Raw genomic sequence first — 230,686 nt, 5'->3', positions numbered from 1 at the left:
CGAGCTGGAAGTTCCGGCCCCGCAGGACCCGCAACGTTTCCAGGTCTGGCTGCAGACCGCCGACGAAACCCTGGATTATCGTGCCACCCAGCAGTATTACCGGGCTTGTGCCTTGCGTATCCAGGCCGGCGGCGATCATAGTTTCCAGGGCTTTGCCCAACAATTGCCGGCCTTGCTCAGCTTTGCCGGCATCGGTGCCGATACATACCAGGCGATCGACTTCTCGCTGCTCTGATGCCTTGAAGCGCGGAGCCTTGAGAATGACCCCTATTCATAGACGACTGACGACGAGACCCCATGGCCACTCCCAGCGCTAGCTCTTATAACGCAGACGCCATCGAAGTCCTCTCGGGCCTCGACCCGGTGCGCAAACGCCCGGGCATGTACACCGACACCAGTCGGCCGAACCACCTTGCCCAGGAAGTCATCGACAACAGTGTCGACGAAGCCTTGGCCGGGCATGCGAAATCGGTGCAGGTCATCCTGCACGCCGACCATTCCCTGGAAGTGTCCGACGACGGGCGCGGCATGCCGGTGGACATCCATCCAGAAGAGGGTGTGTCGGGCGTTGAACTGATCCTCACCAAGCTGCACGCCGGCGGCAAGTTCTCCAACAAGAACTACCAGTTCTCCGGTGGCCTGCACGGCGTGGGGATTTCCGTGGTCAACGCCTTGTCGAACCAGGTGCGGGTCAGGGTCAAGCGCGACGGCAACGAATACCAGATGACCTTCGCCGATGGCTACAAGGCCACCGAGTTGGAAATCATCGGCACCGTTGGCAAGCGCAACACCGGCACCAGCGTGTACTTTGCGCCGGACCCCAAGTATTTCGATTCGCCGAAGTTCTCCGTCAGCCGTCTCAAGCATGTGCTCAAGGCCAAGGCGGTATTGTGCCCGGGGCTGCTGGTCAGTTTCGAGGACAAGGCCAGCGGGGAGAAGGTCGAGTGGCATTATGAAGACGGCCTGCGTTCCTATCTGGTGGATGCGGTCAGCGAATTCGAGCGGCTGCCGGACGAGCCGTTCTGCGGCAGCCTCTCCGGTAACAAGGAGGCGGTGGACTGGGCCCTGCTGTGGTTGCCCGAAGGCGGCGACAGCGTCCAGGAAAGCTATGTCAACCTGATCCCCACGGCCCAGGGCGGGACCCATGTCAATGGCTTGCGCCAGGGCCTGCTCGATGCCATGCGCGAGTTCTGTGAATTCCGCAGCCTGCTGCCGCGTGGCGTGAAGCTGGCGCCGGAAGACGTCTGGGAGCGGATTGCCTTTGTCCTGTCGATGAAGATGCAGGAGCCGCAGTTCTCCGGCCAGACCAAGGAGCGCCTGTCCTCCCGTGAGGCGGCCGCGTTCGTCTCCGGAGTGGTCAAGGACGCCTTCAGTCTGTGGCTCAACGCCAACCCCGAGCTGGGCATGCAACTGGCGGAGCTGGCGATCAACAACGCCGGTCGGCGCCTGAAAGCCAGCAAGAAGGTCGAACGCAAGCGCATCACCCAGGGGCCGGCGCTGCCGGGCAAGCTGGCTGATTGCGCCGGGCAGGACCCGATGCGTTCCGAGTTGTTCCTGGTGGAGGGTGATTCCGCCGGCGGTTCGGCCAAGCAGGCGCGGGACAAGGAGTTCCAGGCGATCCTGCCATTGCGCGGGAAGATCCTCAACACCTGGGAAGTCGACGGCAGCGAAGTGCTCGCCAGCCAGGAAGTGCACAACATTGCCGTGGCCATCGGCGTCGATCCGGGCGCGGCGGACATGAGCCAGCTGCGCTATGGCAAGATCTGCATCCTCGCCGACGCCGACTCCGACGGCCTGCACATCGCGACCCTGCTCTGTGCCCTGTTCGTCCAGCATTTCCGTCCGCTGGTGGATGCCGGTCATGTCTACGTGGCGATGCCGCCGCTGTATCGCATCGACCTGGGCAAGGAGATCTTCTATGCCCTCGACGAAGCCGAGCGTGACGGTATTCTCGACCGCCTGGTGGCCGAGAAGAAGCGCGGCAAGCCACAGGTCACCCGCTTCAAGGGCCTGGGTGAGATGAACCCGCCACAACTGCGGGAAACCACCATGGATCCGAACACCCGGCGCCTGGTGCAGTTGACCCTGGACGATTTCGAAGCCACCTCGGAAATGATGGACATGCTGCTGGCGAAGAAGCGTGCGGGCGATCGCAAGACCTGGCTGGAATCCAAGGGCGACCTGGCCGAGGTCCTGGCCTGATGCGCAGCGGCCCCGGCGGCGAACGACCGCTGCCAGGCCCGCGCCTGTTGAACACCACCGAATTCACCTGCGCGGCGCTACAGCCGCCGCGCCAGACTACGAACTGATGAGGCCCGCATGAGCGACTCCCTTGATCTCAGCCTGGATGGCGTAGAACGCCGGTCATTGGCTGACTTCACCGAACAGGCCTACCTCAACTACTCCATGTACGTGATCATGGACCGTGCGCTGCCGCATATCGGCGACGGCCTGAAGCCGGTACAGCGGCGTATCATCTACGCCATGAGTGAGCTGGGGCTGGATGCCGATGCCAAGCACAAGAAGTCGGCGCGTACCGTCGGCGACGTGCTCGGCAAGTTCCACCCCCACGGCGACTCCGCCTGCTATGAAGCCATGGTGCTGATGGCCCAGCCGTTCAGCTACCGCTACACGCTGGTGGACGGCCAGGGTAACTGGGGCGCGCCGGATGATCCCAAGTCCTTCGCCGCCATGCGTTACACCGAATCGCGGTTATCGCGCTATTCCGAAGTACTGCTCAGCGAACTGGGCCAGGGCACGGCGGACTGGGTACCGAACTTCGACGGCACTCTCGACGAGCCTGCCGTGTTGCCGGCGCGCTTGCCGAACATCCTGCTCAACGGCACCACCGGTATCGCCGTGGGCATGGCCACCGACGTGCCGCCGCACAACCTGCGGGAAGTTGCCGGCGCCTGTGTGCATCTGCTGGATGATCCCAACGCCAGCGTCGAGGAACTGTGCAAGTTCATCCCGGGTCCGGATTATCCGACCGAAGCGGAAATCATCACGCCGCAAGCCGACCTGCTGAAAATCTACGAAACCGGGCGCGGCTCGGTGCGCATGCGCGCGGTCTATCGCATCGAAGATGGCGATATCGTCGTGCATGCCCTGCCGCATCAGGTCTCCGGGGCCAAGGTGCTGGAGCAGATCGCCGCGCAGATGCAGGCCAAGAAGCTGCCGATGGTCGCCGACCTGCGCGATGAGTCCGACCACGAGCACCCGTGCCGTATCGTGATCATCCCGCGCTCCAACCGGATCGACCTCGACGAGCTGATGCAGCACCTGTTCGCCACCACTGACCTGGAGTCCAGCTACCGGGTCAACATCAACATCATCGGTCTGGACGGCAAGCCGCAGTTGAAGAACCTGCGCACCTTGCTGGTGGAGTGGTTGTCGTTCCGCGTCAACACCGTGCGCCGGCGCCTGAAGTTCCGCCTGGACAAGGTCGAGAAACGCCTGCACCTGTTGGATGGCTTGCTGATCGCCTACCTCAACCTGGATGAAGTGATCCACATCATCCGCACCGCGGAGCACCCACGGGCCGAGTTGATCGCGCGTTTCGACCTCAGCGAGATCCAGGCCGACTACATCCTCGACACCCGCCTGCGCCAGTTGGCGCGCCTGGAAGAGATGAAGTTGCGCGCCGAGCAGGATGAACTGCTCAAGGAGCAGGCCAAGCTGCAGGCGCTGCTGGCCAGCGAAGCCAAGCTGAAGAAGTTGGTGCGTACCGAACTGTTGGCCGATGCGCAGACCTACGGCGACGATCGTCGCTCGCCGATTGTCGCGCGTAGCGAAGCCAAGGCCCTGTCGGAAAACGAATTGATGCCGACCGAGCCGGTCACGGTCGTTCTGTCGGAAAAAGGTTGGGTTCGCTGCGCAAAAGGCCATGATATTGATGCCACGGGCCTGTCCTACAAGGCCGGTGACGGTTTCAAGACCTCGGCCGCGGGGCGCTCCAATCAGTTCGCGGTGTTTATTGATTCCACCGGGCGCAGCTACTCGGTGGCGGCGCATACCTTGCCTTCGGCCCGTGGCCAGGGCGAGCCGTTGACCGGCCGCCTGACGCCGCCGCCGGGGGCCAGCTTCGAATGCGTGCTGTTGCCTGAAGACGATGCCTTGTATGTCATCGCTTCCGACGCCGGGTATGGGTTCGTGGTCAAGGGTGAAGACCTGCAGGCCAAGAACAAGGCGGGTAAGACCCTGTTGAGTCTGCCCAACGGCTCCAGGGTGATGCCGCTCAAATCGGTGGCCGACCGCGAGCAGAACTGGTTGGCGGCGGTGACCACCGAAGGTCGGCTGCTGATTTTCAAGGTCAGCGATCTGCCGCAACTGGGCAAAGGCAAGGGTAACAAAATCATCGGCATTCCCGGTGAGCGGGTGGCCAGCCGTGAGGAGTATGTCACCGACCTGGCGGTGATCCCGGACGGCGCGACCCTGGTCTTGCAAGCGGGCAAGCGCACCTTGTCGCTCAAGGCCGACGACCTGGAGCACTACAAGGGCGAGCGTGGGCGGCGCGGCAACAAACTACCGCGCGGCTTCCAGCGGGTTGACGCCTTGTTGGTAGAAGGTCTCAGTTAAAGCGGTTTGAAGCGTTCGTTCAGCGTATTAGCAGGAAGATCGCTACGGCAGCACTGGAGTCAGGGCGCATATTCACGGATGATATGCGCCTCTTGCGGCACCCGCGTGGCGGCGTGCCCAAACGAATTTTTGGATCAGACTGTGGCAGGGCCTTATGGCGGCCACCTGGATGGGATGATGACTGTTCTGCGCCTTCCTTTTATTGTGTTGTTGACCGGCCTGCTCGGCTTGGCCGGCTGCAGCGTGCACCAGCCGGTTTCCCTGTATCAGTTGGACAGCGGCACACCGGGTCAGCCTCAACAAAGCACGGGGATGTCGGTGGTACTCGGGCCGATTTCCCTGGCCGATTACCTGCAACGCGAAACCCTGCTGCAGCGCCAGCCAGACGGCAGCCTGACCGCAGCTACCGACGGTCGCTGGGCTGGCAGCCTGTCGTCTGACATCAATCAGTTGCTGGTGCGCCAGTTGGCCTGGCGGCTGGACAGCCAGCGCGTGGTCCTGGCGCCGGCGATAGCCGGGAGCACGCCGGATGTGCAGGTGCTGTTGTCGATTACCCGACTGGACTCCGGTGCCCAGCAACCGGCTATCCTCGATGCGCAGTGGCGTTTGCTCGACCGTCGTGGGCAGGTACGGGATAACCGCATCGTGCATCTGGAGCAGCAGCACACCGGCACATCGGCGGCGCAGGTCCAGGCCCAGGGGGAGCTGTTGCAGCGCTTGGCAGAGCAACTGAGCGTGGCGCTCAAACCACTGGCCAATCAACCGCCAGTGGTTGAAAACCGCAAGGTGACGGCCCCGGCTTCGGTCAAGCAGGCTGATCCCGGGAAGCCGAAAATCCCGATGGCTTCGCCGATTCGTACCGATATGGAAGTGTTTCGCTTCTGAGGTCCGTGCCCAGTCAGCAAAAAGCCCGCATCGAATGCGGGCTTTTTGCTGGGCGTGAGAGAAGTTATACGCCATCCCAAGCTCAGCTGATCTTGTGGGAGCGGTGCTTGCCCGCGAAGCTTTTAGCGACCTCGAGGCCCCTTTCGCGGCGGTGCGGCGATCGCTCCCACAGGGGCGATCGTCACTCGCTCAGGCGGCCGTTATCAGCCCTTGGCCCGGGTCTCGTGCATCCGTGCCAACTGGCGCTCCAGCATCGACGGATACGGCTCCATCAGACGCTCCACGCAGCAAGCACCCTCGGGACTGGCAATCGGACGAATACGCGCGCGCTGGCGAATCAGTGTGTCGTCACTGATTCGCCGTTCCACCAGCAACAGGTTGCGACTGTGCTGCGACAGCGCCAGGGCGTCCTGGGCGGTCTCCGTCAGCAGCAGGTCGATCTGGCTCAGACCGAACAACTCGTCACCCAAGGTCAAACCAAGCTGCAGTTGCAGGGTGATGCCGCTGTCGGCCACTTCGATCTGCAACTGGTGGCCCAGCGCCCGAAGCAGCTCGCCACAGCAGATGGCGTTGGTCAGATAGTCGTCGCCGCTGTTTTCGGTGTGGAAGAGCATCAGGGTGCTGCCATCGTTCAGGGTGTGCAGTTCACTCTCATACAGGGAGGCGGCCTGGTCCAGGCAGTCGCGGTAACGGTCCAGCAATTCCGTCAGGCGCGCGCGTGGCAGGCGCCGTAACTGGTCCTGGGCGCCCAACTGCACCGCCAGCACCGCGCTGTGCTGTGGCTGGCTCGGCGCTATCGGCTGCGGCCTCACTGCCGCGCTCGCGGTGCGCGGGCTTTCACGCAGGTCGGCGAACGGATCTTCATCGTCCAGTTCATCTTCTTCGCTGCTGACGATATGCCGGGGGGCCGGCTTGGGCGCCGGGGCCGCCGCCGTCTCGTCGAAACTCGGATCGCGCAGGTTGCGGACCTCGAAGGCCGGCTCGGCGTGCTCTTGCTCGGCGTAATCGTGTTCGTCGTAGTCGATTTCCGGCTCGGGCTCGGGTTCCGGCTTGACCGGGGCGAAGCGCGAATGCAGCTGGCGCGCCAGATCGCCGATTTCATCCTGGCGCTGGGTTGCCGGGGTATGTTCGTCCATGTCCCGCAGCCAGACCCGCAATTGCAGCAGTGGCGTGGAGATATGCCGGCCCAGGCGCAGGCTCAGGGCCAGGGCCAACGCCAGCAGGATCGCGCTGAGGATGCCCATGCTTTGCAGGCTGATGGTCATCGGTTGCTGGAATTGCGCCATGTCCAGGCTGATACGCAGGTGCCCGGCGGTCACGTCCTGGAAGGTGATCTTGGTCTGGTACAGGCCTTCGGCTTCGCCCAGCAAGCCGTTTTTCGGACGCTGGCCGGCTTCGGCGAGGATGCGGTTGTCTACGCTGTAGATCGCCGCATGGGCCACCAGCGGGTTCTTCGTCAGGTTGTTCAGCAGCACGTTGAGGCTGAGGATGTCGTTGGACACCAGCAGTTCCGTGGCGGAGGTGGCTGTCTGGGTGGTCAGGCTCTGGCCGAGGGCGTCGGCCTGCTGGTGCATGGCTTCCTTGAATTGCAATCCCATCACGCAGGCGTAGATCACCAGCGCCAGCGCGACGAGAATCACGTTGTGGCTGGCAATGCGCAAGGCAAGCGGTACACGGCGGTGACGCAAGGCCCGGAAGATCAGCAGGAAGAAGTTATCGGTTTTGACTGGCGTGGGCCGGTTCACTGAGCGCGGCTCTTTTATCCGTGAAGTTGACGCGCAGTATAACGAGAGGCCCTAGACCGGCAAAGCGCTGGCTGTGCCCGATGGTCAGTGAAAGTGGGTAGAATGCGTTTTTTTTAACGAGCGGGGGTGCGCTTTGCGCGAAATCGTCCTGATCAGCGTCACCGGGGAGGACCGTCCGGGTCTGACCGCGGCCATTACCAGCGTGCTGGCACAAGCGGCTGTGAACATTCTCGATATCCGCCAGGCGGTTATTCACGGCAGTCTGGCGTTCGGCATCCTGGTCGAGTTTCCGGACGCCGAGCAGTCCTCGGCGTCGCTCAAGGACATCGAGGCCAGCACCCCGGGGCGCGAACAGCAGGTGCGTTTCACCCCTGTTTCGGAAGCCGAGCACCGGGACTGGATGGCGAGCACCACGCAGAAGCGTCATGTCGTGACCCTGATGAGTCGCCAGGTGACCGCCGAGCAGTTGCAGCGGGTAACCGCGATCAGCGCACGGCACGGCCTGGAGGTCGAGCGGATCGACCGTCTGTCGGCGCACACGGCGCCGGATGCGCCGTCTGGTACTGGCAAGAGCTGTTTCGAGCTGTCGCTGCACGGCGACTTGAACGATCCGCAGGCCCTGCGCCGCGAATTCCTCGATGCGGCCCAGGAGCTGAACGCCGACATTGCCCTTCAGGAGGACTCGCTGTTCCGTCGCCACCGACGCCTGGCGGTGTTCGACATGGACTCGACCCTGATCGAGGCCGAAGTGATCGATGAACTGGCCAAGGCTGCCGGCGTGGGCGATCTGGTTTCGGCCATCACCGAGCGGGCCATGGCCGGCGAGCTGGATTTTCGTGCCAGCTTCAAGGAGCGCCTGGCGCTGCTCAGGGGGCTGGACGTGAGCGTACTGGATGCCATCGGTGCCTCGCTACGCCTGACCGAAGGCGCCGAAGTGCTGTTCGCCGAGTTGAAACGCCTGGGCTACAAGACCGCGATCCTGTCGGGCGGCTTCACCTATTTCGCCAAGCAATTGCAGGCGAGGCTGGGCATCGACTACGTCTTCGCCAACGAACTGGAAGTGGTGGACGGCAAATGCACGGGCGTGGCCGTCGAGCCGATTGTCGATGCCCAGCGCAAGGCCGAGCTGTTGCGTGAGCTGGCGGCGAAGGAAGGCCTGAGCCTCGAGCAGACCATCGCGGTCGGCGACGGCGCCAATGACCTGCCGATGCTGGCGATTGCCGGTTTGGGCGTGGCGTTCCGTGCCAAGCCGTTGGTCAGGCACTCGGCCAAACAGGCTATTTCGACCCTGGGGCTGGATGGGGTGCTGTATCTGCTGGGTGTCCGGGATCAAGACGGGCAGCGCTGAACTTCGCTGTCTATCAGATCACATCGCTAGCAAGCGGGTTTCTAGAGGACTTTCCACAGCGAGCCGAAATCATCCTCGGCCGCACCCGGACCGACGACGCTCGGGTCGGTCTTGGGTGCCGCCGGCTGTTCGAACAAACGGTATTCGAACTGATTGAAGCTGCCGGTGCTGGCCAGGCGTTTGCTCAGCCCGGCACGGCGCTCTTCACCGTTGCTGTTGATGATCACCTTGTGCCCCTCCTGGAACGGCAGGCGTGGCGCCAGCAGCGTGGCGGGTACGCCGATGGCGCTGATCTCCGGCAGCAGCAGTGCCCGCAGGTACTGGCTGTTGCCTTCGCTACCGCGCACCAGTTGCAGTCCGCAAGGCTGGGCATGCGGGGCTACCAGTTCGATACCCATCTGCGTGCCGCCGCTGCGCACCTGGCGTATCCAGCGCACCACGGCCACGCTCCAACCCTGGCTTGAGGCATCCTGGACTCCGACCATTTCGCCGGCCTGCAATTGAGCGGGCACCTCCTTGGGCCAGGCCAGGCAGTAGCCGCCGGGGCTGTGATTGATGATCTGCAGGTCATGGGTCGGGAAGTCTTCGGCACTATTGAAGGCTGCCTGGCTGCTGTCGGCGTCACTGCTTTGGTACTGGATTTCTTCGTAGGGCAGCAGCGTGTCGGCGCTGCCGGCGCGCTGGGCGTCGAAGGCGTGGCTCCAGGCATCTTTTTCGGCGCTGTTGGCCAACTGCACCGCGAATTGCGCGGCCTTGCTGGCCGCGGGGATCTTGAGGATATCGCTGAAGGAGCGCTGACCGCCGAGGTAGAAGTGCAGCGCGCTCATGCCGATACACAAGGTCAAGGTGCCCTGTCCCGGTGTGCGCTGGAAGGTGCGTTCGGCGGCTTCGCCCCAGGCGCCGCTCAGGTGCTGCAGTACGTCAAGGCTCAGACCGTTGGGTACCGGCAACTGCGAGTGTCCGCGCAGGTCGGCGGGCAGCTCGAGGTATTCCTTGATGGCCTCGACCAGGGGCAGGGTGTTGATCCCGATCAGGCTCGGCAATTGCTCGGCGGCGAACAGGGAGGTATAGCGTGGCGGGGCATCGCTACCGGGAGCAACGGCGAACAGGCTGCTAGCCTGCTCGGCACCTTGCAGTTTGACCCGCGTACTCCAGGGTTCGAGGACCTCGGCCAGCCGGGCAATGTTGTTCTGCCGCATCTGGTTGCAGCGCGCACAACCCAGCAGCAGGGCGACAATGTAGGTTTGTTCGACGCTCAGTGGTAGCGCCTGGCTGGTCTGTTCGTCGAACACCGGGTTGTGGTGTACCTGATGGGCCAGGGCCAATTGATAGAGCTGGTGTATCTCGAACCAGAGGCTTTCCGGTACTGGGCAATAGAGTTGGCTGGCGCGCACCAGGGGGCCGTTGAGGCAGTGCAGGGCCCGTTGTATGGCGGTGGTCAGCAGGCTGGCGCGGTCCTTGCCGGCGCGGGAAGCCACGCGCATGGCGATCTGTTTGTAACCAATGGCCAGGTGGTTCTGCAGGGCCTGGCAGAGGTTGGCGACTTTTCTCGGGCGTTCGTCGAGGACGATGGATTGGTTGAGAAAGTGCCGCTCCAGGTGCTTGCAGACGTAGTACACCTCGGGGCGCAGCAGTTCCAGCAATTGCAGACGGTTTTCGCTGGGGGTCAGTAACAGATTGAGTTCGCTCAGGCCCTGATAGAGCAGGCGAGCGGTTTCCCCGAGGTTGGCTTTCGGCAGACCGGCGATCCAGCGCTTGAGGTCGCGTGGTGTCGCATCGCAGAAAGACAGGCTCAACTGCGTGGGCGTTGGTGCGCGCAACAACAGATGGGGACTCGGATTACTCATGTAACGGACCAGCTCCGATGGCGAAACAACCTGGACGATCGACAAGCCAGGATGCCAAAAAACGATGGCAAAACAATGCCATGACTCTAGCAGGGTTACGGGGGGCTGCAGCCTTGCCGGTCGATCCCGGTTGCAACCCGTTGCCCGGGCCCTTGTTCATCGGGCTCGCGAACCATCCACGAGCCTGAAAAGCCAGCTGCGTATCAGGCCTGGATGGGAGCGCCGAGGCCTTGGCCCATGCGCACCGGCGAGCCCGCGACAAGCCCTTCCATCCATTGTACCTGTTGTGGACCGAACAGCACGATGGCGGTGGAGCCCAGTTTGAAGCGCCCCAGTTCGGCGCCTTTTTCCAGATGGATGGGCTGGCGGGCGGCTTCGTCGTAACGCACGGTTTTCAGCTCGCGCTTGGGCGGAGTGACCAGTCCGGCCCAGACGGTTTCGATCGAGGCCACGATCATCGCGCCGACCAGGACCACGGCCATCGGCCCGCGCTCGGTATCGAACAGGCAGACGACCCGCTCGTTACGGGCGAACAGCTCCGGCACGTTTTCAGCGGTGGTCTGGTTGACCGAGAAAATACGTCCCGGCACATAGACCATTTCCCGTAGGGTACCGGCCAGGGGCATGTGCACCCGGTGGTAGTCCTTGGGTGACAGGTAGATGGTCGCGAAGTCGCCGCCCATGAATGGCGCGGCCGTGGTCGCGTCGCCCCCCAGCAGCTCCAGCACACTGAAGCTGTGGCCCTTGGCCTGGAATACCCGACCGTGTTCGATCGGACCGAGCTGGCTGACCGCGCCGTCCGCCGGGCTGAGAATCGCCCCCGGGGTTTCATCCAATGGACGGGCACCTTCTTTCAGGGCGCGGGTGAAGAAGGCATTGAAGTGCTCGTAGGCGCTCAGGTCCTCGACCAGCGCCTGGGACATGTCCACCTCATAGCGCTTGGCGAACCAGGCGGTAAAGGCGTTCTTGAACCAGCGCACGCGGCATTCGGCGATGCAGCCGGCCAGGCGCGACAGCAGGTGATGGGGCAGCAGGTACTGGCTGAGGATGAACAAACGCTTTTTCATCAAGGATCCTTGGAAATCTCAAATCTCTACGGGGGTGTCGGGGTGATTGCCCCATTCGCCCCAGGAGCCGGCATAACCTTTGACGCGCGGATAACCGAGTGCCTTGGCGACCAGATAGGTAAAGCCAGAACGATGGTGGGTCTGGCAATGGGTGATCACTTCCTTGTCCGGGGTGATACCCAGCTTGGCGAGGATCTGCGGCATGTCGCGGCGGATGCGCAACTGGCGTTCCGGGTCCATGCCGGCGGTCCATTCGAAGTTCACCGCGCCGGGAATGTGCCCGCCCTTGGCGGCCAGGACTTTTTCACCGCTGTACTCCAGTGGGCCGCGGGCGTCCCAGATGGCCAGGTCGGCGGCGCCGAGACGGCTTTGCAGGTAGGCGCGGGTCGCGGTGGGCTCGTCGTGCAGGGTCAGGGCCACCGGGCCGCCGACGGCTGCGGGGGTATCGATGGTGACCGGCAAGCCTTCGCCCAGCCAGGCGTGCAGGCCGCCATCCAGGTAGTGGTAGCGGCTATGGCCGATGACGTCGAGCAACCAGATGAAGCGTCCAGCCCAGCCGCCACCTTCATCGTCGTAGACCACGTAGACCGCGTTCGGGTTGTGCCCCAGTTCGCCGAACAGCGCTTCGAGCAGTTCCTTCGCTGGCATCAGGCCAGGTGCGGGCGGCAGACCCAGTTGGGTACGCTTGGGATCGACGAAGCGCGCGCCGGGAATATGTCCCGTGGCGTAGCGGGCGCTGCTGGTCAAATCCACCAGGATCAGTTCGGGTGTGTCGAGGCGGGGCAGCAGGTCGCCGGGCTCGATCACCAGCGGCAAGCCAGAGAAGTCAGGCATATGAGGTCTCCAGGGCGCAAAAAAAGGGATTGTAACGCAGCATCAGGCGCCGCGGTGGGTAAAGGCGTGCAGCGCCTTCTCGATGCACTGTGCGGTTTTGCCGAAGGCCTGCACGGTCATTTCCGAGAAGGGGCCGCCGCCCTGGTCGGCGAGCACCAGCATGGCCACCCGGCCATTGCTGCTCAGGGAGCGTAGCAACAAGTGCTCGCCAGGGAACTGCGCCCGCAGGTTAGCGGGCAACAGGGCCGAGAACTGGGCGTTGTTGGCCGGGGTCAGGCGAATCTGCGCCGGTTTGCTGAGCAACCGGCGCAAAACCGGACTCGGGCTGATCTGCAACACCAGGTTGGCCGACTCTTTCGCCAGTCCGGCAATCTGGTGTACCCGCAGGGTGCTTTGGGTCCGGTCGGCCATCAGGATCATGACCCGGCGCAATCCACAGGTGGTCAGGGCGTCGCAGGCGACGCCGGTCAGGTGCATCGCGTTGGTGAACCGGCTGGGCTCGGCCAGCAGTTCGGCGCAGTGTTTACGCCAGATTGCCAGGGCTTCGGGTGAAGGATCCGTCGCCGGTAGCAGGCCGCTGTGCACGCGCCGCATCCTGCCGCGCCAGATCAGTGCTTCGGCCGGGTGCCAGAGGTCCGGCATGCTGTGCTGATTGGCGCTTTGCGCCGCCTGCTGATGCAGTTGCTGCTGCAATTCGTCCATTGGCAGTTGCAGGTACAGGCTGGTCAGGTATTGCCAGCGCAGATGATGTGGGCTGTCCCAGGCCTGTTGCGCCGAGAGGGCCAGGCCGTTGGCCAGCAATACCGTATTGGCGGGTTGGTTCAGCCAGCGGCGTAGTGCCGGATCGGCGTCGAGTCGCTGCTGCTGTCGCAGAGGATGTTCGTTGTCACGAGCGATGTGTAGCACCCTGGCCAGCATGTGCAATTCGGTTTTCAGCAGGTGATAACCCTGGGTGACCCAGTTCGGCAGGCGCCAGATGTCGGCCATCGCCTGGCACAGGTCGAGCAGGCGAACGCCGAACAGCTCCTGCTCGACGGCAGGTGCCGACTCGTTTTTGTGAATCACCCGCAGCTCCCAGTCTTCGAGCAGGTTCGGGTGAGTCAGGGCCAGTGGCCAGAGGGGGGAGAGAAACAACAGGCTGCCCCAATGGATGTCCTGCCAGAGGCGTGCCAGGCGGGCGGCGAACAGACCATTGGCCTGCTGACTGGCATGCTGGCTGATCAACTGGAGCTGGCGCAAGGCCACTGGAATTTCTTCCGGTGCCCGGGCCGGCAGGCGCGCCAGCAGTTCCTCGGTGCGTTTCAAGCCCAGGCGATTGAGCGCGACCTCAAGGTTCTCGGCCGGTTCGGTCATGCTGCCATGGGTGTGCTGGTTGGCTTCGCAGATCACGCTCAACGCCAGCGCCGGGCTGTCCTGCATGAGCTCGGCGATATCGCGCAATGAGCTACGACTGTCGCGGATGGCGCGGCAGACACGGTCGTGACTGTCCCGGGGGACGGGCAAACGCACGGCTTGCAGTAGCTTGATCCAGCCCGGCAGCGTGTTGGGTCTTTGCGTGGAGACAGTCGTTTCGTTAGCCATATTCGGGCGCGATCATCATCACTGTTAACAGGCCCGTAATGGGCTGGGCAGGCGTTGCGCAATCGGCCGCATGAGGTGGCGCATGGCCGGTTTTCTGGCTTTTCGCCTGAACTGGCTATAGTCTGGCGCAGTTTTGCCGATAAGTAGAAGAAGAGATTTATTAACTTCCGAATATGACCTTGAACCCGACTCAGTAAGTGCTCTCTACCTATGGCTAAAATTCTCGGCATCATTGTCGTATTCGCGAGCGTGCTCGGCGGGTACGTGCTTTCCCATGGCAAGATCGCCGCCCTGATCCAGCCCTTCGAGGTGATGATCATCGCCGGTGCGGCGTTCGGTGCGTTCCTGCAGGCCAACCCGGGCTACATGACCATGCATGTGGTCAAGAAGTCCCTGGGAATGTTCGGTTCGCGCTTTACCCACACCTTTTACCTCGAGGTGTTGGGGCTGATCTACGAGATCCTCAACAAAAGCCGCCGCGAAGGCATGATGGCGATCGAAGGCGATATCGAAGATGCCGCCGCGAGCCCGATCTTCGCCAAATACCCGGCCGTGCTCAAGGACGAGCGCATGACCGCCTACATCTGTGATTACTTGCGGATCATGTCCTCCGGCAACATGGCTCCCCATGAGCTGGAAGGGTTGTTCGATATGGAACTGTTCAGCCTGAAGGAAGAGCTGGAGCACCCCTCCCATGCGGTGACAGGCGTCGCCGACGCCATGCCCGGCTTCGGTATCGTCGCGGCGGTATTGGGGATCGTGGTGACCATGGCCTCGCTGGGCGAGGGCGACCAGAAGTCCATCGGCTTGCACGTGGGTGCGGCGCTGGTGGGGACCTTCTTCGGTATTCTCGCGGCCTATGGCTTCTTCGGTCCGCTGGCGACCGCGTTGTCCCACGATGCCAAGGAAGAGCTGAACATCTACGAAGCGATCAAGGCTTCCCTGGTGGCTTCGGCTTCCGGCATGCCGCCTTCGCTGGCGGTGGAGTTCGGGCGCAAGGTCCTGTATCCGAAGCACCGTCCCAGCTTCGCCGAGCTGGAACAAGCGGTTCGCGGTCGCTGAGTCATGGAAAACAATCAGCCGATCATTATCAAGCGCGTCAAGCGCTTTGCTGCCGGGCATCACGGTGGCGCCTGGAAAATTGCCTTCGCCGACTTTGCAACGGCAATGATGGCGTTCTTCCTGGTGCTGTGGCTGCTGTCCACCGCGACCCCGGAACAGAAGATCGCCATCGCCGGTTACTTCAAAGACCCGATCGGCTTCTCCGAGAGCGGTACGCCCTACATCATCGACCTGGGCGGTTCGCCGGTGCTGGCACCGGACAAGACCCTCAATCCGGAAGTCAAATCCCAGCCGCAACCGGACAAGGTCACGGTCGACACCGATCAGGTCGAGAACATGGCCGAGCAGGTGGAGAAAGAGCGCCTGGAATTGTTGCTGCAAGAGTTGCAGAAAAAGGTCGACCAGAGTCCGGAACTGCAGAAATTCAAGGACCAGATCCAGTTCGAGATCACCCCGGACGGTTTGCGTATCCAGATCATGGACGCGGAAAACCGGCCGATGTTCGACTCTGGCAGTGCGCGGCTGAAGCCTTACTTCGAAGACATCCTGCTGGCCATGGCTGACACCATCAAGGCGGTGCCGAACAAGATCAGCATCAGCGGCCACACCGATGCCACGCCGTACTCCGGCACCGGTGGTTTCGGTAACTGGGAGTTGTCGGCCAACCGCGCCAACGCGGCTCGGCGCGCCCTGGTGGCCGGCAGTTATCCGGACACGCAAGTGGCGCGGGTGGTGGGTTACGCCTCGTCCTCGCTGTTCGACAAGGCCAATCCACTCAATCCGGTCAACCGCCGTATCGATATCGTGGTGCTGACCAAGAAGGCGCAGAAGGCCATCGAAGGCGAGCAGGGCGCGGATGACGCCAAGCCGGCGCCGACCCCGGGGCAAGGTGCTCCGGGCGAGGTCCCGACGGATCCGAATGCGTTGCCGGCCGACAAGCAGCCGCTGCCGGCCCATGAGGTGCGGCAACGCTTGAACATCTTCGAGGACGGGGTGTTGAAGATGGATGAGCCGGGCAAGCCCAAGACGGGCTCGTAGGAGCGAGCTTGCTCGCGATGGTAGTCCTGGCGCCGCGGGGCGTCAGGTAGCCGACGTCAGCGTTGGCGTCCATCGCGAGCCATCGAGCGTCGACCGGCTGCTTGTGCAGTTAGCCTCAGCCCAGCCTCAATAGCTGTCTTGCGGCAGGCTGGCGATAATCGAGCGATAGCTGTTCATCCGCTGCTGCTGCACACGTCCGTCTTCCAGGGCCTTGAGCAGGGCGCAGCCGGGTTCGCGATCATGCTTGCAGTCGCGGAAGCGACAGGTGCCGATCAGGTCGTTGAACTCGATAAAGCCCGCTTCGACATCGGCGCGACTCACATGGCCAAGGCCGAATTCGCGAATCCCCGGCGAGTCGATCAGTTCGCCGCCGCCGGGGAAGTGGAACAGCCGCGCGGTGGTGGTGGTGTGGGTACCCTGGCCGGACAGTTCCGAGAGCGGGCCAACGCGGGTGTCCACCTCGGGCAGCAGGCTGTTGACCAGCGAGGATTTGCCGACCCCGGACTGGCCGACGAACACGCTGATGTGTCCATCCAGTTGTCGCTGCAACTGTTCCATGCCATCGCCCTGATGGGCCGACACTTCCAGCAGCGGATAGCCCAACTGCCGGTAGACCGCCAGCAACGCATTCAGGGCTGGGGCATTGTGCTCGTCGATCAGGTCGAATTTGTTCAGCAGCAACAACGGCCGGATACCGGCGTGTTCGGCGGCAACCAGATAGCGGTCGATCAGGTTGGCATGGGGTTCTGGCAGTGGCGCGAAGACAATCACGATCATGTCGACGTTGGCGGCCACCGGCTTGAGCTGGCCGCGGCTATCCGGGCGCTTCAGTTCGGTGCTGCGCGGCAGTTGCGCGACGATCACGCCGATACCCTGGTTGCCGGCACGCCAGACTACCTGGTCGCCGGTCACCAGCGCCGGCAGATTGGCTCGCAGGTGACAGCGGAACACCTGGCCCTTGAGCTCACCCTCCAGCGCCTCGACTTCGACCTGCACGCCGAAGTGCGCGATCACCAGGCCCGTCTGTTCGGCTCCCAGGTCGCCGCCTTCCAGCGCTTCCACGGCCTGGGACTCGCGTTTGGCGGCGCGCGCGGCGCGTTCGCCCTGGATTTTTTCGATGCGCCAGTTCTGGCGGCGGTTGAGCTGGCGTTTGGCCATGGGTGTTCCGTGTCGTTGAATCGGCGGGGAGGGTCAAGCGGTCGCGAGTTTAGCACGCCCGGCAGGCGTGGCCTGCGCTAAACTGTCCGGCTATGCCGAGGAGCCAACCCATGCAAAACCCACAGAACCTGATCTGGATCGACCTGGAGATGACCGGCCTGAACCCGGACACCGACGTCATTATCGAAATGGCGACTATCGTCACCGACAGCAACCTCAACACCCTGGCTGAGGGACCGGTGATCGCGATCCATCACAGCGATGCGATTCTCGCCGGCATGGACGAGTGGAACACCCGCCAGCATGGCGGTTCGGGGCTGACCCAGCGCGTGCGCGAGAGCCGTATCGACATGGCCGAAGCCGAGGCCCGGACCATCGCCTTCCTGGAACCGTGGGTGCCCAAGGGCAAGTCGCCGATCTGCGGCAACAGCATCTGCCAGGACCGGCGTTTTCTCGCGCGCCACATGAAGGCACTGGAAAGCTATTTCCACTACCGCAACCTGGATGTATCGACCTTGAAAGAGTTGGCGGCACGCTGGGCCCCGGAAGTGCGTGACAGCTTCCAGAAGGGCAGCACGCACCTGGCGCTGGACGATATTCGCGAGTCGATTGCCGAGTTGCAGCACTACCGCAAGCACTTCATCAAGTTCTGATCGCTTGGCCGGTCTTATTGTGTGTGGGAGCGGAGCTTGCCCGCGAAGCCTTGTAGCGGTTTCACTGGCCCCTTCGCGGGCAAGCTCCGCTCCCACAATGATAGGCGTCGGGCTTGACTGGCGGACATTGGAACTTGCTCGCGCTCTTTTGGGGCACGGTTCAAGTCAGTAGACTACGGGCCCTCTCCTGCCCGGATCGCCATCATGTTGCTGATGCTCTACCTCGTCGCCATTACCGCTGAAGCCATGACCGGTGCCCTGTCGGCCGGACGGCGCGGCATGGACTGGTTCGGCGTGGTGCTGATTGCCTGCGTCACCGCCCTCGGCGGCGGTTCGGTGCGTGACGTGTTGCTGGGGCATTACCCACTGACCTGGGTCAAGCACCCGGAATACCTGGTATTGACCTCGAGCGCCGCGTTGGTGACGGTGTTCATTGCGCCATTGATGCGCCATTTACGCTCATTTTTCCTGGTGCTCGATGCCCTGGGCCTGGTGGCCTTTACCCTGATCGGTTGCATGACTGCCCTGGAAATGGGCCAGGGCATGATGGTGGCCTCGGTCAGTGGGGTGATCACCGGGGTGTTTGGTGGAGTGTTGCGAGATATCTTCTGCAACGATATTCCATTGGTCTTCCGTCGCGAACTCTATGCCAGCGTCTCCTTCGCAGCGGCCTGGTGCTTTCTCGGTTGCACGTACTGGCAGTTGCCCCACGAGCAGGCCATATTGATTACGCTGTTCGGCGGCTTTCTGCTGCGCCTGTTGGCGATTCGCTTTCACTGGGAAATGCCGAAGTTCGTTTATAATGACGAAGCCTGAAGGGTGTATATATTTATTGTTTTGAATCTTATTGTTGATTTGTGTCGGCGCGATCTGATCGATAAATTCCGTTATTATTTTGAAAGGGACTGCGCGTAGCCTTGTGACTCATAAGTAGTAATAAGGATGTTACGATGTCTGAGTCACCCTTCTCTAACGGCGTTCCCGTGTGCGCCATGCTGCCTGGCGGGTTGCGCCTATGAATCAATTACTGTTTGATTCTGCCGCTAACCAATATGACGTCCTGGGCGATACGTTAAGTAAGGACAGTCTGGCCTGCTTGAGTGAGCTTCGGCGCACCTTGAAGAAGTATGATATTTCTCTTTCGGGGCTTTACCTGGTCGATAAGGAAATTCGTGCTGAGCAGGCCGGCAAGACTTATCTCCTGGGTCATATTTATACCCAGGGGACTGCTGGGGCGCGGATTATTTACCCCTGTTTTCGAGATGAGTTCGTTTTTGATTTTGTACAGGATATTCGCTGTTTTTCTCTGTGGCAGATGATCGATGAAGGATTAAAAGCGTCTTATCCGACACTCAAAGCGAACTTGATGGCCGCGGCGGGCAATGATGAGCATCGGATCAACTTTGCGCTGACCCAGGAGTTTTCCCGCATGGTCAGCCTGGGAGGAAAAAATTTCAGGGAGAGCAAACAAGAGCTGGATTTTCTGAAGGGGCTGCTCGCTCTTTATCAGGTAGGCCTGGCCCAGGCCAGGATGCGAATGTTCCACGGGGTGACCCTGGAAAATCCGCTGTTGTCTGGCACCAGGCGTCGCCGCCAGCGTGCTGTCGAGCGGCCTTTGAATCTGTTGGTGGGAGATGATGTTGCCGATATCAAACTTTATCGGGTGATTGCTGCGCAAAGTGCCGCCTCTCGGCCAAACATACAATTGCTTTCCGAGTACTACCTGCGTTGGAAAGGGCGTGTCCATAGTCGCCAGGATTTCTATAACTTCTTATCGGCGATCAACCTCGGGTCAATGCCGCCCGATCTTTTTAGCGGGCTCCACCAGTTGAATGCCTTGAGAGGGCGTAGCTTGGCACAAAACCTTCGATCGCTACCCGCCGAAGGGTCCACGGAGTGGAGTGGGTTGCTTCTGAGTATCCACGGGGAATTTACGCTTGTTCGGCAGCGGGTGCTGAACGGGATACTCCGGCCCGGCGGTCGTCATTATCTGGCGTTGGGCGCGGATTATACGATTAACAACAAGGAGCTGATGATAAGTTACGGCGCCCTGGCCGTGCAGGGCATCACCTTTGATGGCGTTATCAATATTGTCGGGCATGGTATCGATATAGAAGGGAATGCTCTGGCACACGCCGAAAAAGTAGCGGATTGGCTATACAGTAATGTGCTCGGTACCTACGCTGTCGCAGGCTTCAAAAACCTAAAGGTCGTCAACTTTCAGGCTTGTCATATTTCCCAGGTTCTGGCCACTCATATTACCGTGCTTTTTTTAAAGAAGGCCTTGCCACATTTTGAGCGGAATAAAATCCCCAATGTGCTTATTGTCTGTAGCCCCAGGGCGTCTCTTGTACTAACCGCGGATCTACCACTCGGCCGCTTGTGGAGCGCCTGGCAAGAACACTATCTTGTTTTTCCCGGCATTGTTCTCAAGGCTTTCAGGCATCTCATCGATACTTATCCGACTATTCGATTGGCTCTGGCCGAACATTTTGAATGGTCCGGCCAACTTCCCGATTTGAACAATCTATCCTTTGTCGACTATTTGAGGCGTACCCATGTTTTAGAGGTGCGGCGGGTTTCCGCGAGCGATAGAGATGTTTCCCATGTAGAAGAAGCGACGCTGGATTTTATCCAGGAGCCTGCGCGAGCAGCGGTCAATACCCGCAGACGGGCGTTCAATGAATGCGCACGAATCATCAATGAGAAATTCCCCGGGATGGTCGGAGAGATCCGCTCCCTGGTTGCGATTGCCTCTATCGCCGATACCTCGGTGCGGACGTCACAGTTATTACCTGTCGGCGAGGCCGAAACTGCCAGGAAGGTGTTGGATTTTTTGGTGAGTTTGAAAACCGCCACCGAACGGCGGGATTTTGTTGGCGGTTATAATACTTACACCCGGGCGAAAATAAAATTCCTGATCGATCCTTATGACCCGGTCGGACCTGCCAAGATAAGGCATATCACCGATATCGTCTTCAGGCTCTGTGGTCATCCCGTACCCGCCAGCGAATACAACTATCAGCTCGCCTATACAAAAATGTTCTTGCTCGATAAGCAGGACTATTGGCAGATGACCGGTATCAATATCGATACTGCCGCCCGTGAGTTTTTCAAGAATATTCCCTATGTCGAGTTCACCCCGGATATCTTCCGTTTCTTTCAAGTGGCCACCCCCCAATCGAGTACGATAGTGGTGGACGTTTCCCTGCGACAGAGCCTCTTGGGCAGTGAGCAGATCGGGGTCTCGACGAGAGAGTTGAGAACCTTGCTCGAAGGCGCTGAGCAAGCAAAGATTCTCTCCGCCATGGATCAGCTGGAAAACAACCTGAAAAAAAGAAAGGTGCTGCTCAAGGACTCGCTGTCGCTGAAACATCTGCAAGAGACTGAGGAAAGTCTCGGCCGGGCCAAAAGCAGTATCCAGAAGAAGAAACTGTCTCCCGCTGTCCTGAAAACCACCGCGCGTATCGCCGTCGGTTCCAGTCGACTGCTCGGGGCTTTTGGCGTCTTTGCGGACTTTCGAACCCAACCGTTCCAGCTGGATTTTTCTTCTGTCAAATCCGCGCTCTTCACCACCAGCGATTCACTGGCGGTGGTCAAGGGGATCTTTGATTTCACCAGCGATATCGGACCGGTGCTGGCCTTGCGCCTGGCCTCCAGTGCTTCCCGAGCCCTCTGGCGGCCCAGGCTGGACCAACTGTTCTTCAAGATGAACAAGGTGCTGCTGCCCCTGGATGTACTGTTCACCGCCGTCAGTCTCTATCGTAACGTCGAAGGTGCCCAGTTGGCGAAGACCGCCGAGGAACAGGCGCTCTATATCACCATGACGGTGATTGACGCGGCGTCCTTTGGGGTGAGCCTGGCCGGTTTCATCCTGATGGGGGTGCCTGGGGTGGGGATTGTGCTGGTGCTGGTGGGGGTGGCTCTGGCCATCGTGAATATCATTTTGAATTCGATCGTGAGCCTCTCACAACTGGAGAACTACCGCTGGGATGAGAAGGTCGCCCTGTTCTTCAGCAATATGTTCGGCTCTTCAGCGCTACCGGGAGTTTTGACCCAGCAGCAGATGCGCCAGGCGGCGGATCAACTGTTTGACGGCAATCGTGACCACACCAAGGGAGCCCTCACTACCGGCTTGCATGAGGATGGTATCGATCTCTTTCTAACGCCGATGATCAACGATGCGGACGATCGTGATCAGACCAATCCGTTCAAGGATATCGGTACGGTCAGCCAGGGTTCCAGCTTTCGCCAGGAGCCCAGGGGTTACACATTGTCGCCTTTGGGGCTTGGTCCGGATGACTTGAAATCCTGGTCGGATGCCAAGCACAAGGATAAAGCCGAGCAGGTTTACAAGGGCTGGTACCTTCGTCGTCGGGAGACCCGCCGGGGGCAAGAGCGCAAGCTTATGGTTACGATGCCCTCCACGCCGAACCGTCGGCGGGAAGTGCTCGACTTCGGTCCGATCCCGACCATTCTTCTTTTCGGTGCCACGCCCCATCTGCTCCTGGAGGTCAATCCCTTCGGGTGGGCGGCGGGGGAGTCCCCGCAAGAGCAAGCCCGCAACCAATACCAGGTCAAACTGCACTCCGAAATTCGCTATACCTTGCAGTTCAGTAAGAGCGTGATGGCGTCAAAGAACCTGGACTCCAATTTTGGCGGCCGGACAGCGTTGATTGTCCCCGAGGGCGAATTCCAGACGCTGCCGCAAGTGAGCCTGGATCTGTCCGGCCAAGGCGATGCTCGCGAGACGATTGCGCTGCTGGACTTGTCTCGCTCTTCTTTGGAGGTCGTCAAGTTCAAAGGCAAGAGCAGCTTCAGGCTCGACCTGGTGAGCGCCGGGAGTCAGCAGGCTTGTGCGCTGGAACAGGTGGTTCGAAGCGTTCAATTACCTGCCCATATCGAGTTCAAAAGTGGAGAGACGCACCCGGTGATGGCCGTGGTGGGGGACGGTTCGCGAATTACCCTGAGAAACTCGAGTGGACGATCCCTGCTGCTATTGAGGCGGGAGGTCAGTCGGTGCGAGATCAATCTGCATGCGTCGGTGAGCGGCTTCGCGGTTTCCGTTTAAGTGTGAATCTGGCGTCGGGCATGGTTAAAACACTTTAAGGGAATATAAGTGATGAGTGACAGGAAAGTAGTGAAAATTACCGGCCATGGTGTGGCGGTGGATTCCAGGTTGGGTAGGATCGAACTGATGATCACGGATACTTCACTCCGCTATCATGACATCAGCACCCGGCTGGATCCCCGGGTAACCCCGGTGAGCAAGCAGTCTTTTAAAGTGGAGGATCGTGATCGATCGAAACTGCAGGTGTCCTTGGAAGGTAACTTTTTTGTAAGCGAAACCAAGCGCGCGGGGTTGGCGTTAAGAAAGAATATCGAAAAAGATCTGAAAATCATTCTACACAATCAAACGATCACCTTGAATCCCGAACTTTATTATGGCCATCGCTTATACAATGTCCTGGAAATGGATTTGCCTGAGCTATTACTTCCAGGAAGTCCTGAAGCGGTTTTCCTCGGCAGCGCTTCCAGTCGATCTTATGACGCAACAGAACTGGTTTTTAATGAAAAAAGGGTGGCGGACCTTGATAAACACCTTCGTGATGGCGTGGTTCATTATGAAATCAAGGTCACTCGCTACGACGGGCAGTCCACGCTGCCGAACAGTGGGTCGCTAAGCTTTGAAGATATAAAAAAGAGAAAATCAAGAAATTTTGTTCTTCTGTCGGGTGTGCCAACGTCAGCCTTCAATTTGAGTTCCCTTCAGTTCTCCTATCGGGTCACGACACGTGGCGGCAATCAAATAGACGCTTTCGAAGATGAAAAAAAAGACTTTTTGCAGGTAAAGGTAAAATCTTCCGGTCATCAGTTAATCGACCTGAAAGCCGTCAATAAAGCCCATCGCCTTGATTCGTTGTATCTGAAATATTTGCTGGATGGCAAGGACCTGTTCAAATATCTGGATATTGCCTTTCCTCAGTTCAGGGTTTTTTATGATCCGCTGGGTGAGGTGACTTACAACGGCGTTCATCGTCTTGAGCTTTCGAGCACGGTTAGAAAAAAGGAGCATGAGCTTCTACTCGATATGACCGCGCTGGCCTCGATCGTTTACCTTGATAAAAAATCTTTCCTGCGGGTGAAGGGCTTGGCGTATCTGCAGGCGGAGCCATCGGCAGGGGTTGTCAATTTTTCTTATGAAGTGTTCGACGAGAACTCGCAACGGTTGCACGAAGAAAAATATATCGGTCGTTGCCATTTTAGAAAAGTTGGCAAGGATGTCGCCTCGGCACAATTATTCAATCTGCAGGCGCAAGGCGAAGCCTACTTTTTCGAGCTGGATATTAAAGACCCATTAGAAGAAAGCGATTCAACCTCCTATTATCGAATCGATCTATCTTCTGCCTTTTCCGAGGTGATCGGCAATCAGTCATTTTTTTTCGGGATTGACTTTTATTACAATCAGAAATTGACCTTTTCTGACATTGTGAAAGAGCTGGATCTGCCTTACGAGGGGTTGGACATCACTCCCGCGATTTCGGCGTCGAAGCTGGAGGGGTTTCTTGAGGACCATGTATTGGCCTATACGTCGATTCCGTTCTCCTTTGAGCGCATGGCGCAAGATGTTTTTATTGAGGATGGTTTCCCCGAAGCGTTGGAGCCCTACATCTCCATTCATGGTTATTCCAATGCCGGAAGAAAAATATTCAGCACGCAGTGGTCCGATAAGCCTCGGATGGAAGCCAAGGAGGCTTGGTGGCGAGGCGTCGATATACTGGTGCTTTGTATCTGGATGAACAAGGATGTTCTTTCGGCAAAACCTTCGCCTTATTCAAGGCGGGCGGAAAGAGAGTTTGAAGGTGGGGAGTTTGATTCGCCCTATTATCTGGCAATCACCGGAAAGCTCAATCCTTATGCCTATATCCCTTGTTTGAAAGGTAACCATGATTATGAGTTGGATCCGCTGTTCTCTAATACGCTGTATGTGGGGCAGGGACGAAGTAAAGTCCAAGGCCGCGGCTCAGCCAATACTCTTTATCTGATGTGGGATTCACATACTACGTTTGATTTTGCTGCCGAAGAGGATTTTCAGAGAGGGCTGGCGCCATCACGCCTGAAGTTGATGGGCGTCGAGTTGCAGAATATTAGCATCCAGGTCCCTGGAGTAGAGCATGAGCTATGGGGAAGCATTATTTTACAGTGGGCACTCTTGCTCGACCCTAAACAAGAGCTGGCGACGACTCAGGATTCCGCCGTCATCGCATTGTTGCAAGACAGCCATGCGGCGCTCAAGGAAGGCTCGCTGACGCTGGTCAATTTTTTGAAGGAGCCGATCAGTGAGTTTTTGGAGTTTGAGATAAAAGGTCGCCTTTATACATTGGAGGTGTCAGCGAATGACGGAAAAATCTACTGGCGGCGCCAAGTTGATTTAAGTCGTGAGCCGCTGGGAGCGAAAACCGTCCTGCGCCAATGGCCTGGCAAGACGGAATATGTTTTGCGAAACACCATTCTGGGCGAAGCCAATATACCCATTTATCCCAGTGATGATGGCCAGGATATTCTGGTCGCCCGTGGAGAGGTGGCTTACCTTCATGGCGGTAAGAATGAAACCCAGTTGGTCGGTCATTTGCCAGAGAATTTTTTCTATCTCAATCAGGGTGGCAGCGACAATGTTATTGCCAATGGGTACAGAAACAGCATTGAGATTTCCAGTGCGTTGGGCGGAACCAAAGTGCTTTTTCTGTCGACCAAAAAGGACGCGATCAATTTTATTTCAGCGCCTACTGTCAGCTTTAGAAGCGCCCAGATAAAAGATGACGATGTGTTCTTTTTCCTGGAAACAGAAGCGCACCTGCTGACGATTTGCCTAAAGTCGATTGTGGCATGGGATAAGGCCAGGCAAAGCCGGGTCAGTCTGGCGCTGGAGGAGGGAACCTTCAACGCCGATCAGTTAATTGAGGCGTTAAAATTTTCTGAGCGGGTTCGTCGAGAAGAAACTTATCAATTTCAAGCGGTTTTTGCCGAACCAGCCCTTCAGCAAGGGTTTGTTCAGTTGGCTGATCGCGTCGCCCAGAGGCAGTCTTCAAAGGATTATCTGAAAGACCAGATTCGGCACTACGACGTGGTTGAAAAGGAATAAAGGAGCGACGGTGATGTCTGCGCAAATCGAGCTATTAGAGATGAATGAAGATCGCTATAAGGTGGAAAGTCCTGTTTATGGAGAAAAGGACTACGCTTTCACCTTTGCATTCACAGGGATCAATGCGGTGTGGCAGAAGCATGACGTCGACTCCGCCAGTCTGGTTGCTAAGCCGAACATCTGGATGGGAGAGAGAACAGACGATCATTATATCGCCGAGCAACGGCAAGGCGCTGCCGATAAGCGAGTGTTTTCTTATCGAGAGGGCAGAAGTTTTACCCTGGTCTGTCTGAATGATCAGCTGTATCTCATGCTCAGAACCTGGGAGGAGGATAAAAACGGCAAGGTTGCAGCGGCGAGCCGACATGCTAAAAGTGCTGTGAAGGTAGCGACACGCACGGTGTCGGGCAAGGCCGAGCCACTGATCTTTTCTCACGAGGATCCTTGTGTCATTAAGCTGGAAACAAAAGATGGCAGCTCGGTGGTCAAGGTGTGGAATACCACAAAAAGCGGGGAAGCGCCTTTTCTCCTGGCGGACTTCGGCGAGGACTTCAAGGATTTTTTCTCTGGTTTTAGCGAGTTCCAATTCAATACGATTCCGTTGGCGATCAAGAATGGCCAGCACTCCTTGCGGTTGGAGAGGGTGGCGGCCTGGGTCGGCAACCCTCGACCCGAAGGCGAGAAAAATTTCAGGGATTATCTGAGCGAAAAAAAGCACGCGCTGAAGTGTTTTGGATACCGGCAATTACCGCTGGAGCAATTGTCAGCTTATTACCCATTGCAAAGGAATCGCTGGAGCACACGGGGGCCGTGTACTTTTGATTTTTTGGAAAATACCCGTTTTGAAATGGATGTCGCTCGTGGGCTCTGCTTTGACGCTTTTAAAAATAAGTGCTCTATTGTTTTACGCCCCTCGGAAACCCAAGGTGCCTCCGGTAGCGCTCTATTGAGTGTTTCCTTGAGCGAAGCGCGTTTGTCTAGAATTACCACTGTGGCGGCGCAAATTGGCGAGTGGAGTAAGTCGACAGCTGATTTTTCGAAGCGTAGACATTGGCTGAGCTTCAAGTCGATTTTAGAGGATATAGAGGCTTTCGATCCGGCTGAGCCTTTTGTCCTGTCCCCTCACTATAAAGATGGAACCATTGCCGCGGTTATCAGCAGCGGCAAGCTGACGACCAGGCTTCCCCAGTTCATGAAGTTGTTGGGGGCGACAAAATTTTCAGCCGAGCATCAAATGAAGGAAACGCTAAGCTATCTTCAGGCAAAGTTGAATGAAGAAAAAAACAAACTATACAACCGCCGAGAAAAAATCGGTGCGCTGACTGTCAAGACCTCCGAGCCCGAGAAAACCAGGGCGTTCAATATTCAGCTACTCAGGCGAATGAGCGTTGATTCAAACACCAGCGAGTTGAGTTATGAGGAAAAAATTGTTTTTAACGACAATCAGGGCAATGACCGTGGGCTGATAGATTTAAACGGTTTCCCCTGTTTCCTGCTGCTGTCGTTGAGTGATGATCGGAAAGCGCTAAGTTTGTTTGCTGCGCGCCCGGATAGGGCTTTTCCCACAACGTTGACCCCTGCGTTGACGTATGAAATTTCCCATGAGTCAGATCATTCGACGCCGCAGAAAAATCAAACGATCACGGAAGTTGTTTTAGAACTCGGCTTGGGAGTTGAAACCCTTGACGGTCCGCTGACGATCTCGATCAAGGACTTGAGCCTTTGGCGCACAGCGTTGTGGCAGCGTGAGGGGGTGTTGACGGCGGGTAATGAGGCAGACTCACATTATAATGTGAAGACATTGGCCCATCTGAGTTTTTCCGGTTCGCTCAATCGACTGATAGAACAATATGAAAAATCCTCAGCGTTTTAGGTAGGCGCATGCTGTGCTGGTCAACTCATTCCGGACACCTCGATTGGATGTTCGACGCACCCTGGCTGGGCCGCGCGGCCGGCATGTTGGCGCAGCGCCCACTGCACATGTTCCTGAACCAGTTCCGACGGGTAGTCCCGGCGACTGTTGAGGGCCTCAAGTACTGGGATCGTCGAAGGTGCGTTGCCCAGCCCGACAGCCAGATTGCGTAGCCAACGTTCATAACCCGCCCGGCGCAGCGGCGAGCCCTCGGTGTTTTTAAGAAAGGTCTCTTCGTCCCACAGGAACAGTTCGGCCAGCGCGGCATTGTCCAGGTTGTGCCGGGGCGTGAAGTCGCCTTCGCCGGACGGGCTGGCGAAGCGGTTCCAGGGACAGACGATCTGGCAATCGTCACAGCCGAACACCCGGTTGCCGATCAGTGGACGCAGATCTTCCGGAATTGCGCTTTTCAACTCGATGGTCAGGTACGAAATGCAACGTCGCGCGTCCAGCACATAAGGCCCGACGAAGGCCGCCGTCGGGCAGATGTCCATGCACGCCGTGCAGCGCCCGCAATGCTCCGTGGCGTGAGGGGCATCCACCGGCAGTGGCAGATCGACGAACAGCTCGCCGAGAAAGAAGTAGCTGCCGGCCTTGCGATTGAGTACCAGGGTGTTTTTGCCGATCCAGCCGATCCCGGCGTGTTCGGCGATGGCCTTTTCCAGGACCGGGGCGCTGTCGACGAAGGCGCGATAGCCGAAGGGCCCGATGACCTGCTGGATACGCTCGGCGAGCTGTTGCAGGCGTTTGCGGATCAGCTTGTGATAATCACGGCCCAGAGCGTAGCGCGAGACATAGGCCTTGTCCGGCTGGGCCAGGCGTTGGGCCATCTGCGTGTCGCCCGGCAGGTAGTCCATGCGCAACGACACTACCCGCAATGTACCGGGCACCAGCTCATCGGGGTGCGAGCGTTTGCTGCCGTGGGCGCCCATGTAGTCCATGTCGCCGTGATAGCCGGCGTCCAGCCAGCGTTGCAGGTGCTGCTCGTGCTCGCCCAGCTCCAGGCCCGCGATGCCGACTTGCTGAAAGCCCAGTTCACGGCCCCATTCCTTGATGGACTGGGCAAGGGCGGGAAGGTCGACGTTATTTACAGGCATGAGACAGGAGAAACCTAGGCTTTGATGCGTATAATTCTGCCAGACATCAGAGCTCGACGACGCATGCCGCAGACCAAACCGCCTTTTTCCGATATTCAGTCATTGACCCTCGCTACGCTGCCGAGCCTTCCCGCACGACAACTGGACGCCCACAAGGGGCAGTTCGGGCATGTGCTGCTGATCGGCGGTGACCGGGGGGTTGGCGGCGCCATCCTGCTCAGTGCCCAGATGACCTTGCGCGGCGGGGCCGGGCTGGTGTCCCTGGCGACGCGTCCAGAACACGTGGCCGCGGCCCTGGCCCGGCTGCCGGAGGTCATGACGCTGGGTATCGAGTCGGCCAATCAGTTGATGACGCTGCTGGCACAGGCCAGCGTGCTGGTGGTCGGTCCCGGGCTTGGCCGGTCTGCCTGGAGCCGTAGCCTGTTGTCGCTGGCGGCCAATGCCGGCTTGCCGCAGGTCTGGGATGCCGACGCCTTGAACCTGCTGGCCGCTGGCCACTTCGCCCTGCCGATGGGGAGTGTGATTACCCCGCACCCCGGAGAGGCGGCGCGCTTGCTGGGGATTTCCACGGCGGATGTGCAGGCCGATCGTCCCGCCGCCGCTCGCCGGCTCGCCCAGCAATACCAGGCAGTCTGCGTGCTCAAGGGCGCGGGCAGTCTGATTGCCGCGCCGGACGGACGTGTGTCGATCTGCGAGCGCGGCCATCCGGCCATGGCCACGGCGGGTCTCGGCGATGTCCTCTCCGGTTTGCTTGGCGCCCTGCGAGCCCAGGGCCTGCCGGTGTATGAAGCCGCTTGCCTGGCGGTATGGCTGCACGCCAGCGCCGGCGAGCAGTTGGGGATAATCGGCCGTGGGTTGGCGGCCAGCGACCTGATTCCGGTCGTTCGACAGTTGCTGGAGGAGCAATCACCGTGTCTGAACTAACCCTTCAACTGCCCGATGAAGAGGCCATGGTCGCGTTCGGTCGAAAAATCGCCGAGGTGACTGGCGGCATCGGCGTGATTTTTCTCGAGGGTGATCTTGGCGCCGGCAAGACCACCTTGTCCCGGGGCATCATTCGTGGTCTTGGACATGTTGGCGCGGTGAAAAGCCCGACGTTTACGCTGGTTGAACCCTACGAAATCGGCGATATCCGCGCCTTCCATTTCGATCTGTATCGTCTGGTCGACCCGGAAGAGTTGGAATACATGGGCATTCGCGACTATTTCGACGGTGCGGCCCTGTGCCTGGTGGAGTGGCCCCGGCGTGGCGAGGGCTTTTTGCCAAAGCCCGACCTGACCATTACCATTAGCCCGCATAATGGCGGTCGTTCGTTGTATCTGTTGTCCCAGGGCGCGCGTGGCGACTCCTGGTGTGCCGATCTGGCATTGGAAATCAAATAAATGATGGGGTTTGGTATGCGCCTTCGCGCGTTGGTTGCTGTCGTGGGATTGTTGCTGGCGGCACTGGCCGTTGACGCCTTGGCGGCGACACAGGTCAAGAGTGTTCGCCTGTGGCGGGCCCCGGACAACACGCGACTGGTGTTCGACCTGTCCGGCCCGGTGCAGCACAGCGTATTCACCCTGACCTCGCCGGATCGACTGGTGATCGATATCAACGGTGCGACCCTGGGCGGAGCGCTGAACGTGCCGACCGCCAATACCCCGATCACCAGCGTGCGTGCCGCGCAGCGCACGCCGACCGACTTGCGGGTGGTGGTCGACCTGAAAAAGGCGGTCACCCCGAAAAGCTTCGTCCTGGCGCCGAACGCGCAGTATGGCAATCGCCTGGTGGTCGACCTGTTCGACAATCCCGCCGATGCCGCGCCGCCGCCAGCGCCGACGCCCGCCGTATCCACCGTGCCGGCGGTGCCGGTAACGCCGACCGAGCCGGCGATCAAGCTGCCGCCGGCCCCGGCGGGCAAGCGTGACATCATTGTGGTGATCGATGCCGGCCACGGAGGCGAAGACCCGGGGGCCTCCGGGTCCCGTGGCCAGCACGAGAAGGACGTGGTGCTGGCCATCGCCCGTGAGTTGCAGCGCCAGGTCAGCGGCCAGAAAGGCTATCGCGCCGAGCTGACCCGTACCGGCGACTACTTTATCCCTCTGCGCGGTCGCACCGAGATCGCCCGCAAGAAAGGCGCCGACCTGTTCGTCTCGATTCACGCTGACGCCGCGCCTTCCGCCGCGGCTTTCGGGGCCTCGGTGTTCGCCCTGTCCGATCGCGGCGCTACCTCCGAGACCGCCCGCTGGCTGGCGGACAGTGAAAACCGCTCCGACCTGATCGGCGGTGCCGGCAACGTCAGTCTCGACGACAAGGACAAGATGCTCGCCGGTGTCTTGCTCGACCTGTCCATGACCGCCTCGCTGACCTCCAGCCTCAACGTCGGGCAGAAGGTCCTGAGCAATATCGGTCGGGTCACGCCGCTGCACAAGCAGCGGGTGGAACAGGCCGGGTTCATGGTCCTGAAATCGCCGGATATTCCGTCAATCCTGGTCGAGACCGGTTTTATCTCCAACTCCAATGAAGCGTCCAAGCTGGCCTCCGCGAATCACCAGCAGGCCCTGGCGCGCTCCATCAGCGCCGGTATCCGCCAGTTCTTCCAGCAGAACCCGCCGCCGGGCACCTATGTCGCCTGGCTGCGGGACTCCGGCAAGATCGCCGAGGGCCCGCGTGACCATCGTGTGGCGCCGGGCGAGACCCTGGCCATGCTCGCCGTGCGCTACCAGGTCTCGGCGGCGACCTTGCGTAGCGTCAATCATCTGAGCAGCGACGAACTGAAGGTCGGGCAGACCCTGACCATTCCCGGCACTGAACTGGCGGCCAAACAATGAGCGAAGCCCTGAACAGCAGCGCTCGGATCGAACTGCTCAGCCCACGCCTGGCGAACCAGATTGCCGCCGGTGAAGTGGTCGAGCGTCCGGCCTCGGTGATCAAGGAACTGCTGGAAAACAGCCTGGACTCCGGCGCCAGGCGTATCGATGTGGATGTCGAGCAGGCCGGGGTGAAACTGTTGCGGGTGCGCGACGATGGCAGTGGCATCTCCGCCGATGACCTGCCGTTGGCGCTGGCCCGTCACGCCACCAGCAAGATTCGCGACCTGGAAGACCTGGAGCGGGTAATGAGCCTGGGCTTTCGCGGTGAAGCCCTGGCCTCCATCAGTTCCGTCGCCCGGCTGACCCTGACCTCTCGTACCCGCGATGCCGACCAGGCCTGGCAGGTGGAAACCGAAGGCCGCGACATGGATGCCCGGGTGCAGCCCGCGGCCCATCCGGTGGGCACCTCGGTGGAAGTACGCGACCTGTTTTTCAATACCCCGGCGCGGCGCAAGTTCCTCAAGGCCGAGAAGACCGAATTCGATCACCTGCAGGAAGTGATCAAGCGCCTGGCCCTGGCGCGTTTCGATGTGGCCTTTCATCTGCGCCATAACGGCAAGAGCATTCTCAGCCTGCACGAGGCCCATGACGATGCGGCCCGTGCCCGGCGGGTGGCGGCGGTGTGCGGTGCGGGTTTCCTCGAACAGGCGCTGCCCATCGAAGTGGAACGCAACGGCCTGCACCTGTGGGGCTGGGTTGGCCTGCCGACCTTCTCCCGCAGCCAGGCGGACTTGCAGTATTTCTATGTGAACGGCCGCGCGGTGCGCGACAAGCTGGTGGCCCATGCGGTGCGCCAGGCCTATCGCGACGTGCTGTTCAACGGCCGGCACCCGACCTTCGTGCTGTTTTTCGAGGTCGATCCGGCGGTGGTCGACGTCAACGTGCACCCGACCAAGCACGAGGTGCGTTTCCGTGACGGGCGCATGGTCCACGACTTCCTCTATGGCACCCTGCACCGCGCCTTGGGCGACGTGCGCCCGGAAGATCAGCTGGCCGCGCCCGCTGCCGTGGCCGGTATGGTCCGGCCGACGGGGATCGAGGCCGGCGAGTTCGGTCCCCAGGGCGAGATGCGCCTGGCGGCCAATCTGCTGGAGCAGCCCCAGGCGCAGCCTTCGTCGCTGAGCGCTGGTTCGGGGGCGGGCGCCGGTTATCAGTATCAATACCGTCCGCAAGCCACCCCGATGCCGCCTGCCGCCGAGGCCCAGGGGGTCTATCGCGAGTTTTTCGCGCCGTTGCCTGACGCGCCGGCGTCGCCGACCCTGCCCGACGGCCAGGGTGATGTGCCACCGCTGGGTTATGCGCTGGCGCAGCTCAAGGGCATCTATATCCTCAGCGAAAACGCCCAGGGTCTGGTGTTGGTGGATATGCACGCGGCCCATGAGCGGATCATGTACGAGCGGCTGAAGGTCGCCATGGCCAGCGAAGGCCTGAGCGGCCAGCCCTTGCTGGTGCCTGAATCCCTGGCGGTCAGCCAGCGCGAAGCCGATTGCGCCGAAGAGCATGTGGCTTGGTTCCAGCGCCTGGGCTTCGAATTGCAGCGCCTGGGCCCGGAAACCCTGGCGATCCGGCAGATTCCGGCCCTGCTCAAGCAGGCCGAGGCCAATCGGCTGGTCCAGGATGTACTGGCGGACCTGATGGAATATGGCACCAGCGACCGGATCCAGGCGCACCTGAACGAGTTGCTCGGGACCATGGCCTGCCACGGCGCGATTCGCGCCAATCGACGCTTGGCCCTGGCGGAAATGAACGGTTTGCTGCGGGATATGGAAAACACCGAACGTAGCGGCCAGTGCAACCATGGTCGGCCCACCTGGACCCAGCTCGGGCTGGACGATCTGGACAAACTGTTCTTGCGCGGTCGCTGATGACGGGGGCCAAGACATTACCGCCGGCCATCTTCCTGATGGGCCCCACGGCGGCGGGCAAGACCGACCTGGCCATCGAGTTGACCAAGGTGCTGCCGTGCGAGCTGATCAGTGTCGACTCGGCCCTGGTTTACCGGGATATGGACATTGGCACGGCCAAGCCCTCGAAAGCGCTGCTGGCGGAGTTTCCGCACCGTTTGATCGATATTCTCGATCCGGCGCAGAGTTATTCGGCCGCCGAGTTCCGCCGCGATGCCCTGGCGGCGATGGCCGAGATCACCGCGCGCGGCAAGATTCCGCTGCTGGTGGGCGGTACCATGCTTTATTACAAGGCATTGCTGGACGGTCTGGCGGACATGCCGGCGGCCGATCCGCGGATCCGTGCCGAAATCGAAGAGCAGGCGGCGCGTCTTGGCTGGCAGGCCCTGCACGACCAACTCGCGGTCATCGACCCGGAATCGGCGGCGCGAATCCACCCCAATGACCCCCAGCGCCTGAGTCGGGCACTGGAGGTCTATCGGGTCAGTGGATCGAGCATGACTGCCCACCGCCAGCGACAATCTGCGCAAAGTACTGACGCAGCCGCTTCGGGACGGCCGCAATTACCCTATACTGTTGCTAATCTGGCCATTGCTCCGGCGAATCGCCAGGTGCTGCACGACCGAATTGCACAAAGATTCACCCAAATGCTGGAACAGGGGTTCGTAGACGAGGTCGTAGCTCTGCGTAGGAGAAGTGACCTGCATGTCGGGTTGCCGTCTATACGTGCTGTAGGCTACAGGCAAGTCTGGGAGTACCTGGAGGGCAAGCTGACGTCAGCCGAAATGCGCGAGCGCGGCATCATCGCCACGCGCCAATTGGCGAAGCGCCAGTTCACCTGGTTGCGCAGCTGGACGGATCTGCACTGGCTTGACAGTCTGGATTGCGACAATCTGCCACGCGCCTTGAAATACCTTGGGACGATCTCCATATTGGGCTGAGTCCTTGCAATTGCCGTCTATCCTTGGGGGAAAGGCGGTACAAGCCATCCATTTACCCATTTTTTATTATTGATCCTTAAAGGAGTGCGGCACATGTCAAAAGGGCATTCGCTACAAGACCCTTACTTGAATACCTTGCGTAAAGAGAAGGTTGGGGTTTCCATCTATCTGGTCAACGGGATCAAACTGCAGGGCACGATCGAATCCTTCGATCAGTTCGTGATCCTGCTGAAGAACACCGTCAGCCAGATGGTCTACAAGCACGCCATCTCGACAGTGGTGCCGGTTCGTCCAATTCGTCTGCCTAGCGCAACCGAAACCGAACAGGCCGACGCTGAGCCAGGTAACGCCTGATAGGAGTCTCCTTTGTTCTTTGAGCGCCACGGTGGTGGTGAGCGGACTATTCTCGTTCACTTGGAAGGTCAGGACCCTGAGGCGCGCGAAGATCCGCAGGAGTTTCAGGAGTTGGCAGTATCGGCAGGCGCCGAGACCGTCGCGTTCTTCAACGTGCCGCGTCATCGGCCAACCGCCAAGTATCTGATTGGCACTGGCAAGGTCGAGGAGCTTCGCGACCTGGTCAAGGCCGAACAGGTCGATATCGTGATTTTCAATCACATCCTCACGCCCAGCCAGGAACGTAACCTCGAACGTGTCTTCGAGTGTCGCGTGCTGGATCGCACGGGCCTGATTCTCGATATTTTCGCCCAGCGCGCCCGCACCCATGAAGGCAAGCTCCAGGTCGAACTGGCCCAGCTTGAACACATGAGTACGCGCTTGGTCCGCGGCTGGACTCACCTTGAGCGGCAAAAAGGCGGTATCGGCCTGCGCGGCCCGGGGGAAACCCAGCTGGAAACCGACCGGCGCCTGTTGCGGGTACGCCTGCGGCAGATCAAGGGCCGCTTGGAGAAGGTCCGTAGCCAGCGCGAGCAGTCGCGGCGCGGGCGCAAGCGCGCGGATATCCCGACGGTGTCGCTGGTGGGCTACACCAACGCCGGCAAGTCGACGCTGTTCAATGCGCTCACCGAGTCCGACGTCTATGCGGCGGACCAGTTGTTCGCCACCCTCGACCCGACCCTGCGCCGTCTTGAACTCGACGATCTCGGGCCGATCGTGCTGGCCGATACCGTAGGCTTCATCCGGCATCTGCCGCACAAGCTGGTCGAGGCTTTCCGGGCTACCCTCGAAGAGTCGAGCAACTCCGACCTGCTGTTGCATGTGATCGATGCCGCGGAGCCGGACCGGATGCTGCAGATCGAGCAGGTCATGGTGGTGCTCGGCGAGATCGGGGCCCAGGACTTGCCGATCCTGGAGGTCTATAACAAACTCGATTTGCTCGAGGGTGTCGAGCCGCAGATCCAGCGCGATGAAGATGGCAGGCCGCAGCGGGTCTGGCTCAGCGCTCGGGACGGGGTGGGCCTGGAGTTGCTCGGGCAGGCGATTGCCGAGTTGCTGGGCAACGATTTGTTCGTCGGCACCTTGCGCTTGCCGCAGCGTTTTGCTCGACTGCGTGCACAGTTCTTCGAGTTGGGGGCGGTGCAGAAGGAAGAACACGACGACGAAGGCATCTGTTTGCTGTCCGTTCGTTTGCCCAGGGCCGAGCTCAATCGAGTGGTCACGCGCGAAGGGATGAAGCCGCCTGAATTCATCGAACAACACACTTTGCAATAAAAGCCTGGGAAAGCGGTTGTGCCGCGTTGACAGGCATTCTGTAGCATTGGTCGGCGCGCCGCGGGCGCGTCTTTGCTTTATCAGATGGAGAGCGCTATGGCTTGGAATGAGCCGGGTGGCAACTCGAACAATCAGGATCCTTGGGGTGGCAAGCGCCGTAACAACGGCGACCGCAAGGGGCCGCCGGATCTCGACGAAGCCTTCCGCAAGCTGCAGGAGAGCCTGAACGGGTTGTTCGGTGGCGGTAAGAAACGCGGTGACGAGGGTGGTTCGGGCGGTGGCAAGGGCGGCGGTTTCGGTCTGCTCGGCATTGGCCTCGTCGTGCTCGCAGCCATATGGCTGTACAGCGCGGTCTACGTCGTCGATGAGCAGGAGCAGGCCGTGGTGCTGCGCTTCGGCAAGTACTACGAAACCGTCGGGCCGGGCCTGAACATCTATTTCCCGCCGATCGACAAGAAGTTCATGGAGAACGTCACGCGTGAGCGGGCGTACACCAAGCAGGGCCAGATGCTGACCGAAGACGAGAACATCGTCGAAGTGCCGCTGACCGTGCAGTACAAGATCAGCAACCTGCAGGACTTCGTGCTGAATGTCGACCAGCCGGAAATCAGTCTGCAACAGGCCACTGACAGTGCCCTGCGCCACGTGGTGGGTTCCACCGCGATGGACCAGGTGCTGACCGAAGGGCGCGTGCAGATGGCCGGCGAGATCAAGGAGCGCCTGCAACGGTTCCTCGACACTTATCGCACCGGTATCACCGTGACCCAGGTGAACATCCAGAGCGCCGCCGCGCCGCGTGAAGTCCAGGAAGCCTTTGACGACGTGATCCGTGCCCGCGAAGACGAGCAGCGTTCGCGCAACCAGGCCGAAGGCTATGCCAACGGCGTGGTGCCTGAAGCCCGTGGCCAGGCCCAGCGTATCCTCGAGGACGCCAACGGCTATCGCGACGAAGTGGTTTCCCGCGCCAAGGGTGAGGCGGACCGCTTCACCAAGCTGGTGGCCGAGTATCGCAAGGCTCCGGAAGTCACCCGTGAGCGTCTGTACCTGGACACGATGCAGGAAGTCTTCAGCAACACCAGCAAGGTCCTCGTGACCGGCAACAAGAATGGCCAGAGCAACCTGCTTTACCTGCCGTTGGACAAGATGATCCAGGGCGGTTCGGGTGGCGGTTCGCCGACCAAGGGCGTGGGGCCGATGGCCAGTGGCAACACTGATGTCACGCCGCACATCACCGAGCCGCAACCCACACGCACCCGGGAGAGCCGCTGATGAGTAATAAATCACTGATCGCCCTGATCCTCGGGGTCGTCGTGGCGGTGGCTGCCTGGAACTGCTTCTACATTGTGTTGCAGACCGAGCGGGCCGTCCTGCTGCAATTCGGTCGTGTGGTCCAGGCTGACGTCCAGCCCGGCCTGCATGTGAAGCTGCCCTACGTCAACCAGGTGCGCAAGTTCGACGCCCGCCTGATGACCCTGGATGCCCCGACACAGCGTTTCCTGACCCTGGAAAAGAAAGCGGTGATGGTCGATGCCTACGCCAAGTGGCGGGTCAAGGACGCCGAGCGTTTCTATACCGCGACTTCCGGCCTCAAGCAGATCGCCGACGAGCGCCTGTCCCGGCGTCTGGAGGCGGGCCTGCGTGACCAGTTCGGCAAGCGTACCCTGCACGAAGTGGTGTCCGGTGAGCGTGATGCGTTGATGGCTGACATTACCGGCTCGCTGAACGCGATGGCTGACAAGGAGTTGGGTATCGAGGTGGTCGATGTCCGGGTCAAGGCCATCGACCTGCCGAAGGAAGTCAACCGCAGCGTCTTCGAGCGCATGAGCACCGAGCGTGAGCGCGAGGCTCGTGAGCACCGCGCCAAGGGTAATGAGCTGGCCGAAGGCATTCGTGCCGACGCCGATCGCCAGCGCCGGGTGTTGTTGGCCGAAGCCTATCGCCAGTCGGAAGAAGCTCGCGGTGACGGTGATGCCCAGGCTGCCGCGATCTACTCCAAGGCTTACGGCCAGGACCAGGAGTTTTACGCGTTCTACCGTAGCCTGCGCGCCTACCGTGAAAGCTTTGCGGACAAGAGCGACGTGCTGGTGCTGGACCCGAGCAGCGACTTCTTCCGTTACCTGGAAAAAGCCAAGCCCTGATCCAAGACGCATCGTGCCCCCCTCCGCTCGGCAGCTAAAACGCCGGGCGGGGTGATCCTTTCGGAAAACGGGTGTATGATGCGGCAGCCGGGAAATTCCCGGCTTTTTTGCGTCTGCATGCTTGATTAACAGAAGCAGGTTGGCAGGCAGCGGGTTGATCGACCCGACAGGTTTTTCGAGGAAAGTGGTAGACGAAGCCGGTTTCAGGCTGTTCGTCGCGTCGTTCTTGCGCGCGCGTTAACCATTTTCTGCTTCACTCAAGGCTCGCCTGTGGGCTTGCCGCCCGGATCATAGGGGAAAGGCGTAATGGCAACGGTAGATCGCTGGCTCCTGCCAGATGGTATCGAAGAAGTACTGCCGCCTGAAGCGGCGCGCATCGAAGTGGCGCGGCGCCAGGTGTTGGATCTGTTCCAGAGCTGGGGCTATGAGTTCGTTGTCACCCCGCATATCGAGTATCTGGAGTCCTTGTTGACCGGTGCCGGCCAGGACCTGGACCTGCGTACCTTCAAGGTGATCGACCCGCAGTCGGGCCGGCAGATGGGCTTCCGCGCCGATATCACGCCGCAGGTGGCGCGTATCGACGCCCACACCCTGCGTCGCGAAGGCCCCAGCCGCCTGTGCTACGCCGGTAGCGTGCTGCATGCGCAGCCGCGGGCCTTGTCGTCCTCGCGCAGTCCGATCCAGCTGGGCGCCGAGTTGTATGGCGATGCCAGTCCGAGCAGCGACGTCGAGGTCATCAGCCTGATGTTGGCGATGCTGCAATTGGCCGATGTGCCGGATGTGCACATGGACCTCGGCCACGTCGGCATCTACCGTGGCCTGGCCCGCGCCGCCGGCTTGTCCGGTGAAGTGGAGCAACAATTGTTCGATGCCCTGCAACGCAAGGCGATCGATGAAGTTATCCAGCTGACCGAAGGTTTGCCGGCCGATCTGGCCGCCATGCTGCGGGCGCTGGTGGACCTGTGTGGCGGTCGCGAAGTGCTGGCGGCGGCGCGTGTGTGCCTGGCCGGCGCGCCGGCTCCGGTCACGGCGGCGCTGGATGACTTGCTGGCGATTGCCGAGCGTCTGGCCGTGCGTTTCCCGCAATTGCCGCTGTATTTCGACCTGGGCGAGCTGCGCGGTTACCACTACCACACCGGTGTGGTGTTCGCGGTATTCGTACCGGGGGTCGGCCAGGCTATCGCCCAGGGCGGCCGTTACGACGACATCGGCGCGGACTTCGGGCGCGCGCGTCCGGCCACCGGCTTTTCCACCGATTTGAAAACCCTGGTGACCCTGGGGCGTGCCGAGGTCGAGCTACCGTCCGGCGGTATCTGGATGCCTGACAGTACGGATGCTGCACTCTGGCAGCTGGTTTGCCAGTTGCGCGGCGAAGGTCGGCGTGTGGTCCAGGCCTTGCCCGGACAACCATTGGCCGCCGCCCGCGAAGCGGACTGCGACCGGCAATTGATTCAGCAGAACGGGCTTTGGCAAGTATTGCCGCTGGCTTCTTGAGTTTTCCCGCCGGCGGCTGCCGGCACCAAGTTTGCGCGAATGAGGACAAGTGTTATGGGTAAGAATGTCGTAGTCCTGGGCACCCAGTGGGGTGATGAGGGCAAAGGCAAGATCGTTGATCTGCTGACCGAACATGCAGCCGCCGTGGTGCGCTATCAAGGTGGCCACAATGCTGGCCACACTCTGGTGATCGACGGTGAGAAAACCGTCCTGCACCTGATCCCGTCGGGCGTCTTGCGCGAAGGCGTGCAGTGCCTGATCGGCAATGGCGTGGTGGTTGCCCCGGACGCCCTGCTGCGGGAAATCATCAAGCTGGAAGAGAAAGGCGTGCCGGTGCGTGAGCGCCTGCGTATCAGCCCGTCCTGCCCGCTGATCCTGTCCTATCACGTGGCCCTGGACCAGGCGCGCGAGAAAGCCCGTGGCGAGCTGAAGATCGGTACCACCGGTCGTGGCATTGGCCCGGCGTACGAAGACAAGGTCGCGCGTCGCGGCCTGCGGATTGGTGACCTGTTCCACCGCGAGCGTTTTGCCGCGAAACTGGGCGAGTTGCTCGACTACCACAACTTTGTGCTGGTCAATTACTACAAAGAGCCGGCCATCGACTTCCAGAAGACTCTCGATGAGTGCATGGAGTATGCCGAGCTGCTCAAGCCGATGATGCTCGATGTCACCGCCGAACTGCACGAACTGCGTCGCGCCGGCAAGGACATCATGTTCGAAGGCGCCCAGGGTTCGCTGCTGGACATCGACCACGGCACCTACCCATACGTCACCAGCTCCAACACCACGGCTGGCGGTATTGCCACCGGTTCGGGTTTCGGTCCGATGTACCTGGATTACATCCTGGGTATCACCAAGGCCTACACCACCCGCGTGGGTTCGGGGCCGTTCCCGACCGAGCTGTTCGATGATGTCGGTGCCTTCCTGGCCAAGCGTGGTCACGAATTCGGCGCCACCACTGGCCGCGCCCGTCGTTGCGGCTGGTTCGATGCCGTGATCCTGCGTCGCGCCATCGACGTCAACAGCATCTCGGGTCTGTGCCTGACCAAGCTGGACGTGCTCGACGGTCTTGAAGTCATCAATATCTGTGTAGGCTACAAGAACGAAAACGGTGCAGTCATCGACGCGCCAACCGACGCCGACAGCTACATCGGCCTGGAGCCGGTGTACGAGCAGATGCCGGGCTGGGCCGAGTCGACCCTGGGTGCCAAGACCCTGGAAGAGCTGCCAGCGGCGGCGCGAGCTTACATCAAGCGCATCGAAGAGTTGGTCGGCGCGCCGATCGACATTATCTCGACAGGTCCGGATCGCAACGAAACCATCGTTCTGCGTCACCCGTTCGCCTGATAAGCCGTTGATGTAGATCACAAAGGGCCCCGTTTGGGGCCCTTTGTCGTTTCTGCCTGTTGTTCGGCACGGGCCTTGCTGGGATTATCCTCAAAAAAGGGTGCTATCAAATTAATGGCGCCAAAGTCGAGGAATCTCCAGTGTCGGCCGTTCTCTCACTGTTACAAAGCCGTCTATTGCGGCCTGTGTTCGTTACCCTGGGTATCGCCCTTTTGGTGCAGGTGCTGGTGGCGGTTGCGCTGACCCGAAGCACGGTGACTGCGCTGGAGGCCGACCTGGGCTCTCGTCTGGGTATCGACAGCCAGAAGCTGTCCGGGGAATTGGAGCAGGCGGGCAAGGAGGTGACGTCGAGTCTCGACAGCCTTTCCGTCAGTACGCGCCAGCGCCTGACCAGTGGCTTATCCTCGCGACTGAAGGATGAGCAGGCCCAGTTGCGTGCTGCGTTGGAGAAGGATCTGCGGGATTCGGCCAACGATATGGCGCAGTTGCTCGCCTCCGTAGCCCCTCGGGCCATGTGGGATAACGACGTACCGACCCTCTCCGAATTCGCCCGCCGTGCCCAGCGCAATCCGAACGTACTGTTCGTGGTCTATGACGATGCGACCGGCGAACACCTGACCCGCTACCTGAACCGGGAAAACCCGATCAACCAGGCCCTGTTGGCAAAGGGCGAGGGCGAGCGGGCGTTGGACAAGGTGCTCAGCGCGGCGAAGAGCGATCCTTCGGTCTACTACCTCGAAGCGTCGATCAGCCCCAATGGCGTGGAGATCGGCAAGGTCCGCATGGGGGTTTCCACGGCGTCGGTCGAGACCGATCTGAAAGCCCTGGACCAGCGCTTCACGGCCTTGATCGGCAGTAGCGACAAGTTGGTGGCCGACAGCCTGCAGGGGGCGGCGGCGGACAGTTCCAAGGCGATGCAGGCCCGTCTGCAATCGGCCCAGGCCACCGCGTCGCAAATGCAGGCCAACACCACCGCAACCGTGCAGGACGCGGCGCAGACCTTGCGCTGGCGGATCGGCCTGGGCCTGGCCCTGGTCGGTCTTGGCGTGCTGCTGTTGCTGGCGGTCGTGCTGGGGCGGCGAGTGGTCAACAAACTGCATCTGCTGATTGCGGCCCTCAATGATCTGGCGGCTGGCGACGGAGACCTGACCAAGCGGGTCCAGCTCAACAGCAATGATGAGATCGGCGACATGGCCTCGGCGGTGAACCGCTTTGTCGACAAGCTGCAGCCTATCGTGCGCGAAGCCGGCGATGTGGCTCAGCGGACCGGCGTGGAAATCGGTAAGATGACCTTGCGCAATGCCGGTGCCGATGCCGCCGCCGAATTGCAGCGTGACGAAGTGGCGCAGAGCTTGCGCGAGCTGTCGAAGATGGCCGATGACGCGCAGACCGAAAGCCATGCGATGCAGGCTGCGCTGAAGCAGGTGGTGGATATTCGCCAGGCGACGGATGAAAACACCCGGACTTCGGCCCAGGTCGGTAACCTGATCGAGGCTTTGGCCGGGCAGGTGGATACCGGTGCCAAGGTGATCGAGCGGTTGGCGCAGCAAAGTGAGCAGATTGAAGTGGTGCTGACGGTGATTCACGGGATTGCCGAGCAGACCAACCTGTTGGCCCTGAACGCGGCCATCGAGGCGGCGCGGGCGGGAGAAACCGGTCGTGGGTTTGCCGTGGTGGCGGACGAGGTGCGGGCGCTGGCGAGCAAGACGCAAAGCTCCACTGGCGATATCCAGGCGCATATCGGTGCCTTGCAGCAGGGCGCGCGGGAAGCCGTGGCGGCCATTGGGCAGGCGGGACGTCAGGCCAGCGAGGGGTTGGCGGTGCTGCGCAGTAGCGTCAAGCTGCAGCAGAGTGTGCAGTCTTCGGTGGAGCAGGTGCATGCGGCGATTGGCCTGGCGACCCAGGCGGCGGCCCACCAGGCCGAGGGCGCGCATGCGGTGCGTGGGCGGGTCGAGGTGATCCATGCCCAGGCCGAGCGTGCGGCCCAGGCGGTGGTGGAGACCACGGCTAGCGGCAAGGTGCTGGACAGTCTGGCGGGGCAGCTCAAGGCAAGCCTGGGGCAGTTCCGCGCCTGACCAGGGTGTCAGTGCGGGCCTCTTCGCGGCGGTGCGGCGATCCGACAAGCTCCGCTCCCACAGTGTCCGTGCCCGACCACAGATTGGTGGAGCGACACAAATCCTGTGGGGCGGAGCTTGCCCGCGAAGACTCAAGGTCGACAAAGTACGGACCTGCGGCTGAGCGGCTGCCTGTGGCGAGCGGGCTTGCCCGCGCTCGACTGCGAAGCCGTCGTAAAACCTGCATCCCGGTTCTGTCATAGAAAACGCGATTGCAGGTTTTTTTTGGGGGGGGGCTTCGCACCCCCGCGCGGACAGGCCCGCTCACCACATGGGTGTGGTGTGTTCAGGAGAAGTAGTGAGGGCAGAAACGCAAAAAACCGCTTTCGCGGGTTTTTGTGAGATTTCAGAGTGTTACTCTGAAACTTGAATTGGTGCCCAGAAGAAGACTCGAACTTCCACGACCTTGCGGTCACCAGCACCTGAAGCTGGCGTGTCTACCAATTTCACCATCTGGGCAGCATCAGCAGCGTTGCACGCCGTTGATGGAGCGCACTATACGGAGCGCCTTTTGATCTGTAAACCCCTGTTTTTGCTTTTAATTAAATCTCGGACGGAAGATTGCGCCGCTGTAGGCTCGTGCCTCGCCCTGTAGGAGCAGGGCTTGTCGGGACGCCGCACCGCCGCGCCCCTACAGAGTTGCGGTATTTTCAGGTTGTGAGGCCCGGAAACGCAAAAACCCGCTTTCGCGGGTTTTTGTGAGATTTCAGAGTGTTACTCTGAAACTTGAATTGGTGCCCAGAAGAAGACTCGAACTTCCACGACCTTGCGGTCACCAGCACCTGAAGCTGGCGTGTCTACCAATTTCACCATCTGGGCAGTATCGTCAACGTCTCCGTCGTCGATGGCGCGCACTATACGGAGGCGCGTTTTAGCTGTAAACCCCTGTCATGAAAAAAACCAAAAAAAACGCTTCAATGTTGTTCATTCGGCATTTTTCATGCGGACAAACGGGTTTTAAGGTGGCCCGTGCGCCTGAAATTTCCCGTTTCAATACACGTATGCCAAACTAACCCGCATATAGACAAGGTGAAATTTATCTAATGGCCGATTGGCAGTCCCTCGATCCCGAGGCCGCTCGTGAAGCGGAAAAATACGAAAACCCCATTCCTAGCCGCGAGCTTATCCTGGCGCACCTGTCCGAGCGTGGATCGCCGGCCAGTCGCGAGGAGCTGGTGGATGAGTTCGGTCTGACCACTGAGGATCAGATCGAGGCTCTGCGCCGCCGGCTTCGTGCCATGGAGCGCGATGCGCAACTGATTTACACCCGCCGTGGTACCTACGCGCCGGTGGACAAGCTCGACTTGATCCTCGGTCGCATTGCCGGTCACCGCGATGGCTTCGGCTTCCTGATCCCGGACGATGGCAGCGACGACCTGTTCATGAGCCCGGCGCAAATGCGCCTGGTGTTCGATGGCGACCGCGCCCTGGCGCGGGTCTCCGGCCTGGATCGACGTGGCCGCCGTGAAGGCGTGATCGTCGAAGTGGTGTCCCGTGCTCACGAGAGCATCGTCGGGCGTTACTTCGAAGAAGGCGGTATCGGCTTCGTGGTCGCGGACAATCCGAAGATCCAGCAGGAAGTCCTGGTGACCCCGGGCCGCAACGCCGATGCCCGCGTCGGGCAGTTCGTCGAGGTGAAGATCACCCACTGGCCGACGCCGCGCTTCCAGCCGCAGGGCGATGTGATCGAAGTGGTGGGCAACTACATGGCGCCCGGCATGGAAATCGATGTCGCGCTGCGCACCTACGATATTCCCCACGTCTGGCCCGAGGCCGTGCTCAAGGAAGCGGCGAAGCTCAAGCCGGAAGTCGAGGAGAAGGACAAGGAGAAGCGCATTGACCTGCGCCATCTGCCGTTCGTCACCATCGACGGCGAAGATGCCCGCGACTTCGACGATGCGGTCTATTGCGAAGCCACGCCGGGCAAGCTGCGCCTGTTCTCCGGCGGCTGGAAGTTGTACGTGGCGATTGCCGACGTTTCCAGTTACGTGAAGATCGGTTCGGCGTTGGACGCCGAGTCCCAGGTCCGCGGCAACTCGGTGTACTTCCCCGAGCGCGTGGTACCGATGTTGCCGGAGCAGTTGTCCAATGGCTTGTGCTCGCTGAACCCGCATGTCGACCGCTTGGCGATGGTCTGCGAGATGAGCATCAACAAAAGCGGGCAGATGACCGACTACGTGTTCTACGAAGCGGTGATCCACTCCCATGCGCGACTGACCTACAACAAGGTCAGTGCGATCCTGGAGCAGCCGAAGACCACCGAAGCGAAGAAGCTGCGTGGCGAGTATTCGGAAGTGGTCCCGGACCTCAAGCAGCTCTACGCCCTGTACAAGGTGCTGTTGGCGGCGCGACATACCCGTGGCGCGATCGACTTCGAAACCCAGGAAACGCGGATCATTTTCGGTTCCGAGCGCAAGATCGCGGAAATCCGTCCGACCACCCGCAACGATGCACACAAGCTGATCGAGGAATGCATGCTGGCGGCCAACGTGGCCACCGCCGAGTTCCTCAAGAAGCATGAAATCCCCGCGTTGTACCGGGTGCATGACGGCCCGCCGCCGGAGCGCCTGGAAAAACTCCGCGCCTTCCTCGGCGAGCTGGGTCTGTCGTTGCACAAGGGCAAGGAAGGTCCGTCGCCGAAGGATTACCAGGCGTTGCTGGCGAGCATCCAGAGTCGCCCGGACTTCCACCTGATCCAGACCGTGATGTTGCGCTCCCTGAGCCAGGCGGTGTACAGCGCCGACAACCAGGGCCACTTCGGCCTGAATTACGAGGCCTATACCCACTTCACCTCGCCGATCCGGCGTTACCCGGACCTGCTGACGCACCGTGCGATTCGCAGCGTCATCCACTCCAAGCAGGACACGCCGCACGTTCGTCGGGCCGGCGCGATGACCATTCCGAAGGCGCGGATCTATCCCTACGACGAAGCGGCGCTGGAGCAGTTGGGCGAGCAGTGCTCGATGAGCGAGCGGCGTGCCGACGAAGCTACCCGCGACGTGGTGAACTGGCTCAAGTGCGAGTTCATGAAGGACCGCGTGGGTGAGTCGTTCCCGGGCGTGGTCACCGCGGTGACCGGTTTCGGCCTGTTCGTCGAACTGACCGATATCTACGTCGAGGGCCTGGTGCATGTCACCGCCTTGCCGGGTGATTACTACCATTTCGATCCGGTCCATCACCGCCTGGCGGGCGAGCGCACCGGTCGTAGCTTCCGTCTCGGCGACACGGTGGAAGTGAAGGTCATGCGCGTCGACCTCGACGAGCGCAAGATCGACTTCGAAATGGCCGAGAAGACCCTTAGCGCGCCGATCGGTCGCAAGAAGCGTGGGGTTGAAGCCAGCAGCGCTCCCGCACCTGTCGAGAAAGCACCGGAGCCGGCCAAGGCCGGGCGCCGTGGCGCGGTCGCGAAGAAGTCGGACGAGGCTTATCGCCCAAGCGACGCGGCGGCGAAAAACGCCGAAGTGCGCAAAAGTCGCGAAATGAAGCAGGCGTTGTTGGCCGAAGCCAAGAACGGCGGTAAAGGCAAGACCGAGGGAAAGCCCGCGCGCGGGGCTCCGTCGGAAAAGCCGAGCAAGCATCGTAAAGGCCCGCCGAAAGCGGGCGCTGGTCCCGCGAAAAGCGGCGGGGCGCGTAAACCCAAGGGCAAGTCATGAGTCAGTTGGAAAAAATCTACGGCGTGCACGCCGTAGAGGCGTTGTTGCGTCATCACCCGAAGCGCGTCAAGCAGATCTGGCTGGCCGAAGGTCGCAGTGATCCGCGGGTCCAGGTGTTGTTGGCGCTGGCCGCGGAAAACCGCGTGTCGGTCGGCCAGGCCGAGCGCCGCGAGATGGACGCCTGGGTTGAAGGCGTGCACCAGGGCGTGGTGGCGGATGTGAGTCCGAGCCAGGTCTGGGGTGAGGCGATGCTCGATGAGCTGCTCGATCGCACCGAAGGCGCGCCGTTGATCCTGGTGCTCGATGGCGTGACCGACCCGCACAATCTCGGCGCCTGCCTGCGCACCGCCGATGCGGCCGGTGCGCTGGCGGTGGTGGTGCCCAAGGACAAGTCGGCGACCCTGACGCCGGCGGTGCGCAAGGTGGCTTGTGGCGCGGCGGAAGTGATTCCGCTGGTGGCGGTGACCAACCTGGCGCGGACCCTGGAAAAACTCCAGCAACGTGGCCTGTGGGTCGTCGGTACGGCGGGGGAGGCGGAGCAGGAGCTGTACCAGCAGGACCTGACCGGCCCGACCATCCTGATCATGGGCGCCGAAGGCAAGGGCATGCGCCGCCTGACCCGTGAGCATTGCGACTATCTGGTAAAACTGCCGATGGCCGGTAGCGTCAGCAGTCTCAACGTCTCCGTGGCCACTGGCGTGTGCCTGTTCGAGGCGCTGCGCCAGCGCAGCGTCAAGGCCGCTACCAAGAAGACCTGATCCGAGCTCTTGGCCGATGCCGGCGTGTTCGCAAGTTTTCAGCCGAGCGCGGTCTTGTGGCGAGCGGGCTTGCCCGCGCTGGGGTGCGAAGCACCCCTGAAACCAGCAAAACCGACCCGGTCAGACAGATTGCGGTAGCTGGCTTTGCGACTGCTGCGCCGCCGAGCGCGGGCGAGCCCGCTGGCCACAAGGTTGCCTGCCTCCACATGGACGGGCGCGCGCATCGGCTGGTGGTGCTGTTCAAATAATCACCAATTGTCTTGCACCCCTCTCGTCCCTTCTCTACAATTGCGCCCCTTGCCGTGATGGCTGGCGCATCTGTGCCTACTCCAGGCAAGACACACAAGTGTCATTCACTCCTTGTCTGACCGTTTTTGAGCGGCAGGCTACAACCCGTAAGGAGCATTCATGCGTCATTACGAAATCATCTTTTTGGTCCACCCGGATCAAAGCGAACAAGTCGGCGGCATGGTAGAGCGTTACACCAAGCTGATCGAAGAAGACGGCGGCAAAATCCACCGTCTGGAAGACTGGGGCCGTCGTCAACTGGCCTATGCAATCAACAATGTTCACAAGGCTCACTACGTGATGCTGAACGTTGAATGCACTGGCAAGGCCCTGGCCGAGCTGGAAGACAACTTCCGCTACAACGATGCTGTGATCCGTAACCTGGTCATCCGTCGCGACGAAGCCGTTACCGGCCAGTCCGAGATGCTCAAGGCTGAAGAAAACCGCAGTGAGCGCCGTGAGCGTCGCGACCGTCCTGAGCATTCCGACGCCGATGGCGTTGAGGGTGATGACAGCGACGCCAGCGATAACGCTGACGAGTAATCCACGGACCTTTTGAGGAGCCAATTACATGGCACGTTTCTTCCGTCGTCGTAAATTCTGCCGCTTCACCGCTGAAGACGTGAAAGAGATCGATTACAAAGATCTCAACACCCTGAAAGCCTACGTATCCGAAACCGGCAAAATCGTTCCAAGCCGTATCACCGGTACCAAAGCTCGTTATCAGCGTCAGCTGGCCACCGCTATCAAGCGCGCCCGCTTCCTGGCCCTGCTGGCCTACACCGACAGCCACGGCCGCTGAGACCGGGCAGTCGACACGCAGTAAAGGATTGAATGCATGCGCGCCTTAGCTGGATTCATCATGCGCGGACGTATGCAGGCCATGCTCGTCGTGGCCGGATCTGCGGCATTGCCGCTGTTGTTCTGGTTGAGTGCCGCCGCCGGATGCCTTGTGCTCCTGCGGCGCGGTTCGGACGCCCTTGGCGTCATTGGTCTGGGTGTGTTGTCGGTGCTGCTGTTCTGGCACTTCAACATCCAGAAAGATCCCACGGCCCTTTTGGTGCTGCTCGGGTCTTGCAGCCTGGCGCTGGTTTTACGCGCAGGCTACTCCTGGAACCGCGTGCTGCTGGCCAGCATGGCTGTAGGGTTGGTATGTGCGGTGAGTTTGGGGACGATTTTCAGTCCCTTCATCGAAGGGTTGGCGCAGACGTTTGAACAAGTCGTGCCGCTGGCCCTCGGTGAGGTCTACCACAAGCTTTCGGTAGACCAGCGAGCATTCCTCGCTTCACTGGCCGTGCCCCTGTTGATCACCTCGACGGCGATCTCGTTGCAGGTCTTTAGTGTCATGTGCCTGATTCTTGGGCGCTATTGGCAAGCGTTGTTGTACAACCCCGGTGGTTTCGGGCGCGAGTTTCGCGCGATCCGGATCCCCAAGAAAGTGGCGCTGTCGCTGCTGGCCGTCATGTTTGTCGCACCGTTTATCGGCGTGCATGCATTGATTCTGTTGCCACTGTGCAGTGTTCCGCTGGTCTTCGCTGGCCTGGCCCTGATTCACGGGCTGGTGGCGCAGAAGAAACTGGCCAGTTTCTGGCTGGTGGGGATGTACGTCACGCTGGTGCCTTTCATGCACTTGCTCGGTCCGTTGCTCATGGTATTGGCCATTGTCGACAGCCTGATTGATTTTCGCGGACGCCTGGCGTCGAAAGATGCCGATAACGGTTCCGCGAACGGTGAAGGTTAAAAGTTAAGAGGATTTCCACATGCAACTGATCCTTCTGGAAAAAATCGCCAACCTGGGCAACCTGGGCGATAAGGTAAACGTTAAGGCCGGTTACGGCCGTAACTACCTGCTGCCATTCGGCAAAGCCACCGCTGCGACCGCCGCCAACCTGGCTGCGTTCGAAGAGCGTCGCGCTGAGCTGGAAAAAGCCGCAGCAGACAAGAAAGCTTCGGCTGAATCGCGCGCCGCCCAACTGGCTGAGCTGGAAGTGACTATCACTGCCACCGCCGGTGACGAAGGCAAGCTGTTCGGTTCGATCGGCACCCACGACATCGCTGATGCCCTGACCGCCTCCGGCGTTGAAGTGGCAAAAAGCGAAGTGCGTCTGCCGAACGGCACCATCCGTAACGTGGGTGAATTCGACGTGGCCGTGCACCTGCACGCCGAAGTCGAAGCAACCGTACGCGTTGTCGTGGTGGCTGCTTAAGCAGCACCCAAGCGTCTGGCGACTTGCTCGCCAGGCGGTTAACATCGGGCACGACTCTGTTCATTCAGGTCGTGCCTTTTGTTTTGTTGCACCCACCCCCTGATTTCAAGTGGCCATGAACGATATCTCCGCTCCTGAGCAATACGATCTGCAAACCGCCGCGCTGAAGGTGCCGCCGCATTCCATCGAGGCCGAACAGGCCGTGCTCGGTGGTCTGATGCTGGACAACAACGCCTGGGAGCGCGTGCTCGATCAAGTCTCGGACGGCGACTTCTATCGACATGACCATCGCCTGATTTTCCGTGCGATCGCCAAGCTCGCCGATCAGAACAAGCCGATCGACGTGGTCACCCTGGCCGAGCAACTGGACCAGGAAGGGCAGACCTCGCAGGTCGGCGGTCTGGCCTATCTGACGGAGTTGGCGAAGAACATTCCGTCGGTGGCCAACATCAAGGCCTATGCCGCGATCGTTCGGGAACGGGCGACCTTGCGCCAATTGATCGGCATCAGCACCGAAATCGCCGACAACGCGTTCAACCCGGAAGGGCGGACCGCGGCGGAGATTCTCGACGAGGCCGAGCGACAGATCTTCCAGATCGCCGAGGCGCGGCCCAAGACTGGCGGTCCGGTGAGCGTCAACGACCTGTTGACCAAGGCCATCGACCGCATCGATACGCTGTTCAACACCGACAACGCGATCACCGGCCTGTCCACCGGCTACACCGATCTCGACGAGAAGACCAGCGGCCTGCAACCGTCCGACCTGATCATCGTCGCCGGTCGTCCGTCGATGGGTAAGACCACCTTCGCCATGAACCTGGTGGAGAACGCGGTACTGCGCAGCGACAAGGCGGTGCTGGTGTACTCCCTGGAGATGCCAGGCGAATCGCTGATCATGCGTATGCTCTCCTCGCTGGGCCGGATCGACCAGACCAAGGTCCGCGCCGGGCGCCTGGAAGACGACGACTGGCCACGGTTGACCTCGGCGGTCAACCTGCTCAACGACCGCAAGCTGTTCATCGACGATACGGCGGGTATCAGTCCGTCGGAAATGCGCGCGCGGACTCGGCGTCTGGTGCGCGAGCACGGCGATATCGCCCTGATCATGATCGACTACCTGCAGTTGATGCAGATCCCCGGTTCCAGCGGCGACAACCGGACCAACGAGATTTCCGAGATTTCCCGTTCCCTCAAGGCCCTGGCCAAGGAATTCAACTGCCCGGTGGTGGCCCTGTCCCAGCTCAACCGTTCCCTCGAACAGCGCCCGAACAAGCGCCCGGTAAACTCCGACTTGCGCGAATCCGGAGCGATCGAGCAGGATGCCGACGTAATCATGTTCGTGTACCGCGATGAGGTCTATCACCCGGAAACCGAGCATAAAGGCATCGCCGAAATCATCATCGGCAAGCAGCGGAACGGCCCGATCGGCTTTATCCGCCTGGCCTTCATCGGCAAGTACACGCGCTTCGAGAACCTGGCACCGGGCAGCTACAACTTCGACGACGACGAGTAAGGCGAACGCTTCGCGAGTCGGCTTTCAGGTTCGCGGTGTTTCTTCGGGGGGCGCGAATAGGGTGCGAACCCCTGCTTCGGTATAACCGTAATTCCAGCGCAGTTCTTCATCGGCGGGAATCGCCCGGGTGGTGAAGAAGGTGTTCAGGCGGAACGACTCAAGGCGACCGTCGCCGATATCGACATCGACGGGAAACACCGCGCCTTCGACGTTGTAGCCGCCAGTGGCTTGCCGGACCGGGAAGTTTTCCTCGTATTCGAAAATGGAATTGATCCGCGAAATGATGTTGTCTCCCGACAGCATCAGTCGATCCCATTTCGGCCTGCTGGGCAGCGGGTCGGGCAAAATGTCGATCACAAACGGATCCTGGCGGGCATTGCTGACGTGAAACGGAATAAAACCACCGCCATACACGCCGATGGCTTCTCCGGCTTCCAGTGGTTTTCTGGCCACGACCATGGCTTGACCGATCATGCTTTGCTCCTGGGGAAACTTGGCGTCCTGTTCGGTGAACTCCCGCAGTAGCAGCTTCTCCTCGTACAGCTTGGCGACCTGTTCGTGGGCCTCCCATTTCAAATACGGCAGGATATCCTTGGCCGGGTAGCGTATTCCCGATTCGCTGATTTCACTCATATGCTGGATTTTTTTGATGCGCAGCGGGTTGCCCGACAGCCCCCTCAATGGATAGCGGCCATTATTCACACGGTCATAGTCGCCCATTCTGTTGGGCGCGCGCTGATAGGATTTGATGACTTTCATGCGCTGCAGGTCTTCGGCGGTGAAGGGCTCGGGCTTGACGTACTCAAGCGCCGAGACCATTTCGGCTTCACTTTCCACCAGCTCGATCTTGCTTTGGCCCGGTCCCGGCGCTCCACCTTTCAAACCGATGTCCGTGTTGATTTCCCAGGTGCCAGCCTTGCGTTGTATTACCGGGCGATAGCAGCGGAAAGGGCTGCGGGCATCGATCAGTTTCCAGCCAAGGTCTGAAGACTCGACCTGGTAATAGCGACCCTGCTCCTGGATGTAGTGCCGGAAGAAGGCGTTCCGGTACAGGCCGTCGCCCACCGGAGTCAGGTCGCTCGGCGGTGTTTTCAGCGCGAAGTGAGTATCCAGCGCGATACCGGGGTGGTAAGGCACGGAGGACGCAAGCGTTGGGATCTGGCGTACGACAGTTGGCGAGGAGGTCAACTGTGTGAGCTTGCGGATCAGTACCTGCTTGAGGGCCATGTTGCGATCCGGGCCCATGGCGCCCAGGTTGTCGAGTTCGGTGTCGGGCAGGGCTTGTCGGATGGCCGAGTAGAGATCGTTCGGCGCGAGGGTTTGCCGACCGTCGGCAGCGTAGACCCGATAGCGAGAGCCTTCACGCAGCAGGCGCCTGATGGTGGTTGCCCCGGGGTTCCCGACGCTACCCAGAGGAGGCTCGGCCAGCGAGTTTGCATACAGTTCCAGGCGAACGTCGCCGGACCAGCCGGGTAGCGCTTCAAGGGTGTGGAACGCCAGTTGGTCCGAGGCCGGATTGAATGTCGTGGGTAGATAAAGACCTTCATAAAGTCGAGCGGTGTCCACATTCTGCATTGAGAGCTCGGCTTCGTCTTTCAAATAGGGCAGCAAGCTTTTCTGCCGCAGGATTTGTTGTTCTTCGGCGGGAGCGATGGATTTCTCCAAGGCTTGCACATAGCTTTTGGGTAAGGTCGGAAGATCCTGTCGGATCTGTTCGCGCAGAGGACCGTCGATGTGCTCGCTGTTTCGATAAAGGCTCTCGAAGTGTTGCGATGCGTTCGGCTCGGCGACAACGGAAGGGCTAGTGCTGCCGCTGTCGGGAGGACTTCCCAGCAAGCGCTGACGCTGGGTTTGCCGGTCGAGGCGGAAGCGTTTCAAGGTGTCGACCAGTTGTGCCGGTGGCGATTGGTTATCGAGATGCAGTTGCAGCAACAGCTTCGAATCGGTGGCGCTGGCGTGCAGGATCGGCGCCAGATCCTCGTGCTGGAGGCCCGATGCAATCGGCCCCAATCGTTTTAGCCGCTTCAAGTCATCCCAGTCTTGTGGTTTTTCATACGAGGTACGCCAGGCTCCTGCGCCGTTTTCCAGCAAGGGGGGTGAATAGGCCCGTGGGTCGGAGGGGTGTCGAATGGACCATGCGCGGGGATCGCCAGCCGCGCTCACCTCATAGAGTTGCTCGTCCAGTGACAGGTAGTGCCTGTCCTGGTAGTTGTACAAGCCCTGTTCATCGGGGGTCAGCGCTTCGGGCAGTTCAACGGGTTGGCGATAGGGCAGCAGGTCCGGTTTCCACAAACAGGACGTACCGGTCGAGGGTTTGACGCGAATCAGCGAGTTGACGAACCGGCCTGTCTTGATGGCGCCCGCGCTGGCACCCATGAGCGCCACCTGCTCGGCGATGTCCATCAGGTCGTTGAGCGCTTCAACCTTCTCATGGCGTCTCCAGGCATCGAACCCCTGATACACCTCAGTGATCAGTTGTACCCCGCTGGAGATCAACAGGACCTCGCCTATCAGCGGCATGAACGACACTGCCAGGGCCAATGTGCTCAGGCCGGCCTTTTCGTATGCTTGCAGTAGGCGTTGACGGGCTTGGGTGTCGATATCCGATGTGGGGATGGCCGCTTCCCGCCCATGACGTTCGATCTGTCGGACGCGCTGCTCGTGCAGGCTTTTGAATACGTTGCCTTTCACGGGGTGCAGCGTCAGCAGCGATGGATCAGGCGCCGGAACGGCGGGCTTTGGTCTCCATTTTTGCCACAAGGCACGTTTGATAATCTGCTTGAGCGGTGTTTCTTGATCGCTGCTGGGAAGGAATCGCGAAAAGAAATGGGCATAGCTGTGCGCCAGCAGTCTGTTGCTTAACGCCTCTTCGAAATGCTTGAGTGAGTCGTAGCGCGCCAAGGGGCTGATCGGATCCTGCGGTATGTAGACGATGCAGGGGTGCGTCCCTTCCTCGGCGTCGAGTCCGATGACCAGCACCTCGCTGAGGTCCAGGCCGAGGAATTTGAGCCGCGAGTAGGGGTGGGTGCCATATCTGACGACATGGCTGTTGCTCAGCACCTTGAGCAGGACCCGGTACTGGGCTATTGAGATGTCACCCTTGATTCCGGCCAGATGTATCGTCACGGCGAAGGCGTCTGTGTAACCCTTGATCAGTACGTCCCGGACGCTGCTCGCCTGCTCGGCATCCGCCTGGACGGGGGGCTGGAGAATTGCGCGCAGGAGGGCTTGGTAAAGGCTGCCGAAGTCGAGGCGGCGGCAGACCAGGGCAAACTCTTCGGGTTTGATGTGGGTTCTGCTGCCTCGGGCTCTGGGCGCCGAGTAAATCCCCGAGCCCGCGCCGAAGGTGTCGGCGCTGGTGAGCGATTTGTCGAAGTTGCTCAAGGCGGCGGATAACAACGTTTGCTCGGTGCTCTCGCCCTGAACCGATATCAATCCGAAGAAATAGCCGTTTTTACGTACGTGAACGAAGGTCGCCTGCTCGACATCCAGGCTGAGTCGGAAGTTGAAAGCGATGGCCTGTTCCAGTAGCGGCCTGACGAATTGCTCGGGAGATTGCAATTTTGCCAGTACCTGCTGGACGTCGTGCCGGGAATGGCAACTGGCGATCAGGCTCTGGCGCAAGGCGCTGCGTTGCGCCTGGGGGGCATCGATCAGCCATGAGGGCAAATGATCCTTGATGAGCGCGAAATGAGTCAGGTCGTTTGGGCTGGGGGCAGGAGATGTCATCATGGTGGTCGCCTTGCTGGGTTTTTGAAGGGCCAGCTAACGACAAGGCGGCTGTACGTCTGCACTAGATAGTTGTCGGTCTGCGTTCGAGAGATTGGCGTGGGTAAAACCAACTGTTATCGTCGGACTTGATCAAAATTTGTGCTATATTCCGCGCCCGCGAATTTTCATCTCGACACCGGTCATCGCCATGCAAGCAGCCAAGCCGTTATTTGACTATCCCAAGTACTGGGCCGAATGTTTCGGGCCCGCGCCCTTCCTGCCCATGAGCCGGGAAGAGATGGATCAGCTTGGCTGGGATTCCTGCGACATCATCATCGTCACCGGTGACGCCTACGTTGACCATCCGTCCTTCGGCATGGCGATCATCGGCCGGCTGCTGGAGTCCCAGGGCTTTCGCGTCGGGATCATTGCCCAGCCGAACTGGCAGTCCAAGGACGACTTCATGAAGCTCGGCGAGCCGAACCTGTTCTTCGGTGTCGCGGCCGGCAACATGGACTCGATGATCAACCGCTACACCGCCGACAAGAAAATCCGCTCCGACGACGCCTATACGCCGGGCGGCCTGGCCGGCAAGCGTCCGGACCGCGCCAGCCTGGTCTACAGCCAGCGCTGCAAGGAAGCCTACAAGCATGTACCGATCGTGCTCGGCGGCATCGAGGCCTCGCTGCGCCGGATCGCCCACTACGATTACTGGCAGGACCGCGTGCGCAACTCGATCCTGATCGACGCCTGTGCCGACATCCTGCTCTACGGCAACGCCGAGCGGGCGATTGTCGAGGTCGCCCAGCGCCTGTCCTATGGCCACAAGATCGAAGACATCACCGATGTACGCGGCACCGCGTTCATCCGTCGCGACACGCCTGAAGGTTGGTACGAAGTCGACTCCACGCGCATCGACCGTCCGGGCAAGATCGACAAGATCATCAACCCCTACGTGAACACCCAGGACACCCAGGCCTGCGCCATCGAGCAGGAAAAAGGGCCGCTGGAAGATCCCGAGGAAGCCAAGGTCGTGCAGATCCTGGTCAGCCCGAAGATGACCCGTGACAAGACCGTGATCCGCCTGCCGTCGGCGGAAAAGGTGCGTGGCGATGCGGTTTTGTATGCCCACGCCAACCGCGTGTTGCACCTGGAAACCAACCCTGGCAACGCCCGTGCGCTGGTGCAGAAGCATGGTGAGGTAGACGTCTGGTTCAATCCACCGCCCATTCCGATGACTACCGAGGAAATGGACTACGTGTTCGGCATGCCTTATCAGCGCATCCCGCACCCGGTGTATGGCAAGGAGAAGATCCCGGCCTACGAGATGATCCGTTTCTCGGTGAACATCATGCGCGGCTGCTTCGGCGGCTGCACCTTCTGCTCCATCACCGAGCACGAAGGGCGGATCATCCAGAACCGTTCGGAAGAGTCGATCATTCGCGAGATCGAAGAGATCCGCGACAAGGTGCCGGGCTTTACCGGGGTGATTTCCGACCTTGGCGGCCCGACCGCGAACATGTACCGCATCGCCTGCAAGAGCCCGGAAATCGAATCCGCGTGCCGCAAGCCGTCGTGCGTGTTCCCGGGGATCTGCCCGAACCTGAACACCGACCACTCGTCGCTGATTCAACTCTATCGCAGTGCCCGCGCCTTGCCGGGCGTGAAGAAGATCCTGATCGCTTCCGGCTTGCGTTACGACCTCGCGGTCGAGTCGCCGGAGTACGTCAAGGAACTGGTGACCCATCACGTCGGTGGCTACCTGAAGATCGCCCCGGAGCATACCGAGGAAGGTCCGCTCAACCAGATGATGAAACCGGGCATTGGCAGCTATGACAAGTTCAAGCGCATGTTCGAGAAGTACTCCAAGGAAGCCGGGAAAGAGCAGTACCTGATTCCGTACTTCATTGCCGCGCATCCGGGCACCACCGACGAAGACATGATGAACCTGGCGCTGTGGCTCAAGGGTAACGGCTTCCGGGCCGACCAGGTACAGGCGTTCTACCCCTCGCCGATGGCCACCGCCACGGCCATGTACCACTCGGGCAAGAACCCGTTGCGCAAGGTCACCTACAAGAGTGACGCGGTGACCATCGTCAAGAGCGAGGAGCAGCGCCGCTTGCACAAGGCGTTCCTGCGCTACCACGATCCGAAGGGCTGGCCGATGCTGCGTGAGGCCTTGCTGCGCATGGGCCGTGGCGATCTGATCGGGCCGGGCAAGGACCAATTGATCCCGCTGCACCAGCCGGCGACCGACGGCTACCAGAGCGCTTGCCGCAAGAACTCGACACCAGCCGGCAGCCACAAGGTGGGCAAGGAAACCACCAAGATCCTTACCCAGCACACCGGTCTGCCGCCGCGTGGCAGCGACGGCGGCAATGCCTGGGACAAACGCGAACAGGCCAAGGCCGCCGCGTTTGCCCGTAACAAGCAGGCGGCCAAGGAACGCGCCGATGCGGCCAAGGGCAAAGGCAAGAAGCCGACCCGCAAACCGGTGGTGCCGCGCTGATTGCAACCTGGACTGCCCTGGCTGATGTGCTTGGCTCAATGCCCGTCGGTTGAAAACGATCGCAAGCCGGGCTGAGGTTTGTGGCGAGCGGGCTTGCCCGCGCTGGGCTGCGAAGCGGCCCTGAAACCGGCGAGCCCGGTGTATCCGGGCGGCCGAGGATGCCGGTTTTGCGACTGCCGCGCAGCCGAGCGCGGCGGTGCGGCGTTTCCGACAGGCCAAGCTCCCGCAAGGGATTGATTGCCGCTTGAATGATGGCCTTTTGCGTTCTAGTGGGACCCCGAGTCCTTTGTTAAGGTGGCGCGATTCCCACGTCACCCGACGCAAGTCTTCTCAAGGATGAACACCCGTGAGCAACCCGCTCCCTGGCATCGGCATGGATTCCAGCCCCTCGCAATTCCTCGCCCGCCAACGCATTGAAAGCCAGATCAACCTGCCGCGACTCTTTGCGGCGATTGACGCCGACCCAGGCATAGTCGGGGCCGGGGTGGTCTATATCGACGCCGACTTCAATGTCGTGACCCTGCGCGAATTCCAACCGATCTGCAGCATCCAGCCCAAGCGCATCATCCTGCGCGAGGCGCAGAAGTACATCGCGCCGGTGCAATTCGCCCAGCAGGTGCAGGACAATCCACGTGAGTCACGCTTGGTCGGGGAAGCGATCAATACCACCTTGTCCTGCGCCGGAGCGGTACTGGGCTGGATTGTCGTGCTCAGTGGCTCGGTTGCGGTTCCTTTCAGTGCCGGGGCCAGTTCGGTGGTTGTGGTTCTGGGTTATACCGCCGCGGCCGCCAGTTCGGTGCAGTGTTTCGCCGGGAGCATCCGAACGGTGGCGGAAGTGGCCAACCCGTCGTTCAACGACAAGCTGGACAGTGAAGAGTGGTACCAATACGCCTCGATCGGCCTGGACGCGGCCTCTCTGCTGGGTGTCGGGGCTTCCACCTTGACCACTATAAAACTGGTGAAGGTGGCCAAGGCCACGACGGGTAAAAGTCTGCGTGAAGTGCTGCGCGGACTGACGCGTCAGGAAAGGTCGAAGCTGACCAAAGAGTTGCTCAGCATCAACGATCCGCGGCTGACACCGAAGATGCTCAAACTCAAGCAATTGGCTGGAGAGCTGCCCAAGCGCTTCACTCCGACCCAACTGAAACACGCCACTGTTACCCAGATCAAGGACTCCCTGAGTGCGGCGATTGGCCTGTTCGGCAGCGGTTTGTCGGGTAATGTCAAAACCATCGCGGTTGGTTTGTACGAAGAGCTGGAGGAGTGATGGACGACCTGAGCCTGCCGCGTTTTCTATCGCGTTATTTTCCGACCTTTATCGGCGGTATTTTCGCGGCGCTGTTCTCATTGGCCTGCGCGATCCCCTTGGTGGCGGCGTCCTATTTCGCCGGGGCCTCGCTCGGCGAGCAAGCCACTTGGTCGGTGGTGGGGGGCGCGGCGGTCACAATGGTCGTGGTGCACTGCAATTTCATGCTGGTGCGCGGCAGGCCACAATGGGTGTGGGGATTGGTCGGGGTGCTGGTTGTGTGCCTGTTGGGCGTATTGCCGACCATCGAGGATAGTCCGCATAAAGTCATCTATGCACTGGCTTTGCTGTTTCCGCTATTGGGACTGTTGCTGCTCAACAGCAAACGCCACCGCGAAATGCGCAGCAAGCTCGTCGACATTCGTCACCAGCGCGAAGCCCTGAAAAATGCCCTGAAGGCCCGGCGCAAAACGCGCTGACGACGGCGCTCGAACATTCGCCCCCTTTCTGTGCGACTCTCTGCACTACGCCCTCAAGCTGGCGCCATTCTGGTGCTGTGCTTAGCTGAGCGAGCACGACTCACGCCGAAAGCGCAGGGCTTGGCCAAATGGCATAAGTCTTGCGCGCACAGGTATAAGCCCAGGCTCGCAGGAGGCACGCCGTGTCGATCCATGTCGCATTGCACCATGTCACGCACTACCGCTATGAACGCGCCATCGAGCTCGGTCCGCAGATCGTTCGCCTGCGTCCGGCGCCCCACAGCCGCACGCGGATTCTGTCCTATGCGCTGAAGGTCCAGCCCGAACAGCATTTCATCAATTGGCAACAGGATCCCCAGGGCAACTACCTGGCACGCTTGGTGTTCCCGGAAAAAACCGCGGAACTGCGCATCGAGGTCGACCTGGTCGCCGAGATGGCGGTGTTCAATCCGTTCGACTTTTTCCTCGAACCCTACGCCGAGAAAATCCCGTTTACCTACGCCGCCGATGAAAAGCACGAGCTGTCGCCCTACCTGGAAAAGCTGCCGCTGACGCCCAGGTTCCAGGCCTATCTGGACGGCATTGATCGCACGCCGCTGCCCAGCGTGGACTTCCTGGTCGCCCTCAACCAGCGCCTGAGCGAAGACATCGGCTACCTGATCCGCATGGAGCCCGGCGTGCAGACACCGGAGCAGACCCTCGACAACGCCTCCGGCTCGTGCCGCGACTCGGCCTGGCTGCTGGTGCAGTTGCTACGCCACCTCGGGTTGGCGGCACGCTTCGTCTCCGGCTACCTGATCCAGCTCACCGCCGATGTGAAAGCCCTCGACGGCCCCTCCGGCACCGAGGTCGATTTCACCGACCTGCACGCCTGGTGCGAAGTCTATTTGCCGGGAGCCGGCTGGATCGGCCTGGACGCCACCTCCGGGTTGTTCGCCGGCGAAGGGCATATTCCCTTGGCCTGCAGCCCCGATCCCTCGTCTGCGGCGCCGATCAGCGGTTTGGTGGAGCCCTGCGAATGCGAGTTCAGCCACGAAATGTCGGTGGAGCGGATCTGGGAGGCGCCCCGTGTCACCAAACCCTACACCGAGGAGCAATGGCTGGCGATCCAGGCCTTGGGCCGGCAGATCGACACCGACCTGCTCGAAGGCGATGTGCGCCTGACCATGGGCGGCGAGCCGACCTTCGTCTCCATCGACGACCCGGACGGTGCCGAATGGAACACCGCGGCCCTCGGGCCGGACAAACGTCGCTTGTCCGCCGAGCTGTTCCAGCGCATGCGCAAGCGTTATGCCCCGCAGGGCCTGGTGCATTTTGGCCAGGGCAAGTGGTACCCGGGCGAGCAACTGCCGCGCTGGTCGCTCAATAGCTACTGGCGCCGCGACGGCGTGCCGATCTGGCACAACAGCGCGCTGATCGCCGATGAGCAGGAGGATTACGGTGCCGACGGCGAAATGGCCGGGCGTTTTCTGGCGAGTGTCGCCGAACGTCTGAAACTGCCGGCGCGCTTTGTCTTCCCGGCCTACGAGGATAATTTCTACTACCTGTGGCGCGAGGGGCAGTTGCCGATCAACGTCACGGCCGAAGACCCGCGCCTGGGCGACGAACTGGAGCGCGCACGGCTGCGCAAGGTGTTCTCCCAAGGCCTGGACAAGGTCATCGGCCAGGTACTGCCGCTGGCCCGCACCGCCGCCAATGACCGTTGGCAGAGCGGGCGCTGGTACCTGCGTGACAGTCATTGCCGGCTGGTACCGGGGGACTCGCCGCTGGGTTACCGTCTGCCGCTGGCGTCCCAACCTTGGGTGACGGCGGCGGAATATCCGTTCGTGCACCCGACCGATCCGAACCAGGACTTTCCCGGGTTGCCGGACACCGCCGCACTCAAGCATCACGGCGAACCCGTGGTGAGCGAAGAGCGGCTGCCGCAGATCGATGAGTCGGCGTCCTGGCTGACCCGCACCGCCTTGTGCGCGGAAGCGCGCGGTGGGCGCCTGTATCTGTTCATGCCGCCATTGGAACGGGTTGAAGACTATCTGGAGCTGGTCAGCGCCATCGAAGCCAGCGCCGAGGAGTTGCATTGCCCGGTATTGCTGGAAGGCTACGAGCCACCCCACGATCCGCGCCTGGCGAATTTCCGGATCACCCCGGACCCGGGCGTGATCGAGGTCAATGTGCAGCCTTCCGCCAGTTGGGATGAACTGGTGGAGCGCACCGAGTTCCTCTATGAGGAAGCGCGCCAGACCCGTCTGACCACCGAGAAATTCATGATCGACGGGCGCCACACCGGCACCGGCGGTGGCAACCATTTCGTCCTTGGCGGCGCAACGCCGGCGGACTCGCCGTTCCTGCGGCGTCCCGATTTGCTGCGCAGCCTGATCAGCTATTGGCATAACCATCCGTCGCTGTCGTACCTGTTCTCCGGGCTGTTTATCGGCCCGACCTCCCAGGCTCCACGGGTGGATGAGGCGCGCAACGACTCGCTGTACGAGCTGGAAATCGCCTTCGCGCAGATGCCGCCACCGGGCCAGGAGTGTCCGCCCTGGTTGGTGGATCGCCTGTTGCGCAACCTGCTGATCGACGTGACCGGCAACACCCACCGCGCCGAGTTCTGCATCGACAAGCTGTATTCGCCGGACGGTGCCACCGGGCGTCTCGGCCTGCTGGAACTGCGGGCCTTTGAAATGCCGCCGCATGCGCGCATGAGCCTGACCCAGCAACTGCTGTTGCGGGCGCTGGTGGCGCGGTTCTGGCGCGAGCCCTATGCCCCGCCCAAGCTGGCGCGCTGGGGCACGGAGCTGCACGACCGTTTCCTGTTGCCGCATTTTATCGAGCAGGACTTCGCCGATGTCATCGTCGACCTCAACGCCGCCGGCTATCCGCTGCGCGCCGAGTGGTTCGCCGCGCACCTGGAGTTCCGCTTCCCGAAAGTCGGCGACTACGCGGTCAATGGCATCGAGCTCGAAGTACGCCAGGCCCTCGAACCCTGGCACGTACTGGGCGAGGAGGGCGCGGTCGGCGGCACGGTGCGCTACGTGGATTCGTCCCTGGAGCGCTTGCAAGTCAAGCTGACGGGCCTGGCGCCGCAACGCTACCTGCTGACCTGCAATGGCGTGGCGGTCCCGCTGCAAGCCACCGGGCGGGTCGGCGAATTCGTCGCCGGCGTGCGTTATCGCGCCTGGCAACCGGCCAACTGCCTGCAACCGACCATCCCGGTCCATGCGCCGCTGGTGTTCGACCTGCTCGACACCTGGATGCAGCGCTCCCTCGGCGGTTGCCAGTACCATGTCGCCCACCCGGGCGGGCGCAACTACGAGACCTTGCCGGTCAACGCCAACGAAGCGGAAAGCCGGCGCATGGCGCGGTTCTTCCGCCTTGGCCACAGCCCGGGCACGTTGCCGGTTCCGACATTGAAGATCAACGACGAACTGCCGATGACGTTGGACCTGCGACATACATAAAGCTGACAGGGCGCACGGAGTTTTCGCGTATCCGTGCGTCATCTGTCTGCGTTAACCTGATTGCCCTTGCCGTCTGCCGAGCTTTCCATGCCCGACCTGCTTGACCGCTACCCGCTGACAGCGGGGACCTATCACGAACTGCTGGACGACAGCGGCGCCGTGCGCGCGCATTGGCGGCCGCTGTTCGACCAGTTGCAGCGCAGCACGCCGGCACAGTTGGCCCAGCGCCAGGCCCTGCTGGCCCGGCAAATCCAGGAAAATGGCGTGACCTACAACGTCTACGCCGACCCCAAGGGCGCGGATCGGCCCTGGGAACTCGATCTGCTGCCGCATATCATCCCCGCCGATGAATGGCAGCGGGTGGCGGCGGGGATTGCCCAGCGCGCGCGGTTGCTGAATGCGGTGCTGGCCGATCTCTATGGTCCGCAGACCCTGATTCGCGACGGCCTGCTGCCCGCCGAACTGGTCTTCGGCCACAATAATTTCCTCTGGCCCTGCCAGGGCATCCAGCCGCCGGCCGGGACCTTCCTGCACCTGTTCGCGGTGGATCTGGCGCGCACGCCGGATGGCCGCTGGTGGGTCACGGCGGACCGGACCCAGGCGCCGTCCGGGGCCGGTTATGCCCTGGAAAACCGCACCATCGTGTCGCGGGCCTTTCCCGACCTGTACCGCGACTTGCGAGTGCATCACCTGGCCGGGTTCTTCCGCACCCTGCAGGAAACCCTGGTGCGCCAGGCCCCGAGCGAGGCCGAGGCGCCGCTGGTGGTGTTGCTGACCCCGGGGCGCTTCAACGAAAGCTATTTCGAACACCTCTACCTGGCCCGCCAACTGGGCTATCCGCTGGTGGAAGGTGGCGACCTGACGGTGCGCGACGCCACGGTCTACCTCAAGACCCTGAGTGGCTTGCAGCGGGTGCACGCGATCATGCGTCGGCTCGACGACGACTTCTGCGATCCGCTGGAACTGCGTACCGACTCGGCCCTGGGCGTGCCCGGCCTGTTGGAGGCAGTGCGCCAAGGGCGGGTGCTGGTGGCCAATGCCCTGGGCAGCGGCGTGCTGGAGTCGCCTGGCCTGCTGGGCTTCCTGCCGAAGATCAACCAGCACCTGTTCGGCGAAGAGCTGATCCTGCCGTCCATTGCCACCTGGTGGTGCGGTGAGCCGCCGGTGCTGGCCCAGGCGCTGGAAAAACTGCCGGAACTGCTGATCAAGCCGGCGTTTCCGTCGCAGAGTTTTATCCCGGTATTCGGCCGCGACCTCAATGACGAACAACGCCGGGCCCTGGCCGAGCGCATCCGTGCGCGCCCCTACGCCTATGTCGCCCAGGAGCTGGCGCAACTGTCCCAGGCGCCGGTCTGGCACGAAGAGGGCGCCCTGCAACCCCGGGCCATCGGCATGCGGGTGTATGCCGTGGCCAGCGCCGACGGTTATCGGGTGTTGCCCGGCGGCCTGACGCGGGTGGCCGCCGAGGCCGACGCCGAGGTGGTGTCGATGCAGCGCGGCGGCGCGAGCAAGGACACCTGGGTGCTCAGCGAGCGCATGCCCAGCGGCGAACATTGGCGCACCCAGCGTTCCCTCGGGGTACGTGACCTGGTGCGCCGGGATCCCTACCTGCCGTCGCGGGTGGTGGAAAACCTGTTCTGGTTCGGCCGCTACTGCGAGCGCTGCGATGACAGTGCGCGCTTGTTTCGGATCATGCTCGCCCGTTATGTTGACGGTGACGATCCCCAGGCCCTGCAGGCGGCGGTGGACCTCGGCGAAAGCCTGATGCTGCTGCCGGACGAAGGCGAACTGCCCGAGCGCCTGCTGGCGGCCCTGCTCGGCGACGATTGGCCGTTCAGCCTGCGATCCAACCTGCAGCGCTTGCAGTGGGCGGCGTCCCAGGTGCGTGGCAAGCTGTCGCGGGAGAACTGGCAAGCGCTGGTGGAGCTGCAACGCGAGGCCTTGAGCCTGGAAAGCGAAGCCCCTGACTTTGGCGAACTGCTGGATTTCCTCAACCGCCTGGTGATGTCCCTGGCGGCCTTGTCCGGCTTCGCCCTGGACGACATGACTCGCGACGAGGGCTGGCGTTTCCTGATGATCGGTCGGCGCATCGAGCGCCTGCAATTTCTCAGCAGCAGCCTGGCCGCCTTCCTGCGCGGCATCGCGGTGTTCGATCAGGCCGGGCTGGCGTGGCTGCTGGAACTGGGTAACAGCAGCATCACCTATCGCTCGCGCTACCTGGCGGTGCCGCAATTGATCCCGGTGCTCGACCTGTTGCTGCTGGATGAGCAGAACCCCCATGCCGTGCTGTTCCAACTGAAGCTGGTGAGCCGCACCTTGCGCCGTTTGAACGATGACTTTGGCGTCCCGCGCGAGTTGGGGCTGAACCTGTTGGTCGAGCGCCTGGGGCGCTTCGATCTGGGCAATCTGGAAAGCGCCTTGTTTGGCGATACCGGGGTGCGCGATGTGCTCGACGGTCTGGCGGATTTGTTGCAAGAGGTCGCCGATGCCAGCGGCCAGGTCTCCGATCGCCTGGCCTTGCGGCATTTTGCCCATGTCGACGATGTCAGCCAGCAGACGGTGTCCGTGTGATGAGTGCCCTCTACCAGATTTTCCACGATACCCACTACCACTACGACAGCCCGGTGTCCCTGGCCCAGCAGCTCGCCCACCTGTGGCCGCGGCCGTGTGACTGGCAAGTGTGCAGCGAGCAGATGTTGCAGATCAGCCCCGAGCCGACCAGTCGCCGCGATGAACGGGATGTATTCGGCAATCCGTTGACCCGACTGGCATTCGAGCGGCCTCATGACGAGCTGCAGGTCAATGCCTGGCTGAATGTCGAAGTGCTGGCGCGGCCGCCGGTGGATTTCAACCTGTCCACGGCCTGGGATGCCACCCGCAGCGCGCTGACCTACAGCGGCCAGGCGTTGACCGCGCAGATCCTCGAGGCTTGCCGGTATCGCTTCGAATCGCCCTACGTGCATTTGAAGAAAAGCTTCGTCGAGTTTTCCGAAAGTTGTTTCCCTGTCGGGCGTCCCTTGCTGGTTGGGGCCCAGGCGTTGATGGAGAAGATTTTCCGCGAGTTCACCTTCGATGCCGAGGCGACCCAGGTCGCCACGCCGCTGGTGGAGGTGCTGGAACGGCGACGCGGGGTCTGCCAGGACTTCGCCCACCTGATGCTTGCCTGCCTGCGCTCACGGGGCCTGGCGGCGCGCTATGTCAGTGGTTATCTGCTGACCCAGCCGCCGCCCGGGCAGCCGCGCTTGATTGGCGCCGATGCTTCTCACGCCTGGGTCTCAGTGTTTTGCCCGGTATCGGGCTGGGTGGATTTCGATCCGACCAACAACGTACAGCCGGCCCTGGAGCACATCACCCTGGCCTGGGGCCGGGATTTTTCCGATGTGTCGCCGTTGCGCGGGGTGATCCTGGGAGGCGGTAGCCATGACCCGGAAGTACAGGTGACGGTGATGCCGATGGGGGATGTGGGACGGCCCGCCAGCTAAGCCGAACACAACCCTGTGGGAGGCTTGCCGACGATGGGGCCCTCAAGACCGCCAAAAGCTTCGTCGGAACGCCGCCCGGACCAAGCTCCGCTCCCACGGGTGTTTTGTGTCGCGCCGCCAATCCGTGGTCAGACACGGACACTGTGGGAGCGGAGCTTGTCGGATCGCCGCACCGCCGCGAAGAGGCCCGTGAGGACGCCACAGGTTTCAGTGCAATCCGTCGATCAAGCGTTCGGCGTTGAATCCGGCGCCTCGCTTTCTTCGCTTTCCGCTTCCGGGTTCAACAGCGCCGCGGCCTCTTCCTCGGCGGTGGTTTTCTTGCGTTGCAGCTTTTCCTCTTTCTTCTGCTCTTTGGCCAGGTCGCGCTGACGTTTGGCGAAGGAATAATTGGGTTTGGCCATGGGCGATCCTCTGGGGTCGAAGGTGAGGTTGAGCGGCGCGTATTCTGCCTGTGTTCGTGGCGCAGCACACGAAACAATGGTTTTTAGCGAGCAAGCTTGACCCCAGGGTAAAGGCTGGCCGGCGACTCTCCAAGCGTTAAACCTCGCGCGAGGGCGTTTCACAGGTACCGCTGGCCCCACAGGCATAAGCGGCGAGCAAGCTTTGCAACAAGCTGTTAATAGACATGGTAGACGCTCCGTTGGCTGAGAACGGTCTAATGTTAGGGGGCGCCGGCTCGTCTGGCTGGTTGATTGTGTGCATCGAAGCGATAGCTTGGGATTGTATACAATTTCTTGTTCTTGACTCAGATCAGGAGGACTGTCCTTTACTTCTGGCAGTCTTGCCATTTGATCCCCGGATTTTCATACCCTGCCTTGGAGATTCACCATGTTCGCCAAAGTTGTCGCGGTATCCCTGTTGGCCCTCGCCAGTGGTCAGTTGCTTGCCGCCGAATGCAAGATCGATGTCGACTCTACCGATCAGATGTCCTACACCGTCAAGGAAATCAGCATCGACAAGAGCTGCAAGACCTTTACCGTGAACCTGACGCATTCCGGCAGCCTGCCGAAGAACGTCATGGGCCATAACTGGGTGCTGAGCAAGGCCTCCGACATGGCCGGGATCGCGACTGACGGCATGGCGGCCGGGATCGACAAGAATTACTTGAAGGACGGTGATACCCGCGTCATCGCCCATACCAAGATTATTGGTGCCGGCGAAAAGGATTCGGTCACCTTCGATGTGTCGAAGCTGGCGGCCGGTGAGAAGTACGCGTTCTTTTGCTCTTTCCCCGGCCACAACTCGATGATGAAGGGCGAGGTCGAGCTCAAGTAACTCGCACAGCGGCCCTGATCGCGGCGATCAGGGTTGGTCCTTCATCTTCAGATTCAGGCGAATACGTTTGCCTTGCAGGTCCTCCAGGCTCAGGGTTCCCCCGAGCTTGGAGGGCTTGCGATTGCCACCCATCACGCGGCCCTGATCGTCCATCGCGTGGCAGGTGAGGACCTGTCCCGGTCCAAAGCGTGCATCGGGGTCGGTGATCTCCCAATCGCACAAACCCTCATACTGTTTTTCCCCCGAGCTTGGAAAACCCGACACACCCGGGCGCAGGTTGTCGCGCACGGCAATCGAGCCGCTATGGGTGATGCTGCGATTCAGGTTGTCAGGTCCGTACAGCGCCTCGGTCTCGAAGCTCACCTCGCTCAGGTACAGTTTGCAGTCAGGCAGCTCGTAGCCCAGCGGAACCTTGAAGTCGGTGCTGTGGGGCGTTTGCGCGAATGCGGTATTGAAGTGCAGCACCGTGGGTTGATAGGGGCAGTCGGCCTGGCTGGCCTTCGGGATGTAGTGTGCGCTGGCCTGCAAGGCCGTTCGCGCTGGCATCTGGGTGATCAGCGAAAAATGCGCGGTGCTGGGGTGGCCGGCGGTCGGCTTGTCGGAAGGGCTGGCGGCGGTGGCGACCCAGCAGATGACCCCGAGGGCTCCGAGCAGCGGAAAGGACCAGGGCGATCGAAGTACGGGTTGCGCTTGCAACTTTGGGTATTTGCGATTGAGCAACATCGGCTGGGGTCCCTGCCAACAACAAGATGCGGCGAAGACTGCCCAGTACCCGATGCTGCCTCAAGCGTTACGCGGAAAAATAGAAGTTTCCTACGGCATTACTGTCACTCGAGTCATGGCGCAAATGGCATCTCGCGCTTATGACGGGTCTTTTCATACGTCCGGCAGATGATATCGAAGGCCTCCTGGCGCACTGGCTCACCGTGCAGGAAGGCGTCGATCTCGGTATAGGTCACGCCATGGGAGGCTTCGTCGGGCTTGCCCGGTGCGAGGTCCTCGAGGTCGGCGGTCGGGACCTTTTCCACCAGGAACTCGGGAGCACCAAAGTGGCGGGCGATGGCCCGGACCTGGTTTTTCACCAGCCCGCTCAAGGGTGCCAGGTCGCAGGCGCCGTCACCGAATTTGGTGAAGAAGCCCATCACCGCTTCCGCCGCGTGATCGGTGCCGATCACCAGGCCATGGGCGGCCCCGGCGATGGTGTACTGCGCGACCATGCGGATGCGCGCCTTGGTATTGCCGAGGACGAAGTCCCGCGCCACCGCGGCCTTGCCTTCGAAGGCCGCGACTTCCGCGGCCAGCGACTTGACCGCCGGGCCGATGTTCACTGTGTGGCGCTCGTCGGGGGCGATGAAGTCCACCGAGGCCTGGGCTTCGTGTTCGTCGAACTGGGTTTCGTAGGGCAGGCGCACCGCAATGAAGCGGTACTCCATGTCACCGGTGCGTTCGCGCAGTTCACGCATGGCGCGTTGGGCCAGCAGACCGGCGGTCAGCGAGTCGACGCCGCCGCTGATACCCAGCACCAGCGTCTTGAGCCCGGAGCTCTGCAGGCAATTCTGGATAAAGCTGATCCGGCGCGCCACTTCGGCTTCGAGGGCGGCCTGGTCGGCGAATGGTGGCTGGACCTTGAGCTGTTCAGCAATCTGGCGCTGTACGGCTTGCATGATTCACTCCTTGCGGGATGGGGTCTGGAACGGGTTGATCGGTACCACTGGGCGAGTCCGCGACGCGCTAGCCCGTGACTTGGAACACGTGGCGCAGGTAAGCCACGAAGTTCGGGTCCTTGCACTGGGCCTTGCCCGGTTCGTCGGAGATCTTCGCCACGGGCTGGCCGTTGCAGGCGGTCATTTTAAGCACGATGCTCATCGGTTCCACCCCCACGATGTCACAGGTGAGATGGGTGCCGATGCCGAAGCTGACATTGATCCGTCCACGCAGCGCGCGGAATATCTCCAGGGTCTTGGGCAGGGTGAGGCTGTCGGAGAACACCAGGGTCTTGCTCATGGGGTCGATGCCCAACTGGTGGTAACGATTGATGCATTTTTCGGCCCAGATCACCGGGTCGCCGGAGTCGTGGCGCAAACCGTCGAAGAGCTTGGCGAAATACAGGTCGAAATCCTTGAGGAAGGCGTCGGTGGTGATGCAGTCGGTCAGGGCAATGCCGAGCAGGCCACGGTATTCGCGGACCCAGCAGTCGAGCGCGGCGATCTGGCTGTCGATCAGGCGCGGGCCGAGCTGCTGGTGGGCCATGATCCACTCGTGGGCCATGGTGCCCAGCGGCTTCATGTCGAATTCGCGCGCCAGGTGCACATTGCTGGTGCCGACGAAGCGCCCGGGGAAATCGTGCTTGAGCACACTGACCACTTCTTCCTGGACCCGATAGGAGAAGCGCCGGCGGGTACCGAAATCGGCGACCTGCAGTTCCGCCAGTTCGTCGCTGGAGGCGTTGTCGCTCAGCCAGTCGAACTTGCGGTACAACTGTTCGCGGGCCTGGCTCAGCAGGGTTTCCTGATAGCGATAGCGGTTGCGCACTTCGCTGACAATGGCCAGCAGTGGCACTTCGAAGAGAATCACATGCAGCCACGGGCCGCGCAGGCGGATGAACAACTCGCCGTTCTCGATACCGGTGTGCACGTAGCGCAGGTTGAAGCGGAACAGGCCGAGGAAGCGCAGGAAGTCCGGCTTGAGGAAGCTGATGCGCTCCAGGAAGCCCAGTTGGTCGGCGCTCAGGCTCAGCTCGGCGAGGCGTTCGATCTGGTAGCGGATTTCCGCCAGGTACGGCCGCAGGTCTTCGCTGTTGCGGCAGCGGAAATCCCATTCGACTTCGACGTTGGGGTAGTTGTGCAGTACCGCCTGCATCATGGTCAGCTTGTAGAAGTCGGTGTCCAGCAGGTTCTGCACAATGCGATCGCCGAAGGCCTTATCGCTCATAACGGGTCTCTCCATGCCGACCGCGCGTTGCCGCGACGTTCTGGCAGTTCTTGAATGAAGAGCGCTAGTGGCGCATATCCGCGGGCGGTTTTACCAGCGATTTTTGTTGACCGTGCCGGCCCCTTCGCGGGCAAGCACCGCTCCCACAGGTTTTGCGGTGTGCACAGGTCTCGGATCCTGCTTGGATATTGTTGGAGAGGTGTGCACAGGTCTCGGATCCTGCTTGGATATTGTTGGAGAGGTGTGCACAGGTCTCGGATCCTGCTTGGATATTGTTGGAGAGGTGTGCACAGGTCTTGGCCGCGCCGCGGACACTGTGGGAGCGGAGCTTGCCCGCGAAGGGGGCCTTGAGGCCGCCAAAAGCTTCGCGGGCAAGTCAGGCTTGTTCATGAAGCCGTGCGTCGGTGGCAGAGAGATCAAGCCTGGGTGGGACTGTCGAGCTGCTCCAGCATCCAGGTCACGAAATTCCGGACTTTCGGCACTTCCGCCGAATGCTCCGGATACGCGAGGTAATAGGCGTCGTAGCTGGGCATCGCATGGGGCCAGGCGAGCACCAGCTTGCCATCGAGCAGTTCCTCTTCCACCAGGAACCGGGGCAGCAAGGCCACGCCGCAGCCGACCTGGGCCGCGCGGATGCACATATAGAACGTCTCGAAACGCGGCCCGTGATAGCTGTGCTCGGTGTGATAGCCCTGGCTGTCGAACCAGTCGTGCCAGGCCTGGGGCCGCGAGGCGTTCTGCAGCAGGACCAGCTCGCTCAACTGCGTCGGATCGCTGAACGGTTGCGCCGGCAGGCTGGCCGGGGCGCACACCGCGACCAGCTCTTCACCGAACAGTTTCACGCACTCGGTGCGCGGTCGCGAACCCTGGCCGAAATAGAACGCCAGGTCGCTACGGCCCTGCAGCAGGTCGTCGGCTTCCTGTTCGTTGCACAGGTCCAGGTGGATGTGCGGGTGACGCAGGCGCCAGCCCTTGAGCCGTGGCACCAGCCAGCGGGCACCAAAGGTCGAGGGCGTGGACACCCGCAGGACTTCGGTTTCACCGCCGTAGGAACGCAGGTAGTGAGTCGACATCTCCACCTGGGTCAGGATTTTTCGGACTTCCACCAGGTACAGATCCCCAGCCGGCGTCAGTTGCAGGCGCCGCCGTACCCGCCGAAACAGCAAGTGCTGCAACAGCTCTTCCAGCTGTGCGACCTGCTTGCTCACGGCGCTCTGGGTCAGGTTCAGCTCTTCTGCCGCGCGGGTGAAGCTCAAGTGACGGGTGACAGCCTCGAAACATTGCAGGGCCGTGATCGAGGGCAGGTATCGTTTATTCAGCATGGACGGGCCTTCTTCCTGTGTCTTGCGCTGCATGAATAAATGGAATGATATCTCGCCTAATCGTCGTTTGTTGGCAAAGCTGAAGGCCGCTACAACTGGAGGTCTGAATCGTCGTGTTGTTTTCGACTGAAGATTTCCGTTTTTCGCCTACAGGAGTGACCCCCATGGTTGCCGCATTGCTTGATCGTCTTGGTGTGAACCCGGCGCTGTATCAACAGGGCAAACAGCCCGTGCATTCGCCGATCGACGGCAGCCGCATTGCCGGCGTGAACTGGGAAGGCCCGGCCGAGGTGGAGCAGCAGGTCAGCCGTGCCGAGCATGCCTTCGACGCCTGGCGCAAGGTGCCGGCGCCGCGCCGTGGCGAACTGGTGCGTCAGTTCGGCGAAGTGTTGCGCGAATACAAGGCCGACCTCGGCGAGCTGGTGTCCTGGGAAGCCGGCAAGATCACCCAGGAAGGCCTGGGTGAAGTGCAGGAAATGATCGATATCTGCGACTTCGCCGTGGGCCTGTCGCGCCAGTTGTATGGCTTGACCATCGCTTCCGAGCGCCCGGGTCACCATATGCGTGAGTCCTGGCATCCGCTGGGGGTGGTCGGGGTGATCAGCGCCTTCAACTTCCCGGTCGCGGTCTGGGCCTGGAACACTGCCCTGGCGCTGGTCTGCGGCAACGCGGTGATCTGGAAACCGTCGGAAAAGACCCCGCTGACCGCGCTGGCCTGCCAGGCCCTGTTCGAGCGCGTGGTGAAAAACTTCAGCGATGCCCCCGAGTACCTGAGCCAGGTGATCATCGGTGGTCGCGACGCCGGAGCTGCCCTGGTGGACGATCCGCGCGTGGCGCTGATCAGCGCCACCGGCAGCACGCGCATGGGCCGCGAAGTAGCGCCGAAAGTCGCCGCGCGCTTTGCTCGCAGCATTCTTGAGCTGGGTGGCAACAACGCGATGATCCTCGGCCCGAGTGCCGACCTGGACATGGCGGTGCGGGCGATCCTGTTCAGCGCCGTAGGCACCGCCGGCCAGCGCTGCACCACCTTGCGCCGGCTGATTGCCCATGAATCGGTCAAGGCCGAGATTGTCAGCCGTTTGAAAGCGGCCTATTCCAAGGTGCGTATCGGCCATCCGCTGGAAGGCAACCTGGTTGGTCCGCTGATCGACAAGCAGAGCTTCGAGAACATGCGGGACGCCCTGGAGCAGGCCTTGAGCGAAGGCGGCAAGGTGTTCGGTGGCGAGCGTCAGTTGCAGGACAAGTTCCCGAACGCCTATTACGTGTCGCCGGCTATCGTCGAGATGCCGGAGCAGAGCGAAGTGGTGTGCAACGAAACTTTCGCGCCGATTCTCTACGTGATCGGCTACAGCGACTTCGCCGAAGCCCTGCGCCTGAATAACGCAGTGCCGCAGGGGCTGTCTTCGTGCATCTTTACCACCGATGTGCGCGAGGCCGAACAGTTCATGTCGGCGGTGGGCAGCGATTGCGGCATTGCCAACGTCAACATCGGCCCGAGCGGTGCGGAGATCGGTGGCGCCTTTGGTGGCGAGAAAGAAACCGGTGGCGGGCGCGAATCGGGTTCGGACGCTTGGCGTGGTTACATGCGGCGCCAGACCAATACCGTGAACTACTCGCTGGAATTGCCGCTGGCGCAGGGCATTACCTTCGATTAACGAAGGCGCGAGGCTGGTCCCTGTGGCGAGGGGGCTTGCCCCCGCTGGGGCGCGAAGCGGCCCTGAAATCGGTAATCGCGAGCTATCAGACAGAACGCATCGACCGATTTTACGACTGCTGCGCAGCCGAACGGGGCGGTGCGGCGTTCCGACAAGCCCCCTCGCCACATTCAGTCCGCCTGCCACAACAAGTTAAGTCTGGAGTGTGTTTGTTGGGTTTCATTTTCGGAGTCTGGCAATGCCATTACGCGAAGAATGTCTATGGGAAACACTGACGCCGCAGCGACCCGAGGCCGCGCCCTTCAAGGGTGAGCTGAAGGTCGATGTTTGCGTTATCGGCGCCGGTATCACCGGGCTCTCGGCCGCGATTCACCTGCGTGAACAGGGCAAGAGCGTCTGTGTACTGGAGGCCCATCGCACCGGCCACGGCGGTTCCGGGCGCAACGTGGGGTTGGTCAATGCCGGGATGTGGATTCCCCCGGATGAGATCGAAGCCGGTTTCGGCGAAGCGGTGGGCAGTCAGCTCAACCGCATGTTGGGGGCGGCGCCGGCCCTGGTCTTCAGCCTGGTGGACAAGCACGGCATCGATTGCCAACTGCGCCGCGAGGGCACCTTGCACATGGCCCACAACGCCAAGGGCGAGGCCGATCTGCGCAGCCGCGAGGCGCAGTGGAAGCGGCGCGGCGCACCGGTGGAACTGCTGACCGGCAAGGCCTGCGAAAGCGCCACCGGCACCCAGAAAATCGCTGCCGCCTTGCTCGACCGGCGCGCCGGCACCCTCAATCCCATGGCCTATACCTCGGGCCTGGCCAAGGCCGCGTCGCGGCTGGGTGCGCAGTTGTTCGACCACTCCGCGGTTACCCGGCTGGAACGCCAGGGCCAGCGCTGGTCGGTGCAGACCGCCGCGGGCGCGGTCAACGCCGAACAGGTGGTGATGGCTTCGAATGCCTACACCGAAGGCGAATGGACCGAATTGCGGCGCAACTTCTTTCCGGGCTACTACTACCAGGTCGCCTCCAGTCCGCTGACCGAAGAGGCCGCCCGGCAGATCCTGCCCGGCGGGCAGGGTTCCTGGGATACCCGTCAGGTGCTCAGCAGCATTCGCCGCGACGCCGACGGTCGGCTGCTGCTGGGCAGTCTGGGCAATGGCAATCAGAAACCGACGTGGTTCCTGCGGGCCTGGGCCGATCGGGTGCAACAGCACTATTTCCCCTACCTGAAAAAGGTTGACTGGGAGTGCACCTGGACCGGCTGTATCGCCTTTACGCCCGACCATTTGATGCGCCTGTTCGAACCGGCGCCCGGTTTAGTGGCAGTGACCGGCTACAACGGGCGGGGCGTGACCACGGGAACGGTGGTCGGCAAGGCCTTCGCCGATTACCTGTGTAACGGAAATCCTCAAGCCCTGCCGATTCCCTTCGCGCCCATGCGGCCGATCGCGGCGGTGGGCTTGCGCAGTGGCCTCTACGAGGCTGGGTTTTCGCTGTATCACGCGGGCCAGTGCCTGCGGATTGTCATTTGATACAACAAAAAATGCCGAATCGGACGGCGCTTTTGTTCGATACGGCTAGCCTGTAATGGTGCGCGATGTAGCAGTCGCGCACCGCGAGTGTGCACTTCGGTGACGCACGTTGTTACAGGGCGGTTGCACGCCCTTCGGTGCCACGGTTGCAATAGTGGCACTGGTGGGTTGCGCCTTTTTGATGAAAAGGTTTCACCTGCCGCGGTTTAGACGGTTGCACGCCCAGTTAAAAAGGGCCCGAAACAGTCCATAAAACAATAAGACAGCGACTTTTTGCGGAACAAAAAACCTATGGCACGGCCCTTGCTCTGAGCATTCATTGAAGTCGCAGTGCCAACTAAAAAAACCTTGGAGCACCACCTCATGTCCCAGACGTTTTACAAGAAAGGCTTTGTAGCTCTCGCAGTGGCGGCTGCGTTGGGTGTTTCTGCGTTTGCCCAGGCGGATGTCAAGATCGGTGTCGCGGGTCCCATGACCGGTGCCAACGCGTCTTTCGGCGAGCAGTACATGAAAGGGGCACAAGCGGCAGCGGACGCTATCAATGCGACCGGTGGTGTCAATGGTGAGAAAATTGTCCTGGTCAAGGGCGATGATGCCTGTGAGCCGAAGCAGGCCGTGTCGGTCGCCAAGGACCTGACCAACCAGAAAGTCGCCGGTGTTGTCGGGCACTTCTGTTCCTCATCCACCATCCCGGCTTCGGAGATCTACGACGAAGCGGGCATCATCGCGATCACCCCCGGTTCCACCAACCCTCAGGTGACCGAGCGTGGCTTGAGCGCGATGTTCCGTATGTGCGGGCGCGACGACCAGCAAGGCATCGTTGCCGGCAACTACATCATCGACGTGCTCAAGGGCAAGAAAGTCGCGGTCATCCATGACAAGGACACCTACGGCCAAGGCCTGGCGGATGCCACCAAGGCCCAGTTGATCAAGCGCGGCGTGACCCCGGTGATCTACGAAGGCCTGACCCGCGGCGAGAAGGATTTCAGCGCCCTGGTCACCAAGATCCGTGCCGCCGGTGCCGATGTGGTCTACTTCGGCGGCCTGCACCCGGAAGCCGGTCCATTGGTCAAGCAACTGCGCACTGAAGGCTTGAAAGACGTCAAGTTCATGTCCGATGACGGCATCGTGACCGACGAGCTGGTGACCACCGCTGGCGGCCCGCAATACGTCGACGGCGTGCTGATGACTTTCGGTGCCGACCCACGCCTGCTGCCGGACAGCAAGGCGGTGGTCGATCAGTTCCGCAAGTCGGGCTACGAGCCGGAAGGCTACACCCTCTACGCCTACGCCTCGGTGCAAACCCTGGCCGCCGCTTTCAACGGCGCCAAGTCGAACAAGGGCGAGGACGCGGCCAAGTGGCTCAAGGCACATCCGGTCAAGACCGTGATGGGCGAGAAGACCTGGGACGCCAAGGGCGACCTGAAAGTCTCCGACTACGTGGTCTACCAGTGGGACAAGGACGGCAAATATCACCAACTGGAAAAACAGAAGTGACATGAACGCCTGACCCGGCTGGCACCTCCGTGTGTCGGCCCGTCAGCACGCGTGTCCGTGCAGTACCTGTCTTTTCTCGTAGAACTGCACATGGCTGTGCTGCGCCGGCGGTTGAACCCCACGCCGTCGCAGTGCGCTTCTGTGCAGTCTCTCAAGTGCGTGAGATTGCGTTATGGATGGTATTTTCCTGCAGCAACTGGTCAATGGCCTGACCCTCGGGTCGGTCTATGGCCTGATCGCCATCGGCTACACAATGGTCTATGGCATCATCGGCATGATCAACTTCGCCCATGGCGAGGTTTACATGATTTCCGCTTACCTCGCGGCGATCAGTCTGGCTCTGCTGGCTTACTTCGGTATTGAATCCTTCCCGCTGCTGATGCTCGGCACACTGGTCTTCACCATCATCGTCACCGGGGTGTATGGCTGGGTCATCGAGCGCATCGCCTATAAACCCCTGCGCAACTCCACCCGGTTGGCACCGCTGATCAGCGCCATCGGTATTTCGCTGATCCTGCAGAACTACGCGCAGATCGCCCAGGGCGCCAAGCAACAGGGCGTACCGACGCTGCTTACCGGCGCCTGGCGCGTCGATGTCGGCAGCGGTTTTGTCCAGCTCACCTACACCAAGGTCTTCATCCTGGTGGCCGCGTTTGTCGGCATGGGGCTTTTGACCTACGTCATCAAGTACACCAAGTTGGGCCGCATGTGCCGCGCGACCCAGCAAGATCGCAAGATGGCTTCGATCCTCGGGATCAACACCGATCGGGTGATTTCCTATGTATTCATCATCGGCGCGGCCATGGCGGCCCTGGCCGGTGTGCTGATCACCATGAACTACGGCACCTTCGATTTCTACGCCGGCTTTGTCATCGGTATCAAGGCGTTCACCGCCGCGGTACTCGGCGGTATCGGCTCGCTGCCGGGCGCCATGTTGGGCGGGATCATCCTCGGTATCTCCGAATCGCTGTTCTCCGGCCTGGTCAACTCGGATTACAAGGACGTGTTCAGCTTCTCGCTGCTGGTCCTGGTGCTGGTCTTTCGGCCGCAAGGCCTGTTGGGCCGTCCTCTTGTGTCGAAGGTGTAAGCAATGTCCTCAACCACTCAAAAATCGCTCGATATCAAAAAAAGCCTGGTTGACGCCATTCTCGCCGGCCTGGTTGCCCTGATCGTCTTCGGTCCCATTGTCGGGGTCGTCCTCGAGGGCTACAGCTTCAACCTGCAACCCACCCGCGTCGCCTGGTTGGTGGCGATTGTCATGCTCGGCCGCTTTGCCTTGAGCCTGTTCCTGCAAACGGCCAAGGGCCTGCGGATCCTCGAAGGTTTCGAGAGCACCGGTTCCGGCGTGCACGTACTGGCACCGGACTACAAGTCGCGCCTGCGCTGGATCATCCCGATCATGATCGTGATCGCGGTGGTCTTTCCGGTGTTCGCCAACTCCTACCTGCTGGGGGTGGTGATCCTCGGCCTGATCTACGTCCTGCTCGGCCTCGGCCTGAATATCGTGGTGGGCCTCGCCGGCCTGCTCGACCTGGGCTACGTGGCGTTCTACGCCATCGGTGCCTATGGCTTGGCGCTGGGTTATCAATACCTGGGGCTGGGGTTCTGGACCGTCTTGCCGCTGGCGGCCATTACCGCCGCGTTGGCCGGTTGCATTCTTGGCTTTCCGGTCCTGCGCCTGCACGGTGACTACCTGGCCATCGTGACCCTGGGCTTCGGCGAGATCATCCGCCTGATCCTCAACAACTGGCTGTCGCTGACCGGCGGTCCGAACGGCATGCCGGCACCGCTGCCGACCTTCTTCGGCCTGGAGTTCGGCAAGCGCGCGAAGGAGGGCGGGATTCCCTTCCATGAGTACTTTGGCATCGCCTACAACCCGGATGTGAAGTTCTATTTCATCTATGCCGTGCTGTTCCTGGTGGTATTGGCCGTGCTCTACATCAAGCATCGCCTGACCCGCATGCCGGTGGGCCGCGCCTGGGAAGCCTTGCGTGAAGACGAGATTGCCTGCCGTGCCATGGGCTTGAACCATGTGCTGGTGAAACTCTCGGCATTCACCCTGGGGGCTTCGACCGCTGGTCTGGCCGGGGTGTTCTTCGCCACCTACCAGGGCTTCGTCAACCCGACCTCCTTCACCTTCTTCGAGTCGGCGCTGATCCTTGCCATCGTGGTGCTGGGTGGCATGGGCTCGACCATCGGCGTGGTGATCGCGGCCTTTGTGTTGACCGTGGCGCCGGAGCTGCTGCGCAGCTTCGCCGAGTACCGCGTGCTGCTGTTCGGCGTGTTGATGGTGTTGATGATGATCTGGCGGCCACGTGGCCTGATCCGCATCAGTCGCACCGGGGTGACGCCGCGCAAGGGTGTCCTGGTTGGAGGGGCTGGCCAATGAGTAATGACATCGTTCTGAAAGTCGAAAAGCTGATGATGCACTTCGGTGGGATCAAGGCCCTCAGCGACGTCAGCCTGCAGGTCAAGCGCAACTCGATCTTTGCCCTGATCGGCCCCAACGGCGCGGGCAAGACCACGGTGTTCAACTGCCTGACCGGGTTCTACAAGGCCAGCGGCGGCAAGATCGAACTGAATGTGCGCGACCAGCGCACCAACGTGATCCAGCTGTTGGGCGAGTCCTTCCGGGTGAGCGATTTCGTTTCGCCGAAAACCTTCCTCAGCCGGCTCTACTACAAGATGTTCGGCGGCACCCACCTGGTCAACCGTGCGGGCCTGGCCCGGACCTTCCAGAACATTCGCCTGTTCAAGGAAATGTCGGTGCTGGAGAACCTGTTGGTGGCCCAGCATATGTGGGTCAACCGCAACATGCTCGCCGGTATCCTCAATACCAAGGGCTACCGCAAGGCTGAAAGCGACGCCCTGGACACCGCGTTCTACTGGCTGGAAGTGGTGGATCTGGTGGACTGCGCCAACCGCCTGGCCGGCGAGCTGTCCTATGGCCAGCAACGCCGCCTGGAAATTGCCCGGGCCATGTGCACGCGGCCACGGATCATCTGCCTCGACGAGCCGGCGGCGGGTCTCAACCCCCAGGAAACCGAAGCGCTGAGCGCAATGATCCGCCTGCTGCGCGACGAGCACGACCTGACCGTGGTGCTGATCGAGCACGACATGGGCATGGTCATGAGTATTTCCGACCATATCGTGGTGCTGGACCACGGCAATGTGATTGCCGAGGGCGGACCGGAAGCCATTCGCAACGACCCGAAAGTGATTGCCGCCTACCTGGGCGCTGATGAAGAGGAACTGGTATGAGTCAACCGATCCTCGAACTGAAGAACCTGGAAGTGTTCTACGGACCGATCCAGGCCCTGAAAAAGGTTTCGTTGCACATCAACGAAGGCGAAACCGTCAGCCTGATCGGCTCCAACGGTGCGGGCAAGTCGACGCTGCTGATGTCGATCTTCGGCCAGCCGCGTGCCGCCGCCGGGGAGATTATCTACCGGGGCGTCGACATCACCCAGAAGTCGTCCCACTACATCGCCTCCAATGGCATTGCCCAGTCGCCGGAGGGGCGCCGGGTGTTCCCGGACATGACCGTGGAAGAGAACCTGCAAATGGGCACCATCCCCATTGGCGACCGGTTCGTCGACGAGGATATGCAGCGCATGTTCGAGTTGTTTCCGCGGCTCAAGGAACGCCGTAACCAGCGGGCCATGACCATGTCCGGCGGCGAGCAGCAGATGCTGGCGATTGCCCGGGCGCTGATGAGCCGGCCCAAATTGCTGTTGCTGGATGAACCGAGCCTGGGGCTGGCGCCGATCGTGGTGAAGCAGATCTTCGCCACCCTGCGCGAGCTGGCGGCCTCGGGCATGACCATCTTTCTGGTGGAGCAGAATGCCAACCATGCGCTGCGCTTGTCGGATCGGGCCTACGTGATGGTCAACGGCGAGATTCGCCTGAGTGGCACCGGCAAGGAACTGCTGGTCAACGAGGAGGTGCGTAACGCCTATCTGGGCGGGCATTGAGTCCCGTCCTGACGCGGTCATTGTGGGAGCCGGCTTGTCGGCGATGCGGCCTGAGCCAGGCATCATTAGCACCGCCGCGAAGAGGCCTTTGAGTCTTGCAACGCTTATACGCACAGCTGTTGCCATGCCCTGAAACGCCCCGTGATCTTCGGATCCGGGGCGTTTTTTGTCTGTCCACGGCGATAAGCCGAAATTGTGGAAAACAATCTGAACAACCTGTCAAAGTGCGACATGAAACCGCTGCAAATGGTTGTTTTGTCATCGTTTTGACTTGTCCCCGTTTGCTGTGGAGGTGGCTGTGGGTAACGTGGGAGTAGCTGGCTGAGAGCCTTTGAAAACGTGGCTTTCAGGGTGTTGGTTGTTTTTTGATCGGTGCTGTTTTGCGAAGCGTCGAGCGGTTTTGTCAACAGGTATATTGTCACGCCCCGCGGCGGCTGATCCCTCTGTGCAGCCTGTGGATAACTCTGTGGGCAAACTCTGGAAACATGCCCCTGGGTGGCGTAATTACTGGCCTGGAGCCAGCGAGGCGAAAATGCCCGCAGAGGCTTTTTCAGCGATGGCTGCACAACGAAGGTTCCGGGGTCAAGGGAAAAACTTTGAAAATATCGCTGAAAGCCTTGTCTAGCGGGGATCGGAGGGTTTTCGAGTTGCCCCCGGATACTGTGGACGGGGCTGTGGATAAGATGCGTACATCAGGCTCCAGGCCACGTATTGTCTGGCTTTGCTGGAATTGATCGTTTTTTGTACAGATGTGCTGTCTGCAAGATTCCATTTCGTCGCTGGCCGACGTTGAGGCATGCTGGGCAACCACCCTATTTATTTCTGGCGGCCCGTGGGCCGAGCAAGGAGAACTCCATGACATCCACGTTGTTTATCACGGGTGCGACTTCTGGTTTTGGCGAGGCGTGTGCTCGTCGTTTTGCCGAGGCCGGCTGGAAGCTGGTACTGACCGGTCGTCGCGAGGCGCGCCTGAACGCCCTGTGCGCGGAGCTGTCGCAGCAGACTGAGGTGCATGGCCTGGTGCTGGATGTACGCGACCGCAAGGCCATGGAGGAGGCCATCGCCAACTTGCCGCCGAGCTTCGCCAAGTTGCGCGGGCTGATCAACAACGCGGGCCTGGCCCTGGGCGTCGATCCGGCGCCCAAGTGCAACCTGGACGACTGGGACACCATGGTCGACACCAATATCAAGGGCCTGATGTACAGCACCCGTCTGCTGCTGCCACGGTTGATCGCCCATGGTCGTGGCGCGGGGATCATCAACCTCGGCTCGATCGCCGGCAACTACCCGTACCCGGGCAGTCATGTCTATGGCGCGAGCAAGGCGTTCGTCAAACAGTTCTCCCTGAACCTGCGCTGTGACTTGCAGGGGACTGGGGTGCGGGTGACGAATATCGAGCCGGGGCTGTGTGAGAGCGAGTTCTCGCTGGTGCGCTTCGCCGGCGACCAGGCGCGTTACGACGCGACCTATGCCGGTGCCGAGCCGATCCAGCCGCAGGACATCGCCGATACCATCTTCTGGGTGCTCAACACCCCGGCTCACGTCAATATCAACAGCCTGGAGCTGATGCCGGTGAGCCAGACCTGGAGCGGGTTTGCCATCGAGCGGAACAAGGGCTGAGGTCGTTTCAGGCCGAGTCGTTTTTTTGGGGTGAGCCGGCTTGCGGTAACTCAGCTTACCAAGGCGATTTGAAGCCGGGCGCGTTCTTGCGTGGCGAGCGGGCTTGCCCGCGCTGGGGCGCGAAGCGGCCCCAAAATCGGCTATTGCGGTCTGTGAGGCAGAACGCATCCGTTGGTTATACGACTGCTCCGCAGCCGAACGCGGCGCTGCGGCGTTCCGACAAGCCCGCTCGCCACAAGGTGTACGCCGCTCAGCCGAAATACTCGGCCAAGCCACTCAGGCAGGTTGCCAGGTGATAAGGCGTGGTCGACGGCATATCCCGCCGGCTGACCTCGCCCTCGGCATCCAGGCACTCATGCCAGCCGCCCGGGTGCAGGAAGTGCTGCAGCAAGGCGCTCAACTGGCGCTGCAATCGCGTCGAGTTATCCACACGCAAGCTCAGCGCCCGCAGGTATTCGGCCTGGGCCCAGATCCGCTGGGTGCCGTCGCGCGGACTGCCGTCAGTACCAAGCGTGCCGCTGACCGCGCCGCTTTGCGGGTCGACCCCCGACTGCTCGGCGAACGCGAACGCCCGGTCCAGCGAGCCATGCAGCGCTGTGCCGCGCAGCAGGGGCGATGACTCCAGCAAGAACAACCATTCGAACTGATGGCCTGGTTCGAACCAGTTATCCACAGCCCCCAGCGGTTTTTCCAGCATCACACCATGGCGAGGGTCGATAAAGCGCCGCTGCATGCCCGCGGCCAGGGCCAGCAGCGCGTCTTGCGTAGCCGCGTCTTCGCGCACCGACAAGGTCGCCAGAAAGGCTTCGGCCAGGTGCATCAGTGGGTTTTGCAATGGCCCGCTGCCCAGGGGCGACCAGTCTTGCTCCAGGCTCGCCTCATAGAGGTCGTCGCCGTTGGCGAAACGCACGGCGATCACTTCCAGGGCGGCGTTGAGTACCGACTCCACCAGGGGTTCGCGCACCTTGGCCCAGTAATGGGCGCAGGCGAAGAGAATGAACGCGTGGGTGTAGAGATCCTTGCGTGTATCCAATGGCTTGCCATGCGGGTCGATGCTGTAGAACCAGCCGCCGTGCTCGGCATCGTGGAAATGCCGTTGCAACGAACGAAACAGCGCGCTGGCACGTTCGCCGGCGGTCGGGAAGGCGGCGTCGCCGATCAGGCTGGCAAACAGATACAACTGCCGGGCGCAGGCCATGGCACGATAACGTTGCACGGGCAGTGGTCGATGGTTGGCGTCCAGGGCCTCGTAGGGGAGCGCCATGTCGGCGTTCCAGCCGGGGCCTTGCCACAGCGGCACGATGACTTGGCGGAAGTGTTCTTGCACGGCACTGAACAGTGCGCTCAATTCAGGCGTGGAGGCGGAGCTGGAAACATCGGGCATCGGCTGGCGTCGTCAGGGCAAGGGCGGTTGCGCGACATGTTAACAGGCGGCCGCTGGCGATGCTGTTCCTTGTGGCGAGAGAGCAAGTCCAAGCTGTTCAGTTAAGGCCGTCTGAGGCTGAGCGCGGTCTTGTGGCGAGCGGGCTTGCCCGCGCTGGGCTGCGAAGCAGCCCTAAACCTGTGACTGCATTCTGCCTGACACAATGAAGTCGCTGATTTCAGGGCCGCTTCGCGCCCCAGCGCGGGCAAGCCCGCTCGCCACAAATCCGGTTACGACGGGGGAAGTTGGCTCAGGCCGCCAACAACCAGACCCCGGTCGCCGCCGACGCAACACCGGCCAGCCGCACCAACGGCGCCGCGGCTTGCGGCAATACCCGCACCACGGCATAACCCAGCGCATGCAAGGTCGCGGTCGCGACCAGGAAACCGGCCGCATAGGTCCATGGGCTCGACATCTCCGGCAACTCAAGACCGTGCGCGACACCGTGGAACAGTGCAAACAGCGCCGTCGCCGCCAGCGCCAGGCTCAACGGCGGCTTCACCGCCAGCGCCACGGCCAGGCCCAGGGCCAATACCGAAGCGGCGATCCCGCTTTCCAATGCCGGCAACGCCAGCCCGTCGAAACCCAACACCCCACCGATCAGCAGGGTGCCGACAAAGGTGCAGGGCAACGCCCAGCGCGCGGCACCTTGTTGCTGCGCCGCCCACAGGCCGACCGCGACCATCGCCAGCAAATGATCGATGCCACCGAGCGGATGGCTGACGCCGGCCATCCAGCCGCTGTCACCATGGCCGGGGTGGGCGAAGGCGACTGCGGGGGCGAGCAGCAGGGCGAGGGTGCCGAGGATTTTCTTCAAGCTCATGGACAGGATTCCTGATTGTTGAAATAGCTGTTTGCCAAGCATCAGGCCGCCGTCAGCAGGCCCTGGCGTTCGATAAAAGCGACGATGGCCTCCAGGCCCAGCCCGGTTTTCTGGTTGCTGAAGACAAAGGGCTTGTCGCCGCGCATGCGTCGGGTGTCGCTGTCCATCATCTCCAGGGACGCGCCCACCAGCGGCGCCAGGTCGATCTTGTTGATCACCAGCAGGTCGGACTTGCAGATCCCCGGCCCGCCCTTGCGCGGCAGCTTGTCGCCGGCCGATACATCGATCACGTAGATGGTCAGGTCGGAAAGTTCCGGGCTGAAGGTGGCCGAGAGGTTATCGCCCCCGGACTCCACCAGGATCAGGTCGAGCCCCGGGAAGCGGCGGTTCAACTGGTCCACCGCCTCGAGGTTGATCGAGGCGTCTTCGCGAATCGCGGTGTGCGGGCAGCCACCGGTTTCCACGCCGATGATCCGCTCCGGGGCCAGGGCCTCGTTGCGCACCAGGAAGTCGGCGTCTTCGCGGGTGTAGATATCGTTGGTCACCACCGCCAGGTTATAGCGGTCGCGCAGGGCCAGGCACAGGGCCAGGGTCAGAGCGGTCTTGCCGGAGCCCACCGGGCCGCCGATGCCGACGCGTAGAGGTTGTGTGTTCATCATGTTCTCCTAGGAACGAAACAGACGGCTGTACTGGCGCTCATGGGCCATGCACGCCAGGGACAGGCCGAAGGCGGCGCTGCCGATGGATTGAGGGTCATGGGCCGTGGCGGCTTGTTGGGCCTGTTGCAGCAGGGGCAGCAATTCGCTGGTCAGGCGCTGGGCCGCTTGCTGGCCCAGCGGCAGGGTTTTCATCAACACGGCCAGTTGGTTTTCCAGCCAGCTCCAGAGCCAGGCGGCCAAGGCGTCCTGGGGGGCGATCTGCCAGGCGCGGGCGGCCAGCGCCCAGCCCAGGGCCAGATGGGGTTCGGGGTGCTGCGCGAGGCATTCGCGGGCGGCTGCATCCAACTCCGGCAGGCCGCAGAGCAATTGCTGCAGGGAATAGCCCATCTGCCGGCTTTCCTGATACAGCTCGCGGGTTTCACGGCTGGCGCGGTGTTCCGCGCTGAGTTGTTTCAGTTCGCTCCAGTTTTCCGCCGCCGCCGCCTGGCAATGGGCGAGCAGCAACGGTGCTTCGAAGCGGGCGAGATTGAGCAACAATTGATCGGCGATCCAGCGCCGGGCGCTGTCGGGGTCCTTGACCCGGGCCTGTTCCACGGCCATTTCCAGGCCCTGTGAATAGCTGTAGCCGCCGATCGGCAGTTGTGGGCTGGCCAGGCGCAGCAGCGCCCAGGCCGGATTCATGGGCGTACACCGAACTGGTGCAGGCGCGGCGGGTAGTTGAAGTCTTCGTCGCCATGGCGGGAATGGTGATGGCCACCACCGTAGGCGCCGTGTTCCGGTTGGAACGGGGCCTCCAGGGTTTCGGTATGAGCCCCGAGCTGTTCGAGCATGGCCTTGAGCACGTAGTCGTCGAGCAGCCTGAGCCAACCGTCGCCGACTTGCAGGGCGACATGGCGGTTACCCAGGTGATAGGCGGCGCGGGTCAGTTCGAAGGCATTGCGGCAGGTGACGTGCAGCAGTTGTTCCGGGCGTGCGCAGACCCGCACGATGCGTCCGTCTTCGGCTTCCAGGCATTCGCCGTCGTGCAGTGGTGGCTGGCCACGTTCGAGGAACAGCCCCACGTCCTCGCCCTCGGCACTGAAACAGCGCAGGCGACTTTTGCTACGGGCTTCGAAGTTCAGGTGCAGCTCGGCGGCCCAGGTGGGTTGAGGTTCGATTCTGCGATGAATCACCAACATCGGGAGGCTTCCGGCAATGAGCGATGCTTGAGCTAGAGCAAGGGGCTTGCCAATCGCCTGCCACGTAGGAAAGTCCCGTCAGAAAGCGCTGGATGCCTGAAAAGGGAGCGTAGTCATGTTTCGGAATGTTTCAAGATGGTGCGCGAGTGGTGTCGATGCGCTTTTGTGGTGCCTTGTGGGCCTTATCGCCAGCTTGCTGGCGATCCGGGTGCAGGGCACCCGCTCCGGCTACTCGGTACTGCCGAGCCCCTGCCAATGCTTCAAGCCGATAAAGATGAAGCGCAGCTGTTGGGTAATCTTTGCCTGGGGCGTCAAGTGTTCCGGCAGGGGCTCGGACGGCGGGTCGATGATGTCTGGCAAGGTGGCGAACACGCTCTTGACGATCAGGTCGGCCATGACCGTCAGCCCATCCTTGTCCAGGTGGTCGAGCTTGGGCATCAGGCCCAGGTCGGTCGCCAGGTCCGTGCTGATGTTTTCCCGCAGCGCGCCGATGGCCTGGCGCACCGGCAGCGAGCCGCCGTATTGCTCACGGGCGAGGAACAGGAACTGCGAGCGATTGGCCGCCACCACATCAAGAAAGATCCGCACCGACGCATCGATGATGCCGCCCATGACGAACTCATTGTGGCGCACCAGGCGGATGGTTTCGCGGAAGGTCTGGCCGACTTCGCGCACCAGGGCCAGGCCGAGCTGGTCCATATCGTCGAAATGCCGATAGAAACCGGTGGGCACGATCCCGGCGGTCTTCGCCACTTCCCGCAGGCTCAGGCTGCCAAAGCCACGGCCGGATTCCATCAGGTGCCGGGCAGCGTCCATGAGCGCATGTCGAGTCTGTTGTTTCTGTTCGGCGCGGGGCAGCATCGCAGGGTATGTTCTGGATAAGGAGAGCGGCGCACTCTAGCAAATCGGCTTTGCCGGCGTCGAACCCTACGGAAGGGGCAATCGGGGAGAGGACTGTGAATGTTCAGAACCCTGAAATATCAAAGCCCGATCCAGGAGACCGGGCTTTGTTCCAGGCCAGCATGACCTTAACTCAGGCCTTGATTACGTTCGATGACACGGTCACCGCCGTCTTGGACCAGGCCTTTCTCTTCCAGGCGATCACGACCGCCTTCGGCGACTTCGCCATTCTTGCCGGTGAAGGTGTGGTCGGAACCATCGGCAGCCAGGGTTTGGCCCTGAGGCGTGCGGTCGGAGCCATCGGCAGCCAGGGTTTGGCCCTGAGGCGTGCGGTCGGAACCATCGGCAGCCAGGGTTTGGCCCTGAGGCGTGCGGTCGGAGCCATCGGCAGCCAGGGTTTGGCCCTGAGGCGTGCGGTCGGAGCCATCGGCAGCCAGGATCTGGCCCTGAGGCGTGCGGTCGGAACCATCGGCAGCCAAAGTATTCAGCACTTGGCTAACGGTTGCATGGCTGGCTTGAGCTTGTGGAGCCGCTTGTTCACGGGCTGGCAAGGCATAGGCATTGGCAGCCAGTACGGCAAGGGTGAGGCTGAGGATTAATTGGCGTTTCATGATCGGTTGCTCCGTAGGAGGGCGATAAAGTGGGTACGAAGCTAATGCTACTCTTGCAAAATCGATATAAAAGTTCATAAGCACAATGTTAATAATCAACGGAATTGATGGTTCTACCCAAACCCCTCTAGATCGAGGCTTACAGCACGTTACCTTTGCCCTGCGATGGGTATTTTCGACTCACCGCCGCGCCACATGGGGGCGTGCAGCGAACGAAAAGCTGACAGATTGGTCAGGACCGCTCGTGCCTTGCCGTTGTCGATCAATGGTTTTTGGCGTTAAACCTTGTCGGGCGTTTACCGGTCATAAAGGCATAATGCGTCGAATTTTGGACGTCAGTCGTTCTAGGAGCCCCGTGCAATGACGCGCACTCGAAAGATTCTTGCCTGGACCAGTGCCAGCCTCGTCCTCCTGTTGACCGTGCTGGTCGCCGTTATCGCTTTGTTCGACTGGAACCGGATCAAGCCGCCGATCAATGCCAAGGTGTCGGCCATTCTCCATCGTCCCTTCGCCATCAATGGCGATTTGTCTCTGCGCTGGCAGCGTGAAGCCGACGAGGGCGGCTGGCGGGCCTGGGTACCCTGGCCCCATCTGATCGCCGAAGACCTGACCCTGGGCAATCCCGATTGGGCGAAGAACCCGCAGATGGTCACGCTCAAGCGGGTCGAGGCGCGCCTTTCGCCCTTGCCGCTGCTGGCGCGGCAGGTGGTTATCCCGCGCATCGACCTGACCGAGCCGAATGCCAACCTCGAACGCCTGGCCGATGGCCGAGCCAGTTGGTCCTTCCAGTTCGATCCCAAGGACCCGAATGCCGAACCGTCCAGCTGGGTGGTGGATATCGGTGCCATCGGCTTCGACAAGGGACATGTCACTCTTGACGACCAGAGCCAGAAAGCCCGTCTCGAGCTGGTGATCGATCCGTTGGGCAAGTCCATTCCATTCGGCGATATCGTCGGTGACAAGGCCGCGAAAAAGGCCCTGGAGAAGGGGGCGTCGCCCCAGGACTATGCCTTTGCGTTGAAAGCCAAGGGGCAGTACCACGGCCAGAACCTCGCCGGCAGCGGCAAGATCGGTGGCCTGTTGGCCCTGCAGGACGCCGCCAAGCCCTTTCCGGTGCAGGCCGACGTGAAGGTCGCCGACACCCGGATCGCCATCGCCGGGACCCTGACCGACCCGCGTAACCTCGGCGCCCTCGACCTGCGCCTGACCCTGTCCGGCAGCAGCCTGGGCAACCTCTACCCGCTGACCGGCGTCACCCTGCCGGATTCGCCGGCGTATGAGACCGACGGTCACCTGATCGCCAAGCTGCGCGATCCCGCTGGCGCCGCGTTCACCTACGAGAACTTCAACGGCAAGATCGGCACCAGCGATATTCATGGCGACCTCGTTTATCTGGCGAGCCAGCCACGGCCCAAACTCAGCGGCACGCTGGTGTCCAATCAACTGCTGATGACCGACCTGGCGCCGCTGATCGGCGCCGACTCGAATGCCAAGCAGAAGGCCCGTGGCGGTGAAAGCAAGCAGCCGGCGGACAAGTTGCTGCCGGTGGAAGAGTTCCGCACCGAGCGCTGGCGCGACATGGACGCCGATGTCGAGTTCACCGGCAAGCGTATCGTCCACAGCAGTGAGTTGCCCTTTACCGATCTGTATACCCACCTGGTACTCACTGACGGTGAACTGAGCCTGGAACCGCTGCGTTTCGGCGTGGCGGGCGGCAAGCTCGATGCGCAGATCCGCCTCAATGGCCGCGCCACGCCGATGCAGGGCCGGGCCAAGCTGACGGCGCGCAACTTCAAGCTCAAGCAACTGTTCCCGACCTTCGAACCGATGCAGACCAGTTTCGGCGAACTCAATGGCGATGCGGACATCACGGGTACCGGCAACTCGGTGGCGAAATTGCTCGGTACCTCCAATGGCGACCTGAAGATGCTGGTCAACGATGGCGCTATCAGCCGTGGGCTGATGGAGATCGCCGGGCTCAACGTGGGCAACTATGTGGTCGGAAAAATCTTTGGCGACAAGGAGGTGAAGATCAATTGCGCGGCGGCGGACCTGGGGATCAAGAGCGGCCTGGCGACCACCCGGCTGTTTGTCTTCGATACCGAGAACGCGATCATCTACATCGATGGCACGGCCAACTTTGCCAGCGAGCAGTTGGACCTGAAAATCACCCCCGAATCCAAGGGGTTCCGCTTGTTGTCCTTGCGTTCACCCTTGTATGTGCGGGGCAAGTTCATCAAACCCGATGCCGGCGTGCAGGCGGTGCCGTTGATGTTGCGCGGCGCCGGCATGGTGGCCCTGGGGGTGATTGCCGGACCGGCGGCGGGGCTGCTGGCACTGGTGGCGCCCAGCGGCGACGTACCGAATCAGTGCGCGCCGTTGTTGGAACAGATGAAGGCGGGCAAGGCGCCGAAGACGGTGAAGGGCTGAAAGCCTGAGCGGACACCGGCAGGCCCGCTCACCACAATGCATTTGTCATCTTCAATGCCGATGCTTTGACTTGCGCAGTGCAACCAGACTTTGGCGCTTGACCTACATGGATGCTCACGGAATGCCGCAAGAGACTGCTACACGTTATCCGCTGGTGCTGGTGCCGGGCATGCTCGGCTTTGTTCGCCTGGTGTTTTTCCCCTATTGGTATGGGATTGTTCCGGCATTGCGTCGTGGTGGCGCGCAGGTGTTTCCGGTGGCGGTGTCGCCGCTGCATTCCAGCGAGGTTCGTGGTGAACAGTTATTGGCACGGATCGAGCAGATCCGTCGCGATACCGGGGCCGACAAGGTCAACCTGATCGGCCATAGCCAGGGCGCGCTGACCGCTCGTTATGCAGCGGCGAAACGACCGGAGTGGGTGGCCTCGGTGACCTCGGTGGCCGGCCCCAACCATGGCTCGGAACTGGCGGATTATTTTGACAAGCACTACCCGCGCGAGGGGCTGAGTGCTCGTCTGCTCAGCCTGTTGCTGTGTGCCGTGGCGCGTGTGATGGGCTGGTTGGACACTGGCCATTACGGGCTGCGCCTGCCCATGGATTTGCCGGCGTCACACCAGTCGCTGACCAGCGAAGGCGTCGCGCTGTTCAATCGGCAATATCCGCAGGGGTTGCCGCGGAGCTGGGGCGGGCAGGGCGATGAGTTGGTGAATGGGGTGCGTTACTACTCCTGGTCCGGGATCTTGCAGCCAGGAATCACGGATCGCGGGCGCAACCTGTTCGATGGTACCAACCGCAGTTGCCGGCTGTTCGCCAAAACCTTCGTGCGCGAGGCCGGGCAGTGTGACGGCATGGTCGGCCGCAACAGCTCGCATCTGGGGACGGTGATCGGTGATGACTATCCGCTGGATCACTTCGATATCGTCAACCAGTCGTTCGGACTGGTGGGCAAGGGCGCGGAGCCGATCCGCTTGTTTGTCGAGCATGCGCGGCGGTTGAAGTTGGCGGGTGTCTGAGCTGTTCTGCAAGGCTGAAAGCCTTGTCGCGGGGAGTAAAAGTGCCAGCGCTGGCAGCGGTACTGGCACGTATTTCAGGGTGTAAAAGCGGCAGCTATTCGGCGAGTCACTGAACTATAGTTCGGTGGTCATCGACGAATCGGTGACCGGTCTTAGCCGATCGAAACTGTTACGAAACGCATAAGCGCCTTATGATATTGGTGGCTTTTTTGCTGCCTGGTTTTTTGTTATGGCGGCTGTGCGTGGGACACCTGCGGGTGTGCCGGGTTTCGTAATAGTCCCCGGTCGGCTAACCCGCGTACAGCTGCCACCCTCGTTTGTTTAGCCGCAGATGTTGGTGACTCTATGACTATTACGGAGTTACACCATGACCAATTTCCACCCGCTACAAAGCAACCTCACTGACGCCCCGGTGCTCTACCTCAAGCTCGATGTCCCGGTGCGCAACCTCTACGAATTTGCCATACAGCGTCTGAAGTCAGCTCGAGACCTGAGCCACAGCCTAACCTGCATGAGCATTGGCAATACCTGCGACCGCGATCTTCAACACTTCGCCTCAGCGGCCTATCTGTTGTTGCAGGATGGCTGCGATGCGTTGGATGCAATGCAGGGGCGATTCACGGATCGTCAGCCAAGTGCCTTGCAGGCCTGATCGGAAAAAACGCGGATCTGAAAACACCACACAACCTGAGTGTGGCTTGCCCGCGAAGCTTTTAGCGATCTTGAGGGCCCCTTCGCGGGCAAGCCCTGCTCCTACAAGGGATCGCGTCCTGTCTTGCCGAGCATCTGGTCTGCCCGAAAACCTTCCAAACAGGAGGCCAAATACTATGTCGAAAACATCGAAAACTGACTGGGAGCACCTGGCCAAGCTGAACGACCAGGATATCGACACCAGCGAAATCCCTGAGCTGAGTGAAGACTTCTTCCGCGGTGCCGAATTGCGCTTGCCTGCGATGGGGCCCTGGAGGCTTGAGTCGCCCGCAATGACGCCATCGCCGGCAAGCCAGCTCCGACAAGGGATCGCACCCGGTCTCAATCGTGGAAAACCATGCTCCGCGTTTCCCCCATCAACAGCGCCTGATTGCGCTCCGTCACATCCCGAATGTAATCCCACAACAAGGTAATGCGCTTCAGCTTGCGCAAATCCTCCCGGCAGTACATCCAGAACTGCCGGGTAATATTCACCTCATCTGCCAGCACCGGCAGCAACCTCGGATCCTGGGCCGCGAGGAAACACGGCAGGATCGCCAGCGCCCGGCCCTGTTGCGCCGCGACGAACTGCGCGATCACGCTGGTGCTGCGCAGGTTGGCCGTGGCATTCGGCAGGGCATTGGCCAGGTACAGCAGTTCGTTGCTGAACGCCAGGTCGTCGACATAGCTGACAAACTGATGCCGCCCCAGGTCGCTGGCCCGGCGGATCGGTGGGTGCTGGTCCAGATACGCCTGGGTCGCATACAGCTGCAAACGGTAGTCGCACAGCTTGCAGCACACATACGGCCCATGCTCCGGACGCTCCAGGGCAATGACGATATCCGCCTCGCGCTTGGACAGGCTGATGAAGTGCGGCAACGGCAGGATATCGACGGAAATCGCCGGGTAGGCGTCGACGAAGTGACTCAACTGCGGGGTGATGAAAAAGCTGCCGAAACCCTCCGTGCAGCCCATCCGCACATGCCCCGACAGCGCCACCCCAGACCCGGAGACTTGCTCGCAAGCCATGTGCAAGGTGCTTTCGATGGACTCCGCATAGCCCAGCAAGCGCTGGCCCTCGGCGGTCAGCACAAAGCCATTGGTCCGCGATTTCTCGAACAGCAAGGTGCCCAGTGCACCCTCCAGTGAGCTGATGCGTCGCGACACCGTGGTGTAGTCCACTCCAAGGCGCTTGGCTGCGCTGCTGGCCTTGCGGGTACGGGCGACCTCGAGGAAAAACTTCAGGTCGTCCCAGTTCAATGAACCCAAAGACGTGATGTTTTTTTGCATGTTGGTCCGGTTTTTATGTGCATTCTTATTAGAAGAACGCACATCTATACTCCAAAAACAGTCCAGTCACCATGCTCGGGCGCTGCCTCGCCCGTTTCGGACCGCCCGTCCAGGATTCGCCCCTACAATAATTCAGGAGACTTCAATGAACGTTTCTCTCAAGCCCGACACCACGCTCAAGACCGCCAAGTTGCTGATCGATGGCCAGTGGGTCGAATCCAAAACCCAGGAATGGCATGACATCGTCAACCCGGCGACCCAGGAAGTCCTGGCCAAGGTTCCCTTCGCCACCGCCGATGAAGTGGACGCCGCCATCGCCGCCGCCCATCGCGCCTTCCAGACCTGGAAGCTGACCCCCATCGGCGCGCGCATGCGCATCATGCTCAAGCTGCAAGCGCTGATCCGCGAACACTCCAAACGCATCGCCGTGGTCCTCAGCGCCGAACAGGGCAAGACCATTGCCGACGCCGAAGGCGATATCTTCCGCGGCCTGGAAGTGGTGGAACACGCTTGCTCCATCGGTACCCTGCAAATGGGCGAGTTCGCCGAGAACGTCGCCGGCGGTGTCGATACCTACACCCTGCGCCAGCCCATCGGTGTCTGCGCCGGGATCACCCCGTTCAACTTCCCGGCGATGATTCCGCTGTGGATGTTCCCGATGGCGATTGCCTGCGGCAACACCTTCGTCCTCAAGCCATCCGAGCAGGACCCGCTGTCGACCTTGCTGCTGGTGGAACTGGCGCTGGAAGCCGGGGTGCCGCCGGGCGTGCTGAACGTGGTGCATGGCGGCAAGGATGTGGTGGATGCGCTGTGCACCCACAAGGACATCAAGGCCGTTTCCTTTGTCGGTTCGACCGCCGTCGGTACCCATGTCTACGACCTCGCCGGCCGTCACGGCAAGCGCGTGCAGTCGATGATGGGGGCGAAGAACCACGCCGTGGTGCTGCCCGATGCCAACCGCGAACAGACCCTCAATGCCCTGGTCGGCGCCGGTTTCGGCGCGGCCGGCCAGCGTTGCATGGCCACCTCGGTGGTGGTGCTGGTGGGCGCGGCGAAACAATGGCTGCCGGACCTCAAGGCCCTGGCGCTGAAACTCAAGGTCAATGCCGGTAGTGAGCCGGGCACCGATGTCGGCCCGCTGATTTCCAAACGGGCGAAAGAGCGGGTGCTGGGGCTGATCGAAAGCGGTATCAAGGAAGGCGCCAAGCTCGAGCTGGACGGTCGCGACATCAAGGTGCCGGGCTTCGAACACGGCAACTTCGTCGGCCCGACCCTGTTCTCCGGGGTGACCACCGACATGCAGATCTACACCCAGGAAATCTTCGGCCCGGTGCTGCTGGTGCTGGAAGTCGACACCCTTGACGAGGCGATTGCCCTGGTCAACGCCAACCCGTTCGGCAACGGCACTGGCCTGTTCACCCAGAGCGGCGCCTCGGCGCGCAAGTTCCAGAGCGAAATCGATGTCGGCCAGGTCGGCATCAATATCCCGATCCCGGTGCCGGTGCCGTTCTTCAGCTTCACCGGTTCGCGCGGTTCCAAGCTCGGCGATCTCGGGCCTTACGGCAAGCAGGTGGTGCAGTTCTACACTCAGACCAAGACGGTCACCAGTCGCTGGTTCGACGATGACAGTGTCAACCACGGTGTGAACACCACCATCAATCTGCGCTGAGTGAGGAAGCTGCCATGAAGATTGCATTTATCGGCTTGGGCAACATGGGCGCGCCGATGGCGCGCAACCTGATCAAGGCCGGGCACAGCCTGAATCTGTTCGACCTGAACAAGACCGTGCTGGAGGAGCTGGCGGCCCTCGGCGGGACAATCAGCGAGTCGCCGAAAAGCGCCGCCCAGGGCTGTGAGCTGGTGATCAGCATGCTGCCGGCGGCGGCCCATGTGCGCAGCGTCTGGCTGGGCGAGGATGGGGTGCTGGCCGGTATTGGCCGGGGCGTGTCGGCGCTGGATTGCAGCACTATCGATCCGCAGACCGTCAGGGATGTGGCTGCGGCCGCGGCCAAACAGGGTGTGGCGATGGGCGATGCGCCGGTGTCCGGTGGTACCGGCGGCGCCACGGCCGGGACCCTGACCTTCATGGTCGGGGCATCCCTGGAGCTGTTCACCGCCGTGCAACCGGTTTTGGCGCAAATGGGGCGCAATATCGTCCATTGCGGCGAAGTGGGCACCGGGCAGATCGCCAAGATCTGCAACAACCTGCTGCTGGGCATTTCCATGGTCGGGGTCAGTGAAGCCATGGCCCTTGGCGCGGCGCTGGGGATCGACACCCAGGTGCTGGCCGGGGTCATCAACAGTTCCACCGGGCGCTGCTGGAGTTCGGAAATCTATAACCCCTGGCCGGGGATCGTCGAGACGGCGCCGGCATCGCGCGGCTATACCGGCGGTTTCGGTGCCGAGTTGATGTTGAAGGACCTGGGGCTGGCGACGGAAGCGGCGCGTCAGGCGCATCAGCCGGTGGTGCTCGGCGCGGTGGCGCAGCAGCTTTACCAGGCGATGAGTCTGCGCGGGGAAGGCGGCAAGGATTTCTCGGCGATCATCAATACCTATCGCAAACCGTAGGCCTGTGGGAGCGGCGCTTGTTGGATCGCCGTAGTGCCGCGATCCAACAAGCGCCACTCCCACACACCTGACCGGTCAGGGCGCGTAGAATCATCCGCCTGAAAATGCTTTCGAGGTGCGGGTGGTGGATCTACAGCAGGGTTTTGTCCTGACCCGGCATTGGCGCGACACCCCCACGGGCACGCAGGTCGAGTTCTGGCTGGCGACCGACAACGGTCCCCGGCATGTCCGATTGCCGCCGCAACCTTCCGTTGCCTTCATTCCCGCCGCCCATCGTCAACGCGCCGAAGCTTTGTTGCATGGCGAGCGTGGGGTCGAGTTGCGCCCGCTGGAACTGCTGGACTTCCATCACCGCCCGGTCCTCGGCCTGTATTGCCAGCAACACCGGCAGTTGATGAATATCGAAAAGCGGCTGCGCAAGGGCGGCGTCGATGTCTACGAAGCCGATATCCGCCCGCCCGAGCGCTATCTGATGGAGCGCTTCATCACCGCCCCAGTCCAGTTCGGCGGTACCGCCAACCCCGACGGCCCGCTGCTCGATACCCAGATGAAACCGGCGGCGGACTATCGCCCGCGCTTGAAGCTGGTGTCGCTGGATATCGAGACCACCATGCAGGGCGAACTGTATTCCATCGCCCTGGAGGGCTGTGGCGAGCGCCAGGTGTATATGCTGGGACCGCCGAACGGCGACGCCACCTCGGTCGATTTCAAGTTCGACTACCGCGATACCCACGCCGGCTTGCTCGAAGCCCTGAACGACTGGCTGGCCCTGCACGACCCCGACGCGATCATCGGCTGGAACCTGGTGCAGTTCGACCTGCGGGTGCTGCACGAACACGCCGAACGCTTGAAGGTGCCGCTGCGCCTGGGCCGTGGCGGTGATGTCATGGGCTGGCGCGACAATGGCGCGCGCAACACCCATTACTTCGCGGCGGCCGCCGGCCGCTTGATCATCGACGGCATCGAGGCCCTGCGCGCGGCGACCTGGAGCTTTCCTTCCTTCAGCCTCGAATACGTGGCGCAGCACCTGCTCGGGGAGGGCAAGTCCATCGACAACCCATACCAGCGCATGGACGAGATCGACCGCATGTTCGCCGAGGACAAGCCCGCCCTGGCGCGCTACAACCTCAAGGACTGCGAGCTGGTGACGCGGATCTTCGACAAGACCCAGTTGCTGACCTTCCTGCTGGAGCGCGCCACGGTTACCGGCCTGCCCGCCGACCGCAGCGGCGGTTCGGTGGCGGCCTTCACCCATCTCTACCTGCCGTTGATGCATCGTCAGGGCTTCGTTGCGCCGAACCTGGGTGAGCGCACTCCCGAAGCCAGTCCCGGCGGTTTCGTCATGGACTCGCGGCCCGGCTTGTACGAGTCGGTGCTGGTGCTCGATTACAAAAGCCTCTACCCGTCGATCATCCGCACCTTCCTGATCGACCCGGTGGGACTGGTGGAGGGCCTGCGCCATCCCGACGACCGTGATTCGCTGCCTGGCTTTCGCGGCGCGCGCTTCTCCCGCAGGCGGCATTGCCTGCCGGCCATCGTCGAGAGCGTCTGGCAGGGCCGGGAGGCGGCCAAGCGCGAGCACAATGCGCCGTTGTCCCAGGCCTTGAAGATCATCATGAATGCCTTCTATGGCGTGCTCGGTTCCAGCGGCTGCCGCTTCTTCGATACGCGCCTGGCGTCCTCGATCACCCTGCGCGGCCACGAGATCATGCGGCGGACCCGGCAACTGATCGAAGCCCAGGGCTACGCGGTGATCTATGGCGATACCGACTCCACCTTTGTCTGGCTGAAGGCGGCCCACAGCGAGGACGCCGCCGCGCAGATCGGCCGCCGCCTGGTGGCGCAGGTCAACCAGTGGTGGCGCGAGCACCTGCAACAGGCGCTCGGGCTGGACAGTGCTCTGGAGTTGCAGTTCGAAACCCATTTCAGCCGCTTCCTGATGCCGACCATTCGTGGGGCCGAGGAGGGCAGCAAGAAACGTTATGCCGGTCTGGTGAGCCGTGCCGACGGTAGTCGGGAGATGATCTACAAAGGCCTGGAAACCGTGCGCAGCGACTGGTCGCCTCTGGCCCAGGAGTTCCAGCAGGAGCTGTATCGGCGCATCTTCGACCGACTGCCGTATCAGGATTATGTGCGCGACTACGTGCGCCGGACCCTGGCGGGCGAGCTGGATGAGCGGCTGGTCTATCGCAAGCGCCTGCGCCGCCAGTTGGGCGATTATCAACGCAATGTGCCGCCCCATGTGCGAGCAGCGCGCCTGGCCGATGAGTACAACGATGCGCAGGGACGACCGCGGCAGTACCAGAGCGGTGGCTGGATCAGCTACGTGATCACCCTCGCCGGCCCCGAGCCGCTGGAGATACGCCGCGCGCCGATCGACTACGACCACTACATCACCCGGCAGCTACAGCCGGTGGCGGATGCGATCCTGCCCTTTGTTCAGGATGATTTCAGCACCTTGATCGGCGGGCAGTTGGGGTTGTTCTGAACCTCAGTCCTGGGGCGCGTCAGCGAACCCAGGCACCAGATTGGCGCAAGGGCTGCACCGCTCGCGCGCCTTGCTGTCATCAAGCCGTCCCCCCCGCCCATCGCCCAAATGACCTTCAGCACGATTTCGCAGCGCAAAAGAGGCTGCGATGTCCTTGCTCTGAAAATAAGCGTCTACGCTGATCGAGCACTATAAAGAACAATTTGCATCGATTGATGTATCCATTTTCAAGCGCTTGGTCGCACCAATCGAACAATGGTCGCGCCGCACAGCCCCTTCAAGATCCGCCCTTCGTGTGTGAACAAGACGGCGCATGGCTCTTCTGGCGCGTATTTTGCTGATGCGTGTTTATCGGGCTTGAGGTTGTGACCAATATCGCTCGCCTATGTATTCAAAATAACGCCAATCAGAATGCGAAAAATCATGGGAGTCAGCCCAATGTCGATCGATGCAAATCAAGTCCCGGTGGTGGTCATCACCGGCGCGCACGCCCAGCTCTATAACCGGGACCTCGCCCCCACGGCGCCGGAGGGACGCACCTGGGGGACGTTCAGCCTGTTCTCGATGTGGATGTCCGACGTGCATTCGGTCGGTGGCTATACCTTTGCCGCCAGCCTGTTCTTTCTCGGGCTGACGGGCTGGCAGGTGCTGCTCTCGATGATCGTCGGGATCACCATTGTCTATTTCCTGATGAACCTGATCGGCAAGCCGTCGCAAAAGTACGGCATTCCGTTTCCGGTGGTCGCGCGCATGTCTTTCGGCGTCATGGGCGCCAATCTCGCCGCGATCGTGCGCGGGGTCGTGGGAATCGTCTGGTACGGGGTGCAGACCTATTTCGCCTCCAAGGCCGTGCAGGTGCTGGTGATCGCGCTGCTGCCCGCGGCGCAGGATTTCACCCACAACAGTCTGCTGGGACTGTCCACGCTGGGCTGGATCAGTTTCGCCTTCATGTGGTTCTTTCAGTTGGTGATCTTCCTCGCCGGGATGGAGACGATCCGCAAATTTATCGATTTCTGCGGCCCGGTGGTCTATCTGGTCATGTTCGTGCTGGCCGGCTGGATGATTTCGAAGACGGGCATGGACAGTTTTTCGATGCAGTTTTCGGATAAGCACTTCACGGGCCTGGAGTCGATCGGCCTGATGGCCAGCGCGGCGATGCTGATCGTGGCCTACTTCGCCGCGTTGCTGCTGAACTTCGGCGATTTTTCCCGCTTCGCCAAGAGTGAGGCGGTGATGAAAAAGGGCAACTTCTGGGGCCTGCCGGTGAACTTCCTCGTCTTTGCGATCATCACGGTCATTGTCACCGGCGGTTCGATGAAGGTCTTCGGCGAGGCCATCATGGACCCGGTGCTGATTGTCGAGAAGATCAACAACCCACTGGTCTCGATCATCGGTGCGCTCACGTTCATCGTCGCCACCATGGGGATCAACATCGTGGCCAACTTCGTCTCGCCCGCCTATGACATCGCCAATCTCGCGCCGCAGAAAATCAACTTCAAGCTGGGTGGCCTGATTACCTCGATCCTCTCGGTGCTGGTCTGCCCCTGGCTGTTCGTGTCGAGTCCCCAGGCAATCACTCTATTCGTGAGTATCTTCGGCGCCGTATTGGGGCCGATGTTCGGCATCATGGTCGCCGACTATTACCTGGTGAAGCGGCAGGTCATCAAGCTGGAGGATCTGTACAGCCTGTCGCCTGATGGTTCGTTGTTTTTCGAGGGCGGCTGGAACATCAAAGCCTTGTTCGCGCTGATTGTGTCGGGGAGTCTATCGATCGGCTTGGCGTTGCTGGGAGCTTTCGGCTTGATTTTCAATGTCGGCGACTGGGGGTGGTTGATCGGTGCCGGCAGCGCCGCGCTGCTCTACGTGCTGGCAAATCGCCTGGGAGCGGCGCTTGCGCCGCTCGGCGAGTCGGTCTAGCGGGGCCGGGCGAAACGACGTGGCCGGGGCGGGCGTCGTTTCGCTGGCGGCGAAGGGCGGTGTCCGGTCCCGGCGCCGCGCAATCAGGCGAAGACGAAGTACTTGCGCACGGTTTCCACGACTTCCCAGGTGCCTTTCATTCCGGGCTCGACCACGAAGATATCGCCGGCGCGCAGGTGAATCGGGGCCAGGCCGTCCGGGGTGATGATGCAGTAGCCTTCCTGGAAGTGGCAGTATTCCCACTTCACGTAGTCGACCCGCCATTTGCCCGGAGTGCAGATCCAGGTGCCCATGATCTTGCTGCCGTCTTCGCTGGTGTAGGCGTTGAGGTTGACGGTGTGCGGGTCGCCCGCCAGTTTTTCCCATTTGCAGGCATCGAGGACCGGCAACGGATGGGTGTCGCGCAGAACGGTGATCGGTGGATTGGACATGCTGGGCTCCGGGCGCAGGTTGGTGAGGAAGCCTGCACCCTAGCGGTCGTCGGCGTGGAGCGGTTGTCCAGGTTCGACATCGACCTGCCCATGAGCGCATAACGCCTCGAGCAAGGTCCGGGCGTAACCCGGCAGGTGTTCGAACGCGCGGGCGCACAGCAGCAGCTTGCGCCGGGCCCAGGGTTCGGGCAGTGGGCGGCTGATAAAGGGGGCAACGCCCGGCCAGCGCCGCAGGGTCGCCTGGGGCACGATGCCGGGACCGGCACCACGGGCGATCATGCGCAACGCGCCGTCGAAGCCGTCGGCCCGTACCCGCAGTTGCAGGCGCATCCCCAGGTGCAGGGCCTGCTCTTCGAGGTACACCGCCAGGGCGCTGCTTGCAGGCAGGCCGACCTGTTCGTGGTGCAAGGTATCGTTGAAGCGCAAGTGCGGTTGCCGCGCCAAAGGGTGGTCCCGAGGGATCGCCACCACCAATGGGTCATCGCAAAAGTAGCGGGTCTGCAAGTCCCGGGTATCCACGGCGTCGGAGACGATACCCATCTCCGCCGCCCCCTGGCTGATGCTGTGAACAATGCGCAGGCTGGGCAGCTCCTGCAGGTCGATATCGATATGGGGGTGGCTGTGCAGGAAGTCGGCGAGCCGTTCCGGCAGGTATTCGCTGATCGCCGCGCTGTTGCCCAGCAGGCGGACCTGGCCTTTCACGCCTCGGGCGTACTCGGCCAGGTCCTGGCGCAGGCGTTCGGCTTGTCGCAGCATCAGCCGGGCATGCTGGACCAGGGCCTTGCCGGCGGGCGTGGGGCTGACACCCCGGCGACCGCGCAGGAACAGCGGTGTGCCAAGGGACGCTTCCAGAGCCCGTATCCGCGCACTGGCGGCCGGCAATGACAAGTGACTGCGCGCGGCCCCGGCGGTGATGTTGCCGGCATCGAGGATGTTCAGATGCAACTGAAGGTCGATCAGGTCGAAGTGCATGTTCATACGCTCGATTCAGTGTGCCCCCCCAAAAAAAACCGTAGGGGCCAGCTTGCTGGCGATGGCGACCATAAGGGCAAGGCAAGACCCAAGGGCCTCATCGCCAGCAAGCTGGCTTCTACAGGTTGAGTCTGTCTCTTGCTATTCAAGAGGCTAGCTCAACGGATGGCAGATTTTCAAACTCGTCGCCCGGGTTCAGCCTATGCCCATGAAAACACTTCTCGAGTTTTACCAGAACCTGGGCCTGACCCTTTCTCTACTGGTACTGGGCACCTTTCTGCTGGCGGGCATGGTCAAGGGCGTGATCGGCCTCGGGCTGCCAACGGTTGCCATGGGTTTGCTCGGCCTGGCTATGGCTCCGACGCAGGCTGCGGCCTTGTTGATCATTCCAGCGACCCTGACCAATGTCTGGCAACTGGCGGCGGGTGGACATCTGTCGAGCCTGCTCCGGCGGTTATGGCCGATGTTGCTGGCGATCTTCCTCGGTACTGCCGGTGGCACGCTGTGGCTGGGCGGGATGGACGGCGGTCATGGGGTGGTGCGGGCACTGGGCGCGGCCTTGCTGCTGTATGCCTTGAGCGGCCTGTTCCTGCCACCGCTGCGGGTTGGTGCCGGCCTGGAGCGTTGGTTGGGCCCGGCGTGTGGGCTGGTCACGGGCATCATCACCTCGGCCACCGGCGTGTTCGTCATTCCCGCCGTGCCTTACCTGCAAGCGCTGGGGTTGAACAAGGATGAGCTGGTGCAGGCGCTGGGCCTGTCGTTCAGCGTATCGACCCTGGCACTGGCGCTCGGCCTGTTCTGGCGTGGTGCGTTGGGCGACGGTGCCCTCGGCGCCTCGTTGCTGGTCCTGGTTCCCGCTCTCCTCGGCATGCTGCTGGGGCAATGGCTGCGTCAGCGGGTCAGTGCCGTGCTGTTCAAACGGGTATTTTTTATCGGCCTGGGCCTGCTGGGCGGGCACTTGCTGAGCGGCGGCTAGCCGAAGAAGGGGGGAGCCGTTCCGCTGGCCACAAAAACCTAGGCAACAATTGCTTGGCTATTCATGTGCTTTGAGCAAAAGCCATGGGTTTCAATGCAAGGGGCGGCTACTATCAAGGCTGTTTTTCCAACGAGGAACGGCGGTGAAAGCCAGATCCGATGAATTGCAGATCTTCGTGTGCGTGATCGAGTGCGGCTCGATTTCCGCCGCGGCCGAACAGGTCGGCCAGACTCCCTCGGCGGTCAGTCGCAGCCTGTCGCGGCTCGAGGCCAAGCTGGAAATCACCTTGATCAATCGCACCACGCGGCGCATGGACCTGACCGAGGAGGGCAAGTTCTTCTTCGAGCGGGCCAAGCAGATCCTGGCGCAGATGGATGAGCTGGAAGAGCGCCTGTCCCTGCGTCAGCAGACACCCTCCGGACGCCTGCGGATCAATGCCGCCTCGCCCTTCATGCTGCATGCGGTGGTGCCCTATATCGCGGAGTTTCGTCGCCTGTACCCGGATATCCAGCTGGAACTCAACAGCAACGATCTGATTATCGATCTGCTGGAGCAAAGTACCGATGTCGCCATTCGTATCGGTAACCTGGCGGACTCGACCCTGCATGCGCGCTCCCTGGGCAGCAGCCCGCTGAATATCCTCGCCAGTCCCGCGTATCTGGAGCGGCATGGGGTGCCGGCCAGCGTCAGCGAGTTGTCCGGGCACACGCTGCTTGGGTTCACCCAGACCGAAAGCCTGAACCACTGGCCGTTGCGGCATGCCCAGGGCGACCGCTGGCAGATCCAGCCGGGTATCAGCGCGTCCAGCGGCGAGACCTTGCGCCAGTTGGCGCTGGAAGGACAGGGCATTGTCTGCCTGTCGCACTTCATGACCCACCAGGATATCCACTCCGGGCGCCTGCGGGTGATCCTGCCCGAAGCCAATAGCGGTTATCGCCAGCCGATTCACGCGGTGTACTACCGCAACTCGCAACTGGCGTTGCGGATTCAGTGCTTCCTCGATTTTATCCAGGACAAGCTGGCGGGTTACGCCGCTCCAGTGCTTGTTGGTCAAGACAATGTTCTCAGGCAATTCGTGACTCCCGCGCAAGAGTGAATTGGGCCATGCCGGCTTATTCGGCACGGATAAGTCTTCGATACTGGATCGATTACTTACCCCTGCACGGAGTCTCACCATGAACGTTTTCATTACCGGCGCCGCCGGCTTTATCGGCGGCTCCATCGCCACGGGCCTGGTCAAGGCCGGGCATCGGGTCACGGGGCTTGTGCGCAGCGCCGAACAGGCCGAAGCAATGCGTCACCTGGGCATTGCTCCGGTCATCGGCAGCCTGGATGACAGCCTGCTGCTCGCCGAACAGGCGCGTCAGGCCGACGCGGTGATCAACGCCGCCAGCAGCGACCATCGTGGCGCGGTCGAAGCCTTGCTCGGCGCCCTGCGCGGTTCCGACAAGGTCTTGCTGCACACCAGCGGCTCAAGCATCGTCGGCGATGCCTCCGGTGGCTTGGCCAGCGACAACATCTACTACGAAGATCACCTGCCCGAACCGACCGTCGACAAGGCCGCCCGCGTGGCCATCGACAACCTGGTGTTGGGCGCGGCCGCGTTCGGCGTGCGTTCGGCGGTGCTCTGCAACACACTGATCTACGGTCACAGCCTGGGTGTGAAGCGCGATAGCGTGCAGTTGCCGCGGCTGCTCAAGCAGGCACGCAAGAGTGGTGTGGTGCGTCATGTCGGCAGTGGCCGGAACATCTGGTCCAACGTGCATATCGACGATGTGGTGGCGTTGTACCTGCTGGCGCTGACGAAGACGCCGGCGGGCACCTTCTATTTCGTGGAAAGCGGCGAGGCCGCGTTTATCGATATGACCCGCGCCATGGCCCGCGCCCTGCACCTGGGCGAGCAGCAAGACTGGCCGCTGGCCGATGCCGAAGCCGAGTGGGGTTATGAAATGGCCAACTACGGCCTGGGCTCCAACAGCCGGGTGCGTGGCCGGAAGGCCCGCGAATTGCTGGGCTGGGTGCCCAAGCGGACCTCGGTGACCGAGTGGATCCTCAACGAGATGGTGTGAGGGCGCCGGGGGCTTTACGACGCGGTTTTTGCGACCGGGTTCGCTCTTTTGGCGGTGCTGGCACCTAGCTATTAAAGAATCTGTTTTCCAGGCCGAAGCGCTTTGATTCAGGTAGCCAGGAAGACCCCCTCATGAGCTTCGGTAAAACCACGCCCGTCTTGCGTATCGACGACGAGGGCAAGGCGTTGGCGTTCTACGTTGACTTCCTTGGCTTCCGCGTCGATTGGCAGCATCGTTTCGAGCCCGGGTTTCCGTTGTACCTGCAAGTGTCCCGGGGCGATTGCGTGCTGCACCTGAGCGAGCACACTGGCGATGCGGCGCCGGGGGCGGCGCTGCGTATCGAAACCGACGAACTGGAGGGGTTCAGGGCGCGCTTGCTGGACAAGGCGACGGGCGCCGCACCGCTTGAGATCCAGGCCATGCCCTGGGGAAGCCTGGACATGACCCTCTATGATCCATTCGGTAACCGGCTGGTGTTTACCAACGCGATTTGCGCCTGACAGCACCTTCGTTGCGGCCCCCGCGCCACTGATTCCGTTCCGTGGGGCATCGCGAGGCCATGGCGTTATACGCGGAAGTGGCTGACCATCATCTGTAGCTGATTGCCCAGGCGGGCCAGTTCGACGCTGGAGGCGGCGGTTTCGTCGCTGGCGGCGGCGGTCTGTTCGGACACGTCGCGCACATTGACGATACTGCGGCTGATCTCCTCGGCCACCGCGCTCTGCTGCTCGGCCGCCGCGGCGATCTGCTGGTTCATCGACTGGATGTTTGACACCGTGCGGGTGATGTTCTCCAGTGAGGCGCCGGCCTTGCGGGTCAGGGCGACGCTGCTGTCGGTCAGGCTGCGGCTGTTATTCATCACGTTCGCCACTTGCTGGGTGCCGTTTTGCAAGGCAGCCACCAGGCCCTCGATTTCCTCGGTGGACTTCTGCGTGCGTTGGGCCAGACCGCGGACTTCGTCGGCCACCACCGCGAACCCGCGTCCGGCTTCACCGGCCCGCGCCGCCTCGATGGCGGCGTTGAGTGCCAGCAGGTTGGTCTGTTCGGCCACCGCCTTGATCACGTCCATGACCGCGCCGATCTTGTCGCTTTCCTGCTGCAACACGGTCATGGCTTCGGTCGAGCGCACCACTTCGGTGGCCAGGCGTTCGATCTGGGCGATGGCCTCACCGACCACCTTGTCACCCGCGCGGGCTTCACCGTCCGCCGCGGCCGCGGCCTGGGAGGCCTGTTCGGCATTGCGCGCGACCTCCTGAACGGTGGCGGTCATTTCGTGCATGGCCGTGGCGACCTGGTCGGTCTCCACTTTCTGGCTGTTGACTCCGGCACTAGTCTGTTCGGTGACCGCCGAGAGCTCCTCGGCGGCGCTGGCGATCTGGGTGACGCCGTCGCGGATGCCGCTGATCAGGTCGCGCAGGGTGCTGCCCATGCGCTGGATGCCTTGTTGCAACACGCCCAGTTCATCGCGGCGGGTCACCACCAGGTTGTGGGTCAGGTCGCCGGCGGCAATGCGCTCGACCACACCGAGGGTCTCGCGGATCGGCCGGGTGATCTGCCGGGTAATGATCACGGCGGCGAGAATCCCGACCAACAAGGCCAGCAATGTACTGCCCAGTTGCAGGGTGCGGGCCTGGGCGCTCTCGCTGTCACGACGGTCCAGCTGGATCTGATACAGCGCTTCGCTGCGTGCGACGATGTCGTTGCCTTGCTCGGTCATTTCCTTGCGCGCCTGCAACGCGGCGGCGTTGGCGGTCTTGTAGGCCTGCATGGCGGTGCGGTAGTTGCCCAGGGCGGTTTCGAGCTGGCTCACGGCGCCCTGTTCGGCCACGCTGAAGGCTTGCGCCAGGGCCTTGAGGCCATCGATCGCTGCGCTCAGTTGATTGAAGGCTTTCTGCTCAGTGTCGGGGTTGCTGTTGGCGGTGTAGCCACGCACTTCATAACGCGTCAGCTGGAACTGCTCCTTGGCCCGGGTGATGGCCTGGAAGCGTTCGAAGCGGCCTTCCTCGCCGGGCGCCATTTGCAGCACCTGGGCATGGATGGCGGTAATCAGTTTGTTGATGGTTTCGGCGTTGTCGCCCATGGTCTGGCGTGCGCTGTTGGCCGTGCGATAGCTATCGCGCATCTTGTTCAGCGATTGTTGGTATTGCTTGATGAGGTCGTCCTGCTCTTTGAGCAGCTTGAGGTTTTCCGGGCTCTTGAAACTGTCGAGCAGCTTTTTCTGTTGCACGATGAACGCGTCCAGGTTGACCTGCACGTTCTGTGCGGCGGTTTCGTCGCCATTGGTCAGCATGTATTGCAGACGTGCCACCCGCAGTTTGGTCAGCGAGGCATTGAGCTGGGTGATGTCGCTCATCCAGTTGCTGCGGTCGATCAGACCGCCCAGGCTGTTCCAGCCGGTCAGCGCCAGGATGATCGTCAGGAGCAGTACCAGGCCGAAACCCAGGCCCAGTTTCAGATTGACGCTGATATTGCCAAACCAGCTATTCATTAAATTCCTCCAGGAACTTGGTGTCGCGTGCTATCGGGTGGCTGGAAGGTGTTGTTTTTGGAGCCAGCTGAATTTGTTCGTAGGGGGGATATCGGCGGTAATGCCATTAGCTGAAAGGATTTTGTTATGCCATATGTTTCAAGATGTCGCTGTAATGACGATAACGTTGTCTGTCTCGGCCTGAGGCGGGCTTTTTTCAGGCAAAAAAAACCGGCGCTGCGAGGCGCCGGTTCTTTACCGATGGAGCGTGCGGTGCAGCTTATTGCCCGTAGAACGTATAGAAACGCTTGCCGCCGATGGTGATGTTGGCCAGGACCTTGATCGGCGCCGCTGGCGGCGACACGTTCTGGCCCTGGTCGACGATGACCACATTGTCCGGCGAGGCGGCCAGGAAGGCCGTCAGCTCGGCTTCGCTCATCAGCACCTGCTGCTGGCGCCGGGTATAGAACACGGTGGAGGCCAGGCGTTCTTCCGGATGGTACAGGGCTACCTGCTTGCCATGGGCCTGCAGTTCGATGACCTGGTCGGTCAAGGGTTTGAAGGAGTTCTTGAGGTCAGAACGCGACTCCCGTGCCGCCGCCACCAGGTAACCGCAGACCACCAGTGCCAGCAGCCCCATGGCCAGGGGCCGGTGAAGCTTCACCAGCTTGGCGCTGAAAGCTGAAGTGGCCGAGCGCCCACGCAGCCACTCGAGGATCAGCGCTGAATATTCGGCGGCGATGATGGCGGCGGCCGGAGCCATGGACACCATGTAGACCATGCGCTTGCTGGAGGCCAGGGTCAGCAGGGTGAACTGGGCCAGGAACCAGACGCTGGCGAACAGCAGGTGGCGATTATCCACCAGACGCTTGCGCAGGCTCCACAGGCCCAGGTACACCAGCAGGTTCCAGGGCAGGAAGGCTTCCGGGAGCTTGGCCAGATAGTAGTAGAACGGTTCGTAGTGCCCGGCGGCGGTGAAGGAGCCGCTGAAACGTCCGACGCTGTTGGCCCAGAGCACTTCGCCGACCGCCTGCATGCCGCCGCGCTGATAGAGCAGGCACAGCCAGATCAGCAGGGGGATCAGCCCGAGCGCGGTGAACAGCGCCGGGCGCAGCCAGTTGCCGAGGTCGAAGCGTTTGTCGATCAGGCTTTGAGTCACCAGGTAGACGAAAATCACGATACCGGGCAGGGCGAGGCCCAACACCCCTTTGCTCAGGGTCGAGATCACGATGCCGAGGGCGAAGACACTCCAGGCGCCCAGGCTTGGGTTGTTCTGCGAGCGCTGCTCGTTCGCGCGGTAGAAGGCCAGCAGGGCCAGGGTTACACCGAGGCAGAGCAGCGCGTCTTCACCGACCTGGCGGGCATTGCCCAGGTAACTGGCCATGGTCACGAGCATGGCCGCGGCGGTCCAGGCCAGCAAGGTGGGGCGCCCGATCTTGCGCAGGAAGACAAACAGCGCGAGCACCGTGAACAGGCCGGCGAACGCCGAGGCCAGACGCACGGCCAGGGGCGTGCCGCCAAACAGCTGGATGGCGCCGGCATCGAGCCAGAGGCTCAGCGGTGGTTTTTCCAGAAAGGGTTCGCCGAGCAGGTGCGGGGTGACCCAGTCCTGGGTCAGGTGCATCTCCATCGCGATCCCGGCCACCCGGGACTCGGTGGAACCTTGCAGTTCGTGATTGCCCAGTCCGAAAAAGAACAATAGGCCACTCAGCAGGAGCAGGAGCAGGAAAGGGCGTGTCATTCGCATAGTCATACCGAAAGAGAGGAATTGGGTCGCAAGGCAAGCTGTTGATCGAAAAAGTATACGGGGCGATTTCTCAACATCTTGTGAAGAGCGGTAGTGCCTGTGTGTGCCAAGATGTTTCAGTCGCCCAGGGCCTCGCCTTCACGCCGTGGGTCGGCGCCGCCGGCCCATGACGACTGCCCCTTGGCGTCACGCACGCGCATGATGGCCTGGGTACCGCTGGTCATCTCCAGTTCGTTGATGACATGGCCCCGGTCCTGCAGGGCCTTCAGCAGTTGCGGCGAGAACAAGCCTTGCTCCAGTTCGGTGGGACCATTGCGGCTGCCGAAGTTGGGCAGATTGATGGCTGACTGCGGGTCGAGTTTCCAGTCCAGCAGGCCGACCAGGGTCTTGGAGACGTACTCGATGATCTGCGAGCCGCCGGGCGAGCCGACGGTGCCGATAAACTCGCCGTTCGCGCGGTCGAACACCAGGGTCGGCGCCATGGACGAGCGTGGTCGCTTGCCCGGCTCGACCCGATTGGCCACCGGTTTGCCATTTTCGCTCGGGACGAAGGAGAAGTCGGTCAACTGGTTGTTGAGGATAAAACCCTCGACCATCAGGTGCGAACCGAACGAGCTTTCCACCGTGGTGGTCATCGACACGGCGCCACCCTGGTCGTCGACGGCGACGATCTGCGAGGTGGCGATACGCATCGGCGAGCGGTCCGGGGCCAGGGCCACCTGGATTCCGGCCGGGACCCCGGGTTCGGCCTGGCCCAGGCTGCGTTCACCGATCAGGCGGGCGCGACTGGCGAGGTAGCCGGGGTCGATCAGCCCGGCGACCGGAACCGGGATGAAATCGCTGTCGGCGACATATAGGCCACGGTCGGCATAGGCCAACCGGTCGGCTTCGGCGATCAGGTGCACGGCTTGTGGTTGCGGTTCGAGGCCGGCGGGGCTCGAGCTTTTCAGCGGGCCGAGCGCGGGCAGCGCTTGGCGTTTGTCCTGTGCTTCCAGGGCCTGCAAGGTGCCGAAGATCTGTGCGATGGCGATGCCGCCGGAGGACGGTGGCGGCATGCCGCAGAGCTGCCACTGCTTGTAGTCCGAGCACAGCGGCGTGCGTTCCTTGGCCTGGTAGCCTTGCAGGTCGGCCAGCGAGAGACTGCCGGGGTTGGCGCTGCCATTGACCGCCGCGACGATCTCCTTGGCGATGGCCCCCTTGTAGAGCGCATCCGTGCCTTCGTTGGCGATGCGCTTGAGTACGGCGGCCAGTTGTGGATTCTTCAGCGTCGTACCGACGGCTTTCGGGCTGCCGTCGGCATTGAGGAAGTACGCGGCCATGGCTGGCGAGTGGGGCAGGAACGGGCTGGCGACGATCTGCTTGTGCAGCCGCGGTGAGATCGCGAAGCCTTGTTCGGCGAGGCGGATGGCGGGATCGAAGAGCTTCGCCCAGGGCAGACGGCCCTGCTTGCGGTGGGCCAGTTCCAGGGCGCGCATCACCCCGGGCGTACCCACCGAGCGTCCGCCGATCTGGGCCTGGGTGAAGGCCATTGGCGTTCCGTCAGGCTTGAGGAAGAGTTTCTCGGTGGCACCCGCCGGCGCGGTTTCACGCCCGTCGTAGGCGTGCACCTGCTTGCCGTCCCAGACCATGATGAACGCGCCGCCGCCGATGCCGGTGGCTTGTGGTTCCACCAGGGTCAGCACGGCTTGCATGGCGATTGCCGCGTCCACGGCGGAGCCGCCCTGGCGCAGAATCTCGCGCCCGGCCTCGGCCGCCAATGGGTTGGCCGCCGCGGCCATGTGCCGGGTCGCGTGTTGCGTGAGCAGGCCGCTGCGATAGCCGCTACCGATTTCCGGGGCGAGGGGTTGGGCGATGGCCGACGCTGAAGGGGGGGCGTTGCAGGCCGTGAGCGCCAGGCTGATGGCCAGGATACAAAGGGAGAAAAGACGCGCCGGGAAATGTGAGTGCACTGTGTAGGCTCCTGCCTTGGGCATGCCCGGCACTATAGTCCGGGCATTGTGGCGGGAACAATCGTTGATCGGCATGATGCAAAAGTGTCGGCGCTGCCGACACACGGGAAAACCGAAGTCAGCGCGTAGGTGGCGCTGAAGACCCCGTTGGATTAGGTGACTTCTTTCTCAGGTTCCAGGGAGGCAAGGTTTTGACCTGAGATTGCATGTCCTGTATATGATACATTGCGAAGCTGATGTCGTGAATTCGAGACATGGACTATCAAACGATTACCCAGCGGTTGGGATTACAGATACGCGATAAGCGCATGAATCGTGGTCTGACCCAGGCGCAACTGGCGCATCTGGCGGGGCTCACCCGGCAGAAAGTGGTGGCCGTGGAAAAAGGCAGCGGTTCCGTCAGCGTGACCGCTTATGCGCGGGCCCTGGGGGCACTGGATTGCGAGTTGCGGGTGATTCCGGCGGTGATGCCGACGCTGGATGATGTGAAGGATCTTTTCGAATGAAGATGGGATCGCTGAAAGTCAGGACGCCGCAAGGCGATAGCGGACGCCTTGTGCATCGTGACGCGGAGTATCTGTTTCGCTACAGCGGAAACCCTTCCCAGGGGAAACGCTGGGAGAAATCCTGAGCTGGGATAGAACAGAAGATATCTTCGCTGATCTGGTTGACCGTTACATTACGCGCGCGGGTATTTCTGGCGTGCAGCCAAAGGTCTTGGTACCTGAGGCGGCGGCTCCGTTTATTCGAACGTTTGGTTAGCGAACGGAAAATCAATAGGGGAGCAGGGCGGGTGCTGACCGGATTGAATCATCTCACCTTGGCGGTTACGGATCTGGCTCGTAGTGTCGACTTCTATGAGTCCTTGCTCGGCTTTCACTTGAAGGCGCGTTGGGTGGCGGGGGCTTACCTGTCTCTGGGGGATCTGTGGCTTTGCCTGTCGCTTGACGAGTCACGGGCTACACCGTCGCATGCCGATTACACGCACTTTGCGTTCTCGGTCGGGCAGGAGACTTTCGAAACCTTCACGGCGCGCTTACAGGCGCATGAGGTTATTCAGTGGAAGCGCAATTCGAGTGAAGGGGACTCGTTCTACTTTTCCGATCCGGACGGGCACAAGCTTGAAGTGCATGTCGGTTCTCTTGCCAGTCGGCTTGAGCAATGCCGACTCCAACCCTATGAGGGGATGGAGTTTTTTGACTGAGTGCATTCTGTGTGGTGGCCGCGTTCGGTGCGGGATCAACACCTGCCGCACGCGGCAGGTATAGGTTTAGAACTGCTCGGCGTCCAGCCCAAACAACGACGCACTACCCGCACGAATGCTCTGTTCCAGACTCAGGATACGCGGCAGCAAGCGGCTGAAATAGAACTGTGCGGTTGCCAGTTTCGCCCCGTAGAACCCTGGATCCTCGCCGTGCTTGTCTTGCGCGACCTGGGCCATGCGCGCCCAGAGGTAGGCGTAGGCGACATAACCCAACAAGTGCAAGTATTCGACGCAGGCACTGCCGATGGCGTTGGGGTTGTGCACGGCCTGTTCCTGTAGCCAGTCGCTGAGGCTTTCCAGGCGCTGCACCGCGTCCAGCAGTGCGTCGGCATGGGCTACGCCGGGCTGCGCGGCATAGTGGCGAATCTCGGCGGTGAACAGGCGCAGGGCAACCCCAGCGTTTCCCACCACCTTGCGACCCAGCAGGTCGAGGGCCTGGATGCCATTGGTGCCTTCGTAGATCTGCGCGATGCGCACGTCACGCACCAACTGTTCCTGGCCCCATTCGCGGATATAGCCATGGCCGCCGAAGATCTGTTGGCCGTGGATGCAGCTATCCAACCCGGTGTCGGTGAAAAACGCCTTGGCCACCGGGGTCAGCAGCGCGACCAGGGCTTCGGCATTGTGCCGTTCATCAGGCTGGTCGGAGAACTTGGCCAGGTCCAGTTGCTGGCCGACATAGCTGGCGAACGCGCGGCCGCCTTCGGTCATGGCCTTCATGCTGAGCAGCATGCGCCGCACGTCGGGGTGGACGATGATCGGGTCGGCTACCTTGTCCTTGGCCACCGCTCCGCTCGGCGCACGGCTTTGCAGGCGCTCGCGGGCGTAGGTCCGGGCATTCTGGTAGGACGCTTCGGCGCAACCGATACCCTGGATGCCGATGGACAGCCGCTCGTAGTTCATCATGGTGAACATTGCCGCCAGACCCTTGTTGGCTTCGCCGATCAGCCAGCCGCTGGCGCCGTCGAAGTTCATCACGCAGGTAGCAGAGGCCTTGATACCCATCTTGTGTTCGATCGAACCGCAACTGACGGCATTGGCGGCACCCAGACTGCCATCGGCATCGACGAGGATTTTCGGTACCAGGAACAGCGAGATGCCTTTGGGCCCGGCTGGCGCGTCCGGCAACTTGGCCAGCACCAGGTGGATGATGTTCTCGGTCAGGTCCTGTTCACCGCCGGTGATGAAGATCTTGCTGCCGCTGATGCGGTAGCTGCCATCGGCCTGCGGCTCGGCACGGGTGCGGATCAGGCCGAGGTCGGTGCCCGCATGGGCTTCGGTCAGACACATGGAGCCGGCCCAGCGGCCTTCGTACATCGGCGGCAGGAAGCGCTCTTTCAGTGCCTCGCTGGCATGGGCGTCGATGGCCAGGCAGGCGCCGGAAGTCAGCGCCGAATACAGGGCGAAACTGGAGTTGGCGCCGTATAGCATTTCTTCGAATTGCACGGCGAGCATCTTCGGCATGCCCATGCCGCCGAATTGCGGGTTGCCGCTGAGGCCGACCCAGCCGCCTTCGATATAAGTGGCATAGGCGTCTTTGAAGCCCATCGGGGTGCTGACCTGGCCGTCGCGCCACTGGGCGCCTTCTTCGTCACCGCTGCGGTTGAGCGGGGCGATCAGGTTGCCGGTGACCTTGGCCGCCTCTTCCAGAATCGCATCGGCGGTCTCGGCGTCGACGGTCTCGGCCAGGGCCGGCAGGCGTGCCCAGAGTTGGCGGGCGTTGAAGACTTCATGCAGCACGAAGCGCATATCGCGCAGGGGAGCGTTGAACTCGGGCATGGCGTGGGACTTCCTGCAAAGTTGGGATGGCTGGCTCGGCTTCGGCCGCGCCACTGGAAATGTGCGTCACCCCAGGCGTCGGCAACGCCTGGGGTCGATAGGGAAAGGCTAGAGCTTTTTCGCCATATCGCGCAGGACGAACTTCTGGATCTTGCCGGTCGAAGTCTTGGGCAACTGGGTGAAGACCACGCTGCGCGGTATTTTGAACCCGGCCAGATGCTCACGACAGAAGGCAATGATCTCGGCCTCACACACATCCTGGTGATGGGCCTTGAGGGTAATGAAGGCACACGGCGTTTCACCCCATTTTTCATCCGGGCGGGCCACCACCGCGGCTTCCAGCACCGCCGGGTGACGATAGAGCACGCCTTCGAGTTCGATGGTGGAGATGTTCTCGCCGCCGGAAATGATGATGTCCTTGAGCCGGTCGCGGATTTCCACATAACCATCCGGGTGGCTCACCGCCAGGTCGCCGGTATGGAACCAGCCGCCTTCGAAGGCTTCGGCCGTGGCGCTGGGGTTCTTCAGGTAACCCTTCATCACCGTGTTGCCACGCATGAAGATCTCGCCGATGGTCTGGCCATCGTTGGGGACCGGCTCCAGGGTTTTCGGATCGGCCACCATCAACCCTTCCAGGGTCTGGTAGCGCACGCCCTGGCGTGCCTTGACCTGTGCCCGCTCTTCCAGCGGCAGTTCATCCCAGGCCTCATGCCAGGCGCAGATGGTCACCGGGCCATAGACCTCGGTCAGGCCATAGACGTGGGTGACCTTGATGCCCATGGCTTCCACGGCGCCAATCACCTTGGCCGGAGGAGCGGCACCGGCGACCAGGGCGTTGACCGGGTGATCGATCGCGGCCTTGGCCGACTCGGGCATGTTGACCAGGGCGTTGAGCACGATCGGCGCGCCGCACAAGTGGGTGATCTGGTGTTCTCGGATCAGGTTGAGGATTTTCTGCGGGTCGACCCGGCGCAGGAACACGTGCACCCCGGCCATCGCGGTCACCACCCAGGGGTAGCACCAGCCGTTGCAGTGGAACATCGGCAAGGTCCAGAGGTAGACCGGGTGATTGCCCATGCTCCAGATCATCTGGTTGCCGAGGGAGTTGAGGTAGGCGCCGCGGTGGTGATAGACCACGCCCTTGGGGTTGCCGGTGGTGCCGGATGTGTAGTTCAGGGCAATGGCTTGCCATTCGTCCTGCGGCCACTGCCAGTCATAGGCCGGATCGCCCTCGGCCAGCAGCGCTTCATAGTCCAGGTCGCTGACGGCCTGGCCTTCGCCGTATTCCGGGTCATCGACATCGATCACCAGCGGTGGGTGATCGAGCATGCCGATGGCGGCTTGCACCACGTCATGGAACTCGCGGTCGGCGATCAGCACCTTGGCTTCGCCATGGGCCAGCATGAAGGCAATGGCTTCGGCATCCAGGCGCACGTTGAGGGCGTTGAGCACCGCGCCGATCATCGGCACGCCGAAATGGGCTTCGAGCATGGCCGGGATGTTCGGCAGCATCACCGCCACCGTGTCGTTGCGGCCGATGCCGCGCCCGGCCAGCGCCGAGGCCAGGCGCCGGCAGCGCTGGTAGGTCTGGGCCCAGGTGCGGCGGATCGAGCCGTGGATCACGGCGGGGTAGTCGGGGTAGACCTTGGCAGTACGCTCGATAAAACTGAGCGGAGAAAGGGCAATATGATTAACGGCAGCTGGCGCAAGGCCTTGCTCGTAGATGGACATGGTTCAGGTACCCGGTGGCTGATTATTAGCTCTATGTCCGAGGCGTTCGGTCGTTACCGACGCTCGATGACTTATCCGGGGTCTTTTATATAATGTTTACGGATAGATATGGAAGTACTACCTGAGTTGTATAGTATATCTACTATAATAATTTCAAGGCTCCGATTATGACTGTCGCACTGCCCGTCAAGCCGTTATGGGCCCGGCCTTTTTCCAGGCAGGGACCGCGATGAATTCCACCTCCATCAGTTCGCGGCGCGGTTCGCCGTTGCTGGACCATGACCCGCAGCCGAGCTTGCTGCTCGATGCACAGGCACGGCCGCTGGAGTTCAACAGGGCACTGCTGGCGCTGCTCGAGCAACGGCCGCTGGCCGATGCCGTGGCCCTATTGCCGGTCAATCATCTACCGTTGGTGCGTGCGTGCCTGGAGCAGCAACGGGCCATTGAAGGTGTCGAGGCACAGTTCGAGCAACGGATCCTGATTTGGACCTTTATTCCCGATCCGCGAGAAAACCGCGTGCTGGCGCGTTGTCGCGAAGCCACCACGGAGATTCTCGCCGAACGCGAGTCGGCCACGGCCAGGCGCCTCTATCGGTTGATCACCGAAAACACCACCGACCTGATTTCCCGGCATACTCCCGATGGCTGTTTTCTCGATGCGTCCCCGGCGTCCTCGACCTTGCTCGGTTACTGGCCTGAAGAATTGCGCGGTCGCCTGGCCCGCGAGCTGTTCCATCCGCAGGATCTGGCCGGCCTGATCCACCGGGCCCGTGACGCGCTGGAACAGGATGGTTATCACACCATGACCTACCGCATCCGTCATCGCGACGGCCATTACCGCTGGTTCGAGACCGCCTGCCGGGCAATTCGCGAAACCTACACCGGATCGGTGGTCGAGGTGGTCAGTGTGTCCCGGGACATTACCGCCCGGGTTCAGGCCGAGGAAAACAAGCACCGGTTGGCGGAGGTGGTGGAAGCCAACCCCGACCCGGTGCTGTTTATCGAGCCCAGTGGTCATGTCACCTATCTCAATCCGGCGGCCCGGCGCACCCTCATGCTCGGCGAACAGTCGGCGATGCCGAGCCTGGCTGAATTTCTTGCCGCCGATGTGCTGGCGGCGCTGCAACGCGAGGGCTGGAGTCGCGCCGAACGCGATGCTCGCTGGAGCATCGAGGCGCGTCTGCAGCCGCTCGGTGGCGGCACCTCGGTGCCGGTATCGCTGATGTTGTTGGCGCATCGCTCGGCCAGTGGCGAACGCTTCTACTCCCTGGTGGCCCACGACCAGACCGAGCGCGAATTGCGCGAGGCCCAGCAGCGTCACCATCAGGACGAACTGGCCCATACCGCACGGCTGGTGACCCTGGGCGAACTGGCCTCGGGCATCGCCCACGAGATGAACCAGCCGCTGGCGGCGGTGGTCAACTACGCCAGTGCCAGCCAGCGTTATCTGCAGGCCCTGGATAGTAATCCGCAGGCCGTCGAGCGGGTGGCCCAGGGGCTGGAGCGTATCGCCGTGCACGCCAATCACGCCTCCGAGGTGATCAAGCGGCTGCGCGCGTTTCTGCGCAAGGGCCGGCGGCGCATGCAGGCCCTGGATATCAGCGAAGTGGCCCGCGAGACGGTGCGCCTGTGTGCTTGGGAAGCCAGCGCCTGCCAGGTGACGATCGAGGAGCGGTTGCCGGATAATCTGCCGCCGATCTATGCCGACCGGGTGCTGCTGGAGCAGGTGCTGCTCAATCTGTTGCGCAATGCCATCGATGCCAATCGCGAGGAGCATCCGCGGCAGGCGTCGCGGATCATCCTGGCGGCCGAGCGCGGCGCGGAGGGGGGCGTGGAGGTGAGTGTCAGCGACCAGGGCCCTGGTGTGTCCTCGGCGCAACTGGAACAGATCTTTACCCCGTTCTACACCAGCAAGGCCAACGGCCTGGGCCTGGGATTGTCGATGAGTCGCAGCATCATCGAAGGCTTCGGTGGCGAGCTGCGGGCGCAACCGATGGCCAGCGGTCTGCGGATGTGCTGCCGCTTGCCGGCGCAATAACGTGCCGGCCTGAAAAAAATAACAACAGGAGTAATGCAATGGTGGGTGTGGCGCAGCAGTTGGTCTATGTGGTCGACGATGACCAGGGCATGCTCGACTCGACGGTCTGGCTGCTGGAGTCGGTCGGCCTCAAGGCGCTGCCATTCACCAGCGGTCGGGACTTTCTCGAGGCCTGCGATGCGAGGCTCAATGCCTGCGTGCTGCTGGATGTGCGCATGCCGGGCATGGGCGGATTGAATGTGCAGGAAGAAATGAAGGCGCGGGATATCCGCTTGCCGGTGATCTTTGTCAGTGGCCATGCCGATGTGCCGATCGTGGTGCGGGCGTTCAAGGCCGGTGCGCTCGACTTTATCGAAAAGCCCTATAACGAACAGTTGCTGCTCGACAGTGTGCAGCAGGCCTTGAGCCGGGCCGATGACAGCCAGACGCTGAGCGAAGGGCAGGCCAGGGTCCAGGCCCGCCTGGACAGCCTGACCCCGCGCGAACGCGATGTGTTGTTGCCGCTGGTGCAGGGTTATGCCAATCGGGAAATTGCCGAGCAGTTGGGGGTCAGTGTGAAGACCATCGACCTGTATCGCTCCAGGGTCATGAAACGCATGGAGGCGCAGAACCTTCCGGATCTGGTGGGGATGGTGATTGCGGTGGGGTTGGTGGATCCGTTGAGGTTGCGTTGAGGCTTCAGCGGTGAGTGCTCCGTGGGTGCCTGAAACTATTTCTAACGACCCTGTTGTTGATCGTTGGTTGGGGGGCTCGCTAGGATTTGATCGTTGCCGTTGCTTTTCGATCTCATGACTCGGCTTTGATCGCTCACGGAGAAGAGATATGTCCATCAACTTCAGAACACTTCGTTTGGTTTGCTCTGGCGCTCTTGTGGGGGTGGCGGTTGCCGGGATCCTGGGCGTCGATACCTCTTCCCTTTTTGCGTCCCTCGGCTTTGCCGTAATCGGTGCCGGAGCAACGCTCGTTGCAATCAAATCCTTCGCGATTATCTGACAGTGCTCCCTGCGTTCATTACAGAGCTGACCATTGATGCGTGGACCGTCATCATTGGGTTCAGCGCTGTAGCGCTCCGCTATTTCATGCAGCACCTGAGTAGTGTCGGTTTCGTCAAGGTCGTCGACACCGCGTAGGGGAGGCTGACCGCCGCGATTAAAATTCATCGCAACTGTGCCAGCTTCGCCTCCACGGCATCGTCAAAGATGATGTAGAGCGCTTCGATATCGGCTGGCCGCAAGCGCTTGGCACTTTCCAGGCCGCCGATCCATTCAATCTGCATGGCCCTTTCAGCCTCCACGTCCGCGATGGTGCTGGCGGCATTGAAGGCCCGCACCAGGTCGCTGATAGGGTCCCGGATGGGTTTTGGAAGTCGTAACAGGTCGAGCCTTTCTTGTGGCATGTCTTCCTTAACCGATTGAATTTAATGGTTAATATTGATTTTTAATGCGGAATGAAAATTGGAAAATCTTTCGCAATTACACGCCACTGTAACACCCATTTGAACTCGATCTGATAACCGATCGCCTGTCCGCGCAAGGCGCTGGTCCTTGGGATACAACGTCCTCTCACTCAACCTCGACACCACGCTGTGTAAGCGTTGCAACAATGCTTTCAGCGCCTTGGCCATCTCATGATCTGGCGCATCTCGGTGTAAGGATCTCTACCGGTTTGTCTGCTAGATTGTGGCGTTTTTTGAGGGTTATACGACCTTTACGCCATCAAGGAGCTGTTTCCATAATTTGCCCGGGAAATCGAGCGCAGACATGCGCATAACCGTGATGACGCCATGACCTTTCGGCTTGGCCAATCACGAGGCAGAGAAGGGGACAGAAGATGAGGCTCAAGAACAAATCGGTTTTGATCACCGGCGGTACCAGTGGCATCGGTCTCGCCACCGCCAGGCTCTTCATTGCTGAAGGCGCGCGGGTCGCGGTGACCGGTCGCGATGTTGCCGTATTCGAGCGTGTGCGGGCCGAGCTGGGCGAGACCGCGCTGGTGCTCCAGGGCGACGTGCGTTCGCTCAAGGATATGCGGGCGATTGCCGCCGAGGTGAAAGAGCGCTTCGGCGGCCTGGATGTCGTGTTTGCCAACGCCGGTCGAGCATTCCCGTCGCCACTCAACGACATCGACGACGATCTCTATGACGAGATCATGGACATCAACGTCAAGGGCGTGGTGGTCACGCTTCAGGCGGTGCTGCCCGACTTGCGCGAGGGCGCTTCGGTCATTCTCAACACATCCTTCGTCGCGCAGACCGGCAAGCATGGCATCTCCCTGACCGCAGCGGCGAAGGCGGCCGTGCGATCACTGGCTCGCAGTTGGTCCTACGAGTTCCTTGACCGGAAAATCCGCTTCAACGCGATTGCGCCCGGTGCGATGGATACGCCCCTGATCAGCAAGTGGGGGATGTCCGATGAGTGGGTTCGCGAGCGTAAGGCCGAGTTCGCCCAGGCGGTTCCGGTGGGCCACATGGGCAAGGCCGAGGACATTGCGTATGCGGCGCTCTATCTCGCCAGCGACGAATCTTCCTATGTGGTCGGCACCGAACTGGTGGTCGATGGCGGAGCCTCGCAACTTTAAAGGAGAAGTTATCGTGACCGACAATAGCGAAAACAACGCCACCGGCGAGCGCCCGCTCAGCCCGGGGAGTTCCCGCCGCGATGTGCTCAAGTTCGGCGGCATCGTCACCCTCGGCTCCATCCTCGGCGGCGGAGCCCTGCTTGGCCGTGCCGCCCCCGCGCTCGCGCAGTCCGGCAGCGGCGGAGAACTGGCCGCGAACGAACCGCTGAATATCTTGATCGTGAATTACGACGGCGGCACGCTGCTCGATTTCGCCGGCCCCAGCGAGATTTTTCACCGGTTGCCGAATACCAAGGTTCGTTATGCGAGCCTCAATGGCGGCAACGTGACCCTCGAATTCGGGGTCGTGTATGGCAACACTGAGCGTCTGGCCGACATTGAGAGGACCGACTTGCTCCTGGTCCCTGGCGGTTCTGACTTGTCGGCGCCGATGCGCCCGGAGTACCAGGCACAGATCCGGCGCCTGGCGGAAAGCGCCAAGCATATTACGTCGGTCTGCAATGGCTCGCTGGTGCTCGCCGCCACGGGCATTCTCAAGGGCAAGCGCAGCGCCTGCCATTGGGCCTTCGTCAACAAGCTGACCGAGTACGGAGCTATCGCTGTTCCGGATCGCTTCGTGGAGGACGACAACGGCCGGTTCATGAGCGGCGGCGGCGTGACGGCGGGCATCGACTTCGCGCTTCGCGTCGCGGCGAAGCTGCGCGGTCAACAGGCCGCCGAATTCACGCAACTCGTGATCGAATATGACCCCGCTCCGCCGTTCCATTCCGGTCATCCCAGGGACGCCCGGCCAGAAGTCATCGCGATGGTCGACAAGGAACTGCCCGGCGCGTCCAGAGGGCTCGCGCGCATCCCCGGCGTTCGCTGAAACGCTGGCAAGCAGTGCTGGCTGCACCTGCCCAGTCGGGTGCAGCCCTCTTCCATTCAAGCCAATATCGGAAATCATCAGATGCGACAGATCCGTCTTTGTGCGGCTGCCCTTGCAGTCGGCTTATCGTTTTGCGCCTTTACCCTGGCGGCCACCGCCGCTGACCCGCAGCGTCCGCCCGAAGCGGCCATCAAGGCCGAGAACGCCCGATGGGCGCAGGCCTTCGCGCGAGGTGACTATGAGGCGATAGGTCGCCTCTATACGGCAGATGGCGCCCTCTTGCCGCCCGGGGGGGACAGAGTCAGCGGAGCCCGCGCGATCACTGAATACTTCGCCAAGGGCTATGCCGGCTCCCCACCTGGCAGCGTATCTTTCAGCAATTACGAGTTCTACGGTGACGATCAGGCGGTTACCGAAGTTTCGGATGCCGAGGTCCGTGATCACAGTGGAGCGCTCAAGTTTCGCGGTAAACAGATCCTGATCTTCCTGAAGCAGGGGGGCGTCTGGAAGCTGCACCGCGACATGTGGAGTGATTATGGCCCGCTGAAACCTGACGCTCGTTGAGCGCCCGGGTCTGACCGCAGTGGCCCAGGTGGCCACTGACTAGGCTACGCGCGCCGAGGGGGCGTCGATCTATCCGCGCTCAGCGCTCAATCTGCTCTCGCGGCGGACCGATTGCGGCGGATGTCCATGCAGTTTGACGAAGGCCCGACGCATCCGTTCCGGATCGGTGAACCCCACCGCCAGGGCAATCTGTTCGATCGGTTCGCTGCCATCGCGCAGGCGCAGGCACGCCGCTTCAACGCGCAAGCGCTCGACCGCCTTGGCTGGCGTTTCACCGGTTTCCCGGCGAAAGGCTCGTCCGAATTGTCGCAGACTCAAGCTGGCCGCCTCGGCGAGTCGCTCGACAGGTAGCGCCTCAGCCAGATGTTCCCGGGCAAAATTCAGCGCAATGCGGATGCGATCCGACTCCGGCTCCATTTGTGACATGGCGGAGAATTGCGACTGACCGCCTGGTCGACGATAGGGCACGACCAGCAGCCTGGCGGTATCCCGCGCGATTTCCACGCCCATATCCCGCTCGATCATGGCGAGCGCCAGGTCGATGCCGGCGGCGATGCCGGCGGATGTCCAGATATGTCCGTCCGCTATATAGATACTGTTCCCCTCGATCTTGATACCGGGGAAGCGCGACTGCAATTGAGCGGCGTACAGCCAGTGCGTGGTTGCCCGGCGTCCGTCCAGCAAGCCGGTTTCCGCCAGCAGAAACGCTCCCGTACACACGCTTCCGACCCGCGAGGCGTTGGCCCCCAGTTTCTTGGCGGCGGCGATGTTTTCCGCTGCCCGCATCGGCTCGATATCGCCACCAATGAACAGCACGGTGTCAAACCTGCGCCTGCCTACCGGCTGGGTCTCGATCGGCAGGCCGGCATTGCCCAGCACTGATCCTCCCGCCTGCGAGATGACCTGGAGGTCATAGGGGGAATGGCCGGCGGCGGTGAGCACCTGATTGAACGCCGAAAGAGGGCCGGCAAGATCAAGAGCATCATGGCCATGGCAAACGAAGAATCCGACTCGATGCATGATGAGGTCACTCAGAATCCGAGAGGGCGTATTTTGCGGGAAACCCTTGGATAGCGCCATTGGATCATTGCCTCCCCTTGGTGCAGAAGTCCTCGTTAACTCGTTACTCCCGCGGGTGTATCCAGATCTACGCCGCTCGCCGTCGATCAAGGCCGTGATGGATTTTTTACTCGACTGTGTCCAGCAAGAGCCACGCTTGTGAAAACGGGATGGATTTATTTAGGGAGGGCGTGCAGATGGGGTGGTGTGATCGAGATCCACAGTGCTCATCAATGCCCACGCGTCGCTTTCCAAGTGCTGTACTCAGACGGTCGCAAGCCATAACGTGCCAGCATTCCCTCATGCAGACGCCGAAGTTCTTCAATGAGCAGAGCCTTGACGCTGGGCTGTTCGGGTTCCGGAACACTATCGCTCACGACTTGCTGAATCACGGTGAGCGGGTCAAGTTCCGGATGTTGGATAACGCTACGGATCGCGTGCTTGATGAGGTCGCGCCAAGCCAGTCGCAAAGGGTCTGGTTCGGCCAGGTCCTGTTTGATGGCCAGATACTCCTGCGTCGAGCGCTCATAGGCCCACACATACAGGTCTCGCAGCAATTCCACTCGGGTCATTTCATACACGCCGAGTGTGGCCCGGCTGTAGGCTTGCTCCGGTACGTCCAGAAATGTCAGTGGGCACAGGTTGGCGCGGAACAGCGGCAGGTTCGCGGCCAGTCGGGAGGTCCGTTTGTTGATGTCAGCGAAGGGTTGCAGATAGGGCAAGTGCACCATCATGAAAAAGGATTGTTCGAACGGGTCACGAATCTGGTTGGCCTTGCCGAGCAGTACGTCCAGGGCATCTTCGATTTGCTGGGGGGTAGACAGCGGGCGATAGACACTTTGGCCGATATCGACGGCATGTTGGCGAACCCGTCCTTCATCCGAAGGGTTGGGTAACAGGTTTTCCGCCAGGGCACTGTGCAGGTTCATTACGGTGTAGCGGTTGAACTCGGCACTGTCGATATTTTCCACCAACAGTTCGATTGCCGTCTTATGGTTCAGAATCATCTGCGTTTCGATGGCCGCTTTGCCTTGCGCCGTCTTGCCATGCTCGATGAGTTCACGCGTATCGAGACGTGAATAGGTGTTGCCTTCCAGGTGGCTGGATGCCCAAGACAAATCGACGAGCAAGCGATTGAGAATGGCGCGGCTGTAGGTGCCGGCAGGCTCATTGAGATCGGCGGTTTTGCCCATCTTGTGCAATTGGCGGCGCAGCGATTCGGACAAATACCACGTCTCATTGGGATGGTAGGCGTCCAGAAAGTCACGCTGGTAGCCCACGGGCTTGCGCGCTTGCGGGGGCAGGTTGATGTAGGCAAGCACTTCTTGGCTGTCGGCCGAGAGGGGGATGGCGCTCGGAAAACTATCGAGTGGGGCGTTCAGTGGCTCAGTCGTGGCTGCTGGGGCGCCAGCGCTGAAATAGCGGCGCGCCCGGCCATCACCTTGTGCGCTGACTTGACCGCTCTCGATCAGCTTCGCGATCAGACGCTGGGCAGTGCGCCTGGCAATGCCGTCGTGTTGTGCAAGTAGCTCGGCCAACGTCAATCCGTGGCTGGATGCCTGAATGCTGCTCAGTAATTCGATGCTGGATGACATGGCTGTGTTGGCGCAGTTTGAGAGGGGGATGGCGCGATTATGGCGCAGTTTGTAGAACTGCGCCATTTATGTTGGCGCAGGTGGCGCGGTTCTAGACTGATCCGCGTGCTTCGAGATGCTGATCCGGTACAGCCTGTACCTGTGGCGAAAATGTGCAAAGCGCCGCATTGTGCTGGCGCAAAGGCGTGGTTGTCTGGGCTCAGTCGTCTGAGGAGCGTTGTTCGGCCTTTAGCGCTCGACCGGCCGCAGTCAGGCGATAGCGTTGCTTGCTGCTGTTGGGCTTGTCTGGAATGGTCATCTCGACCACGCCAAGCGCCAGCAGCGGGGCCAAAACCTGTTCGCGGAACTTGCTGCGGTTGCTGCGCCCGATGAAGCTCATCAGCTCGGCTGCGGCGTGGTCGCCAGTCATCCTGCACAGCAGCGTAACCTGCTCTTGCTGCAAGGGCGGGCCTGTTTCGGTTTCTTTTCCTTCGGCGGCCGACTCGATCCCTGCTTGGTCCCGACTTGGGCCCGAAAGAGGCCCGCTTTCAACGGCTCGTTGAATCACCACCCTGAACTGGTTGCCCTGCCGGTCGTCGTCCAGCGTGATCATTGGCCAGGCGTCGATCGCGCGCGGGATGCCCGTGCCCAAACCGCGATAGGGGAGGATGCGCACAGCGTGGGAGGTGAGCGTCGGGTTACGACGGTTGGACAGGCCGAATCGAATTTTCTCGGTATCGAGCACGTCAGGCAGGTGCCCGGGGCTGATCAGTTCGATGCGATCAGCGAAGATCATGATCCGGATCGAGGCGCTGACAAAGTAGTCGCGGTGGATCAGGGCATTGACCAGCAGTTCTTCGAACACCTCCTCCGGCACTTCCAACTGGCCGAGGGTATTGAAGCCCTGCTGGCGCTGCACGTGGTGTAGGTTGCGCTTTATGAAGGCAAGGCTGCGCCGGTACTGCTCCAGCAGGTTGCCGTCTATGTCTTCGCTGTCTAGATAGTGGCGGTCATGCAGAACCGTGCCCGGAAACGCCACGGCCTTGATATCGAACGCCGGGCGCAGACGTTGTGGCGCCTGGCCGAAGAGCAGCAAACCGGCCAAATTGGGTGTGTCGCCATTGGCGAGCCCAAGATTTTCCAGGATGCGGGTGGTTTCCAAACCTGTCTGTTCTGAGCTTTGTCGAAAGCGTCTTTGGAAGTACTCGCCAAGTGCCTTGGTGTCGATATCGCCAGCAAACTGGCTCCTACTGGTGGGGCGAGTGGCGGCAGGGTTGGCCCGAAAAATCAGGAGCCCAGATGCAACAAAGCCCGTACAAGGCGGGCTTCGTTTTGCTTCGTTTGGTGGGCCGGGGTAATTTGAACAGATTTCCTAAGCTACTGATTATAAACAAAAATTCTTGGTTATTTTTTTTCTTGGAATACCATTTGGAATACCGTTGTCCTTTGCGATCTGCAGCATAGGTTTGTGGTAGGACCACCTTCATATCACCAATCGCGTTTTGATTCTGTAGCCCCGTTTTTTGCATCGGCTTTCCTGGCCTTGAGTTCAGCTTGCTTGATTAAGCCTTCCAGAGTCTCAGAAATCGTTTTCCTTTGTCTTCGGGCAAGGGAGTCCAGCTGAGCCTTGACCTTCGTATCAAGAATGAAATTGTATGATTTTTTTTCGACTAGTCCGTCTCTGTACTGCTTCTGGCGCCATGCTGCTTTCATGTTTTTTATCAGCAGCTCATTGAACGGGGTATTTATTTGTTTTTGGCTCCATTCGATGATGGTGTCGCGAGGCGATTCAGAGAGCCGAATCTTCGGAGCGATCACCCCCTTTGCAATCAGGTAGTCAAGTGCCCACTTGGGTTTCTTTTCATCTAGCAGGTTGAGCCAGGCGCGCATTGTGTCTTCCGGTTCTATCGTCTCGCGGTTGTCAATCCTTGGCCCGTGCATTTATAACGTCTCTTAAGTTAAATGCTATGTTATTTCGTAACTAAGTGTATCGTGTGACGAAATGACGTTACAGCATTTCACTACGGAGTAACAGTTCTTGTAACGTTACGTCGTAACAAAACCATGTAATTGAATTTCACTACGAAGCAACGGCACACGTAACGTTACGAAGTAACGGTTCGGTGTAACGTTATGATGTGATTTATAGGCGATAAAGCAGTGGTTAAGCAGGTTTCGTGGCTAAAAAACTAACGTATTTAGTGAGATAAGCTAATAAGATTTTCGATTTTTTCACGATAAAGTAGGTGATCGCGTCGATGCCTTGTAAGCTAAGTTCGCGAGTTTATGCGAGAAGCTGCTACTGATTTTTGGGTCTGCTGAAGGGATTAATCGCCAAAAGTTGGCTGAATTACACAGAGGAATTGTGTCTCTTCGGTTTCCCTGTCAATGGCAATAAGAGTGTTGCCCGGAGGCAGAGGTTCTTATCGCAGCGGCCGCCCTACCTCAGCTTGGAGGGCTGAGCGTCATCCCTTAAATTTCAGTGATCCACTGGTTCCTGCGTTTTGTGGAAAGGCTGGACTGACTCACATGAATGCTGGCGGTCGTGCTTATCAGTATTTATTTACCGCCGCTGCCAATCCTCTGAACAAACATGAGGAGCCCGTTCATGAAGATAATTCGCCTGAAAGACGTCATCGATTCCACCGGTCTGGGCCGGTCCACAGTCTACAAGTACATCTCAGAAGGCACCTTCCCCAAGCCTATTTCCCTGGGGGACCGTTGCGTCGGTTGGCTGGAGAGAGAGATCCACGACTGGATCTTGGCTAGGATTGAGGAGCGTGACTTGCGGCAAGCAACCGTTGCGTGATTCGGAGCCGCCGCGTTCATGCAGAGCAGATTTAGCTTACTTGAAAGTCAGAAAACATCATGGCTGGGGGGATTCCTCCGGCCATGATGTTTTTTCTGTATGTCTGTCGAAGCCTCTTGGTCGATGGGAGGCTCAGCTAACTCCCCCCAGATGACTTTAGGTCAATTTATCGCTACGCCAGACGATGTTGGTCTTAAAAGCCCGCCGAGCGAGGGGTGTGAAGCCTGTGCGTCAGCTGGTTATATTTATATAGCTATCAGTAAGTGATCTATCACTAGTCAATCTTGAAAGAGTCGTCAGTTAAAAAATACTCAAACGGTACCTGGTATACCTCAACCAACCAGGTACCTACCATGAGTTACAGCAATACCTCCATTCAGATCCATCTCTCTCAATCTCAAACTTCCGTCCAGATCGAACGACTCGTACAAGCCATCGAGCGTACCGATAGACCTGCCTTCGAGATCATCCAAACACGATCCGGCTACGAGCGCACGCAGGCGACCAGGCTTTCCAGGTATTTCGACGCCATCCAGCAGATGCTCGATCTGTTCGATGATCGTTACCCTTACGCCTACAGTAAGCACCTGCAAGTCTTCTGGCTGGCATGTCAGGACATTGGTCTGGAGCGTAGTCCTGTAGGTCCGACCTGTCTCAATGAAAGCGGTACGGGTTATCTGAAGTTCCATCAGACCATGAACGTACTGGTCGCAAGGATCCGTCAGTTGATCCTTGGAAAGTGGTACAAGCGCAAAGTGGATGATCGGCGCTACGAAGTTAGGCAGAAGCAATCCACGCTCACTGAGTACGTGAGCCGAGTGCTGGATCGTTACTCTCGTACCGTGGTGGTGCGTGTGGATCTGCACTACCTAGCCATCGCACGTCTACGCCTGCGTATTGAACATGTCTTCGAGGATCTGGATCTTCTGGTCCGAGCGCGCGAGCGCAATCGAATCTTCAAGTTCGAGACTGGCTACATCTGCGCCGTCGAGCAAGGCGAGGATAAGGGTTTCCACATCCATGCAGCGTTCTTTTTCAACGGGGCTGAGGTGCGCAGCGACTTTAGTAAAGCGAGGGAGATTGGCGATCTGTGGGAACAGATCACCCGTGGGCAGGGGTACTACTACAGCTGCAACGATGCCAAAGGCAGTTACGGTGATGAGCTCGGCATCGGGACGATCAGACGAGCTGACATTCAGGCATGCGGTAAGGTCATCAAGGCCATGCACTACCTCGTCAAGGATGACCAGCACCTACGGATCAAGCCTCCCGGAGCCAGATCCTTCCGTACGGGGCGGATTCAGAAGGCAAACGCTTGAAAACTTTACAGGTTGAATGCGCTGCGCTGGTTCAGGTTCGTCTGAACGGTTAAGGTTCGACTATTCATAATGGCACATCGCAGATAAGCAATTGGCTGTCATTCGCTGCCCCACCGCTCTCTCTGCGATCCACAATAGACAAGGATTCCTCCCGCGTGAACCAGCAAAACCTAGCCGACTTCATTTGGAGCGTGGCCGATGTGCTGCGTGGCGATTTCAAGCAATCGGAGTTCGGTCGCATCATCCTGCCGTTCACCGTGCTGCGTCGTCTGGAGTGCGTGCTGGAGCCGACTCGCGACAAGGTGCGCAGCCAGTTCCTGGCGATGCAGGCCAGTGGCGTGGATATGGATCTGATTCTGCCTGCCACCGCTGGCGCCACCTTCTACAACGTCTCACAGTTCGCCCTAGACAGTATTGGCTCCACCAGCACCAGCGCTAACCTGGAGGACTACATCGCCAAGTTCTCCGGCAACGCCCGTCAGGTGTTCGAGCACTTCGCCTTCGATGGCTGGCTGAGCAAGCTGGAAAACGCCAACCTGCTGTATCTGGTGACGCAGAAGTTCGCCAGTATCGACCTGCACCCCAACGTCATAAGCAACCACGAAATGGGTCTGGTGTTTGAGCACCTGATCCGCAAGTTCGCTGAATCCGCCAACGACACTGCCGGGGAGTTCTTCACCCCGCGTGACGTGGTACGCCTAGCCACCACCCTGATCTTCGCCCCCGACCATCAAGCCCTGAATGGCGATGGCGTGGTGCGCACCGTATATGACTGCGCCGCCGGCACGGGCGGCTTTCTGTCGTCAGCCATTGAGCAGGTGGCCGAGTGGAACCCCAATGCCCGCTTGGTGCCCTACGCCCAGGAATTGAACCCGGAAACCTACGCCATATCGGTGGCGGACAAGCTGATTCAGGGTTATGACACCAAGAACATCAAGCTAGGCAACACCCTCTCCAATGACATGCTGCCCCATGAGCAATTCGACTACTGCCTGGCCAACCCGCCGTTCGGCGTGAAGTGGGAGAAGGTGCAGAAGCAAGTGCAGGACGAGCAAACCAGTCTCGGTTTCGCCGGGCGCTTCGGCGCTGGCTTGCCGCGTGTGGGTGACGGCTCGCTGCTGTTCCTCATGCACCTGTTGTCCAAGCGCAAACCGGCAGAGCAGGGCGGCACGCGCATCGGTATCGTCCTGTCCGGCTCTCCACTGTTTAACGGTGGTGCTGGCTCTGGCGAGTCGGAGATCCGCCGCTGGATCTTGGAGAACGACTGGCTGGAGGCGATCATCGCCCTGCCCAACGACTTGTTCTATAACACCGGCATTGGTACCTACATCTGGGTGCTGTCCAACCACAAGGACGCCGGGCGCAAAGGTCAGGTGCAATTGATCGACGCCACCGCCATGCATGCGCCTATGCGCAAGAGCCTGGGTAGCAAGCGCAAGTTCTTGTCTGAAGAACAAATCGCCGAGATTGCCAAGCTCCACGAGGCCGGCGAGAGCGGCGTGAACAGCAAAGTATTTGCCACAACCGATTTCGGCTACCGACGTATCACTGTTGAGCGTCCGCTGCGCCTGCGCTTCTCGGTGACGCCGGAAAATCTCGCCGCCTATGAAGTCACTAAAGGGAGCGATCAGGCCGAAGCGTTCGCCAAGGTCGAAGGCAGCTTCGATAACCTGCCGGCCTTCCTCAAGGCCGCTGGCATCAAAAAGCTTGGCAAGGCTGCGTTGAAAACGGCACTGGCAAGCTTTGGCGAGCGCGACGCCAATGCCCAGCCGATGATGGACGACAAAGGCAATGTGCAGGCCGACAGCGACCTGCGCGAGTTCGAGAATGTGCCGCTGAATCAGTTTATCGACGACTACTTCGCTCGCGAAGTGTTGCCCCATGTGCCGGATGCCTGGATCGACACCAGCAAGATCGATGCGAAGGATGGCCAGGTCGGCATCGTAGGCTACGAGATCAACTTCAACCGTTACTTCTATATCTACCAGCCACCCCGTGCGCTGACCGAGATCGATGCAGACCTGAAGGCCGTGGAGGCCGAGATTGCTGTGCTGCTGGGTGAGGTGACGGCATGAGTCACTACAAGCCCTATCTGGCTTACAAGGACTCCGGGGTGGAGTGGTTGGGGCAGGTGCCGGAGCATTGGGAAATCACATATATCAAGCGTCTTGTCTCCTCAATCGAACAAGGCTGGAGCCCTGATTGCGAGTCGCGCCAGGCCGAGAAGGATGAGTGGGCCGTATTGAAGGTTGGATGTGTGAACGGCGGTGTCTTTCGACCTACCGAGAACAAAGCACTACCTTCGAGTCTCGAGCCAAAGCCACATCTAGGGTTGAGAAAGGGTGATGTATTGGTTTCTCGTGCCAATACGCGTGAGCTTGTAGGAGGTTGCGTAGTCGTCACGCAGGAATATCCGAGGTTGATGCTCTGCGACAAACTCTACAGGCTTGGTAGTGGTATTCGGGTAATTCCAGAGTTTCTGGCGGCGTTGATTACTGTCCATGGGCGACGTGCGGTAGAGGTAGAGGCCAACGGTGCCAGCTCATCGATGGTGAATATTGCCCAGTCCGTCATCCTCAATCTTCCTGTTGGGCTTCCGTCATTAGACGAGCAAGCCTTTATCGTTTCTTGGATGGCTCGCGAAACAGCCCGCATCGACGCGCTGGTGGAGAAGAAAACCCGCTTTATCGAACTGCTGCGCGAAAAGCGCCAGGCGCTGATCACCTATGTCGTCACCAAGGGCCTCGATCCGAACGTGAAGATGAAAGACTCCTGCGTGGAGTGGCTGGGAGAGGTGCCAGAGCATTGGGCTTTCGCGCGCTTCCGGGATCTTTGCATTAGCATCTCTACGGGGCCATTCGGTACCGCGCTTGGTAATGAAGACTATGTGACTGGCGGTGTTCCCGTTATTAACCCTTCACATATTTCGGATGATCAGTGCTGCCCTAATTCGGATATTTCCGTTTCAGAGGAAACCGCAGAGCGACTGAGTTTCTGGGCAATGCGTTCTGGCGATCTGGTGACTGCTCGTCGGGGTGAACTGGGGCGAGCAGCAGTAATTACTGATGAGCAGGATGGCTGGATTTGTGGCACAGGTTCTTTACGTGTCCGTCCAGACACTGGCCGAGTAGTCGTCAGCTATCTGCATACGGTCCTTCAGTCGCGTTATGCCCGTGAGTGGCTTAATCAGTCTTCCGTTGGCGCAACCATGGCAAACCTAAACGAAGGTATCCTCGGGCAACTGCCCGTGGCGTTGCCACTATCCACTGCGGAGCAGTCCACGCTACTTATATCGCTGAAAGCAAAGGTTGCCCGTCTGGATACGATTGAAGCTAAAGCGGCCGCAAGTGTTGCTCTTCTGCAGGAGCGCCGTTCCGCCCTGATTACCGCCGCCGTTACCGGCCAGATCGATCTGCGGGAGGCCGTATGAACCAAGGCCGCAGCATTCGGCTGTTTCTGGTGGATGGCACGCCCAATGGCCTGCTCACCGCCGAGATCATGAACTGGACCGGCCATGTGCTAACCGGCCCGCGCAGCAAGCTGGCCGAGCTGGTGCAGCGTCCGGAGTGCGCGCGTACCGGTGTGTACTTTCTAGTTGGCCCCGATCCGGAGAACAACCTGCGCTCGAAGGTGTATATCGGCGAGTCGGATGACGTGGCCAAGCGCCTCAAACAGCACAACCGCCCCGAGATTTCAGAGGGTACGGCGGGCGGCAAGGACTTCTGGGAGAAGGTCTGTCTGGTTACCAGCAAGGACCAGAACCTGACCAAGACCCATGTGAAGTACCTGGAAAGCCTGTTGATCGGTATCGCCAACACGGTCGGGCGTTGTGAGCTGGTCAATGGCACTGCGCATGATTACGGCAGCCTGCCGGAGTCCGACCGCGCCGACATGGCGTTCTTCCTGGAGCAGATTCGCACCGTGCTGCCGGTGCTGGGCTTCGACTTTTTGCGCGAGCTGACTAAGCCTTCCTTTGCTCTCAGCGTCAGCCCAACTGCCCCGGTTAGCCGTTCGCCACGCTTCACCCTGGATGTGCCACGCTATCGCATCAGTGCTCAGGGGCAGGAAATCGACGGTGAATTTTTTGTCCTTAAAGGCTCCAAGGCCCGCGCCGAATGGGTCGGTACTGAGAGCGGTTATCAGGGCTTGTTCAAGCAACTGGCCGATGACGGTGTGCTGGTAGCCGATGGCAGCGAGCACCTGCTGTTCAGCGACGACTACGCCTTCAGCAGCCCCAGTGCAGCGGCCGCCGTAGTCAGCGGACGCTCAGCCAATGGGCGGACTTCCTGGCTGGTCGAAGGCACAGGACAGTCGTATGCCGCCTGGCAAGAGGCCCAAGTCGCCGGGTTCGAACCCTCTGCCGAGAGCGAGTAACCCCACAATGACGCTAAACAATAACGACCTCGGCGCGAAGCTGAGCAGGGGGTTATTTGACGGGTATTTGACTGGAGCGTATGTCGTCAGGTGTTTGCCGTGGCGAGACGTGTTTGGCGATGGTGAGTCAATTTGCGACGCAGTGCGTCGTGAATTCAGACATAGACGTTTAGACAAGGAATAGGCATGAGCCACATCCACCACGAATGCGAACTGGAACGCCATATTGTCGAGCAGCTACAGGCTGCCGGGTGGCTGGTGGGCAAGTCCGCTGACTATGACGCAGCAAGAGCGTTATTCCCCGAGGATGTGCTCGGCTGGCTGGAGGAGAGCCAGCCCCAGGCCATGTCCAAGATCCGCGCCATGAACGGCGCTGGCACTGCGGCGGCGGTGCTGGACCGCTTGGTCAAGCAGCTGGAGAACAAGACCGACGGCGGCACGGTGAACGTGCTGCGCTACGGCTTTGCCGTGGCCGGTGGCGGCACCTTGGCCATGAGCCAGGGCTTGCCAGAGGATGATCGCAACGAGACGGTGATCCAGCGCTACGCAGCCAACCGCCTACGCGTGTTACCGCAGCTGCGTTACTCGCTGGACAAAGCCGACGAGATTGACCTGGCCTTCTTCATCAACGGCATTCCCGTGGCTACCGTGGAGCTGAAGACTGACTTCACCCAATCGGTCGAGGCAGCCATGCAGCAGTACCGCATGGATCGCAAACCTGAGCGCAAGAGTGGTGGCCTAGAACCGTTGCTGACCTTCCGTCGAGGTGCAGTGGTGCATTTCGCCATGAGCGACAGCGACATCCGCATGACCACCAAGCTGGCGGGTGATTCGACCTTCTTCCTGCCGTTCAACCGGGGTAACGACGGCGCAGCCGGCAACCCACCGGGTGACAACGGCAGCTATCCGGTGAGCTACTTCTGGGAGCGAGTGCTGCAAAAGGACAACTGGCTGCACATCTTCCACCGCTTTGTGCTGCAGGAGCGCAAGGAAGCCCAGGACGTAAATGGCAAGACCTATTTCAAGGAAGGCCTGATCTTCCCGCGCTTTCATCAGTGGGAAGGCGTAACCAAGATGATCGACGCGGTGCGTGTTGAAGGCGCTGGTCAGCCCTATCTGATCCAGCACAGTGCAGGTTCGGGCAAGACGAACACGATTGCTTGGACGGCGCATTCGTTGATCCGTGTGCGTCGCCCAGATGGCGAGCCGTACTTCCATAGCGTGATTGTGGTCACCGACCGCCAGGTGCTGGATCAGCAATTGCAAGAGGCCATTCAGCAGATCGAGCACCAGGCAGGGGTTGTGTGCGCCATCGAACGTCAGCAATCCAGTTTGCCGAAGAGTCAGCAGTTGGCCAAGGCTATGCTCGACGGCGTGCCGATCATCGTCTGCACACTGCAGACCTTTCCCTACGCACAGAAGGCGATCCTCGGCGAGACCAGTCTGCGAAACCGTCGCTTTGCAATCATTATCGACGAGGCGCACAGCTCCACGGGAGGCAGCACTGCTGATGACCTGCGCTATGTATTGACCGGCCAAAGTGAGGACGAGTGGGACAAACTGAGTAAGGAACAGCGTCTGTCAGTCTGGCAGTCGTCACGCAGCCGACCAGGTAATGCCAGCTACTTTGCCTTCACCGCCACGCCCAAACATTCGACGCTGAGTCTGTTTGGCCGCCCGCGTAATGCGGCGCTGCCAGTGAGCCAAGAAAATCCACCGGCACCGTTTCACCTTTACACCATGCAGCAGGCCATCGAGGAGGGCTTCATCCTTGATGTGCTGAAGAACTACACCAGCTACAACGTGGCGTTCAAAATCGGCAGCGAGTTTGTTGATGACAAGCGTGTGGATGAGAAGAGCGCCAAGCGTTCGTTGGCCAAGTGGCTGTCACTCAACCCGGTGAACGTGGGACAGAAGGTCGAGCTGATCGTCGAGCACTTTCGTAAGAACGTGGCCCATCTGCTTGGTGGTCAGGCCAAGGCCATGGTGGTGACTGGCTCGCGTGCAGCTGCGGTGAAGTACCACCTGGCTCTACTGGACTATTGCCAGCGTAGGGGTTACGAGAACGTGCAGGCGATGGTGGCGTTTTCCGGTGAGGTGGCCAATACCGATGTTCAGGAAGGTAGCCTCCCCAGCGATCACCAGTTCACTGAAACCAATTTGAACCCCGGTCTGCAAGGTCGCGACATGCGCAAGGTGTTCGATACCCCGGACTACCGGGTGATGATCGTTGCCAACAAGTACCAGACTGGGTTCGACCAGCCCAAGCTGGTGGCCATGTACCTGGACAAGAAAATATCTGGCGTAGAAGCTGTGCAGACCCTGTCGCGGTTGAATCGTACCTTTCCCGGAAAGGACAAGACCTACGTCATCGACTTTGCCAACGAGGCAGAGGAGATCCAGGCGGCCTTTAAGACCTTTTACCGCGATGCCCAGGTGGCCGATATTCAGGACCCGAACATCGTCTACGACATCAAGCAGCGCCTGGATGGCATGTTCATCTATGAGGCTGCAGAGGTCGATGCTTTTGGCGAGGCCATCGTGGATCGCAATGTCACTCATCAGAAGCTTTACTCGCTGACCCAATCGGCCACCGACCGTTTCAATGGCAAGTTGAAGACGCTCAACGATGCGATCGATCAATGGGAAAAAGCCTGGGAAGCCGCCCACGATAGCTGCGACGAGAAGGGCATGGAATACGCCGACGTACAGCGTGCCGAGTACTGCAAGGCGCGTGATGAGTTAATGATTTTCAGCGAGAGCCTGACCAAGTTTGTGCGCACCTATGAGTACGTTGCCCAGTTGGTGGAGTTTGGTGACCCAGCACTGGAGTCGTTCGCCAGCTACGCACGGCTGCTACGCAAACGCTTGAAGGGTATCAGCGCCGAACAGGTGGATCTGGGCGATCTCAAACTCAGCCACTACAAGATCAAGAGCGGTGACGGTTTGACCGGGCTTTCAACCGTGGGTGAATCACCAGAGCTATATGGCATCACCGATAACGGCCTGCGCGACGCGCGCGACCGCGAGAAAAAATACCTCGCCGATCTGATCGAAAAGCTCAACAACGCCTTCGGTAAGGACATCACCGACACGGATCAGGTGGCCTTCGCTGTGCATGTGTCCGAAAAGCTTCGCGATGATGTTGTGGTAATGGCCCAGGTGCAGAACAACACCATGGATCAGGCCATGAAGGCCGACCTACCGATGAAGGCCATCCAGGCAATTGCGGGGGCCATGAGCAGCCACACCAGCATGGCGACCAAGCTGTTGAGCGACGAGGCAACGCGGGATGTGTTCCTGACGGTGGTATATGAATTGCTGAAGAAGGATGCGGGGGCAGACCTGCAGAGCTCGACCAGGGCTTAAGTTTTTAGCAGTCCAGACCAAAAAAAGAAAATGGCATTGAGGCAGGCAGGAGGCACTGTAGCCTCCTGTCTGCTTTATGTCGTTTATTCGATTTTGGGGAGGCGCTTGAGCACCCAGTGAAAGAGTAGGAAGGCAATGCCGTCGTTGAAGTGGGCAAGGCGTTTGGGCAGGCGAAGGTAGTAGAGGCCGTGGCGGCTCTTCTCAACGTGGTGGGGCATTACAGACACACTCCAGAGTGGGTGCGTCAGGGGAGGCGTGCCGCCCATTTCTGCCGCCTTTTACCTCCCATTCGGTATTCCTACGAATCGAATAAGAGGTAAAAAGCTTTAGAAAACAACGACTTACAACAAATTTGGTGGAGCCGGGGGGATTTGAACCCCCGTCCGCCAGTACTCCGCTGTCGGTACTACATGCGTAGCCGTGTCTATTAAGTTAACCCGCAGCGACCCGACGGGCAGGGTGCTTTGGGCGAGTTGTGTAAGTTTTAGCCGATTCGTCCACAACGTACTGCACGGCGATTCTGTTCTATATGACAATCATTTTGGGTTTACAGACATCCCCTGATGATTGCTGGCACCGAAGTAGCCAGGAGGAAGGCTAGCGCCGCTTACGCAGCGAGAGCTTGTTCCCCGTAATGGTCGTCATTGGCAACTATAAGTAGTTGCAACAGTGGATTTACGAGTTCTGTTACCAACTCGGCATGCACCTAGAGTTTCGCGACCGGCGTCGAATCCTAAACGGCCCCGTGCCTGCTGTACGTAACCAGCAGGCATGCACAGTGTACGCCAATCTGGCTCGCAAGGCCATCCCGATACTGACCAGCTTTACTGGCCGGCTTTGGGGCTGTTGCGGATTTCCTGGAGCGCCCGCTCGGTGATGGCGACGCACTCCCGGGCGCTGTCGTTGGTGTTTCTATCCGCGGCGGCCTTGGCCTGCTGGATGCTGGTCTCAAGGTTGGCCTGCTGGTTGGAATCCAGCTGGGTCTTGGCACTGTTGAGGCTCTGCAGGTTCATCGCGCAAAGGTCCTTCTCGGCCGAGGCAAACGCCGGGGCGGCGAGGACGCAGGTGCTGACAAACAGGCCCAGCAGCACGGAACGCTTCATGTGTATCTCCTTGAACTGAGTGACCCGATTTCATTGCTGATCAGAGCGGACTGTCGAGTAGGGCGAGTCCCGCGCTCGCGGGACTCGTTCTATGGACTACCGCCGCTGGCCAAGGTTCTATTTTATCCCCGCGCCGACTTGGCCCGGGTCACCCGATCCACCAGGTACACCAGCCCGTGATAGTCGATCCCGCCATGCTGGCTCAAGCCGATCTCGCAGGTGCGGCTGGTGGAGATGCCCTCTTCGCAATACTGCACGGCGTCCTTCAAGGTCCGCAGCGAGTGGGCATTCAGTTCCGGGGTGGTGAAGCCCTTGTCGCCGGCAAAACCACAGCAGTGGATGCCTTCCGGAATCACCACGTTGTTGCTGCAACGCCGCGCCAGGTCGATCAGCGCCTGGCTTTCGCCGAGGTGCTGGGTGCTGCAGGTTACGTGCACGGCAATCGGCGCGTCCTGCGGCGTGAATTCCAGCCGCTCCAGCAGGTGCGTGCGAATGAAACGCACCGGATCGTAGAGATCGAGGCGGGTCTCGCCCAGGTCCTGCACCAGGCGCAAGGTGCACGGGCTGGTGTCGCAGTAGATCGGGTCGAGGCCGCCACGGCTGGCATGCAGCAGCGCGCCGATCAGTTCCTGGCGCTTGTGCTCGGCCTGCTCGACGTAGCCCTTGGAGGCAAACGGCTGGCCACAGCAGAGCTGGTCGGTGTTGTCCGGGAACACCACCTGGTAACCGGCTTTTTCCAGCAGGCCGCGGGTCTTGTCCAGTAGCGACATCTGTTCCTTGTCACCGGCCGCCGGCCCCATTACCCGCGAGACGCAGGCGGCCAGATAGACCACCCGTGGGCGTGCATCGCCGACCGCCGGACTGAAGCGCACCGCCCGTTCCGGCTGCGGCATGGCACTGGTCCATTGCGGCACGCGGCCCTTGGACAGACGCGTCAGGCTTGACGACAGTTTCGCCAGGCGCGGCGCCCCGAGCAGCATGCGCGCGCCATTGGCGACATGCAGGGTAAAGCGCGCGCCCTGCAATACCGTATCGAAATGCGTGCCGAGCCAGTCGGCGGTTTTGCCATGGCTGGCTTGCTCGCCCCGGAGCTTTTTCACCAGCTCACCGGTATTGATCCCCACCGGGCAACGTTGCGCGCACAACCCGGTCGCGGCGCAGGTATCGATGCCCTGGTACTGATAGGCCGCCTCCAGTTCCGTGGTGTCGACCCCGGCGCGTTTTTTCGCCTGGATATCGCGCCAGATCACGATCCGCTGGCGCGGGCTCAAGGTCAGTCCCTTCGATGGGCAGACCGGTTCGCAGAAGCCGCACTCGATGCATTTGTCGACGATCTCGTCGGCGGCCGGCAACGGTTTGAGGTGTTTGAGGTGTATCTGCGGGTCGTCGCTGAGCACCACGTCCGGGTTGAGAATGCCCTGGGGGTCGAGCAGGCGCTTGATCGCCCACATCAACTGGTAGGCATCCTGGCCCCATTCCAGTTCGACAAACGGCGCCATGTTGCGTCCGGTACCGTGCTCGGCCTTGAGCGAACCGCCGAACTCGACCGCCACCAGATGCGCGACGTCATCCATGAATGCCTGGTAGCGGGCCACTTCGGCGGCGCTGTTGAAACCCTGGGTGAAGACGAAGTGCAGGTTGCCCTCCAGGGCATGGCCGAACAGGATCGCTTCGTCGTAGTGGTGTTTGTCGAACAGGGCGATCAGGCGGTTGACGCCGATGGCCAGTTGTTCGACCGGGAAGGTCACGTCTTCGATGATCACCGTGGTGCCGGTCTTGCGCACGGCGCCGACGGCGGGGAAGGTGTCCTTGCGGATCGCCCAGAGCTGGGCGTTTTCGCTCGGGTCTTCAGTGAAATCGACCTGTTTTTCCACCGGGAACGGCGCCAGCGAGGTCATGATCTGCCGCAGTTGCTCCTGCAACAGCGATGAGGACGCGGCACGGGATTCGATCAGCAATGCGCAAGCGCCGTTGGACAGTTCACGCACGAAGGCCGGCATGCCCGGCTTTTCCTGTACCGAGCGCAGGCTGCGCCGATCAAGCAGTTCCACGGCGGACACCGGCTGGCTTTTCAGTACGGTGACGGCGGTGCAGCAGGTTTCCACATCGGGGAAGACGATCAGCGCCGAAGCCTTGTTCGGATGGTCGATCACGGTGTCGTAGGTCACCGCGCTGATAAACCCCAACGTCCCTTCGGACCCCACCAGCAGATGGCTGAGGATCTCCAGCGGCTCATCGAAATCCACCAGGGCATTGAGGGACAGGCCGGTGGTGTTTTTCAGCCGGTATTTGTGCCGGATCTTCGCCGCCAACTCGCTGTTGGCGCGGGTTTCCTGGCCCAGCACCGCCAGCTGCTGGAGCAGCGAGCCATGGCTCTGGCGAAAGGCCGCGACGCTGGCGGCGTCCTCGGTGTCCAGGCGGCTGCCGTCGGCCAGGATCAGACGCATTCCGGCCAGGGTGTGGTAGGTGTTCTGCGCGGTGCCGCAGCACATGCCGCTGGCGTTGTTGGCAACGATGCCACCGATCTTGCAGGCGTTGATCGACGCCGGGTCCGGACCGATCTTGCGCCCGAACGGCGCCAGCCAGGCGTTGGCCTGGGCGCCGATGACGCCGGGTTGCAGGCGGATCTGCGCGCCCTGGTGACGAATCTCCCGGGCATTCCAGTGGTCGCCGAGTACGATCAGTACCGAGTCGCTGATGGCCTGGCCCGACAGGCTGGTGCCGGCGGCGCGGAACGTCACCGGGACCTGGTCGCGGCTTGCCAGCTTGAGCAGGGCCACCACTTCGTCTTCGGATTCGACGCGGATCACCAGTTTGGGGATCAGCCGGTAGAAGCTGGCGTCGGTGCCGAAGGCCAGGGTCGAGAGCGGGTCGTCGAAACGGCGCTCGCCGGGGATCAGGCGTTCGACCGCGTGGAGGAACGGTTGGGGCAGGCTCATGCAAACTCCTCACGGGGTCGCGGCGTCGGGTGCGCTACGTGCCCCGTTCAATCAGGCGGTGATTCGTCTCGGCGCGATGTTCAGGCGCCCAGTTCACGAACCAGCGAATCACGGTTGATCTCGCTGATGGACTTGGCGCCGGTGAGCACCATGGCCACGCGCATTTCCTTCTCGAACAGGTCCAGCAGATTCTTCACGCCGGCTTCGCCAGCGGCGGCGAGGGCGTAGAGGAACGCGCGGCCGATCAGCACGGTGTCCGCGCCCAGGGCGATCATGCGTACCACGTCCAGGCCGCTGCGGATGCCGGAGTCGGCGAGGATCTTCAGGTCGCCTTTCACCGCATCGGCGATGGCCGGCAGCGCGCGGGCGCTGGACAGCACGCCGTCGAGCTGGCGACCGCCATGGTTGGAAACCACGATGCCGTCGGCGCCGAACTTCACCGCGTCCCTGGCATCCTGCGGGTCGAGAATGCCCTTGATGACCATCGGCCCTTCCCAGAACTCGCGGATCCACTCCAGGTCCTTCCAGGAAATCGACGGGTCAAAGTTGTTGCCCAGCCAGCCGATGTAGTCGCCCAGGCCGGTCGGGTTGCCGCGATACTTCGAGATATTGCCGAGGTCGTGGGGCTTGCCCATCAGGCCCACGTCCCAGGCCCACTGCGGGTGAGTCATGGCTTGCCAGACACGCCGCAGTGGTGCGTTCGGACCGCTCATCCCGGAATGCGCATCACGGTAGCGGGCGCCCGGCACCGGCATGTCCACGGTAAAGACCAGGGTGGTGACCCCCGCGGCCTTGGCGCGCTCCAGGGCGTTGCGCATGAAGCCGCGGTCCTTGAGCACGTAAAGCTGGAACCACATGGGCCGGTCGATGGCGGGGGCGACTTCCTCGATCGGACAGACCGATACGGTCGACATCGTAAAGGGAATGCCCTTGGCCGCCGCCGCGCGGGCCGCCTGAACCTCGCCGCGCCGGGCATACATGCCGGTCAGGCCGACGGGGGCGAGGGCCACCGGCATGCTCAAGGTCTCATTGAACAGGCGGGTTTCCAGGCTCAACTCGGACATGTTGTTCAGTACGCGCTGACGCAGGGCGATGTTCGCCAGGTCCTCGACGTTATGGCGCAGGGTATGCTCGGCGTAGGCGCCGCCGTCGGCATAGTGGAACAGGAACGGCGGCAGCTTGCGTTGGGCGGCTGCGCGGTAATCGGTGGAGGCGGAAATAATCATGGGGGCTCGCAGCGTTGGTTGAAAGGGAGCGGTTGCCGGGGGCTTCGACAGGCCCCCGGGCCCTTGTCACTTTAGTGCACCAGCATGCCGGTGAAGATATAGGCCTGAAGCAGCGTGATCAGTCCGACAATGGTGGCGAAGAACAGGCTGTGCTTGAGGGTGAAGCGGAACAGATCCGACTCCTTGCCCACCAGGCCGGTGGCGGCGCAGGCCACGGCGATCGATTGCGGGGAGATCATCTTGCCAGTGACGCCGCCGCTGGTATTGGCCGCCACCAGCAGGATGTCGTTGACGCCGATCTGGTGCGCGGTGGTCGCTTGCAACGAGCTGAACAGGGCGTTGGACGAGGTGTCGGAACCGGTGAGGAACACCCCGAGCCAGCCAAGGAACGGCGAGAAGAACGGGAACGCCGTGCCGGTCGCGGCCAGGACCAGGGCCATGGTCGAAGACATGCCCGAGTAGTTGGTGACGAAGGCGAAGGCCAGCACCATGCCGATGGACAGGATCGGCCAACGCAGCTCGTAGAAGGTCTCTTTTAAAGTGGTCAGACCGGTTTTGATGTCGATCTTCAGGATCAGCATCGATACCAGGGCGGAGAAGAAAATCGCCGTGCCGGTGGCAGAGATCGGATCGAGCTTGAAGATCGCCGGAATCGCGGTGGGCGTCGCGACGATCGGTGCGCTCTTGATCACCAGTTGGTCCAGGTGCGGGATGGCGAAGTTGAACACCGTGCCGTACATCGAACCGCCCGTGGCGAACATGGCCTTGAACGATTTCAGGGTCCAGATCGTCACCAGCACGGTGAGGATCAGGAACGGTGACCAGGCCTTGAGGATCTGTCCCAGGCTGTAGGGCGAGGCGAGGCTGCTGCGTGGCTGACCGAAACCGCCGACACTGGCGCTGACCACGGTGTTCGAGGCCGCGCCGGCGATCTGCGCGCCGGCCGTGCGCTTGGGTTGCCAGACCTTCAGGAACAGGGTCAGCGAGACCAGGCTGACCAGCGCCGAGGTGATGTCCGGCAGTTCCGGGCCGATGAAGTTCGAGGTGAAGAACTGGGTCACCGCGAAGCTCAGCCCGGCTACCAGCGCGGCTGGCCAGGTTTCCCGCACGCCGCGCAGGCCGTCCATCATGAACACCAGCCAGAACGGTACGAACAGCGACAGCAGCGGCAGTTGGCGACCGGCCATGGCGCCGATCTTGAAGGCGTCGAGGCCGGTGACCTGGCCGGCGACGATGATCGGAATGCCCAGGGCGCCGAAGGCGACCGGCGCGGTGTTGGCGATCAGGCACAGGCCGGCGGCGTAGAGCGGGTTGAAACCCAGGCCGACCAGCAGGGCGGCGGTGATCGCCACCGGGGCGCCGAAGCCGGCGGCACCTTCCAGGAACGCGCCGAAGCAGAAGCCGATCAGCAGCACTTGCAGGCGCTGGTCATCGGTAATCGATAGCACCGAGCTGCGGATGATTTCGAACTGGCCGCTCTTGACCGTCAGTTTGTAGAGGAACACCGCCGCGACGATGATCCAGGCGATGGGCCACAAACCATAGGCGAAGCCGTAGCCGGCGGCGGCAAGCGCCATGTCGCCCGGCATCTTGAAGGCAAAGATCGCCACCAGGATCGCCAGGACGAGAGTAATGCTCCCCGCCACATGACCCTTGAGGCGAAACACCGCCAGGGCCAGGAAGAAGAACACGATGGGAATCACGGCCGCGAGAGCGGACAGCCCGAGGCTGCCGAGTGGGCTGTAGAGCTGTTGCCAGGTTTGCATAATGGGGTGGCCCCTAATTGTTGTTGGTCAGGCACTGAGGGTGATTTGGATAATTGGTAATACCAATTTACAATCGCCGAGCGCTAGGTTAAAAGCGTTGCTGGTGATGTGTCAATTTGCCGCCCTGAAACTTTCGTCTGATAGGTGTCCGGTGGACGGCTTGATCAGCTGATTTATGTCGTATCTGGCAGGTGCTGGCGGCGTCTCTATCAGCCAGAATAGACAGTCCCGGCGAGGGTTCGGGATCGTGAGGAGTGAGTGATGGGGTTTGATCAGGTTCGTCAGCGCCGTTTGTCTGACGATATTGTCCAGCGGCTCGAGGAGATGATTCTCGAGGGCACGCTCCAGGCCGGTGAGCGACTGCCGGCCGAACGCGCGCTGGCCGAGCAGTTCGGCGTCTCACGCCCGTCGTTGCGCGAGGCGATCCAGAAGCTGGTGGCCAAGGGGATGTTGGTCAGCCGCCAGGGCGGTGGCAACTATGTGGTGGAGTCGTTGGGTTCGACCTTCAGCGATCCGTTGCTGCACCTGCTGGAAAGCCATCCGGAAGCCCAGCGCGACCTGCTGGAGTTTCGCCATACGTTGGAGGCGTCCTGCGCTTATTACGCGGCATTGCGGGCGACCGAGGTGGACCGCGAGCGCCTGCGCCTGGCCTTTGAGCAGTTGCAGAGCTGCTATGCGCGCGCGGACGAGGTGAGTCGGGCGGAGGAGGGCGCGGCGGACGCGAGTTTTCACCTGGCGATTGCCGAGGCGAGTCATAACGCCGTGTTGCTGCATACCATCCGTGGCTTGTTCGATTTGCTCAAGCGCAACGTGGTGACCAATATCGGCGGTATGTACCAGCAACGCAGTGAAACCCGGGACATGCTGATCAATCAGCACCGCGAGTTGTACCTGGCGATTATCGAGGGGCGCGCGGAAGCGGCGCGGGAAGTGTCCAGCCGGCACATTCTGTATGTGCAGGAGGTGCTGGAGGAAGTGCGCCAGGAAGTGCAGCGGGTGGCGCGGGCGGAGCGGCGCAAGGGGATCTAGAAGGCGGTCGGGTCATGTGGCGAGCGGGCTTGCCCGCGCTGGGCTGCGAAGCGGCCCTGAAATCAGCGACTTCATTGTGTCAGGCAGAACGCAATCACCGGTTTTACGACTGCTTCGCAGCCGAGCGCGGGCAAGCCCGCTCGCCACAAATATCGGCCAGACTTAAGATTGCTCTTAACTGACAGGCATTGAGGCAAGCCTCCCTCGCCGCACTCAGTCTTCCTTGCCCTTGTTGCGCACGGCGCGCTGCAAGTCCCGGTTGGCATCGCGCTCGCGCTCGGTATCGCGCTTGTCGTATTCCTTCTTGCCCTTGCCCAGGGCAATCTCGCACTTGACCAGGTGCTTGCTCCAGTACAGCGACAGGCAGACGCAGGCATGGCCTTTCTGCTGTACGGCCGCGTGGATCTTTTCCAGCTCGCGCTGGTTGAGCAGCAGCTTGCGCGTGCGCGTCGGGTCGGCAATCACGTGGGTGCTGGCGGTGGTCAAGGGCGTGAAGTGGCTGCCGAACAACCAGGCTTCACCGTTCTTGAGCAGTACATAGCTGTCGACCAGCTGTGCCTTGCCTGCACGTAGACTCTTTACTTCCCAGCCGGCCAGGACCAGACCAGCCTCGAACCGTTGTTCGACGAAGTAATCGTGGCGCGCCTTTTTATTTTGCGCGATGGTCCCTGTGGGGTGTTTCTTCTGTTTAGCCATAGGGGCGGCATTATAGGGAGTTGCGCGTCACTCGGCTACGGTGAAGCTGCGTGCTTGAGCGCGTAGGATGAATCCCGGACAATGCGCGCACTTTTGTTTGCTGCCCAGCCCTGGAATCAACGCTGACATGACGACCCATATTCAACGTTCGGCCTTGCTGCCTTACCCGGCACAGGCGCTTTATGACCTGGTGAACGACGTCGCGCGTTACCCGGAGTTTCTCCCGTGGTGCGCCTCGGCCCAGGTGCTGGAAAGCTCGGAGGTGCATATGCGCGCCACGCTGGCGATCGCCAAAGGCGGTTTGAGCCAGAATTTCGTCACCCGCAATACCCTGGTGTCAGGGCAATCGATTGAAATGAACCTGGAAGAAGGACCGTTCAATCAGTTGCATGGTGTCTGGGTGTTCAAGGCCTTGGGGGAGAAAGCCTGCAAGATCAGCCTGGACCTGACCTTCGATTATGCCGGGCCCATCGTGCGGGCGACCCTGGGGCCGCTGTTCAATCAGGCGGCCAATACCCTGGTGGACGCCTTCTGTCAGCGCGCCAAGCAGCTCCATGTCTGAGCCGTCGATCGCGATAGAGGTGATCTACGCCGATGTCGGGCGTCAGTCTCTGCGCACGGTTACGGTGCCGCTGGGGACGACGTTGCGGGAGGCGGTGCGCCTGTCGGGGCTCGCCGAGCAGTTTCCCGGGCTGGATGTGCGGGGTTGTCCGCTGGGGATCTTCGGCAAGGTGATTGCCGATGCCGATACTCGTGCGGTTGAGGCGGGTGATCGTATCGAAATCTATCGTCCCTTGCTGGCCGATCCCAAGGAAGTTCGGCGCCTGCGTGCGGAAAAAGCGGCGAAGGCCAAGGCGCAAAACCTGTAGCCATTGTCTTGCACAGGATCTGTGTAGTGGTTGGCTTGAAGCGTGTTTTCCTGCAGGCAACAAAAAGCCCGGACATGCCGGGCTTTTTTGTATCGCCGTTTTACTGCGGCGTGGTGTCCAGCGGCTCCGGCGTCGGAACCGGTACGGCTTTCACGCCGTCGACATCCTTCTGGATCTGGTCCAACAGCGAGCCGGGCTTGACCGGCTTCTCGGGTTTCGGCTTCTCGGCGTTCTGCGCCGGAGCATTCACCGTCGTGCCGCTGTCCTTGCCAAGAATCGCTTCGTCGCGGCTCACGCCTGGCTTGAAGTCGCCAGACAGGCTGGCCAGCTGGTCATTGGCATTGAACAGCAGACTGATACGCTCCTGCTGGCGTTCACCGCCGCCTGGCTGCAGGCTATACAGGTAATCCCAGCGATTGGCGTGGAATGTGTCGGTCAGCAGGGGGTTGCCCATGATAAACCTTACTTGCTTGCGGGTCATTCCCGGGCGCAACTGGTCTATCATGTCCTGCGTGACGACATTGCCCTGTTGGATGTCGATTTTGTAAACCCCGGGGAATGAACAACCGGCGAGTGCGAGCAGTCCCACTAAGGTAAAACTGGTTAGCAACAGCTTGGTGTTTTGCATCGGTGGGCGACTTCCACTATCTTGGCTGGGACAACGTAAACCCCGATCATACCCGTATTAAGAGAAGCTGCGAAGCAGCATCGCGAGAAAGCTGACCATGGTTGAAAATAGCGAACTACGTAAAGCCGGCTTAAAAGTGACTCTGCCACGGGTCAAGATTCTGCAAATGCTCGATTCCGCCGAGCAGCGTCACATGAGCGCCGAGGATGTCTACAAAGCGCTGATGGAAGCTGGCGAGGATGTTGGCCTGGCAACGGTCTACCGTGTACTGACCCAGTTCGAAGCGGCCGGGTTGGTGGTTCGCCACAACTTTGACGGCGGCCATGCGGTATTCGAGCTGGCCGATGGCGGGCACCATGATCATATGGTCAATGTGGAGACCAGCGAGGTGATTGAGTTCACCAGCCTGGAAATCGAGAAGCTGCAGAAGGCTATTGCCGACGAGCACGGTTTCGATCTGGTGGACCACAACCTGGTGCTGTACGTGCGCAAGAAGAAAAAATAAGTCTGTCGCGAGTACAGGTTCACGCAACGAACAAAGGCGACCTCGGGGTCGCCTTTGTGTTGTCTGTGGTCTGACTTTTTTGTTAGCGCAGATGTCCGAGCCTAGACTTTGGCCGTGACCACCATCTTTTTCGCGTGAGCCAGGGACTCCTTGGTCAGGTCGATGCCCCCGAGCATGCGCGCGACTTCTTCGATCCGTTCGGTCTTGCTCAGTTTCGAGACGGCTGTGCGAGTGGCATCGCTGCCGCGCATCTTATGCACGAATAGATGATGGTGCCCTTGCGCCGCGACTTGGGGCAGGTGGGTGACCGTCAGTACCTGCCCGCGTTCGCCAAGACGGCGCAGCAATTGGCCGACGATCTCGGCGGTCGGGCCACCGATGCCTACGTCCACTTCGTCAAACACCAGTGTCGGGATGCGCGAGGTTTGCGCGGTGATGACCTGGATCGCCAGGCTGATCCGTGACAGCTCGCCGCCGGAGGCGACCTTGGCCAGCGCCTTGAGCGGCTGCCCGGGGTTGGCGCTGACCAGCAGTTCGACCTGCTCAAGGCCATAAGGCAGCAGCTCATTGCTGGCGTTGGCATGCAGTTCGATGCTGAAGCGCCCGCCGGGCATGCCCAGGCGCTGGATTTCCTGTTCCACGGCGCCAGCGAGGCCAGTCGCCGCTTGATGACGTAGATCACTAAGTTCCCGGGCCCGCTCCTGATAATGTCGGGCATAGGCCGCGAGTTCTTCGGTAAGGCGTTCGATGGCTTCGTCGTTGGCGTTGAGGGTTTCGATTTCATCCAGCAGCTTTTGCTGGAGGCTCGCGACTTCCGTTGGCTGGATACGATGCTTGCGCGCCAGGGTGTAGATCGCGTCGAGGCGTTCCTCGAGCTGTTGCAGACGGGCCGGGTCGGCATCGAAGTGGTCGAGGAAGCGGTTCAGTTCGCCGACGGCTTCCTCGACCTGGATCTGGGCGCTGGCCAGCAGGTTGGTGGCTTCGCCCAGGGCGCCGGAACCATTGTTGACGCTGGACAGGCGATTGAGGCTCGCGGTCAGGGCATTGAGCACATTGCCTGAATCGCTTTCGCTGCACTGTTCCACCACCTGGCGGCAGATGCCGAGCAGGGTTTCGGCATTGGTCAGGTTCTTGTGCTCCTGCTCCAGGTCACCCAGCTCGTTTTCCCCAAGGCCCAGGTTCTCGAGTTCTTCGAGCTGGTAGCTGAGCAGTTGGTGGCGGGCGCGCTGCTCGTCGCCGGAGTTGGAGAGGCGTTCGAGTTCCTGGCGGGTCTGGCGCCAGCGCTGGGCCGCCAGCTGCACCTGGCGGGCGAGGTCGGTGGCGCCCGCGTATTCGTCGAGCAGTCGGCGGTGGGTGTCGGTTTTCAGCAGGGACTGGTGTTCGTGCTGGCTGTGGATGTCGATCAGCAGTTCGCCGAGGGCCTTGAGGTCGCCCTGGGGGCAAGGCGAGCCATTGATATAGCCGCGCGAACGGCCTTCGGCGGTAATGACTCGGCGCAGGATGCACGGACCGTCGTTGTCCAGGTCGCGTTCGGCCAGCCAGGCCCGGGCTTCGGGGATGTCCTCGAGGTCGAAGGTGGCAAGGATATCGGCCTTGTCCGCGCCGGGGCGGACCACGCCGCTGTCGGCGCGGTCGCCCAGGGTCAGCCCGAGGGCGTCGAGCATGATCGACTTGCCGGCGCCGGTTTCGCCAGTGATTACGCTCATCCCGCGATCCAGTTCCAGATCGAGGTGTTCGACGATTGCGTAGTTATGTACGGACAGGTGCACCAGCATGAAGGCCGCTCCCAGGCTTTAGGTCTGGTTATTTATACAGTGTTTTGATTTGTGCTGACAATGCCTGTCCTTAGTTCGATTGGCTTGAATGTCGGGGTTTTTTAGTGCCATCGGTAATCCTTGCGCGGAATACCGGGAGGCGATTGCCGTGGTTCAGGCCCTTGAACCTGAAAATTGCGGCCCCATATATCGGGCAGAAGCGCGGGTCGAGCTCGCGGACGATATTGAAAGGAGGTTTTTTATGGCTGACGAACAGACTCTGGATTCGCAAAATCAGGACGCCGGCTCGGCCGCGCAGGCGCAGGGCGACGACCTGGGCGCCCGCGTCCAGGTGCTCGAGGAGCAGTTGGCGGCGGCACAGGATCAAGGGTTGCGTGTCGCCGCCGACCTGCAGAACATTCGCCGCCGTGCCGACCAGGATGTGGAAAAAGCGCACAAGTTCGCCCTGGAGAAGTTTGCCGGCGATCTGCTGCCGATCATCGACAGCCTGGAGCGTGGCCTGGACCTGTCCAATCCGGACGATGAGAACATCCGGCCGATGCGCGAAGGCATCGAGCTGACCCTGAAGATGTTCCAGGACACCCTCAAGCGTTATCAGCTGGAAGCCATCGACCCGCACGGCGAGCCCTTCAATGCCGCCCTGCACCAGGCCATGGCCATGCAGGAAAGCGCCGATGTCGAACCCAACAGCGTGCTGAAAGTATTCCAGAAAGGCTACCAGCTCCACGGTCGCCTGCTGCGCCCGGCGATGGTTGTGGTCAGCAAGGCGGTGGCACCGGTTTCGCCGACGATCGACGAGCAGGCTTGAAATCGGCCGCAAGGCCCCCATCTACATGTCAAGCGTTTAAGTGCTACCACAGTTGGCCATAACCGCTGCGGTAAAAAAAATCAAAGTTTCGGGAGAGTGAAATGGGCAAAATTATCGGTATCGACCTGGGGACTACCAACTCCTGCGTCTCTATTCTTGAAAACGGCAAGGCCAAAGTGATCGAAAACGCCGAGGGTGCTCGCACCACGCCGTCGATCATCGCCTACGCCAATGATGGCGAAATCCTGGTTGGCCAGTCGGCCAAGCGCCAGGCCGTGACCAATCCGCATAACACCCTGTACGCGGTGAAGCGTCTGATCGGTCGCAAGTTCGACGAAGAAGTCGTGCAGAAAGACATCAAGATGGTCCCTTACAAGATCGCCAAGGCTGACAACGGCGATGCATGGGTCGAAGTGAACGGCCAGAAAATGGCGCCGCCACAGATCTCTGCTGAAATCCTGAAGAAGATGAAGAAAACCGCCGAAGACTACCTCGGCGAGGCTGTCACCGAAGCGGTGATCACCGTTCCGGCTTACTTCAACGACAGCCAGCGTCAGGCGACCAAGGACGCCGGTCGTATCGCCGGTCTGGACGTCAAGCGCATCATCAACGAACCGACCGCGGCCGCGCTGGCCTACGGTATGGACAAGGCCAAGGGCGACCACACCGTCATCGTTTATGACCTGGGTGGCGGTACCTTCGACGTGTCCGTGATCGAGATCGCCGAAGTCGATGGCGAGCACCAGTTCGAAGTGTTGGCCACCAACGGTGACACCTTCCTTGGCGGTGAAGACTTCGACATTCGCCTGATCGACTACCTCGTCGACGAGTTCAAGAAAGAAAGCGGCATGAACCTCAAGGGTGACCCGCTGGCCATGCAGCGCCTGAAAGAAGCCGCTGAAAAAGCCAAGATCGAGCTGTCTTCGGCTCAGTCGACCGACGTCAACCTGCCGTACATCACTGCCGACGCCACCGGTCCGAAGCACCTGAACGTGAAGATCTCCCGCGCCAAGCTGGAAGCGCTGGTCGAAGACCTGGTTCAGCGCACCATCGAGCCTTGCCGCATCGCGCTGAAGGACGCCGGTATCGACGTCGCCAAGATCAACGACGTGATTCTGGTCGGCGGTCAGACCCGTATGCCGCTGGTGCAGAAGCTGGTGACCGACTTCTTCGGTAAGGAAGCCCGTAAGGACGTCAACCCGGACGAAGCCGTTGCCATGGGTGCCGCCATCCAGGGCGCCGTTCTGGCCGGTGACGTGAAAGACGTTCTGCTGCTCGACGTCAGCCCGCTGACCCTGGGTATCGAAACCATGGGTGGCGTGATGACCGCGCTGATCGAGAAAAACACCACGATTCCGACCAAGAAATCGCAAGTGTTCTCGACTGCCGACGACAACCAGGGCGCCGTGACCATTCATGTCCTGCAGGGTGAGCGCAAGCAAGCCGCGCAGAACAAGTCCCTGGGCAAGTTCGACCTGGCCGAGATTCCACCGGCTCCACGTGGCGTGCCACAGATCGAAGTGACCTTCGACATCGACGCCAACGGCATCCTGCACGTTGGTGCGAAGGACAAGGCTACCGGCAAAGAGCAGAAGATCACGATCAAGGCCAACTCGGGTCTGTCGGATGACGAAATCCAGCAGATGATTCGCGATGCCGAGCTCAATGCCGAGGAAGACCGCAAGTTCGAAGAGCTGGCCAGTGCTCGTAACCAGGGTGATGCCCTGGTTCACTCGACGCGCAAGATGGTTGCCGATGCCGGTGACAAAGTGACTGCCGAAGAGAAGGCGGCGATCGAGGCGGCCGTGGTTGCCCTGGAAGCTGCTGTCAAAGGCGACGACAAGGCGGCGATCGAAGCCAAGGTCGAGGAGTTGTCCAAGGTCTCCGCGCCCGTGGCTCAGAAGATGTACGCCGAGCAGGGCGCCAAGCCTGAGGCCGGTGCTCAAGCGGCCCCGGAAGAAGCCCACAAGGATGACGTCGTCGACGCTGAGTTCGAAGAAGTCAAAGATCACAAGTAATCCACTTGCTGGTCGGCCGGTTGACTGCGCTTGAGCGGTGACTGGTAGGATGTCGCCGCGCGGGAGCTTGCTCCCGCGTTGGCGTGTCTGGAATAGGCAAATTTTTACAGCATGCGACAGCGTTCGGGTGCTGATAGTAGGGGCGGGACCGTTCCAGTCGGGTGTCCCGAACATCCTCAAGAGTGCAAAGAATCATGGCAAAGCGTGACTATTACGAAATTTTGGGGGTCGAGCGTAGCTCCAGCGAGGCGGACCTGAAGAAAGCTTACCGCCGCCTCGCGATGAAGCATCACCCGGACCGTAATCCGGATGACAAGGCGTCGGAAGAACTGTTCAAAGAGGCCAACGAGGCCTATGAAGTGCTTTCCGATTCCAGCAAGCGTGCGGCTTACGACCAATACGGCCATGCTGGCGTCGATCCGAGCATGGGGGGTGGCGGTGCTGGCTTCGGCGGGCAGAACTTCTCCGATATCTTCGGTGACGTGTTCAGTGATTTCTTTGGTGGCGGTCGCGGTGGTTCCCGCGGTGGCGCACAGCGCGGCAGCGACCTGCGCTACACCCTGGAGCTGAATCTGGAAGAGGCGGTGCGCGGTACGACCGTCAATATCCGCGTGCCGACGCTGGTCAACTGCAAGCCGTGTGATGGCTCCGGGGCCAAGAAGGGCTCCGCGCCGATCACGTGTCCGACCTGCGGCGGTATTGGCCAGGTACGCATGCAGCAAGGCTTCTTTTCGGTGCAGCAGACCTGCCCGCGCTGTCATGGCCAGGGCAAGATCATTTCCGATCCGTGCGATTCCTGCCATGGTCAGGGGCGTGTGGAAGAGTACAAGACCTTGTCGGTCAAGGTGCCGTCGGGCGTCGATACTGGCGATCGTATCCGTCTGTCTGGCGAAGGCGAGGCGGGGACGCAGGGTGGTCCGACCGGCGACCTGTATGTCGTGATCAATGTGCGTGAGCACGATATTTTCCAGCGCGACGGCAAGCACCTGTTCTGCGAAGTGCCGATCAGCTTTGTCGACGCGGCCCTTGGTGGCGAGCTGGAAGTGCCGACCCTGGACGGTCGCGTCAAGTTGAGGATTCCGGAAGGTACCCAGACCGGCAAGCAGTTCCGTCTGCGCGGCAAGGGTGTTGCGCCGGTGCGCGGTGGCGGTGCGGGTGACCTGATGTGCCGTGTGGCGGTCGAGACGCCGGTGAACCTGAGCCGTCGCCAGCGTGAGCTGCTGGAAGAGTTCCGTGCTTCCCTGGACGGCGACAGCTCTCATTCACCCAAGGCCAGCGGTTGGTTCGAAGGCATGAAGCGCTTCTTCGGCGACCTGTAAGGAGCTTGGCATGCGACGTATAGCTGTGATGGGCGCCGCCGGGCGCATGGGCAAGATCCTGATCGAAGCGGTGCGGCAGCGTGCGCCGCTGACCGCTCTGACGGCGGCGATCGTGCGTCCCGGCAGCTCGTTGGTCGGTGCGGACGCCGGCGAGCTGGCTTCGCTGGGGCGCATCGGCGTGCCGTTGTCCGAGGGGTTGGCGGCGGTGGCGGATGAGTTCGATGTATTGATCGACTTCACGTTGCCGGAGGTGATGCTGCAAAACCTGGCGTTCTGCCGCAAGGCGGGCAAGGCCATGGTGATCGGTACCACTGGTCTGAGCGCCGAGCAGAAGCAGTTGCTGGTGGCGGCGGGCAGGGACATTCCTATCGTCTTCGCGGCCAATTTCAGTGTCGGGGTCAACCTGTCGCTGAAGTTGCTTGAGTTGGCCGCGCGGGTGCTGGGGGAGGATGCGGATATCGAGATCATCGAGACGCATCACCGGCACAAGGTTGACTCGCCTTCGGGAACGGCCGTGCGCATGGGCGAGGTGATCGCCGATACGCTGGGGCGTGATCTGCGGAAGGTTGCCGTTTATGGTCGCGAGGGGCATGTCGGTGCGCGGGCGCATGACACCATCGGCTTTGCTACCGTGCGTGGTGGTGATGTGGTGGGTGATCACACCGTGCTGTTCGCCACTGAAGGCGAGCGCCTGGAGATCACCCACAAGGCCTCGAGTCGCATGACCTTCGCCAAGGGGGCGGTGCGTGCGGCGTTATGGCTGGATGGCAAGGCGCCAGGCCTGTACGATATGCAGGATGTGCTCGAGCTGCACTGACAGGTCCGACGCAGTGCTTGCTGTGAGAATCGGCTTGCCGGCGATGAGGCCCTGAAGCCTTGTGGTGCCCTGACGGGCACCATCGTCGTCCACGGGTTATGGCGCGCTCTGCTCTTGTTTTACACCGTTTGGCGACGTCCTGTCGCATTCCCTGGCCTTTTCGGCTCATTAGCGGTGGATTAAAAAAGCCTTTTTCTGTAAGCTACAGCTTTAGTGTGTCCACTAAAAGCGCGCAGAATAATTCAGTGAACGAGCGGGGTGACGTGTCCATACGTCACTCCGCTTTTTTACAACCTGCGATCGCCCTTTCAGGCTTTATTTACGGGAGGTCTTCTTGACTAAGCCAGCCATACTCGCCCTTGCTGATGGCAGCATTTTTCGCGGCGAAGCCATTGGAGCCGACGGTCAGACCGTTGGTGAGGTGGTGTTCAACACCGCAATGACCGGCTATCAGGAAATTCTTACCGATCCTTCCTACGCCCAGCAAATCGTTACCCTGACCTACCCGCACATCGGCAACACCGGCACCACGCCACAGGATGTCGAGTCCAATCGTGTCTGGGCGGCCGGCCTGGTCATTCGCGACCTGCCCCTGGTAGCGAGCAACTGGCGCAACACGATGCCCCTGTCCGATTATCTGAAAGCCAACAATGTGGTGGCTATCGCGGGTATCGATACGCGGCGCCTGACCCGCATCCTGCGTGAAAAGGGTTCGCAGAACGGCTGCATCATGGCCGGTGACAATATTTCCGAAGCGGCGGCGATTGCCGCGGCGCAGGGCTTCCCTGGTCTGAAGGGCATGGACCTGGCGAAAGTCGTCAGCACCCCGCAACAGTACGAGTGGCGCTCCACGGTCTGGGACCTGAAGACCGACAGTCACGCGACTATCGAGGCCTCCGAGCTGCCCTACCATGTAGTGGCCTACGACTACGGCATCAAGTACAACATTTTGCGCATGCTGGTCGAGCGCGGTTGCCGGGTGACGGTCGTGCCGGCGCAAACCCCGGCCAGCGCCGTACTGGCTCTGCAACCGGACGGCGTGTTCCTGTCCAACGGCCCGGGCGATCCGGAGCCTTGCGACTACGCTATCCAGGCGATCAAGGACGTGCTGGAAACCGAGATCCCGGTGTTCGGCATCTGCCTGGGTCACCAACTGCTGGCCCTGGCCTCCGGCGCCAAGACCCTGAAAATGGGCCACGGCCATCACGGTGCCAACCACCCGGTCCAGGACCTGGACACCGGCGTTGTCATGATCACCAGCCAGAACCACGGTTTTGCCGTGGATGAAGCGACCCTGCCGGGCAATGTCCGGGCGATTCACAAGTCGCTGTTCGACGGATCCCTGCAAGGCATCGAGCGCACCGACAAGAGCGCGTTCAGCTTCCAGGGCCACCCTGAAGCCAGCCCGGGCCCGAACGACGTTGCACCGCTGTTCGATCGCTTCATCAATGAGATGGCCAAGCGTCGCTGAGCCTCTGGATAACACCCTGGGCGGCCCCGCAGCGCGGCGGCCCCCTCGGTCTCTTCAAGGATTGTTCAACGGCTTGCCGACTGACCCGCGGATTTGAGTGACAAACCCATGCCAAAACGTACAGACATAAAAAGCATCCTGATTCTTGGTGCCGGCCCGATCGTGATCGGCCAGGCCTGCGAATTCGACTACTCCGGCGCCCAGGCCTGCAAGGCTCTGCGCGAAGAGGGTTACCGCGTCATCCTGGTGAACTCCAACCCGGCCACCATCATGACCGACCCGGCCATGGCCGACGCCACCTACATCGAACCGATCAAGTGGCAGACCGTGGCCAAGATCATCGAGAAAGAGCGTCCGGACGCCCTGCTGCCGACCATGGGTGGCCAGACCGCCCTGAACTGCGCCCTGGACCTAGAGCGCGAAGGCATCCTGGAAAAGTTCGGCGTGGAAATGATCGGTGCCAACGCCGACACCATCGACAAGGCCGAAGACCGTTCGCGTTTCGACAAGGCGATGAAGTCCATCGGCCTGGCGTGCCCGCGTTCCGGTATCGCCCATAGCATGGAAGAGGCCAACGCGGTTCTCGAGCGGCTCGGCTTCCCGTGCATCATCCGGCCGTCCTTCACCATGGGTGGTACCGGTGGCGGTATCGCGTACAACCGTGAAGAGTTCGAAGAAATCTGCGCTCGCGGCCTGGATTTGTCGCCGACCAAGGAACTGCTGATCGACGAATCGCTGATCGGCTGGAAAGAGTACGAAATGGAGGTTGTCCGCGATAAGAAGGACAACTGCATCATCGTCTGCTCGATCGAGAACTTCGACCCGATGGGCGTGCACACCGGTGACTCGATCACGGTGGCGCCAGCCCAGACCTTGACCGACAAGGAATACCAGATCCTGCGTGACGCCTCCCTGGCGGTATTGCGCGAGATCGGCGTGGAAACCGGCGGCTCCAACGTTCAGTTCGGCATCTGCCCGAACACCGGGCGCATGGTGGTCATCGAAATGAACCCGCGGGTATCGCGTTCCTCGGCACTGGCATCGAAAGCCACCGGCTTCCCGATTGCCAAGGTCGCGGCCAAGCTGGCCGTGGGTTATACCCTCGATGAGCTGTCGAACGACATCACTGGCGGCAAGACCCCGGCGTCCTTCGAGCCGTCCATCGACTACGTCGTGACCAAGCTGCCCCGCTTCGCCTTCGAAAAATTCCCGAACGCCGACGCCCGCCTGACCACCCAGATGAAATCGGTGGGTGAAGTCATGGCCATCGGCCGGACCTTCCAGGAATCCCTGCAGAAAGCACTGCGCGGTCTGGAAGTAGGCGTTTGCGGTCTGGACGAGAAGCTCGATCTGAGCAATCCGGAGAGCATGAGCGTGCTCAAGCGCGAACTGACCGTGCCGGGTGCCGAGCGTATCTGGTACGTGGCTGACGCCTTCCGTGCCGGCCTGAGCGTCGAAGAAATCTTCGGCATGAACATGATCGATCCCTGGTTCCTGGTGCAGATCGAAGACCTGATCAAGGACGAAGAGAAGGTCAAGACCCTGGGGCTGTCGGCCATCGACCGCGACCTGATGTTCCGCCTCAAGCGCAAGGGTTTCTCCGACCAGCGCCTGGCCAAGCTGCTGGGTGTGACCGAGAAAAACCTGCGGACTCATCGGCACAAGCTGGAAGTGTTCCCGGTCTACAAGCGCGTCGACACCTGCGCGGCCGAGTTCGCCACCGACACCGCCTACCTGTACTCGACCTATGAAGAAGAGTGCGAAGCCAACCCGTCGACCCGCGACAAGATCATGATCCTCGGCGGCGGCCCCAACCGTATCGGCCAGGGTATCGAGTTCGACTACTGCTGCGTGCACGCGGCCCTGGCGCTGCGCGAAGACGGCTACGAGACCATCATGGTCAACTGCAACCCGGAGACCGTCTCCACCGACTACGACACCTCGGACCGCCTGTACTTCGAGCCGGTGACCCTGGAAGACGTGCTGGAAATCGTCCGCGTCGAGAAGCCCAAGGGCGTGATCGTCCAGTACGGCGGCCAGACCCCGCTGAAACTGGCGCGCGCCCTGGAAGCCGCCGGTGTGCCGATTATCGGTACCAGCCCTGACGCCATCGACCGTGCCGAAGACCGCGAGCGCTTCCAGCAGATGGTCGAGCGCCTGAACCTGCGTCAGCCGCCGAACGCCACCGTGCGCAGCGAAGACGAAGCCATCCGGGCCGCTGGCAAGATCGGCTATCCGCTGGTGGTGCGTCCGTCCTATGTACTGGGCGGTCGGGCGATGGAAATCGTCTACAAAGAGGAAGAACTCAAGCGCTACCTGCGCGACGCGGTGCAAGTGTCCAACGACAGCCCGGTGCTGCTGGACCACTTCCTCAACTGCGCTATCGAAATGGACGTGGATGCGGTCAGCGACGGCACCGACGTGGTGATCGGCGCGATCATGCAGCACATCGAACAGGCGGGCGTGCACTCCGGTGACTCCGCGTGCTCGCTGCCGCCGTACTCGCTGCCGGCGCACATCCAGGACGAGATGCGTGAGCAGGTCAAGAAAATGGCCCTGGAACTGGGTGTGATCGGCCTGATGAACGTGCAGTTGGCGTTGCAGGGCGAAGACATCTACGTCATCGAAGTCAACCCGCGCGCCTCGCGTACCGTGCCGTTCGTCTCCAAGTGCATCGGTGTGTCCCTGGCGATGATCGCGGCCCGTGTCATGGCCGGCAAGACCTTGAAGGAGCTGGGCTTCACCAAGGAAATCATTCCAAACTTCTTCAGCGTGAAAGAGGCGGTGTTCCCCTTCGCCAAATTCCCTGGCGTGGACCCGATCCTGGGCCCGGAAATGAAGTCCACGGGTGAAGTGATGGGCGTCGGCGACACCTTCGGTGAAGCCTTTGCCAAGGCTCAGATGGGCGCCAGCGAAATACTGCCGACCGGCGGTACCGCGTTCATCAGTGTGCGCGATGATGACAAGCCACTGGTTGCAGGCGTGGCCCGTGATCTGATCAACTTGGGCTTCGAAGTGGTGGCAACTGCCGGCACGGCCAGGGTGATCGAAGCGGCCGGGTTGAAAGTGCGCCGGGTCAACAAAGTGACGGAAGGTCGTCCGCACGTCGTCGACATGATCAAGAATGACGAAGTCACCCTGATCATCAATACGACCGAGGGCCGCCAGTCGATCGCCGACTCGTACTCCATTCGTCGTAACGCGCTGCAGCACAAGATCTACTGCACCACCACCATTGCTGCTGGCGAAGCCATCTGCGAAGCGCTCAAGTTCGGTCCGGAAAAGACCGTGCGTCGCTTGCAGGATCTACACGCAGGATTGAAGGCATGATCAAATACCCAATGACCGTCCAGGGCGCCAAGGCCCTGGAAGAGGAGCACGCCCACCTGACCAAGGTCGTCCGTCCCAAGCTGAGCCAGGACATCGGTACGGCCCGCGAGTTGGGTGACTTGAAGGAAAACGCCGAATACCACGCCGCTCGCGAGCAGCAGGGTATGGTCGAGGCGCGGATCCGTGACATCGAAGGCCGCATGCAGAATGCGGTGATCATCGATGTGACGACTATTGCGCACACCGGCAAGGTGATTTTCGGCACCACGGTGGAAATCGCCAACGTCGAGACCGACGAAAGCGTGGTCTATCACATCGTGGGTGAAGACGAGGCCGACTTCAAACTCGGCAAGATCTCCGTCGGCTCGCCGCTGGCCCGTGCCTTGATCGCCAAGGAAGAGGGTGATGTGGTGGTCGTCAAAACGCCGGGTGGCGTTATCGAGTACGAGATTGTCTCAGTCCGCCATATCTGAACGAAGGCGCCCGCTGCGTGCGGGCGCCATGCTCTGGCAACTGACCCAGATGCTCTGGGTTGGCGGCTTGTGGCTGCTGCACATCGGCTTGCTGCCGGTGTTGGCGCAAATCGGCCTGGCACCGCTGTTGATCGACGAGATCAATAGCCTGCTGGGCTCTTTATTGATAGGGTTTGCAGCGGTCTGTGTGATCGTGCAGACCCTGGTGTTGCTCCAGGCCGAAGGCCGGGCAAGCCTGTGGCGCGATACGCGCGGGCAATTGCTGCTGCTGTCGTTGTATGCGTGCGGGATGTATTTCGCGGTGCGAACCTGGCTGCCGGAGGCGTCGCGCTGGCAGTTGTTCAGTTACCTGATTCTGGGCCTTTGCGGCCTGGTGCTGGTGCTGCAGCCGGTGCCGGGCGAGAGTGGCAGGGTACGCGCCGCGTACCCTTGACCCGGTCCTTACGTCACTTGAAGCGATGGACGTTGGACAGTTGCTTGTTGACGCTGAAGTTCTTGCGATAGATCAGCGCCATCTTGCCGATGACTTGCACCAGATCCGCCTTGCCGGCCTTGCACAGTTGCGCAATGGCCTCCAGGCGCGATTCGCGGTCGAGGATATTGAGCTTGATCTTGATCAGCTCATGATCGCCCAATGCGCGTTCAAGCTCGGCTAACACACCTTCGGTCAAACCGTTGTCAGCCACGATCAAAACTGGTTTCAGATGGTGGCCAATGGATTTGTACTGTTTCTTCTGCTCTTGAGTGAGCGGCATAATCTGACCCCTGCGTCTGATCTTGTAAAAAGCGGCGGCCAGTTTACCCGAGCGCGTCCGGGACCGCCCAGTTAATCGCGATTCGACTATTTTTTTGAGGTGGCCCGTGGCCCGTTCCAAAACTAGCCTTAACTGGCTGAAAGAACATTTCAACGATCCATTCGTCAAAATGGCGCAAAAAGACGGGTACCGCTCCCGTGCCAGCTACAAATTGCTGGAGATCCAGGAAAAAGACCGGATCATCCGTCCGGGCATGAGCGTGATCGACCTCGGCGCGGCGCCGGGTGGTTGGTCCCAGGTGACCAGTCGTCTGATTGGTGGCCAGGGGCGCCTGATCGCCTCCGACATCCTGGAAATGGACAGCATCCCCGATGTGACCTTCATCAAGGGCGACTTTACCGAGGATGCCGTGCTGGCTCAAATCCTCGAAGCGGTGGGAAATTCCGAGGTTGACCTTGTGATTTCCGATATGGCCCCCAATATGAGTGGTACACCTGAAGTGGATATGCCGCGTTCAATGTTCCTTTGCGAGCTGGCACTTGATCTCGCAGGGCGCGTCCTACGCCCAGGTGGTGATTTTCTGATCAAGGTTTTCCAGGGCGAAGGCTTCGACGAGTACCACAAGAACATGCGCAAGCAGTTCGACAAGGTGCAGACGCGCAAGCCGACGTCTTCCCGCGATCGGTCCCGCGAGCAGTATCTGCTGGGTCGTGGCTTTCGTGGGCGGAGTGAGTGAAACGAGGTTTTTGGCCCGGGGCGATAGGTTTTTCGTATTTCGCCCTGTGAGAATAAGCGCATATTGTGTAGAGATTGTTTCACAAAGGGTTACAGACGGCGCCTGCAGGATCTGTAGGTAATGTAGTAAGTTATGCCGGTGAATATCATGCGAAGCGCGCGCCAGTAGCGGATCCCGCTTCATGAGGGTAGTTAATTGAACGATATGGCAAAGAATCTGATCCTGTGGTTGATCATCGCGGCTGTCCTGGTGACGGTGATGAACAACTTCTCCAGTCCTAACGAGCCACAGACCCTCAACTATTCCGACTTCATCCAGCAGGTCAAGGATGGCAAAGTCGAGCGCGTGGCCGTGGACGGCTATGTGATTACCGGCAAGCGCAACGATGGCGACAGCTTCAAGACCATTCGCCCGGCGATCCAGGACAACGGCCTGATCGGCGACCTGGTGGACAACCACGTGGTGGTCGAGGGCAAACAGCCTGAACAGCAGAGCATCTGGACCCAGTTGCTGGTCGCCAGTTTCCCGATCCTGGTGATCATCGCGGTGTTCATGTTCTTCATGCGCCAGATGCAGGGCGGTGCGGGCGGCAAGGGCGGGCCGATGAGTTTCGGCAAGAGCAAGGCGCGCCTGCTCTCGGAAGACCAGGTGAAGACCACCCTGGCCGACGTCGCCGGTTGCGACGAGGCCAAGGAAGAGGTCGGCGAGCTGGTCGAGTTTCTTCGCGATCCGGGCAAGTTCCAGCGCCTGGGCGGGCGGATTCCCCGCGGCGTGCTGATGGTCGGTCCTCCGGGTACCGGTAAGACCCTGCTCGCCAAGGCCATTGCTGGCGAAGCCAAGGTGCCGTTCTTCACCATTTCCGGTTCCGATTTCGTCGAAATGTTCGTCGGTGTCGGTGCCAGCCGTGTCCGTGACATGTTCGAACAGGCGAAGAAGCACGCGCCTTGCATCATCTTCATCGACGAAATCGACGCGGTCGGTCGTCATCGTGGTGCCGGCATGGGCGGCGGTCACGACGAGCGCGAACAGACCCTCAACCAGTTGCTGGTGGAGATGGACGGTTTCGAGATGAATGACGGCATCATCGTGATCGCCGCCACCAACCGTCCCGACGTACTCGACCCGGCGCTGCTGCGTCCCGGTCGCTTCGACCGCCAGGTGGTGGTCGGCTTGCCGGATATCCGTGGTCGCGAGCAGATTCTCAAGGTCCATATGCGCAAGGTGCCGATGGGCGACGACGTCGCGCCAGGGGTGATTGCACGGGGCACCCCGGGCTTCTCCGGCGCCGACCTGGCCAACCTGGTGAACGAGGCTTCCTTGTTCGCCGCGCGCGCTGGCAAACGCATCGTCGAGATGAAAGAGTTCGAGCTGGCCAAAGACAAGATCATGATGGGCGCCGAGCGCAAATCCATGGTCATGTCCGAGAAGGAAAAACAGAACACCGCGTATCACGAGGCCGGTCACGCGATTGTCGGTCGCGTGGTGCCCGAGCACGATCCGGTCTACAAGGTCTCGATCATCCCGCGTGGGCGTGCGCTGGGTGTGACCATGTTCCTGCCGGAAGAAGATCGCTACAGCCTGTCCAAGCGTGCGCTGATCAGCCAGATCTGCTCGCTGTACGGCGGTCGTATCGCCGAAGAGATGACCCTGGGTTTCGACGGTGTTACCACCGGCGCTTCCAACGACATCATGCGGGCCAGCCAGATTGCCCGGAACATGGTCACCAAGTGGGGGCTGTCCGAGAAACTGGGCCCGCTGATGTATGCCGAGGAAGATCAGGAAGTATTCCTGGGACGTGGCGGCGGCGGTCAGAACGCCAGCTTCTCCGGCGAAACCGCCAAGCTGATCGATTCGGAAGTGCGCAGTATCATTGATCAGTGCTACGGCACGGCCAGGCAGATCCTGACGGAAAACCGCGATAAGCTGGACGCGATGGCGGACGCGCTGATGAAGTACGAAACCATTGATGCCGAGCAGATCGACGACATCATGGCGGGTCGCCCGCCACGCGAGCCGCGTGACTGGGAAGGCGGTTCGGGGACTTCGGGTACCCCGCCGGTGATCCAGAACGAGCGACCAGAAACGCCGATCGGCGGTCCTGCGGCTGATCATTAAGGTTTGAAATGACTTCTGTTCAGTCCTCGACCCGGTTGCCTTGCGGCAACCGGGTTCTTGATTTGGCCCAGACGCATGTCATGGGTATTCTCAACGTCACTCCCGACTCCTTCTCCGATGGCGGTCGCTTCAATCACCTGGAGGCGGCGCTGAGCCATGCCCGGGCAATGGTCGAAGCCGGCGCCACGCTGATCGATATCGGCGGCGAGTCGACGCGTCCCGGCGCTCCCGTGGTCTCCGCCCTTGAGGAACTGGAGCGTGTCGCGCCGGTGGTCGAGCGTATTCACCGGGAACTGGATGTGATCATCTCGGTGGATACCTCCACGCCAGCGGTCATGCTTGAAAGTGCCCGGCTGGGCGCGGGGTTGATCAATGACGTGCGCTCACTGCGGCGTGAGGGGGCCCTGGAGGCCGCCGCGGCGACGGGGCTGCCGGTCTGTCTGATGCACATGCTCGGCGAGCCGGGCAATATGCAGGACAATCCGCACTACGCCGACGTGACGCGCGAGGTGGTGGATTTTCTCGCCGAGCGTATGGCCTTGTGTGCGTCGGCGGGTATCGCGACCGAGCGGATCGTGCTCGACCCGGGGTTCGGCTTTGCCAAAACCCTGGCGCATAACCTGAGTCTGTTCAAACACATGGAGGCGTTGCACGCCCTGGGCCGGCCCTTGTTGGTCGGCGTCTCGCGAAAGAGCATGATAGGGCAGGCCCTGGGTCGCCCGGTCGGTGAGCGCCTTTATGGCGGCCTGGCCCTGGCTGCTTTGGCGATGGGCAAAGGGGCGCGAATTCTTCGCGTGCACGATGTCGCCGAAACGGTTGACGTGGTGCGCATGATCGCTGCCGTTGACGCTGCGCAATAAGAACGATGGAGCACTGATGAAGAAAAAATACTTCGGCACCGACGGTATTCGTGGGCGCGTAGGGCAGTACCCAATCACCCCGGACTTCATGCTCAAGCTCGGTTGGGCCGCCGGCATGGCGTTCCGCAAGCTGGGTGCTTGCCGGGTGCTGGTGGGCAAGGACACGCGGATCTCCGGCTATATGTTCGAGTCCGCCCTGGAAGCCGGTCTTTCCGCCGCCGGCGCCGATGTGCTGTTGCTGGGGCCGATGCCGACGCCGGCCATCGCCTACCTGACCCGGACCTTCCATGCCGAGGCCGGGATCGTGATCAGTGCTTCGCACAATCCTCATGACGACAACGGCATCAAGTTTTTCTCCGGCGAGGGCACCAAGCTGCCGGATGATGTCGAGCTGATGATCGAGGAGTTGCTCGATGCGCCAATGACCGTGGTCGAGTCGGAAAAGCTCGGCAAGGTCTCGCGCATCAATGATGCGGCCGGTCGCTACATCGAATTCTGCAAGAGCAGTGTGCCGACGGGGACCAATCTGGCGGGCCTGAAACTGGTCATCGACTGTGCTCACGGTGCCACCTACAAGGTCGCGCCGAGTGTGTTCCGTGAACTGGGCGCGCAGGTCACGGCGCTGTCGGCGGCGCCCAATGGCCTGAACATCAATGACAACTGCGGTTCGACGCACATGCAGGCGCTGCAGGCGGCGGTGCTGGCTGAGCAGGCGGATCTGGGGATCGCCTTCGACGGTGATGGCGACCGGGTGCTGATGGTCGATCACACCGGCACCGTGGTCGATGGCGACGAGTTGGTGTTCATCATTGCCCGGGATATGGCCGAGCGCGGCAAGCTCAATGGCGGCGTGGTCGGTACCTTGATGAGCAACCTGGGTCTTGAGCTGGCCTTCAAGGAGCTGGACATTCCTTTCGTGCGTGCCAATGTCGGCGACCGCTATGTGATTGCCGAGCTGTTGGAGCGCAACTGGCTGGTGGGTGGGGAAAATTCCGGACATATTCTTTGTCTGAATCACAACTCCACCGGCGACGCGATCATTGCGGCACTGCAGACCTTGATGGCGCTGCGTCGGCGTGGTGAAAGCCTGGCCCAGGCGCGCCAGGCGCTGCGCAAATGTCCGCAGGTGCTGGTCAATGTGCGTTTCGGCGGCGGCATCGACCCGGTCAAGCACCCGGAAGTGGTGCAGGCGTGCGAACGTGTCACCCAGGCCATGAACGGTCGCGGGCGCGTGCTGTTGCGCAAGTCCGGCACCGAGCCGCTGGTGCGAGTGATGGTTGAGGGCGAAGACGAAGCGACGGTTCGTGGGCATGCCGATGCGCTGGCAAAACTGGTGACTGAAGTTTGCGCCTGATTTCGGCTTGCCAGTGAGGATGTGGTTGGGTAACATCTGCGCCCACTTTGACCTGCGAGGTACAGCATGCGTCGCCCAATGGTAGCTGGTAACTGGAAGATGCACGGTACCCGCGCCAGCGTCGTCGAGCTGATCAAGGGGCTGCGTAACCTGGCCTTGCCGAGTGGTGTTGACGTGGCGGTGTTTCCGCCATGCCTGCATATCAGCCAAGTGGTTGAAGGCTTGAAGGGCAAGTCGATTTTGATCGGCGCGCAGAACTCCGCGGTGGAATCCATGCAGGGTGCCCTGACCGGTGAGATTGCACCGAGTCAGTTGCTCGATGCGGGGTGTTCCCTGGTGTTGGTAGGGCATTCCGAGCGTCGCCTGATCATGGGCGAGTCGGATCGTACCCTTAATCGCAAGTTTGCGGCAGCGCAGGCTTGTGGCTTGGTTCCGGTGCTCTGTGTCGGGGAAACCCTGGAGCAGCGTGAGGCCGGCAAGACGCTCGAAGTGGTTTCGCGTCAGCTGGGTAGCATTATCGAGGAGCTGGGTGTCGGCGCTTTTGCCAAGGCTGTCATCGCTTACGAACCGGTCTGGGCCATTGGCACTGGGCTGACAGCTTCGCCGCAACAAGCGCAGGATGTGCACGCCGCCATTCGCGCGCAGTTGGCGGCAGAGAATTCTGAGGTCGCGCAAGGTGTGCGGCTTCTATACGGCGGCAGCGTGAAGGCGGCCAATGCGGTCGAACTGTTCGGCATGCCGGATATCGATGGGGGGCTCATTGGTGGAGCGTCCCTGAATGCAGATGAGTTCGGTGCGATCTGTCGCGCCGCGGGAAACTGAAAAAATGCTGGAAACAGTCGTAGTCGTTCTTCATCTGTTGGGTGCCCTGGGCGTTGTCGCTCTGGTATTGCTGCAACAGGGTAAAGGTGCGGACGCTGGTGCGTCTTTCGGAGCAGGTGCTTCAAATACTGTGTTCGGAAGCCAAGGTTCCTCTACCTTTCTGAGTAAGTTTACTGCTATACTTGCCGCAGGTTTCTTCATAACCAGCTTGGGGTTAGGTTACTTTGCTAAAGAGAAAGCTCATGAGCTGACTCAAGTAGGTTTGCCAAACCCAGCGGTGTTGGAAGTACCGAAGCAAAAACCGGCATCTGACGATGTACCGGTGCTCCAGGAGCAGAAGTCGGCCTCACCGACTGATGTACCCAAAGCTCCAGAGCAGAAGTAAAATGGGTTCCATGCTGTAAACGTTGTATTGCCGAGGTGGTGGAATTGGTAGACACGCAACCTTGAGGTGGTTGTGCCCATAGGGTGTAGGGGTTCGAGTCCCCTTCTCGGTACCAATTATCAGGAGAGCCCGCTGTTGCGGGCTTTCTTGTAGGTGGAAGGTTACATTGACCCTGTAAGGGATCGGTCGTATACTTCCGCCCCAGCTTTGTCGCGGGGTGGAGCAGTCTGGTAGCTCGTCGGGCTCATAACCCGAAGGTCGTCGGTTCAAATCCGGCCCCCGCAACCAGTTTTAGCGGAGCCCCTTTTCAGGGGCTTTTTGTTGGCTGGGTACTTTATACGCCGCTGTTCGACGGCGTTTCAGGGATGGGCGATTCGCCCATTTTTTGTTTATTTCAATAGCATGCACAGAGATGCACGAGGGGGTTCAGGTGTCGAGCAAGCTAGAACAGTTGCAGGCCTTGTTGGCCCCGGTGGTCGTGGCCCTTGGCTATGAATGCTGGGGTATTGAGTATTCAGCTCAAGGTCGCCATTCCGTGTTGCGCGTTTATATCGATAAAGAAGGCGGTGTGCTGGTGGACGACTGTGCCATCGTCAGCCGCCAGATCAGCGGTGTGTTGGATGTCGAAGACCCCATCACCAATGAATACACCCTTGAGGTTTCCTCTCCTGGCATGGAACGCCCGCTGTTCACCCTTGAACAGTTTGCCTCGCATGCCGGCGAACAAGTGAAGATAAAGTTGCGCTCGCCTTTCGAAGGTCGACGTAATTTTCAGGGCCTTCTGCGCGGAGTGGAAGAACAGGATGTCGTGGTGCAGGTGGAAGACCATGAATTCCTGTTGCCGATCGATTTGATCGACAAGGCCAACATTATTCCCAGTTTTGACTGAGACGCGGATCCCGCGGATCCAATGGCTTGCGAAAGGCGAGGCGTACGATGAGCAAAGAAGTATTGCTGGTTGTTGAGTCGGTATCCAACGAAAAGGGTGTACCGGCAAGCGTGATTTTTGAGGCGCTGGAGATTGCTCTGGCGACCGCTACCAAGAAGCGTTTTGAAGACGATGTGGACCTGCGTGTGGAAATCAACCGCCACACCGGTGCCTACGAGACTTTCCGTCGCTGGACGGTCGTCGAGGAAGCCGATCTTGATGATCCGGCGATCGAGACCTGGCCAAGCAAGGTCGCGCTGACCCATCCGGGTGCCAAGGTTGGCGACGTCGTCGAGGAAAAGATCGAGTCCATCGAGTTCGGTCGCATCGCCGCTCAGACCGCCAAGCAAGTCATTGTGCAGAAGGTTCGCGAAGCCGAGCGCGCACAGGTCGTCGACGCCTATCGCGAGCGTCTGGGGGAAATCATCTCCGGCACCGTGAAGAAAGTCACCCGTGACAACGTCATCGTTGACCTGGGTAACAACGCCGAAGCGCTGCTGGCCCGCGAGGACATCATTTCCCGCGAGACTTTCCGCGTCGGTGTCCGCGTTCGCGCCCTGCTCAAGGAAATCCGTACCGAGAACCGCGGCCCGCAGTTGATCCTGTCGCGTACCGCGCCGGAAATGCTGATCGAGCTGTTCCGTATCGAAGTGCCGGAAATCGCCGAAGGCCTGATCGAAGTAATGGCGGCGTCCCGTGACCCGGGCTCGCGTGCCAAGATCGCGGTCCGCTCCAAGGACAAACGCATCGACCCGCAAGGCGCGTGCATTGGTATGCGTGGTTCGCGCGTCCAGGCCGTCTCCGGCGAGTTGGGCGGCGAGCGCGTGGACATCGTCCTGTGGGACGACAACCCGGCGCAGTTCGTGATCAACGCCATGTCGCCGGCGGAAGTCGCGGCAATTATCGTTGACGAGGATGCCCACGCGATGGACATCGCCGTCGGCGCGGACAATCTGGCCCAGGCCATTGGTCGCGGTGGTCAGAACGTGCGTCTGGCCAGCCAGTTGACCGGCTGGACCTTGAACGTGATGACCGAATCGGACATCCAGGCTAAGCAGCAAGCAGAGACCGGTGACATTCTGCGCAACTTCATCGACGAGCTGGAAGTCGACGAAGATCTGGCGCAGGTACTGGTTGATGAAGGCTTTACCAGCCTGGAAGAGATTGCCTACGTACCGTTGGAGGAAATGCTCAACATCGATGGTTTTGACGAAGACACCGTCAACGAGCTTCGCGCTCGGGCCAAGGATCGTTTGTTGACTAAAGCCATCGCTACTGAGGAAAAGCTGGCAGACGCCCATCCGGCCGAAGACCTGCTCTCGCTTGAGGGCATGGACAAGGATTTGGCGATGGAACTGGCGGTGCGCGGCGTAATTACCCGCGAAGACCTGGCCGAGCAGTCTATTGACGACCTGCTCGACATCGACGGCATCGACGACGATCGTGCCGGCAAGTTGATCATGGCCGCCCGAGCCCATTGGTTCGAGTAATTAGGCGCGGCCTGAGGAGAGAAGTGCATGACGCAAGTCACGGTGAAACAACTGGCCGATGAGGTCAAAACACCGGTAGAGCGCCTGTTGCAGCAGATGCGTGAGGCAGGTCTGCCGCACACCGCCGCCGATGAAGGTGTGAGCGATAGTGAGAAGCAGTCTTTGCTGACTCACTTGAAGAGCAGCCACAAGGCGAAAGTGGAAGAACCGCGCAAGATTACCTTGCAGCGCAAGACCACCAGCACCCTGCGTGTTGCCGGTAGCAAAAGTATCAGCGTTGAAGTACGCAAGAAGAAAGTCTTCGTACAACGCAGCCCGGAAGAAATCGAAGCCGAGCGCAAGCGTGAGCTGGAAGAACGTCGTGCCGTAGAGAATGCGGCCCGTCAAAAGGCTGAAGAAGAAGCCAAGCGTCGCGCCGAAGAAGAAGCGCGCCGCCAGCCTGCTGCTGCTCCGGCGAACACCGCGGTGGTTGATGCTGTTGCCCAGGCGCCGGTCGCCGTTGTCGAGCCTGTCCGTGAAGCCGCGGTAGCAGCGCCAGCACCGGCCGTCGAGCGCAAGCGCGAAGAGCCGCGTCGTCCAGACAAACCCCGTGCCGACGATAGCAATCGTCGTAGCGGCGGAGCCGATGGCGAGCGCAAAAACGCTCCGCATCGTGCTTCGGTCAAGGAAAAGGCCCCGGCGCCACGTGTGGCACCGCGCACTACCGACGAAGAAAGCGACGGTTTCCGTCGTGGTGGTCGTGGCAAGGCCAAGCTGAAAAAACGCAACGCCCACGGTTTCCAGAGCCCTACCGGCCCTATCGTGCGTGAAGTGAAGATCGGCGAGACCATCACTGTCGGCGATCTCGCCCAACAGATGTCGGTCAAAGCGGCTGAAATCATCAAGTTCATGTTCAAGCTGGGTACCCCGGCCACCATCAACCAGGTACTGGACCAGGAAACTGCCCAGCTCGTGGCTGAAGAGTTGGGCCACAAGGTGACCCTGGTCAGCGACACCGCCCTGGAAGATTCCCTGGCCGAGTCCCTGAAGTTCGAAGGTGAAGCGTTCTCCCGTGCACCGGTCGTGACCGTCATGGGCCACGTCGACCACGGTAAGACCTCGCTGCTCGACTACATCCGTCGTGCCAAGGTAGCCGCTGGCGAAGCCGGTGGTATCACCCAGCACATCGGTGCGTACCACGTTGAAACCGATCGCGGCATGGTCACCTTCCTCGACACCCCGGGTCACGCCGCGTTTACCGCCATGCGTGCCCGTGGCGCCAAGGCGACCGACATCGTGATCCTGGTCGTTGCAGCGGACGACGGCGTCATGCCGCAGACCGTTGAAGCGGTCCAGCACGCCAAGGCTGCCGGTGTTCCACTGGTGGTTGCGGTGAACAAGATCGACAAGCCGGGCGCCGACCTTGATCGCATCCGTAGCGAACTGTCGGTTCACGGCGTGACCTCGGAAGAGTGGGGCGGCGACACCCCGTTCGTCTCGGTTTCGGCGAAAGTCGGTACTGGCGTGGACGAGTTGCTCGAAGCGGTCCTGCTGCAAGCCGAAGTTCTGGAATTGAAGGCGACGCCTTCGGCTCCTGGCCGTGGCGTCGTGGTTGAATCGCGTCTCGACAAAGGTCGTGGCCCGGTGGCTACCGTCCTGGTTCAAGACGGTACCCTGCGCCAAGGCGACATGGTGCTGGTCGGTTCGAACTATGGCCGTGTACGTGCCATGCTCGACGAGAACGGCAAGTCGATCAAGGAAGCCGGTCCTTCCATTCCGGTCGAGATCCTCGGCCTGGACGGTACCCCGGACGCTGGCGACGAGATGAGCGTGGTGGCCGACGAGAAGAAAGCCCGTGAAGTGGCTCTGTTCCGTCAAGGCAAGTTCCGCGAGGTCAAACTGGCTCGCGCCCATGCTGGCAAGCTGGAAAACATCTTCGAGAACATGGGCCAGGAAGAGAAGAAGACGCTTAACATCGTCCTCAAATCCGACGTCCGTGGTTCGCTGGAAGCGTTGAACGGTGCCTTGAACGGCCTGGGTAACGACGAAGTGCAAGTGCGTGTTGTCGGTGGCGGTGTCGGTGGTATCACCGAGTCCGATGCCAACCTGGCACTGGCCTCCAACGCTGTACTGTTCGGCTTCAACGTGCGTGCCGATGCTGGCGCACGGAAGATCGTCGAGCAGGAAGGCCTGGATATGCGTTACTACAACGTGATCTACGACATCATCGAAGACGTCAAGAAAGCGTTGACCGGTATGCTCGGCAGCGATGTTCGCGAGAACATCCTGGGTACCGCTGAAGTACGTGACGTGTTCCGCTCGCCGAAGTTTGGCGCGATCGCCGGTTGCATGGTGATCGAAGGTGTTGTTCACCGTAACCGTCCAATCCGTGTACTGCGTGAAGACATCGTTATCTTCGAAGGCGAGCTGGAATCCCTGCGTCGCTTCAAGGATGACGCTTCCGAAGTGCGTGCCGGCATGGAATGCGGTATCGGCGTGAAGAGCTACAACGACGTCAAGGTCGGTGACAAGATCGAAGTCTTCGAGAAGGTTCAGGTTGCTCGCAGCCTCTGACTCGTTCACTTCAGGAGCCGTGAGGACCGGTCGCATGCAAATGCCCGGTACCTCGCCCGGACTCTAAACGCAACGCCCGGTCCGGCTTCTGCCAGGCCGGGCGTTTGCCGCTTTCAGACCTTGCGGGTTTCACCGCGAGGCAGCTACAGGTAACAAGACATGGCAAAAGAATACAGCCGTACCCAACGCATCGGCGACCAGATGCAGCGTGAGCTCGCGCAACTGATCCGTCGTGAAGTCAAGGATCCACGCGTCGGCCTGGTGACCATTACCGCCGTCGACGTCAGCCGTGACGTCGGCCACGCGAAGATCTTCATCACCGTGATGGGGCAGGACAACCCGGAAGACATCGCCCAGAGCATCAAGGTGCTCAATGCGGCGGCGGGCTTCCTGCGCATGCAACTGGCTCGCGAAATGAAGCTGCGCAGCGTGCCGCAGTTGCACTTCCACTATGACGAAAGCGTTGTGCGTGGCGCGCACCTGTCGGCGCTGATCGAACGTGCCGTGGCCGAAGACAGCCAGCATGTCGGCGGCGTAGCTCCAGAAGACAACCTTCCAGAAGACGGTCGGGAGTAATCGGTGGCTCAGGTCAAGCGTATCCGTCGTAATGTCAGCGGCATCATTCTGCTGGACAAGCCGTTGGGGTTCACCTCCAACGCCGCCTTGCAGAAAGTCCGTTGGTTGCTCAACGCCGAGAAGGCCGGCCATACCGGCAGTCTCGACCCGTTGGCGACCGGCGTGCTGCCCCTGTGCTTCGGCGAGGCCACCAAGTTCTCGCAATACCTGCTCGATTCCGACAAGGGTTACGAAACCCTGATGCAATTGGGCAAGACCACCACCACCGCGGACGCCGAAGGCGAGGTTTTGCAGACGCGCCCGGTGACCGTTGGTCGTACCGATATCGAAGCGGTGTTGCCGGAATTTCGCGGTCAAATCAGTCAGATACCGCCGATGTACTCGGCGCTCAAGCGTGACGGACAGCCGTTGTACAAGCTGGCCCGTGCTGGCGAAGTAGTGGAGCGCGAACCGCGTTCTGTTACTATTGCGCGCTTGGAATTGTTGGCCTGCGAAGGTGATACTGCCCGACTGGCGGTGGACTGCAGCAAGGGCACCTATATTCGTACCCTGGTGGAGGATATCGGTGAGAAGCTCGGTTGTGGCGCCTACGTTGCTGAACTGCGACGGACCCAGGCCGGCCCCTTCACCCTGGCGCAGACGGTCACGCTCGAAGAGCTGGAAGCCGTACATGCCGAGGGCGGCAACGAGGCGGTCGACCGCTTCCTGATGCCTTCGGACAGCGGTCTGCTAGACTGGCCGCTGCTGCACTTTTCCGAGCACAGTGCGTTCTATTGGCTCAACGGCCAACCGGTACGTGCCCCGGACGCGCCGAAGTTCGGCATGGTGCGGGTACAAGATCACAACGGTCGTTTTATCGGTATCGGTGAAGTGAGCGAAGACGGGCGCATTGCGCCGCGTCGACTGATTCGGTCGGAATGACCGAAACCAGTCTGTGTTACAGCAGGCTGGCGAGGGTGGCTGTCAACAGGCACGGTCACTACTCATTTATAGATACAGGGATTTGTCCCTGGCCTGTTGAAACTGTTTTTCTGAAACAGTTTCCTGATAGAAGGATTGCCTCATGGCTCTCAGCGTTGAAGAAAAAGCTCAAATCGTTACCGACTACCAGCAAGCCGTTGGTGATACTGGTTCGCCAGAAGTGCAAGTTGCACTGCTGACCGCCAACATCAACAAACTGCAAGGTCACTTCAAGGCCAACGGTAAAGACCACCACTCCCGTCGTGGTCTGATCCGCATGGTAAACCAGCGTCGTAAGCTGCTGGACTACCTGAAAGGCAAGGACGTGAGCCGTTACAGCGCTCTGATCGGTCGCCTGGGTCTGCGTCGCTAATCAGCGATTGCGCTATGAGGTTGGTTGTTTGCCGTGCGTCAGCGGGTTTCCCGCCGGCGCATGGCAAGCTCCCAGCCTCTAGTTTTATCTGAGCACCTGCTTTACCCGAAGACAGCATCTGGACAATGACAGTCGGGCCGATTCCCGGCGTTGCCCAAGAATTTCGCAAGAAGACAAGTTCCCCAAGAGCCACAAAAGAAGGTAGGACACCGTGAACCCGGTTATCAAAAAATTCCAATTCGGTCAGTCGACCGTTACCCTCGAGACGGGCCGTATCGCTCGCCAGGCCTCCGGCGCAGTATTGGTCACCGTTGACGACGACGTCAGCGTATTGGTGACCGTTGTCGGTGCCAAGCAAGCGGATCCGGGCAAAGGCTTCTTCCCGCTGTCCGTTCACTACCAGGAAAAAACTTACGCTGCCGGTAAGATCCCTGGCGGTTTCTTCAAGCGCGAAGGCCGTCCTTCCGAGAAAGAAACCCTGACTTCCCGACTGATCGACCGTCCGATCCGTCCGCTGTTCCCTGAAGGTTTCATGAACGAAGTGCAGGTTGTCTGCACCGTTGTCTCCACCAGCAAGAAGACCGATCCGGACATCGCCGCGATGATCGGTACCTCGGCGGCCCTGGCCATCTCCGGGATTCCTTTCGACGGCCCGATCGGCGCCGCGCGCGTGGCTTTCCACGAAAGCACCGGCTACCTGCTGAACCCGACTTACGAGCAACTGAAAGCATCGAGCCTGGACATGGTCGTTGCCGGTACTTCGGAAGCGGTATTGATGGTTGAATCGGAAGCCAAAGAGCTGACCGAAGACCAGATGCTGGGCGCGGTACTGTTCGCCCACGACGAATTCCAAGTGGTTATCCAGGCCGTGAAAGAACTGGCCGCCGAAGCTGCCAAGCCAACCTGGACCTGGGCTGCCGCCCCTGAAGCCACCGCGCTGCTGGGCGCTATCCGTGCCGAATTCGGCGACGCGATCTCCCAGGCCTACACCATCACCGTCAAGGCCGACCGCTATGCACGCCTGGGCGAACTGAAAGACCAGGTAGTGGCCAAGCTGTCCGGTGAAGAAGGCCAGCCTTCCTCCAGCGAAGTGAAAGCCGCTTTCGGCGAGATCGAATACCGCACCGTTCGCGAAAACATCGTCAACGGCAAGCCGCGTATCGACGGTCGTGATACCCGCACCGTGCGTCCTTTGAACATCGAAGTCGGTGTTCTGCCCAAGACCCACGGTTCGGCCCTGTTCACCCGTGGCGAAACCCAGGCCCTGGTGGTTGCCACGCTGGGTACCGCGCGTGACGCACAGCTGCTGGACACCCTGGAAGGCGAGAAAAAAGACCCCTTCATGCTGCACTACAACTTCCCGCCGTTCTCGGTGGGCGAGTGTGGTCGCATGGGTGGTGCCGGTCGTCGTGAAATCGGTCACGGTCGTCTGGCCCGTCGTTCGGTTCAGGCCATGCTGCCGGATGCCAACGAATTCCCGTACACCATCCGTGTGGTCTCGGAAATCACCGAATCCAACGGTTCCAGCTCCATGGCTTCGGTCTGTGGTGCTTCCCTGGCGCTGATGGACGCCGGTGTGCCGATGAAGGCACCGGTAGCCGGTATCGCCATGGGTCTGGTGAAAGAGGGTGAGAAATTCGCCGTCCTGACCGACATCCTGGGTGACGAAGACCACCTCGGCGATATGGACTTCAAGGTAGCCGGTACCGCCAAGGGTGTGACCGCGCTGCAGATGGACATCAAGATCAAGGGCATCACCGAAGAAATCATGGAAATCGCCCTGGGCCAAGCCCTGGAAGCGCGCCTGAATATCCTCGGTCAGATGAACCAGATCATTGGTCAGTCCCGCACCGAACTGTCGGAAAATGCTCCGACCATGATCGCGATGAAAATCGACACCGACAAAATCCGTGATGTCATCGGTAAAGGTGGCGCGACCATTCGGGCGATCTGTGAAGAGACCAAGGCTTCGATCGATATCGAAGACGACGGCTCGATCAAGATCTTCGGTGAAACCAAGGAAGCCGCTGAAGCTGCTCGTCAGCGCGTCCTGGGCATCACCGCGGAAGCTGAAATCGGCAAGATCTACGTCGGTAAGGTTGAGCGCATCGTCGACTTCGGCGCATTCGTCAACATCCTGCCAGGCAAGGACGGTCTGGTGCACATCTCGATGCTGAGCGACGCTCGCGTAGAGAAAGTCACCGACATCCTGAAAGAAGGCCAGGAAGTGGAAGTGCTGGTACTGGACGTGGACAACCGCGGCCGTATCAAGCTGTCCATCAAGGACGTTGCCGCAGCCAAGGCGTCGGGCGTTTAATCACGCTTCGACTTCAAGCTGAAAAAAAGCACCCTTCGGGGTGCTTTTTTTTGGGCGCGGGAAAAGCTCGATTTTTTCAGGGACTTGCTCATGGCGCGAATCGGCAGCTATATGTCCGGATTGAAATAATTTGGTACATTTAATTGACGCCATTAAATGGCCACCCTATGATCTCGGCCGATTGATGGCATAGAGCCATCCTAAGGGCGCCTCGGCGCCTGCATTGCCTCGAGATTCCCGACATGGACGTTCGTCAGCTTGCCTTCCTGGCTCGCCAGCCTTCTGCGGCCCTGAAAAACCGTGAGCATTTCCTCGGGCTACCCAAGCGCGGGTTGGCGTTCATCCTGGCGAACGCGATGTTCTGGCAGCCGCTGCTGGCCCAGGCGGATGGCATTGCTGTCAGCGGGGGCGGCACCACGCTTGGCCAGGCGGGCAATGGCGTACCTATCGTCAATATCGCCGCGCCGAATACCCAAGGGTTGTCGCATAACCAGTTCAGCGACTACAACGTCGGGGCCAACGGGGTCATTCTCAACAACGCCACCGCGCGGACCCAGTCGACGCAACTGGGCGGGATCATTCTAGGCAACCCGAATTTCAGCGGCACCGCAGCCAACGTCATTCTCAACGAGGTGAACGGCGGCAGTCCGAGCCAGTTGCGCGGTTATACCGAGGTGGCGGGGCAGTCGGCCCATGTGATCGTCGCCAACCCGTATGGCATCAGTTGCAATGGCTGCGGCTTTATCAATACCCCGCAGGCGACACTGACCACCGGCAAGGCGGTGATTACCAACGGCCAGGTGACGGGTTATCAGGTCGACCAGGGCAGCGTGTCCATCGACGGCGCGGGCATCAATGCCAGCAATGTCGACCAGTTCGAAATCATCACCCGCGCCGCGACCATCAACGCGCAGATCAACGCCAAGCAACTGACTGTGATCGCCGGTCGTAACGATGTCGACGCCCGCACACTCAGTGCCACGGCGCGGGCCGACGATGGCAGTGCCAAGCCCCAGGTGGCGATCGACTCCACGGCGCTGGGTGGTATGTACGCCGGCGCCATCAAACTGGTCGGCACCGAAGCCGGGGTCGGGGTCAAACTGGCCGGCAACCTGGCGGCCAGCGGCGGCGATATCCAGCTCGATGCCAACGGTCAACTGAGCATGGTCCAGGCCGCCGCCAGTGGCGCGGTCAACGTCAAGGCCGCGAGCCTGGATGCGCAAGGTCCGGTCTACGCCGGCAGCAGCTTGAACGTGCAGACCACGGGTGACCTGACCAGCCGGAACAATCTGGCGGCCAGGGACAGTATCACCCTCAACAGCGGCGGCCAGTTGACCAACAGGGGCATCATCGAAGCCGGGATCAATGCCGACAACACGCGCAACAGCACGGGCGATGTCAGCGTCACGGCGCAGACCATCAGCAACAGCGGCCAGAGCGTGATTGCCAGCCGCGACTTGAGCGTCATCGCCACGCAAACCCTGGGCAACCAGGGCGGCACCTTGAGCGGGCAGCGGCAAACTACCGTCACCGCCGGCACCCTCGACAACCAGAACAAGGGCCAGGTCCTCGGCGCCGATCGCCTGAACCTGACCGCCGATACCGTGCTCAACGTCCAGGGTGGCTTGATCAAAGGCCAGAACTCCTTGGTCGCGACCCTCGGTCACCTGAACAACAACGTCGGCGAAGTTTCCAGCCAGGGCAACAGCACGCTGATCCTGGGTACCCTGGACAACCTTACTGGCCTGGTCATGGCCGATAACGTCCTGGATATCACCGCCACGGGCGCGGTGAACAACCAGAACGGTCGCTTGGGTTCGAACAATCTCTTCACCTTCAAGGGCCAGTCCCTCGACAACACCCGCAAGGGCCGCGTCACCGCCCAGCAACGTCTTGACCTGACCGCCAGCCATTTTGATAACACGGGTGGCTCTGTTATCGCCAATGGTTCGTTGGGGCTGACCGGCGGCACGGTGGACAACAGCGGCGGCACATTGAGTGCCCAATCCGCTCTGATGATCACACTCGACGGCGCCCTGACCAACCAACTCGCAGGCTTGATCAGCAGTGAAGGCACCCTGACGGCTCATGCCGCCAGCCTCGATAACTCGGGCGGTAGTTTCTCCAGTGCCGGCCAACTGAGCCTGACCAGCGACGGTGCACTGATCAACCAGGCTGGCCGACTGGTCACCGACGGTGGCATCGACTTGCACAGCGCCAGCCTCGATAACCGCCAGAAGGGCACGATCAGCGGACAGGGCCCGCTGTCGATCACCACCGGCGCTTTCGACAACAGCCACGGTGGCTTCCTCAGCAGCGGCGACAGCCTGGAGCTGACCGCCACACAACTGACCAACCAGGATGGCGGCCGTATCGGCGCGGCCAAAGCCCTGACCGCCAGCGTCACCGGCCTGGACCAGCAAGGCGGTTCGCTCAAAGGCGACACGTCGCTGACCCTGGACCTCAATCACGGACAACTGAACAACCAGGGCGGCCTGATCAACGCGCCGTTGCTGGTACTGAAGAACCTCAAGGGCGTGAACAACCAGGGCGGTGAAATCTCCAGCGCCCAGGCGTTTACCCTGGTGGCTGAAAGCCTGAACAATGACAACGGCAAACTGCTGGGCAACCAGGCCCTGACCCTGCGTATCGACCAGGCCCTGAGTAATATCAAGGGCATGATCGCGGCGGCTTCGGTGGATGTGCACGCCGGTCGTCTCGATAACAGCGGCGGCACCCTGACCAGCCGCGCGGAGCTGGGCCTGACTATCGACGGTCAACTGACCAACCAGAGCCTGGGGCTGATCAACGCCGCCACGGGTCTGACGATCAACAGTGCTGGCATCGACAACCAGGGCGGCAGCCTGCTGGGCAGTGCCATCGCGCTCGACTTCGGCAACGCGACCGGCGACCTGAACAACGCCGCCGGCCAGATCACCACCGCCGGCAGCCTGACCCTCAGCCACCTGCGCGACCTGAACAACCAGGGCGGCACACTGACCAGCGCACAGAGCCTCAATCTGAGCGGGCGCACGCTGGACAACAGCAACGCTGGCAAGCTGATCAGCAACAACCAGCTGACCTTGACCGCCGATAGCCTGATCAACCAGAACGCTGGTTTGCTGTCGGGTTGGCAGGGCGTGACGATCAACGCTGGCTCGCTCGACAACCGCAACAATGGCACGGTCTCCAGTCGCAGCGGCAATGTCGATGTGACGCTCAGCGACGCGCTGCTCAACAGCAATGCCGGGGCGGTGGCCAGCCAGAAAGTCCTGACCGTCAAGGTGGGCAGCCTCGATAACAGCGCCGGCAGTCTCTCCAGTGCCGGCGCTCAAAGCCTGACGGTCACTGGTCTACTGAACAACGCCCAAGGTGGCCTGATCGACAGCGGCGCGATCCTGACCTTGAACGCCATGGCCCTGAACAACAACGGCACGGTTCAGGCGCAACAGGCGCTGAGCTTCACCGGTACCGACCTGGATAACAGCAACGGCACCCTGAGCAGCGGCGCAGGTGTCACCCTCGACCTGCTGGGCACATTGACCAACACCAAGGGGAAACTCTCCGGCGTCGGCCCGCTGCTGGTGCAACGCAGCCGCCAGATCAACAACCAGGGTGGTGAACTCTCCAGCCTGGGCTTGCTGACCTTGCTCAGCGGTGGCCTGGACAACAGCAACGGCGGGGTGGTCAGCGCCAATGACAAGTTGCTGATCACCTCGACGGGGACGGTCCAGAACGGTACTGGCGGGCTGATCGCCAGCCGCAATGGCGACCTGCAACTGAGCGCCGCCAGCCTTGGCAATGGCAAAGGCTCGCTGCAAGGCAAGGGCGCGGTCACGCTGGATGTCAGTGGTGATATCGACAACCAGAGCGGCAAGGTCATTGCCCAGGGCGGTGACCTGTTCGTCCAGGCGGCCAACCTCGATAGCCGTGGCGGTCTGCTGTCTAGCATCAGCGGCGCCATGACGACTCGCATCGTCGGGGTGCTGAGAAACGGCTATGACCTGAATAACAACCGCCAGGGCGGCACGCTTCAAGCCCAGCGCCTGGACCTGCAAGCCTGGGGCGGGATCGACAACTACGGTGGGCGTATCGCCGCGCAAACCGGTGATGCCGTGATCGCGACCGGCGCGGGCGACTTCGATAACCGTAATGGGGGGATCTATGCCAAGGGCCTGGTCCAGGTCAGTGGCCACAACTTCGATAACAGCGGTGACAACGACGGCCAGATCGCCGGTCGCCAGATCACCCTCGGCTTGGATGGCACACTGAACAACCGCCAGGGAATTATCGAGAGTGACACCACCCTGGCGATCCGCGCGGCCAGCCTGGGTAACCAGAACGGCCAGTTGCGTGCGCTGGGTGGCAGCGGCAAGACCGAATTCCAGATCGGTGGACTGTTCGACAACAGCAACGGCAAGCTGGAAACCGCCAACAGCGACCTGATTCTCGGCGTCGGCAGTTTCCTGAACCAGGGCGGCAGCGTGCTGCACACCGGTCTCGGCACCTTCGACACCGCCACGGCCAATCTCATCAGCGCCGGCGGTAGCCTGGTGACTCGCGGCGGCCTGACCTTGACGGCTGACGACTGGACCAACAGCAGTGTGATCCAGGTCGGGCGGCTGACGGTCAATGTCAAGAACCTGACCCAGACCGGTAGCGGGCAGTTGCTGGCCACCGACAGTTTCACCGGCAGCGGCGTCAACTGGAGCAACGACGGTTTGATTGCCAGTGATGGCGCGGCCAGTCTGAACCTGAGTGGCAACTATAGCGGCAACGGACGTTACACCAGCCTGGGCACCTTGGGCCTGAATGCCGCCCAGGTCAGCCTGGGCAAAACCGCGAGCATTGCCGGTGGTGGCGATACCACGATCAATGTCAGCGGCCAACTGAATAACTACGGCCGCATCACATCGGCTGGCGGCATGAGCGTCAATGCCGGTTCGATCAATAACTACGGGACCCTGGGCAGCAACGGCAAGCTACTGCTGAGCACGCCCAGCCTGTTGAACCAGGAGGGTCTGATCTTCAGCGGCGGCGACACGGCGTTGCAGGTCGACAGCTTCACCAACCATTCGGCCCAGCTTTACAGCTTTGGTGCCGTCAGTATCGATGGCTATGGTGGCGCGGCGCGGGCGAGCCAGGTGACCAATATCTCCGGGTCGCTGGAAAGCACTGGCAAGTTCAGCATCAACGCGGCCAACTTCGAGAACCGCACGGAGGGTTTCAGCCTGGGGCGCACGCTGGTCTCGGGGATTATCGGCATCCATTGCGTTGACTGTTCCGGGCGTGATTACGCTTTCACAATCGTCGTTCGCGAGACCTTCGAAGGACAGGATAACGATACCAGTGCCGCCGCCTCGCTCTCGGCGGGAAGCGACTTTGTCTTTCACGGTGGCAATTTTCTCAATAGTAAAAGCACTGTCAGTGCCGGCGGCGATATTGTCATTCAGGCTGATAACGTGAAAAACGTCGGATCGGTCGGCGGCACGATCGAGCGCACGCGCAGCTATAAGACGGTTGAGATTTACCACGATATCGCCGATGCCTTCGTCAACGACGCGGCCAACTACAACGCACGAAATAATCCTGATTATCCGAACGTCTACTACATCAATGGTTCCGGTGGCCTGACCATGGCTGTACCGGAGAGTTATCACCAGCGTGACGGACGTGACTGGGGGGAGACGGGCGTAAGGTTCAGGGACGCCGTCAGCGGCGAAGTGGTGGATCGCATACCTTTTAGTTATGCATACAAGCAAATCCCGCAGTCTCAGTATGACCGCAATAACCTACTGCCGCTTCCTGATCAATTACAGTCATACATGCTGACCGGCGACGTCGAAGTCGCCAAGGACGGCAGTGCTTCAGGCCGCAGCGCCGTTATCCAGGCCGGTGGCAATGTCTCGATCTCCGCAACCCAGGACCTGAACAATAGCGTCATTCATCAGGACTACGGGTTCAGCGCGGGCGCCAACAAAGTCCAGGACACCAAGGTGGCTGGCACTGGCGCGCCGGTCGTGAGCCGACTCAATGCCCAACTGCCACCGGACCTTGCGCAACAGCAGGTCAATCCCCTCGCGCTACCGGGCTTCAGCCTGCCCACCGGACAGAACGGTCTGTTCCGCCTGAGCGGTCAGAGCGGTTCCGCTCAGCAGGGTGTGGTGCTTCCGGACTGGAGCGTTGTGGGCACCTCGATTGGCCTCGCCGAGCGTCAGCCAGGTGCAACGGATGTGCAAGCGCTTGCGGCTAGCGGCGGCCAGAGTCTGGCGCGTGTCCAGGGCCTGCCGGACACCTCGGGTCGGACCCGCCCGCAGAAGTACCTGATCGAAACCAACCCGGCGCTGACCGACCTCAAGCAATTCATGAGTTCGGATTACCTGCTGGCCGGATTGGGCTATAAGCCCGATGAAAGCGCCAAGCGCCTGGGCGATGGTTTCTATGAACAGAAACTGATTCAGCAGGCAGTGGTTGCGCGTACCGGGCAGCGTTTCATTGATGGTCAGACCTCGGACGAGAAGCTGTTCAAGTACCTGATGGACAACGCCATCAGTAGCAAGCAGCAGCTTGATCTTTCAGTTGGCGTGAGCCTCACTGCCCAGCAGGTTGCGGCCCTGACCCACGACATCGTCTGGATGGAGAAGCAGGTCGTCAACGGTGAAGAGGTATTGGTGCCGGTGCTCTACCTGGCCCAGGCCACCAACCGCCTGGCGCCAAATGGCGCGTTGATTCAAGGGGCGGATGTCACCCTGATCGCCGGGGCCAACCTGGAAAACAGCGGGACCTTGCGTGCGAGTAGCAACCTGTCGGCTCTAGCGGGCAAGGATCTGCTCAACACCGGCTTGGTTGAAGCGAGCAATCGCCTGGACGCACTGGCGGGCAACAACATCGTCAACAAGTCGGGCGGGATCATTGCCGGGCGCGATGTCAGTGTGACAGCTGTCACTGGTGATGTGATCAATCAGCGCGATCTCAACCACACCGACCAGACCGTCGGCTTCGTCAGTGCTCACCGAGAATCGGTCGACAACGCCGCGCGCATCGAAGCGGCGAACAATCTCACTCTCAAGGCCGGACGCGACTTCAGTAACAACGGCAGCGTGCTGCAGAGCGGGGGCGATACGCGAATCGATGCCGGGCGCGATATCAATATCGCCGCGATTGCGAGCCATAGTTCCACGGACTATGGGCGAGGGACAAAAGACAGTTCCGTGACCCAGACGGGGTCGACGGTCAGTGCGGGGCGCGATCTGCAAATGAGTGCCGGTCGCGACCTCTCGGCTATCGCCAGCCAAATCGACGCCAAGCGCGATATCGCCATGGCCGCGACAGAAAACCTGACGCTGAGTTCGGCGGCGGATGAAAGCCATTTCCTGTCCAAAAGCCGAAGGGAAACCACCCAGAAAGATCATGTTGCTCAGGTGGCGACGACCGCTCAGGCCGGCGGGGACGTCAAGCTCAGCGCGGGCAAGGACCTGGGGCTGATCGCCAGCAAGGTCTCCGCGGGGAATGAGGCTTATCTGGTGGCGGGCGACCAGTTGGATCTGCTGTCCGCGCAAAACAGCGACTACTCGCTGTACGACATGAAGAAAAGGGGCAGTTGGGGTCGCAAGAAGACCCAGCATGATGAAGTTACCCAAGTGACCAATGTCGGCAGCGAGATCAAGACCGGTGGAAACCTGACGCTTCAGAGTGGCAATGATCAGCACTATCAGGTGGCCAAGCTTGAGAGTGGCAAGGATCTGACCATTGAAAGTGGCGGGACTATTACCTTCGAAGGACAGAAGGACCTGCATCAGGAGAGTCACGAGAAGAGCAGCTCCAACCTGGCCTGGATGTCGATGAAAGGCGAGGGACATACGGACGAAACGCTACGTCAAAGTGCTCTGATCGCCAAGGGTGCGGTGACGATCAAAGCCGTTGATGGTTTGAAAATCGATATCAAGCAGGTCAACCAACAGACGGTCAGCCAAGCTGTTGATGCCATGGTCAAGGCCGATCCCAGTCTTGCCTGGCTGAAAAAGGCAGAGGCCCGAGGGGACATCGATTGGAGAAAAGTTGAGGAGATCCACCAAAGCTTCAAGTATGAGCATTCGGGGTTAGGCGCGGGGGCGCAACTGATCCTGGCCATTTTGCTGGCAGCGGTAACGGGTGGTGCGGGTGCGGCCTTGGTGGGAGCCGCAGAGGGGTCTCTTACTGCGACAATTGCAAACGTTGCATTTGTTAGCCTGGAAAATACGGCGGCCAACAGTGCTATCAGCAATAAAGGCAATTTGGGGGCCGTTGTAAAAGATACTTTCAGCAGCGACAGCCTTAAGAGCGCCGCGATATCAGGATTGACTGCCGGGTTTACGCAAGGGGTCATTGATTCGAAGTTGGGGGGTACTACAAAACCATTCAATAACCTGACGAAAGGGTTTGACCTCAGCACCCTGGAGGGGATCGGCGGTTTTGCAATCCATGCGGCGGCACAGGGCGTTGCTGCTGGGGCGATCAAAACGGCCGTCAGTGGCGGCAGCTTGAGTGAGAACCTGCAACAAGGACTCGTCACACAAGCAGGCAACGTTGTTGCCGCCACGGCGTTCAATTTCGTTGGGAGTTATGCGCAGGAGCATTGGCAAGCGGCCCATGACGCCAATGACACAACTGGCATGGCGCTTTGGAAAGAAGGGGGCGTTGCGAGGACGGCGATGCACGCCTTGTTTGGCGGTGCTGTTTCCAGTGCAACGGGAGGTGATTTCACCAGTGGTGCAGTCGCGGCAGGTGCCAGCCAAGCCTTGGCGGGGGTTCTCAACGAGACCTTCGATAAGCAACCGAAACTGCGCCAGGCGTTTTCCCAGATTGTTGGTTTGACTGCGTCAGGGCTTGCCGGCGGTGATGTCGACAAAGCTTCGTGGATTGCGCAGATGGCTGATGGGTACAACCGACAGTTGCACCAGAAGGAAACCCTTGCCCTTGAAAAGCTCCAGGCTGAGGATCCTGACAACGCTCTCAAGCTGAAGGCGGCTGCCTGTGCGTTGGTCCATTGCAGTGCGTCTGTACCGCCGGAAGACCCTCGATACAACGATATTGTCGAGCTTGAACGCTATGGTGCCGACTTCAAAAACGAGCAAAAAGCGCTCGTGGCGACGGGCGCATTTGATGAGTACGGGGCGTGGGATAAAGCTAACGACAGCCTGCTCCTCAACGAAGAAAGCGCTCAGCGTTCGGGTGCTGCTACACGTGCCGTTGTGGGCGCTGTCGGTGCTGCGAGTGGTTTTGGCACCGCTGTAGCAACCACTCCTGCCTGTATAACCGGTGCGGGTTGTGCCTTGCCGATTTTGTCAGGGTTAGGGGGGCTGGCCTCTTTCGACGCTGGTTGGACGGCAACCGGAGAGCTGTTTGCTCCTTACGATTACACGCAAGGCAGCAAGGTTCTGGCATCCTTCAGTAGTGACACCTACCCGGGTGACGTCAATCCAATGAAGGATTACGGTACCGCGGCGGCCCGGGCGGCGATTGAGGCTATACTGTTCAAGGGCGCCAGTAAGTACGCGAATGGTAGCGGGGCATCAGTTTTAGTCGAGGGCGTGGAGGCTAAGGCTGCTGGAGCGGGTGCAAAAGGAGGGCCAGCGAGTAATCTGAATCCGACGAGTGCTATAACAGACGCTGAGGCTGGAACCAGTGGATTGGCAAAGATAGGTTCTTTGAAGGGAGAGCCTGAGCTGCCACCAAAAAATGCAAGTCCGGACATGATTCGATCAATTGAGCGTCAAAATGAAGCTTCGAAGGGACTTGCTCAAGCTGGATATGATGTTGAGCAGTTGGCAAATTCTGGGAAAAAAGGAGCCAACCCTGATTTGCGGATTAATGGTGAACTGGCTGATGTTTTCTCGCCAATCACCAATAGCCCAATTTCAGTGCTGAAAACAATAACCGGTAAAGTTGAGACTCAGGCTAGCAATATTGTTGTGAATTTGGCTGACTCTCCATTGACCTTTGTGCAGATAGAAAACGCACTGCGCTCGAATCCTGTCGAAGGCTTGAAAAAGCTTTATTTGATGAAGGGCGGGGAATTTAGGGTGATAGGGGCTGCGAAGTGACAATTACAATGAATCTTGAGATTGAAGTTGGAATTTCCTTTGAAGAAATTGCTTCAGTGCTCTCAGTGATGGGGGCTGAGCACGCAATTGAAAGTGGTTATCTAACAGGTAACTTTAAGTATTCAGGTGTTTATTTTGTATTTCGTTGCTTTAGTACTCCTGAGGACGTTGCTGCTGAAGGGGTTAATGTTGATTGGAAAGCAGGTATGAGTGGAGCGTTTCATTGTTCTATAAAATATTTGCTGGAGAGTTCTGAGGATATTAAGTCTTTCCTTACGAAGCTGTCGATAGAGACGGATTTTAAATTTGTTCTTTCTTTTCAGTACGAAAGCTTGTATGTGATTCGTGATGAGTTTGGTATTAGTTTTCTGAAAAATATGGTTGATTAGTTGGTGCAAAAGGAACTGGGGCTGTTGTAGATGACACGATCAAGGCATTACCAGCCCAAGACAAATAGATGCATCGTGGAGCGCGAGCACTTATAATAAAGGCGGTTTGATGACAGGTATTGAGCATATATTCTATCGCCATGGGCCTGACTCAGGATTTGCGAATGTTAGTAAGTTCTCGCAAGGAACATCTGTTAAAGATATCTCTAGTTATGTTGATAACGCACTGAGATATGGGAAGGTAACTCCTAATGGACCGGGTGGGCACGTTATTGAGTACAACGCAGGTAAGGTGATTGGAACAAACGTCTCAGACGCTCCAACATCGACAATCAAAATAAATGTTCGGGATGGTGTGATTCAGACTGCATTCCCGTACTAGTTAGGAATGGTTATGAGCAGTGGCGGCACACTAATAGAACGATTTATCGCCCAGGAGTTGGACGACAGCGTTCGCTCTATTTTGAAAGGTGCCTTTGATGAGCGGATGTGCTCAAAGAACGTTCTGCTCAGGGAGTTCGAGTTCAATTGCTTTGACGTTTCTTTGGACTTTGAAAAAGGCATCGTCACATTGCAAGATGTTCTTTCCGCTGGAGAGAGTAGCTTTCTTGATATGCCGATACGTGATTTTATCTCTGCTTGCGGTTTGAATGTCTCTTGTTAATTGTAGATGCCTAGATGTGATCTGACACCGGCCTAGCGCCGAGGGTGTAATTAGTTTTGTGTAAACGGTCATTTGGCAGGAGACTGCCTACCTCAGAGATTAGGACATGTCTGGAAATATCGGTGATGAATACAATCGAGCAGTGCTAACCGGACTGCGCTTTGTGCTGTTGATGGTTGTTTCGGCATGGCTTGCCGGGAAATTGCAGGGGCTGTTTCACAGCCACAACACCTTTGTTTTTATCGGCTTGCTGATGGCGATCTGGTTTGTCCTGAGCGAATTGTTGGAACGGGCAGGAAAAAAACGACGCCCCACGCAGATCGGAAAAACCGAGCAAACTGTTCGTCATAGGGAACGTTGATGCAACTATACAAAATGATGAGAACGAAAATGCTACGTAGATTTTTGCTCCGAAAACTGAAAGCGGGACAGATTTGAATGGCGCTTACTTAACCTTCTTAAGGTTCTCATTCTTCCTGGCTTCGACCCCTGCTGACCGGCGTACATCCGAAGATACGATGTCTTGCTTGAGGGATAGTTGCGCTGTGCCTATCCTCACGTCTATGATCCAGTTGTCGTTGCCAATTCAACGACTAGACCTTGGCCGGTCGATGAGAAAAGGCGCACAGGCGCCCACCATCCGAATTGCAGGCGCTTTTTTTGTGCCCGCACATTTCGTGTAATGGTGGCTGTGCGTGGGACACCTTCGGGTGTGCCGGGTCCTTTTCCCCGGTCGGCCAACCCGCGTACAGCTGCCACCCTTTTTCGCTTGGCCGCGAAAGGTGTCAGCTCCACTGAGAAGGAATTTCAGATGAGCTACATACCGCTAACACCCTCCTGCACCGACCGCCATATTCTCCTCATCAACACCCGGGCTTCGATCGTGGATTTGCATGCCTATGGAAGCGAGCGCATGCGCGCCGGCAAGGACATGATCGATAGTCTTTCCTGCATGGCACTCAGAAAAATCGACGACGAGGACTTGACCCATTTCATTCAGGGCGCTGCCTTGCTGCTGCGTGATGGGTATGACATCTGGAAGGTGGTCGAGACGAGGAGACTGGATGTCAACGCCCTGAATGACGCATCCGCGATGCGCTATATCGCACCAATAGTATGATGATCTGAGTGCTATTGATCATCTCTGGAGGCTAAATCATGGGAACTGTGCGTAAAACCATCACTGTGACCGATCAGCAAGACGGTTGGATCAAGGCGCAGATCGACGCTGGGCATTACACCAATGATAGTGAATACATTCGTGACCTGATCCGACGCGAACAGGAACGTAGCGCTGAATTTGAGGCTATTCGTGCTGCACTGATAGAGGGCGAATCGAGCGGGGAGCCTCGTCCATTCAACGCTGACGAATTCAAAAAGAGAATGTTGACCGCGCATGGCTGAATACCGTCTTACACCTGCTGCTGAACGCGATCTTTAAGTGATCTGGACCTTTACCGTTCAGCAGTGGGGCATTGAGCAGGCTAATCGCTACACCGACACCATGACGACGGCCTTTGCACAGTTGGCGCAGTCGCCTAAGACAGCCCCAGCGTGTGACCACATTCGACCGGGTTATCGTCGCTGTGGCGTTGAGCGGCACATGATTTATTTTCGCATCACGACTTACGGGATTGCGGTCGTTCGCATCTTGCATGATCGGATGGACGCGCCGCGCTATCTATCTGTGTAGCGCCTCACCCAAGGAGTCCATCCACAACTGCGCCAGTTCAATTCCCCCCTGGCGGCAAGGTTTCTGAGCGTTAAGTCTTTTAATACTCAGTAAGGTGAACCTGATGGCGATTTTCCATGACCGCCGGAATAGCTCGATGTCTCAGGCGCTTGCCTCCCACCAAAACCCGCAACTTGCACGCAGTTTGACGACCGGTCATGCAATCTGCACGATTGCGATTTTTGTAATGTATTTTAAGCTATTGATTTTAATTGGTTTATTCTGTTTTTAGAGGTTGGCACAGCGCCTGCAACCTTACAGATAACCCTGCCGCCAGGACCACGGCGCAGACTTTTCCAGAAGAACAGGAGTTACTTGTATGAAGAAGTTCGCTATCGCTGCCGCCACTGTCACCGCTCTGACCCTGGCCTTGGCCAACGCCGCATTTGCTGCTCAACCGACTTCTCAAGCTCCGATGGTTGTCGCGGCCGGTGAAGTCACCGAGGTCAAGGAAGTGACCTCCGACACCTGGATCACCACCAAGGTCAAAGCCGACCTGGTCACCGAAAAAGGCATCCCGGGTACGGACATCAAGGTTGAAACCAACAAAGGCGTGGTTTCCCTGTCCTCCATGAAAACTGTGACCCCTCAACAGAAGGACTTGGCAGTCAAGATCGCCAAGAATATCAAAGGTGTCAAAGACGTTTCGGCCGCCGGCCTGAAAACCGAGTAACACTCAAGGATCTCGCCGGAACCGGCAGTAGGGTGAGGCGGGTGGTCGTGTAGTACGTCTGCCGATCCTTGAGGTTCTCGCGAAGGGTCACAGGAAGTGACCAGCTACAGGCCCCGACGTTGTGCGTCGGGGCCTGTTTTTTTATGTGGGCGTTGTTGATGGCGTCGACGGGATATCAGTTGCCGCGCTTGCTGTCGATACTCTCCAGGCGCCCGCCGACAAAGCGCAGGTATTGGACCATGCCGCCGCTCTGGGGGTAGACCCATTCTTCAATCTGCACCTCGGTGCGCCGGTCGAAGCTGCGTTGATAACCCACCAGGTCCTGGGAACGCGGCTCGCCGCATTTGCCGAGCACCTCGGACTTGCGGTCCCCGACGCTGATCAACTGGCTGCCGCAACGCAAGGTGTCGGCCTCGGCCTGGCCGGCGAGCAACGCCAGCGCCAGGCCGAACAGTACGGGTTTGAGCTGGCTCATTCGCTATCCAGGTGCAATGGGGTCACGACGCGACCGTCGCTCTGGGCCTCACCGAGGTTGGCGTCGATAAAGTACACGCGATCATCGGCCAACTGGCCCTTGTCCACCAGGAAGTCCTTGATGCTGCTGGCACGGTCCTGGCCGAGCTTGCGCAGCAGCGGCTCATTGCCGCTCCAGGCCGTGATCACCCCGGCCTGCAGCTTGGCGGTACGTTCGTTGTTACCCAATTTGGCCCACTCGGCAGGAGGTTGCTGCTTGAGCAAGGTGCGATAGATACCTTCGAGCATCGGTGCTTTCTCGCCCTCCGGCACCTGAATCATCGAAGCCTGGGCCGGAACCTTGTCGCCACGACGCTGCAGCATCTTGTAGTAGGTGGCCTGGTATTCGCGCTCCAGGCGCTGCTGGGCGATCAACCCGCCATCGCTGGTCTGGGCCGCGGTGCCTTCGATCTCCAGGCGCAGGTTGGGGCGTTCCTTCAGGGCGGCCGCAAGCTTGGTCAGGGACGACTGGGCATCCTTGCTCAGTTCGCTGGAACCAGGGGCAAAGGACACGTTGCTCAGGTCCTGGGCGTCGCCGCCGGAGATCAGCCCGCCAATGAACTTGAACGGCGCGGTGGCGGCCCGCACGATCAGGTTGCGCAGGGTCTGCCAGATGATCGGCATCACGCTGAACTGCGGGTTGTTGAGGTCGCCGCTCACCGGCAGCTCGATGGAGATCTTGCCGTCGGAGTCCTTGAGCAGGGCAATCGCCAGCTTGATCGGCAGGTCCACGGCATCCGGGCTGTCGACCTTCTCACCCAGTTGCAACTGTTCGAGCACCAGCTTGTTTTCGGCTTTCAACTGCCCCTTGGTGATCAGGTAGTGCACGTCGAGATTGAGCCGGCCCTTGCGGATGCGGTAACCGGCGAACTTGCCGGAGTAGGGGGTCAGCGTGGTCAGCTCGACCCGCTTGAAGCTGGTGGCGATATCCAGGCTGGCCATCGGGTCGAACGGATTCAGGGCGCCCTTGATGGTCACCGGCGCATAGCGGTCGACCTTGCCCTGGATATCGACGCCCGCCGGTTTCGGCTGGCGGCTGTCGATGGTGCCGATCTGGCCGTTGAGCTGCTGGATCGCCGTGGCGAAATGCGGAGTCAGGCTGAAGTCGGCGAAGTTGGCCGAACCGTCATTGATGGCAATGCCGCCAATATGGATGCCCAGCGGCTTGCTGCTCGATGCCGTGGCTGGTGCCTTGGCTTTTTCCGCGCTCTTGCTCACCGCCGGTTGCGGGATCAGCAGGTCATCGATGTTGGTGCTGCGGTCATCGTTGATCATGAAGCGCGCATAGGGTTGCAGCAGGTTGACCTTGTCGATCGACAGGCTGTCGCCGTGCTGATAGTTCAGGCCGTCGAGGGTCAGCTTCTGCCACTTCAGGAAGTCGCGGCTCTTGAGGGTGTCGAGGGTGTGCAACTGGTCGACCTGGGCCTTGCCGGTCACGCTGAAGGCCAGCGGGTCGACGCTCTTCAGGTTGACCGCCAGGTCGCTGCCGAGCATGCCGCTGCGCACTTCCAGACGAATGAACGGTTCGACATAGGCCTGGGCCACCCGCAGGTCGATGTCCTGGGTGTTGACCTTGAGCCGGGCACTGATCGGCTTCAGGTTGACCTCGCCGCTGGCGAGGATCTTGCCCTGCTTGCCCAGCCCGGTGTCGAGCTTGAGGGTGAAGGGCGACTGGTTGAGGCTGTCGAAGTTCTCCAGGTCCAGGTTCAGTGGGCCGAGTTCCAGGGCCACTGGGGTTTTCGGTGCGCGGTCGGCCAGGTGCACGCGGTAGTCGCGCAGTTGCACGTCCTTGAGCAGGACCTGCCAGGGCTTGCTTGGCGCCGCCGGTTCGGCCTTGGCCGTGTCGGCGGCGGCCGGTGCTGGCTTGGCGGCGGGTTTGGCCGGTTGCGCGGCGAAGAGTTTCTGCCAGTCGAGTTGCCCGTCCTGCTCGCGGGCGGCCCAGGTCTCGAGCTTGTTGCTGCGGATCTTGCCGACGATCACCTGCTGCTTGGCCAGATCGACGCTGGTTTCGCTGACGTCCAGGCGTTCCAGGCGCACCAGTGGACGTCCGTCCGGCGCTTTCATGGCGAAGGGCGCGACGCTGACGGCGGTGTTGCTCAGCAGCAGTTGGGTGTCCTTGGCGAGGCTGAACTTGTAGTCGGTGCTGAGGTTGACGACGCCATTCTCCAGCACCAGCGGCAAGGCATCGCGGACATAGGGCCACCAGGCTTTCATCTGGCTGTCGCTGACCTTGAGCGAACCCTCGGAGGCGACGGGCACCAGGCTGAGGTTGCCTTTCCAGTCGATCCGTCCGCCTTCGCCACCGATGGCCACCAGGGTCATGGCGGCGTTGTCTTCAGGCAAGGTGCTGAGGTTCTTCAGTGCCAGGTCCATCGGGGTGTAAGTGAATTCGATCGGTTCGCTGGGGCGCAGGTCCTGGAAATGCAGGCGCCCGCCCGCCAGCCCGATCTGGTCGATGCGCAGCGGGAACGGCTTGCCGTTGGGGTCGGCCGGGGTCGGTTGGCTGGGCGGCAGCTTGAACAGCTGGGTCAGGTTCAGGGTGCCGTCCTTGCTGAACGTCACCTCGGTGTTGGGCTTGTCCAACTGGATTTCGACCAGGTGCAGGGCGTGGGTCCAGAGACTGTCGATCTGCAGGTTGGCATAGAGCCGCTCGAACGCGACCTGTTCCTTGCCCGGTTCGCCGATATTCAGGCCCCACAGGGTCAGTTCGAGACTGAAAGGATTGAACTCCAGGCGCTGGAGGCTGGCGGGTACCGTGGCGTAGTGCGCCAGTTGCTGGTTGGCGATGCGCAGGCCAACCCCGGGGATGATCAGGAACCCCAGCAGGCTGTACAGCGCGAGGACGGTCAGCAAGGCGCCGAGGGCGCGTTTCAATCCTTTGGGCATGTGAGTCGTCGTCTCTCTAAGTCGGCGGTGCCTTGGAGTATGGCATGCGTTGGTGGTTCCGCGGCAAGCCCTTGTTGCGCCGGAATAACAGGTGTTTGCGAGTCATTCCTAGAGCTGCAGAACCAGGGTCTTGAGGGGCGGTTGCAGGTCGCGGGAGGGGAAGTCGGCGGCGGGTGCCAGCACCTGCCAGTCGCGCACCGCGCGTCCGGCTTTTTCCGCGCAACGCAGGACCTGCTCGCGCCAGTCTTCCAGGCTGACTTTCGCCAGGTTGTTGCAGCAAATCAGCACACCGTCGTCGGCGGTCGCCAGCAGGGCCGGCTTGAGCAGGCTCTGGTAATCGCGCAGCAGGTCGACGGTGCCAAAGGCGCTCTTGGCCCAGGCCGGTGGATCGAGCAGCACCAGATCGTATTGGCGCTGTTCCAGGCGCAGGTAGCTGGGCAGCTTCTGGCCGCGCCGCTGGCTGATGGGCAAGCCGGCCAGTTGGCGGATGGCGGGGAAGTAGTCGGACTGGATAAAGTCCATCGGCGCCAGGTGCGGGTTGAGTTGACCGTTCTCCCGGCCCACCGCCAGGTTGCCCTCGGCGAAGTCCAGGTTGCAGACTTCCCGGGCACCGCCGGCCGCGGCACTGAGGCCGACGCCGCAGGTGTAGGCGAAGAGGTTCAGCACGCTTTTGCCGGCACTGTGCTGGCGGACCCAGCCGCGGGCGTTGCGCAGGTCGAGGAACAGCAAGGGGTCCTGGCCGGCATGCCGACCACGCACGCGGTAGTTCAGGCCTCCTTCGTGGCCGACCAGGTCGGCGAGGGCGGCGTCGTCGGCGCGATAGACCGGGTCTTCGCGATCGATGCGCGAGTTGCCCCGGGAGCGGTCGTTGTAGACCAGCAGGGTGTCCAGTTCCAGGTGTCGGTTGACGGCCGCGTGCAGGGCCAGCAGGTCTTCGCGTTCCAGGCTCTGGTGGAAGGTCTGCACCATCAGTTGCGGGCCGTAGCGGTCAATGGTCAGGCCGCCGGCGCCCTCCTGGCTGCCATGGAACAGGCGATAGCAGTCGGTGCCCTGGCCGTGCAGCTCGGCGAGCAGGTCCTGGCGATGATCGAGGGCGGCGCGCAGCGCCTGGTTCAAGGATGACATGCACGGCGCCTTGGAGTCGGATTTGGCGCGGGAGTTTACCAGCCTTCAGGGGATCAGGCCCATGCGCCGTTTGGCACGCTGGGCGGAGCCGTCGCGCATCGCCCAGCGCAACAACGGCGCGCTGCGTTTGACGCCGACCCGGATGACCTGGCGCTGCAGCGGGTTTTGCGTTTGGCCGAGCATTTCGCCAGCCCAGTCCGGCAACAGGTCGATACCGGCTTGCATGATCAGGTTACCGAACGGTTGGGCCAGGCGGCTTGGCGCGGGGGCGGCCAGCAGCAGACGCAACACCTCGCGGCTGCGCGCATCGCAGAGCAGTTGTGGACGCATCCGTTGCAGGTATTCGGCGATGGCTTGGCGCGAGCGCGGCACATCCCGCGCGCCCAGGCGCTCGGCGATCAGGGCGATTTCAGCGTAATAACGGTCCTGGTCCGCTGGCGACAGCCGTGGGTTGCGGTAGCGCAGATGCGCCTTGAGAAAGCTGCTGACTTCGGCTACATGCACCCAGGTCAACAGCTCCGGGTCGCTGGCGGCATAGGGGCGGCCATCCGGCGCGGTGCCGACCACCTGCAAGTGGATGGTGCGCACCTTGTCGATCAACCACTCGGCGTCCTTGCGCGAACCGAAGGTCGTCCCGGCAATGAACTGGCTGGTGCGGCGCAGGCGCCCGAGCATGTCCTGGCGAAAGCTCGAATGGTCCCAGACCCCGGCCAGGGCCAGGGGATGCAGGGCTTGCAGCATCAGGGCGCTGATGCCGCCGATCAGCATGCTGCTGAAGTCGCCATGCACCTGCCAGCTCACCGAGTCCGGGCCGAAGAGGCCAGGGTCGCCCTTGGGGTTTTCCAGATCGAGCATGCCCAGGGACAGGCCGGTGAGACTCATGATCTGGGTTTCGATGCGACTGCGAAGAAATTCCATGCTGGCTCGGTCAATAGGGCGGCGCATAGCGTCCGCCGCCCGGGGTTCAGGGGTTCAGGCGTTGCTCGATCAGACCGTCGACCACGCCCGGGTCGGCCAGGGTCGAGGTATCGCCCAGGCTGTCCAGCTCGTTGCTGGCGATCTTGCGCAGGATACGCCGCATGATCTTGCCCGAGCGGGTTTTCGGCAAGGCCGGTGCCCATTGGATCAGGTCCGGCTTGGCAAAGCTGCCGATCTCCTTGCCGACCAGGGTCAGCAGAGCCTTCTTCAGTGCCTCGTTCACCTCGACGCCTTTCATCGGGGTGACGAAGGCATACAGGCCCTGGCCCTTGAGGTCGTGGGGATAACCGACCACCGCGGCTTCGGCCACGCTTTCATGCAGTACCAGGGCGCTCTCCACCTCGGCGGTGCCGATGCGGTGGCCGGAGACGTTGATCACGTCGTCGATACGGCCGGTGATCCAATAGTCGCCGTCCTCGTCACGGCGGGCACCGTCGCCCGTGAAGTAGTAGCCGGGGTAGGGGTTGAAATAGGTTTCGAGCATGCGTTGCGGGTTGCCGTAGACGCTGCGGATCTGCCCCGGCCAACTGTTTTTCAGGGCCAGCACGCCGCTGCCGGCACCGCTGATTTCCTCGCCGTGCTCATCCAGCAGGACCGGCAGCACGCCGAACATCGGCTGGGTCGCGCAGCCTGGCTTGATACGGCTGTTGGCGACCAACGGGGTGAGCATGATGCCGCCGGTCTCGGTCTGCCACCAGGTGTCGACGATGGGGCAGCGCTGTTCGCCGACGGCATTGAAATACCATTCCCAGGCTTCCGGGTTGATCGGTTCGCCGACACTGCCGAGCAGCCGCAGGCTGGCCCGCGAGGTGTTTTCCAGAGGGGCGTGGCCTTCACGCATCAAGGCCCGCAGGGCGGTGGGCGCGGTATAGAAGATATTCACCTGATGCTTGTCGATGACCTGCCAGAAGCGCGAGGCATCCGGATAGTTCGGTACGCCTTCGTAGATCAGGCTGGTCGCGCCGTTGGCCAGGGGACCGTAGACGATATAGCTGTGGCCGGTGACCCAGCCGACATCGGCGGTGCACCAGAAGACTTCGCCGGGGCGATAGTCGAACACGTACTGGAAGGTCATGGCGACCTGCAACAGGTAGCCGCCGGTGCTGTGCAGCACGCCCTTGGGTTTGCCGGTGCTGCCGGAGGTGTAGAGGATGAACAGCGGATCTTCGGCGTCCATCGGTTCCGGCGGGCAGTCGTCGCTGACGCCGTGCAGGGCTTCGTGGTACCAGAGGTCGCGCCCCGCGACCCAGTTCACCTCGGCCTGGCTGCGCTCCACCACCAGCACGCTGCTGACATTCGGACAACTGCGCAGCGCCTGGTCGACATTCTGCTTGAGGGGCACGTACTTGCCGCCGCGCACGCCCTCGTCGGCGGTGATCACCGTGCGGCAGTCGGCATCGAGGATGCGGTCGCGCAGGGCATCGGGGGAGAAGCCGCCGAATACCACCGAGTGAATGGCACCGAGGCGGGCACAGGCGAGCATGGCGTAGGTCGCTTCGGGAATCATCGGCATGTAGATGCAGACCCGGTCGCCTTTTTTCACGCCGCGTTCCTTGAGCACATTGGCCAGCCGGCAGACGTTGTGGTGCAGTTTGCGATAGGTGATCTGCGCCGACTCTTGGGGATTATCGCCTTCCCAGGTCAGGGCGATCTGCTCGCCCCGGGTGGCGAGGTGGCGGTCGATGCAGTTGTAGCTGACATTCAGTTGCGCGCCGCTGAACCAACTGGCCTGGCCGCTGTGCAGGTCGCAGTGCTGGACGCTGTCCCAGGGCTTTGACCAGTCGAGAAAGCGTTTGGCCTGTTCGGCCCAGAAGGTGTCGGGGTGGTCGATGGACTGGCGGTAGAGGCGCCGGTAGTCGTCCTGGCTCAACTGCGCGGCTTGGCGCACGGCGTCGGCCTGGGGGTAGGTGCGAAGATCGAACATGGCGATTCCTTGTTCTTGTCTACGACAAGTCTCAAGGGTGCGCTCTGTTGTGGCGGGGTTCAAGCGGATAAAAGGTCGAACCTGCACCGACTGGCATCCCGGGCCAAGACGCTCGGGATGCCACTGTCTTAACACGGTCCTTGTAGGAGCAGGGCTTGCCCGCGAAGGGGCCTTTGAAGCCGCCAAAAGCTTCGCGGGCAAGCCCTGCTCCTACAGGTTCGGTGGTGTCCCGGGCAGATGGGGCTGCCCGGGAGGGTGCTATCAACCGCGATGACGCCCACGGAAGTAGTTGATCAACCCTTGGGTCGACGCATCTTCCGCAGCGGTTTCCTCGCTGCCGGTCAGGCGGTTGTAGACGCCCTTGCCCAGTTCCTTGCCCAGCTCCACGCCCCATTGGTCGAAGGCGTTGATGCCCCAGATCACGCTCTGCACGAAGACCTTGTGTTCGTACATCGCCACCAGGGCACCAAGACGCCGCGGGCTGATGCGCTCGACCACCAGGGTGTTGCTCGGACGGTTGCCCGGGATCACCTTGTGCGGTGCCAGTTTCTGCACCTCGGCTTCGCTCAGGCCCTTGTCACGCAGCTCGCTTTCCGCTTCGCCGCGGGTCTTGCCGAGCATCAGCGCCTGGCTCTGCGACAGGCAGTTGGCGTACAGCCACTGGTGGTGGTCGGCCACCGGGTTGAAGCTGACGATCGGCACGATGAAGTCGGCCGGGATCAGTTGGGTACCCTGGTGCAGCAACTGGTGATACGCATGCTGGCCGTTGCAGCCCACGCCGCCCCAGATCACCGGACCGGTATCGGTGGACACCGGCGTGCCGTCCTGGCGCACGCTCTTGCCGTTGGACTCCATGTCCAGCTGTTGCAGGTGCTTGGTGATGTTGCGCAGGTAATGGTCGTACGGCAGGATCGCGTGGCTTTGCGCGCCCCAGAAGTTGCCGTACCAGACGCCGAGCAGGGCCAGCAGCACCGGCATGTTCTGTTCGAACGGCGCGGTCTGGAAATGCTGGTCCATGGTGTAGGCGCCGGACAGCAGCTCCTTGAAGTTCGACATGCCGATGGCCAGGGCGATCGGCAGGCCGATGGCCGACCACAGCGAGTAACGCCCACCGACCCAGTCCCACATCGGGAAGATGTTCTCTTCACGGATGCCGAAGGCCACGGCGGCGGCGTTGTTGCTCGAGACCGCGATGAAGTGCTTGTACAGCTCCGCTTCGGAGCCGCCCTGGGCCAGATACCAGTCACGTGCGGCACGGGCGTTCTTCAGGGTTTCAAGGGTGGTGAAGGTTTTCGACGAGACGATGAACAGGGTGGTCTCGGCGCGGATCTTGGCGGACAGCTCGTGGAATTCACTGCCATCGATATTCGCCAGGTAATGGCAGCGCACGCCTTTGTGGGCGTAGGACAGCAACGCCTCGGAAACCAGTTCCGGGCCCAGGAACGAACCGCCGATACCGATGTTCACCACGTCGGTGATCGGCTTCTCGGTGTAGCCGCGCCACAGGCCGTCGTGGATTTTCCCGACCAGCTCGGTCATCTGGTTCAGCACTTTGTGCACGTCGGGCATCACGTTGACGCCCTTGACCGACAGCTTGTCGCCAACCGGGCGGCGCAGGGCGGTGTGCAGGGCCGGACGACCTTCGGAGGCGTTGACCAGTTCACCGGCAAACAGCGACTTGATCGCGCCTTGCAGGTCGACTTCATTGGCCAGGCCGACCAGCAGGTTGCGGGTTTCCTGAGTGATCAGGTTCTTGGAATAGTCGAGGAACAACCCGCAGCTGCTGAGGGTGAACTGATTGAAACGCTGCGGATCGGCATTGAAAGCTTCGCGCATGCTGAAGTTGTGCATGTTGTCGCGGTGTTGGTTCAACGCCTGCCAGGCGGGCAGGCTGGTCACGTCGTGAGGAGTGCGGTAGTACGCCATCGCTGCGGGTTTCCTTTTACGAGAGCTGCCTTTTGGACATTTGGCTTTTTTGGACACCAGAAACGCCGGAACGTCCTGCTTTTGGCTGTGGCAGTGTCCGGCAACCTGCATCGGCACGGTTGAATGATGCAGGGGCGATTACAGTACCGCTCGCGCCTGCATCTGTCTTGGCTTTGTCTGACCTTTACTCGGTACTTTTTCGCACTCCCGGGGCTGAAAGGCGTTTTGCCTGGGCCTCCGGGCAGTGATCAGGCGACTTGTACCGGAATCGAGTGGCTGGTGTGGCTCAGTTCGTTGCCCGGGGCCATGTACAGCATGCGCGGCTTGAAGTTGACCAGCTCGGCCTCGCTGTAATGGGCGTAGGCGCAGATGATCACCCGATCGCCGACGCCGGCCTTGTGGGCGGCGGCGCCGTTCACCGAGATGATCCGCGAGCCTTCCTCGCCACGAATGGCGTAGGTGGTGAAGCGCTCGCCGTTGTCGACGTTGTAGATCTGGATCTGTTCGTACTCGCGGATCCCGGCCAGGTCCAGCCACTCGCCGTCGATGGCGCAGGAACCTTCGTAATCGAGCACCGCGTGGGTGACTTCGGCGCGATGCAATTTGGCTTTGAGCATGATGGCGTGCATGGATGTTTCCTCGGTCGGATCCTCGTGCGGCGCCACGCGTTTGCGATGCGTGGCGCCGGGCGGCGGCAGTTTGCCCGAAGCCGCGGGGCCGGGCAATCGGGGTGTCAGGCGGCGCTATCGAGGTTCAGGTGCAGGTTGTCGATCAGGCGCGTGGTGCCAAGGAAGGCGGCGACCAGGATCACCAGGTCGCGGTCCTCCGGTGTCGCCGGGCGCAGGTTCAGGGCGTGGCGGATTTCCAGGTAGTCGACCCGGAAGCCGGCGCTTTCGATCTGACGGGCCTGCTCGGCCAACAGCTTGGGATAGTCGCGCTCGCCCTGTTCGATGGCCTCGGCGATCTGTTTCAGACTGTGATACAGCGCTGGCGCCTTGGCCCGCTGTTCCTCGCTGAGGAAACCGTTGCGCGAGGACAGCGCCAGGCCGTCGGCGGCGCGCACGGTCGGTTCGCCGATGATCTGGATCGGCATGTTCAGGTCGTGCACCAACTGGCGGATCACCGCCAGTTGCTGGAAGTCTTTCTGTCCGAACACCGCCAGGTCCGGCTGGACCATGTTGAACAGTTTGCTGACCACGGTCGCCACCCCTTCGAAATGCCCGGGACGGCTGGCGCCGCACAGGCCTTCGGAGAGTTGCGGGACGCTGACGCGGGTCTGCCCGCTCATGCCGCCGGGGTACATTTCCTCGACGCTGGGGGCGAACAGCAGGTGGCAACCGGCTTCGAGCAGCTTTTCCTGATCGGCGGCGAGCGTGCGCGGGTACTTGTCCAGGTCTTCGTTGGCGCCGAATTGCAGTGGGTTGACGAAAATGCTCGCCACCACGAAGTCGGCGCGCTGGGCGGCCTTGGTCACCAGGGCCGCGTGACCGCTGTGCAGGTTGCCCATGGTCGGAACGAAGCCGATGCGTTTGCCCTCGCTACGGGCGCGAGCCACGGCGGCGCGCAGTTCGCGAACGGTCTTAACTGTGTTCATGCGCTGAATCCGTGTTCGATCCCAGGGAAAGTGGCGGCCTTGACCTCGCTGACATAGGCGCTGAGGGCGCCATGCAGGCTGTCCTGGCCGCTCATGAAGTTCTTCACGAACTTGGGCACCCGACCGCTGATGGACAGGCCGAGCATGTCATGCAGGACCAGGACCTGGCCATCGGTGGCGCTACCGGCGCCGATGCCGATCACCGGGACCTTCACCGCCTGGGTGATTTCCGCGGCCAGTTCGCTTGGCACGCATTCGAGCAGGATCATCGCCGCGCCGGCCTGTTCGAGGGCGATGGCATCGGCACGCATCTGCCGGGCCTGGGCTTCGCCGCGGCCCTGGACCTTGTAGCCACCGAGGAGGTTCACCGACTGTGGGGTCAGGCCCATGTGCACGCACACCGGCACGCCGCGCTCGGCCAGTTGGCGGATGGAATCGGCCAGCCAGGCGGCACCTTCGATCTTGACCATGTGCGCGCCGGCCTGCATCAGCAGGCCGCTGTTGTGCAGGGTCTGCTCGACCGTGGCGTAGGCCATGAACGGCAGGTCGGCAATGATGAAGGCGCCCTGGTTGCCGCGCTTGACGCTGGCGGTGTGGTAGCACATGTCGGCCACGGTGACTGGCAGGGTGCTGTCATGCCCTTGGGTCACCATGCCCAGCGAGTCGCCGATCAACAGCACCTCGACACCGGCCGCGCAGCTGGCGTGGGCGAAGGTCGCGTCGTAGCAGGTCAGCATGGTGATTTTTTCACCCTTTTGCTTGAGGCCTTGCAGGGTGGTCAGGGTAATGTCTGGCATGAAAAAGTCCTCATTCAGGCGCCGTGCAAATGACTGCGAGTAACGCGCGTGATTCGTCGTGTATACAGGTGCACGTTCTGATGTCGTGCTTGCAAAGTCTGGATCGCGCCCTTTAAGCGCCGCGGGGGCGGCGACGGGACGCCTATAGTCGTGAGGAGAACTGGGGAAGTCAATCGTGTGTGTTACCGCAATGTTACGCCAGGAGTGTTACCGGTGTAACTGATGCGATTCAGCAAGGTCGATCACAGGGGCAACTACCTCTGGCGGGCGGTGTTGGCGCTGTACCTGTGGCGAGGGGGCTTGCCCCCGTTCGGCTGCGAAGCAGTCGTAAAACCGGCCATTTCGGTTTGCTTTATAGATCCGGTTCGCCGGTTTTAGGGTCGCTTCGCGCCCCAGATCGGCGGTGCGGCGTTCCGACAAGCCGCTCGCCACAAGGGTCGGTCATGCCGTTGTCTCAAGGCGTTCCAGGCCGACGAACGGGCAGTCCGCCAGCAGCGCCTTCAGGCTGCGGCCATCGGCCAGTTGCAAATCGGCCGGGGCCAGTTCCGCCAGGGGATAGAGCACGAACGGTCGAGCCTGCATATGGTAATGCGGGACTTTCAGACGCGGCTCGTCGATCAGCCGGTCACCGAACAACAGGATATCCAGGTCGAGAGTGCGTGGCCCCCAACGCTCGTGGCGTTCGCGGCCCTGGTCGATTTCGATGGCTTGCAGCGCATCCAGCAGCGCCAGGGGCGCCAGGTCGCTGTCGAGGGCGGCGACGGCATTGGTGTAGCGCGGCTGGCCGGGCAGCAGCGAATCGCTCTGGTAGAACGCCGAAACGCCAGTCAGCACGGTGTCGGGCAGTCGGCCCAGGGCCTGGACGGCGTTGCGCAACTGCTCCGCCGGCTCCGCCAGGTTGCTGCCCAGGCCGATGTACACGCGTTCCATCGATTTACTCGTCCGAACCGGCGCTACGCTTGCGCTTGCCGGCAGTACTGCGCCGCCGTTTGCGCGGACCGCTGCCGGTAGCGTCGTCCTTGCTGCCCAGGTCGCGGATCATGTCGCGTCGGCCAGCGTCGTTGGCATCCTGGTAATCGGTCCACCACTCGCCCAGGCCTTCGGTCTGCTCACCGGCGTTTTCGCGCAGCAGCAGGAAGTCATAGCCGGCGCGAAAGCGCGGGTTGTCCAGCAGCAGGTCGGCACGCTTGCCGCTACGCCGTGGCAGACGTTCCTGCATGTCCCAGATTTCGCGGATCGGCAGGGTGAAGCGCTTCGGAATAGCAATGCGCTGGCACTGTTCGCTGATCAACTCGTGGGCGGCTTCCTGCATGGCCGGAATCGGCGGCATGCCCCGCGCCTGCAAGTGCAGTACGCGGCCGGGCAGGGCCGGCCAGAGCAAGGCGGCGAACAGGAACGCCGGGGTCACCGGCTTGTTCTGCTGGATGCGCAGGTCGGTGTTGATCAACGCTTCGCTGATCAGCGTGTGAGTGTAGGTCGGGTTGTGTTCCAGGGCCTCGAAGCTGGCCGGGAACAGCGGATCGAACAGTTGGAGGTCGACCAGCATTTCGAAGGTGTCGGCGGCATAGCCCGAGAGAAACAGCTTGAGCACTTCTTCGAACAACCGCGCCGATGGAATCTCGCGCAGCATCGGTGCCAGCTTGCGAATCGGTGCCACGGTGTGCTTCTCGATGCCGAAGTCCAGCTTGGCGGCGAAACGCACGGCCCGCAGCATGCGTACCGGATCTTCCTGGTAGCGCTGGGTCGGGTCGCCGATCAGGCGGACCAAGCGGTTGCGGATATCGTGTACGCCGTTGGCGTAGTCGAGGATGCGCTCGCTGACCGGATCGTAATACAGGGCGTTGATGGTGAAGTCGCGGCGCTGGGCGTCGTCTTCGAGGGTGCCGTAGACGTTGTCGCGCAGGATGCGCCCGCTTTCGTTGCGCGAGGACTGGTTGCTGTCCTCGTCCTCGTCTTGCGGGTGGTTGGCGCGAAAGGTCGCGACTTCGATGATTTCCCGACCGAAGTGGATGTGCACCAACTTGAAGCGACGACCGATGATCCGGGCATTGCGAAATTCGGCGCGGATCTGCTCGGGCGTGGCGCTGGTGGCGACGTCGAAATCCTTGGGGGTGATGTTGAGCAGCATATCGCGCACGCAGCCGCCGACCAGGTAGGCCTGGTAGCCGGCGTTCTGCAGACGCTCGACGATGTTCACGGCATACCGGCTGAACTGGGCTTTTTGCAGCGAGTGTTGGCTGCTGTTGAGCACTTCAGGGGTGCTGCGTTTATGTTGCGTTCGACGCGAGGGAGAACGAAATGACTGGAACAGCTTCTTCAGCATGGGAGGCACTGTTTGAAGGAATATTCGGTCACTACGAAGAATGACCGCACGATGGGCGAGGATTCTAGCATTTAGTCGAGGGATGGTGTAGGAAGCCGCCGCAGTATTGGGCAAGGATATGGGGAGTCGGCTGGCCGCAAGCGTTGTGAAAGCCGAATCGATCAGCCTGGCGCTGCCGGGAGAGATTCGCGGGGTGAGGGCTTGCGCGGGCCGGTATCGCGGAAACTACAAGGGGAGCCGAAGCTCCCCCAGAAGTAGTTACGTGCTCTATTTTTATTATGGTTGCGGGCTTCTTGTTATTGTCGATCGCCCTGTGCCACTAGGCTTCACGCCTGTGAGCTCTCCCAATCGGGAGCCAAGAGCAAACGGATTGCTTTGATCGCTGTAGTGTCATGATCCAGAGGATCCAACCAGTTCAGGCACTGCTTTGAGGGCAGTTTTTGTTGTTCTCGGCCTGGTCGTGGGGCAAGCCCCAATTACAGTACTTCTCCAAAAGAATCAGTTAGCTACGCCTCTCGCCGTGTTGTTTTTATTTTGCGTGAGTCGATACGTCTTGTTTTTATTGTTTGGTGCATTGCTTGTTATTGTTCTTGTACCAAAGCTATAGCAGGTGCCGTGCCAACTTTTGCGAAACCCCGTAAACATTGGGTTTTGCCGGGTGAGTGGTTTTTTCTGGGCAGAAAAAAGCCGGGGCTTCGTTACCGATAGACCCGGCTTTTGTTACGTGAAAGTCCTGGGGTAACAGTTTTTTCACCGAGAGCAGTGTTACCCCTGGGCGCGCAGCCGCCTCAGCTCTCGCTGGTCACGCCGGTCTTGCGCCGTGGAATGCCCAGGCGCTGGCGCCGTTCCCACAGGCACTTGCGGCTGACACCGAGTTTGCGGGCCAGTTCGGTCTCGGTCATGTGGTCCTGGTGCTCGAGGACGAAATGCTGGAAGTAGTCTTCCAGCGACAGGTCCTCGGTCGGTTCGTGGCTGGCATTGCCGGCGCTGGCCGGTTGCGGCGCCAGGCCGATGAATTCTTCTTCTTCCAGGTCGCCGAGCTCGATGTCGATGCCCAGCAGGTCGGCGGAAATTTCCGGGCTTTCACACAGGATCACCGCGCGCTCGACCGCGTTCTCCAGTTCGCGGACGTTACCCGGCCAGGCGTAATGGCGAATGGCTTGCTCGGCGTCGGCGGCGAAGCGCAGGTCGGTGCGGCCCACCCGTGCGCTCTGGCGGGCGAGGAAGGCACTGGCAATCTCGTTGACGTCGGCACCGCGCTCGCGCAGCGCTGGCAGTTTCAGGGCGATGACGTGCAAGCGGTAGTACAGGTCTTCACGGAACTGGCCGATCTTGGCCAGGCTCTTGAGGTCGCGGTGGGTCGCGGCGATCAGGCGCACATCGACCTTCTGTGACTGCACCGAGCCGACGCGGCGAATCTCGCCTTCCTGCAACACCCGCAGCAGGCGCGCCTGGGCCTCGAGGGGCAGCTCGCCGATTTCGTCGAGGAACAGGGTGCCGCCGTCCGCCGCTTCCACCAGGCCGGCGCGACCGGCGCTGGCACCGGTGAAGGCGCCTTTTTCGTGGCCGAACAGTTCCGACTCGATCAGGCTTTCCGGAATTGCCGCGCAGTTGACCGAGATCATCGGTGCCTTGGCGCGCTTGGACAGGTTGTGCAGGGCGCGGGCCACCAGTTCCTTGCCGGTGCCCGACTCGCCCTGGATCAGGACATTGGAGTCGGTCGGCGCCACTTTGCGGATCTTGCTGTAGAGGTCCTGCATCGGCGGGCAGGAGCCGATGATGCCGATTTCGCCATTGCTGTTGCCGGTGCCGACTTTTTCCGCCGCGCCCTTGCTGGCGACTTTCTCTGCCGGGGCTGCTTGCCCGCCCTGGCGATCACGGAGGATGCGGGCTACCGCCTGGAGCATCTCGTCGTGGTCGAAAGGTTTGGCGATGTAGTCGACCGCGCCCATTTTCATCGAGTCCACGGCCGAGCGCAGGCTGGCGTAGCTGGTCATGATCAGCACGGGCGTGCCTTGGCCGAGCTTGATCAGTTCGGTGCCGGGGGCGCCGGGTAGGCGCAGGTCGCTGACGATCAGGTCGAACGAGGGGATACTGAAACGTTCCTGGGCTTCCTGCACCGAACCGGCTTCGCTGACCTGGTACTGATTACGTTCCAGCAGGCGACGCAGGGCGGAGCGGATAATGGTTTCGTCTTCGACGATCAGAATGTGCGGCATTGATTCGGTTCTCTCGACGGTCTCAGTTCACAGCGGACGTCGCTTCGACATGACGCGGCAGGGTGACCCGGATACGGGTGCCACGTTGGCTTTGGGTGTCAGCCGGGCTGTCGATGGTGATTTGTCCATAATGCTCTTCAACGATGGAATAGACCAGAGCAAGGCCCAGTCCGGTGCCCTCGCCAGGATCCTTGGTGGTGAAGAAGGGTTCGAACAATCGGTCGATGATGTTCTTCGGGATGCCAGTGCCTTCGTCCTCGACGATCAGGTCGACGGTGTGCTCGAAGGCTTCGCTCTTGACCCGCACCGCGCCACCGGCGGGCGAGGCGTCGCGGGCATTGGAGAGCAGGTTGATGAGTACCTGGGCCAGGCGCTGGGAATCACCGTCGACCCAGTGTTCGGGGTCGCACAGGTTGAAGAACTGTACTTCGAAGTTGCGCCGGTTCAAGGCCAGCAGACCAATGGCATCCTGGGCGACCTCGGCCAGACAGACGGCTTCGTCGTTATGCTGGTGACTGCCGGCGTGGGCAAAGCTCATCAGTGACTGGACGATGCGCGACACGCGCTTGGTCTGCTCGAGGATCTGCTCGCTGATTTCAGTCAGCTCGCCGTCGTCCTCGCGTTCCTCGCGCAGGTTCTGCGCCAGGCAGGCGATGCCGGTGATCGGGTTGCCGATTTCGTGGGCCACGCCGGCCGCCAGCCGGCCAATGCTCGCCAGGCGTTCGGAGTGCACCAGCTTGTCTTCGAGCATCTGGGTTTCGGTCAGATCTTCGACCAGCAGCACCAGGCCACTGTTGCCCGGTGCCAGCGGTTCGTCGATGGCCGCCTTGTGCAGGTTCAGCCAGCGGGTCTGGCCGTCGAGGGCCAGGTGCTGCTTGTGCAGGTGCTCGTCCGGCAGGTTGATGAAGCCTTGCAGCAAGTCCTTCCAGGGTTCGCCCAGGGTGCTCAGGCGCGAGCCGACCACGCGCTGCGCGGGCACTCCGGTGAGCTCTTCCATGGCCTTGTTCCACATCAGGATTTCCTGGTCCTTGGCCAGCGAGCAGACGCCCATGGGCAGTTCCTGCAGGGTCTGGCGGTGGTAGCGGCGCAGGGCGTCGAGTTCGGCGGCGAGGCCGGTGAGGCGCGAGTGGTAGTCTTCCAGGCGGCTTTCGATGAAGTGGATGTCTTCGGTGACATAGCTTTCGCCGCCGGCCTTGTAGGGCAGGAAGGTTTCCACCATGTCCTGGGCCACGCTCGGCCCCATCAGCCCGGACAGGTTGGCCTCGATGCGGTCGCGCAGGCGGCGCAGGGCATAGGGACGGCGCTCGTCGAAGGGCAGGTAGAGGTCGCGCAGGGCTTGTTCGACCTCTTTCTGCGCGGCCTTGGCGCCCAGCGGTTTGGCCAGTTGGGTGGCGAATTCCTGTGGCGAGGCCGCGTGCAGTTCGCGGCGTTGCGGACGACGTACATTGTCGACCGCGCAGGCTTCGGCGGCGCTGGCCTCTTCGGGGCTGACACTGGTGAACAGGGAGATCAGGGTGAACATCAGCACGTTGGCCGCCAGGGAGGCAATGGCCGCCATATGCCAGCTGGTGTCGTCGAGCACATAGATCATGTTCAACAACGGAATATAGAAACCCTGCAGGTTGCCGACCAGCGGCAGCAGCATGGTCACCAGCCAGACGCTGATCCCTGCCAGCAGCCCGGCGATGAAGCCACGCCGGTTGGCGGTCGGCCAGTACAGTACCGAGAGCACGCCGGGGAGGAATTGCAGGGTGGCGACGAAGGCGACGATCCCCAGGTGGGCAAGGTCCTGCTCGGCGCCCAGCAGCAGGTAGAAACCATAGCCGGCCATGATGATGGCGACGATCAGGGCGCGGCGCGTCCACTTCAGCCAGCGATAGATATTGCCTTCGGCCGGTGGCTGGTAGAGCGGCAGCACCAGGTGGTTCAGGGCCATGCCGGACAACGCCAGGGTGGTGACGATGATCAGCCCGCTCGCCGCCGAGAGTCCGCCGACGTAGGCCAGTAGGGCCAGGGCCTCGTTGTTGGCGGCAATGCCGATGCCGAGGGTGAAGTATTCCGGGTTGGTGGTGGCGCCGAGCTTGAGCCCGGCCCAGAGAATCAGCGGTACCGCCAGGCTCATCAGCAGCAGGAACAGCGGCAGGCCCCAGCTGGCACTGACCAGCGAGCGCGGGTTGAGGTTCTCGGTGAAGGTCATGTGGTACATGTGTGGCATGACGATGGCCGAGGCGAAGAACACCAGCAGCAGGGTACGCCACGGGCCTTCCTGCAACGGTGTGTGCAGCGCGGCCAGGGCGGTCTGGTTCTGCAGCAACCAAAGCTCGAGCTGCTGCGGCCCGTCGAACACTCCGTACAAGGCGTACAGGCCGACTCCGCCGATGGCGATCAGCTTGATCACCGATTCGAAGGCGATGGCGAATACCAGGCCTTCGTGCTTTTCCCGGGTGGCAATATGTCGCGAGCCAAAGAAGATGGTGAACAGGCTGATCAGCGCGCAGAAGCTCAGGGCCACCCGATGCTGTACCGGTTCGCGGGTGAGGATGCCGATGGAGTCGGCCACCGCCTGGATCTGCAGGGCCAACAGGGGCAGCACGCCGATCAGCATGAACACGGTGGTCAGGGCGCCGGCCCAGGTACTGCGAAAGCGGAAGGCGAACAGGTCGGCCAGGGACGAGAGCTGGTAGGTACGGGTGATTTTCAGGATCGGGTAGAGCAGCACCGGTGCCAGCAGGAACGCCCCGGATACCCCCAGGTAGCTGGAGAGAAAACCGTAGCCGTACTGGTAGGCCAGGCCCACCGTGCCGTAAAAGGCCCAGGCGCTGGCGTACACGCCCAGGGACAGGGTGTAGGTCAGCGGGTGGCGAATGATCGAGCGCGGGATCACCCCGCGCTCACTGATCCAGGCCACGCCGAACAACGCCAGCAGGTACGCGGCGCTGATCAGCAGCATCTGGGTCAGGCTAAAGCTCATCGGCATCTTTTTGGCTCTGCAGGATGAAGGTCACGACGATCAGGATCAGCCAGAGCAGATAAGGGCGATACCAGGCGCCGGTGGCGTCGATCCACCAGTCCATGATGGCTGGCGAGAACAGGTAGATCCCGACCACCAACAGCAGGACCAAGCGATAGATGTACATCCCGGCCTCTCTTTATTGTGTGCGTGCCCGAAAACGTGCGGCGATGGTAACGGATGGGCGCCAACCTGCAAGGGGCGTCAGTGCAATTGCGCTTCGGCCAGGGTGGTTGTCCTGGGTATCAGTGTGGCATCCCAATGGCCAATTCCCCAGTCGAGGACTTCCCGCGGCGTACCCTGTTCCAGTGCGGCGGGTGGACGTTGTCCCAGCGCGCGCAGGGCGCGCATCAGCAAGGGGGTCGCCTGGTCGGCCGCCAGCGGTGGCGAGCGGTAGGACTTGCCGAGCTTGTGGCCGTCGGGCTGGATGATCAGCGGCACGTGCAGGTAACGCGGTTGCGGCAGTCCAAGCAGCTCCTGCAGGTAGAGTTGCCGTGGCGTGGAGTCCAGCAGGTCGGCGCCGCGGACGATATCGGTGACGCCTTGCCAGGCGTCATCCAGTACCACCGCCAGTTGATAGGCATAGAGTCCGTCGCGGCGGCGGATCACGAAATCTCCGACCTCGCGGCCCAGGTGCTGTTGGTACTGACCCTGGACCCGGTCCTGGAAGCGGTAGGTCAGTTCTGGCACGCGCAGGCGGATCGCGGCGTTGTCGATGCCGTGGCCGAGGTTGCGGCACAACCCCGGATAGATCCCGTGGTAGGCCTCCAGATCCTTGCGCGAGCAGGTGCAGGCATACGCCAGGCCCTGGTTGAACAGGCGCTCGAGCACCTGGGCATAGGCGGCATGGCGTTCGCTCTGGCGGACCAGTTCACCGTCCCATTCGAAACCATAACGCCGCAGGGTGTCGAGGATTGACGCCTGGGCGCCGGGCTCTTCGCGTGGCGGATCGAGGTCTTCCATGCGCAGCAACCAGCGCCCGCCGACCGAGCGGGCGTCCAGGTACGAGGCCAGTGCGGCAACCAGCGAGCCGAAATGCAGGTGGCCGCTGGGCGTGGGGGCGAAGCGGCCGATATAGGCGGGAGTGACAGTCATGGTTCGGCGATTACTGGACAGTCCGTAGGCGATAGACGGCGCTGGCGGCGCAAACGAAAACGGAGCGTTCGCACGCTCCGTTTGCTCAAGGCTCGGCGGGATTACTTGCCGACCTGTTTTTCCTTGATTTCCGCCAGGGTCTTGCAGTCGACGCACATATCGGCGGTCGGTCGGGCTTCCAGCCGGCGGATGCCGATTTCGACGCCACAGGACTCGCACCAGCCATACTCTTCGTCTTCGATGAGCTGCAGGGTCTTGTCGATTTTCTTGATCAGCTTGCGCTCGCGGTCGCGGGCGCGCAGTTCGAGGCTGAACTCCTCTTCCTGGCTGGCGCGGTCGGCTGGATCAGGGAAGTTGGCCGCTTCGTCCTTCATGTGATCAACGGTACGGTCGACCTCATGCATCAGTTCCTGCTTCCACTTCTGCAGGATCTTGGTGAAGTGCTTGCGCATGGGCTCGCCCATGTACTCCTCGCCCTTGCTTTCAACATAGGGGTCGAAGCCGCCGATCTTTGGCTCTGTGCTTTGCTGCTTTGCTTGGGTGGGCATGAATGGACCGCCTCTACTCTTCTAATCCATTGCGCAGGATTTCAACTACACCGACACCTGCCGGCCCTGCGGCTGCAAGCGGGCGAACTTACCAGATCGAATCGGGGCGCGCTACTCCCGGTTGTCGAGGCTGGCTTGTCGAGCCGAACTCCCCTGTAGGAGCGGCTGCTCCTGCAGGGGTATCAATGTATGCCGGATGGAAGGCGTCAGCTTCATGAAGCAATGGTTAATTGTTCATTTTAGTCAATCTTCAGGCACGCGTCGGATGCTTTAAACACTTCGGCAGGCGGAGGTTGGGTAGAATCGGCTTATCGCCCATTCCCTCGTCGAATCAAGGAAGGCCAATGGCTCAGCACTACAGCGCGCGCAGTCGCGCAATCGAACCGTTCCATGTAATGGCCCTGCTGGCGCGTGCCAACGAGTTGCAGGCGGCCGGACATGATGTGATCCACCTCGAGATCGGGGAGCCGGACTTCACCACGGCCGAGCCGATCATTCGCGCCGGCCAGGCCGCCTTGGAGTCGGGCCAGACCCGCTACACCGCGGCGCGTGGGCTGCCGCAACTGCGCGAGGCGATCTCGGGTTTCTATCAGCAGCGCTATGGGCTCGCCATTGATCCGCAGCGCATCCTCATCACCCCGGGTGGTTCCGGTGCGTTGCTGTTGGCCACCAGCCTGCTGGTGGACCCCGGCAAACACTGGCTGCTGGCCGATCCCGGTTATCCGTGCAACCGGCATTTCCTGCGCCTGGTGGAGGGCGCGGCCCAACTGGTGCCGGTCGGGCCGGAGGTGCGCTATCAGCTCACGGCCGACCTGGTGGAGCGGTATTGGGACCAGGATAGCGTCGGCGCCCTGGTGGCTTCGCCAGCCAACCCCACCGGCACCTTGCTGACGCGAGACGAGCTGGCGGCACTGTCGGTGGCGATCAAACAGCGTCACGGCCATCTGGTGGTGGACGAGATCTATCACGGCCTGACCTATGGCTGCGACGCGGCCAGCGTGCTGGAAGTCGATGACAGCGCGTTCGTGCTCAACAGCTTCTCCAAGTATTTCGGCATGACCGGCTGGCGACTGGGGTGGCTGGTGGCGCCACCCGAGGCGGTGGCGGACCTGGAAAAACTCGCGCAGAACCTCTACATCAGTGCGCCGAGCATGGCCCAGCATGCGGCGCTGGCCTGCTTCGAGCCGCGCACCCTGAGCATTCTCGAAGAGCGCCGGGCCGAATTCGGACGGCGTCGGGACTTCCTCTTGCCGGCGTTGCGCGAGCTGGGTTTCAAGATCGCCGTGGAACCGCAGGGTGCCTTCTACTTGTATGCCGATATCAGCGCGTTCGGCGGCGATGCCTTCGCATTCTGCCGTCATTTTCTCGAAACCGAACACGTGGCCTTTACGCCTGGACTGGATTTCGGTCGGCATCTGGCCAGCCATCATGTGCGGTTTGCCTACACCCAGAGCCTGCCGCGCCTGGAGCAGGCGGTGGAACGGATTGCCCGCGGCCTGCGGAGCTGGCAAGGCTGATGCGCTTTTCTCCCGCTCTCGAAGAAGGTCGCCTGATCCAGCGCTACAAGCGTTTCCTGGCGGACATCGAAACCGCCTCTGGCGAGTTGCTGACCATTCACTGTCCCAATACCGGCTCGATGCTTAACTGCATGGTCCCGGGCGGGCCGGTCTGGTTCAGTCGCTCCAACGACCCCAAGCGCAAGTTGCCCGGCACCTGGGAGATCGGGGCGACCCCGCAGGGGCGGCTGGCCTGCGTGAATACCGCGCGAGCCAACCCCCTGGTCGAGGAAGCGCTACGCGCCGGGGCCATCCGCGAGCTGGACGGTTTTACCGGCCTGAAGCGTGAGGTGGCCTACGGCCAGGAGAACAGTCGGATCGATTTTCGTCTCGACTATCCGACGGGACCGGCTTTTGTCGAGGTCAAAAGCGTTACGCTCGGTTTCGACGGTACTGCGGTTGCGGCCTTTCCGGATGCGGTGACCCTGCGCGGGGCCAAGCATTTGCGCGAGTTGGCGACCCTGGCGCGCGAGGGGGTACGGGCGGTGCAGCTGTATTGCGTGAACCTGAGCGGTATCGAAGCGGTACGTCCGGCCGAGGAGATTGATCCGGGCTATGCCGCGGCCCTGCGTGAAGCGCTGGCCGCCGGGGTCGAGGTGCTGGCCTACGGGGTGAGCCTGACACCCTGGGAGATTCGCGTCGACCGCCGTTTGCCGGTGCAGTTCTAGCGCGCTTCAGCGCTTCAGCCAAATACCCTGGGCGTCTTCCGTGCAGGGGATCGCCCGCAGTGACTGCCCGGCGCAAGGTCCGGCCACGCATTCACCGCTTTCGATCAGGAACAGGGCGCCGTGGGTCGCGCACTGGATCAGGCTGGCGCTGGGATCGAGAAACTGGTCGGGTTGCCATTCCAGGGCGATGCCCCGGTGCGGGCAGCGATTCTGGTAGACATAGACCCGGCCCGCACGGCGCACGGCCAAAAGCGCCTGACCTTCCACTTCAAACCCGCGACTGCTGTTGTCGGCCAGGGTGTTCGAGTCGCAGAGAAACTTCATGCTGATCCTTGGGATGGGTGGACGTGGGATGTTTCTTGTTTTGCTGTGGGCCGAGTCTTTGTCTTTGGCTGGCGCATGCCCCGGCGAAGAGGAGTCCTTTATTGTGGCTCCCATAGCGTATTTCGCGCCATCCGGCTGTTCAGGCCTGCCGAGGGGCGCCGTGGACGCTCGCCATGGTTATGCAACGATTCGGGTTGGGAGTGAAGATGAAGCAGATGAATGAAGCCGATCAGCAACTGGCACGCCAGGCCATTGGCCTGCTCGACTTGACCTTGCTGAGCGGCGATGACGATGCCGACCGCATCATTGCGCTGTGCCAGCGGGCGCAGACACCTTTCGGTCCGGTGGCGGCGGTGTGCGTGTTCCCCCGTTTCGTCGCCCTGGCGCGGCGCGCTCTGGATATTCTGGGCGGGCAGGCGATCCGGGTCGCCACCGTGGTCAACTTCCCCCATGGTGGGCCCAATGTCGCCGCGGTGGTCGCCGAGACCCTGGAGGCGATCAATGCCGGCGCGAATGAAGTGGATCTGGTCTACCCCTATCGCTCGTTGCTGATGGGCGACGCGCAGAGCGGCTTGAGCATGGTTGCCGCCTGTCGTGATGCCTGCGCGGGGCGAGCCCGGCTCAAGGTGATCCTGGAGACCGGCGAGCTGCGCGATCCGCAGATGATCCGCCAGGCCAGCCAGGACGCGATTGCCGCCGGCGCCGATTTTCTCAAGACCAGTACCGGCAAAGTATTGGTCAACGCCACCGAGCAGGCGGTGCGCATCATGCTCGAGGCCATCGCCGAGCGTGGCGGGCTGGTCGGGCTCAAGGCGGCAGGCGGAATCCGCACCTTCGAGGATGCGCGCACCTACATAGAACTGGCGCGTTCGCGCTTCGGCACACCCTGGATCAACGCCGATCACGTGCGGCTGGGGGCGTCGGGGTTGCTGGATGAGTTGCTGGCGCTGCTGGAGTGTCCGGTATTGCCGAGGGTCGGGGAGAAGTGACGCATCTGTACCGCCGAGGTTGTTTGACGGCGCGCTTTTCGAGCGGGCAAAAAAAGACCCGGCAAAAAGCCGGGTCAATAACCGTGATTAGCCTGATGAGGAGATAATCCGAGAGCCCGAACCAGGGACTTCCAGAGAATCCAACCGATCTCGCGACCAGTTGCGCTCATCATAATGATTCTCATTTGCAAGTCAATGTCTTTTTCTCGGCCGCTCGTCCGGGGTGTGGCATCAGGTCCGCGGTCGATGCCGGAGCGGTTCAGCCAGCCGTGCTGGCGGCACTCAGGCGCGTCACTTCCTTGTTCAGCAGATCGATCCGTCGCGCCATGCTTTCGATCAAGCTGTGGGCGATGCGCGGGTTGCTCTGGGTCAGGCTGAGGAACTGGTCCTTGGGAATCAGCATGACCGTGCAGGGCTGGCTGGCAATCACGCTGGCACTGCGTTTCTCGCCGGTGAACACGGCCATGGCGCCAAAAATCTCGTCCTTGGGCACGTCGCCGACCTTGTGCCCGTCGACAAAGGCCTCGGCATGGCCATCGGTAATGATGAACACATGGTCGGCATCGTCACCCTGGCGAATCATTACCGCGCCGCTCGCCACCTGCTGGAAACCGTTGCTGCTACGAAACTCCGGCTGTTTCAAACGGCTGACGGCATCGGAGAGCAGGGCGGTCTGGCCGATCAGGTAGCGCAACAGCGCTTCGGCACGGCTTGGGTCGGCGTAGATATGCGCGAAGACGTCGGTGCGTCGATAGGGGATCAGGCGCAGCGGGTTGTCACTGCTCAGGATGCAGCGCGGCCAGTCGATGCCCTGGCGCAGTCCGACCAGGTCGCCTTCATGCAGATAGAACAGTGCCCGCTCATCGACCCGGGCATGCAGCAGTCCACTGTCGATCAGGAACAGTTGATCGTCAGGCAGCAAGGCGTCCAGGTCATCGGTTTGCTCAAGCTCAAAGGGGGCCGCGCAGGGGTTCAAGCCTTGGAGTAGTTGTGCCGGGATCGCCTGCAGGCGATTGATCAGTTCATCGGCGTAGGCCGGTTGTTCCCCGAGTAGATACATGCCAAACCTGCAAGATCAGTTTTTATGACGCGACGATATCGCGTCCAACTGTTTATTCAAGGCTTCTTTGCGTTCTTGCGGGATATCGTTCCAGTGAATGCCCATCAATGCGCCCTCGATGGCATACAACAGCACTTTCGAAGCGCGAAATCCGCGGGTTCTGACCGCGCGGTAGGCATCCACCGCTCCCAATCGACGCAAATCCGATGCGCTGTGGATACCCACGGCGTGCAGCCATTGCGCCGAAGTCTTGCCAAGGTTTTTCAGGTGTTGCAGTTCATCGTTCATCAAGCCTCCTTGCGACGGCCGAACGCTGCGTGGACGAGAGTAGGCAAGCCTGAAAGGAGTGTAGCGGTCAGTAGGAAAAGCGTGGTTCTTTGCTTGGCGTTGGTGCGAATGCTTCTAAGCCACAGCTTTCGTGAATGCTGCTTCGCGCCAAGGTGGAAGGGTGTGAGAAGGCTGGCGCCCACGGCAAAACCGCGATCCAGCTCACGAGCGAGCACCGGACGGCAGGTACTGCCGCGATTTCCGGGCCCGCGTCGCAAGAACTAGACGCTGTAGCGCAGTCGCGTACCGAATTGTACCGACATGAGGATCTCGGCCGGGCCCAGCTCCGCCGGAAAGTAGGTGCCGGAAATCTGCGCATGGGCCACGCTGGCGCCGCTCAGGATGGCTTTCTGGAGGTCCACGCCGCGCAGATCGGCGGAGCGGAAATAGGCGTCGGTGAAATCGATCCCGTCGGCATTCAGTTCGCGCAGGTCGAGGCCGCGGAAATCACCGCCGCGCATATCGATCGGGCCTTCCTTGGGGCGGGCCTTGTTGAAGCCGGCGATATCATCCTTGTGCAGCAGTGCATACAAGGGCGAGTCGAGCAGCTTGGGATGGCTCATGAGACGTCTCCTGTTGGTATCATGGCGCCAGTATAATGCCGCTATGTTTCAGCCGTGAAGCACTTGCGGCGTCACGGCTGAAATAGTTTTCTACAGGCCTGGCAGGCGCTGGCGAATCTGCTCGACCAGGGCGTCGAGGCTCCCGCTTTCATGGGTTTCGACGTGCTTGGCGCGCAGTATTTCATCGGCGCCCAGGGCTTCGCGACTGGCTTGCTGGGCGGCGATCACTTCCAGTGTAGCGTCGGACGGATCGACGGCATCGGCCTGGCGCCGCGCCAGCCAGTTTTCGATCACGGCTTGCGGGGCGCTGCAGTCGAGAATCAGGCACGGCACGCCGGTGGCTTCGGCGACCTTGGCGGCGGCATCGCGCTGTTCGCGCTTGAGGTAGGTGGCGTCGATCACCACCGGGAAACCGGCACGCAGGACGATATCGGCGATTTCATGCAGGCGCTGGTAGGTGCGCACGCTGGCGTCGCGGTTATAGATGCCATCGCCGACACGGTTCTCGACCTGCTGCTCGCCGAACAGGCGTTTGCGCTCGACATCCGAGCGCAGGCGCACGGCACCCAGGGCTTCCACCAGGCGCAGGGCGACGTGGCTCTTGCCGACGGCGGAGACGCCGCTGGTGATCGCCAGGAAGCGTGAGGGAATGGTGCTGTAGCTTTCCGCCAGGTTGGCATAGTTGCGGTATTGGCGCAGGCAACTGGCGCGTTGCAGCGGATCCTCGGGCGACATGCTGAACAGCGCGACCTTGGCGCGGACCAGGGCGCGATAGGCTTTGTAGAAATTCAGCAGGGCCAGGCCCTGGTAGTCGCCGGTCAGTTCCAGATACTGGCTGACAAAGCGCCGGGCCAGGTTCTTGAGGCCACGGTCTTCCAGGTCCATCGCCAGGAAGGCGGTGTCGGCGTAGACGTCGGTGAAGCGGAAGGGTTCGTTGAACTCGATGCAGTCGAAGATCACCACCTTGCCGTCGATGACGGTGGCGTTGCCCAGATGGATGTCGCCGTGGCATTCACGAATGAAACCTTCGGCCTTGCGCTGGAGGAACAGCGGCTTGAGGCGCTCGAAGCTGGTTTCGGCCCAGGCTTGCAGGGCGTCGAGTTGCGCCAGGTCGGCTTTTTCGCTGAGGAACGGGCGGATCTGCTCGAAGTTCTGTTGGACCGGGTCCATGACCGCCTGCGGGCTGCCCTGGTAGTGCGCTTTCGGCACTTCGGGGGCGCTCTGGTGGAACGCGGCGATCTGTTGGGCCATTGCATCGATGTGCGCGCTGGTCAGCTCGCCGTTGGCCTGCAGGGTGCTCAGCAGTTGGCTCTGTGGGAACTGGCGCATTTTCAGCGCGTATTCGATGGCCGGGCCCGTACCGCCCAGGACGGGGGCCTCGGCGCTGCCGGTGATCGGCACGACTTCCAGGTACAGGCCATCGGTCAGGCGCTGATTCAGGCGCAGTTCTTCCGCGCAGAAGTGCGCGCGCGCGGACAGTTCGGTGAAATCGAGGAAGCCGAAGTTGACCGGTTTCTTGATCTTGTAGGCATAGGTGCCCGTGAGCAGGACCCAGGAAATGTGGGTTTCGATAACCTGGAAAGCTTCTACCGGGTGGGGGTAGAGGGCCGGGTTTTGCAGGGCGGAGATCAGGGACTGGCTCACTGGCGATCCTTCAGAGGGCGGTAAATTCATGGCGCTCATTATGGCCGCTGGCGGCGCTGGTGCAAACCGCCGGACGTACATGTTGAACGTCAATAAAGTGCGTATAATCCGCCGCCATGACTCGTACCCGATCCCCCCGTTCCCGTGCCAAATCCAAACCTCCCGCTGGCCGCCTGCGTCCCTGGCTTGGCTGGGCGATCAAGCTCAGCCTGGTGGGCCTCGTCGTGCTGGCCGGTTTTGCCGTCTACCTCGATGCCGTGGTGCAGGAGAAATTCTCCGGCAAGCGCTGGACCATTCCGGCCAAGGTCTATGCCCGGCCGCTGGAGTTGTTCGCCGGCCAGAAGCTGAGCAAGGAAGACTTCCTCACCGAACTCGATGCCCTCGGCTATCGTCGCGAAGCCGTGGCCAATGGCCCGGGGGCGGCGGCGGTCAGCGGCAATACCGTGGACTTGAACACCCGTGGCTTCCAGTTCTATGAAGGCATGGAGTCGGCCCAGCCGGTGCGGGTGCGCTTCTCCGGCGACTATGTGGCCGAGCTGTCCTCGCTCAACGGTTCGAAGCTGTCGGTGGTGCGCCTTGAGCCGCTGCTGATCGGCGGCCTGTACCCGAAGAACCTTGAAGACCGCATCCTGATCAAGATCGATCAGGTGCCGCCGTACCTGCTCGACACCCTGGTCGCGGTCGAGGACCGGGATTTCTATCATCACTTCGGCGTCTCGCCCAAGTCGATTGCCCGGGCCATCTGGGTCAATACCTCGGCCGGTCAGATGCGCCAGGGCGGCAGTACCCTGACCCAGCAGTTGGTCAAGAACTTCTTCCTGACCAACGAGCGCAGCCTCAGCCGCAAGTTGACCGAGGCCATGATGGCCTTGTTGCTGGAGCTGCATTACAGCAAGCCGGAGATTCTCGAGGCTTACCTCAACGAGGTCTTTATCGGCCAGGACGGCCAGCGTGCGGTGCACGGCTTCGGCCTGGCTAGCCAGTTCTTCTTCAGCCAGCCGCTGGCGGAGTTGAAGTTGCACCAGGTGGCCTTGCTGGTGGGCATGGTCAAGGGTCCGTCCTACTACAACCCGCGGCGTTACCCGGAGCGGGCGCTGGAACGACGTAACCTGGTCCTCGACCTGCTGGAGCAGCAGGGCGTGGCGACCGCCGAGCAAGTGGCGGCGGCGAAGAAGATGCCGCTGGGGGTGACCGCCCGCGGCAGCCTGGCGGACAGCTCGTTCCCCGGTTTCCTCGACCTGGTCAAGCGGCAACTGCGTGAAGACTACCGCGACGAAGACTTGACCGAGGAAGGCTTGCGCATCTTCACCAGCTTCGACCCGATCCTGCAGATGAAGGCCGAGGCCTCGGTCAACGATACCTTCAAACGTCTGGCCGGGCGCAAGGGCGGTGACGATGTCGAGGCGGCCATGGTGGTGACCAACCCGGAAACCGGTGAGGTCCAGGCCATGATCGGCAGTCGCCAGGCCAGCTTTGCCGGTTTCAACCGGGCGCTGGATGCGGTACGGCCGGTCGGCTCGCTGATCAAGCCGGCGGTGTATCTGACGGCGCTGGAGAAGCCCAGCCAGTACACGCTGACCAGTTGGCTGTCGGACGAATCCTTCTCGGTGAAAGGCGCCGACGGGCAGGTCTGGAAGCCGCAGAACTACGATCGGCGTTCCCACGGTACGATTTTCCTCTATCAGGGCCTGGCGCACTCCTACAACCTGTCGACGGCTCGGCTGGGTCTGGAGTTGGGCGTGCCGAATGTCCTCAAGACCCTCGGACGCCTCGGTATCACTCGCGAGTTCCCGCGTTCCCGGCAATGTTGCTGGGGGCTGGCGGCATGACGCCGATGGAAGTCGCGACCATGTACCAGACCTTGGCCAATGGCGGCTTCAATACACCGATGCGCGGTATTCGCAGTGTCCTGACGGCCGAAGGCCAGCCGCTCAAGCGCTATCCGTTCCAGATCCAGCAGCGTTTCGATGCGGGCTCGATCTACCTGATCCAGGCGGCGATGCAGCGGGTGATGCGCGAGGGGACCGGGAGCGGGGTGTACAACGTCCTGCCCAAGACCCTGACCCTGGCCGGCAAGACCGGTACCAGTAACGATTCGCGTGACAGCTGGTTCGCCGGTTTTGGCCAGGACCTGCTGGCCGTGGTCTGGCTCGGCCGCGATGACAACGGCAAGACACCGTTCACCGGTGCCACTGGCGCCTTGCAGGTCTGGACCAGCTTCATGCGCAAGGCCGATCCACTGCCATTGGATATGCCGCAACCGGATAACGTGGTCCAGGCCTGGGTCGATCCGCACACCGGGCAAGGTTCCGATGCCAATTGCCCGGGGGCGGTGCAGATGCCGTATATTCGCGGCAGTGAACCCGTGCCCGGTGCGGCGTGCGGTGGCGCGGTGCCTGCGCCGGCCACCGAAGTGATGGATTGGGTCAAGGGCTGGTTGAATTGAGTAAAGAGGGTTTGACGTGAACAAGTGGTGGATTCCAGCTTTTGCAGCGCTGACCGTGCTGGGCGGTTGCTCCAGTGTTCCGCGGGGTTCGATCCCGGTGGTCGATTCGGGGACCGCGGTCTCCAACAACGAACGGATCTCGTCCACGGGCGGTTTCCGCAAGAGCGTGATCAAGGGGCCGGTACCGAGCCAGACCCAGGCGGTGCCGCAGGATTCCGGCGTGGTGGTGATGATTCCGGGCGGCGGCGCGACAACGTCGGCACCGATCAGTACCGAACCGTTCACGCCGGGACCGATTACCCCTGGGCCGACGAACAATGCGCCGATCCAGGGCGTGCCCGTCAACTCGGGGGCCTATAACCAGGGTGCTTACAACCCGGCGCCGAGTCAGGGCGGCTACAACATGCCGAGCCCGGTCGCGCCGAGCGGTATTCCTTCCAGCAGCAGCGCTGGCGGCTTGTCCGCCGACGAGCAACTGGACGGCCCGGTGCTGGCGTTGTTGACCACCGCTCAGCAGCAGCAATCCACGGGCGACCTCAATGGTGCCTCATCGAGTCTTGAGCGTGCCCAGCGCGTGGCTCCCCGTGAGCCGCAAGTGCTTTATCGGTTGGCCCAGGTGCGCATGGCCCAGGGCGATGCGCCGCAGGCCGAGCAACTGGCCCGACGCGGGTTGAGCTTTGCCAACGGGCGTCCGGATCTGCAGGCCAACCTCTGGGGCATCATTGCCCAGGCGCGGAGCAAGCAGGGTGATGCCGCGGGTGCCGCCCAGGCGCAGCAGAAGGCCAAGGTCGGTTACTGATGGATGCGCGTTTTCCGTTGATTGCCGAGCAACTCCTGCTGATCGAGCGGGAGTTGCGCGCCCAGGGTTGCTGGGACGAGGTTGCGCCCAGCGCCGAGGCCCTGGCCAGCGTCGAACCGTTCAGTGTCGATACACTGGAGTTCGAGCAGTGGCTGCAATGGATCTTCCTGCCGCGAATGAAGGTGATTCTCGAGCAGGACCTGCCGCTGCCCAATGCTTCCGGGATTCTGGCCATGGCGGAAATGGTCTATGCCCAGCGCCCGGGGCAGGGGCGTGGCTTGCAGCGCTTGCTGGCGCAGTTCGACCGGTTGATTGTCGAGACCCGCTAAGTTGCAGGCGCCGACTTGCCGGCGATGACTGATCTTCCGGTCGTTATCGCCAGCAAGCCGTTCACGGGCCCTGGGTGCTCATGAGGCGGGTGTTTACGAGCAGTTTTCCTCGATCGCCTTGCGCGCCTCCAGCAGTCGCGTCTGGCGCTCTTCTTCGGTCAGACGGCGTAATTCGCCATTGACCTCTTCGCGCACCCGGGCATTGTTTTCCAGTTGCGCCAGGTTGGTCCGCACCTTCTCGCAATAGGCCTTGCGGGCCGCTTCCTGATCGGCAATCTGCTTCTTGACCTTGGCATCCACGGCGTTCTGGTCGCCCACCGGCGCGCTCGTTGGCAAGGCGGCGCGCGGCGGCGCGGGGACATTGCCGACCGCCGGCGTCACCACGGTGGCCGATTGCCCGGCTGGCGGCTGTGCATCGAAATGCGTCACGCCCTGGGCGTCGACCCATTTGTAGATCTGGCCGGCCTGGCACAGGGGGCTCAAGGCGAACAGCAAGCCAGTGATCAGAATGCTTCTACGCATCAGGTTTCCTTGTCAGACAATGCGATAAGCAACGTAGCACATTCCCTTGGGAAAGGTTTTCTTCTGCGTTGTCATGCGCTTAGTTAGAAGAAAGCTCACAAGATGACTTGACTTGAGCGGGACGAATCAGAACAATCCAAAGTCCGCTGTAGAGGGACTGCCAGAAGCAGGCCCACTCGGCAGATCATGAGGCGCATATCCGCGCCGACCTGTTACACCCGCAACGCGTTACCTCGCGCTGGGTGGGAAACCCCCGCAACACTTGGGGCACTCCCAATACTTGCTCAGTCAGTGCTGACGTAGTCGGCGACCACCGTCGCTCATGCTCTGCTGAGAAGTAAACCTATTAAGACCCGTCTCCAGTGTGTGGACGGTATTCTGGCGTTTTAGAGGTGAACAACGTGGAGCTTTTATCTGGCGGTGAGATGCTCGTCCGCTTTTTGCGTGACGAAGGCATCAAATATATCTACGGGTACCCGGGTGGTGCTCTTCTGCATGTCTACGATGCCCTGTTCAAGGAACCGGAAGTCACCCACATCCTGGTTCGTCATGAGCAGGCGGCGACCCATATGGCCGACGGCTACGCCCGTGCCACCGGTAAAGCCGGCGTGGTCCTGGTGACCTCGGGCCCGGGCGCGACCAACGCGATCACCGGTATCGCCACGGCCTACATGGACTCCATTCCGATGGTGATCATCTCCGGTCAGGTGCCGAGCACCCTGGTCGGTACCGATGCGTTCCAGGAAACCGACATGATCGGTATCTCGCGGCCGATCGTGAAGCACAGCTTCATGATCAAGCACGCTTCGGAAATCCCGGAAGTCATGAAGAAGGCGTTCTACCTGGCGCAATCCGGTCGTCCCGGCCCCGTGGTTGTCGATGTCCCGAAAGACATGACCAACCCGGCCGAGAAGTTCGAATACATCTTCCCGAAAAAAGCCAAGCTGCGCTCCTACAGCCCGGCGGTACGCGGCCACTCCGGCCAGATCCGCAAGGCGGCCGAAATGCTCCTGGCGGCCAAGCGTCCGGTGCTCTACTCGGGTGGCGGGGTGATCCTCGGCGGCGGTTCCGCACCACTGACGGAACTGGCCAAACTGCTCAACCTGCCGGTGACCAATACCCTGATGGGCCTCGGTGCCTACCCTGGCACCGACCGTCAGTTCGTCGGCATGCTCGGCATGCACGGCAGCTACACCGCCAACCTGACCATGCACCACGCCGATGTGATCCTGGCCGTGGGCGCGCGGTTCGATGATCGGGTGATCAACGGTCCGGCCAAGTTCTGCCCGAACGCCAAGATCATCCACATCGACATCGATCCGGCATCGATCTCCAAGACCATCAAGGCAGACGTGCCTATCGTTGGGCCGGTGGAGAGCGTGCTGAGCGAGATGGTCGCGGCCCTGAAGGAAATCGGCGAGACGCCGAACAAGGAGTCGGTGGCCAGTTGGTGGAAGCAGATCGACGAATGGCGCGGCGATCGTGGCCTGTTCCCTTATGACAAGGGCGACGGCAGTATCATCAAGCCACAGACCGTGATCGAAACCCTGTGCGAAGTGACCAAGGGCGACGCTTTTGTGACCTCCGACGTCGGTCAGCACCAGATGTTCGCGGCGCAGTACTACAAGTTCAACAAGCCCAACCGCTGGATCAACTCCGGTGGCCTGGGCACCATGGGCTTCGGCTTCCCCGCCGCCATGGGTGTGAAGCTGAGCTTCCCGGACGCCGACGTTGCTTGCGTCACTGGCGAGGGCAGCATCCAGATGAACATCCAGGAATTGTCGACCTGCCTGCAGTACGGCTTGCCGGTGAAGATCGTCAGCCTGAACAACGGCGTGCTCGGCATGGTTCGCCAATGGCAGGACATGAGCTACGGCAGTCGTCATTCGCACTCGTACATGGAATCGCTGCCTGACTTCGTCAAGCTGGTCGAGGCCTATGGTCACGTCGGTATCCGTATCACGGATCTGAAAGACTTGAAGCCGAAGATGGAAGAAGCGTTCGCCATGAAGGATCGCCTGGTGTTCCTCGATATCCAGGTCGACACCAGCGAGCACGTCTACCCGATGCAGATCAAAGACGGCTCCATGCGCGATATGTGGCTGAGCAAGACGGAGCGTACCTAATCATGCGGCACATCATTTCCCTGCTTCTGGAAAACGAACCTGGCGCTCTGTCCCGTGTGGTTGGCCTGTTTTCGCAACGCAACTACAACATCGAAAGCCTGACCGTGGCCCCGACCGAAGACCCGACCCTGTCGCGTCTGACGCTGACCACCGTGGGGCATGACGAAGTCATCGAGCAGATCACCAAGAACCTGAACAAGCTGATCGAAGTGGTCAAGCTGGTGGACCTGTCGGAAAGTGCTCATATCGAGCGTGAACTGATGCTGGTCAAGGTCAAGGCTACTGGCGCCCAGCGCGCCGAGATCAAACGCACTACCGATATCTATCGTGGTCAGATCGTCGATGTCAGCGCCAGCGTTTATACCGTGCAACTGACCGGTACAAGCGACAAACTGGACAGCTTCATCCAGTCGATCGGGACGGCCTCGATTCTGGAAACCGTACGTAGCGGCGTCACCGGGATTGCCCGTGGCGACAAAGTACTGAGCGTTTAACTTAATTTAGCGAATGGCCTGAACGGCCTGGATATAGAGGAGAATTTCATGAAGGTTTACTACGATAAAGACTGCGACCTGTCGATCATCCAGGGCAAGAAAGTTGCCATCATCGGTTACGGCTCCCAGGGTCACGCACAAGCGTGCAACCTGAAAGACTCCGGCGTCGACGTGACCGTCGGCCTGCGTAAAGGTTCGGCCACCGTGGCCAAGGCCGAGGCCCATGGCCTGAAAGTGACCGACGTGGCCAGCGCCGTTGCCGCTGCCGACCTGGTCATGATCCTGACTCCGGACGAGTTCCAGTCCGCGCTGTACAAGAACGAAATCGAGCCGAACATCAAGAAAGGCGCCACCCTGGCCTTCTCCCACGGCTTCGCGATCCACTACAACCAGGTTGTGCCGCGCGCCGACCTCGACGTGATCATGATCGCGCCGAAGGCTCCAGGCCACACCGTGCGTTCCGAGTTCGTCAAAGGCGGCGGTATCCCTGACCTGATCGCGATCTACCAGGACGCCTCGGGCAACGCCAAGAACGTTGCACTGTCCTACGCCGCCGGCGTTGGCGGTGGCCGTACCGGCATCATCGAAACCACCTTCAAGGACGAGACCGAAACCGACCTGTTCGGCGAACAAGCCGTCCTGTGCGGCGGTACCGTCGAGCTGGTCAAAGCCGGTTTTGAAACCCTGGTTGAAGCCGGTTACGCGCCGGAAATGGCCTACTTCGAGTGCCTGCACGAACTGAAGCTGATCGTTGACCTCATGTACGAAGGCGGTATCGCCAACATGAACTACTCGATCTCCAACAACGCCGAGTACGGCGAGTACGTGACCGGCCCTGAAGTCATCAACGCCGAATCCCGCCAAGCCATGCGCAACGCTCTGAAGCGCATCCAGGACGGTGAATACGCGAAGATGTTCATCAGCGAGGGTGCTACCGGCTACCCATCGATGACCGCCAAGCGTCGTAACAACGCCGCGCACGGTATCGAGATCATCGGCGAACAACTGCGTTCGATGATGCCGTGGATCGGTGCGAACAAGATCGTCGACAAAACCAAGAACTGAGTCGACGCTCAGCCGGTTGTCCGGCCCTTTGGGGCTGGGCGACGGTATGTGCTGAACACCAACGCCCCGACTTGTCGGGGCGTTTTATTTTGTCACATAAACCTTTCATGTCAGATGTTGAACATTCCGGATAGAAGTCGTAGTTTACTTACATGTAAGATTTTTCGGAGGACAGATGCCTCGTAGAAAAGCAGCGGATGACAAGCCTCTGTCGGGCGGAAAAACGTCATCACCGGCCAAGACCAAGACCACCGCCGACTACGTTCGCGATATGCGCGCGCGCTTGCGCGAAGCGGGTCTGGTGAAGCGGGAATTCTGGATTCTTCCCGAGAATGCGACGGCCCTGCGGGGTATCGAAAAGGCGTTACGCCAGCCCTTCCTGGGTGAACGGATCAAACTGGAGGCTTTCATGACTGAGAACATCAACTGGACGATCAACTCGCTGCACAAGGCGCTGGCGGAACTGGAGGTTGTGTCCCGTGGCGAGATTGTCCTGACCCTCGCCGAAGGCGCGGAGCAGAGCATTACCCTGACCCTGAGCGAATTCGGCGACCTGCCACTGTACCTGGCGGTGTCCGGTGACCAGATCCTGGTGGACGCGACCCTGGTCGAAGTGAGCAAGGTCAAGGATCCGGTGGTCTTCAACAGCCTGGTGCTGCGCAGCCGTGACCTGTTCCCACTGTCCTCCGTGGGCATCGAGCGGCTCGGTGACGGCACCGAGGTCTACTGCATGTTCGGCGCGCTGAGCGCGGCTTCCACGATCACCGTGATCGTCCAGGAGATCTTCACCCTGGCCGAGAACGTGATCCGTGCGGTGGAAGCGTTCGAAGACCACATCAACGTTCAATGAAGTCCCCAAGGAGTTTTCAATGAGTATCTGGAAGAAAGTCATGACCGCTATTCGCGGGGGTGTTTCCGAGGTGGGTGAGACCATCGTCGACGCCAACGCCATTCGCATTCTCGAGCAGGAACAGCGTGACGCCGAGAACGCCGTAGCCAAGGCCAAGAACGGCCTGGTCGACATCAAGGCGCGCTACAAGCTGTCGCAGCAACGCCTCGACGGCCTGAACAACGACATCGCCAACTGGGAAGCCAAGGCCATGGCCGCGCTGGATAAGGGCGAGGAAAGCCTGGCGGGCGAGTGTGCCAACAAGGTTGCCGAGATCGAGGCCCAGCGCGATCAGGAAAAACTCCTGGCCGATCAGTTCGGAGCCCAGGTCGAGACGCTGCATGCCCAGGTGACCAAGTCGGAAAACCAGATCAAGGGATTGAAGCAGCAGGTCGAGATGGCCAAGGCCCGCGAGACGGTCCAGCAGGCTCGTGTCGCCACGGCGGCGGCGACCAGTGGGGCGAATGGCAAGCTGGAAACCGCGGTCGGTTCGCTGGCGCGGATCAAGCAGCGCCAGGACGAGCGGGATGCCAAGCTGGATGCCGCGCAGGAGCTGGCCGATGAGTCCAATGGCGGCGATCTGGAGCGCCGTCTGCAGCAGGCGGGTATCGGCGCCAAGTCGGGCAGCGGCAGTGATGTGCTGGCTCGCTTGAAGGCTCGGCAGAATCCTGGCTCGGGTCAGTAAATCGCGGTCACAGGGCAAACGCGTGAGCGGTTTGCCCTTTTTGCCGTCTGAAAAACCGGCTGGATAGCCGGGTGGCGCGACAGGAAGGAGAGGCACGATGAGTTGGATCAAGCGCGTCATGGGATTTGAGGCGCCAACGCCTGCCGCGGGCGCGATCCCGGTAGCGCAGGGCAATCCCTTGGGGTTGGCCTCGGGGCGGATGCTTTGCCTGGAGCGTTCCTTGAAGCTGTTGCTCGAAGGGCAGTCCCATGTGGTGTTGCCGGATGACGAGAAAGTCTGGGCAGTGGGCGATATCGATCTGGGGCAGTCGATGCGCTTGCAGCGGTTTTACCTCGACAATGAGGATTACTTCCTGCAAATGGTCATGAACGGGCCCGCGGCCGAAGATATCCAGGACCTCATCCTGTTCGGCTATCACGACGTCACCACGATCAACAGCAAGGAGCAGTTGCTGCAACTGACCGGCCCGAATGCGAAGATCGGCATGCCGCTCTACGAACTCGAAGGCGAGGAGTATGGGCGCCAATGGGGGGTTGAAGACGGGCAGACCGAACTCACGCCGATGCAGGAGTTCGTCAGGAGCCCGGACGGCGCCTACTCGATCAAGCACCTGAGCATGCTCTATGCCCGCGATATCGGTCTGCTCAACCGCCGGGAGTTCCTGCTCTTTTCGGTCGAGGAAGACGAGGAGGGGGTGATCACCCTGTCCACTGCCGTTGGCGTGACGCTGCAAATCACTGATATCGAAGTTCTCTGACAAGGAAATCATCATGCTCGATGCGCTGCGCCTGTCGCTCAACGCTACCGCGGTATACGGCTTCATCATCTATATGGCGGTGGCGGCGGTCCTGTTCGTGTTGTTTCAGTTCATCTACACCCGCCTGACACCGCACAAGGAGTTCGCCCTGATTCGCGAGGGCAATACTGCCGCGGCGGTAGCCTTGGGTGGTTCGTTGGTGGGGTTTGCCCTGCCGGCCAGCAATATCATCGCCAACAGTGTCAGCGTCGTGGACTTCGTCGTCTGGGTCCTGATCGCCGCCGTGGTGCAGTTACTGGCGTTTGCCGTGACCAATCTGGTGCTCAAGGGGCTGTCCGCGCGTATCGTGCGCGGCGATTTGGCGGCGGCGATCTATTTGGCGGCCGTGGCCATCAGTGTCGGGCTGCTGAATTCGGCCTGCATGACGCCGTCGACCTGAGCCCAGGGCAAGGATAAGGATCATTCGATGAGAACCCGTAGCTCCGTAAAACTGGTGCTGGCCGGCACCTTGCCGCTGGCCCTGTCCGCCTGCGGTCCGTCCCAGGACCGCGTGGACGTGACCACGAAGAACAATTTCAAGTCGGTCGAGGAGTGTGTGGCGGCGAAAGTGCCGGTGGAGGTCTGCTCCGACGCCTTCATGCAGGCGCTGGCCGATCACCGGCGTATCGCGCCGACCTATGACGACCAGGCTTCCTGCGACAGTGACTTCGTCCCCGGCTACTGCCAGGTCGGCGCGGACGGCAAGTACATGCCGAAAATGGGCGGCTTCGAACTGGCGATGTCCGGCCAGGTTCCGCGCAAGGATCTCGAACAGGCCCAGCAGGCGGCCGCGCAGTCGGGAGGCAGTGGTGGTGGCGGTAACGGCGGCCTGCTGACCGGGCTGTTGCTCGGCAATCTGCTCAGCAACAGTGGCGGCGGCGGGCGCTACTATTCCCAGCCGATCTATGACAATCGTGACAGCCGCGGCGCCTATAGCAGCTCGACACTGTCGCGGCAGATCGACGAGGGCAAGTCGTTCAGCCGTTCGACCCAGGCTCGCAGCAGCTCCACCAACACCTATACCCCTGCCACCCTCGGCAAGAGTCTGGGCAGCGGTTCCGGTTCGCTGTCCTCGACAGTCTCGCGTGGCGGTTTCGGCAGTCAGGCTACCGCGCGCAGTGGCTGGGGCGGCAAGAGCAGCGGCATCTTCAGTTCCGGCGGTTGAGGGGCGCGGCCAGGATGAAAAAGATCAGCATCGAAGAGCGCCCGCATTGGCGCGAAAGCGTCGAACGCGAAGGTTTTGCTTTTCACACCATCGGTGGCGAGCGCTATTGGGATGAGCGTGGTTATTACCTGTTCACCGAAGAGCAGATCACTCGCGACCTTGAGGCGCCAACCAAGGCGCTTCACGACCTGTGCCTGGATGTGGTCGAGCGGGTCGTCGACAGCGAAGAGCTGCTGACGAGCCTGGCCATACCGCCAGCGTTTTTCGATCTGGTCCGCGATTCCTGGAAGCAAGGGCATCCGCATCTGTATGGGCGTTTCGACCTGGCGTATGACGGCAGCGGTCCAGCCAAGTGCCTGGAAGCCAATTACGACACGCCCACCAGTCTGCTCGAAGCCGGTGCCGTGCAGTTGCTCTGGCTTGAGGAACAGATCGCCCGGGGTGTACTGCCGGCGCACGCCAACCAGTTCAATACCCTTGCTGAAGATCTGGTCAGGGCTTTCGCGGCATTTGCGCCTGGAGGCGCGTTCTACTTCTCGGCCATGTCGGGTTCGGAGGAGGACCGCGGGACCACGGACTTTCTGCGCAAGATGGCGGCGCATGCGGGAATCGAGGCGCGGCATATCGACATCGAGGATATCGGTCTTACCGCGCAGGGTCGCTTTGTCGACCTGGACGGGCGCTGGATCGAGCGGCTGTTCAAGCTGCATGCCTGGGAGCATATCTTCCATGAGGACTTCGGCCAGGCGGTACCCGGTTGTGACACCCAGTTTATCGAACCGGCCTGGAAAGCCATTGTCAGTAACAAAGGTATATTGCCGCTGCTGTGGAAATTTCACGCAGGGCATCCCAACCTGCTGCCTGCCTATGTCGACGAGAATCCGCTGCGGCCCGTGCCCAAGGGCTGGGTGCGCAAACCGTTCTTTTCCCGCGAGGGCGCGAATATCGAGATCCGTACCGGCGACGATCAGGTGGTGGTCGAGGGAGGGCCTTACACCGATGCGCCTTATATCCTGCAGGCGTTTTCCTCGTTGCCGAAGTTCGACGACAGCTACACCGTGATCGGCTCATGGGTGGTGGGGGATGTGGCCTCCGGGATCGGCATCCGTGAAGACAATAGTCTTATTACCAAGGACAGCAGTCGATTTCTGCCGCACGTTGTCCTAGGCTGATCGACCCGTCTCTTCCAGGTTTTCCCTCAGGCCGGGGCGCTTCTGGTATAAAGCGGGACCGTTTTGTGCTCCCATCGTGGTCGCCGAGTGCTGTTGAAACCATTCATTTAGCTGCAAGGTAATGTCAATGACTGAACGTCCCGAAGAGCCTGGTCAGGGCTCCGACGCCGAAAGCCTGTTGCCCATCGACGAACATGTCGAGGAAGGGCATGACGCCAATGGCCAGAAAGTCCGCCATCGCGGTATCTACCTGTTGCCGAACCTGTTCACCACCGCGAACCTGTTCGCTGGTTTCTACGCCATCATCAGTGCGATGAGCGCGCAGAGCGCCGCCAGTGCCGGGGATCCGGCGGGGGCGAGCAAGTATTTCGCCTTCTCCGCCATTGCGATCTTCGTCGCCATGGTGCTCGACGGCCTGGACGGTCGCGTGGCCCGCATGACCAATACCCAGAGTGCCTTCGGTGCCGAGTATGACTCGCTGTCCGATATGGTCGCTTTCGGTGTTGCCCCGGCATTGCTGGCATTCGGCTGGGCGCTGGGTGACATGGGCAAGGTCGGCTGGATGGTGGCCTTCATCTATGTGGCCGGCGCGGCGTTGCGCCTGGCGCGTTTCAATACCCAGGTCGGTACCGCCGACAAGCGCTATTTCATCGGCCTGGCCAGTCCGGCGGCGGCCGGCGTGGTGGCGGGTACGGTGTGGGCGTTCAGCGACTACGGGATCCAGGGTTCGAAGATGTCGTTCCTGGTAGCCTTGCTGGTGGCGGCGGCCGGGATGCTGATGGTCAGCAACATCAAGTACAACAGCTTCAAGGAGCTGGATCTCAAGGGGCGCGTACCGTTTGTGGCGATTCTTGCCGTGGTGCTGGTATTCGCCGTGGTGTTCAGCGACCCGCCGCGCATCCTGCTGCTGATTTTCCTCGCCTATGCGGCCTCGGGCCCGATCCAGTACCTGTTGCATCTTCGTCGGCACAAAGCTGGCGAGTGATGTAATTTCGCGCAGACTCCGTAGTCTATTGGTGCATCAGTCCTCCAATGCTACGGAGTTGCCATGTTTATCAAGCTTCCCAAGCGATCCGATTGCAAAGAGTCGGACGTCACGCCTGAATCCCTCTATCTCTCCCGCCGTGCGCTGCTCGGTGCTTCCGTCGCCGGGTTGGCT

Annotated in this window: 184 protein-coding genes, 4 tRNA genes, 1 other RNA gene and 4 pseudogenes (2 of these 193 cut by a window edge); 125 read left to right on the top strand and 68 right to left on the bottom strand. The window is 61.0% G+C overall.

The window, feature by feature from the left end; translation table 11 throughout:
- The 4 genes from PFEN_RS28000 to PFEN_RS27985 form a co-directional block, all read left to right on the top strand.
- Positions 1-235, top strand: the 3' end of a protein-coding gene (locus PFEN_RS28000) for a YqiA/YcfP family alpha/beta fold hydrolase (RefSeq protein WP_191489815.1). 374 nt of this gene lie to the left of the window's left edge; 235 of the gene's 609 nt are visible here — the last part of the coding sequence; its start codon lies beyond the left edge, outside the window; it ends in the stop codon at positions 233-235.
- A gap of 62 nt (positions 236-297) precedes the next feature.
- Positions 298-2,202, top strand: coding sequence for a DNA topoisomerase IV subunit B (parE, locus tag PFEN_RS27995; protein WP_191489814.1), 1,905 nt, complete (start codon positions 298-300; stop codon positions 2,200-2,202).
- A 117-nt stretch (positions 2,203-2,319) separates the two neighbouring features.
- Positions 2,320-4,578, top strand: coding sequence for a DNA topoisomerase IV subunit A (parC, locus tag PFEN_RS27990; protein WP_191489813.1), 2,259 nt, complete (start codon positions 2,320-2,322; stop codon positions 4,576-4,578).
- A gap of 177 nt (positions 4,579-4,755) precedes the next feature.
- A complete protein-coding gene (locus tag PFEN_RS27985; protein WP_191489812.1) occupies positions 4,756-5,463 on the top strand; it encodes a membrane integrity-associated transporter subunit PqiC in 708 nt (235 codons plus the stop codon).
- Between the two features lie 203 nt (positions 5,464-5,666).
- On the opposite strand, the gene PFEN_RS27980 is transcribed toward PFEN_RS27985, so the two are convergent.
- Complete coding sequence (locus tag PFEN_RS27980; RefSeq protein WP_191489811.1) at positions 5,667-7,208, bottom strand: AhpA/YtjB family protein; 1,542 nt, start codon at positions 7,206-7,208, stop codon at positions 5,667-5,669.
- A 133-nt stretch (positions 7,209-7,341) separates the two neighbouring features.
- Between PFEN_RS27980 and serB the strand changes: the two genes are divergently transcribed.
- Positions 7,342-8,556, top strand: coding sequence for a phosphoserine phosphatase SerB (gene serB, locus PFEN_RS27975; RefSeq protein ID WP_191489810.1), 1,215 nt, complete (start codon positions 7,342-7,344; stop codon positions 8,554-8,556).
- A gap of 41 nt (positions 8,557-8,597) precedes the next feature.
- Here the strand turns inward: serB and PFEN_RS27970 are convergent, their stop codons facing one another.
- The 4 genes from PFEN_RS27970 to PFEN_RS27955 all read right to left on the bottom strand — a co-directional run bounded on the left by PFEN_RS27970 (position 8,598) and on the right by PFEN_RS27955 (position 13,885).
- Positions 8,598-10,403, bottom strand: coding sequence for a molecular chaperone (locus PFEN_RS27970; RefSeq protein ID WP_191489809.1), 1,806 nt, complete (start codon positions 10,401-10,403; stop codon positions 8,598-8,600).
- A 203-nt stretch (positions 10,404-10,606) separates the two neighbouring features.
- A complete protein-coding gene (gene asd / locus PFEN_RS27965) occupies positions 10,607-11,470 on the bottom strand; it encodes an archaetidylserine decarboxylase (protein ID WP_191489808.1) in 864 nt (287 codons plus the stop codon).
- Positions 11,471-11,488: 18 nt separating this feature from the next.
- A complete protein-coding gene (locus PFEN_RS27960; protein ID WP_191489807.1) occupies positions 11,489-12,304 on the bottom strand; it encodes a rhodanese-like domain-containing protein in 816 nt (271 codons plus the stop codon).
- A 42-nt stretch (positions 12,305-12,346) separates the two neighbouring features.
- Positions 12,347-13,885: an HDOD domain-containing protein gene (locus tag PFEN_RS27955; protein WP_191489806.1), complete on the bottom strand. Its 1,539-nt coding sequence runs from the start codon at positions 13,883-13,885 to the stop codon at positions 12,347-12,349.
- 210 nt (positions 13,886-14,095) lie between these two features.
- Here PFEN_RS27955 and motA point away from each other — a divergent pair, with 210 nt between their 5' ends.
- Together motA and motB are read left to right on the top strand one after the other, a co-directional pair.
- Positions 14,096-14,947, top strand: a complete 852-nt coding sequence (motA, locus tag PFEN_RS27950; protein ID WP_191489805.1) for a flagellar motor stator protein MotA — start codon at positions 14,096-14,098, stop codon at positions 14,945-14,947.
- Between the two features lie 3 nt (positions 14,948-14,950).
- The gene (gene motB / locus PFEN_RS27945; RefSeq protein ID WP_191489804.1) at positions 14,951-15,985 is read left to right on the top strand and encodes a flagellar motor protein MotB; all 1,035 of its coding nucleotides are present in this window, start codon (positions 14,951-14,953) and stop codon (positions 15,983-15,985) included.
- A 126-nt stretch (positions 15,986-16,111) separates the two neighbouring features.
- Here the strand turns inward: motB and rsgA are convergent, their stop codons facing one another.
- On the bottom strand, positions 16,112-17,143 hold the full coding sequence (gene rsgA, locus PFEN_RS27940) for a small ribosomal subunit biogenesis GTPase RsgA (RefSeq protein WP_191489803.1): 1,032 nt from the start codon (positions 17,141-17,143) through the stop codon (positions 16,112-16,114).
- Positions 17,144-17,253: 110 nt separating this feature from the next.
- Between rsgA and orn the strand changes: the two genes are divergently transcribed.
- The 5 genes from orn (at position 17,254) to PFEN_RS27915 (ending at position 27,812) form a co-directional block, all read left to right on the top strand.
- Complete coding sequence (orn, locus tag PFEN_RS27935; protein ID WP_191489802.1) at positions 17,254-17,796, top strand: oligoribonuclease; 543 nt, start codon at positions 17,254-17,256, stop codon at positions 17,794-17,796.
- 201 nt (positions 17,797-17,997) lie between these two features.
- The gene (locus PFEN_RS27930; RefSeq protein ID WP_191490273.1) at positions 17,998-18,612 is read left to right on the top strand and encodes a trimeric intracellular cation channel family protein; all 615 of its coding nucleotides are present in this window, start codon (positions 17,998-18,000) and stop codon (positions 18,610-18,612) included.
- 199 nt (positions 18,613-18,811) lie between these two features.
- The gene (locus tag PFEN_RS27925) at positions 18,812-22,867 is read left to right on the top strand and encodes a hypothetical protein (RefSeq protein WP_224771081.1); all 4,056 of its coding nucleotides are present in this window, start codon (positions 18,812-18,814) and stop codon (positions 22,865-22,867) included.
- Positions 22,868-22,918: 51 nt separating this feature from the next.
- Entirely contained in the window at positions 22,919-25,939 is a 3,021-nt protein-coding gene (locus PFEN_RS27920) for a hypothetical protein (RefSeq protein WP_191489801.1), read from the top strand.
- 13 nt (positions 25,940-25,952) lie between these two features.
- Entirely contained in the window at positions 25,953-27,812 is a 1,860-nt protein-coding gene (locus PFEN_RS27915) for a hypothetical protein (RefSeq protein WP_191489800.1), read from the top strand.
- A 20-nt stretch (positions 27,813-27,832) separates the two neighbouring features.
- On the opposite strand, the gene queG is transcribed toward PFEN_RS27915, so the two are convergent.
- Positions 27,833-28,948, bottom strand: a complete 1,116-nt coding sequence (gene queG, locus PFEN_RS27910; protein ID WP_191489799.1) for a tRNA epoxyqueuosine(34) reductase QueG — start codon at positions 28,946-28,948, stop codon at positions 27,833-27,835.
- A 63-nt stretch (positions 28,949-29,011) separates the two neighbouring features.
- Here queG and PFEN_RS27905 point away from each other — a divergent pair, with 63 nt between their 5' ends.
- The 12 genes from PFEN_RS27905 (at position 29,012) to PFEN_RS27850 (ending at position 43,370) form a co-directional block, all read left to right on the top strand.
- Positions 29,012-29,872: an NAD(P)H-hydrate dehydratase gene (locus PFEN_RS27905; RefSeq protein ID WP_191489798.1), complete on the top strand. Its 861-nt coding sequence runs from the start codon at positions 29,012-29,014 to the stop codon at positions 29,870-29,872.
- The gene (gene tsaE / locus PFEN_RS27900; protein ID WP_191489797.1) at positions 29,860-30,330 is read left to right on the top strand and encodes a tRNA (adenosine(37)-N6)-threonylcarbamoyltransferase complex ATPase subunit type 1 TsaE; all 471 of its coding nucleotides are present in this window, start codon (positions 29,860-29,862) and stop codon (positions 30,328-30,330) included. The genes PFEN_RS27905 and tsaE overlap by 13 nt, the downstream gene beginning before the upstream one ends.
- A 3-nt stretch (positions 30,331-30,333) precedes the next feature.
- On the top strand, positions 30,334-31,761 hold the full coding sequence (locus tag PFEN_RS27895; protein ID WP_224771093.1) for an N-acetylmuramoyl-L-alanine amidase: 1,428 nt from the start codon (positions 30,334-30,336) through the stop codon (positions 31,759-31,761).
- Positions 31,758-33,668 carry a DNA mismatch repair endonuclease MutL gene (gene mutL, locus PFEN_RS27890; protein ID WP_412071484.1) on the top strand — a complete coding sequence of 637 codons (1,911 nt, stop codon included), beginning with the start codon at positions 31,758-31,760 and terminating at the stop codon, positions 33,666-33,668. The genes PFEN_RS27895 and mutL overlap by 4 nt, the downstream gene beginning before the upstream one ends.
- Positions 33,668-34,648, top strand: coding sequence for a tRNA (adenosine(37)-N6)-dimethylallyltransferase MiaA (miaA, locus tag PFEN_RS27885; RefSeq protein ID WP_191489795.1), 981 nt, complete (start codon positions 33,668-33,670; stop codon positions 34,646-34,648). Before mutL ends, miaA begins: the two co-directional genes overlap by 1 nt.
- 93 nt (positions 34,649-34,741) lie before the next feature.
- A complete protein-coding gene (gene hfq / locus PFEN_RS27880; RefSeq protein ID WP_123423785.1) occupies positions 34,742-35,002 on the top strand; it encodes an RNA chaperone Hfq in 261 nt (86 codons plus the stop codon).
- 12 nt (positions 35,003-35,014) lie between these two features.
- Positions 35,015-36,316, top strand: a complete 1,302-nt coding sequence (gene hflX, locus PFEN_RS27875) for a ribosome rescue GTPase HflX (RefSeq protein WP_191489794.1) — start codon at positions 35,015-35,017, stop codon at positions 36,314-36,316.
- Between the two features lie 96 nt (positions 36,317-36,412).
- Complete coding sequence (gene hflK / locus PFEN_RS27870) at positions 36,413-37,585, top strand: FtsH protease activity modulator HflK (RefSeq protein WP_191489793.1); 1,173 nt, start codon at positions 36,413-36,415, stop codon at positions 37,583-37,585.
- Positions 37,585-38,454 carry a protease modulator HflC gene (hflC, locus tag PFEN_RS27865; protein ID WP_191489792.1) on the top strand — a complete coding sequence of 290 codons (870 nt, stop codon included), beginning with the start codon at positions 37,585-37,587 and terminating at the stop codon, positions 38,452-38,454. The genes hflK and hflC overlap by 1 nt, the downstream gene beginning before the upstream one ends.
- A gap of 306 nt (positions 38,455-38,760) precedes the next feature.
- Entirely contained in the window at positions 38,761-39,948 is a 1,188-nt protein-coding gene (locus tag PFEN_RS27860; RefSeq protein WP_191489791.1) for an ATP phosphoribosyltransferase regulatory subunit, read from the top strand.
- A 54-nt stretch (positions 39,949-40,002) separates the two neighbouring features.
- Positions 40,003-41,295 (top strand): adenylosuccinate synthase, encoded by a 1,293-nt coding sequence (locus PFEN_RS27855; protein WP_191489790.1) that lies wholly within the window; start codon positions 40,003-40,005, stop codon positions 41,293-41,295.
- 140 nt (positions 41,296-41,435) lie between these two features.
- The gene (locus PFEN_RS27850) at positions 41,436-43,370 is read left to right on the top strand and encodes a methyl-accepting chemotaxis protein (RefSeq protein WP_191489789.1); all 1,935 of its coding nucleotides are present in this window, start codon (positions 41,436-41,438) and stop codon (positions 43,368-43,370) included.
- Positions 43,371-43,781: 411 nt separating this feature from the next.
- Here PFEN_RS27850 and PFEN_RS27845 read toward each other — a convergent pair.
- Together PFEN_RS27845 and PFEN_RS27840 are read right to left on the bottom strand one after the other, a co-directional pair.
- A tRNA-Leu gene (locus tag PFEN_RS27845) sits at positions 43,782-43,868 on the bottom strand.
- A gap of 273 nt (positions 43,869-44,141) precedes the next feature.
- A tRNA-Leu gene (locus PFEN_RS27840) sits at positions 44,142-44,228 on the bottom strand.
- A gap of 224 nt (positions 44,229-44,452) precedes the next feature.
- Between PFEN_RS27840 and rnr the strand changes: the two genes are divergently transcribed.
- From rnr to dnaB, 7 genes are all read left to right on the top strand, one after another.
- On the top strand, positions 44,453-47,062 hold the full coding sequence (gene rnr / locus PFEN_RS27835; protein WP_191489788.1) for a ribonuclease R: 2,610 nt from the start codon (positions 44,453-44,455) through the stop codon (positions 47,060-47,062).
- Positions 47,059-47,820 carry a 23S rRNA (guanosine(2251)-2'-O)-methyltransferase RlmB gene (gene rlmB, locus PFEN_RS27830; RefSeq protein WP_191489787.1) on the top strand — a complete coding sequence of 254 codons (762 nt, stop codon included), beginning with the start codon at positions 47,059-47,061 and terminating at the stop codon, positions 47,818-47,820. Before rnr ends, rlmB begins: the two co-directional genes overlap by 4 nt.
- A gap of 408 nt (positions 47,821-48,228) precedes the next feature.
- The gene (rpsF, locus tag PFEN_RS27825) at positions 48,229-48,651 is read left to right on the top strand and encodes a 30S ribosomal protein S6 (RefSeq protein ID WP_040063859.1); all 423 of its coding nucleotides are present in this window, start codon (positions 48,229-48,231) and stop codon (positions 48,649-48,651) included.
- Between the two features lie 28 nt (positions 48,652-48,679).
- A complete protein-coding gene (gene rpsR, locus PFEN_RS27820) occupies positions 48,680-48,910 on the top strand; it encodes a 30S ribosomal protein S18 (protein WP_002551829.1) in 231 nt (76 codons plus the stop codon).
- Positions 48,911-48,946: 36 nt separating this feature from the next.
- On the top strand, positions 48,947-49,849 hold the full coding sequence (locus tag PFEN_RS27815) for a hypothetical protein (protein ID WP_191489786.1): 903 nt from the start codon (positions 48,947-48,949) through the stop codon (positions 49,847-49,849).
- A gap of 19 nt (positions 49,850-49,868) precedes the next feature.
- Complete coding sequence (gene rplI / locus PFEN_RS27810; RefSeq protein ID WP_017125059.1) at positions 49,869-50,315, top strand: 50S ribosomal protein L9; 447 nt, start codon at positions 49,869-49,871, stop codon at positions 50,313-50,315.
- A gap of 115 nt (positions 50,316-50,430) precedes the next feature.
- A complete protein-coding gene (dnaB, locus tag PFEN_RS27805) occupies positions 50,431-51,828 on the top strand; it encodes a replicative DNA helicase (protein WP_191489785.1) in 1,398 nt (465 codons plus the stop codon).
- A gap of 24 nt (positions 51,829-51,852) precedes the next feature.
- Here dnaB and PFEN_RS27800 read toward each other — a convergent pair whose 3' ends face one another.
- Positions 51,853-55,560: an SET domain-containing protein gene (locus PFEN_RS27800; protein WP_191489784.1), complete on the bottom strand. Its 3,708-nt coding sequence runs from the start codon at positions 55,558-55,560 to the stop codon at positions 51,853-51,855.
- Between the two features lie 187 nt (positions 55,561-55,747).
- On the opposite strand from PFEN_RS27800, the gene PFEN_RS27795 reads away from it, so the two are divergent.
- The 6 genes from PFEN_RS27795 to PFEN_RS27770 all read left to right on the top strand — a co-directional run bounded on the left by PFEN_RS27795 (position 55,748) and on the right by PFEN_RS27770 (position 66,713).
- Positions 55,748-58,048 carry a YgiQ family radical SAM protein gene (locus tag PFEN_RS27795; RefSeq protein ID WP_191489783.1) on the top strand — a complete coding sequence of 767 codons (2,301 nt, stop codon included), beginning with the start codon at positions 55,748-55,750 and terminating at the stop codon, positions 58,046-58,048.
- 346 nt (positions 58,049-58,394) lie between these two features.
- Positions 58,395-59,315, top strand: coding sequence for an NAD synthetase (locus PFEN_RS27790; protein WP_191489782.1), 921 nt, complete (start codon positions 58,395-58,397; stop codon positions 59,313-59,315).
- A complete protein-coding gene (locus PFEN_RS27785; protein ID WP_191489781.1) occupies positions 59,315-59,773 on the top strand; it encodes a hypothetical protein in 459 nt (152 codons plus the stop codon). Before PFEN_RS27790 ends, PFEN_RS27785 begins: the two co-directional genes overlap by 1 nt.
- 182 nt (positions 59,774-59,955) lie before the next feature.
- On the top strand, positions 59,956-63,231 hold the full coding sequence (locus PFEN_RS27780; RefSeq protein WP_191489780.1) for a DUF2126 domain-containing protein: 3,276 nt from the start codon (positions 59,956-59,958) through the stop codon (positions 63,229-63,231).
- 87 nt (positions 63,232-63,318) lie between these two features.
- Complete coding sequence (locus PFEN_RS27775) at positions 63,319-65,802, top strand: circularly permuted type 2 ATP-grasp protein (RefSeq protein ID WP_191489779.1); 2,484 nt, start codon at positions 63,319-63,321, stop codon at positions 65,800-65,802.
- Entirely contained in the window at positions 65,802-66,713 is a 912-nt protein-coding gene (locus tag PFEN_RS27770; RefSeq protein WP_191489778.1) for a transglutaminase family protein, read from the top strand. Before PFEN_RS27775 ends, PFEN_RS27770 begins: the two co-directional genes overlap by 1 nt.
- A gap of 224 nt (positions 66,714-66,937) precedes the next feature.
- Here the strand turns inward: PFEN_RS27770 and PFEN_RS27765 are convergent, their stop codons facing one another.
- Positions 66,938-67,114: a hypothetical protein gene (locus PFEN_RS27765; RefSeq protein ID WP_191489777.1), complete on the bottom strand. Its 177-nt coding sequence runs from the start codon at positions 67,112-67,114 to the stop codon at positions 66,938-66,940.
- 427 nt (positions 67,115-67,541) lie between these two features.
- Here PFEN_RS27765 and azu point away from each other — a divergent pair, with 427 nt between their 5' ends.
- Positions 67,542-67,988 carry an azurin gene (gene azu, locus PFEN_RS27760; protein ID WP_191489776.1) on the top strand — a complete coding sequence of 149 codons (447 nt, stop codon included), beginning with the start codon at positions 67,542-67,544 and terminating at the stop codon, positions 67,986-67,988.
- A 27-nt stretch (positions 67,989-68,015) separates the two neighbouring features.
- Here azu and PFEN_RS27755 read toward each other — a convergent pair whose 3' ends face one another.
- The 4 genes from PFEN_RS27755 to PFEN_RS27740 form a co-directional block, all read right to left on the bottom strand.
- Positions 68,016-68,711 (bottom strand): hypothetical protein, encoded by a 696-nt coding sequence (locus tag PFEN_RS27755; protein ID WP_191489775.1) that lies wholly within the window; start codon positions 68,709-68,711, stop codon positions 68,016-68,018.
- Between the two features lie 113 nt (positions 68,712-68,824).
- Positions 68,825-69,652 (bottom strand): ammonia-dependent NAD(+) synthetase, encoded by an 828-nt coding sequence (gene nadE, locus PFEN_RS27750; protein WP_191489774.1) that lies wholly within the window; start codon positions 69,650-69,652, stop codon positions 68,825-68,827.
- Between the two features lie 67 nt (positions 69,653-69,719).
- Positions 69,720-70,919, bottom strand: a complete 1,200-nt coding sequence (gene pncB / locus PFEN_RS27745; protein ID WP_191489773.1) for a nicotinate phosphoribosyltransferase — start codon at positions 70,917-70,919, stop codon at positions 69,720-69,722.
- Between the two features lie 416 nt (positions 70,920-71,335).
- Positions 71,336-72,241 carry a LysR family transcriptional regulator gene (locus PFEN_RS27740; protein WP_191489772.1) on the bottom strand — a complete coding sequence of 302 codons (906 nt, stop codon included), beginning with the start codon at positions 72,239-72,241 and terminating at the stop codon, positions 71,336-71,338.
- Positions 72,242-72,405: 164 nt separating this feature from the next.
- Between PFEN_RS27740 and PFEN_RS27735 the strand changes: the two genes are divergently transcribed.
- The 8 genes from PFEN_RS27735 (at position 72,406) to PFEN_RS27700 (ending at position 82,509) form a co-directional block, all read left to right on the top strand.
- Positions 72,406-73,896 (top strand): aldehyde dehydrogenase family protein, encoded by a 1,491-nt coding sequence (locus PFEN_RS27735; protein ID WP_191489771.1) that lies wholly within the window; start codon positions 72,406-72,408, stop codon positions 73,894-73,896.
- 238 nt (positions 73,897-74,134) lie between these two features.
- The gene (locus PFEN_RS27730) at positions 74,135-75,418 is read left to right on the top strand and encodes an NAD(P)/FAD-dependent oxidoreductase (RefSeq protein ID WP_191489770.1); all 1,284 of its coding nucleotides are present in this window, start codon (positions 74,135-74,137) and stop codon (positions 75,416-75,418) included.
- A 363-nt stretch (positions 75,419-75,781) separates the two neighbouring features.
- Positions 75,782-76,915 (top strand): branched-chain amino acid ABC transporter substrate-binding protein, encoded by a 1,134-nt coding sequence (locus tag PFEN_RS27725; protein ID WP_191489769.1) that lies wholly within the window; start codon positions 75,782-75,784, stop codon positions 76,913-76,915.
- Positions 76,916-77,087: 172 nt separating this feature from the next.
- Complete coding sequence (locus tag PFEN_RS27720; RefSeq protein WP_191489768.1) at positions 77,088-78,002, top strand: ABC transporter permease subunit; 915 nt, start codon at positions 77,088-77,090, stop codon at positions 78,000-78,002.
- A gap of 3 nt (positions 78,003-78,005) precedes the next feature.
- Positions 78,006-79,304, top strand: a complete 1,299-nt coding sequence (livM, locus tag PFEN_RS27715) for a high-affinity branched-chain amino acid ABC transporter permease LivM (protein WP_191489767.1) — start codon at positions 78,006-78,008, stop codon at positions 79,302-79,304.
- Positions 79,301-80,176 carry an ABC transporter ATP-binding protein gene (locus PFEN_RS27710; RefSeq protein WP_191489766.1) on the top strand — a complete coding sequence of 292 codons (876 nt, stop codon included), beginning with the start codon at positions 79,301-79,303 and terminating at the stop codon, positions 80,174-80,176. Before livM ends, PFEN_RS27710 begins: the two co-directional genes overlap by 4 nt.
- Positions 80,173-80,889 (top strand): ABC transporter ATP-binding protein, encoded by a 717-nt coding sequence (locus PFEN_RS27705; protein WP_191489765.1) that lies wholly within the window; start codon positions 80,173-80,175, stop codon positions 80,887-80,889. The genes PFEN_RS27710 and PFEN_RS27705 overlap by 4 nt, the downstream gene beginning before the upstream one ends.
- A gap of 855 nt (positions 80,890-81,744) precedes the next feature.
- The gene (locus PFEN_RS27700) at positions 81,745-82,509 is read left to right on the top strand and encodes an SDR family oxidoreductase (protein WP_191489764.1); all 765 of its coding nucleotides are present in this window, start codon (positions 81,745-81,747) and stop codon (positions 82,507-82,509) included.
- A 250-nt stretch (positions 82,510-82,759) separates the two neighbouring features.
- On the opposite strand, the gene PFEN_RS27695 is transcribed toward PFEN_RS27700, so the two are convergent.
- The 7 genes from PFEN_RS27695 to PFEN_RS27665 form a co-directional block, all read right to left on the bottom strand.
- Positions 82,760-83,893 (bottom strand): AGE family epimerase/isomerase, encoded by a 1,134-nt coding sequence (locus PFEN_RS27695; protein ID WP_191489763.1) that lies wholly within the window; start codon positions 83,891-83,893, stop codon positions 82,760-82,762.
- A gap of 289 nt (positions 83,894-84,182) precedes the next feature.
- Complete coding sequence (locus PFEN_RS27690; protein ID WP_191489762.1) at positions 84,183-84,755, bottom strand: HupE/UreJ family protein; 573 nt, start codon at positions 84,753-84,755, stop codon at positions 84,183-84,185.
- Positions 84,756-84,796: 41 nt separating this feature from the next.
- On the bottom strand, positions 84,797-85,411 hold the full coding sequence (gene ureG / locus PFEN_RS27685) for an urease accessory protein UreG (protein WP_191489761.1): 615 nt from the start codon (positions 85,409-85,411) through the stop codon (positions 84,797-84,799).
- 9 nt (positions 85,412-85,420) lie between these two features.
- Positions 85,421-86,095 carry an urease accessory protein UreF gene (locus PFEN_RS27680; RefSeq protein WP_191489760.1) on the bottom strand — a complete coding sequence of 225 codons (675 nt, stop codon included), beginning with the start codon at positions 86,093-86,095 and terminating at the stop codon, positions 85,421-85,423.
- The gene (gene ureE / locus PFEN_RS27675; protein WP_191489759.1) at positions 86,092-86,592 is read right to left on the bottom strand and encodes an urease accessory protein UreE; all 501 of its coding nucleotides are present in this window, start codon (positions 86,590-86,592) and stop codon (positions 86,092-86,094) included. Before ureE ends, PFEN_RS27680 begins: the two co-directional genes overlap by 4 nt.
- A gap of 228 nt (positions 86,593-86,820) precedes the next feature.
- Entirely contained in the window at positions 86,821-87,453 is a 633-nt protein-coding gene (locus PFEN_RS27670) for a TetR family transcriptional regulator (RefSeq protein WP_191489758.1), read from the bottom strand.
- Between the two features lie 167 nt (positions 87,454-87,620).
- Positions 87,621-88,103, bottom strand: coding sequence for a hypothetical protein (locus PFEN_RS27665; RefSeq protein ID WP_191489757.1), 483 nt, complete (start codon positions 88,101-88,103; stop codon positions 87,621-87,623).
- A gap of 360 nt (positions 88,104-88,463) precedes the next feature.
- Here PFEN_RS27665 and PFEN_RS27660 point away from each other — a divergent pair, with 360 nt between their 5' ends.
- The 4 genes and pseudogenes from PFEN_RS27660 to PFEN_RS30900 form a co-directional block, all read left to right on the top strand.
- Positions 88,464-90,533 carry an AsmA family protein gene (locus tag PFEN_RS27660; RefSeq protein WP_191489756.1) on the top strand — a complete coding sequence of 690 codons (2,070 nt, stop codon included), beginning with the start codon at positions 88,464-88,466 and terminating at the stop codon, positions 90,531-90,533.
- Positions 90,534-90,654: 121 nt separating this feature from the next.
- Positions 90,655-91,545 carry an esterase/lipase family protein gene (locus PFEN_RS27655; RefSeq protein WP_191489755.1) on the top strand — a complete coding sequence of 297 codons (891 nt, stop codon included), beginning with the start codon at positions 90,655-90,657 and terminating at the stop codon, positions 91,543-91,545.
- Positions 91,546-91,912: 367 nt separating this feature from the next.
- Positions 91,913-92,197, top strand: a complete 285-nt coding sequence (locus PFEN_RS27650) for a hypothetical protein (RefSeq protein ID WP_191489754.1) — start codon at positions 91,913-91,915, stop codon at positions 92,195-92,197.
- A gap of 175 nt (positions 92,198-92,372) precedes the next feature.
- Positions 92,373-92,495: pseudogene (locus PFEN_RS30900) on the top strand (3-oxoacyl-ACP synthase); the annotation flags it as partial.
- A gap of 82 nt (positions 92,496-92,577) precedes the next feature.
- On the opposite strand, the gene PFEN_RS27645 reads toward PFEN_RS30900, so the two are convergent.
- Positions 92,578-93,525, bottom strand: coding sequence for a LysR family transcriptional regulator (locus PFEN_RS27645; RefSeq protein WP_191489753.1), 948 nt, complete (start codon positions 93,523-93,525; stop codon positions 92,578-92,580).
- Positions 93,526-93,670: 145 nt separating this feature from the next.
- On the opposite strand from PFEN_RS27645, the gene PFEN_RS27640 reads away from it, so the two are divergent.
- From PFEN_RS27640 to PFEN_RS27625, 4 genes are all read left to right on the top strand, one after another.
- Positions 93,671-95,194 (top strand): CoA-acylating methylmalonate-semialdehyde dehydrogenase, encoded by a 1,524-nt coding sequence (locus tag PFEN_RS27640; protein WP_191489752.1) that lies wholly within the window; start codon positions 93,671-93,673, stop codon positions 95,192-95,194.
- 14 nt (positions 95,195-95,208) lie between these two features.
- On the top strand, positions 95,209-96,093 hold the full coding sequence (gene mmsB, locus PFEN_RS27635) for a 3-hydroxyisobutyrate dehydrogenase (protein WP_191489751.1): 885 nt from the start codon (positions 95,209-95,211) through the stop codon (positions 96,091-96,093).
- A 124-nt stretch (positions 96,094-96,217) separates the two neighbouring features.
- Entirely contained in the window at positions 96,218-98,581 is a 2,364-nt protein-coding gene (locus PFEN_RS27630; protein ID WP_191489750.1) for a DNA polymerase II, read from the top strand.
- A 438-nt stretch (positions 98,582-99,019) separates the two neighbouring features.
- Complete coding sequence (locus PFEN_RS27625) at positions 99,020-100,498, top strand: NCS1 family nucleobase:cation symporter-1 (protein WP_191489749.1); 1,479 nt, start codon at positions 99,020-99,022, stop codon at positions 100,496-100,498.
- An 83-nt stretch (positions 100,499-100,581) separates the two neighbouring features.
- On the opposite strand, the gene PFEN_RS27620 is transcribed toward PFEN_RS27625, so the two are convergent.
- Positions 100,582-100,929, bottom strand: a complete 348-nt coding sequence (locus PFEN_RS27620) for a cupin domain-containing protein (RefSeq protein ID WP_191489748.1) — start codon at positions 100,927-100,929, stop codon at positions 100,582-100,584.
- 39 nt (positions 100,930-100,968) lie between these two features.
- Positions 100,969-101,901 (bottom strand): LysR family transcriptional regulator, encoded by a 933-nt coding sequence (locus PFEN_RS27615; protein WP_191490270.1) that lies wholly within the window; start codon positions 101,899-101,901, stop codon positions 100,969-100,971.
- Between the two features lie 208 nt (positions 101,902-102,109).
- Between PFEN_RS27615 and PFEN_RS27610 the strand changes: the two genes are divergently transcribed.
- The 4 genes from PFEN_RS27610 to PFEN_RS27595 all read left to right on the top strand — a co-directional run bounded on the left by PFEN_RS27610 (position 102,110) and on the right by PFEN_RS27595 (position 105,446).
- A complete protein-coding gene (locus tag PFEN_RS27610) occupies positions 102,110-102,877 on the top strand; it encodes a sulfite exporter TauE/SafE family protein (RefSeq protein WP_191489747.1) in 768 nt (255 codons plus the stop codon).
- Positions 102,878-103,019: 142 nt separating this feature from the next.
- Positions 103,020-103,973, top strand: coding sequence for a LysR family transcriptional regulator (locus tag PFEN_RS27605; RefSeq protein ID WP_191489746.1), 954 nt, complete (start codon positions 103,020-103,022; stop codon positions 103,971-103,973).
- A gap of 79 nt (positions 103,974-104,052) precedes the next feature.
- Positions 104,053-104,946 carry an NAD-dependent epimerase/dehydratase family protein gene (locus PFEN_RS27600; RefSeq protein WP_191489745.1) on the top strand — a complete coding sequence of 298 codons (894 nt, stop codon included), beginning with the start codon at positions 104,053-104,055 and terminating at the stop codon, positions 104,944-104,946.
- 131 nt (positions 104,947-105,077) lie between these two features.
- Positions 105,078-105,446: a glyoxalase superfamily protein gene (locus PFEN_RS27595; protein ID WP_191489744.1), complete on the top strand. Its 369-nt coding sequence runs from the start codon at positions 105,078-105,080 to the stop codon at positions 105,444-105,446.
- 65 nt (positions 105,447-105,511) lie between these two features.
- Here the strand turns inward: PFEN_RS27595 and PFEN_RS31700 are convergent, their stop codons facing one another.
- The 4 genes and pseudogenes from PFEN_RS31700 to ggt all read right to left on the bottom strand — a co-directional run bounded on the left by PFEN_RS31700 (position 105,512) and on the right by ggt (position 111,133).
- Positions 105,512-106,216, bottom strand: a complete 705-nt coding sequence (locus tag PFEN_RS31700; RefSeq protein ID WP_412071493.1) for a methyl-accepting chemotaxis protein — start codon at positions 106,214-106,216, stop codon at positions 105,512-105,514.
- Between the two features lie 198 nt (positions 106,217-106,414).
- Positions 106,415-107,299: pseudogene (locus PFEN_RS31695) on the bottom strand (methyl-accepting chemotaxis protein); the annotation flags it as partial.
- A 394-nt stretch (positions 107,300-107,693) separates the two neighbouring features.
- On the bottom strand, positions 107,694-109,154 hold the full coding sequence (locus tag PFEN_RS27585) for an ArnT family glycosyltransferase (RefSeq protein WP_191489742.1): 1,461 nt from the start codon (positions 109,152-109,154) through the stop codon (positions 107,694-107,696).
- A gap of 122 nt (positions 109,155-109,276) precedes the next feature.
- The gene (gene ggt / locus PFEN_RS27580; RefSeq protein ID WP_191489741.1) at positions 109,277-111,133 is read right to left on the bottom strand and encodes a gamma-glutamyltransferase; all 1,857 of its coding nucleotides are present in this window, start codon (positions 111,131-111,133) and stop codon (positions 109,277-109,279) included.
- 230 nt (positions 111,134-111,363) lie between these two features.
- Here ggt and PFEN_RS27575 point away from each other — a divergent pair, with 230 nt between their 5' ends.
- The 3 genes and pseudogenes from PFEN_RS27575 to fos all read left to right on the top strand — a co-directional run bounded on the left by PFEN_RS27575 (position 111,364) and on the right by fos (position 112,313).
- Positions 111,364-111,615, top strand: a complete 252-nt coding sequence (locus PFEN_RS27575) for a helix-turn-helix domain-containing protein (RefSeq protein WP_191489740.1) — start codon at positions 111,364-111,366, stop codon at positions 111,613-111,615.
- 85 nt (positions 111,616-111,700) lie between these two features.
- Positions 111,701-111,838 (top strand): annotated as a pseudogene (locus PFEN_RS30895) (type II toxin-antitoxin system HipA family toxin); the annotation flags it as partial.
- A gap of 64 nt (positions 111,839-111,902) precedes the next feature.
- Complete coding sequence (gene fos, locus PFEN_RS27570) at positions 111,903-112,313, top strand: fosfomycin resistance glutathione transferase (protein ID WP_191489739.1); 411 nt, start codon at positions 111,903-111,905, stop codon at positions 112,311-112,313.
- A 66-nt stretch (positions 112,314-112,379) separates the two neighbouring features.
- Here the strand turns inward: fos and PFEN_RS27565 are convergent, their stop codons facing one another.
- On the bottom strand, positions 112,380-114,152 hold the full coding sequence (locus PFEN_RS27565) for an acyl-CoA dehydrogenase C-terminal domain-containing protein (RefSeq protein ID WP_191489738.1): 1,773 nt from the start codon (positions 114,150-114,152) through the stop codon (positions 112,380-112,382).
- Between the two features lie 108 nt (positions 114,153-114,260).
- Positions 114,261-115,883 carry an acyl-CoA synthetase gene (locus tag PFEN_RS27560; protein ID WP_191489737.1) on the bottom strand — a complete coding sequence of 541 codons (1,623 nt, stop codon included), beginning with the start codon at positions 115,881-115,883 and terminating at the stop codon, positions 114,261-114,263.
- A gap of 229 nt (positions 115,884-116,112) precedes the next feature.
- On the opposite strand from PFEN_RS27560, the gene PFEN_RS27555 reads away from it, so the two are divergent.
- The 3 genes from PFEN_RS27555 to PFEN_RS27545 all read left to right on the top strand — a co-directional run bounded on the left by PFEN_RS27555 (position 116,113) and on the right by PFEN_RS27545 (position 118,914).
- Entirely contained in the window at positions 116,113-117,921 is a 1,809-nt protein-coding gene (locus PFEN_RS27555) for a PAS domain S-box protein (RefSeq protein ID WP_191489736.1), read from the top strand.
- A gap of 38 nt (positions 117,922-117,959) precedes the next feature.
- Entirely contained in the window at positions 117,960-118,595 is a 636-nt protein-coding gene (locus PFEN_RS27550; RefSeq protein ID WP_191489735.1) for a response regulator transcription factor, read from the top strand.
- 148 nt (positions 118,596-118,743) lie between these two features.
- Positions 118,744-118,914 carry a hypothetical protein gene (locus tag PFEN_RS27545; RefSeq protein WP_191489734.1) on the top strand — a complete coding sequence of 57 codons (171 nt, stop codon included), beginning with the start codon at positions 118,744-118,746 and terminating at the stop codon, positions 118,912-118,914.
- 163 nt (positions 118,915-119,077) lie between these two features.
- On the opposite strand, the gene PFEN_RS27540 is transcribed toward PFEN_RS27545, so the two are convergent.
- The gene (locus PFEN_RS27540) at positions 119,078-119,317 is read right to left on the bottom strand and encodes a hypothetical protein (protein WP_191489733.1); all 240 of its coding nucleotides are present in this window, start codon (positions 119,315-119,317) and stop codon (positions 119,078-119,080) included.
- 434 nt (positions 119,318-119,751) lie between these two features.
- Here PFEN_RS27540 and PFEN_RS27535 point away from each other — a divergent pair, with 434 nt between their 5' ends.
- The 3 genes from PFEN_RS27535 to PFEN_RS27525 all read left to right on the top strand — a co-directional run bounded on the left by PFEN_RS27535 (position 119,752) and on the right by PFEN_RS27525 (position 121,930).
- Positions 119,752-120,498, top strand: coding sequence for an SDR family oxidoreductase (locus PFEN_RS27535; protein WP_191489732.1), 747 nt, complete (start codon positions 119,752-119,754; stop codon positions 120,496-120,498).
- A 13-nt stretch (positions 120,499-120,511) separates the two neighbouring features.
- Complete coding sequence (locus tag PFEN_RS27530) at positions 120,512-121,366, top strand: DJ-1/PfpI family protein (RefSeq protein WP_191489731.1); 855 nt, start codon at positions 120,512-120,514, stop codon at positions 121,364-121,366.
- A gap of 81 nt (positions 121,367-121,447) precedes the next feature.
- Positions 121,448-121,930, top strand: a complete 483-nt coding sequence (locus tag PFEN_RS27525; RefSeq protein WP_191489730.1) for a YybH family protein — start codon at positions 121,448-121,450, stop codon at positions 121,928-121,930.
- A 69-nt stretch (positions 121,931-121,999) separates the two neighbouring features.
- Here the strand turns inward: PFEN_RS27525 and PFEN_RS27520 are convergent, their stop codons facing one another.
- From PFEN_RS27520 to PFEN_RS27505, 4 genes are all read right to left on the bottom strand, one after another.
- Positions 122,000-122,950, bottom strand: a complete 951-nt coding sequence (locus PFEN_RS27520) for a helix-turn-helix domain-containing protein (protein WP_191490269.1) — start codon at positions 122,948-122,950, stop codon at positions 122,000-122,002.
- Between the two features lie 269 nt (positions 122,951-123,219).
- A complete protein-coding gene (locus PFEN_RS27515) occupies positions 123,220-124,650 on the bottom strand; it encodes a Fic family protein (RefSeq protein WP_224771079.1) in 1,431 nt (476 codons plus the stop codon).
- A 133-nt stretch (positions 124,651-124,783) separates the two neighbouring features.
- Entirely contained in the window at positions 124,784-125,725 is a 942-nt protein-coding gene (locus PFEN_RS27510; RefSeq protein WP_224771078.1) for a Fic family protein, read from the bottom strand.
- Positions 125,726-126,051: 326 nt separating this feature from the next.
- Positions 126,052-126,453 (bottom strand): hypothetical protein, encoded by a 402-nt coding sequence (locus tag PFEN_RS27505; RefSeq protein ID WP_191489729.1) that lies wholly within the window; start codon positions 126,451-126,453, stop codon positions 126,052-126,054.
- Between the two features lie 718 nt (positions 126,454-127,171).
- Here PFEN_RS27505 and PFEN_RS27500 point away from each other — a divergent pair.
- From PFEN_RS27500 to PFEN_RS27475, 6 genes are all read left to right on the top strand, one after another.
- Positions 127,172-127,372, top strand: a complete 201-nt coding sequence (locus PFEN_RS27500; protein ID WP_191489728.1) for a helix-turn-helix transcriptional regulator — start codon at positions 127,172-127,174, stop codon at positions 127,370-127,372.
- Between the two features lie 353 nt (positions 127,373-127,725).
- The gene (locus PFEN_RS27495) at positions 127,726-128,691 is read left to right on the top strand and encodes an inovirus-type Gp2 protein (RefSeq protein ID WP_191489727.1); all 966 of its coding nucleotides are present in this window, start codon (positions 127,726-127,728) and stop codon (positions 128,689-128,691) included.
- A gap of 155 nt (positions 128,692-128,846) precedes the next feature.
- Positions 128,847-130,766: a type I restriction-modification system subunit M gene (locus PFEN_RS27490; protein ID WP_191489726.1), complete on the top strand. Its 1,920-nt coding sequence runs from the start codon at positions 128,847-128,849 to the stop codon at positions 130,764-130,766.
- The gene (locus tag PFEN_RS27485) at positions 130,763-132,121 is read left to right on the top strand and encodes a restriction endonuclease subunit S (protein ID WP_191489725.1); all 1,359 of its coding nucleotides are present in this window, start codon (positions 130,763-130,765) and stop codon (positions 132,119-132,121) included. The genes PFEN_RS27490 and PFEN_RS27485 overlap by 4 nt, the downstream gene beginning before the upstream one ends.
- Positions 132,118-133,065 carry a GIY-YIG nuclease family protein gene (locus tag PFEN_RS27480; RefSeq protein WP_191489724.1) on the top strand — a complete coding sequence of 316 codons (948 nt, stop codon included), beginning with the start codon at positions 132,118-132,120 and terminating at the stop codon, positions 133,063-133,065. Before PFEN_RS27485 ends, PFEN_RS27480 begins: the two co-directional genes overlap by 4 nt.
- 186 nt (positions 133,066-133,251) lie before the next feature.
- A complete protein-coding gene (locus PFEN_RS27475) occupies positions 133,252-136,434 on the top strand; it encodes a type I restriction endonuclease subunit R (RefSeq protein WP_191489723.1) in 3,183 nt (1,060 codons plus the stop codon).
- 83 nt (positions 136,435-136,517) lie between these two features.
- Here PFEN_RS27475 and PFEN_RS31165 read toward each other — a convergent pair whose 3' ends face one another.
- The 6 genes from PFEN_RS31165 to PFEN_RS27450 all read right to left on the bottom strand — a co-directional run bounded on the left by PFEN_RS31165 (position 136,518) and on the right by PFEN_RS27450 (position 143,468).
- Positions 136,518-136,652 (bottom strand): hypothetical protein, encoded by a 135-nt coding sequence (locus PFEN_RS31165; RefSeq protein ID WP_263596640.1) that lies wholly within the window; start codon positions 136,650-136,652, stop codon positions 136,518-136,520.
- A gap of 135 nt (positions 136,653-136,787) precedes the next feature.
- Positions 136,788-137,179, bottom strand: a transfer-messenger RNA (tmRNA) gene (gene ssrA / locus PFEN_RS27470).
- A 79-nt stretch (positions 137,180-137,258) separates the two neighbouring features.
- A complete protein-coding gene (locus PFEN_RS27465) occupies positions 137,259-137,537 on the bottom strand; it encodes a hypothetical protein (RefSeq protein ID WP_191489722.1) in 279 nt (92 codons plus the stop codon).
- 122 nt (positions 137,538-137,659) lie between these two features.
- Entirely contained in the window at positions 137,660-140,476 is a 2,817-nt protein-coding gene (locus PFEN_RS27460; RefSeq protein ID WP_191489721.1) for an FAD-binding and (Fe-S)-binding domain-containing protein, read from the bottom strand.
- Positions 140,477-140,556: 80 nt separating this feature from the next.
- The gene (gene lldD, locus PFEN_RS27455) at positions 140,557-141,702 is read right to left on the bottom strand and encodes an FMN-dependent L-lactate dehydrogenase LldD (RefSeq protein WP_191489720.1); all 1,146 of its coding nucleotides are present in this window, start codon (positions 141,700-141,702) and stop codon (positions 140,557-140,559) included.
- 71 nt (positions 141,703-141,773) lie between these two features.
- Entirely contained in the window at positions 141,774-143,468 is a 1,695-nt protein-coding gene (locus PFEN_RS27450; protein ID WP_191489719.1) for a lactate permease LctP family transporter, read from the bottom strand.
- Positions 143,469-143,729: 261 nt separating this feature from the next.
- On the opposite strand from PFEN_RS27450, the gene PFEN_RS27445 reads away from it, so the two are divergent.
- Complete coding sequence (locus PFEN_RS27445) at positions 143,730-144,497, top strand: GntR family transcriptional regulator (protein ID WP_191489718.1); 768 nt, start codon at positions 143,730-143,732, stop codon at positions 144,495-144,497.
- A 213-nt stretch (positions 144,498-144,710) separates the two neighbouring features.
- Here PFEN_RS27445 and smpB read toward each other — a convergent pair whose 3' ends face one another.
- Positions 144,711-145,193 (bottom strand): SsrA-binding protein SmpB, encoded by a 483-nt coding sequence (gene smpB / locus PFEN_RS27440; protein ID WP_100939616.1) that lies wholly within the window; start codon positions 145,191-145,193, stop codon positions 144,711-144,713.
- Positions 145,194-145,320: 127 nt separating this feature from the next.
- Between smpB and PFEN_RS27435 the strand changes: the two genes are divergently transcribed.
- Positions 145,321-145,755: a type II toxin-antitoxin system RatA family toxin gene (locus PFEN_RS27435; RefSeq protein ID WP_191489717.1), complete on the top strand. Its 435-nt coding sequence runs from the start codon at positions 145,321-145,323 to the stop codon at positions 145,753-145,755.
- Positions 145,748-146,062: an RnfH family protein gene (locus PFEN_RS27430; RefSeq protein WP_191489716.1), complete on the top strand. Its 315-nt coding sequence runs from the start codon at positions 145,748-145,750 to the stop codon at positions 146,060-146,062. The genes PFEN_RS27435 and PFEN_RS27430 overlap by 8 nt, the downstream gene beginning before the upstream one ends.
- A 100-nt stretch (positions 146,063-146,162) precedes the next feature.
- On the opposite strand, the gene PFEN_RS27425 is transcribed toward PFEN_RS27430, so the two are convergent.
- A complete protein-coding gene (locus tag PFEN_RS27425) occupies positions 146,163-146,690 on the bottom strand; it encodes an outer membrane protein assembly factor BamE (protein WP_191489715.1) in 528 nt (175 codons plus the stop codon).
- A gap of 97 nt (positions 146,691-146,787) precedes the next feature.
- Between PFEN_RS27425 and fur the strand changes: the two genes are divergently transcribed.
- Positions 146,788-147,195, top strand: a complete 408-nt coding sequence (gene fur / locus PFEN_RS27420; RefSeq protein WP_191489714.1) for a ferric iron uptake transcriptional regulator — start codon at positions 146,788-146,790, stop codon at positions 147,193-147,195.
- A gap of 101 nt (positions 147,196-147,296) precedes the next feature.
- Here the strand turns inward: fur and recN are convergent, their stop codons facing one another.
- Positions 147,297-148,970 (bottom strand): DNA repair protein RecN, encoded by a 1,674-nt coding sequence (gene recN / locus PFEN_RS27415; protein ID WP_191489713.1) that lies wholly within the window; start codon positions 148,968-148,970, stop codon positions 147,297-147,299.
- Positions 148,971-149,211: 241 nt separating this feature from the next.
- Here recN and grpE point away from each other — a divergent pair, with 241 nt between their 5' ends.
- The 8 genes from grpE (at position 149,212) to PFEN_RS27375 (ending at position 159,639) form a co-directional block, all read left to right on the top strand.
- Positions 149,212-149,778 carry a nucleotide exchange factor GrpE gene (grpE, locus tag PFEN_RS27410; RefSeq protein ID WP_191489712.1) on the top strand — a complete coding sequence of 189 codons (567 nt, stop codon included), beginning with the start codon at positions 149,212-149,214 and terminating at the stop codon, positions 149,776-149,778.
- Between the two features lie 101 nt (positions 149,779-149,879).
- The gene (dnaK, locus tag PFEN_RS27405) at positions 149,880-151,796 is read left to right on the top strand and encodes a molecular chaperone DnaK (RefSeq protein ID WP_191489711.1); all 1,917 of its coding nucleotides are present in this window, start codon (positions 149,880-149,882) and stop codon (positions 151,794-151,796) included.
- A gap of 194 nt (positions 151,797-151,990) precedes the next feature.
- Positions 151,991-153,115 (top strand): molecular chaperone DnaJ, encoded by a 1,125-nt coding sequence (gene dnaJ, locus PFEN_RS27400; protein WP_191489710.1) that lies wholly within the window; start codon positions 151,991-151,993, stop codon positions 153,113-153,115.
- A 10-nt stretch (positions 153,116-153,125) separates the two neighbouring features.
- Positions 153,126-153,932: a 4-hydroxy-tetrahydrodipicolinate reductase gene (gene dapB / locus PFEN_RS27395; RefSeq protein ID WP_191489709.1), complete on the top strand. Its 807-nt coding sequence runs from the start codon at positions 153,126-153,128 to the stop codon at positions 153,930-153,932.
- Positions 153,933-154,266: 334 nt separating this feature from the next.
- On the top strand, positions 154,267-155,403 hold the full coding sequence (carA, locus tag PFEN_RS27390) for a glutamine-hydrolyzing carbamoyl-phosphate synthase small subunit (protein WP_191489708.1): 1,137 nt from the start codon (positions 154,267-154,269) through the stop codon (positions 155,401-155,403).
- A 108-nt stretch (positions 155,404-155,511) separates the two neighbouring features.
- Positions 155,512-158,733, top strand: a complete 3,222-nt coding sequence (carB, locus tag PFEN_RS27385) for a carbamoyl-phosphate synthase large subunit (RefSeq protein ID WP_191489707.1) — start codon at positions 155,512-155,514, stop codon at positions 158,731-158,733.
- A complete protein-coding gene (gene greA / locus PFEN_RS27380) occupies positions 158,730-159,206 on the top strand; it encodes a transcription elongation factor GreA (protein WP_191489706.1) in 477 nt (158 codons plus the stop codon). Before carB ends, greA begins: the two co-directional genes overlap by 4 nt.
- Before the next feature lie 28 nt (positions 159,207-159,234).
- Positions 159,235-159,639, top strand: coding sequence for an MFS transporter (locus PFEN_RS27375; RefSeq protein ID WP_191489705.1), 405 nt, complete (start codon positions 159,235-159,237; stop codon positions 159,637-159,639).
- Between the two features lie 13 nt (positions 159,640-159,652).
- Here PFEN_RS27375 and PFEN_RS27370 read toward each other — a convergent pair whose 3' ends face one another.
- Entirely contained in the window at positions 159,653-159,961 is a 309-nt protein-coding gene (locus PFEN_RS27370) for a YhbY family RNA-binding protein (protein WP_191489704.1), read from the bottom strand.
- A gap of 106 nt (positions 159,962-160,067) precedes the next feature.
- On the opposite strand from PFEN_RS27370, the gene rlmE reads away from it, so the two are divergent.
- The 23 genes from rlmE (at position 160,068) to PFEN_RS27255 (ending at position 188,970) form a co-directional block, all read left to right on the top strand.
- Entirely contained in the window at positions 160,068-160,697 is a 630-nt protein-coding gene (gene rlmE, locus PFEN_RS27365; protein WP_191489703.1) for a 23S rRNA (uridine(2552)-2'-O)-methyltransferase RlmE, read from the top strand.
- A gap of 204 nt (positions 160,698-160,901) precedes the next feature.
- Entirely contained in the window at positions 160,902-162,812 is a 1,911-nt protein-coding gene (gene ftsH / locus PFEN_RS27360; protein WP_191490267.1) for an ATP-dependent zinc metalloprotease FtsH, read from the top strand.
- Positions 162,813-162,820: 8 nt separating this feature from the next.
- Positions 162,821-163,672, top strand: a complete 852-nt coding sequence (gene folP / locus PFEN_RS27355) for a dihydropteroate synthase (protein WP_191489702.1) — start codon at positions 162,821-162,823, stop codon at positions 163,670-163,672.
- 16 nt (positions 163,673-163,688) lie between these two features.
- Entirely contained in the window at positions 163,689-165,026 is a 1,338-nt protein-coding gene (gene glmM / locus PFEN_RS27350) for a phosphoglucosamine mutase (RefSeq protein WP_191489701.1), read from the top strand.
- Between the two features lie 66 nt (positions 165,027-165,092).
- Positions 165,093-165,848 carry a triose-phosphate isomerase gene (gene tpiA, locus PFEN_RS27345; protein ID WP_191489700.1) on the top strand — a complete coding sequence of 252 codons (756 nt, stop codon included), beginning with the start codon at positions 165,093-165,095 and terminating at the stop codon, positions 165,846-165,848.
- A gap of 4 nt (positions 165,849-165,852) precedes the next feature.
- Positions 165,853-166,233, top strand: a complete 381-nt coding sequence (secG, locus tag PFEN_RS27340; RefSeq protein WP_191490266.1) for a preprotein translocase subunit SecG — start codon at positions 165,853-165,855, stop codon at positions 166,231-166,233.
- 29 nt (positions 166,234-166,262) lie between these two features.
- Positions 166,263-166,348, top strand: a tRNA-Leu gene (locus tag PFEN_RS27335).
- Positions 166,349-166,444: 96 nt separating this feature from the next.
- Positions 166,445-166,521 (top strand) — tRNA-Met (locus PFEN_RS27330).
- A gap of 142 nt (positions 166,522-166,663) precedes the next feature.
- Positions 166,664-167,122 carry a ribosome maturation factor RimP gene (gene rimP, locus PFEN_RS27325; protein ID WP_191489699.1) on the top strand — a complete coding sequence of 153 codons (459 nt, stop codon included), beginning with the start codon at positions 166,664-166,666 and terminating at the stop codon, positions 167,120-167,122.
- A 47-nt stretch (positions 167,123-167,169) separates the two neighbouring features.
- Positions 167,170-168,651 carry a transcription termination factor NusA gene (gene nusA / locus PFEN_RS27320; protein WP_191489698.1) on the top strand — a complete coding sequence of 494 codons (1,482 nt, stop codon included), beginning with the start codon at positions 167,170-167,172 and terminating at the stop codon, positions 168,649-168,651.
- Between the two features lie 27 nt (positions 168,652-168,678).
- Positions 168,679-171,204 carry a translation initiation factor IF-2 gene (gene infB, locus PFEN_RS27315; RefSeq protein ID WP_191489697.1) on the top strand — a complete coding sequence of 842 codons (2,526 nt, stop codon included), beginning with the start codon at positions 168,679-168,681 and terminating at the stop codon, positions 171,202-171,204.
- A 159-nt stretch (positions 171,205-171,363) separates the two neighbouring features.
- Entirely contained in the window at positions 171,364-171,780 is a 417-nt protein-coding gene (gene rbfA / locus PFEN_RS27310) for a 30S ribosome-binding factor RbfA (protein WP_191489696.1), read from the top strand.
- 3 nt (positions 171,781-171,783) lie between these two features.
- Positions 171,784-172,701, top strand: a complete 918-nt coding sequence (gene truB, locus PFEN_RS27305) for a tRNA pseudouridine(55) synthase TruB (protein WP_191489695.1) — start codon at positions 171,784-171,786, stop codon at positions 172,699-172,701.
- A 142-nt stretch (positions 172,702-172,843) separates the two neighbouring features.
- On the top strand, positions 172,844-173,113 hold the full coding sequence (rpsO, locus tag PFEN_RS27300) for a 30S ribosomal protein S15 (protein ID WP_002555121.1): 270 nt from the start codon (positions 172,844-172,846) through the stop codon (positions 173,111-173,113).
- Positions 173,114-173,324: 211 nt separating this feature from the next.
- Complete coding sequence (gene pnp, locus PFEN_RS27295) at positions 173,325-175,430, top strand: polyribonucleotide nucleotidyltransferase (RefSeq protein ID WP_191489694.1); 2,106 nt, start codon at positions 173,325-173,327, stop codon at positions 175,428-175,430.
- A 242-nt stretch (positions 175,431-175,672) separates the two neighbouring features.
- A complete protein-coding gene (locus tag PFEN_RS27290; RefSeq protein ID WP_191489693.1) occupies positions 175,673-185,512 on the top strand; it encodes a filamentous hemagglutinin N-terminal domain-containing protein in 9,840 nt (3,279 codons plus the stop codon).
- Positions 185,513-185,520: 8 nt separating this feature from the next.
- Complete coding sequence (locus PFEN_RS27285; RefSeq protein WP_191489692.1) at positions 185,521-185,901, top strand: hypothetical protein; 381 nt, start codon at positions 185,521-185,523, stop codon at positions 185,899-185,901.
- 394 nt (positions 185,902-186,295) lie between these two features.
- Entirely contained in the window at positions 186,296-186,565 is a 270-nt protein-coding gene (locus tag PFEN_RS27280; protein ID WP_191489691.1) for a hypothetical protein, read from the top strand.
- 106 nt (positions 186,566-186,671) lie between these two features.
- Positions 186,672-186,926 (top strand): hypothetical protein, encoded by a 255-nt coding sequence (locus PFEN_RS27275; RefSeq protein ID WP_191489690.1) that lies wholly within the window; start codon positions 186,672-186,674, stop codon positions 186,924-186,926.
- A 450-nt stretch (positions 186,927-187,376) separates the two neighbouring features.
- The gene (locus PFEN_RS30890) at positions 187,377-187,685 is read left to right on the top strand and encodes a hypothetical protein (RefSeq protein WP_224771077.1); all 309 of its coding nucleotides are present in this window, start codon (positions 187,377-187,379) and stop codon (positions 187,683-187,685) included.
- A 38-nt stretch (positions 187,686-187,723) separates the two neighbouring features.
- Complete coding sequence (locus PFEN_RS27265) at positions 187,724-187,969, top strand: type II toxin-antitoxin system ParD family antitoxin (protein ID WP_191489688.1); 246 nt, start codon at positions 187,724-187,726, stop codon at positions 187,967-187,969.
- A gap of 37 nt (positions 187,970-188,006) precedes the next feature.
- On the top strand, positions 188,007-188,258 hold the full coding sequence (locus PFEN_RS27260; RefSeq protein WP_224771076.1) for a type II toxin-antitoxin system RelE/ParE family toxin: 252 nt from the start codon (positions 188,007-188,009) through the stop codon (positions 188,256-188,258).
- A gap of 358 nt (positions 188,259-188,616) precedes the next feature.
- Complete coding sequence (locus PFEN_RS27255) at positions 188,617-188,970, top strand: BON domain-containing protein (protein ID WP_191489687.1); 354 nt, start codon at positions 188,617-188,619, stop codon at positions 188,968-188,970.
- Positions 188,971-189,145: 175 nt separating this feature from the next.
- Here the strand turns inward: PFEN_RS27255 and PFEN_RS27250 are convergent, their stop codons facing one another.
- From PFEN_RS27250 to dksA, 16 genes are all read right to left on the bottom strand, one after another.
- Complete coding sequence (locus tag PFEN_RS27250) at positions 189,146-189,445, bottom strand: DUF2845 domain-containing protein (protein WP_191489686.1); 300 nt, start codon at positions 189,443-189,445, stop codon at positions 189,146-189,148.
- Positions 189,442-192,369 (bottom strand): DUF748 domain-containing protein, encoded by a 2,928-nt coding sequence (locus PFEN_RS27245; protein ID WP_191489685.1) that lies wholly within the window; start codon positions 192,367-192,369, stop codon positions 189,442-189,444. The genes PFEN_RS27250 and PFEN_RS27245 overlap by 4 nt, the downstream gene beginning before the upstream one ends.
- Before the next feature lie 108 nt (positions 192,370-192,477).
- Positions 192,478-193,494 (bottom strand): class I SAM-dependent rRNA methyltransferase, encoded by a 1,017-nt coding sequence (locus PFEN_RS27240; protein ID WP_191489684.1) that lies wholly within the window; start codon positions 193,492-193,494, stop codon positions 192,478-192,480.
- A gap of 45 nt (positions 193,495-193,539) precedes the next feature.
- On the bottom strand, positions 193,540-194,412 hold the full coding sequence (locus tag PFEN_RS27235) for an oxygenase MpaB family protein (RefSeq protein ID WP_191489683.1): 873 nt from the start codon (positions 194,410-194,412) through the stop codon (positions 193,540-193,542).
- A 46-nt stretch (positions 194,413-194,458) separates the two neighbouring features.
- Positions 194,459-196,396, bottom strand: coding sequence for an acetate--CoA ligase (acs, locus tag PFEN_RS27230; RefSeq protein ID WP_191489682.1), 1,938 nt, complete (start codon positions 196,394-196,396; stop codon positions 194,459-194,461).
- 261 nt (positions 196,397-196,657) lie between these two features.
- Entirely contained in the window at positions 196,658-198,322 is a 1,665-nt protein-coding gene (pgi, locus tag PFEN_RS27225) for a glucose-6-phosphate isomerase (RefSeq protein ID WP_191489681.1), read from the bottom strand.
- Between the two features lie 248 nt (positions 198,323-198,570).
- Positions 198,571-198,951: an aspartate 1-decarboxylase gene (gene panD, locus PFEN_RS27220; RefSeq protein ID WP_177090260.1), complete on the bottom strand. Its 381-nt coding sequence runs from the start codon at positions 198,949-198,951 to the stop codon at positions 198,571-198,573.
- Between the two features lie 104 nt (positions 198,952-199,055).
- Entirely contained in the window at positions 199,056-199,916 is an 861-nt protein-coding gene (gene panC, locus PFEN_RS27215; RefSeq protein ID WP_191489680.1) for a pantoate--beta-alanine ligase, read from the bottom strand.
- A complete protein-coding gene (gene panB / locus PFEN_RS27210) occupies positions 199,913-200,713 on the bottom strand; it encodes a 3-methyl-2-oxobutanoate hydroxymethyltransferase (protein ID WP_191489679.1) in 801 nt (266 codons plus the stop codon). Before panB ends, panC begins: the two co-directional genes overlap by 4 nt.
- 441 nt (positions 200,714-201,154) lie before the next feature.
- Positions 201,155-201,643, bottom strand: coding sequence for a 2-amino-4-hydroxy-6-hydroxymethyldihydropteridine diphosphokinase (gene folK, locus PFEN_RS27205; RefSeq protein ID WP_191489678.1), 489 nt, complete (start codon positions 201,641-201,643; stop codon positions 201,155-201,157).
- A 4-nt stretch (positions 201,644-201,647) separates the two neighbouring features.
- Entirely contained in the window at positions 201,648-203,036 is a 1,389-nt protein-coding gene (locus PFEN_RS27200; RefSeq protein WP_191489677.1) for a polynucleotide adenylyltransferase PcnB, read from the bottom strand.
- 788 nt (positions 203,037-203,824) lie between these two features.
- Entirely contained in the window at positions 203,825-205,255 is a 1,431-nt protein-coding gene (locus tag PFEN_RS27195) for a sigma-54-dependent transcriptional regulator (RefSeq protein ID WP_191489676.1), read from the bottom strand.
- Positions 205,256-205,277: 22 nt separating this feature from the next.
- Positions 205,278-208,232: a sensor histidine kinase gene (locus PFEN_RS27190; protein WP_191489675.1), complete on the bottom strand. Its 2,955-nt coding sequence runs from the start codon at positions 208,230-208,232 to the stop codon at positions 205,278-205,280.
- Positions 208,216-208,392 (bottom strand): hypothetical protein, encoded by a 177-nt coding sequence (locus PFEN_RS27185; RefSeq protein WP_003176118.1) that lies wholly within the window; start codon positions 208,390-208,392, stop codon positions 208,216-208,218. Before PFEN_RS27185 ends, PFEN_RS27190 begins: the two co-directional genes overlap by 17 nt.
- A 77-nt stretch (positions 208,393-208,469) precedes the next feature.
- Positions 208,470-209,360, bottom strand: a complete 891-nt coding sequence (gluQRS, locus tag PFEN_RS27180) for a tRNA glutamyl-Q(34) synthetase GluQRS (RefSeq protein ID WP_191489674.1) — start codon at positions 209,358-209,360, stop codon at positions 208,470-208,472.
- Between the two features lie 101 nt (positions 209,361-209,461).
- The gene (gene dksA / locus PFEN_RS27175) at positions 209,462-209,908 is read right to left on the bottom strand and encodes an RNA polymerase-binding protein DksA (protein ID WP_191489673.1); all 447 of its coding nucleotides are present in this window, start codon (positions 209,906-209,908) and stop codon (positions 209,462-209,464) included.
- 344 nt (positions 209,909-210,252) lie between these two features.
- Here dksA and PFEN_RS27170 point away from each other — a divergent pair, with 344 nt between their 5' ends.
- Positions 210,253-211,425 (top strand): pyridoxal phosphate-dependent aminotransferase, encoded by a 1,173-nt coding sequence (locus PFEN_RS27170; protein WP_191489672.1) that lies wholly within the window; start codon positions 210,253-210,255, stop codon positions 211,423-211,425.
- The gene (gene sfsA, locus PFEN_RS27165) at positions 211,425-212,132 is read left to right on the top strand and encodes a DNA/RNA nuclease SfsA (RefSeq protein ID WP_191489671.1); all 708 of its coding nucleotides are present in this window, start codon (positions 211,425-211,427) and stop codon (positions 212,130-212,132) included. The genes PFEN_RS27170 and sfsA overlap by 1 nt, the downstream gene beginning before the upstream one ends.
- Before the next feature lie 6 nt (positions 212,133-212,138).
- On the opposite strand, the gene PFEN_RS27160 is transcribed toward sfsA, so the two are convergent.
- Entirely contained in the window at positions 212,139-212,456 is a 318-nt protein-coding gene (locus PFEN_RS27160; RefSeq protein ID WP_191489670.1) for a Rieske (2Fe-2S) protein, read from the bottom strand.
- Positions 212,457-212,662: 206 nt separating this feature from the next.
- Here PFEN_RS27160 and deoC point away from each other — a divergent pair, with 206 nt between their 5' ends.
- Positions 212,663-213,445, top strand: a complete 783-nt coding sequence (deoC, locus tag PFEN_RS27155) for a deoxyribose-phosphate aldolase (RefSeq protein ID WP_191489669.1) — start codon at positions 212,663-212,665, stop codon at positions 213,443-213,445.
- 259 nt (positions 213,446-213,704) lie between these two features.
- Here the strand turns inward: deoC and PFEN_RS27150 are convergent, their stop codons facing one another.
- From PFEN_RS27150 to PFEN_RS27135, 4 genes are all read right to left on the bottom strand, one after another.
- Positions 213,705-214,505, bottom strand: a complete 801-nt coding sequence (locus PFEN_RS27150) for a Crp/Fnr family transcriptional regulator (RefSeq protein ID WP_191489668.1) — start codon at positions 214,503-214,505, stop codon at positions 213,705-213,707.
- A gap of 15 nt (positions 214,506-214,520) precedes the next feature.
- The gene (locus PFEN_RS27145; RefSeq protein ID WP_191489667.1) at positions 214,521-214,793 is read right to left on the bottom strand and encodes a TfoX/Sxy family protein; all 273 of its coding nucleotides are present in this window, start codon (positions 214,791-214,793) and stop codon (positions 214,521-214,523) included.
- Positions 214,794-215,053: 260 nt separating this feature from the next.
- The gene (locus PFEN_RS27140) at positions 215,054-215,395 is read right to left on the bottom strand and encodes a pentapeptide repeat-containing protein (RefSeq protein WP_191489666.1); all 342 of its coding nucleotides are present in this window, start codon (positions 215,393-215,395) and stop codon (positions 215,054-215,056) included.
- A gap of 90 nt (positions 215,396-215,485) precedes the next feature.
- The gene (locus PFEN_RS27135; protein ID WP_191489665.1) at positions 215,486-217,039 is read right to left on the bottom strand and encodes an AAA family ATPase; all 1,554 of its coding nucleotides are present in this window, start codon (positions 217,037-217,039) and stop codon (positions 215,486-215,488) included.
- A 116-nt stretch (positions 217,040-217,155) separates the two neighbouring features.
- On the opposite strand from PFEN_RS27135, the pseudogene mrcB reads away from it, so the two are divergent.
- From mrcB to PFEN_RS27120, 3 genes and pseudogenes are all read left to right on the top strand, one after another.
- Positions 217,156-219,485, top strand: a pseudogene (mrcB, locus tag PFEN_RS27130) (penicillin-binding protein 1B).
- A gap of 16 nt (positions 219,486-219,501) precedes the next feature.
- Entirely contained in the window at positions 219,502-220,284 is a 783-nt protein-coding gene (locus PFEN_RS27125) for a tetratricopeptide repeat protein (RefSeq protein ID WP_191489664.1), read from the top strand.
- Positions 220,284-220,613, top strand: coding sequence for a YqcC family protein (locus tag PFEN_RS27120; protein WP_191489663.1), 330 nt, complete (start codon positions 220,284-220,286; stop codon positions 220,611-220,613). Before PFEN_RS27125 ends, PFEN_RS27120 begins: the two co-directional genes overlap by 1 nt.
- Before the next feature lie 93 nt (positions 220,614-220,706).
- Here PFEN_RS27120 and PFEN_RS27115 read toward each other — a convergent pair whose 3' ends face one another.
- The gene (locus PFEN_RS27115; protein WP_191489662.1) at positions 220,707-221,135 is read right to left on the bottom strand and encodes a DUF4124 domain-containing protein; all 429 of its coding nucleotides are present in this window, start codon (positions 221,133-221,135) and stop codon (positions 220,707-220,709) included.
- Between the two features lie 401 nt (positions 221,136-221,536).
- On the opposite strand from PFEN_RS27115, the gene PFEN_RS27110 reads away from it, so the two are divergent.
- The 11 genes from PFEN_RS27110 to msrP all read left to right on the top strand — a co-directional run.
- Positions 221,537-223,261 (top strand): acetolactate synthase 3 large subunit, encoded by a 1,725-nt coding sequence (locus tag PFEN_RS27110; protein ID WP_191489661.1) that lies wholly within the window; start codon positions 221,537-221,539, stop codon positions 223,259-223,261.
- A gap of 2 nt (positions 223,262-223,263) precedes the next feature.
- Positions 223,264-223,755, top strand: a complete 492-nt coding sequence (ilvN, locus tag PFEN_RS27105) for an acetolactate synthase small subunit (RefSeq protein ID WP_057008762.1) — start codon at positions 223,264-223,266, stop codon at positions 223,753-223,755.
- Positions 223,756-223,803: 48 nt separating this feature from the next.
- A complete protein-coding gene (ilvC, locus tag PFEN_RS27100; protein ID WP_191489660.1) occupies positions 223,804-224,820 on the top strand; it encodes a ketol-acid reductoisomerase in 1,017 nt (338 codons plus the stop codon).
- Positions 224,821-224,995: 175 nt separating this feature from the next.
- A complete protein-coding gene (locus PFEN_RS27095) occupies positions 224,996-225,670 on the top strand; it encodes a YjfI family protein (RefSeq protein ID WP_191489659.1) in 675 nt (224 codons plus the stop codon).
- 19 nt (positions 225,671-225,689) lie between these two features.
- On the top strand, positions 225,690-226,394 hold the full coding sequence (locus PFEN_RS27090; protein WP_191489658.1) for a PspA/IM30 family protein: 705 nt from the start codon (positions 225,690-225,692) through the stop codon (positions 226,392-226,394).
- Positions 226,395-226,491: 97 nt separating this feature from the next.
- Positions 226,492-227,151, top strand: a complete 660-nt coding sequence (locus PFEN_RS27085) for a DUF2491 family protein (RefSeq protein ID WP_191489657.1) — start codon at positions 226,492-226,494, stop codon at positions 227,149-227,151.
- Positions 227,152-227,164: 13 nt separating this feature from the next.
- Positions 227,165-227,590 (top strand): DUF350 domain-containing protein, encoded by a 426-nt coding sequence (locus PFEN_RS27080; protein ID WP_191489656.1) that lies wholly within the window; start codon positions 227,165-227,167, stop codon positions 227,588-227,590.
- 27 nt (positions 227,591-227,617) lie between these two features.
- A complete protein-coding gene (locus PFEN_RS27075) occupies positions 227,618-228,355 on the top strand; it encodes a DUF1190 domain-containing protein (protein ID WP_191489655.1) in 738 nt (245 codons plus the stop codon).
- 14 nt (positions 228,356-228,369) lie between these two features.
- Complete coding sequence (locus PFEN_RS27070) at positions 228,370-229,527, top strand: glutathionylspermidine synthase family protein (protein WP_191489654.1); 1,158 nt, start codon at positions 228,370-228,372, stop codon at positions 229,525-229,527.
- A gap of 127 nt (positions 229,528-229,654) precedes the next feature.
- Entirely contained in the window at positions 229,655-230,512 is an 858-nt protein-coding gene (pssA, locus tag PFEN_RS27065; protein WP_191489653.1) for a CDP-diacylglycerol--serine O-phosphatidyltransferase, read from the top strand.
- 63 nt (positions 230,513-230,575) lie between these two features.
- Positions 230,576-230,686: the 5' end (the start) of a protein-methionine-sulfoxide reductase catalytic subunit MsrP gene (msrP, locus tag PFEN_RS27060; protein ID WP_191485891.1), read on the top strand. The gene runs 903 nt beyond the window's last position; 111 of the gene's 1,014 nt are visible here — the first part of the coding sequence; it begins with the start codon at positions 230,576-230,578; its stop codon lies beyond the right edge, outside the window.

Origin of the sequence: Pseudomonas sp. FEN (genome assembly GCF_904067045.1) — a bacterium.
Lineage (GTDB): Bacteria > Pseudomonadota > Gammaproteobacteria > Pseudomonadales > Pseudomonadaceae > Aquipseudomonas.
Note: the sequence above shows the minus strand (reverse complement) of the source record. Positions and strands in the feature narration are given on the sequence as shown.

Excerpts from the sequence above, each read along its gene's own strand:
- parE (WP_191489814.1), top strand. The coding sequence starts at position 298 with ATGGCCACTCCCAGCGCTAGCTCTTATAACGCAGACGCCATCGAAGTC.
- parC (WP_191489813.1), top strand. The coding sequence starts at position 2,320 with ATGAGCGACTCCCTTGATCTCAGCCTGGATGGCGTAGAACGCCGGTCA.
- PFEN_RS27985 (WP_191489812.1), top strand. The coding sequence starts at position 4,756 with ATGACTGTTCTGCGCCTTCCTTTTATTGTGTTGTTGACCGGCCTGCTC.
- PFEN_RS27970 (WP_191489809.1), bottom strand. The coding sequence starts at position 10,403 with ATGAGTAATCCGAGTCCCCATCTGTTGTTGCGCGCACCAACGCCCACG.
- asd (WP_191489808.1), bottom strand. The coding sequence starts at position 11,470 with ATGAAAAAGCGTTTGTTCATCCTCAGCCAGTACCTGCTGCCCCATCAC.
- PFEN_RS27960 (WP_191489807.1), bottom strand. The coding sequence starts at position 12,304 with ATGCCTGACTTCTCTGGCTTGCCGCTGGTGATCGAGCCCGGCGACCTG.
- PFEN_RS27955 (WP_191489806.1), bottom strand. The coding sequence starts at position 13,885 with ATGGCTAACGAAACGACTGTCTCCACGCAAAGACCCAACACGCTGCCG.
- motA (WP_191489805.1), top strand. The coding sequence starts at position 14,096 with ATGGCTAAAATTCTCGGCATCATTGTCGTATTCGCGAGCGTGCTCGGC.
- motB (WP_191489804.1), top strand. The coding sequence starts at position 14,951 with ATGGAAAACAATCAGCCGATCATTATCAAGCGCGTCAAGCGCTTTGCT.
- rsgA (WP_191489803.1), bottom strand. The coding sequence starts at position 17,143 with ATGGCCAAACGCCAGCTCAACCGCCGCCAGAACTGGCGCATCGAAAAA.
- orn (WP_191489802.1), top strand. The coding sequence starts at position 17,254 with ATGCAAAACCCACAGAACCTGATCTGGATCGACCTGGAGATGACCGGC.
- PFEN_RS27925 (WP_224771081.1), top strand. The coding sequence starts at position 18,812 with ATGAATCAATTACTGTTTGATTCTGCCGCTAACCAATATGACGTCCTG.
- PFEN_RS27920 (WP_191489801.1), top strand. The coding sequence starts at position 22,919 with ATGAGTGACAGGAAAGTAGTGAAAATTACCGGCCATGGTGTGGCGGTG.
- PFEN_RS27915 (WP_191489800.1), top strand. The coding sequence starts at position 25,953 with ATGTCTGCGCAAATCGAGCTATTAGAGATGAATGAAGATCGCTATAAG.
- queG (WP_191489799.1), bottom strand. The coding sequence starts at position 28,948 with ATGCCTGTAAATAACGTCGACCTTCCCGCCCTTGCCCAGTCCATCAAG.
- PFEN_RS27905 (WP_191489798.1), top strand. The coding sequence starts at position 29,012 with ATGCCGCAGACCAAACCGCCTTTTTCCGATATTCAGTCATTGACCCTC.
- PFEN_RS27895 (WP_224771093.1), top strand. The coding sequence starts at position 30,334 with ATGGGGTTTGGTATGCGCCTTCGCGCGTTGGTTGCTGTCGTGGGATTG.
- mutL (WP_412071484.1), top strand. The coding sequence starts at position 31,758 with ATGAGCGAAGCCCTGAACAGCAGCGCTCGGATCGAACTGCTCAGCCCA.
- miaA (WP_191489795.1), top strand. The coding sequence starts at position 33,668 with ATGACGGGGGCCAAGACATTACCGCCGGCCATCTTCCTGATGGGCCCC.
- hfq (WP_123423785.1), top strand. The coding sequence starts at position 34,742 with ATGTCAAAAGGGCATTCGCTACAAGACCCTTACTTGAATACCTTGCGT.
- hflK (WP_191489793.1), top strand. The coding sequence starts at position 36,413 with ATGGCTTGGAATGAGCCGGGTGGCAACTCGAACAATCAGGATCCTTGG.
- hflC (WP_191489792.1), top strand. The coding sequence starts at position 37,585 with ATGAGTAATAAATCACTGATCGCCCTGATCCTCGGGGTCGTCGTGGCG.
- PFEN_RS27860 (WP_191489791.1), top strand. The coding sequence starts at position 38,761 with ATGGCAACGGTAGATCGCTGGCTCCTGCCAGATGGTATCGAAGAAGTA.
- PFEN_RS27855 (WP_191489790.1), top strand. The coding sequence starts at position 40,003 with ATGGGTAAGAATGTCGTAGTCCTGGGCACCCAGTGGGGTGATGAGGGC.
- rnr (WP_191489788.1), top strand. The coding sequence starts at position 44,453 with ATGGCCGATTGGCAGTCCCTCGATCCCGAGGCCGCTCGTGAAGCGGAA.
- rlmB (WP_191489787.1), top strand. The coding sequence starts at position 47,059 with ATGAGTCAGTTGGAAAAAATCTACGGCGTGCACGCCGTAGAGGCGTTG.
- rpsF (WP_040063859.1), top strand. The coding sequence starts at position 48,229 with ATGCGTCATTACGAAATCATCTTTTTGGTCCACCCGGATCAAAGCGAA.
- rpsR (WP_002551829.1), top strand. The coding sequence starts at position 48,680 with ATGGCACGTTTCTTCCGTCGTCGTAAATTCTGCCGCTTCACCGCTGAA.
- PFEN_RS27815 (WP_191489786.1), top strand. The coding sequence starts at position 48,947 with ATGCGCGCCTTAGCTGGATTCATCATGCGCGGACGTATGCAGGCCATG.
- rplI (WP_017125059.1), top strand. The coding sequence starts at position 49,869 with ATGCAACTGATCCTTCTGGAAAAAATCGCCAACCTGGGCAACCTGGGC.
- dnaB (WP_191489785.1), top strand. The coding sequence starts at position 50,431 with ATGAACGATATCTCCGCTCCTGAGCAATACGATCTGCAAACCGCCGCG.
- PFEN_RS27800 (WP_191489784.1), bottom strand. The coding sequence starts at position 55,560 with ATGATGACATCTCCTGCCCCCAGCCCAAACGACCTGACTCATTTCGCG.
- PFEN_RS27795 (WP_191489783.1), top strand. The coding sequence starts at position 55,748 with ATGCAAGCAGCCAAGCCGTTATTTGACTATCCCAAGTACTGGGCCGAA.
- PFEN_RS27785 (WP_191489781.1), top strand. The coding sequence starts at position 59,315 with ATGGACGACCTGAGCCTGCCGCGTTTTCTATCGCGTTATTTTCCGACC.
- PFEN_RS27775 (WP_191489779.1), top strand. The coding sequence starts at position 63,319 with ATGCCCGACCTGCTTGACCGCTACCCGCTGACAGCGGGGACCTATCAC.
- PFEN_RS27770 (WP_191489778.1), top strand. The coding sequence starts at position 65,802 with ATGAGTGCCCTCTACCAGATTTTCCACGATACCCACTACCACTACGAC.
- PFEN_RS27765 (WP_191489777.1), bottom strand. The coding sequence starts at position 67,114 with ATGGCCAAACCCAATTATTCCTTCGCCAAACGTCAGCGCGACCTGGCC.
- azu (WP_191489776.1), top strand. The coding sequence starts at position 67,542 with ATGTTCGCCAAAGTTGTCGCGGTATCCCTGTTGGCCCTCGCCAGTGGT.
- PFEN_RS27755 (WP_191489775.1), bottom strand. The coding sequence starts at position 68,711 with ATGTTGCTCAATCGCAAATACCCAAAGTTGCAAGCGCAACCCGTACTT.
- nadE (WP_191489774.1), bottom strand. The coding sequence starts at position 69,652 with ATGCAAGCCGTACAGCGCCAGATTGCTGAACAGCTCAAGGTCCAGCCA.
- pncB (WP_191489773.1), bottom strand. The coding sequence starts at position 70,919 with ATGAGCGATAAGGCCTTCGGCGATCGCATTGTGCAGAACCTGCTGGAC.
- PFEN_RS27740 (WP_191489772.1), bottom strand. The coding sequence starts at position 72,241 with ATGCTGAATAAACGATACCTGCCCTCGATCACGGCCCTGCAATGTTTC.
- PFEN_RS27735 (WP_191489771.1), top strand. The coding sequence starts at position 72,406 with ATGGTTGCCGCATTGCTTGATCGTCTTGGTGTGAACCCGGCGCTGTAT.
- PFEN_RS27730 (WP_191489770.1), top strand. The coding sequence starts at position 74,135 with ATGCCATTACGCGAAGAATGTCTATGGGAAACACTGACGCCGCAGCGA.
- PFEN_RS27725 (WP_191489769.1), top strand. The coding sequence starts at position 75,782 with ATGTCCCAGACGTTTTACAAGAAAGGCTTTGTAGCTCTCGCAGTGGCG.
- PFEN_RS27720 (WP_191489768.1), top strand. The coding sequence starts at position 77,088 with ATGGATGGTATTTTCCTGCAGCAACTGGTCAATGGCCTGACCCTCGGG.
- livM (WP_191489767.1), top strand. The coding sequence starts at position 78,006 with ATGTCCTCAACCACTCAAAAATCGCTCGATATCAAAAAAAGCCTGGTT.
- PFEN_RS27710 (WP_191489766.1), top strand. The coding sequence starts at position 79,301 with ATGAGTAATGACATCGTTCTGAAAGTCGAAAAGCTGATGATGCACTTC.
- PFEN_RS27705 (WP_191489765.1), top strand. The coding sequence starts at position 80,173 with ATGAGTCAACCGATCCTCGAACTGAAGAACCTGGAAGTGTTCTACGGA.
- PFEN_RS27700 (WP_191489764.1), top strand. The coding sequence starts at position 81,745 with ATGACATCCACGTTGTTTATCACGGGTGCGACTTCTGGTTTTGGCGAG.
- PFEN_RS27695 (WP_191489763.1), bottom strand. The coding sequence starts at position 83,893 with ATGCCCGATGTTTCCAGCTCCGCCTCCACGCCTGAATTGAGCGCACTG.
- PFEN_RS27690 (WP_191489762.1), bottom strand. The coding sequence starts at position 84,755 with ATGAGCTTGAAGAAAATCCTCGGCACCCTCGCCCTGCTGCTCGCCCCC.
- ureG (WP_191489761.1), bottom strand. The coding sequence starts at position 85,411 with ATGAACACACAACCTCTACGCGTCGGCATCGGCGGCCCGGTGGGCTCC.
- PFEN_RS27680 (WP_191489760.1), bottom strand. The coding sequence starts at position 86,095 with ATGAATCCGGCCTGGGCGCTGCTGCGCCTGGCCAGCCCACAACTGCCG.
- ureE (WP_191489759.1), bottom strand. The coding sequence starts at position 86,592 with ATGTTGGTGATTCATCGCAGAATCGAACCTCAACCCACCTGGGCCGCC.
- PFEN_RS27670 (WP_191489758.1), bottom strand. The coding sequence starts at position 87,453 with ATGCTGCCCCGCGCCGAACAGAAACAACAGACTCGACATGCGCTCATG.
- PFEN_RS27665 (WP_191489757.1), bottom strand. The coding sequence starts at position 88,103 with ATGAAACGCCAATTAATCCTCAGCCTCACCCTTGCCGTACTGGCTGCC.
- PFEN_RS27660 (WP_191489756.1), top strand. The coding sequence starts at position 88,464 with ATGACGCGCACTCGAAAGATTCTTGCCTGGACCAGTGCCAGCCTCGTC.
- PFEN_RS27655 (WP_191489755.1), top strand. The coding sequence starts at position 90,655 with ATGCCGCAAGAGACTGCTACACGTTATCCGCTGGTGCTGGTGCCGGGC.
- PFEN_RS27650 (WP_191489754.1), top strand. The coding sequence starts at position 91,913 with ATGACCAATTTCCACCCGCTACAAAGCAACCTCACTGACGCCCCGGTG.
- PFEN_RS27645 (WP_191489753.1), bottom strand. The coding sequence starts at position 93,525 with ATGCAAAAAAACATCACGTCTTTGGGTTCATTGAACTGGGACGACCTG.
- PFEN_RS27640 (WP_191489752.1), top strand. The coding sequence starts at position 93,671 with ATGAACGTTTCTCTCAAGCCCGACACCACGCTCAAGACCGCCAAGTTG.
- mmsB (WP_191489751.1), top strand. The coding sequence starts at position 95,209 with ATGAAGATTGCATTTATCGGCTTGGGCAACATGGGCGCGCCGATGGCG.
- PFEN_RS27625 (WP_191489749.1), top strand. The coding sequence starts at position 99,020 with ATGTCGATCGATGCAAATCAAGTCCCGGTGGTGGTCATCACCGGCGCG.
- PFEN_RS27620 (WP_191489748.1), bottom strand. The coding sequence starts at position 100,929 with ATGTCCAATCCACCGATCACCGTTCTGCGCGACACCCATCCGTTGCCG.
- PFEN_RS27615 (WP_191490270.1), bottom strand. The coding sequence starts at position 101,901 with ATGCACTTCGACCTGATCGACCTTCAGTTGCATCTGAACATCCTCGAT.
- PFEN_RS27610 (WP_191489747.1), top strand. The coding sequence starts at position 102,110 with ATGAAAACACTTCTCGAGTTTTACCAGAACCTGGGCCTGACCCTTTCT.
- PFEN_RS27600 (WP_191489745.1), top strand. The coding sequence starts at position 104,053 with ATGAACGTTTTCATTACCGGCGCCGCCGGCTTTATCGGCGGCTCCATC.
- PFEN_RS27595 (WP_191489744.1), top strand. The coding sequence starts at position 105,078 with ATGAGCTTCGGTAAAACCACGCCCGTCTTGCGTATCGACGACGAGGGC.
- PFEN_RS31700 (WP_412071493.1), bottom strand. The coding sequence starts at position 106,216 with ATGACCGCCACCGTTCAGGAGGTCGCGCGCAATGCCGAACAGGCCTCC.
- PFEN_RS27585 (WP_191489742.1), bottom strand. The coding sequence starts at position 109,154 with ATGACACGCCCTTTCCTGCTCCTGCTCCTGCTGAGTGGCCTATTGTTC.
- ggt (WP_191489741.1), bottom strand. The coding sequence starts at position 111,133 with ATGCCCAAGGCAGGAGCCTACACAGTGCACTCACATTTCCCGGCGCGT.
- PFEN_RS27575 (WP_191489740.1), top strand. The coding sequence starts at position 111,364 with ATGGACTATCAAACGATTACCCAGCGGTTGGGATTACAGATACGCGAT.
- PFEN_RS27565 (WP_191489738.1), bottom strand. The coding sequence starts at position 114,152 with ATGCCCGAGTTCAACGCTCCCCTGCGCGATATGCGCTTCGTGCTGCAT.
- PFEN_RS27560 (WP_191489737.1), bottom strand. The coding sequence starts at position 115,883 with ATGTCCATCTACGAGCAAGGCCTTGCGCCAGCTGCCGTTAATCATATT.
- PFEN_RS27555 (WP_191489736.1), top strand. The coding sequence starts at position 116,113 with ATGAATTCCACCTCCATCAGTTCGCGGCGCGGTTCGCCGTTGCTGGAC.
- PFEN_RS27550 (WP_191489735.1), top strand. The coding sequence starts at position 117,960 with ATGGTGGGTGTGGCGCAGCAGTTGGTCTATGTGGTCGACGATGACCAG.
- PFEN_RS27545 (WP_191489734.1), top strand. The coding sequence starts at position 118,744 with ATGTCCATCAACTTCAGAACACTTCGTTTGGTTTGCTCTGGCGCTCTT.
- PFEN_RS27540 (WP_191489733.1), bottom strand. The coding sequence starts at position 119,317 with ATGCCACAAGAAAGGCTCGACCTGTTACGACTTCCAAAACCCATCCGG.
- PFEN_RS27535 (WP_191489732.1), top strand. The coding sequence starts at position 119,752 with ATGAGGCTCAAGAACAAATCGGTTTTGATCACCGGCGGTACCAGTGGC.
- PFEN_RS27525 (WP_191489730.1), top strand. The coding sequence starts at position 121,448 with ATGCGACAGATCCGTCTTTGTGCGGCTGCCCTTGCAGTCGGCTTATCG.
- PFEN_RS27520 (WP_191490269.1), bottom strand. The coding sequence starts at position 122,950 with ATGCATCGAGTCGGATTCTTCGTTTGCCATGGCCATGATGCTCTTGAT.
- PFEN_RS27515 (WP_224771079.1), bottom strand. The coding sequence starts at position 124,650 with ATGGCGCAGTTCTACAAACTGCGCCATAATCGCGCCATCCCCCTCTCA.
- PFEN_RS27505 (WP_191489729.1), bottom strand. The coding sequence starts at position 126,453 with ATGCGCGCCTGGCTCAACCTGCTAGATGAAAAGAAACCCAAGTGGGCA.
- PFEN_RS27500 (WP_191489728.1), top strand. The coding sequence starts at position 127,172 with ATGAAGATAATTCGCCTGAAAGACGTCATCGATTCCACCGGTCTGGGC.
- PFEN_RS27495 (WP_191489727.1), top strand. The coding sequence starts at position 127,726 with ATGAGTTACAGCAATACCTCCATTCAGATCCATCTCTCTCAATCTCAA.
- PFEN_RS27485 (WP_191489725.1), top strand. The coding sequence starts at position 130,763 with ATGAGTCACTACAAGCCCTATCTGGCTTACAAGGACTCCGGGGTGGAG.
- PFEN_RS27480 (WP_191489724.1), top strand. The coding sequence starts at position 132,118 with ATGAACCAAGGCCGCAGCATTCGGCTGTTTCTGGTGGATGGCACGCCC.
- PFEN_RS27475 (WP_191489723.1), top strand. The coding sequence starts at position 133,252 with ATGAGCCACATCCACCACGAATGCGAACTGGAACGCCATATTGTCGAG.
- PFEN_RS31165 (WP_263596640.1), bottom strand. The coding sequence starts at position 136,652 with ATGCCCCACCACGTTGAGAAGAGCCGCCACGGCCTCTACTACCTTCGC.
- PFEN_RS27465 (WP_191489722.1), bottom strand. The coding sequence starts at position 137,537 with ATGAAGCGTTCCGTGCTGCTGGGCCTGTTTGTCAGCACCTGCGTCCTC.
- PFEN_RS27460 (WP_191489721.1), bottom strand. The coding sequence starts at position 140,476 with ATGAGCCTGCCCCAACCGTTCCTCCACGCGGTCGAACGCCTGATCCCC.
- lldD (WP_191489720.1), bottom strand. The coding sequence starts at position 141,702 with ATGATTATTTCCGCCTCCACCGATTACCGCGCAGCCGCCCAACGCAAG.
- PFEN_RS27450 (WP_191489719.1), bottom strand. The coding sequence starts at position 143,468 with ATGCAAACCTGGCAACAGCTCTACAGCCCACTCGGCAGCCTCGGGCTG.
- PFEN_RS27445 (WP_191489718.1), top strand. The coding sequence starts at position 143,730 with ATGGGGTTTGATCAGGTTCGTCAGCGCCGTTTGTCTGACGATATTGTC.
- smpB (WP_100939616.1), bottom strand. The coding sequence starts at position 145,193 with ATGGCTAAACAGAAGAAACACCCCACAGGGACCATCGCGCAAAATAAA.
- PFEN_RS27435 (WP_191489717.1), top strand. The coding sequence starts at position 145,321 with ATGACGACCCATATTCAACGTTCGGCCTTGCTGCCTTACCCGGCACAG.
- PFEN_RS27430 (WP_191489716.1), top strand. The coding sequence starts at position 145,748 with ATGTCTGAGCCGTCGATCGCGATAGAGGTGATCTACGCCGATGTCGGG.
- PFEN_RS27425 (WP_191489715.1), bottom strand. The coding sequence starts at position 146,690 with ATGCAAAACACCAAGCTGTTGCTAACCAGTTTTACCTTAGTGGGACTG.
- fur (WP_191489714.1), top strand. The coding sequence starts at position 146,788 with ATGGTTGAAAATAGCGAACTACGTAAAGCCGGCTTAAAAGTGACTCTG.
- recN (WP_191489713.1), bottom strand. The coding sequence starts at position 148,970 with ATGCTGGTGCACCTGTCCGTACATAACTACGCAATCGTCGAACACCTC.
- grpE (WP_191489712.1), top strand. The coding sequence starts at position 149,212 with ATGGCTGACGAACAGACTCTGGATTCGCAAAATCAGGACGCCGGCTCG.
- dnaK (WP_191489711.1), top strand. The coding sequence starts at position 149,880 with ATGGGCAAAATTATCGGTATCGACCTGGGGACTACCAACTCCTGCGTC.
- dnaJ (WP_191489710.1), top strand. The coding sequence starts at position 151,991 with ATGGCAAAGCGTGACTATTACGAAATTTTGGGGGTCGAGCGTAGCTCC.
- dapB (WP_191489709.1), top strand. The coding sequence starts at position 153,126 with ATGCGACGTATAGCTGTGATGGGCGCCGCCGGGCGCATGGGCAAGATC.
- carB (WP_191489707.1), top strand. The coding sequence starts at position 155,512 with ATGCCAAAACGTACAGACATAAAAAGCATCCTGATTCTTGGTGCCGGC.
- greA (WP_191489706.1), top strand. The coding sequence starts at position 158,730 with ATGATCAAATACCCAATGACCGTCCAGGGCGCCAAGGCCCTGGAAGAG.
- PFEN_RS27375 (WP_191489705.1), top strand. The coding sequence starts at position 159,235 with ATGCTCTGGCAACTGACCCAGATGCTCTGGGTTGGCGGCTTGTGGCTG.
- PFEN_RS27370 (WP_191489704.1), bottom strand. The coding sequence starts at position 159,961 with ATGCCGCTCACTCAAGAGCAGAAGAAACAGTACAAATCCATTGGCCAC.
- ftsH (WP_191490267.1), top strand. The coding sequence starts at position 160,902 with ATGGCAAAGAATCTGATCCTGTGGTTGATCATCGCGGCTGTCCTGGTG.
- folP (WP_191489702.1), top strand. The coding sequence starts at position 162,821 with ATGACTTCTGTTCAGTCCTCGACCCGGTTGCCTTGCGGCAACCGGGTT.
- glmM (WP_191489701.1), top strand. The coding sequence starts at position 163,689 with ATGAAGAAAAAATACTTCGGCACCGACGGTATTCGTGGGCGCGTAGGG.
- tpiA (WP_191489700.1), top strand. The coding sequence starts at position 165,093 with ATGCGTCGCCCAATGGTAGCTGGTAACTGGAAGATGCACGGTACCCGC.
- secG (WP_191490266.1), top strand. The coding sequence starts at position 165,853 with ATGCTGGAAACAGTCGTAGTCGTTCTTCATCTGTTGGGTGCCCTGGGC.
- nusA (WP_191489698.1), top strand. The coding sequence starts at position 167,170 with ATGAGCAAAGAAGTATTGCTGGTTGTTGAGTCGGTATCCAACGAAAAG.
- infB (WP_191489697.1), top strand. The coding sequence starts at position 168,679 with ATGACGCAAGTCACGGTGAAACAACTGGCCGATGAGGTCAAAACACCG.
- rbfA (WP_191489696.1), top strand. The coding sequence starts at position 171,364 with ATGGCAAAAGAATACAGCCGTACCCAACGCATCGGCGACCAGATGCAG.
- rpsO (WP_002555121.1), top strand. The coding sequence starts at position 172,844 with ATGGCTCTCAGCGTTGAAGAAAAAGCTCAAATCGTTACCGACTACCAG.
- PFEN_RS27290 (WP_191489693.1), top strand. The coding sequence starts at position 175,673 with ATGGACGTTCGTCAGCTTGCCTTCCTGGCTCGCCAGCCTTCTGCGGCC.
- PFEN_RS27285 (WP_191489692.1), top strand. The coding sequence starts at position 185,521 with ATGAATCTTGAGATTGAAGTTGGAATTTCCTTTGAAGAAATTGCTTCA.
- PFEN_RS27280 (WP_191489691.1), top strand. The coding sequence starts at position 186,296 with ATGAGCAGTGGCGGCACACTAATAGAACGATTTATCGCCCAGGAGTTG.
- PFEN_RS27275 (WP_191489690.1), top strand. The coding sequence starts at position 186,672 with ATGTCTGGAAATATCGGTGATGAATACAATCGAGCAGTGCTAACCGGA.
- PFEN_RS30890 (WP_224771077.1), top strand. The coding sequence starts at position 187,377 with ATGAGCTACATACCGCTAACACCCTCCTGCACCGACCGCCATATTCTC.
- PFEN_RS27265 (WP_191489688.1), top strand. The coding sequence starts at position 187,724 with ATGGGAACTGTGCGTAAAACCATCACTGTGACCGATCAGCAAGACGGT.
- PFEN_RS27255 (WP_191489687.1), top strand. The coding sequence starts at position 188,617 with ATGAAGAAGTTCGCTATCGCTGCCGCCACTGTCACCGCTCTGACCCTG.
- PFEN_RS27250 (WP_191489686.1), bottom strand. The coding sequence starts at position 189,445 with ATGAGCCAGCTCAAACCCGTACTGTTCGGCCTGGCGCTGGCGTTGCTC.
- PFEN_RS27245 (WP_191489685.1), bottom strand. The coding sequence starts at position 192,369 with ATGCCCAAAGGATTGAAACGCGCCCTCGGCGCCTTGCTGACCGTCCTC.
- PFEN_RS27240 (WP_191489684.1), bottom strand. The coding sequence starts at position 193,494 with ATGTCATCCTTGAACCAGGCGCTGCGCGCCGCCCTCGATCATCGCCAG.
- PFEN_RS27235 (WP_191489683.1), bottom strand. The coding sequence starts at position 194,412 with ATGGAATTTCTTCGCAGTCGCATCGAAACCCAGATCATGAGTCTCACC.
- acs (WP_191489682.1), bottom strand. The coding sequence starts at position 196,396 with ATGTTCGATCTTCGCACCTACCCCCAGGCCGACGCCGTGCGCCAAGCC.
- pgi (WP_191489681.1), bottom strand. The coding sequence starts at position 198,322 with ATGGCGTACTACCGCACTCCTCACGACGTGACCAGCCTGCCCGCCTGG.
- panD (WP_177090260.1), bottom strand. The coding sequence starts at position 198,951 with ATGCACGCCATCATGCTCAAAGCCAAATTGCATCGCGCCGAAGTCACC.
- panC (WP_191489680.1), bottom strand. The coding sequence starts at position 199,916 with ATGAACACAGTTAAGACCGTTCGCGAACTGCGCGCCGCCGTGGCTCGC.
- panB (WP_191489679.1), bottom strand. The coding sequence starts at position 200,713 with ATGCCAGACATTACCCTGACCACCCTGCAAGGCCTCAAGCAAAAGGGT.
- folK (WP_191489678.1), bottom strand. The coding sequence starts at position 201,643 with ATGGAACGCGTGTACATCGGCCTGGGCAGCAACCTGGCGGAGCCGGCG.
- PFEN_RS27200 (WP_191489677.1), bottom strand. The coding sequence starts at position 203,036 with ATGCTGAAGAAGCTGTTCCAGTCATTTCGTTCTCCCTCGCGTCGAACG.
- PFEN_RS27195 (WP_191489676.1), bottom strand. The coding sequence starts at position 205,255 with ATGCCGCACATTCTGATCGTCGAAGACGAAACCATTATCCGCTCCGCC.
- PFEN_RS27190 (WP_191489675.1), bottom strand. The coding sequence starts at position 208,232 with ATGCCGATGAGCTTTAGCCTGACCCAGATGCTGCTGATCAGCGCCGCG.
- PFEN_RS27185 (WP_003176118.1), bottom strand. The coding sequence starts at position 208,392 with ATGTACATCTATCGCTTGGTCCTGCTGTTGGTGGTCGGGATCTACCTG.
- gluQRS (WP_191489674.1), bottom strand. The coding sequence starts at position 209,360 with ATGACTGTCACTCCCGCCTATATCGGCCGCTTCGCCCCCACGCCCAGC.
- dksA (WP_191489673.1), bottom strand. The coding sequence starts at position 209,908 with ATGCCCACCCAAGCAAAGCAGCAAAGCACAGAGCCAAAGATCGGCGGC.
- PFEN_RS27170 (WP_191489672.1), top strand. The coding sequence starts at position 210,253 with ATGGCTCAGCACTACAGCGCGCGCAGTCGCGCAATCGAACCGTTCCAT.
- sfsA (WP_191489671.1), top strand. The coding sequence starts at position 211,425 with ATGCGCTTTTCTCCCGCTCTCGAAGAAGGTCGCCTGATCCAGCGCTAC.
- PFEN_RS27160 (WP_191489670.1), bottom strand. The coding sequence starts at position 212,456 with ATGAAGTTTCTCTGCGACTCGAACACCCTGGCCGACAACAGCAGTCGC.
- deoC (WP_191489669.1), top strand. The coding sequence starts at position 212,663 with ATGAAGCAGATGAATGAAGCCGATCAGCAACTGGCACGCCAGGCCATT.
- PFEN_RS27150 (WP_191489668.1), bottom strand. The coding sequence starts at position 214,505 with ATGTATCTACTCGGGGAACAACCGGCCTACGCCGATGAACTGATCAAT.
- PFEN_RS27145 (WP_191489667.1), bottom strand. The coding sequence starts at position 214,793 with ATGAACGATGAACTGCAACACCTGAAAAACCTTGGCAAGACTTCGGCG.
- PFEN_RS27140 (WP_191489666.1), bottom strand. The coding sequence starts at position 215,395 with ATGAGCCATCCCAAGCTGCTCGACTCGCCCTTGTATGCACTGCTGCAC.
- PFEN_RS27120 (WP_191489663.1), top strand. The coding sequence starts at position 220,284 with ATGGATGCGCGTTTTCCGTTGATTGCCGAGCAACTCCTGCTGATCGAG.
- PFEN_RS27115 (WP_191489662.1), bottom strand. The coding sequence starts at position 221,135 with ATGCGTAGAAGCATTCTGATCACTGGCTTGCTGTTCGCCTTGAGCCCC.
- ilvN (WP_057008762.1), top strand. The coding sequence starts at position 223,264 with ATGCGGCACATCATTTCCCTGCTTCTGGAAAACGAACCTGGCGCTCTG.
- ilvC (WP_191489660.1), top strand. The coding sequence starts at position 223,804 with ATGAAGGTTTACTACGATAAAGACTGCGACCTGTCGATCATCCAGGGC.
- PFEN_RS27095 (WP_191489659.1), top strand. The coding sequence starts at position 224,996 with ATGCCTCGTAGAAAAGCAGCGGATGACAAGCCTCTGTCGGGCGGAAAA.
- PFEN_RS27090 (WP_191489658.1), top strand. The coding sequence starts at position 225,690 with ATGAGTATCTGGAAGAAAGTCATGACCGCTATTCGCGGGGGTGTTTCC.
- PFEN_RS27085 (WP_191489657.1), top strand. The coding sequence starts at position 226,492 with ATGAGTTGGATCAAGCGCGTCATGGGATTTGAGGCGCCAACGCCTGCC.
- PFEN_RS27080 (WP_191489656.1), top strand. The coding sequence starts at position 227,165 with ATGCTCGATGCGCTGCGCCTGTCGCTCAACGCTACCGCGGTATACGGC.
- PFEN_RS27075 (WP_191489655.1), top strand. The coding sequence starts at position 227,618 with ATGAGAACCCGTAGCTCCGTAAAACTGGTGCTGGCCGGCACCTTGCCG.
- PFEN_RS27070 (WP_191489654.1), top strand. The coding sequence starts at position 228,370 with ATGAAAAAGATCAGCATCGAAGAGCGCCCGCATTGGCGCGAAAGCGTC.
- pssA (WP_191489653.1), top strand. The coding sequence starts at position 229,655 with ATGACTGAACGTCCCGAAGAGCCTGGTCAGGGCTCCGACGCCGAAAGC.